This is a genomic window from Nesterenkonia sp. YGD6 (assembly GCF_022565895.1).
GTDB lineage: Bacteria > Actinomycetota > Actinomycetes > Actinomycetales > Micrococcaceae > Nesterenkonia.
Genome location: NZ_JAJOYY010000001.1, coordinates 1 through 210,888, shown reverse-complemented (window position 1 = coordinate 210,888; position 210,888 = coordinate 1). Strand labels below are relative to the sequence as shown.

Below are 210,888 nucleotides of genomic sequence, written 5' to 3'. Positions count from 1 at the left end.
GGTGCTCCCCCCGTAGTTGTATGCACACATCCCGGTGGAGCCGCGCGGCGTCGCCGGGGATGGCCAGATGGACATCCCCGACGACGCCGCCCAGGCGGCCTGGTACGAATACGGCAAGGCGCCGGCCGATGAGGTCGGGACCACCGTCATCTCGGCCCATGCCGGCTCGCAAGAGACCCCGGTCGGGCCGCTCTATGCATTGAAGGACTCCAGTCCGGGTGAGGAGGTGACCGTCCTTGACGAAGCCGGAGATGCACATCACTATGAAGTCACACAGGTGGAACAGCTCGGCAAGGACGGCCTGGACTTCGCTCCGTATTTCGAGCGGACCGGGGAGCACCGTCTCGTGCTGATCACCTGTGGGGGTCAGTGGATCGATGAGCGCAGCAGCTATGCGGACAACATCATCGTGGTCGCCGAACCCCTCGATTGAGCAGGCGACAGCTCCGGTTGCGCCTGGCCTGCCCGTGCCCCCCGACCGAGGAGTCGCTCTGGATCATCAGCACCTTGCGATGCGCTTCGCGGCCGGGGAGCCCGCAGCCATGCACGACCTCTACCGCCAGCACGGTAGCTTCGTGTTCTCCCTGTGTATGGCCGCGCTCCGGCATCGTCAGGACGCAGAGGATGCCACCCAGCAGGTTTTCACCCGGGCCTGGCGTTCACGGGACACCTACGACATCACCCATCCCACCGGCGCCTGGCTCACCGGGATCACCCGGCGGGTGATCGCCGATGTCTTCGCCCGGCGGGAGAAGGATCTGCAGGCCGCCGAGGCCGGGGCCGACGCGGCTGCGCGCGACGGTGCGCCGCAGCCGACCGACGCCGTGGTCGACCGAGTGGTGGTCCAGCAGAGCCTGAATCAGCTGGGACCGCCGCAGAATGAGATAATTCGTCTGGCCTACACCGAGGACCTTCCGCTCAAGATCATCGCGGAACGCCTGGAGATGCCGCTCGGCACCGTGAAATCCCATGTCCACCGAGGACTGGCACGCATGAGACAAAGTCTGGAGGTGCATAGTGACTGAACAGATTCCCGCGCGGAACGGTTTCGGCACCAACGGGCACCTGACGGACGAGTACCTGGCGGTCCTGGCCGATCCGCGGCTCGCCCACACCGAGTCGGCCGCCGACCAGACTGATGATCAGACCTTGGACCAGATCCACCCGCCACTCCCAGCTGCCCAGCGCGAGCACCTCGGACTCTGCGGGCCCTGCCACGCGGCCTTCGAGGCCACCGAGCGTGCCATGGAGGCGCTGCGGGATCCCGCCGCGCTGCACGAGCCCCCCGCCGGGCTCTGGGACCGGATCGCCGCCGAGATCGCAGCGACCCCGGAGCATGCCTCGGGCCGGGGCGCCTCGATGGCCTCGGTCACCGAGCTGCGCCCCCGGACCAGTGAGCGGAACAGCCGCCGGCAGAGCCAGCGGGAACCTTCCCGGCGCAGCCGCGCCTGGATCCCGCTCGCGGCGGCCGCCGCAGGCGCGTTGCTCGGCGGCGCGGCGGTGGCAGCTGTGCTCGGCCAGGGAGACGCCGCCGAGGTGGAGCTTCCCGTGGCCGTCCCCACCGTCGTCGGCGACGCCACCTTGGAACCGGTGGCCGCAGAGGACTTCACCGGCCGCGCCGAGATGGTCGAGACCGAGGCGGGGGCCCTGGAGCTCACCGTAGAGATCTCCGCGGCCCCGGACCCTGAGGCCGGATACTTCGAGGTGTGGCTGCGCGATGAGGACGGCACCCAGCTGATCTCCCTCGGCTCCGCCACCGCCGGCTCCACCACCTTCACGGTGCCCGCCGGCATCGATCTGAGCCAGTACCCCGTGGTCGACGTCTCCCACGAGCACTTCGACGGGGACCCCGGGCACAGCGGCATCACCCTGGGCGCGGGTCCCATGGAGGAAGCCGACATCTGACCCCGCGGCCGGGTCCCGGCCAGGATCCGGTCAGGTCTCGGCCCAGTCCCGGTCAGGTCCGCGCGGAGTTCCTGCCCGTCGCTGGCCCGTCGGCGGGGCCCACGCGGTAGGCTGTTGCTTATGGCAAGCGACAACGAGCCCACACACGAATTCGATCCGCACCTCATGGAGGGGCAGGTCCAGCACCCGGATCAGACCGACCCGTACTTCGGGCACCTGATCACGGCGATGGTGACGCCTTTCACCCCCGATGACAAGATCGATTTCGAGGCCTTCGAAGCGCTTGCCGTCAGGCTCGTCGAGGAGGGCAACGACTCCCTGGTGGTCTCGGGCACCACAGGTGAGACCTCCACGCTGGAGGACCACGAGAAGGAATCCCTGGTCCGCGCGGCCAAGTCCGCCGTCGGAGACCGGGCGAAGGTCATCGCCGGCACCGCGACCAACCACACCGACCACGACCTGCTCATGGCCAAGCGCGCCGAGCGCGCCGGGGCCGACGGCCAGCTGGTGGTCACCCCGTATTACAACAAGCCGAGCCAGGACGGAGTGTTCGCGCACTTCACCGCGGTGGCCAATGCCGCTGACCTGCCGCTGATGGTCTATGACATCCCCGGACGCACCGGCATCCCGATCGCCACCGAGACGATCCTCAAGCTCGCCGAGCACCCGCACATCATGTCGCTCAAGGACGCCAAGAACGACATCACCGCCACCACCGAGGTGCTCACCAAGACCGACCTCGAGGTCTACTCCGGCGATGACCAGAATGTGCTCGCCTGGATGGCGATGGGCGCCGCCGGAGTCGTCTCGGTCACAGCCCATGTGGCGTCCCCGACCTTCCGACGGATGATCGACGCGGTGCTCAACTACGAGCTGCGCGAGGCGCGCATCGCCCACGGCGAGCTCGGCCCCGTCATCCGCGCGATGATGACCCGCGTCCAGGGCGCAGTCTCGTGCAAGCAGGTGCTCAACTGGCTCGGCACCGGGATGCACCCCAGCGTCCGCCTGCCCCTGGTGCAGGCCAACGAACTCGAGAAACAACTGATCATCGCCGACCTGCGCGAGGCAGGCTGGCAGCTCTGAGGGACCCGTTCGAAGAACGGGCTGCCAGCGGAGCAGAGAACGCAACCACTACACAATTGAGGTCCCCACCGGGATCTCTCGAGGAGGAATCTCACCTTGGCAGCACAGCGCCTCATCACTCCACCGAAACTCCGCCGCGGCACCCTGCGCACCGTCGCCCTTGGCGGCCTGGGGGAGGTCGGGCGCAACATGACGGTCTTCGAGATCGACGGCAAGCTGCTGATCGTCGACTGCGGCGTCCTCTTCCCCGAAGAGGAACAGCCCGGCGTGGACCTGATCCTTCCTGACTTCAGCTACATCGAGAACCGGCTCGACGACGTCGTCGGCCTGGTCCTGACCCACGGCCACGAGGACCACATCGGGGCCGTCCCGTACCTGTTGCGCAAGAAGCCCGACATCCCCCTGATCGGCTCCACGCTGACCCTGGCCTTCATCGAGGCCAAGCTGACCGAGCACCGGATCAAGCCCTACACGCTCGAGGTCAAAGAGGGTGACATCGAGGACTTCGGCCCCTTCCAGTGCGAGTTCATCGCGGTCAACCACTCCATCCCGGACGCGCTGGCCCTGTTCATCCGCACCGAGGCCGGCACCGTGCTTCACACCGGTGACTTCAAGATGGACCAGCTGCCCCTGGACGGGCGGATCACCGACCTGCGCCACTTCGCCAAGCTCGGCGAAGAGGGCGTGGACCTGTTCCTCACCGACTCCACCAACGCCGACGTCCCTGGCTTCACCACCCCGGAGAAGGAGATCGGTCCGACCCTGGACCAGCTCTTCGGCACCTCCAACCGGCGGATCATCGTGGCGTCCTTCTCGTCCCACGTTCACCGCGTGCAGCAGGTGCTCAACGCCGCCCACGCGCACAACCGCAAAGTGGCCTTCGTCGGCCGCTCGATGGTGCGCAACATGGGCATCGCCTCGAAGCTCGGGTTCCTGGACGTGCCCGAGGGCATCCTGGTGGACATGAAGAAGGTGGACAACTACCCCGACTCCGAGGTGGTGCTGATGTCCACCGGCTCGCAGGGCGAGCCGATGGCCGCGCTCTCGCGCATGGCCAACGGCGACCACCCGATCCAGGTGGGTGACGGCGACACCGTCATCCTGGCCTCCTCGCTGATCCCCGGCAACGAGAACGCGGTCTTCCGCGTGATCAACGGGCTGCTCAAGCTCGGCACCGACGTGATCCACAAGGGCACCGCCAAGGTCCACGTCTCCGGACACGCCTCCGCCGGTGAGCTGCTCTACTGCTACAACATCGTCAAGCCCAAGAACGTCATGCCTGTCCACGGCGAGACCCGCCACCTGATCGCCAACGGTAAGCTCGCCGAGGACACCGGGGTCCCCAGCGACCGCGTCATCCTCGCCGATGACGGCTCCGTGGTGGACCTGCACAAGGGCGTCGCGCAGATCGTCGGCCAGGTCGAGTGCGGCTACGTCTACGTGGACGGCTCCTCGATCGGCGAGATCACCGACAACGACCTCAAGGACCGACGCGTCCTGGGCGAAGAGGGCTTCATCTCCGTGGTCGTGGTGGTCAACCGGCAGACCGGCAAGATCATCTCCGGACCAGACATCCACGCCCGCGGCGTCGCCGAGGAGGATCAGGTCTTCAAGGACATCAAGCCGAAGATCTCCCGCGCGCTGACCGAGGCGATCCAGGACAACAAGGAGCACACCACGCATCAGCTGCAGCAGATCGTGCGCCGCACCATGGGCTCCTGGGTGGCGCGCAAGCTGCGCCGCAAGCCGATGATCGTCCCGGTGGTCGTCGAGACCTGATCCATCGGGTCGCCCCGCCCGGGTCAGCTCGACCTGCACCGGTCAGATCTGCACCATCACGCCGCTGGGCCTCGCATCATGCGGGGCCCAGCGGCGCATCCGGCGCAAGGGTGTGACGGGGTCCAAAGGTGTGCCGATCGGTGACCGGACCCGGCATCGAGGGTAAGTTAGCCTCTATGGCGACACGTACTTCCCCCTCGCGAGCCGCCAGCACCAAAGGAAGCAAGACCTCCAAAAGTGCATCCGGCCGCGCGACGACGTCGAAGAATCCCTCCAACCCACCGGCAGAGTCCCCCCGCGGGAACCTGCTGGCCTCCGCCGCACGCGGCTTCTGGCTGGCCCTGGCCACGCCGGTGGCCTCTGCTGTGCGCGGGATCGGTCGGCAGGTGAAGGTTCACCCCGATGATCGCCGCGACGGCGCCGGACTGGTGTTCTTCCTGCTCGCGCTGCTCACCGCGGTGGTCGACTGGTGGGGAGCCCGCACCCTGGATCACTGGGCGGTCAACCTGGTGCACACCTCCACTGCGGGGACCTTCGGCTGGGCCTCGGTGATCCTTCCGTTGATCCTGTTCATCGCCGCCGTGCGCTACTTCCGCGCACCCCAGGAGCATGCCGGCAACGCCCGGATCGCCGCAGGCAGCGCCATCATCCTGGTCGCCTCGGCCGGGGTCGTGCACCTGGCCAACGGTCTGCCCACGATCAACGAGGCCTTCACCGTCGGCGACGACGGCACCTTCACCGCCCTGCTGAACTCCGGGGGAGTCATCGGCTACCTGGTCAGCGTCCCGCTGGCCTCCCTGGTGACCCCCTACCCGGTCTGGGCGCTGCTGCTGCTCGCGCTGCTCGCCGGACTCCTGGTCATCACCGACACCCCGCTGCGGCGGGTCCCCGACCGTGTCGCGGTCGCCAAGGGCTTCATCGTCGGGGAGCGCCGCGAGCCGCTCGAGGATCCGAGTCTTCCCTCCGGCGGCTCGGCCCAGCAGTCGGCACCCGCGCAGAAGTCGGGCTCGAAGTCAGCGCCCGCATCACAGTCAAAGTCTCACGACGACGACGCCCAGGCCCGCCCGCGTCGCGCCGCCCGCCACGCCGAGGACGGCGGCGGCGAGGGCCGCACCAAGAAGTCCCTGCTGTCGAAGATCATGGGCACCAAGCAGGATTCCGAGGACTCAGACACCGACTCCTTCGGCCACGAAGACCCCGAGGCCAGGCGCGCCACCGAGGGCGCCTACGAGGACCCGGTGTTCAACGAGTCCGAGCAGGACTCGTTCGGCTCTCCGGCAGTGCCTGCCGGGGTGCGCCGCCCCACCGCCCAGGAGCGCGCCATTCAGCGCGCCCGGGAGAAGGCCGCACCGGCAGCCGCAGCCCACGCGGCACCCGCCGCAGCGGCGGCGCCTGCCGTGCCGCCGTCGGGCGTTCCGTCCTCCGCGGGACTGAAGCGCAATCCCAACCCCGAGGCGCCCGCTCCGGCCGCCGCCATGCCGGTGCGCTCGGAGCAGCTCACCCTCGGTGGCGACGTCACCTACACGCTGCCCGAACAGGGGCTGCTGCCCTCGGGTCCGCCGGCCAAGGAGCACACCGCCGCCAACGATGAGATCGTCCACGCGCTGAACCAGACCTTCCAGCAGTTCAAGGTCGAAGCCCAGGTCACAGGGTTCTCCCGCGGCCCCACCGTCACCCGGTACGAGGTGGAGCTGGTTCCCGGCACCAAGGTGGAGAAGGTCACCGGGCTGGAGAAGAACATCTCCCTCGCCGTGGCCTCGAACGAGGTCCGGATCCTCTCGCCGATCCCGGGCAAGTCAGCCATCGGCATCGAGATCCCGAACAAGGACAAGGAAGTCGTCGCCCTGGGTGACGTGCTGCGCTCCAACGCGGCGCGGAAGACCGAGCACCCGATGGTCATGGGTGTGGGCAAGGACGTGGAGGGCGGCTTCGTCGTCGCCAACCTGGCCAAGATGCCGCACCTGCTCGTCGCCGGCGCCACCGGTGCGGGCAAGTCAGCGTTCGTGAACTCCATGGTCACCTCGATCCTGATGCGCGCCACCCCCGATGAGGTGCGCCTGGTCATGGTGGACCCCAAGCGGGTGGAGCTCACCGCCTACGAAGGTGTCCCGCACCTGGTCACCCCGATCATCACGGACGCCAAGAAGGCCGCCGAGGCGCTGCAGTGGGTGGTCAAGGAGATGGACAACCGCTACGACGACCTCGCCCACTTCGGCTATAAGCACGTGGACGACTTCAACAAGGCCGTGCGCAGCGGAGCGATCCAGCTGCCGCCGGACTCCAAGCGCGACCTGCGCCCCTACCCGTATCTGCTGGTGATCGTCGATGAGCTCGCCGACCTGATGATGGTCGCTCCGCGCGACGTCGAAGACTCGATCGTGCGCATCACCCAGCTCGCCCGCGCCGCCGGCATCCACCTGGTGCTGGCCACCCAGCGTCCCTCGGTCAACGTGGTCACCGGGCTGATCAAGGCGAACATCCCCTCCCGGATGGCCTTCGCCACCTCTTCCTCCACCGACTCCCGCGTGGTGCTTGACTCGGTGGGCGCCGAGAAGCTGCTCGGACAGGGCGATGCGCTGTTCCTGCCGGCAGGTCGGCCCAACCCGATGCGCGTGCAGGGGGCCTGGGTCAACGACTCCGAGGTCCACGCCGTGGTCGAGCATGTGAAGTCCCAGCTCAAGGCCCAGTACCGCGAAGACGTGGTGCCGGAGAAGGTCTCGAAGAAGATCGACGAGGACATCGGCGACGATCTCGACGTGCTCCTTCAGGCCACCGAGCTGGTGGTCACCACCCAGTTCGGCTCCACCTCGATGCTCCAGCGCAAGCTGCGCGTCGGCTTCGCCAAGGCCGGGCGACTGATGGACCTGATGGAATCCCGCGGTGTGGTCAGCGCCTCCGAGGGCTCCAAGGCCCGCGACGTGCTGGTCTCCCCGGAGGAGCTCCCCGGCCTGCTGGCCATGATGCGCGGCGAGGAGCCGCGGGCGGCGGCGCCCAGCGAGGCCGCACCGGAGGCGTACGACAACACCGGGATCGAATACGAGCCCGGCCAGTCGGTGCAGACCGCGCCCAGCGGCATCCTCGGGGTCGCAGAGCCTGCGCACAGTCCGACGTCAGCCGCAGGCGCCGGCTCCGCCTACTCGGCGGCCTCCGGTCACTCCGCCCACTCGGCCGCTTCCGGTCACTCCGCTCCGTCCGGTCATTCGGCGGTCTCCGCCGTCTCGGCGCCGGATCCGGCTGGCTATCCGACGACCCAGCCCACCCAGATCCAGCCGATCCAGCCGCGCGAGGGCAGCGACTATGCCGCTCGCGGCGAGGAGGAGCCCACGCAGACCGCACCCACCCAGGCTGTCGGGCAGCGCCAGGTCAGCCGCGCCTCGCTCTCCAGCGCCGACCTGATCGCCCGTGATCTCGCCGAACGCACGGCGGCCCTGCCGCAGGCGAGGGACTATCATGACGGGCACGACTCCACATCCGGCGAGGATATGTGGGAATTGACCGGACGTTGAGAGACTCATGACTGACACACCGCGCGAACTAGACGCACAGACCGGGCAGCCGGCCGAACCGCCGCTGCTCAACATCGCCAACATCCTCACCATGGTGCGCATAGCGCTGGTCCCGGTCTTCATCTGGCTCCTGGTGCTCGACGCCCAGGGCGAGGTGTTCGGCGGGTCCGGCGAGGCCACCAACGGCGGATGGCGCTGGGCCGCCGCCGGGGTCTTCGCACTGGCGGTGCTCACCGACAAGATCGATGGCGACCTCGCCCGGTCCCGCAACCTGGTCACCGACTTCGGCAAGATCGCTGACCCCATCGCGGACAAGCTGCTGATCGGGGCCGGCCTGGTCATGCTCTCGCTGCTCGGTGAGCTTCCCTGGTGGGTGACCATCGTGATCCTTGCCCGTGAGCTCGGCGTCACCGTGCTGCGCATGGTCGTGATCCGCTACGGCGTGATGCCGGCCTCCCGCGGCGGCAAGCTCAAGACGGTGCTGCAGTCCGCCGGCCTGCTGCTGATGCTGCTGCCCCTGGTGGTCATCGCGACCTGGCTGGCCGACGTCGCCTTCTGGATCATGATCCTCGCCCTGGCCGTCACCGTGGTCACCGGAGTGGACTACCTGATCTCCGCGATCCGGATGCGCCGCCGGGTGCGCCAGGAGCGTGCAGACTCTGCCGCGGCCGAGCACCCCAGGTCGCCCGACGATGACTGATCTCTCCAGCGAGCCCGACCGGATCTCCGGACAGGCCGGAGAGGTCGCCCGCGCCGCGGAGCGCCGGACCGAGCCGCGCACCATCATCCAGAGCCTGGGGCACCGGGGCCTCACCCTGGCCACCGCTGAATCGCTGACCGCCGGCGGTCTCTGCTCCCGCATCGCCGAGGTGCCCGGCACCTCGGTGGCGCTGCTTGGCGGCGTCGTCGCCTATTCCAGCGCCGTGAAACGTAATGTTCTCGACGTCGATGCGCAGCTGCTCGAGGATCGCGGCGCCGTGGATCCCGATGTCGCGGCGGCCATGGCGCGCGGCGTCGCGTTCTGCACGGGAGCCGATATCGGCATCGCGACGACCGGCGTGGCCGGGCCAGAACCTCACGAGGGCAAGGATGTGGGCACGGTCTATCTGGGGCTGGCCTGCAGAGAGTCCTCAGCCGAGCGGCTCGGACTGCGCCTTCCCGCCGGCTGCGAACCGGCCTCGGCGGGACTGGCCCCCGAGACCGCTGAGACGTGGATCTCTGGATCCCTGCTGCTGGATCTGCACGGTGACCGCGCAGAGATCCGCGCCGCCTCGGTGGAGGGCGCATTGAAGCTTGTCGAAGACTTCTTGCTCACCGAACCTCATGGCATCGGGGATCGGGACTAGAGTAGGCGTATAGGGACCTTCAGCCACCCCGGGAAGAAAACACCTGCCAAGACCGTTGACGACAGGTGGAACATACCGAAAGAGGAGTGAGTCCATGGTGAGACAACCAGTCACCGTCAACGGCGTGACCCGTTGGAAAGATATGGACGTCGAAGGCGTCGCCACGACCCAGCCCCGAGAGTCCAAGGGAGTGATCCTGCGCCAGGAGATCGGTGACGTCCTGCGCAGCATCCGGCAGGCCGAAGGCCGGACCCTGCGAGATGTCTCCCACGACGCGCGAGTGTCCCTGGGGTACCTCTCCGAGGTGGAACGCGGGCAGAAGGAAGCCTCTTCGGAGCTGCTCGCCTCGATCTGCTCCGCCCTCGAGGTGCCGCTCTCCACGATGCTCTCCCAGGTTGCGGAGCGCATCGCCACCGCCGAGGGACTCCAAGTCCCCGACACCGTCCCCACCGAGTTCCAGCGCGAGTTCGGCGGCGGAGTCGTCCCGGATCGCGTGCCCGACGCGCTGACCCGAGAAGAACTCGCCCGCAGCGGGTCCTGAGACCGATACCGGCCGCAAGGCATGGGCGTGTGCACCGACAGCCAGCCAGCCACTGGCCAGACCGGCAACATCGTCGGCGGATCAGCCGGATGAGATTCAGCACCGGAGCAGGCCAAAGATCAGTCTGGGAGGGCGCCCTATGGGGCGGCCCTCCCTTGCTGTCCTAGACTGTTGCCCATGGAAAGTTTTGATCGACGCGCCAAGGTCCACGAGCTGGAGCAGGAGTTCAACCGACTCTTCGTCCGGCGTCGATTCAACGCCCTGCAGCTGGCGCGCCAGATCGACTCCGAGATCGAGCCGGCCTCTTATTCCGTGCTCGCCACGCTCCAGCAGATGGGACCGCAGCGGATGACTGCGATCGCCCGTCACCTGGGGATCGGCAAGCCCACACTCTCGCGGCAGCTCAGCACGCTGGAGCACCGCGGCTTCGTGGAGAAGGCCACCGACCCTGCCGACGGCCGGGCCCAGATGGTCTCGCTGACCGAGGAGGGCCGCGCCCGGCTGGAATCCGCCCAGGGGGACCGAGCCGAGCGATACCTGCAGATGCTCACGCCCTGGCAGGAGCAGGAGATCGAGACGCTCTCGAAGCTGCTGGCCAAGCTCAACAAGGCCTACACCGAGTTCGACGCCGAGCACGATCCCTCGCTCGCGCAGGAGTCCGCCGTCCCGGGAGCCGTGAACATCGCCGACCCGGTGCAGCGCTCCGCAGGATCAGCGGTGCGACATTCGACAGACAACGGCACAGACAAGAGGGTTTCGTGAGAGAAAGCCGGTTCTGGTTCCTCATGGAGGGTGAGTTCGGGGCCAACTACGCCCACGTCCTCGCCGACTCGTTGGTGCTCAGCGAATACCAGCTGACGGTGAAGTCCTCGCTGGAGGCGGGCGTGAGTGCGCGCGATGTCTGGGACGCCGTGTGTGAGCAGCAGGATGTCCCCGCTGATCGACGCCTCGGACGAGACATCTCGCCGAAGAGCTGAGCTGGACCGGACACACCCGATCAGCACCATGCGTGGAGCGGCCCGCGGCCTCGGCGGCGGCGGGCGAATCAGCCGCGCGGACACGCCGGGCGACAGTCGAAGATATGTTCGACTGGATGCGTTAGAGTTTTCCTCAGAAGGCCCGTACTGCGGGGTCGACCCGGTTGGATGCACATCGTCTGCCCGTGCACGAGGGCATGTCAGAGGGTCCGCCTAATCTGGCACCACATACATACAACGAGTCATCGAGGTGAATCATGGCAGTCAGCAAAGATCGTGAGAAGGCGCTTGAAGCAGCGCTGGCACAGATCGACAAGCAGTTCGGCAAAGGTTCGGTCATGCGTCTGGGTGATGAAACCCGGGCGCCGATCGAGACCATCCCGACCTCATCGATCGCCATGGACGCCGCACTCGGCATCGGCGGCTTCCCCCGCGGCCGCGTCGTGGAGATCTACGGCCCGGAGTCCTCGGGCAAGACGACCGTGGCCCTCCATGCAGTGGCCAACGCGCAGAAGATGGGCGGCATCGCCGCCTTCATCGACGCCGAGCACGCCCTCGATCCGGTGTACGCCCAGAAGCTGGGCGTGGACACCGACGCGCTGCTGGTCTCCCAGCCGGACACCGGTGAGCAGGCGCTGGAGATCATGGACATGCTGGTCTCCTCGGGCTCCATCGACATCGTCGTGATCGACTCCGTCGCCGCGCTGGTGCCCCGCGCCGAGATCGAAGGCGAGATGGGCGACTCCCACGTCGGCCTCCAGGCCCGCCTGATGTCGCAGGCGCTGCGCAAGATCGCCGGTCGGCTCTCGCAGACCAAGACCACTGCGATCTTCATCAACCAGCTCCGCGAGAAGATCGGCGTCTTCTTCGGCTCCCCGGAGACCACCTCGGGCGGCAAGGCGCTGAAGTTCTACGCCTCGGTCCGTGTCGACGTGCGCCGCATCGAGACCCTCAAGGAGGGCACCAACGCGGTGGGCAACCGGACCCGCGCCAAGATCGTGAAGAACAAGATGGCCCCGCCGTTCAAGCAGGCCGAGTTCGACATCATCTATGGCGAGGGAATCTCCCGTGAAGGCGGCCTCATCGACGTCGGCGTCGAGAACGGCCTCGTGAAGAAGTCCGGCGCCTGGTTCACCTATGACGGGGACCAGCTGGGCCAGGGCAAGGAGAAGGCGCGCACCTTCCTCAAGGACAATCCCGACCTTGCCGATGAGATCGAGCGTCGCATCCGGGAGAAGCTCGGTCTGATCGCCCCGCTGGAAGAAGAAGGTGGACCCGCCCTCAAGGCGGTCGACGGCTGATAGGAGGCCTCTATGGGTGACCAGCAGCAGAAGATCGACGCCCTGCGGGCGGCCATGACGAGAATCCAGGAGCGGGACCCGGACGAGCCGGTTCCCGACTTCCTGGTGGTGGACACCTCCGTGCCCGCTCCGCCTGCCGACGCTCCGCCTGCCGACTCTCCGCCTGCCGACGCTGGGACTGCCGGGTCTGCCCCGGGCGAAACCGTCCCGGGCGACGCCCTGGGCGCGGAGGCCGACTCTGCCGGCCCTGAACTCGCTGACTCCGAACTCGCTGACTCCGAACTCGCTGGCCCCGAACTCGCTGACATCGAGTCGGGGGACCTCGAGTTCGAGGCATCAGCCGCGGCCCGTCCGCTGGTGGACCCTGGCGGGCTCCCGGGCCCCACGGCGCCGTTGGAGGCTGAGGATCGCCGCGAAGGTCGGGCCGAGGACGCCTCCGCGGTCGATGCCCCCGAAGTCAATGCCCCCGAAGTCGATGCCCCTGAAGCTGAAGCTGAAGCTGAGGCCGACGACGGGGAGGCCGAGACCTCCATGGGCGCCATCGCCGAGCTCAGTCCTGAGGAGCAGTACGAGAAGGCGCGTGCCGTGGTGCTGCGCCGACTCACCGGGTCCCCGAAGTCCCGGCACCAGCTCGCCGTGGCATTGAAGGAGAAGGAGTTCCACCCGGAGATCATCACCCGGGTGCTGGATCGGATGGAAGAGGTCCACCTGGTCAATGACACGGAGTTCGCCCGCACCTGGGTGAGGGGTCGTCATGAGCTCAAGAACCTCGGCAAGTCCGCGCTGCGCCGGGAGCTGCGTGAGAAGGGCATCAGCGAGCCGGTGGCAGCTGACGCGCTGGAGCAGATCAGCGCCGAGGACGAGGGTGAGGCCGCGCGCGAGCTCGTGCGGCGCAAGCTTCAGGGCAAGGCCGTGCCCACCGGGCCCAGTCCGGAGGAGCGCGCCGAACGGGACAAGGTCACCCGTCGACTGGTCTCGATGCTGGCCCGCAGAGGCCACGCCCCGGGAGCAGCCTTTCAGATCGTGCGTGAAGTGATCGAGGATCACTCAAACGCGTAGAATTCCCTGCAATGAGTGATGCACTGATGGACCGCGCCGAGACCACCGCACCGGACCCCGCCCTGGCGGAGGGTTCTGCCGTCGATGCGCACCCGGCAGCGGCGGGTCCGCGCACCTACGAGGTGCGCACCTTCGGCTGTCAGATGAACGTCCACGACTCCGAGCGGATGTCAGGACTCCTGGAGGACGCCGGCTACGGGCCCGTCGCAGCGGGCGCCACCCCGGACCTCGTCGTCTTCAACACCTGCGCGGTGCGTGAGAACGCCGACAACAAGCTCTACGGACATCTGGGGATGCTCCGCCAGACCAAGGCCGCGCATGACGGCATGCAGATCGCCGTCGGCGGCTGCCTGGCGCAGAAGGATCAGGAGACCGTCCAGAAGAAGGCACCCTGGGTGGACGTGGTCTTCGGGACCCACAACATCGGGTCGCTGCCGGCACTGCTGGAGCGCTCCCGCCACAACGCCGAGGCCGAGATCGAGATCCTCGAGGCTCTCGAGACCTTCCCGTCGACGCTGCCGACCAAACGCGAGTCCGTGCATTCCGGGTGGGTGTCCATCTCGGTGGGCTGCAACAACACCTGCACCTTCTGCATCGTGCCCTCGCTGCGCGGCAAAGAGCGCGACCGGCGTCCGGGCGAGATCCTCGCCGAGGTCCGCGCGCTCGTCGCCGACGGCGCAGTGGAAGTCACCCTGCTGGGCCAGAACGTGAACACCTACGGAGTCGAGTTCGGCGACCGCGGCGCCTTCGCCAAACTGCTGCGCGCCTGCGGAGAGATCGAAGGGCTCGAGCGCGTCCGGTTCACCAGCCCCCACCCGGCCTCCTTCACCGACGACGTCATCCATGCCATGGCCGAAACTCCCAATGTCATGCCCCAGCTGCACATGCCGCTGCAGTCCGGGTCCGACAAGGTGCTCAAAGACATGCGACGCTCCTACCGTTCCAAGAAGTTCCTCGGGATCCTGGAGAAGGTGCGTGAAGCCATGCCGCGTGCGGCGGTCACCACCGACATCATCGTGGGCTTCCCCGGGGAGACCGAGGCGGACTTCGAGGACACCATGCGGGTGGTCGAAGCCTCACGCTTCGCCTCGGCCTACACCTTCCAATACTCACCACGTCCAGGCACCCCCGCCGCCACCATGGAGGATCAGATCCCCAAGGCGATCGTGCAGGAGCGGTTCGAACGCCTGTGCGCCCTGCAGGACCGGATCGGCGCCGAAGAGAACGCGAAACTTGTGGGCACCTCCCAGGAGCTTCTCGTCACCGCCGACTCCGGTGCGAAAGCCACCGAGACCGGACGGCTCAGCGGGCGCGCGCGGGACAACCGGCTCGTGCACTTCGCCGTGCCGGCAGGAGCCTCCGCGCCGCGTCCCGGTGACTTCGTGACCGTGACCATCACCGAGGCCGCCGGATTCCACCTGCTGGCCGATCCGACGGGCCCCGCGGACTACGAGCTTCGTCGGTCCTCCGCCGGCGAAGCCTGGGACCGCTGGCAGGCTGACTCCTGCGGCGTGGGCACCACTCAGGTGACCGGATCCACTCCTGCGGCCGTCTCTCTCGGCATGCCGACTCTGCGCCCCGTCTCCTGATGACCGCTGATCATCTGACACAGCAGGCGTCCTCCGCAAGATCGGATGCTGCCCGGCAGACGGCTCCGCTGATCGTGCTGGTCGGCCCCACGGCCTCCGGCAAGTCAGCGCTGGGCATCGACCTCGCCGAGCGCCTTGACGGGGAGATCATCAACGCCGACTCGATGCAGCTCTACCGAGGCATGGACATCGGCACCGCCAAGGTCACCCAGGACGAGGCCGGCGCCGTGCCGCACCACCTCCTCGACGTCCTCGACGTGACCGAGGAGGCCTCGGTCGCGGACTTCCAGGACCAGGCACGCCGGATCATCGGGGAGATCAGAGCCCGCGGCAAGACCCCCATCATGGTCGGCGGCTCAGGGCTCTACGTGCGCGCCGTCATCGACGTGATCGAATTCCCGCCCACCGACGCAGAGCTGCGCAGCCGCCTGACCCTGCGACTCGACGACGAGGGTGCAGCCCCGCTGCGCCAGGAGCTGCGCGAGCTGGACCCCGAGTCTGCCGCCGTCATCAAAGACGACCGACGCCTGATCCGTGCCCTGGAGGTCGTGCTGCTCACCGGCCGGACCTTCTCCTCCTACATGCCGCAGCGGCGCCATGAACCAGGCCTGGAACCGGTGGTGCAGATCGGACTCGACGTGGACCGGCCCCTGCTCCACGAACGCATCGCACGCCGCGTCCAGCGCATGGCCGACCAAGACCTGCTCGAGGAGGTGCGCCAGCTCGACGACGCCGGACTGCGTCGAGGACGCACCGCCTCCCGGGCCATCGGCTACCAGCAGTTCCTCGAAGTCCTCGATGGCGAACTGACCCCGGGGGAGGCGATCGAGTCCACCACGGTGGCCACGCGCAGGTTCGCCCGGAGACAGGAGACCTGGTTCCGCGCTGATTCCCGCGTGACCTGGCTCCCGGCGCCGTCCCAAGACCTCACCGAGCAGGCACAGGAAGCGATCCACCGCGCGCTGCGTTGAACATCTCGACAGCGGCGCGCCCCCAAGCAGCAGCTCAGAAGATCAGGACCCGAAGCATCAATGAAGGAGAACCGCGTGGCTCACCACCTCACCGGCCTGGACGCCCTCACCGGCACCTCGATCACCAAGGCCCACGCCACCGGCAATGACTTCGTCATGATCGCCGACCCCACCGGGGAGCAGACTCTGGAAGCGCACCAGGTGGCAGCGCTCTGCGACCGTCACCTGGGCATCGGCGGCGACGGGGTCATCCGTGCAGTCCCCGCACACCTGGTCATCGGCGACGCCATGGTGTCACGGGTGCTGGCCGAGACGCCTGAGCTCAGCAGCACCGACGAAGCGCCCCTGTGGTTCATGGACTACCGGAACTCCGACGGTTCGGTGTCCGAGATGTGCGGCAACGGCGTGCGCGCCTTCGCCCACTTCCTGATCGCCGAAGACCTGGTGCAGCTGGCCGAGGGCCAGGAGCTTCCCGTCCTGACCCGGGCCGGGCTGCGCACCGTGCGCAAGGTCCCCGAGGGCTACGCCATCGGCATGGGCGTATGGTCCTTCCTGGACCCCGAGCAGGCCGCGTCCAACGCCTCGGACGCGCTGGTGATCGCCGCCGGACTCGATGAGCCCCGCCCAGCCCTGAGCATCTCGATGGGCAATCCGCATACCGTCGTCGCTCTCTCTGACGAGACCACGCTGCAGGACTTGAACCTTCACGAGGCACCCAAGGTGGACCCGGTCCCGCCCGCAGGGACCAACGTGGAGTTCGTGGTCCCGGCCGAGCCGCTGGTGACTCAGGGCGAAGACGGCCAGCCGGTGGGTCGGGTACGGATGCGCGTGCATGAACGCGGGGTCGGCGAGACCATGTCCTGCGGGACCGGCGCCTGCGCCGCCGCAGCCGCGGTCCGGGTCTGGGCCGCAGATGACAGCGTGAACCTCTGGAAGGTCGACGTCCCCGGCGGACAGGTCACTGTACGGTTCACCGCCCGCGCCGACGGGGCCGAGGACGTGGAGCTGGCGGGACCCGCGGAGCTGGTGCTCACCGGGACACTCGCCTGAGCCGCTGAGCCGCTGAGCCGTCGACGCCGCCTGCTCAGCCGCGGCTGATCCGAAGCAGTCGGAAGCCCTTCGCGGTCTCCGCGCGCCCGCTGTGGAACTCGCTTGCTGAGCCGGAGAGCATCGTGGTGATCCAGGCGAGCAGCGAGTCCGCGCCGAGGTTCTTCTGCACCACCAGCCAGGCCTCGCCGCCGGGGCCCAGCCGCGGCAGCCAATGCTCAAGCAGTCCGTGCAGCACCTCTTTGCCCACACGGATCGGGGGATTGGACCAGATCGTGTCGAATTCGATCTCAGCCGGCACCTCTTCAGGTGCCACGACCCGCACATTGGTCAGTCCCAGTGCAGCCGCGTTCTCCGCACACAGGATGCGGGAGCGTTCGTTGACATCCACCGCCCAGACCGTGGCCGCCGGTGAGCGCATCGCCAGGGTGAGCGCCAACGGGCCCCAGCCGCAGCCGATGTCGAGCAGGTGGCCCTGGCTCGCCGGATCGGGCGCGTGCTTGAGCAGCACCGCAGTGCCCTTGTCCACTCCGTCGGGGGAGAAGATGCCCCCGGCGGTGGAGACCGAGACCTCTCTGCGGTCCAGGGTGACGCTGACGGTTCGGCGGGTGAAGGGCCCCTCGGGGGACGCGGAGAAATAATGCTGGGAGTTCACACGGTGAATCGTAGTAGACTCCTCCCTATGTGGATTCACCTGACGTACTCCCGCCCGCGCGGTTGAGTCACCCCTTCACCACCTGGCCGGCCCGCTGAGCCGGCAGTGTCGTTCGCCCGGCACCAGCGCGGTCCTCGCGGACTGCGCCACCTCGGTTCCCGATGCGGATCCGGAAGCTGGCCGAACCAAAGTATCCACACCCCCGAACAAGCCCCGCTCGATCTCCACAGCGGACCCGCGCACTTAACCATGTCCAGGGTCGAACGTAGGATGGAGATCCACGGCGGGCAGGGCCAGGCCGAAAACTGGTCCTAAGGAGATCATGACCAAGCAGAATCACACGCCCGAACCTTCAGGCGAGACCCCCGAGGACTCCACGGCGCCAGCCGCAGAGCAGTCCTCCGTCGATGCGACCATCGAGCGGATCCTGGCCGCTGATCGAGCCCGCGAAGACGCACCGAAGCGGACCACCCGGTTTGAGGCGGATTCGAGCTTCAAACGCCGCGGCATCCTCGGTGAACAAGCACGTGAGCTCGCCGGTGATACCTCACACTCCGAGTCCGACGGCGAACAGTTCGAACTCATGGAACGCCGCTCCCTGCGCCGGGTCGACGGGCTCTCCACCGAGCTGGAAGACGTCTCCGAGGTGGAGTACCGCCAGCTGCGCCTGGAGCGCGTGGTCCTCGCCGGGCTCTGGGGCGAGGGCACCGTCGCAGAGGCGGAATACTCGCTGCGTGAGCTCTCCGCGCTCGCCGAGACCGCAGGCTCCACCGTGCTCGACGGCTTCCTGCAGCGCCGGGCCAAGCCGGACCCCGGCACCTTCTTCGGCTCCGGCAAGGCCGAAGAGATCCGCGTCGCAGTGGCCGAGCTCGGCGCCGACACCGTCGTGGTCGACTCCGAGCTCGCACCCTCCCAGCGCCGCGGCCTGGAGGACATCGTGAAGGTCAAGGTCATCGACCGGACCGGCCTGATCCTCGACATCTTCGCGCAGCACGCGAAGTCCCGGGAGGGCAAGGCCCAGGTGGAGCTGGCCCAGATGGAATACATGCTCCCGCGCCTGCGCGGCTGGGGCGAGTCGCTGTCCCGCCAGGCCGGCGGCCAGGTCGGTGGTGCGAGTGCCGGCATCGGGTCACGCGGTCCAGGTGAGACCAAGATCGAGCTGGACCGTCGGCGGATCAACGCGCGCATGGCCAAGCTCCGCAAGGACATCGCCGCGATGAAACCGGCTCGAGACGCGAAGCGGGCCAACCGCAAACGCAACGCCGTGCCCTCCGTCGCGATCGCCGGATACACCAACGCGGGCAAGTCCTCGTTGCTGAACCGGCTCACCGACGCCGGGGTCCTGGTGGAGAACGCCCTGTTCGCCACCCTGGACCCCACCACCCGCAAGGCGGTCACCCCGGACGGGATCGGCTACACGCTCTCGGACACGGTCGGCTTCGTCCGACAGCTGCCCACCCAGCTGATCGAGGCGTTCCGCTCCACGCTGGAGGAGGTGGCCGACGCCGACCTCATCCTGCACGTTGTCGACGCCTCCCATCCCGAGCCCGAGGGCCAGATCAGCGCGGTCCGCACGGTGCTGGCCGAGGTCGACGCCGACGAGGTGGACGAGGTCATCGTGCTGAACAAGGCCGACGTCGCAGACTGGGACGTGGTGGAACGGATCCGCCGTCGTGAGCCGCACACCATCGTGGTCTCGGCGCACACCGGGGAGGGGATCGAGGAGCTGCGCGAACTGATCAGCCGCTCCATCCCGCGTCCCAGCGTCCCGCTGCAGCTCATGGTGCCCTATGACCAGGGAGACATCGTCTCCAGGCTCCACGCGGAGGACGCCGAGATCCTCTCCACCGAGTACCTGGAGGAGGGCACGCTGCTGAAGGTGCTGGTCCGCCGGGAACTCGTCGGGGACCTCGCCGAGTTCCAGGTCCAGGCAGAGCCGACGCCTTGAGCGTGAGCACCAGCCGGTCCACGGGATACCAGGAGACCACGGACCTGCTCGAGCGCGCCGTCACCGCCATGGGCGGAGTCAAGCGCGAGGGGCAGGTGACCATGGCCGAACATGTGGCCATGGCGCTGCGCAAGCGCCGTCACCTCCTGGTCCAGGCCGGGACCGGCACGGGCAAGTCACTGGCCTATCTGGTGCCGGCGGTGGTCCACGCACTGGACGCGGAGAAGCCGGTGCTGATCTCCACCGCCACGCTGGCGCTTCAGGCCCAGATCATGGGCCGTGATCTTCCGCGCCTGCTGGAGAACATCGCCGAGCACGTGGACCGACCGGTCGACGTGGCCCTGGTCAAAGGCCGGGCGAACTACGCCTGCAAGCACAAGATGGACGGCGGCTTCCCCGAGGACGACGACGAACAGGCCCTCTTCGCCTTCGCCGACGAACCCACCGGCGGGGTCACCGCCTTCGAACCCGGCTCTCAGCTGGGCAAGGAGATCGTGGCGCTGCGCGAGTGGGCCGAGGTCACCGAGACCGGGGACCGGGATGACCTGCCCAACGGGGTGACCGACCGGGCCTGGCGGCAGATCTCGGTGAACGCCGTGGACTGCATCGGCCCGCGCAAATGCCCGATGGCGGCAGAGTGCTTCTCCGAGCGAGCCCGGGAGAAGGCCAAGGACGCCGACCTGGTGATCACGAATCACGCCATGCTGGCCATCGATGCCTTCGAGGGGCTCGACGTGCTGCCGGACCATGACGCCGTCATCGTCGATGAGGCCCATGAACTGGCCGACCGGGTGACCTCCGCGGTGACCGCGCAGCTCTCCGCACAGATGATCAAGGCCGCGGCCTCCTCCGCTCGGCGGCACACCGCCATCAACGTCGAAGCGCTGCAGAGCTCCGCGGTCGCCGTGGAGGCGGCCTTCCACCGGATCGACTCAGGCCTGCTAGCGCGCGGCCTGAACCCGCAGCAGCGCGAGGCGGTCGAGCTGGCCCGCAACGCCGCACGGACCGCACTTTCGGACTCGAAGCCGACCGGTGACGCCGAGGCCGATCCCGGGCGCAGCACCGCCAGGTCCCGGATGCAGGCCGTGCTCGACACCGCCAACCGGATCCTGGACTCCCCGGACACCCCCGACGTGGTCTGGCTCAACAGGCCCGGAGCGTTCGTGCCGGGTCGGGGCTACCAGGAGGCAGATCTGGATGAGTCCCCACTCATCTACGTCGCACCCACCTCGGTGGCCGGGCGGCTGCGTGAAGGCCTCTTCGGTGATCGCACCGTGGTGCTGACCTCCGCGACGCTGACCATCGGCGACAGCTTCGACCCCGTGGCCGGGTCACTGGGCCTGGCGGGGGAGAAGGCCCCGGCCTGGGACGCCGTGGATGTGGGTAGCCCCTTCGACTACCCCAAACAGGGGGTGCTCTATGTGGCCAAGCACCTGCCGCCGCCGTCGATGAAGACCGCCCAGGCCCAGCGTGATGAGCTGGCCGGTCTCATCGAGGCCTCCAAGGGTGCGACCCTCGCGCTGTTCTCCTCTCGCCGCGCCGCCGAGGAGGCGGCCGAGGATCTGCGGCAGCGCCTTGATATCCCTATCCTCTGCCAGGGCGACTCGACGATGTCCGCGCTGGTGCGCGCCTTCGCTGAGGATGAGGAGACCTGCCTTTTCGGCACCATGAGCCTCTGGCAGGGCGTGGATGTGCCCGGCCGGTCCTGCCGGCTGGTGGCCATCGACCGGATCCCGTTCCCACGACCGGATGATCCACTGGTCAGTGCGCGCAGCCAGGAGGTCACCAAGCATGGCGGCAACGGGTTCATGCAGGTCGCTGCCACCCACGCCGCCACCCGGCTGGCCCAGGGTGCTGGACGGCTGATCCGCACCTCGGAGGACAAGGGGGTGCTGGCCATATTGGACTCACGCCTGGCCAATGCGCGTTACGGCGGCTTCCTGAAGCAATCGATGCCAGATTTCTGGCCCACCGTCAACGGGGATCTGGCCCGCGGGGCGCTGGCCCGGCTGGCCGAGTCAGACGGCTAGCTCGACCTGTGAGGTGAGTCGGGTGCTGGGAGCTGGGCTCAGTGCGCTTCCCGGGTGAGGCTGCAGAAGAGAATCAATCCCACATGATGGGTGACCACGGGAGGCTCACAGACGATGTCGGATCCAAGACGCACCACAGGCTCAGGCCCCATGACCTGCTTCTGGGTGCTGGCGGCAGCGCTCACCCTGGCCGGCTGCGCCGAAGGCGTTGGGGATGACGACGCCGCGCCCGCTGTGCCGACCGATGCGCACAGCGATACTGACACCGCGCGGCCCGACATCGACGACGATGAAGCCGACCAGGCGGAGACTGACGAACCTCAGCCGGAGCAGTTCACCATCGCCGGCACGGGGGACATGCTTCTCCATGGCCCCATCATTGACGAGGCAGCTGCGCTCGCCGACGGCGCAGACTACTCGTTTGCGCCGCTGATGGGCGGGGTTGAAGATCTCATCAGTGGTGCTGATCTTGCCCTGTGCGGGCTGGAGGTGCCGATCGCCCCAGAGGGTGTGGAGCCGGCCGGTTATCCGGTGTTCGCGGCCCCGCCGGAACTCGCCGGGGATCTCGCCTCGGTGGGTTTCCACGGCTGCTCCACAGCAAACAACCATTCCTTCGACCAGGGAACGGCCGGGCAGGAGCGCACGCTCGACGTCTTCGACGACGCTGGCCTGGGACATGCGGGAACCGCGCGAACTGAAGCCGAAGCCGCCCAGCCCCAGCTCTACACGCTGGAACGCGGCGGACAAGAGGTGACGGTGGCGCATGTGGCCACCACCATGCTCCACAACCAGGCATATCCACCGCCGGAGGATGAACTGTGGCGCGTCGCCGATGTCACTCCCGAGGAGCTCACAGACCAGGCGGCCCAGGCGCGCGAGGACGGCGCCGACGTCGTCGTCGCCTCTGTGCACTGGGGTGAGGAGTATGTCCACCAGCCCGCTGAAGAGCAGCGGGACTATGGCGAGCAGCTGGCAGCCGGTGGTGAGATCGACGTGGTGTTCGGCAGCCATTCGCACACGCCCCAGCCGCTGGAACACCTCGAGGGCGGCCCGTCAGGTGAGGGCATGTGGGTGGTGTGGTCCATGGGCAATTTCCTCTCCAACCAGGACGAGGCCTGTTGCATCCCAGAAACTGCCAGCGGAACAGTGGTCTACGCAACGGTCGAGGTCAGCGACGAGGACGCCGAGGTCATCTCCATGGACTGGCTGCCCGTCACCGTGGATCGCGGCCCGACCGATGATGAGCCTCACCGAGGGATCTGGCCGCTGCGCGACCTCGCCGAGGGGAACATTCCGCCTGGGGTCGAACTCAGCGCGGAAACCGTTGAAGACCGGTGGTCGCGGGTCCTCGACGTCATGACGGAGCAGGAGCTCCGCGAGGATCCACCGTCACCCACGGGGGAGGAACCCACGGTGGTGCCGCGCCGGGACTAGGACGCCGGGTCTCGGAGGGCCGGGAAGAGCTGGGGGCACCGCGGCGTGTGTGGGGGACCTGCAGCTGCCTCAGAGGCTGCGCAGCACCGTGACGACCTTGCCCATGATGGTGGACTCGTCGCCGAGGATCGGCTCATACTGCCGGTTCTGCGGGAGCAGCCAGACGTGGCCGTCGCGGCGCTTGAGCGTCTTCACGGTCGCCTCGTCGTCGAGCAGGGCGGCGACGATGTCGCCGTTCTCTGCGGTGTTCTGCCGACGCACCACGACCCAGTCGCCTTCGAAGATGCCGGCCTCGATCATGGAGTCACCGCGGACCTGAAGCATGAACAGCTCGCCCTCGCCGGTGAGCTGCCGCGGCAGCGGCATGATGTCTTCGACCTGCTGATCGGCCAGGATCGGTCCACCGGCCGCGATCTGACCCACCATGGGAATCTCAGAGATCCGGCTGTCGGACTGGGTGCGGTAGCCCTGCAGCTCCACCACTGCGTCACGTGCCGCAGATTCGGCCTCCTGGGCCTGTTCGCTGAGCACGGGGGCGCCGGCAGAGTCACGCAGCACCTCCATGGCGCGCGGTCGCCCGGGCACCCGTCTGAGGTAGCCCAGCTCCTGGAGCCGCGCCAGCTGGTGAGTCACCGAGGAGAGTGAGGCCAGCCCGCAGGCGTCGCCGATCTCACGCATGGAGGGAGGGTAGCTGCGCTCGGCCAGCGACTCCTGGATGACATCGACGATCTGCCGCTGCCGATCCGTCAGTCGCGGCGCTGCCGATGAGTCCCTGGTGTTCCGCGCCATTGCTGCCTCCGTAGTTGTGCTGAGCGTTCTGCGTCCCGATGAAGCAGTGCCGGACCCGAGCGGACCGAGCTCCGAGCGGACCGAGATTCGACCCTGTACCGAAGCGGGGCTGACCCCGCCGGGACCCGTGTCAGCATCCATGTCAGACCCTGCTGGTGGACTGTTCACCGTGAGATTCGCTTCGAAGATCACTTCGAACTTGGCGCTCAGGTTACTCGAAATCGTAGAGAGATTCCATTGATTCTGCGGCGAGTCTGGTCAAGATTCGAAACTATGTGCTAGAAATAGTACACACGTTCGAATGAGAGGTTCTTCCCCATGAGTACAGCACCGCTTGCACTTGCACCTGTTGACTCCGCACCGGCTCCGGCAGTGCACCTCACTCGCCGCGGTCGCTTCCTCCTGTTGGGCCTGCCCGCGTTGGCAGTCCTGGCGGTCGCACTGTTGGGTGCGCTCATGCTGGCCACCTCGCTGCTGAACCAGGCGCAGGCCTCCTCGGGCGACGTCCCAGGCGTGGACGCACAGGTGGTCACGGTCGGCGCGGGGGACACGCTGTGGAGCGTCGCGGCCTCCGTGGACTCCGAGGAGCACGCCCAGGTCCTCATCGGGCAGATCGCTGAGCTCAACGGTCTCAACGGCTCCGAGCTCACCCCGGGCCAGGAACTGTTCGTCCCAAGAGACTGAGCAGACCGCGGGAAGCTGAAGTCGGTGCGCATCACCCGGCTAGAATGTCCCGGTGACTTCATCCCGTGCCAGGAACCTGTCCCGACTGCCGCTGCGCGAGGAGCTCCAGGGTCAAGAACCCTACGGAGCCCCGCAGCTGAGCGTGAAGGCGATGCTCAATGTCAACGAGACCACCTATGACGTTCCGGCCGATGTGGTCGATGCCATCGGCAAAGAGGTCCGCGCCGCGGCCGCCCAGCTCAATCGCTACCCGGACCGCGAGTTCTCGGTCCTGCGACAGAAGCTCGCCGAATACCTGAACCGAGACCTCGCCTCCGAGGGAGAGCCGGCCGAGCTGACGGCCGAGCACATCTGGGCCGCCAACGGCTCCAACGAGATCATGCAGCACATCCTGCAGGCCTTCGCCGGCCCGGGCCGCTCGGTGCTCTCCTTCCCGCCGACCTACTCGATGTACCCGCTCTACGCCCGCGGCACCTACAGCGAGTACATCGCCGGGACCCGCGCGGCTGACTTCACCCAGACCCCTGACGACGTCGCCGCGCAGATCCGTGAGCACCGTCCCCACGTGGTGATCCTGTGTTCGCCGAACAACCCCACCGGCACCGCACTCTCGCTGGAGACCGTGGAGGCCGCCTATGCCGCCGCCGAGGAATCTCAGACCATGGTCGTGGTGGACGAGGCCTACGGCGAGTTCCGCCAGTCCGGAACCGGCTCGGCGCTGGCGCTGCTGCCCGGGCGGGAACGGCTGATCGTCTCGCGCACCATGAGCAAGGCCTTCGCGCTGGCGGGTGGCCGACTGGGCTACCTGGCCGCGGCCCCCGAGGTCACCGACGCCATGCGACTGGTGCGGCTGCCGTACCACCTCTCCGCGGTGACGCAGGCGACCGCCGTCGCCGCCCTGGACCACTCGAGAACCCTGATGGCCAATGTGGAACGGATCAAGGAACAGCGCGACAGGATCGTCACCGCGCTGGAGCAGATGGGTCTGCACCCGGCGCCGTCGGACGCCAACTTCGTCTTCTTCGGCGGCCTCACCGACGAGAAGGCCGCCTGGCAGCACCTGCTCGAGGACGGGATCCTGATCCGAGACGTCGGCATCCCCGGGCATCTGCGCGTGACCGCCGGCACCGAGGAGGAGACCGGCGACTTCCTGGCCTCGCTGCAGCGATTCATCACCAGCACCACCGCGTAGACTGAAGCGTTGGCGTACCCCACCACCAAGCAGGAGTTATGGGAGCAGAATTGATCTCCGGGCGCATCGCCCAGATGGAACGTGTCACCAGCGAGTCCAGCGTCAAGGTCCGGATGGACCTCGACGGGACCGGCACCTCGAACATCAGCACCGGTGTGCCGTTCTATGACCACATGCTCACCGCACTGTCCCGGCACTCCCTCATCGACCTCGACGTCGAAGCCTCCGGCGACACCCACATCGACGTGCACCACACGGTCGAGGACACCGCCATCGTGCTCGGCGAGGTCTTGCGCGTCGCCCTGGGAGACAAGCGGGGCATCCGACGATTCGGCAATGCCACCATCCCGCTGGATGAGGCGCTCGCCCAGGCCGTGGTCGATGTCTCCGGCAGGCCCTACCTGGTCCACTCCGGGGAGCCCGAGGGTCAGCAGTACCACCTCATCGGTGGGCACTTCACCGGTTCCATGACCCGCCATGTCTTCGAGGCGATCACGTACCACTCCGGGATCTGCCTGCACATGACCCTGCTCGGCGGACGCGACCCGCACCACATCGCCGAGGCCCAGTTCAAGGCCTTCGCCCGCGCGCTGCGCGAAGCAGTGGAGTCCGACCCGCGCACCGACGAGATCCCCTCCACCAAGGGTGCCCTGTGACCGGCAAGCCCGACGTCGTCGTCCTGGACTACGGCTCCGGCAACACCCACTCCGCGGTCCGTGCGCTTGAGCGCGCCGGCGCGGACGTGATTCTGACCAAAGACACCGACGCGGTGCTCAACGCCTCCGGGCTGGTGGTGCCCGGTGTGGGCGCCTTCGCGGCGGTGATGGCTGCGCTGCGTGAGATCGACGGACCCCGCTGGATCGGCCGCCGGATCGCCGGGTCCCGCCCGGTGCTCGGCATCTGCGTCGGGCATCAGGTGATGTTCGACCGCGGAGTCGAACACGGCATTCCCGCCGAAGGCCTGGGGGAGTGGCCCGGTGAGGTCACAGCCCTGCCCGAAGATGCCGTGGTCCCGCATATGGGCTGGAACACCGTGCGTCCGCCCGAGGACAGCGTGCTCTTCGACGGGCTCAGGGATGAGCGGTTCTACTTCGTGCACTCCTACGCCGTGCAGTCCTGGGACTTCGATCAGTCCATCGAGACCATGAACCCACCGAAGGTCACCTGGAGCCACCACGGCGCCGACTTCATCGCCGCGGTGGAGAACGGTCCGCTCTCGGCCACCCAGTTCCACCCGGAGAAGTCCGGTGACGCGGGGATGCAGCTGCTGCGCAACTGGATCCTGAGCCTCTGACCGCTGTCCTTCGGCGTGACCTGAGGGTCCGCCGCCCGAGAACCTGACCCACCCAGCCAGACATTCCGACCAGCCGTACATCCAGCCGAAAGTAGATCCATGACTGAGCCCTCCGCGCCCACTGCCACCGTTCCCGCCCTGGAGCTGCTGCCCGCCGTCGACGTGGCCGACGGCCAGGCCGTGCGACTGGTCCAGGGAGAGGCCGGATCTGAGACCGGCTACGGGGATCCGCTGGAAGCTGCCCTGAACTGGCAGCAGCAGGGCGCCGAGTGGATCCACCTGGTGGACCTCGACGCCGCCTTCGGCCGCGGCGACAACCGCGACATCATGGCCCGCGTGGTCAAGGAGCTCGGTGTGAAGATCGAACTCTCCGGCGGCATCCGCGACGACGAATCCCTGGACCGGGCCCTGGAGCTCGGCGCCACCCGCGTCAACCTCGGCACCGCCGCACTGGAAGACCCGGAGTGGACCGCCCGCGCCATCGAACGCCACGGCGACGCCATCGCCGTGGGCCTGGATGTGCGCGGAGAGACCCTCGCCGCCCGCGGCTGGACCCGCGAGGGCGGCAACATCTGGGAGGTGCTGCAGCGCCTCGAAGACGCCGGCTGCCCCCGCTACGTGGTCACCGATGTCACCAAGGACGGCACCCTGCGCGGCCCCAACACCGAGCTGCTCGCCCAGGTCTGCGCCAAGACGAAGAAGCCTGTGGTCGCCTCCGGCGGCATCTCCTCCCTGGAGGACGTCGCGGCCCTGGCCAAGATGGTCTCCCTCGGGGTCGAGGGCGCCATCATGGGCAAGGCCCTCTACGCCGGGAAGTTCGAGTTCCCCGAGGCGCTGAAGGTGGCCGCAGCCTCCGCATGAACCAGGACTCCGCCCCCAGCAGGGACCTGCCCGGTCATATCGCTGCCCTGCTGCAGCGTGCACCCCGGGACGCCGAGGGCCGCCCCGCGGACTCCGCCGGGATCCCCTGGGCGGACCGCGACCTCTCCGGCGACGGCAACCCGCTGCACACCTTCGACGGCGACGACGGCCTCGCCGCCGCCGCGGTCCGGTCCGCCCGGGAGCAGCTGCTCGCCGGCGAGCTCGATGAGGCGGGATTCGTCAACGCCCTGGCCGGGCAGCGGCTCTTCGTCCCGGTGCTCGCCGAGCTGGCCGAGGAGGCCGCGCCCGCCCCGGGCAGCTCGACCGAACCGGGCCCTGGCGGCGCGCCGGTGGGAGACAAGCAGGCCGACATCACCTTGATCAGTGTCACCAGCCGCGATGGACGCCAGACGATGCCGGTGTTCACCTCCGTGCAGGCACTCACCGCCTGGCACGACAAGGCCCGGCCGGTGGCGGCCGAGACCGAACGGATCATGCTCGCGGCCCTGGCCGAGGGCGCCGAGCTCGCGGTGCTGGACCCCGGAGCGGAGCTGACCTTCGTGCTGCGCCGCCCCGCGGTGGAGGCGCTGGCGCAGGCCACCCGATGGGTGCCCTCGTATCAGGACCCCGAGCTGGCCGAGTCGCTGGCGGGGATCCTGGATCTGTGCCCCGGAGTCGCCCAGCTGCAGCTGCAGCCCGGCGACGGCGTGGCGACCCGCACCGAGGCAGGAGATGCGGTGGTGGGCGGCGGCAGCGGACCGGAGCTGAGCATCGGCGTCGTGCTGGCGCCCGGAGCCGATGAGGTGGATGCCCGGCTGGCGCTGGCCAGCGTGCAGGCGGCCCTGTCGGAGTTTGAGATGCTGCGCCATCGGGCGGACTCGGTGCAGCTGAAACTGGTCCGCTGAGCGGAGGTCGTCGCTCAGACTCTGGGCTCAGGCCCGGTCTGCCGCAGCGACGGTGTCCTTGATCTGCTCGCAGATCTGCCGCAGCGTGTCGGCCTCGGCGTCATCCAGCGCGGGGTGGAAGAGCTGCTTGATATGCGTGGCGTGCAGCCGGGAGGCCTGCTCGAAGACGCGATGCCCCTCTTCGGTGAGCTGGGCGGTCATGCCGCGCCGGTCCTCGGCGTCGGCGAAGCGATCGATCAGACCGCGCTTCTGCAGCGACTTGACCTGGTAGGAGAGTCGGGAGGGGGAGAAGACCATGCCCTCGGCGAGTTCTCCCATGCGCAGCTGGTTGTCCTCGGCCTCGGCCAGGAGCAGCATCAGGTTGTAATCGGTGAGCCGCAGCCCGGTGCTGGAGTGCAGCCGCTTCTCCATGCGATCGCTGATGATCGCGGAGGTCTCGAAGAAGGACCGCCAAGCCCGAGCCTTGGGAGAGAAGCCGGTGAGGTCGTGACGGCCGCGTTGATCATCGACCGTGCCTGCCTCGACGGCGTCCCGGGAGGCGTCGCCGACGGGCTCCTGCGCGGTCTGGTTCACGTTGTCACTGGTGGTGTCGCTGTGGCTGGCCGTCACGACCTCACCTCTTCCCTGCCCTAGTCGGCTGATTCTCAAGTCAGCCCATTCTATGTCAGCTGTCCACGTTGACGACCTCGCCGGTGGCCACATCCACATAGACCTCGGTGCCGTTGTCCAGGTCGATCTCCCAGACCACCGCGCCGTTGTCGTCGTCGAGATCGGCCTCGGCGGCAACGCCGTCGCCCTCCTGAGCGGCGGTGCGCAGCGCCTCAGCGAAGTCGATCTCCACCGACTCCGACTTGCGCTGGTCATCGGAGTCCACGTCGTCCTCCTCCGCATCGATGATCTCGAGGCTGTCACGGTCCACTTCGAGCTCCCACTCGACCTCGCCGTCGTAGATCGTGAACTCGTAGTAGAAGCCTTCGGTGTCGAAGTCCAGCACGATCGCATCCGGGTATTCGGCCATGACGGCGTCTACGGCGTCATAGGGCTCCTGCGGACCATCGCCGTCCGAGGTCTCGTCCGTCTGTTGCGTATCCGCATCCTCCGGATCAGCTGCAGCATCCTCATCCGCATCGGTCCCCGCCGCGTCCTCCTCGGCTGTGGAGCCCTCCGTCGTGTCCTCGGTCCCGGTGTCGGCGGTCTCAGCGGTCTCGGTCTGCGCAGTGTCTGCGTCCTCGGCGGGATCCTCTGCGCCGAGTTCATCACTGGCGCAGGCGCTCAGCGCCAGTGTCGAGATGGCGGCCATCGAGAGAAAAGCGTTGCGTGTGCTCATGCGGGTGTGGGACATCGGATCTCCTTCCACAAGCGGCTATGGGCTGACTCCCAGAGAGGCGGTGCGACTGGCCTCCAGCCTCCTGGGATGCTGCGTGCAGCAGGGCCTTGCTGCATCCTTGGAGAATAGTTGCCCGCGCTGATCTGCGTCTACCTTGGATCCAGGCCAGACGCTGAGCGGATGGGGCTCAATGTTCGTGCTGACTCCTTGAGGGACTCCCGGGACGACTCTTCGACCGATTTCCGGACTGCTGCCCCGGTTCGACGACGACGAACTGGCCGATCATGCCCAGATCCTCGTGACACAGCAGGTGAGAGTGGAGCATCTGGGCCAGATCCGGGTTGGTGTGGTCGGTGGGGTTGGTGAAGCGCAGCGCGCTCCGAGTGGTGGTGTTCGGCGCTGCGTCGACCGTGTCCTTCCAACCGGCGAGTTCTGGGCCTGGTGCGCGGCTGGCGATGTCGACCACATGGAACTCGACGTCGTGGCCGTGGAGGTTGCGCGGGAGGTTGCCTGAGTTCGAGACCTCCCAGACCTCCGGGACCTCCCAGACCTCCGTGGTGTCGACCTCCACGACCTCATCGATACGTTCCAGGTCCATCGCCAGACCATTGATGAGCCAGGTGGCTAAACTGGGAAGGTGCCTTTCACCTTCTGGCGCGGCATTCCTCTGGACCTCGCGGCTGCAGCACTGGTCACCGTGGTCATGATCATCGCCGCCTCGGAGTCAGCAGATCAGCCGGCTCGGCAGGTCGATGCGGCGGTGGTCGCGATCCTCCTGTTCACCGGGGCCTGGACCGCTATTGCGCGACGAGCCCCGCGGGCCGCCCTGATCGGCGCCAGCGTCAGCTTCTACGCCGCCGTCAGCGTCGGCATTCCCGACTTCTCGCCAGCCCTGGCCATCGGCGTGCCGGTCTTGATCGCCGCGTGGAAGGGGCACCTCTGGTGGGCGCTCGCGGTCCTCGCGCTGACCGGTCTCATCAGCGTGCCCTACCGGCTCAGCGGTCCCGAGGCGGAGCCGCTGGGTCAGGTGGCGCTGAGCACGCTCTTCGACATCTCGCTGCTGGGGGTGTTGCTGCTGTTGGGGGAGGCGCTGCGCAGCCGGCGCACGATCCGTGAGGAGGCCTCCCTGCGACTGCTGCTGGCGGATCAGCAGCATCAGCGCCAGCTCACCGAGGAGCGACTGCGTGCCGCTCGTGAACTCCACGATGTCCTGGCCCACACGGTGGCCGTGGTGGGCATCCAGGCAAGCGTGGCGGCGGAGACCATCGACAGCGACCCGGAGACCGCGAAACAGGCCGTGGCGAGGGTCCGTACCGCCAGTCAGGAAGCCACCGTGGATCTGCGCAGCACCATCGCGGTGCTGCGCGAAGACGGCACCGGGGCCGCGCAAGAGTCCGCACTCGCAGAACATCAGCTCGCTGAGCTCATCGACGCCGTCAGGACCTCGGGACTGGACGTCTCGTTGACCGTCCACGGGGACCTCTCCACGGTCCGTCCCTCTGTGGAGCTGGTCATCTACCGGATCGTGCAGGAATCACTGACCAATGTGCTGCGCCACTCGACGGCGGAGAGCGTGGATGTCGGTCTGGACCTGCAGGCCGATGTGGTCAACGTGATCATCCGTGACCATGGCAGCCCGCGGGAGCCCACCCCGGTCCGGCCTGACCGGCACGGATCGGAGCTGCAGGGGATGGCCGAGCGGATCGCTGTGGCCGGGGGTCGGTTGGACTACGGACCAGCCGACGACGGAGAGCCCGGTTACCGCGTCCGGGCCCGGCTCCCCACCCGGGGTCCCCAGTGACGCTGCGGGTACTGCTCGTCGATGACCAGGAACTCGTCCACACCGGGCTGCGCCCTGGAGCTCGGACGCTTCGGCGATGAGATCGCAGGTGCGCTGTTCCTCAGCACAGCGGCGGTGAGGCCGACGTCAACCGTCCTTGGACAAGTGTGATGTCGGGACCGGGCGCAGCTGGTGGTGGTCGCCTACGAGTCGGGGCGGGTCCGACCGGGTGAGGCTGACGCGCCGGAGGGGCCCTTGCCATCGATCCTCCCAGTGGCCAAGCCGCCAAGTCTTGGGAGCCGCCCTGTCTCTCGGCAACCAGCGTGTGTCTCAGCGGTCGGCACAGGGTGTCCGCGGGTGCCTCCACCATTGGATGACCCGGGGCCCCTCGGATGCCGTCCACACTGCACGTCCCGGAATGAGTCTCGGCAGGATGGGAATGGAGCTTCCGAGGGCGTCCCCCTGCGAGCGGCTCAGCGGACTGAGCACGAAGTTCGCTGAGCCTCCACGTGCCCGGTAGGACCAGGGAAACTGACCGACGACGTTCAGGTTTGGCCGTGCCGTCGCCAGCACCTTTCCCCCAGAGTCCAGCCACGCCTCAATACTCTGGTGCTGCGCGGGGGTGCACCGGTCGGCGTCGTCGACCAGGAGCAGCCGGTGGGCCGCAGCCTCGGTGACCCCGTGCTCGCAGGTCTTGGAAAGATCGCCGAGAGTCCAACACCCCCGCTGGGCGGCGACCACGCGCAGGGCGTTGGTCTTCCCGGTCTGCGCGGTTCCGAGGATGAGCCCGACCTGCCAGGAGTCGTCCTCGAGCAGGGCGGGTGCGTGCGTGAACTGGCGCAGGCCCAACAGCAGCGCCTCCGAGCGGGGTTTCAACACAGGGAGGTCTATCGCTTCTGGCAGCGGGTGCACCCGGAGCATGGGACCGTTCGTCGATTCTTCACCGCCGATCACCTGGCTCCGAGGTTGCTGCACGCGGACGCCGGTCACAAGCTGGACGGTCAGGCCTGGGGGCGGAACATCGGCCGTGACGAGGACTCCGCGCCCGAGCAGGCGATCTGTGACGCGCAGCTTCGGCCACAGCAGCCGCACGTCCTCGGAGACGCCGTAGGGGAGGTAGATCCTGGACGGGAGCCGCGAACCCAGCTTCCCCAGGGCGAGCTCGCGGCCTCCTGCGACCACCGCGCTGACACCGAAGCCGGCTCCCTCACCGATGAGGACGCCCAGGTCATGCTCCAAGCCTCCAAGGCCGAGCAGGTGACTCAACCCATGCCACTGCGGGTGCCCAGAGACGATGAGGACCACCGGGATGCGCTCCTGAGGCGGGGCGGTGCGCCGTCGGACCACCAGGCGGTGAAGCTCGCTGACCAGGTGTTGAGCCTCCTGAGGGTGTTCCGTGGTGACCCAGGACCCGACTCGTGGGTGACTCCGGAACTGTTCCAAGGAGTGGTCGCCGTCCAGGAGGTACACGTGGACCTCTGCGGGGAGCTCCAGGAGCTGGTGGACCAGTGACACCAAGGCTGCGGTGCCGCCAGACCCGGTCTCGCCCAGCAGGGCGGTGCCCAGACCCTCGTTCAGGTTGAGGCGAAGCGGACGCTGCGCCTGCCGGGCGGGATCGTCGATGAGGCCGAGGAGGACCTCGTGGGCCTGGGGTGGCGCTCGCAGGATCTCGGGCAGCGGAGGGCAAAGCGGAGTGTGGGGTCTGCTAATCCGCTGCCGGCGCATATGCGCCCCCAGCGTCTCGACCAGGTGCGGAGTGGTCTCTCGCCACCCGGCCGCCGGCGGCATCGGGGACCTTTCCGGACGTGCCCGGAGCTTCGCCGAACGGTCCAGCAGCTGCACCGCATGAAACGCCACCGCTGGTTCTCCTGGGCGTTGGATGATTGCTCGGCCCGGCAGGTGCCGAGGGATATGTGCGGGCGCTGTGGTTCCCACCAGTTCGCGTGCCTCGTCATCGCTGCGCAGACGCAGACAGATCGTGGTTCCGATGTTGGCCCGGATCTCTGCTGTGACCACTCCCTGTGGGCGCTGGGTCGCGAGGATCAGATGGAGTCCCAGCGATCGACCCAGGGTGGCAAGGCGCATCAGTTCACCCATCGCTGCCGGAAGCTCCTGCGTGAAGATCCGGAACTCATCGAAGACCACCAGGATCCGAGCCAGCGGCCGGTCGGGCTGTGCTCGTCGGAAATCTGCGTAGTCGGTGGCCCCGGACTCCAGGAAGAGCCGTTCCCGCCGGGTGAGCTCAGATCGGACGCCTTCCAGCGCGCGATCGGCCTGTGCCTGTGTGAGGTCCGTGACCAGACCCACCGTGTGCTCCAGTCGCGCCAGGTGTTGGAAGCTCGACCCGCCCTTGAAGTCGAAGAGCAGGAAGTTCAGCTCGCGGGGACTGTATCTGGCCGCCCAGCCGAGCAGCATCGACTTCAGAAGCTCGGATTTACCCGCTCCAGTCGTTCCTGCCAGCAGGATATGGGGACCGTCCTCCACCAGGTCCAGAAGCTCCGCGTCGGCGGCCCCACGGCCGAGCAGCGTCTCCAGCCGCAGGTGGGCGCTGCGCGTCATCAGGGGGTCGGGCAGGGCCGCGGTGAACTGCGCGGGGACCTCGGGAGTCGTCGCCGTCCTTGAGATCCGCGCGAGCCCCAGCCTGAGGTGTTCGTGGAGCGTCCGTCGCGACAGTCCGTCAGGAACCAGCTCTGTTGCGACCCGCAGCGCGGCTCCTGACTCGATCCGGTGGATCGCGCCCGATTCGAGGTTCACCTGCCAGCCATCGGCTGCCGGGGGAAGCCCCTGCTCCTCCGGTGGCTTCCCCGGCAGTGTTTGGAGGGCAGGGGACCCGGCCGGGGAGATGACGTGCCACCCGGCGTGCAGCGCTGCCCGAATGTGTGCGGGGTCCAGCGAAACAGGGGTGATCAGCACCGGTGCCGATGAGATAGGGGGCCTGGCCTGTCTGAGCTGCAGCGCGGCGGGGAGACTGCGCCGCTGCACGACGCTCACGTGGGGATAGTCGCGCAGCTCCGTGATGTCGAGAAGCTCACCTGACCGGGATCCGCCGCTCTCCTCGGGACCTGCTGCGAGCATGACTTCGGGAGTTGTTCGGCAATGGTGGGTCAGCTGCGCGAGAATCCAACGTAGGACGCTGAGCTGGTCTCGAGGTGGGCCCGAGAGTGCGGTGTGTTCAGACGCGCGAAGTGTCAGCGCCGCCGCTGTGCAGACCGAGAGTTCCGGCAGGTCAACCGGCGGTCCAGTATCACCCGGGCAGTCCAGATCAGCATCGATTCTCGCCTCACCCACTGTCACGACGACGCCCTCGGCGTCCGTGGGGGTGAGCGAGCTCCGCGGGTGAGCCCGCGCTCGCAGGGCTCTGATGGAGCGTCCTGGTGGGGTCAGCAGGTCTCTGCGCTGCCGGGCCCATGCGGTGGCGGCCGCGCGAACGGCACGGCGGAAGCGCTGGCGCTGCCGGTGCGCGACGACGAGTGTGACCACAGCAAGGAGTGCAGAGGCGGCGCTGAACATCAGGAAGATCCACATTCCGGTGACGAGCACCAGCACGATCCCGACGATCAGCGGGGCCAAGGACATGAGCAGCGTCGTGCGGTGGCGTCCGGACGGTGGCTGTTCCGCGACGCTTGCGCGTGGCAGGGGCCAGATCGCTGCGGGGGCAGCCGCCGGCGCGTTCTGGACCAGCTCCACGCGCGACCCGCCGACGGAGACCGGGACATCGATGGCGAGCAGCTGTGAAGCTGTCCCTGAGCGAGTCAGCTTCACCTGTGTCGCACTGACATGGATCGAAGCATGCACGGGCTCCAGACGAGGGTCATTGATCCGGATGTCTGCGGTGCCGCGATGCGCAGTGCCCCGCCCCAGCCGGTGGACACCTCGCGGGACCTTCACCATCCATCCGGAGTCCGGCCCGGCGCTGATGCACAGTCGCAGCGGTGACGGGTCCGACCTGGTTCGCTGCGCCGCATGGGCTCGGGGATGCAGCACCACGACCATTCCGTGATGGATCGAAGAGGAGTCCGCGGCGTGGTCCTTCAACGGCGTATGGTCCAGGACTGCGACCCAGGCGGGTCCGACTGGGCCGGCCAGGACCCCAGTGCGGGAAGAACAGTCGCTCCGGAAGCTCTGGACCCATGCGGACAGCGCTTCATCGATCTGCGCCCCCGAGGGGATGGCGGTGCCGTCGAGGACGATCCTCAGCTCGTGGACGTGCGCACCGCCCGCTGCGAGACGCATCAGGGTCCACAAGGACTCAGGAACGGACCCTGGCGCGTGGACGACTGTGAAGGCCAGGGTCATCGGTGCTGCCGTGGTCACGCGTGTCCCTCCTGATCCTCGGGTGCCGAGACGTCCGCGAGAGCGCTTCGCGGCGTCCGCTTTCCCTGAGGTTATGCCCCCACGATTCGGCGGCCGCGGGCAGATGGCGAGCTGTGGAGAACCTGTGATCATCGCCTATTTTCCACAGGGTTTGAACAATCGCTGGTCAGTCACTGCGTAGCTGGCTATCGTGATCTCACCACACTGGAATCAGGGACGAGGCCGAGCCTGTGGATGCTTTGACGATCGTTGAAGATGAGGTGCGGGAACAGATCCGACACCGCGGGCTCGACCCTGCAGAGAATCCGCGCGGCGTTCGAGAGCTGGTCGAGGCCGCCGTCGTCGAGTACGACCGGCGGTCGATGGTGACCGCGTTGCCGCTGATCGGCCCCGTGGAGCAGGCGGTCAAGCATGTCGTCGATGCCGTCGCCGGCTTCGGGGAGCTTCAGCCGCTTCTTGATGACGCCTCGGTGGAGGAGGTCTGGGTCAACGGACCCAGCGCCGTGTTCGTGGCTCGCGCGGGCCGTTCCGAACTCACCTCGATCACGTTGAGTGAATCCCGCATCCGGGACCTCGTGGAACGGATGCTCAAGAGTTCAGGACGTCGACTTGACCTGTCCTCACCGTTTGTCGACGCGACGCTGCCCGATGGGTCCCGTCTCCACGTCGTGATTCCGGACATCACCCGACGCCACTGGGCCGTCAATATCCGCAAGTTCATTGCGCGAGCCCATACGCTCGACGACCTGGTCCGCAACGGCTCCCTGACCGCAGCGGCCGCGGAGTTCCTGGCCGGGTGTGTGGACAGCGGAATGAACATCCTGGTGTCAGGCTCGACCCAGTCCGGAAAGACGACGCTGTTGAATTGCCTCTCGGCTGCGATCGGTCCGCGAGAGCGGGTCGTCACGGTGGAGGAGATCTTCGAGCTGCAGCTGCCGCTTCGCGATGTGGTCGGACTGCAGTGTCGCCAGTCCAACCTCGAGGGGGAGGGAGAGATCCCGCTCCGGCGGCTGGTGAAAGAGGCGCTGCGAATGCGCCCTGACCGGCTCATCGTCGGGGAGGTCCGGGAAGCCGAGAGCTTAGACATGCTCATCGCTCTGAACGCAGGGCTTCCTGGGATGGCGACCGTGCATGCCAACAGCGCCCAAGACGCTGTCACCAAGATCTGCACCCTTCCGCTGCTGGCCGGTGAGAACATCTCGCGCAGCTTCATCCTGCCCACCGTCGCCTCCTGCTTCGACCTGGTCGTCCATTGCGTGCGCGAGCGGGACGGCAGCCGCCACGTAGGGCAGATCCTGGCCGTGGGGAGCCGGGTCGAGGCCGACACCATCGAGACGACCATGCTCTTCGACGCGCCGGAGGGTGAGCTGGAGGTCACGGAGTCTGCAGTCTTCGATCTGCCGAAGCTCTCACCGCAGCACCAGATCCGACTGGCCAGGACGGGGATGCTGGGATGAGTCTGCTGCTGGGATTGGGGCTCGGATTCGGACTGCTGCTGATCTACGCGTCCTTCTGGCCGCGTCCCTCCACCGCGGGTCGTCCCAACCGACCGCGTCGGCGGAGGCTGCGCAAACTTCTCGATGAGGCCGGGCACCCCAGAATCCCGGTCACGGGGGTCCTCACCGCAGTCCTGGTCTGCGCCGTCGCAGCGTTTCTGGTCGTCCTGGTGCTCACCGCTGCGGTCCCGGTGGCGCTGTGTTTCGCGTTCTTCGCCGGGATGGTCCCGGTCCTGGCGCTGCGCTGGCAGGCCGGGAAGCGTCGCGCACTGCTGCGACACATCTGGCCTGATGCGGTGGATCATCTGCGCTCGGCGGTCAGGTCGGGGATGTCGCTGCCTGAGGGGCTGATTCAACTCGGCACCTCAGGTCCAGAGCCGCTGCGTGAACCGTTTGTGGAGTTCGCCAAGGACTACCGCGCGGGACAGACCCTCGGTGTCGCGCTGGAGAGGCTGAAGCTGCGTCTCGCCGATCCGGTGGGGGACCGGATCGTGGCGGCGCTCCTGATCACTCGCGAGGTGGGTGGTTCTGACCTGGGCCGGCTGTTGAGCACCTTGGCGGAGTTCCTGCGCGAGAACGCCAGGACGCGAAGCGAACTTGAAGCGCGGCAATCCTGGACGGTCAACGCCGCCAAGCTCGCGGTAGCCGCTCCTTGGATCGTGGTTCTGCTGCTCTCGTTGCAGCGGGATGCCGCCGAGGCATACCGAGGCGCCACCGGCATGCTTGTGCTTGGTGCCGGACTCCTCGTGTCCCTGGTGTGCTATCGACTCATGCTGCGCATCGGCGCTTTGCCGCGGGAAGTACGGGTGCTGGCGTGAATGAGGCGGTCATCGGATGGGCGATGATCTGTGGGCTGGTCCTGGGACTTGGCCTGGTCATCATCCTGCGAGCGCTGCCGGTGAACAATCAGCCCAGCTTCTCAGCACGGGTGGCTCCCTACCTGCGTTCCACGGACTCGCGGTTCGCCCTCTCCGATTCTGGTGCCGAGCACACCATGCCCCTGGGAGTACTGGCGAAGATCCTCACCCCGGTGCTGCACCAGGCGGCACGCCAATTCGATCGGTTCAGTCTCGACACCCAACAGCTTGGTCACCGGTTGGGACAGGCGAACTCACGACTCGGTCCTAATGACTACCGCCTTCAGCAGCTCGGCCTCGGAGTCCTCGGCGCCCTGCTGGGAACCGGGCTCAGTCTGCTCGGCGTCTGGGCAGGCAGCCTCAACGGGTTCTCCGCCGCGGTCATCGTGCTCGGGCTTGCAGGATTGGGCGTGGCCCTGCGTGACAACCTGCTCACCAGCCAGATTCGGCGCCGACAGGCGCGCATGCTCACAGAGTTTCCCACCATCGCAGAGATGATCGCGTTGGCGGTCAGCGCCGGTGAGGGGGCTCCCGGTGCGTTCTCCCGCGTGGGAAGGCTGGCGCGCGGAGATCTGGCCCTCGAGCTGACCCGGGTGCTGCACCAGACCCAAGCCGGCACCAGCTTCTCGACAGCGTTGAAACAGATGTCCACCCGGGTGGGGTCGGCGCCGATCTCCCGGTTCCTCGAGGGCATCATCGTGGCGATGGAGCGCGGCACGCCCCTGGCCGAGGTCATGCACGCCCAGGCCCAGGACGTCCGCGAACTCGCTCGTCGCGAACTGATCGAAACGGCGGGGAAGAAGGAGATCGGGATGCTGGTGCCGCTGGTGTTCGGCGTGCTGCCGCTGACGGTGCTCTTCGCGATCTACCCGGGTCTCTCGTTGCTGGAGATCGGCATCTGAACCACTGCTCACAACACAACCACACCACCGGAGAAGGGGAAGAACATGCCGCACACGGAAAGACTCGTCCACCAGGCGGCCTGCGCCGCGGTCTGTTTGAAAGAGGAGGAGCGCGGTGATGTGCCGGGCTGGGTGATGATCACCTTGATGAGCGCCGTGCTGGTGGCCGGGCTGCTCGCGATCGCTCAGCCAGCCCTGCAGGGACTGTTCAACGATGCCATCAATCAGGTCTCGCGCTGACCCGCACCGGGCCCATCGATTCGCGCGCATCCGGTCGCCGGGGAAGGACAGGGGTGCCGCCACCGCTGAATTCACCATGGTCTCCGCGCTCCTGGTCCTGCTGAGCTTCGCGATCCTCCAGCTGACCCTCATGGTGCACGTGCGCAACACCCTGATCGACGCGGCGTCCACGGGGGCTCGCTTCGGCGTGCTGGAGGACCGCACCGCCGGGGACGGGGTCCAGCGCACCCGGACTCTGATCGAGTCCTCGATCTCCTCCCGATACGCCCAGGACGTGGGCTATGAGTACCTGGCCCAACCGGAGGGCCAGACCCTTCAGATCACGGTCCAGGCTCAGGTCCCGGTATTGGGGCTGTTTCCGGGGGTCGGCAGCCTCGAGGTGACGGGCAGCGCGTATGACTTTGACTGAGCGGCTGACTGAGCGGCTGACCCAGCGGCTGCGGCAGGGCCAGGATGAGTCAGGTTCCACACTGGTCGAATTCATCATGCTCGCCGTGCTGGTGCTGATTCCGGTCATCTATCTCATCCTCGGCGTCGCGACCGTCCAGGCCGCGGCCTACGCGAGCCTTGGCGCTTCCGATCAGGCTGCCCGGATGTACGTCCTCGGAGGGGAGGACCTCGGCGCGGGGGAACGGGCAGCACGAAGCCAGGCTGCGGCGTCGGCGGCGCTCGCCGACTTCGGGATCAGCACCGAGCAGGCGGAGATCACCATGTCCTGCCCCAAGGGTGGCTGCGAGGATGACGGCGATGTGGTCGCCTTCACCGTGGAAGTCCGGGTACCGGTGCCGCTGATCCCGGACCTCGGTGGCTGGCGCTCCACCTTGGTCACCGTCTCCTCCACCTCAGCGCAGGTCCAGGCGGGTTGAGATGCACGCGACACGGACCCTGCTCCCGACTCGGCTCCCGCAGAGAGGCGCGACCAAGGCGGCGCTGCGGCGGCTGCAGACTGAGGACGCGGGACAGTCCAGCGTCCTGATCCTGGGGATGCTGCTGGTGGTGCTGCTGCTCGTCGCCGTGATGGCAGGCGCGACGGCGGTCAATCTGGAGGCGCGCAAGCTGCTCTCCGCCGCCGATGGTGCCGCCTCGGCCGCCGCCCAGGCCGCAGAACAGGGCGCCTCCGGGCCGACCCCGCGGGTCAGCAGCGACCAGGTGCGCGCCCAGGCGCAGAACTACCTCACCGTCTCCGGCGCCCACGGCCGGTTCGATGACCTGGTCGTGTCGCGGACCTGGGTCACCGATGCGGGGGAGACGGCGCACGTGGAACTGGCCGCCGTCGTCGACCTGCCGATGGTCTCGGTGATCCTGCCGGCTCAGGTCCCGATCAGCGTGGAGTCCCACGCTCGAGTGAGCCTCAACCGATGAGCGGCACACTCTTCCCGCCGGGGTCAGCAGGCGCGACGATAGTCCTCTCCGACGAATCAACTCCGGGCAGGGGCCCCTGACATGGACACCACATTGACCGAGCGGTATGTCACCGCCGCCACCAGACACCTGGCTCCGAAGGTGCGCGAGGAATCCCGGACCGACCTGGAGCAGTCCATCGCCGAGGCGATCGCCAGCCGGGTCAGCATGGGAGAGGAACCGGCTGCGGCCGAACGCGCCACGCTGATCGACCTGGGTGACCCAGCCGTCCTGGCCGCCGGCTACTCGCACCAGCCGCTGCACCTGATCGGACCGCCCTACTACCTGACCTGGTGGCGCCTGCTCAGGAAGCTGCTCGCGATCGTACCGATCTGTGCGGCCGGCGGCGTCGCGCTCGGACAGACCCTCGACGGCGCCGATATCGGCGAGATCCTCAGCGCCTCGATCACCGTGGGACTCTCACTGATCGTGCATCTCTGCTTCTGGGTCACCCTGGTCTTCTTCATCATCGAGCGATCCGGTGTCGAGATCGACGCCGGCTGGGACCCCGACGAACTCCCCGTGCCGGGGGCGGACAGCGCGAAATCCGAGCTCATCGCCACCCTCGTCTTCCTCGGGCTGGCCGCCGGTGCTGTGCTGTGGGACCGATTCGGCGGCTCCATGCGGGTCGACGGCGAGACCATGCCGATCCTCAACACCGCCCTCTGGCCGTGGCTGCTGGTGCTGATCGGGCTGCACGCGGTCTTCGCGGTGGTCCTTCAGCGGCGTGGCCGGTGGGATGCGGGTCTCGCGGTCGCCAACACCGTGCTCGCGGTGGTGTTCGTGAGTCTGATCCTGAACCTGCTGGTGCGCGGGGCCCTGGTGAGCCCGGAGTTCCTCGACTCCGGGGTGTTCGAAGCCGAGACGCTGCGCATCCTGGGGATCCTGCTCGGCTTCGGGGTCGTCGCGCTCTGGGGATGGTCCATCCTCGACGGCTGGCTCAAGCGCCGCCGAGATGCCCGCTGAGACCTGGCCCGACGCCGGGTCCCTCTGCCCGGCACCTTCGCGTCAGTCCCTTCCTCGATGGGGTGAAGATCAGCGCGAGCATGCCCCCGGGTGAGTCTCAACCGGTGAATCCCCAGACGACGGTACTGTAGTGCTGTTATGGCTGAGACAGATTTCCCCACCGCACTTCGTGACCTGCGCAATACGCTGCGCCGTATCACGGAGGTCACCGACGTTGAAAAGCTCAAGGCGCAGGTCGTCGAGCTCAGTGATATGGCCGTCGCGCCGGACCTCTGGGACGACCAGGCCAACGCGCAGAGGGTCACCTCTCAGCTGAGTCACCGACAGACCGAGCTGGAGCGCCTTGAGCGGCTCGAGACCCGGATCGACGACGTCGAGATGATGGTCGAGATGGCCAAGGAGGAGGGCGACGACGAGGTCCTCGACGACGCCGTCCGTGAGGTCGCCTCCATCCACAAGGCGCTGGAGTCCCTGGAGATCACGACCCTGCTGTCCGGGGAGTACGACGAGTACGACGCCGTGATGACCATCCGCTCCGGAGCCGGCGGCGTGGACGCCGCGGACTTCGCCGAGATGCTTCTGCGCATGTACACCCGCTGGGCCGAGCGCCGCGGCTGGAACGTCAAGGTGCTCGACACCTCCTACGCCGAGGAGGCCGGACTGAAGTCCGCGACCATCGAGATCAACGCGCCCTACGCGTTCGGCACCCTTTCGGTCGAGGCCGGCACCCACCGGCTGGTCCGGATCAGCCCCTTCGACAACCAGGGCCGCCGACAGACCTCCTTCGCCGCGGTCGAGATCATCCCGCTGCTCGAAGGCACCGAGAGCATCGACATCGACGAGAACGACCTCAAGATCGACGTCTTCCGCTCCTCCGGGCCCGGCGGACAGTCGGTGAACACCACCGACTCGGCCGTGCGCATCACCCACCTTCCCACCGGCACCGTGGTCTCGATGCAGAACGAGAAGTCCCAGATCCAGAACCGCGCCGCCGCGATGCGCGTGCTGCAGTCCCGGCTGCTGGTGCTGAAGAAGGCCGAGGAGTCCGCCGAGAAGAAGGCGCTCGCCGGAGACATCAAGGCCTCCTGGGGCGACCAGATCCGCTCCTACGTGCTGCACCCGTACCAAATGGTCAAGGACCTGCGCACCGAGCACGAGGTCGGCAACACCCAGGCCGTCCTCGACGGAGACATCGACGGCTTCATCGACACCGGCATCCGCTGGCGCAACGAGACTGCGGCCGAGGACGACTGATTCATGATCCGATTCGAACAGGTCACCCGTCGTTACGAGGCAGACGGGCGACCGGCGCTCGATGACGTCACCGTGGAGTTCTACCGCGAAGACTTCGCCTTCCTGATCGGCGCCTCCGGCTCCGGCAAGTCCACCCTGCTGCGGATGATCCTGCGCGAGGGCCTGCCCCAGCGCGGCAAGGTCACCGTGGCCGGGCAGAACCTCGGGCTGATGCTCGACCGCCGGGTCCCTGATTTCCGACGCAGCATCGGCATGGTCTTCCAGGACTTCCGCCTGCTGCCGGACAAGACCGTGTTCGACAACGTCGCCTTCGCCATGCGGGTGTTGGGCGCCAAACGCAGCGCGATCCGCAAACGCGTCACCAAGGTCCTGGAGAAGGTCGACCTCGCTCACCTCGCGAAGCGCTACCCGCATGAGATCTCCGGAGGTGAGCAGCAGCGCGCCGCCATCGCCCGCGCCATCGTCAACGACCCCGCGATCCTGCTCGCCGACGAGCCCACCGGCAACCTCGACCCGCGCGCCTCCGCCGAGGTCATGAAGGTCCTGCGCTGGATCAACGCTTCCGGCACCACCGTCATCATGGCCACCCACGACCGCGCCATCGTCGACCAGGCCAACAGCCGGGTGGTGCAGCTGCACCACGGCCGGGTGGTCCGCGACGAGTCCCACGGCTCCTACGACCCGCCCGAAGGCTCCGAGGCCTGGGATGTGCTCGCCCAGGAGGAGGGCGAATCAGGGCTGCGCGCCCACGATCCGGCCCCGCTCAAGACCGGGATGGTTCCCGCCGTGGTCGGCAGCGACACCGGCACCGCGGAAGACCACTTGGCGGACAGTGACTTCGGTGACGGCGGCACCCAGGAACACGGCACCCAGGAACACGACACCCAGGAACACCACACTTGGGAGCCCGACGCGCAAGACCACCATTTCGTGGAATCGCGTGATGACGCCATCGATCACGTCGGTGATCACCCCCAGGACCAGGTGATGGCTCCAGGCGAGGACCCCTCCGTGCTCGCCTACGACGAAGATCCGGTGCTCCAGGAGACCGCCCCGGTGGCATACACCGATGAGCTCACCGAACTGGACCTCGACGACGACGCCCCCGCGGCTCCCGCGGGCGATGACAGCGAACAGGGCCTCCACGACGCGCCGATCAACGATGAGCCCGTCGCCCACGATCCCTTCGAGCACGAGCACGAGCACGAGCACGACTTCGACGGCGAGGGTTCCGCGCACGAAGAAGAGGCAGGCTTCAGGGTCACCTGGCCCGAGCATCTCCGCCACGACGCTCACGGCCATGACGTCCAGGAGCCCCACGGGGACTTCAACGGCACCGAGATGCCCGACCTCGAACAGGACGGCTACACCGAGACCGAGGACGATCTCGAGGACGATCTCGAGGACGATTTCGTGACGGAACCAGCGGACGAACCAGCGGGTTACGGTGCACGCGAGGATCAGACCGAACTTCGGGCTGATCATCAGGACGCACACGCACTTCAGTCGGTCGAGCCGACCCTGGAGGAACCGATCACGGGCGAGATTCCTGCCGCGACCGGGCCTTCCGTCGAGCCGCCCCGCGAACCTGACCAGCCCCGACCGCCGTCGGCCCCGATGTTCGACGGCGAGCCGCTCGCACCGCTGGCTCCGGCGACTCCGCCGCCCGCGCGGCCCCGGTTGTCCTGGCTGGCGCGCGCCGACGACGACGCCCCGCAGCCGCCCTCCGCCCAGCCGCCGGAACAGCAGTCACCGTCCCGGCCCGCCTTCACGCCCGACCCGGAACCCGACCCGGAACCCGAGCCGGAGCCAGAGGTCGGGCCCCAGTCAGAGCCAGAGCTGGAACGTGAACCGGAGCTGCCGCCCGAGCCCGAGGAGCCCAGCCCGGTGCCGCAGCCTGAGTCCTCGGCAGCTCAGTCCACCTACCCCGATGCGAGCAGGACAGCAGAACATCTCGGCCTGTCCCGCTCGCGCCGATCGATCATGCGCCGCCTGAGGAGGGACCGATGAACCGCCTCCTCTATATGCTCAGCGAGACCTTCAGCTCGCTGCGCCGCAATGTCGCCATGGTCGCCTCCGTCATCCTGGTCACCTTCATCTCGCTGACCTTCGTGGGCTCCGCCGCGCTGATGCAGACCCAGGTCAACCAGATGACCGACGACTTCTATGATCGCCTTGAGCTCTCGGTGTTCCTGTGCACCGAGAGCTCCCCGCAGTCAGCGTGTCCCACCGGTGCGGTGAGCACCGATCAGCGCGATTCCCTGGAACACACCCTCTCCGATGGTGCGGCCAGCCAGTACGTGGCCAGCTACCGCCACGAGACGCAGCAGGAAGCCCTGGACGACTTCCTGGACACCCGTGGGGAGAACTCGCGCACCGCGGCGCTGACCGCCTCCGACATGCCGGAGTCCTACCGAGTGCTGCTCCACGAGCCGGAGGAGTTCCCGGTGGTCACCGAGCTCTTCGGGTCTGCCCCCGGGGTGGAGTCCGTGGCGGATCAGCAGGAGGTCCTCGATCAGATCTTCGGCATCCTCAACGGGCTGACCATGGTCGCGCTGATCATCGCCGGGGTGATGATCGTCTGCGCGCTGCTGCTGGTGGCGACCACCATCAGGCTCTCCGCGTTCAGCCGTCGCCGCGAGACCGGGATCATGCGTCTGGTCGGCGCCTCCAAATCGATGATCCGGATGCCCTTCGTCTTCGAAGGCGTGATCGCTGCACTGATCGGCGGTCTGCTCGCCTGTGCGGCCACCTGGGTGGTCGCGGAGTTCGTGCTGGGACAGTGGATGGCCCAGCAGGTGCCGAGCATCCACTTCATCGACTCCGCCGAAGCCTGGATCATCATGCCGGGCCTTCTGGCGATCGCCGTGGTCCTGGCGATCATCGCCTCCTGGGTCACGGTGCGCCGATACCTGCGTGTATGATCGAAGGTCGGCTCTTCTGGCCACTGCAGAAGAACGCCGAGATCAGCGATCCAGCGCGGAGGTGACACGGTGGCGAAGAAGAAGGGCGCGAAGAAAGAGCGCGATCCCAACAACAGCATCGTGGCGACGAACCGTCGCGCGCGGCATGACTACGAGATCCTCGACAAGTACGAGGCCGGACTGGTGCTCACCGGCACCGAGGTGAAGTCGCTGCGCGAAGGCACCGCCAACCTCACCGACGGCTTCGGCGGCTTCTCCAGCGGCGGCGAGCTCTGGCTCGAACAGGTCACCATCCCCGAGTACCTCAACGGCACCTGGACCAATCATTCAGCCCGCCGGAAACGCAAGCTTCTGCTCCACCAGAAAGAGCTGGTGAAGATCTCCCGCCAGATCGAGGACCCGGGCCTGACCATCGTCCCGCTCTCGCTCTACTTCAAGGGCGGCCGGGCCAAGGTCGAGATCGGCATCGCCCGCGGCAAGCGCGAGTTCGACAAGCGGCAGACCCTCCGAGAGAAGCAGGACAACCGCGAGGCCCAGCGCGCCATGCGCTACCGGAACCTGCGGTCGTCCTGAGTCTCCGCTGAGCCGATCTCAACTGAGTCGTGCTCAGCCCTCGGTCCTCCCTTGGCTCAGTCGAGCAGTCCCGCGATGTAACCCACGAAGATCAGCAGCACCACGACGATGATCGCGATGATCGCCACGGTCATGACCAGGTTGGACTTCGGGGGCTTCGTCGGCGAAGCCTGCTTGGGTGAGGCGGTCGCGGAGTTCGAATCGGGCGGAGTATCGCCAGGCTGCACGCCGCCGCCGTCTTCCAGCCCCGGAGTCTCGGTCGGTTCGGGATCCAGCCCCGGGTTGCGCGCAGCCTCGTCGCGGTGATGCTCGCCGTGGGTGTGCTGATTCCCGCCGTCACGCTGGTGCGGGGGAGTGTCCAGCGGCTGGCCGCCGTTCACATCGGCGGAGCTGTGGCCCGCGCTGGGCCTCTTTGCCTCTTCAGGTCTGTTCTGTTCGGTAGTCATCTGACACCTCAATCTGTTGTGGTCGTCTGTCTCCACCATAGTCAGACCACCATCGGGCCCTGTCCGTGCGAGCTGAACGTCAGCTGACTACTCGCCGATCTTCTCGGCGATCTCCCGCTTGGTGGTCGCCATGATCGACACATCCGCGGCGCTCATGCGTTCGCTGGCCATATCGGCCTGGTGCCAGAACGGGTAGGCCAGGGTCGGCCGGCCGACGTCGTCGATGGCCTGAGAGTCCGCCGCGTCCAGGGAGACCTCAAAGGTGCCCAGCAGATCGTTCCACTGCTCCAGGCTGCGCGCGCCCACGGCCAGGTTGGTCACCCCGGGGCGCTCCAGCAGCCAGGCGAGCAGGACCTGCGGGATGGTGGCGTCGTTGCGCTGAGCGACCTCATCGAGCACATCGACGACGCTGTGGAGCTTCTCCCAGTCCGCCACGCGCATCTCGGAGCCATCCCCGTCGACCATGCGAGCACCTGACTCCGGGCGCTGGTCCCGGCGGTACTTGCCGCTGAGCAGCCCCATGCCCAGCGGGCTCCACGCCTGGGTGCCGATGCCCTGATCGATCCCGGCGGGGATCATCTCGTATTCGGCCTCGCGGGAGAACGGTGAGTAGTGGATCTGCTGCACCACAGGCTTGATGAAGCCGTTGACCTCACAGACCTTCAGCGCCTTCATCAGCTGCCAGGCGGTGTAGTTCGAGACCCCGTAGTACCGGATCTTGCCCGCGCGGACCAGCCCGTCCATGGTCTGCAGCGTCTCCTCCAGCGGGGTCTCGCCGTCCCAGTGGTGGAGGTAGAACAGGTCGATGTGATCACGGCCCAGCCGGTGCAGAGACGTCTCGACCTCCTTGAGCAGGTGCCAGCGGGAGGCGCCGCCGTCGTTGGGGCCGTCACCGACGACCATCCGGGCCTTGGTGGTGACCAGGAACTCGTCATAGCGGCCGCTGCGCGCCAGGGTCTGCCCCAGCACCTCCTCGGCGACACCGAGCGAGTAGAGGTTCGCGGTGTCCAGCAGGTTGACCCCTGCTTCGAGGGAGCGATCCAGCAGCACGGCGGCATCGTCGGGGCCCAGGCTGCCCATATGACCCATGCCGTTGGCGCCGCCGAAGGGCAGCGTTCCCAGCGCGAGCGGGGAGACCCGCAGGCCGCAGGTGGGGGAGAGCGGGCGGTAGAAGGGGATGCTCATCAGGCTCCTTCACGTAGATTTCGCACAGTCAACGAGACCTTCCGGATACTACTCCGACTCCCGAGGGGCGGGCTGAGCAACGCGGCCTTCCCGGGCCCTTCGAGCTGGGGCTTCCCGGCTTCAGGGCACAAAAAAGCCCGAGCAGGCTGAGCCTGCTCGGGCAATCTGTGGAGACGGCGGGAATCGAACCCGCGTCCGATCTGGATTCACATGGGCTTCTCCGGGTGCAGTCTGCTGATAGATTTTCTCGGCCCCAGCCGTCACGCAGACAGGCGGCTGACGGGCCCAGTCGTGTGAATTGTCGACCCAACTCCCCACGACGAGGAGTTGGAACCAGTGGCTATCTAGCTGATGCCAGGAGCTGGGTCGATAGCAGACCCAGGCTGACAGACTCGCGTCGCTGCTTAGGCAGCGAGGGCGAAGTCAGTGCGCTTAGTTTCGGCACTTATTGTTTTGCAGAGAGGTATTTACGAGGTCACTCTGCATCCTCGACCCGCTTCACCATGATCAACTCAGATCGTCGAAACCGATCGTCCCCATATTGTGTTGTCAACGAGGCTTATCAGCCCCTGCCTCTCGCCACGTGCTCGCGAGCTGACTTTTCAGTATAGCCCCGACATCCGGGACAGCGCAATCCCCAGCGCGGCGGCTGCGAACCCGCACCCCACGTGCGCCGTCCAGATCCCGACCGCCCGCAGTCGTCGACCCGACACCCAGGTCTGCGCCACCCGCACCGAGACGGTTGCGAAGGTGCTCAGCGCACCGAGGACCCCGAAGATCAGCACCGTGGACACCGGGCCGGGCAGCACGCCTTCGGGCTCAGCTGCGCCGTTCCCGCTCAGCCAGGTGAGTTCGCCGAGGAGATACCCCAGCAGGAAGCACCCGAGCGTGTTCGCCAGCAGCAGGCCCACGCGCAGGTATCGGTCCAGGAGGAAGCGCGCCACCGCGCCCACCGAGCCGCCGAGCGCGACGCCCAGCGCAATGGCGATGCTGAATTCAGGATTCATGGCGGCCCTCGCTGCTCACGCCGAGATCTGCGGAGGCGGCGCCGAGCTGGCCGAACAGCGCACGGCTGATGGTCAGTCCGGCCGCGGCAGCAGCGGTGCAGCCCAGGATGCTGATGATGAGGTAGGTGAGCATCTCCATCGCCCCCGGGCTGACATAGGTCACGGCCGCGAGTCCTTCATAGGCGGATCCGGGCATCGAGGGCATCACGGCGAGGATCACCGCAGAGAAGGTCGTGTAGGAGGCCAGCAGTCCGGTGCCGAAGGTCGGCACCACCCAGTCCGGGGTGCTCGGGCGGGCGCGTGCGACGCCGATGAGCAGGCCCAGCAGCCCTGATCCGCTGAGATTGATCACCAGCGTGGTCCACGGGAACTTCATCCCCTGCTCCGGGATCAGCTCTCCGACCAGAAGTCGCAGCAGCGCGCCACCGGCGCCGGCCAGCGCCACCAGGAGGATCAGCACCGTCAGCGAGGTCGCCTGCCGCTTCGGGCGTGGGCGCCTGCTGGAGGCACGCGGTTCGGGAGAAGACACCAGTACAGGATACGTCGGGGCCGGGCGGCCTCAGCGGACCACGCTTACGCGCATGGCGTGGGCCACCTCATGGGCGAGCCGGATGCTCCCGGCCGCCGCCGACTGATCGTCCTGCGTCGGGGGAGCTCCCGGGCTGTCCTGCCCTCCGGGGGTGAGCGGGGTCAGGACGACGGCGCCGCGGTCGGTGGCCTGGACCGTGACCTGCGCACCGATGGGCACCCGGTGGGTGTCCAGGGCGGAGAGCGCATCCGGCACGGCGTCGTCGACCTGCTCCAGGCGCACCTTCATCGCGGCCGGCACCCGGCAGAGCAGCAGGGTCTCGGGGTAGTCCAGCTGCAGGTCGGGACCGGGGATCGGATCACCGTGAGGGTCCACGCGTGGGTGGCCCAGCCGCACATCGAGACGGTCCACGAAGGTCTCCGAGACGGCGTGTTCGAGCCGTTCGGCCTCCTCATGGACCTCCTCCCAGCCGTATCCGAGCTCGCGCACCAGCCAGGTCTCGATCAGACGGTGCCGGCGGACCATTGCCAGGGCGAGCTGGCGTCCGGCGGGGGTCAGCGCGATCGGCGCGTAGGGGCGGTGCTCCACCAGCCCCAGGTCGGCCATCTTGCGCATCATCAGCGAGACCGAGGGGTTGGAGACGCCCAGGGTCCTGGCCAGCGCGGACGCGGTCACCGAGGCGCCGTCCCATTCGGCGAGGCCATAGATGGTCTTGGCGTAGTCCTCCACGGAGGTGGTGGCAGCCTCGATCGCGGTGGAACGGCCCTGAGCTGAGGTGCGCGGAGTCATCTAGGCGGGATCCTTCACGTCGAGGAGCGTATCGATCGAGCGGGTCGGCCTCGCCTGCTCGGAGGGTGGGCGCTGACGTCGCTGGCGCAGCCGCGGGATCATCCCTTTCACCGGGGCGAAGAGGTAGGCCAGCGCGAACTGGCCCGACTGTGCCAGCACGATCGAGCCTCCGGTGGAGATGTCGAGCCAGTAGCTGGCATAGACGCCGATCACCGCGGAGGCTGCCGCGCTGGACGCGGCGACCGCGAGCATCGGCCCGAAGCGGCGGCACAGCAGCAGTGCGGTGGCGCCGGGCACCACCAGCATAGCGACCACCAGAAGGATCCCCAGGGTCTGCAGCGCGGTCACGGTGGTCAGCGCGAGCAGGGCCAGCAGCAAGATGGACAGTGCGCCGGTGGAGAGTCCGATCGTATGGGCGTGGACCTTGTCGAAGGCCAGCAGCACGAAGCTGCGCCGCAGCGTCAACAGCACCGCCACGGTGGCCAGCCCCAGACCGGCGGTCTGCAGCAGGTCCTGCTGCGAGATGCCCAGCACATTGCCGAAGAGGATGTGGGTCAGGTGCGTCTCGCTGGGGGTCCTGGAGACCAGGACCAGGCCCAGCGCGAAGAGCGAGGTGAACACCACGCCGATGGAGGTGTCATGCTTCAGCGTCGAGCCTCCGCTGATCCCGCCGATGAGCAGCACCGCGAGCATCCCGAAGACGAAGGCGCCCAGCGCCATGGGCAGACCGAAGATGTGCGCCAGCACGATCCCGGGCAGGATCGAGTGCGCCACGGCGTCACCCATCAGGGACCAGCCCATGAGCACCAGCCAGCAGGAGAGCAGGGCGCAGACCACCGAGGAGATGATCGCCGCCGTCAGGGCGTGCTGCATGAAGGCGAACTCCATCGGTTGGACCAGCAGCTCCCACATCAGCTTGCCTCCCTCATCAGTTCGTCTCGCGCAGCACGGCGCCGAAGCTGCGGCCGAGCTGTTCCTCGGTGAGCACCTCGCCCGGCAGTCCCGCGGCGAGCACCCGCTGGTGCAGCAGCACCACCTCATCGGCGAGGTCCTCCACGCCGGCGAGGTGGTGGGTGGAGATCAGCACGGTGGTGCCCGTGGTGTCGCGCAGCGTCTTGAGCACCGAGCTGATCAGCTCCTCCGAACCGCGGTCCACGCCGGCGAACGGCTCATCGAGCAGCATCAGAGGCGCCTGCTGGGCGATCGCACGGGCCAGGAAGGCGCGCTTGCGCTGGCCTCCGGAGAGCTCACCGATCCCGCGCCGGCGCAGCTGGCTCAGGCCCACCTGGTCCAGCGCCTGGTCGCAGGCCTGCCGGTCCGCAGGGCGGGTGCGGCGGGTGAAGCCCATGTGCCCGTAGCGACCCATCATGACCACCTGCTCCACGCTGATCGGAAAGCTGGTGTCCACCTGTTCGTGCTGCGGCACGTAGCTGACCTGGTTGCGCCGTCGGGCCTTCGTCGGTTCCATGCCGAAGAGCCGCACGGTCCCGGCGGTGGGTCGGTGCAGTCCCAGCAGCGCCTTGAACAGCGTGGACTTCCCGGAGCCGTTGGCTCCCAGCAGGGCGCAGATGCTGCCCGTGCCCACGGTGATGCTGACCTCGTCCAGAGCCTGGACGCCTGGATAGCCGGCGCTCAGCTGATCGACGACGACGGCGGCAGCACCGGGTGGGGCGTCCACGCCTGTGGCTGATCCCGTGTCTATGTCAGTGCTCATCGCTGGGCTCCTTCGATGATCAGGTCCAGGTCGTGTTCCAAGAGCTCGAGGTAGCTCGGTGCCGGTCCGTCAGGCTCGGTGATCGAGTCCACGTGCAGGGGCTCGCTCAGGGTGGCGCCGGTGGTCTCGGCCACCTGCCGCTGGGTGGAGTCATTGACAGTGGACTCGCAGAAGATCGTGGGCACCTGGTGCTCCTCGACGTAGCGGATCTGCGCCTCGACCTGCTTCGGGCTTCCCTCGTCCTCGGCGTTGAGCGGCCACAGGTAGTGCTCGCCGAGATCCAGGTCCTTCGCCAGGTAGCTGAAGGCGCCCTCGCATGTCACCAGGTGGATCTCACCGTCCTGCTGCAGCGGTGCCAGCCGCTCCTCGGCCTGGTCCCAGACCGCTTGGATCTGCTCCCGGTAGCGGCCGGCGTTCTCGGTGAACTGCTCGGCGTCGGCGGGGGAGAGCTCGCTCAGTGCGGCCTCGATGTTGTCCACATAGACCATGGCCTGTGCCGGAGACATCCAGGCGTGCGGGTTGACCGGCAGCTCGGCGGTCTCCTCCGCGCCGGCACTCTCGGAAGCCCCGGGGTCCTCGACGTCGTCGGACTCGCCGGAGCCCGGAGAAGCTTCGGGCAGCCGGGTGACCGGCAGGGTCTCCACCGACTCGGAGAGCATCACCACCTCCGCCGAAGAATGGCTCAGGAACTGCTCGTACCAGGCCTCCAGGCCCAGTCCGTTGAAGAAGATCACGTCCGCCGCTGCGGCATCGCGGAGATCGCCGGGGGTGGGGGAGTACTCGTGCACCTCGGCGCCGGGCGGGGTGATGGAGCGGGTGTCCACCAGGTCGCCGCCCACGGCCCGGGTCATGTCTGCCAGCACCGAGAAGCTGGTGAGCACCACGGGAGGCTGGTCCTCCGTGGAGGCGCCCTGCTCATCGGAGTTCGCCGCGGCACAGCTGCTCAAGGCCAGGGCGCAGATCAGTCCGGCGGTGACAGTGAAGAACCTGGTGTGGCGCATGCCCACAGTATGATTTAGGCACACCTAAAACTGCAAGTGGGGCCGGCAGGACGAAGCAGACCCGGCTCTGACAGCGCTGCTGGGCTCAGGAAGGTGCTGGACCCAGGCCTGTGCTGGACCCAGGCCGGGGCGGAACTCAGAACGGGGCGGGGCGATCTGCGGCGAGCGCGCCCAGGGCGGCCTCGTGGAGCAGACCGTTGGTGGCCAGGCCGTTGGCACCGGTGCATCCGGGCTCACCGTCCAGGGAGGTGAAGATGCCGCCGGCTTCGCGGATGATCGGCACCAGGGCCGCCATGTCGTGCAGGCTCAGCTCCGGTTCGGCGGCCATGTCCACCTGACCCTCGGCGACCATGCAGTAGGACCAGAAGTCGCCGAAGGCGCGGGTGCGCCAGACGGTCTCGGTGAGCTCCAGGAAGTTCTGGCTGCGGCCGATCTTCCGCCACCCGGCGAGCGAGGAGTAGGAGAAGAACGCGTCCTCGAGCTGGGGCACCTTCGAGACCTGGAGCCGCTTGGCCGAGGCGAGGGCCTTGCCGGTATAGGCGCCGCCGTCCTTGGCCGCCCACCAGCGCCGACCCAGCGCGGGTGCGCTGACCAGTCCGACCACCGGTTCGCCGTCATCGACCAGCGCGATCAGCGTGGCCCAGGCGGGCACCCCGCGGATGAAGTTCTTGGTCCCGTCGATCGGGTCGATGACCCACTGGCGCGGTCCGGATCCGGTGGAGCCGAACTCCTCGCCCAGGATGGCGTCGCGGCCGCGGGCCCGGCTGAGCTGGCCGCGGATGAGCTCCTCGGCCTGGCGATCAGCCTCGGTGACCGGGGTCAGATCGGGCTTGGTCTCGACCTCGAAGTCCATGGAGGAGAAGAAGGACATCGTCTTCGCATCCACGGAATCGGCGATCATATGCGCCAGGCGCAGGTCATCGGTGTAGGCGCTGGTGCTAAGGCTCATAGCGCCACGCTAGCAATCACCGAGCGGCAGGACCCGCATTCACGGCTTTACGCGCCGAGCCGCTTCTCTTCCGGACCGTCCTCGGTGCCCGCCATGGACCTGATCAGACCGCGCATCGAGGCCAGCCGGGCGGCGCCGTGGTCGCCGGCGTGGCCATCGGCCACCCAGGCGTCCAAGGCGCAGCCCCCCTCGGGGGAGACGTGGGCGCAGCCGGACTCGCAGGCCGCGGAGCCTTCGACCAGATCGGAGAAGGCGCCGAGCACATCGTCGGGGGCGACATGGGCCAGGCCGAAGGTGCGCACCCCGGGGGTGTCGATGATCCAGGAGTTCCGTGCTGCGGCGACGTCGAGGGAATCGGCAGGCTCCAGGTTCAGTGCGACGGCGGAGGAGGAGGTGTGCCGGCCGCGCCCGGTGACCGCGTTGACCCCGCTGGTGGCCCGATCCGCGCCGGTCAGGGCGTTGACCATGGTGGACTTGCCCACCCCGGAGTGTCCGATCATCGCGGTGACCCGTTCGGTCAGCGAGCTGCGCAGCGCGATGACCGCGGCGGAGTCCAAGGTGGGGGTGCCCGAGGCTGTGCCGGTGGCCTGCTGGGAGACCACGGTCTGCAGGTCCAGCTCCGCGTAGTGGCTGATCAGTCCGGCCGGATCCGCAGGGTCCTCGACCAGGTCGGCCTTGGTGACCAGCAGGATCGGGGTGATCCCGGCGTCGTAGGCTGCGACCAGGGCCCGGTCGATGAATCCGGTGCGTGGGGCAGGATCCGCCGCTGCGACCACGATCAGCAGCTGATCAGCGTTGGCGACGATCACCCGTTCGGCGTCGTCGGTGTCCTCGGCGCTGCGGCGCAGCAGCGTGGAGCGCTCCTGGATCCGGATCAGCCGGGCCAGTGAACCCGCATCGCCGGTGGTGTCCCCGACCAGGCCCACGATGTCGCCCGGGACCACCGGGGTGCGGCGCATCGCACGCGCGCGCACTGCGGAGATGATCCGCTCTCCGCCGTCGGGGTCATCCAGGCGCACCGTGTAGCGCCCGCGGTCCACCGTGACGACCCGGCCCAGCTCGGCGTCGGCGTAGTCGGGTGACTCCTTGGTCCGGGGTCGGGAGCCCTTCTTGTTCGGGCGCACTCGCACGTGGGACTCGTCCCAATCGGCCCAGCGGTTCATCCGCGCGCCCCCGATGCGGAGACAGACCCGGAGCCGGGCACGGAGTCAGCCGCGGAGCCAGGCCCGACGCCAGGCGCGGCGTCCGACGCCGGCGCCAGCAGCCCTGCCCAGAGCTGCGGGAAGTCAGGCATGGTCTTCGCGGTGCAGGCGATGTCTTCGACCTCGACGTCGTCGAGCACCAGACCGAGCACCGCGCCGAAGGTGGCCATCCGGTGATCGGCATAGCTGCGCACCAGACCGCCATGGGTCACCGGTGAGGTGACCTCGAACCCGTCCTCGGTCTCCTCCGCAGACCCGCCGAGTCGGCGGATCTCCGTGACCAGGGCCGCGATCCGATCCGTCTCGTGTCCGCGCAGGTGCCCGACCGAGGTGAACAGTGTGGGGCTCTGGCAAAGGGCGGCGAGGGCCGCCACCGTGGGGGTCAGCTCGGCGGTGCCGTCCACGGCGCCGGGGGTGCGCAGCTGCGTGCCGCGGACTCGCAGGGTCACCGTGGTGGGGGTCTCCGGGTCCGTCTCGATCTGGGCGCCGAAGGCCGGCAGCAGCTCGGTCCAGCGGCGTCCGATCTGGGCGGAGACGATCGGCCAGCCGCGCATGGTCACCTCTCCGCCGGTGACGGCGGCCGCGCAGAGGAAGGGTCCGGCATTGGAGAGGTCCGGCTCCACGCGGACGCTGAAGGCCCGGATCTCGCCGGGCTCCACCCGCCAGGTGTGCTTCGCGGGGGAGCTGACCTTCACCCCGACCTCGGTCAGCACCTGCAGCGTCATCTCCACATGCTCCAGCGAGGGCACCGATTCGCCGACATGACGCAGCGTGAGTCCGTGCGGCATCCGTGCCGCGGTGAGCAGCAGCCCGGAGACGAACTGGGAGGAGGCTGAGGCGTCTATGGTGATCTCTTCCCCGGTGATGCCCGCCGGGGCGTGCACGGTGAACGGCAGATGGCCCTCGCCGCCGGGTGCGGGAGCGCCCGGGCCGGTGATCTCGACGCCGAGATCGCGCAGCCCGTGCTGGACCGCGCCCATCGGGCGGACGCGGGCCTCGGGGTCGCCGTCGAAGTGGACCCGTGCGCCGGTCAGCGCGGCCACGGCTGGCATGAACCGCATCACGGTGCCGGCCAGGCCGCACTCGATGCTCACCGCCCCGGTGGTCGGGGCGGTGCCGGAGGAGTCAGCGGTGCCGGGAGAGTCAGCGGCGGAAGAGTCAGCGCCGGAAGAGTCAGGGATGGGGCCGGGGTGAGAGGCGCTGGTGAGGGCCGGAAGCGGGGAGATCCGCACGGCGGGGACCCCGGAGTTCTCCCAGTCCGGAATGTGCTCCACGACGCTGCCCAGGGCCGCCAGCGCATCGAGCATCAGCCGGGAGTCCCGGGACCGCAGCGGGTTGATGACCACGGACGGGCCGTCGGCGAGGGCGGCCAGGAGCAGGTAGCGGTTGGTCAGGGACTTCGACCCGGGAACGGTGACCTCTGCGCGCAGAGGTGCCCCCGCCCGTGGCGCAGGCCACGGCTGCGGGGGCACCGATGCAGCGTGTGTAGATGTAGTGCTCACGTCGCTAGGTTCTACGCTCCGACCTTCTTCTTGGCGCTCTTGACACCCTTGTTGGCACCCTTGGAGGCGTTGGTGATCGCCTTCAGGGCATCCTTCTCGGCGCGCTGGAAGTTCTTCTTGGCGTGCTTCTCGAAGTCGCGCACCTTCTTGGTGGCATCGCTGCCGAGATCATCAGCCCACTTGAAGGTCTTGTCGCCGAACTTGGCGCCCTTCTTGCGGGTGGTCTTGGCCAGGTGCTCGGCGCGCCAGCCCAGCGACGGCTTGCCGTCGAGGTCCACCATGGCCAGGCTCAGGCCGCCCAGGATGGAGGCGTTCTTCAGCAGCGTCTTGCGCTGAGCGGTGACGTCAGAGTCACTCTCGATCTCAGCGTTGCGGTATTCGGCATAGCTGTTGAACTTGTGGACTCCTGCCAGCATCAGGGCCGAGGCGCGGGGGAACCGGCCCAGCGCCAGTGCGGTTCCGGCAACGACCTCGACACCGCCCAGGACCTGGGTGGTGAGCTTGGCGTTGGAGACCAGGGGTTCGGCCTGGGGGAGAAGTGAGCCGATCTCCTCGAGGGTGGACCCGATTCGCGCCGAGGCATCATCGGTGTTGCGCAGGCGGTCGACACCGCTGGCGATGAAGCTCGCGCCCAGCAGTGGGCGGGCGAATTTACGAAGCAGAGACATAGTGTCCTCCTGTAGGAGTGTGGCGCTGAAGCATCGTTCAAGGTCCAATCTACCCAATCAGGGCTGTCACGGGAATCAGCAGGCCCTATGGGCGCTCATCCGACGCGGATGCGGCGCTCATCCGGTGCGGACGTCAGGTGACGAGCAGGAATGCACAGCGCGGCGTCGTCGTTGTGCCCTTTATGACCACGCCGACTCTCACCCCGAAGCGCGTCCGCGCCCCCACACCTGACGCCCGACGACCGGTGTGCGCTGTGCGAGTAGACTCAGAGGTGATGGAAAAGCCCGCAGCCACCGGCACCGACGCTGATTCAAGCAGCGTCGTCGTCGCCGAAGAGACCGAACAGCAGCGTCGCGTGCGTTTTGAGAGCGAGGCTCTCCAGTACGTGGACCAGCTCTACTCAGCTGCCATGCGGATGACGCGCAATCCGCAGGACGCTGAAGACCTCGTGCAGGAGGCCTATACCAAGGCGTACTCCGCATTCCACCAGTACAAGCCCGGCACGAATCTCAAAGCCTGGCTCTACCGGATCCTGACCAACACCTACATCAACATCTACCGGAAGAAGCAGCGCCAGCCCCTGCAGGCCAACACGGACACCGTGGAGGACTGGCAGATGGCCCAGGCCGCAGAGCACACCTCTTCGGGGCTGCGCTCGGCTGAGGCAGAAGCGCTGGATCATCTGCCTGACTCCGACGTCAAGGACGCGCTGCAGCAGATCCCCGAGGAGTTCCGCCTGGCGGTCTACTTCTCCGATGTCGAGGGATTCGCCTATAAAGAGGTCGCCGAGATCATGAACATCCCGATCGGCACGGTGATGTCGCGACTGCACCGCGGCCGGAAGCTGCTGCGCGAACTCCTGAAAGACTATGCCCGCGAACGTGGCTTCAAGAAGCAGGAGGCCAAACCATGAACGACCAAGATCGCAGCCAGGCCACCGAGGTCAGCCCCGGGAAATGGCTTGATGAGAACTGCAGAGACGGTGACTGCACCGAGAAGCAGACCCGCATGGAGCGCATCTACGAGTACGCCGACGGTGCGCTGAGCCGGGAGGACATCGATGAGGTCGAGGCCCACCTGCATGCCTGCCCGGAGTGCGCCGACGACTACGACCTGGAGTGCATCATCCGCACCGTGGTCCGCCGCTCCTGCGCCGAGCGCGCACCGGAGACGCTGAAGGTCACGATCCTGGAGCGGATCAGTCAGATCCGCGTCGAGGCAGGACACCAGCAGGACGACGACCAGTCCTGAGCCGGCACCAGCCCTGAACCTCGGGCTCGCCTCAAGCCCTGAGCATGACAGAACCCCCTGCAGAGATTCTCTGCAGGGGGTTCTGTGTTCTGCGCTGCCGCTTCGAAACGCGTCAGCCGCAGCAAGGGCCTTGGACCACTGAGATCAGGAGTTGGGGCGCTTGCCGTGGTTGGCGTTCTTCTTGCGACGTGCGCTGCGCTTGCGTCCACGCTTGCTCATGATGAACTCCTTTCGTCGGCTGGGGTAATTCTAGGCCACGGGCTCTTGGAGCCCTAACCACGGATACCACCCGCGGTGCAGCACCAGCCAGGCGATCAGACCATAGCCTGCCTGGCCGGGGAGTCCGCCGTTGGCCGCGAGGTCGCTGCGCCACTGTTCGTGGCTGACCAGGGGCGTGTAGGCGTCCACATAGACATGTGAGCGCCGTGAGGCCACGTCCCGGTAGGCCGCGTTGAGCTCGGAGATCCGCTGGTTGCGCTCCGCATCCAGGGTCGGGACCGGCCCGAGCACCAGGCACCGGATGCCCTCCTGGGAGGCCCGGTCCAGGATATTGGCCAGGTTCAGCCGGGATCGGGCGGAGGAGGTGGCGCTGTAGAGGTCCGTGTCGTTCAGCGCGATGACCAGATGACGCTCGGGTGTGCCGCCGTCCGTCGTGGCGCCGGAGAACCGGGCGACGGCCTCGTCCTGCCACCGCTCGGAGAGCGCCTCGGTGCCCTCACCGGGCATGGCCAGGGCGTAGCTCTCCAGGGTGAGTCCCTCGATCGGAGTCTTGGAGATCACCCGACCGAACCACCCCAGCGCCCGGGGGTCACCGACGCCGCTGAGCAGCTCGTCGCCCAGGGCGACGATGCGCACGTGGCGCCGGTGACCGGAGGCTGCGGCTCTGAGATCCTGAGTGGAGTGTTCCATCCGGTTCACAGGTCCAGGTGCGGGAAGGCCTTGCTGAGCAGGCCCTCCAGCTCCTTGGCGTGACGCTTGGCCTGCCCCACCGAGGTGGCGGCAGACTCAGCGCGCGAGACCAGCTTGAGCTCCTGCTTCAGCAGCGGACGCAGGTTCATGCCGAGGAACGGCCATGGACCCTGGTTGACCGGCTCGTCCTGGGCGTAGACGACCTCCTCTGCCGAGGAGTAGCGGTCCAGCTCGGCCTGCAGCTCCTCCACCGGCATCGGGTAGAGCTGCTCGAGCCGCACGATCGCGGTGGCCTCGTCCTTGTGCTTGTTCCGGGTGGCGACGAGGTCGTAGTAGAGCCGGCCTGAGACGATCAGGACGCGCTTGACCTTCGCGGCGTCCACTTCCCGGTCCGGGATCACCTCCTGGAAGGTGCCCGTGGTGAAGTCCTCCACCGAGTTCGCCGCAGCCTTCAGGCGGAGCAGCTGCTTCGGTGAGAAGACGATCAGCGGACGGCGCGGACGCGCCACCGCCTGACGGCGGAGCAGGTGGAAGTAGTTCGCACCCGAAGAGGGCAGCACCACGGTCATGTTGTCCTCGGCGCAGAGCTGCAGGAAACGCTCGGGACGGCCTGACGAATGGTCCGGTCCCTGGCCCTCATAGCCGTGCGGAAGCAGCATGACCACCGAGGAGTTCTGGCCCCACTTCTGCTGGGCGGTGGCGATGAACTCGTCGATGATGATCTGGGCGCCGTTGACGAAGTCGCCGAACTGAGCCTCCCAGAGCACCAGCGCATTCGGGTTCTCCACGGAGTAGCCGTATTCGAAGCCCAGTGCGCCGTATTCGGAGAGCAGCGAGTCATAGATGAAGAACCGGGCCTGATCCTCGGTCAGGTTCTTCAGCGGGTACCACTCGTCGCCGTTGACCCGGTCGTGGAAGACCGCGTGGCGCTGCACGAAGGTGCCGCGGCGCGAGTCCTGACCCGCCAGACGGACCTCGGTGCCCTCCATGAGCAGCGAGCCGAAGGCCGCGATCTCCGCGAAGCCCCAGTCGATGCCGCCTTCGCGGGCCATCTTGGCCCGCTTCTCCAGCAGCGACTTCAGCTTCGGGTGCGGGGTGAAGCTCTCCGGGATGTTGGTGTGGACCTCGCCGATGTGCGCGAGGGAGTCCTCACTGATCTTGGTGTCATCGCCTTCACGGTCCGGGGTGCTGGTCTCGTCCTCGGAGGCGGTCGGGGCCATGCCCCGGGTGCCGGAGGCGTCGGGATCAGCCGTGGAGATCGGCTGGGTCTGGGCGGCGTGGGTCTCGGTGAAGACCCGCTCCAGCCGCTGGCGGAAGTCCCGCAGCGCCTGGTCGGCCTCTTCCTGGGTGATGTCGCCACGTCCGACCAGCGCCTCGGTGTAGAGCCGACGCGTGGTGCGCTTGGCCTCCACCAGGTTGTACATCTTGGGCTGGGTCATCGAGGGATCGTCACCCTCGTTGTGACCGCGTCGGCGGTAGCAGACCAGATCGATCACGACGTCCTTGTTGAACCGCTGGCGGTAGCGGAAGGACAGCTGGGCCACGCGGGCCACCGACTCCGGGTCATCGGCGTTGACGTGGAAGATCGGCGCCTGGATGGCCTTGGCCATATCGGTGGAGTAGGTCATGGACCGAGCCGCCGAGGGGGCGGTGGTGAAGCCCACCTGGTTGTTCACGACCACGTGCACGGTGCCGCCGGTGCGGTAGCCGCGCAGCTGGGACATGTTCAGCGTCTCCGCGACCACGCCCTGGCCGGCGAATGCCGCATCGCCGTGGACCAGCAGCGGCATCACCGAGAAGGAGTCCAGTGCATCCGCGCCCTGGTTGATTCGGTCCTGCTTGGCGCGCACCACACCTTCGAGGACGGGGTTGACCGCCTCCAGGTGTGAGGGGTTCGCGGCCAGGTAGACGCTGGTGGAGTTGCCGCGGTCCGAGGTGAAGGAGCCCCGGGTGCCCAGGTGGTACTTCACGTCGCCCGAGCCGGTGCCGGCCTCGCGGCCCTCGAACTCGCGGAAGACCTGTGCGTGGGTCTTGCCGGCGATGTTGGTGAGCACGTTGATGCGTCCGCGGTGAGCCATGCCGATCGCGACCTCGTCGAGGCCCTCATCGGCCGCCTCGGAGAGGATCGTGTCCAGCAGCGGGATCAGCGATTCGCCGCCCTCGAGCGAGAAGCGCTTCTGCCCGACGAACTTGGTCTGCAGGAAGGTCTCGAACGCCTCGGCCGCATTGAGCCGGCCCAGGATCCGGAACTGCTCGTCCCGGGTGGGCTTCTCGTAGGGATGCTCGATCTCGTCCTGGAACCACTGGCGTTCCTCGGGGGACTGGATGTGCATGTATTCCACGCCGGTGCTGCGGCAATAGGTGTCGCGCAGCACGCCCAGGATGTTGCGCAGCGGCAGCATGGAATTGCCGCCGAAGCCGCCGGTGGGCCATTCGCGGTCGAGGTCCCACAGGGTCAGCCCGTGAGACTCGATGTCGAGGTCCGGGTGGCTGCGCATCTGGTACTCCAGCGGGTCCACCGAGGCCATCAGGTGACCGCGGACCCGGTAGGAGTGGATGAGCTGCTGGATCCTGGCGACCTTGTTGATCTGGTCCTCAGGGTTGACCTGGATGTCGGCGGACCATGCGATGGGCTCATACGGGATCCGCAGGGCTTCGAAGATCTCCTCGTAGAAGCCCTCCTTGCCGAGCAGGTACTGGTGGATGGTCTTGAGGAACTCACCGGACCCGGCGCCCTGGATGACGCGGTGGTCATAGGTGGAGGTCAGCGTGATGACCTTGGAGACGGCGAGGTTGTTCAGCGTCTTCTCCGAGGCGCCCTGGAACTCGGCGGGGTACTCCAGCGCGCCCACGCCCACGATCACGGCCTGGCCCTTGGAGAGCCGAGGCACAGAGTGCACGGTGCCGATGCCGCCGGGGTTGGTCAGCGAGACGGTGGTCCCGGCGTAGTCCCCGGGGGTGAGCTTGTTGTCCCGGGCGCGCTTGACGACGTCGTCGTAGGCGGCCCAGAACTCGGTGAAGCTCATCTCCTCGGCGGCCTTCATGTTCGGCACCACCAGCGCACGGGTGCCGTCGGGGCGGGGCATGTCGATGGCCAGCCCGAAGTTCACATGGGCCGGGTGAACAGCCACCGGCTTGTTGTCCTGCACGTCATAGGTGACGTTCATCGACGGGTGCTTGCGCAGCGCCTTGAGCAGGGCATAGCCGATCACATGGGTGAAGGAGACCTTGCCGCCGCGGGTGCGCCTGAGGTGATTGTTGATCACGGTGCGGTTGTCGATGAGCAGCTTCGCCGGCACCGCGCGCACCGTGGTGGCGGTGGGCACGGTCAGCGAGGCGTCCATGTTCGCCGCGATGGCCTTGGAGATGCCCTTCAGCGGCATCACCTTGTCCTCCTTCTCCTCCTTCGTCGCCGACTCGGCCTTGGCGGCAGAGGGCTCGGAAGGGATGGGAGTGCTGGAGGAGCCTTCGGACTTCTTCGTCGTCGGGGTCCGCGGGGCCACCGGCTTGCTGACCGAGGGGCCCTTCTCGCCGGCCGGCTTCTGCGACTTCTCGGGCTCGGCGGGCTTCGCGGTGGCCGGAGTGGTCTCAGCGGTGGACTCGCGCTGGTTGTCCGCGCTGGGCTTGGAGTCCGCGGCAGGCTTCGCCGGAGACTTGGCGGCCGACTTCTCACCTGAGGCGGTGCTGGCCTTCGCGGCACCGTTGCTGTCGGACCCGGCAGCCTTGCCGGAGCTGGAGCTGCTCTTCGGCTCGGCGGGGGTGGCCGCCGTCGGCGCAGGGGCGGAGGAGGTGCCGGACGGACGGGAATCACCGTCGCCCTCGAGCTGGCGGAAGATCTCAGCCCACTTCCGATCCACCGAATCCGGATCGTCCTTGAACTTGTCGTATATGTCGGCGACCAACCATTCGTTCCCCGGGAATTCCTCGGCAAGACGGCTGGACGTTAGCTCTGGCACTGTGGATACGCCTCTTCCATTGTGTTGTGTAGTTATCCGGCACAGCTTCGTGCACGTGGATCTTCACCTCGTCCAAGCATAGTGACTTTGTGCACCGTGCCGCCACCGGCCACGGTATCGTGTCAGGGGCCGCTGCCTCAGCGCCTGCGCCGCTGAGCTGAACCGGCGGCGAGCATCGTCACCAGCACTACGAAGGGCGCGGATCCCCGTGAGATTCCTGAACGAGCCGATCACCGATCTGACCTACTCCGACGTCTTCCTGGTCCCTTCGCGATCCCACACCCAGTCACGGATGAGCGTCGACCTCTCCGCCGAGGATCCCACGGGCTCCACCATTCCAGTGGTGGCCGCGAACATGACCGCCGTCACGGGGCGTCGCATGGTGGAGACCATGGCGCGCCGCGGCGGACTCGGGGTCCTGCCCCAGGATGTCCCGCTCGAGGTCATCCGGCAGGTGACCGACTGGGTCAAGTCCTGTCATCCGGTGCTGGAGACCGCTCTGAAGGTCCATCCCACAGACACCATGCTCGATGTGCTGCACCTGCTGGACAAGCGCAACCACGACGCCGTCTGCGTGGTCGACGAGGACCTGCGCCTGGCCGGCGTGGTCACCGCCAACGACGGGCTCGGAGTGGACCGCTTCTCCTCCGTGGCGTCGGTGATGCGGATTCCCCCGCTCCGCTTCACAGCCGAGGAGGTGCTCACCGACGCCGGCCTGGAACAGGCCTTCATCGCGATGGACGCCGCCGGCGCCGAGTACGCCCCGGTGACCACCTCCGACGGCACTCTCGCCGGGGCGCTGACCCCGCGCGGGGCGCTGCGCTCGACGCTCTACCGGCCCAACCTCGACGCGAAGTCCCGGCTGAAGGTCGCCGCGGCGGTGGGCATCAACGGCGACGTCGCCGGCAAGACCGAGGCGTTGCTCGGCGCCGGGGTCGATGTGCTGGTGGTCGACACCGCTCACGGGCACCAGCAGAAGATGTTCGAGGCGCTCACCGAGGTGCGCGCGACCGTGGAGGCCTCCGGACTGCAGGTCCCGATCGTGGCCGGCAACGTGGTCACCGCCGACGGCGTGCGCGAGCTCATCGAGGGCGGCGCGGACATCGCCAAGGTCGGAGTCGGACCGGGTGCGATGTGCACCACCCGGATGATGACCGCGGTGGGCCGCCCGCAGTTCTCCGCGGTGCTCGAATGCGCCGCGGCCGCCCGCGAGATGGGCAAGCATGTCTGGGCCGACGGGGGAGTGCGCTACCCGCGCGACATCGCCCTGGCCCTGGCCGCCGGGGCCTCCCAGGTGATGGTCGGATCCTGGTTCGCCGGGACCTATGAGTCGCCCGGCGACATGCTCACCGGGATCGACGGACGGCGCTATAAGGAGAGCTTCGGGATGGCCTCCTCGCGAGCCGTGCAGAACCGCACCGCCACGGAGAGCGCCTTCGCGCGGGCCCGGAAGTCGATCTTCGAAGAGGGCATCTCAACCTCGCAGATGTACCTGGACCCGGCGAAGCCCGGAGTCGAAGACCTGCTGGACTCCATCACGGCCGGGGTGAGGTCCGCGATGACCTATGCCGGAGCCACCTCGCTGCACGAGTTCCGCCAGCGCGCCGTCGCCGGAGTCCAGTCCGCCGCCGGATATGAGGAGGGCAAGCCGCTTTCCGGTTCCTGGTGATCCAGGCGGTAAGCTCTGAGATCTCATGGAGCATCGACAACCTGGCCGCGGCCCGCACCTGATCCACGCCCACCCCCTGATCCACACGCCCGAGGCGCAGCGCCTCGGCCGGGGGTGGCTGCGCTAAGTGGAACTGCTTCTGCTCGGCCTGGGGTTCCTGCTGATCCTGGGCACCGGGTTCTTCGTCGCCGTCGAATTCTCGCTGGTCGCTCTGGACCAGCCCACCGTCCAGCACGCGATCGATCGCGGAGACAGGTCTGCTCCGGCGGTGATGCGGTGCCTGAAGTCGCTCTCCACCCAGCTCTCCTCCTGTCAGCTGGGCATCACCCTGACCACCCTGCTCACCGGCTATGTGGCCGAACCGGCGCTGGGCGCGCTGCTGGCAGCCCCGCTCGAAGCCCTCGGCGTGCCCGAGCAGGCGCTCTCCGCGGTCTCGCTGACCGTGGCGCTGATCATCGCGACCATGGTCACCATGATCATCGGCGAGCTGGTCCCGAAGAACCTCGCGATCGCCGAGGCCTACGGGGTGGCCCGGGTGCTGGCGAAGCCGCAGCTGGTCTTCACCGCCGTCTTCCGCCCGCTGATCAAGGTGCTCAACGGCTTCTCCAACAAGGTCCTCCACCGCTTCGGCCTGGAGGTCAAGGAGGAGCTCTCAGGGGCTCGCACCCCGGAGGAGCTCTCCTCCATGGTGCGCCGCTCCGCGATGCTGGGCACCCTTGATGAGGGCACCGCCACCTTCCTGGACCGCACGCTGCGCTTCTCCGACCAGACCGCCGCCGACGTGATGACCCCGCGCCCGCGGATGGCCAGCGTCGACGCCGACGCCTCCCTGGAAGCCCTCATCGATCTGGCCCGGCAGACCGGGTTCTCCCGCTTCCCGGTCCTGGGAGACAGCGTCGACGACGTCCGCGGGGTGACCCACGTGAAGAAGGCCGTGGCCGTGCCCCGCGAGAAGCGCCACGGCCTGGTCGCCGCCACCGTGATGTCAGAGATCACCCGGGTGCCCGAGACCATCCACCTCGATGCGCTGCTGCCGGTGCTGCGTGAGGCCTCGCTGCAGGTGGCCATCGTGGAGGACGAATACGGCGGCACCTCCGGTGTGGTCACCCTGGAGGACCTGATCGAGGAGATCGTGGGCGAGGTCGCCGATGAACACGACCGGATCGCTCCCGGAGTGCTGCAGAGCGCCTCCGGCGACTGGTTCTTCCCCGGGCTGCTGCGCCCCGACGAGATCAACGCCCAGATCCTGGAGCTCGCCATCCCCGAGCATCCCGCCTATGAGACGGTGGCCGGCTTCATGCTGCTCACCCTGGGCCGGGTGGCCGGACTGGGAGACGCCGTCGAGGTCGACGGCGGCAGGCTGGCCGTCGTCGGGGTCGACGGTCGCCGGATCGACCGGCTCTGCTTCACCCCTGACCCACGGGCCCGCGACGCCGCGCTGCAGCACGCCGCCGCCCGGGCCGAGAAGCTGGCCGAGGACCGCGCGGACCATGTCCGTCATGCCCGCGAAAGGGGTGAACGACGATGAACCCCGACCTGATGGGCATCCTCTGGCTGGTGATCCTGCTCGGAGCCAACGCCTTCTTCGTCGGCGGCGAGTTCGCGGTGATGAGCGCCCGGCGGAGCCAGATCGAGCCGAAGGCCGAGGCCGGGTCCGCCCGCGCCAAGACCGCGCTCTACGCGATGGAACACGTCTCGCAGATGCTCGCCATCGCCCAGCTGGGCATCACGGTGTGTTCGCTGCTGATCCTGATGGTCTCCGAGCCTGCGATCCATCACCTGCTGACCGAGCCGCTGACCTCGTTCGGGCTGAGCTACACCGCCGCCAGCGTGATCGCCTTCATCATCGCCCTGGCGCTGGTCTCCTTCCTGCACGTGACCATCGGCGAGATGGTGCCCAAGAACGCCGCCGTCTCCGTGGCGGACCGCGCGGTGCTGCTGCTGGCCCCGCCGCTGGTCTTCCTCTACCGGATCCTGATGCCGCTGATCTGGGTGCTGAATCTCACCGCGAACCTGGTGCTGCGCGCCTTCGGGATCACCCCGCGCGACGAGGTGGTCTCCACCTTCACCCTGGAGGAGATGGAATCGATCGTGGCCGAGTCCAAGCGCGGCGGCACGGTGCGCGACGACGCCGGGATCATCGCCGGTGCCATGGAGTTCAGCGACTACACCGCCGCCGAGGTGATGATCCCGGTCGAAGAGGTGATCACGCTGCCGGCCGACGTCACCCCGCGCAAGGTGGAGAAGGCCGTGGGACGCACCGGGTTCTCCCGCTTCGTCAGCACAGATGATCAGGACGTCTACACCGGCTACGTGCACCTCAAGGACGTGATGAGCCTGCCCGCCTCCGCCTCCGGGGAGCCCATCCCGGTGACCGTGGTGCGCTCCCTGGGCAACATGGGCCTCACCGACGAGATCGAGGAGTGCCTGGCGCAGATGCAGCGCACCGGATCCCACCTGGCCCGCGTGATCGACGCCGAGGGCGTCACCCGCGGCATCCTGTTCCTCGAAGACGTGCTGGAGGTGCTCGTCGGCGAGATCCACGACGCCACCCAGTCCTGGGACTCCCGCCGACGGCACACGGTGAGCGCAGAGGAGAGCTGAGCGACAGAGGGAGACACGGCGCACCACGGTCTAGTTGAGATTTGTTCTCAACAAAGTCTGGCCGTACGCTGGTCTCAGCTGCTCACGCCCCGGCAGCGCCTCCCCACGACGAAAGTACGATCCATGCCCGCGCCACGTCTGCTTCCCTCCGCCGCCCTGCTGGGCGCCACGACCCTGTTGCTCAGCGCCTGCACCGGCTCGGCGGGCTCGCCCGACGAGGACGGCGGCGCCGCGGCAGACCAGGGCGAGACGCTGAGCGTGGTCACCTCCACCGACGTCTACGCCGACCTGGCCCAGCAGATCCTCGGCGACACCGCCGAGGTCACCGCGCTGGTGGACAACGCCGCGGCGGACCCGCACTCCTACGAGGCCACCCCGCAGGATCGGCTGACCGTGGACGGCGCCGACGTGATCCTCGCCAACGGCGGCGGGTATGACCCCTTCCTCACCCGTCTGGCCGCCACCTCAGGCAAGGAGGACGCGGTCTATCAGCTCATCGAGGGCGAGAATGCCCACGCCGAGGAGGACGAAGGGGAAGACGCCGAGGACGACCACGCTGACGACGAGCACGACGACGACCGTGCTGAGGACGATCACGCCGAGGACGACCGTGCTGAGGACGACCACGACGACGACCAGGCTGAGGACGACCACGCCGAGGACGACCAGGCTGAGGATGCGCACGAGGGACACGGCCACTCCGACGATTTCGTCAACGAGCACATCTGGTATGACCTGGCCGCGATGAGCGACTTCGCCCGGGACTTCCATGAGCACATGGCCGAGATCGCCCCGGAGAACGCCGAGCTCTACCAGGACAACGCCACCGCCCTCGCCGAGGAGATCGACGCCATGGATCAGCGGAACCGGGCCATCGACGCCGACGGGATGAGCTTCCTCGCCACCGAGGCCGTCTCGCAGTTCCTGCTCACCGACGCCGGCTTCGAAGACGCCACCGACCCGCAGTTCCTCGCCGCGATCGAACACGGTGACGACGTCTCGGCCCGGATCTACCAGCAGGCGCTGAGCGCCGCCGCCGATCAGGAGATCGATCTGCTCTCCTATAACCCGCAGACCGAGACCAACCAGTCCGCGCAGATCCGAGAGGCCGCCGAGGACGCCGGCGTCGCCGTCCTGGACTTCAACGAGACCATCGGCGACGAGCACGACTCCTACCTGGAGTGGATGGACGCCAACATCACCGCCGTCGAGACTCTGGTCGAGGAGTCGCGTGGCTGACCCGCTGGTGACGCTGCGCGACGCGAGCGTCGGGTTCAGCGGCCGCACCCTCTGGGAGGGTCTGGACCTTGATCTGGCTCCGGGTGAGTTCCTCGCCGTGCTGGGGCCCAACGGGGCCGGGAAGTCGACGTTCCTGAAGGTCCTGCTGGGACTGACCAGACTCACCTCTGGATCGGCAGAGATCGCCGGTGCCCCGGTTCGCCGCGGCAGCAGCCGGGTCGGCTACATCCCGCAGCAGCAGACCATGCCCGAAGAGACCCCGCTGCGCGCCCGTGACATGGTCGCGCTGGGTCTGGACGGGCACCGGTTCGGCATCCGACTGCACCCCCGCGCGCTGCGCCGCCGCGTCGATGAGCTGCTCGAGGCAGTGGGCGCCACCGCCTATGCGGACATGCCGGTGGGGCTGCTCTCCGGCGGGGAGCAGCAGCGACTGCGCGCCGCCCAGGCGCTGGCCTCGAACCCCGCCGTGCTGCTCTGCGACGAGCCGCTGCACTCGCTGGATCTGCACCATCAGCAGGCCGTCACCGAACTCATCCGACGCCAGGCCGTGGAGCGCGGCTCCGCGGTGGTCTTCGTGACCCACGAGATCAACCCGGTGATCGAACACGTCGACCGGGTGCTCTACTTCGCCCGCGGACAATACCGGATCGGCACCACCGCCGAGGTCATGCGCTCCGAGGTGCTCTCCGAGCTGTACGGCTCCTCGGTGGACGTCATCGAGCACAAGGGACGGCTTCTGGTCATGTCCGCCCATGACGAGGGCTGCCACCACCACCCCGAGGAGCTGGCGCTGCCATGATGGAGACGCTGACCGGCTCATTCACCACCGAAGGCTATTGGGAGCTGTTCTCCCTGGTCCGGAACTCGGTGATCACCGCCGGTGTGCTCGGCCTGATGGGCGGCCTGATCGGGGTCTTCATCATGCTCCGCCGGACCGCTCTGGTGGTCCACGGCATCGCCGAGATCTCCTTCGCCGGAGCGGCCCTGGCGCTGCTCATCGGAGTCGACGTCGTCGCCGGTTCAGCGCTGGGCGCCGTCGCAGCCTCGGTGCTGATCGGGGTGCTCAGCCTGAAGGACCGAGACACCTCCGCCGTGACCGGGGTGCTGATGCCCTTCGGACTCGGACTCGGCATCCTCTTCCTCTCGCTCTACCAGGGGCGCAGTGCGAACAAGTTCGGGCTGCTCACCGGGCAGATCGTCGGCGTGGACGACATCCAGACGCAGACCCTGGTGACCGGTGCCGTGGTGATCAGCATCGTGCTGCTGCTGATCTGGCGCCCGCTGATGTTCGCCTCGGTGGACCCGCAGCTGGCCCGGGCCCGCGGGGTCCGGGTCAACCTGCTCTCCATGGTGTTCATGGTGCTGCTCGGCGTCGCAGTGGCGATGTCGGTCCAGGTGGTCGGGGCGCTGCTGGTGCTCGCGCTGCTGGTGGTGCCTGCGGCGGCAGCGCTGAAGGTCACGGTGCGTCCGTATCTGGCAGTGCTGCTCTCGATGCTCTTCGCGCTGATCTCCTCGGTGGGCGGGATCATGCTCGCGATCACCGGCACGGTGCCGATCAGCCCCTACATCACCACGATCTCCTTCATGATCTACGTGGTCTGTGTGCTCGTCGGCCGCGGCGGTCGCAACCGCCGACGTCAAGCCGCAGCCGTGCTGACCGGCTGGCCGCTGACCGCCTGAGCCTCAGCTGCGGGCGATGGCGGCGCAGCTGGCGCAGAGCCCGAAGATCTCCAGCGTGTGCCGGACCTCGGTGAAGTCGTGCTCCTGCGCGAGCGTGGTCGCCCAGTCCTCGATGACGGGGGCCTCGAACTCAACGGTGAGGCCGCAGGAGCGGCACACCAGGTGATGGTGGTGCTCCTCGCGCTCACAGAGCCGGAAGATCGCCTCACCGTCGTCGGGGCGCAGCACGTCGACGAGTCCCTCTTCCTGATGTGACTGCAGCACCCGGTACACCGTGGCCAGGGAGACCTTCTCGCCGCGACCGTCGAGGATCTTGTGCAGATCCTGGGCGCTGACGAAGTCGTCGAGGGAGTGCAGGGCGGCCCAGACGGCACGTTTCTGTCGCGTGGATCGGCCGCGTGCCGGAGGGGTGGAGGTTCTCTCGTTCATGCTCGTTCCAGACTAGCAGTCAGGCTTAGAGTAGATGCATGAGCACAGTCTTCAGAAAGATCATTGCAGGTGAGATCCCGGGCCGCTTCGTCTGGCAGGACGAGACCTGCGTCGGGTTCCTGTCCATCGCCCCGATGGCCTACGGGCACACTCTGGTGGTGCCGCGGCAGGAGGTGGACAAGTGGACCGATGCAGAGGGCTCTCTGATGGCGCACCTGTTCCAGGTGGCGCACCGGATCGGCAAGGCCCAGGTCGAGGCCTTCGGCTCCCAGCGGGCCGGGCTGAGCATCGCCGGCTTCGAGGTGCCGCACCTGCATCTGCATGTCTGGCCGTCGAACTCGATGTCCGATCACAGCTTCGCCCATGCCGACGACGACCCGGACCAGTCCCGGATGGACGAGTCCGCCGAGAAGCTGCGGGTGGCGCTGCGCCTGATGGGCGACGCCGAGCACGTCCCCGCCGAGAAGGACTGACCCACCGGCCCAGCGGCCAAGAAGCCCAGCGGCTCAGCGGCTCAGAAGCTCAGGGGCGCGAAGTCTTGATCGCGCGGCGGATCCGCTTGACCGAGACCGTCTGCGCGGTGCCCAGCTGCTGGGCGAAGAGGTTCACCCGAAACTCCTCGAGCATCCATTTCACCTGCGCAAGCTCCGCGGGCACCGGCAGCTGCGCCGGGACTGCCTCCAGCGCGGCGTCGTACTCATCCTCCAGCTCCTGGACCGCCGCCATGTCTTGGGCGTCCCGGGTCAGCCCCTGTCCTGACTCCAGCCGATCCAGCCGGGTCTTCATCGCCTGCAGGTAGCGCGGCATATGCTGCAGCTGCGCCTGGCCGGTGGCGGTGACGAAGCCGGGGTGGACCAGCTGCTGGAGCTGGGCGGTCATATCGCTCCGCGCGGCCTTCAGCGCCGGGGAGCTGACCCGCTCCAGGCGTGAGCCGAGCTCTGTGGAGAGGCTCAGGACCTGCGCGAGCACATCGGTGAGCCGCAGCACCGTCTCGATCAGCTCGGCCCGGCAGTTCCGGGCGATCACCTCGAACTCCGCCTCGCGGTAGGGCAGCTGCACGGGCACCAGGTGAGCCAGCGCCGCCGTCGTCGCATCGGAGACCAGCGATTCCACGGTGCCGTGCGGCGACTGGCTGAACGCCAGCCGCTCCCGGTTGCTCAGATGATCCAGCACGTAGCGCTGCGGGGAGGGGAGCACCTCGCGCAGCAGCGCGACGACGCCGGCCCGGTGGACCCGGGCCTGCTCGGCGGCGGAGTCCTGGATCGTGTAGGAGACGCCCTGGGCGGTCTGCTTCGCAGAGCCGGCCCCGGCACCGGCACCGTCGCCGGCCCCGCCCCCGGCACCGTTGCCGACGCTGCCGGCCGGAGCCAGGGCGGGATAGCCGATGATCTGGCGCCCGGAGACCACCGTGGTGATCTCCTGGGGCAGATCCCCGAAGGTCCACGAGGTCTGCTGCTGCCTGCCCGCCGGGACAGAGGCTGCGGGCTTCTGCGGCTTCTTGCCGCGACCGTTACGCGTCTGCGCGGCGGCGCCGGACGGAGCCGAAGACCCGGACGGAGCCGAAGACCTGGACTGAGCCTGCGATGCAGCGCCGGGGCGACCCGGCTGCGGTGCTGGCTGCCGGCCGTCGGCGGTCTGCTCCTCCGAGAGGCTGCGCCCGATGGCCTCGCGGTTCTCCCCGGAGAACCGGATCTGGAGCTCACGCAGGTCGAAGCCGCTGTCCAGGACCCGGCCGCGCTCACTGATCACCGCGAAGGTGAACCGCAGGTGCTCGGGCAGCGCGCTGGTGTCGAAGACCTCCGGATCGACCACATGTCCCTTGAGCTGGCGCAGCACCGCGGCCAGCGAGCCGGTCAGCGAGTCCACGCCCGGGGTGAAGTCCTGCTCCAGCCCGGCGCGGGCCTTCGCGGCGACGTCGGGGGCGGGGACGAAGTTCTTCCGCACCGGTTTGGGCATGTTGCGGATCAGCGCGGTGATCAGCTCGGTGCGCAGCCCGGGGATCAGCCAGTCGAAGCGCTCGGGCTGGAGCTGGTTCAGGAACACCACCGGGACCCGCACCGTGACGCCGTCGGCCGCCGCGCTGGGGGAGGAGCCGGACTCGGCGGTGTATCGGGTGGGGTTGAACTCGTACTGCAGCTCGAGCGCCAGCCCGTCGTGATCGAAGTGCTCCGGGTAGGAGTCGATGTCCAGCTCGTCGGCCGCCTGCGCCATGAGCTCGACGTCGGTGAGGTCCAGCAGCTCAGGGGTTGTGACGCGCTGGTTCTTCCACCAGGAGTCGAAGTGCCGCTGCGAGACGATGTTCTCCGGGATCCGCGCGTCGAAGAAGTTGAACAGCTCCTCATCCGAGGCGCGCAGGTCCTTGCGGCGGGTGCGGTTCTCGAGCTCGTCGAGCTCGGCGAAGCGCTCCCGGTTGCGCCGGTCGAAGTGGTGCCGGGTGGACCAGTCCCCGTCGACCAGGGCGCGCTGGATGAACAGCTCGCGGCTGTATTCGGGGTCGACCTTGGAGTAGAGCACCTGCCGGTCAGCGATCACCGGGACCCCGAAGAGGGTGACCTTCTCGGTGGCCACCACGGCGCCCTGGCGGGCGGACCAGCGCGGCTCCGAATGGCTGGTCTTCACCAGGTGCGGGGCGAGCTCCTCCACCCACGCGGGGTCGATCTTCGCCACCGAGCGCGCCCAGAGCCGGGAGGTCTCCACCAGCTCGCTGGCCATCACCCAGTCGTGGTTCTTCTTGAACAGGTGCGAACCCGGGAACACCGCGAAGCGGGTCCCGCGGGCACCCTGATAGTCCCGGGTGCGGGGATTGTAGAGACCCACATGGCTGAGCAGCCCGGAGAGCAGCGACTGGTGGATCTGGTCATGCTTAGCCGCAGGATCCACCGCGGGCAGCTTCTTGCCCCGGCGCCCGGAGGAAGCATGACGCCGGCCGGAGCCCTTTCCGCTGAACTCCACCTGATCGGCGATCTCGGTGAGCTGGCTGACCAGCTCCTGCCATTCCCGCACGCGCAGGTAGTTCAGATGTTCGCGGTGACAGAGCTTCCTGAACTGGTTGCCCGAGAGCTCGGTCTGCTTGTCCTGCAGGTAGCGCCAGAGGTTCAGCAGCGCGGAGAAGTCGGAGTTCTCATCCTTGAACCGGGAGTGGAGCTCATCGGCCTGCGCCCGCTTCTCGGCCGGACGCTCCCGGGGATCCTGGATCGAGAGCGCCGCGGTGAGCACCGTGACCTCGGGCAGGCAGTCCCGGCGGGCCGCCTCGACCATCATCCGGGCCATCCGTGGGTCCACCGGCAGCTGGGAGAGCATCCGCCCCACAGGGGTCACCGCGCTGGTGCCGCGACCCTTCCTGCCACCCGCCTGGGATCCTGAGTCGGCTCTGAGGCTCAGCGCGCCGAGCTCGGTGAGCAGCCGGACGGCGTCGTTGACCGCCTTGGAGTCGGGCTTCTGCACGAAGGGGAAGTCCAGCAGATCTTCGGGGGTCCGCGTGATGCCCATGGAGGACATCTGCAGCAGCACCGAGGCCAGGGAGGTGCGAAGGATCTCGGGATCGGTGAAGGCCGGTCGGGAGTCGAAGTCCTCCTGTGAGTACAGCCGGATGGCGATGCCGTCGCTGGTCCGTCCGGACCGGCCGGAGCGCTGATTGGCGCTGGCCTGAGAGATCGCTTCGATGGGCAGCCGCTGCACCTTCGTCCGGGTGGAGTAGCGCGAGATCCTGGCGGTGCCGGTGTCGATCACATACTTGATCCCGGGCACCGTCAGGGAGGTCTCGGCCACATTGGTGGCCAGCACGATCCGGCGGCGGCCGCCGGGGGAGAAGACCCGCTTCTGCTCCGCCATGGAGAGCCGGCCGAAGAGCGGGAGGATCTCCGAGCCGCGCAGCCGTCGGTCCGCCGCGATGGTCTCGGTGAGCGCCTCCGCCGCGTCGCGGATCTCGCGCTCCCCGGGGAAGAAGATCAGCACGTCGCCGTCGGGTTCGGCGCTGAGTTCCAGCACCGCGTCGCTGACCGCGTCGAGGAGATCCCGCTCCTCATCGGCCGCGGCCGGGACCTTGGCACCCGGCTGCGAGCCGCGCTGGGGTGTGCGCTGGGGGATGCGCGAGTCGCCGTCCTCGGTCTCACCGAAATGCTCGGACTCGTCGAAGTCCTCGAGTTCCGCCTCTGGGTTCACCGGGCGGTATCGGATCTCCACCGGATAGGTGCGTCCGGAGACCTCGATGATGGGCACGTCGGAGGTCTCCCGGGTCCAGTTCTCCGGGTCCGGGCTGAAATGCCGGGCGAAGCGCTCCGGGTCGATCGTGGCCGAGGTGACGATCACCTTGAGGTCGGGCCGGGAGGGCAGCAGTCGACGCAGGTAGCCCAGGATCACGTCGATGTTGAGGCTTCGCTCGTGGGCCTCGTCGATGATGATGGCGGAGTAGCGCTGCAGGTTCGGGTCGCGCTGGATCTCCGCGAGCAGGATGCCATCGGTCATCAGCTTCACTGCGGTGGACCCGGAGACCTCGGCGTTGAACCTCACCTGGTAGCCGATGTCGCGCCCCACCGAGGTGCCCAGCTCCTCGGCCAGCCGCTCGGCCACGGTGCGGGCGGCCAGGCGGCGCGGTTGAGTGTGGCCGATCATCCCCTGGTTGTGCAGCCCGAGCTCCAGGACCATCTTCGGCAGCTGGGTGGTCTTGCCGGAGCCGGTCTCCCCGGCGACGACGATGACCTGGTGGTCGGTGAGGGCCTTCAGGATGCGTTCGCGCTCGCCGCTGACCGGAAGCGCAGGGGGATAGGCGAGGTCCTCGGGGGACCAGGACTCGCGGCGGGCTGTTCTGGGCTCAGACATAACCCTCCAATACTAGGGTTGATGCGGGGCGCAGCCAGGTGAGCCGCCCGGGGGTCCCTGCGGCAGCCCGGCGATTAGGCATCCGGTCCAGATTATGGGTAATATGTTTCTCGCTGCCGGGGAGCGATCGCCGGTTGTGAGACAGGCCCGAAAGAGCCTGAACAGCAGGTATGCGCGAGTGGCGGAATAGGTAGACGCGCTGGCTTCAGGTGCCAGTGCCTTCACGGGCGTGGGGGTTCAAGTCCCCCCTCGCGCACAGAGTATCGAACAACAGCGAAGGCCCCGTCTCCGATGATCACGATCATCGGAGACGGGGCCTTCGCTGTGTCCGGACCTCCTTTTCCTGCATCGGGGCGGGTCCTTGGGCATGGCGCATCCACGGCGCCCGCAAAGAATGTGTCTCTATGTGAACGCAAAGTTGTACATAGTTGAAGATAATGTCTCATAGTGGTGCTCAGCACACTTCGTCCCACTACGAGAGGCGCACCGATGAGCACCGATGAGACGACTGCCGGGCCAGCGGCCCCGGCGCCGAAGAAATCCCCGGGCAAGACCGTGATCGCCGTGGTCGCCGCGACGGCACTGGCCGGGACGGCTGGCTTCGTGGTGGCGAACTCCACGGGAGATGACCCGGCAAGCGGCTCGTCCACCGCATCCGGGGCCGCCGAGACCGGCGACGGCGAGACCGCCACCACGGTCGTGGCCGTGGACATTCCGGGGGAGAATCGCGGGTTCGACGACGTCCACACCGATGAGCCGCTGGTCAGCACCGACTGGCTGGCTGAACGCCTCGATGAGGGAGACCTCCACGAGCAGGACATCGTGCTGCTGGACGTCTCGGAGGACCTGCCCAGTTCCGAGCTCACCCCATACGCCGAGGCGCACATCCCGCAGGCACAGTATGTGGAATGGTCTCAGGAGTTCACCGCGCCGAACACTCGTGAGTTCATCTCCGCCGAAGCGTTCACCGAGCTGGCCCAGTCGCTGGGCATCAATGAGGACTCGACCGTGGTCCTCTACGGGGACAACAACAACTGGTTCGCCGCCTACGCCTCCTGGGTGTTCAACCTCTACGGCGTCGAAGACGTGGTGCTGCTCGACGGAGGTCTGCACAGATGGGAGCTCTATGACGAGCGCAAACTCGTCGAAGAGGTTCCCGCGGTTCCGGCGGGGAACTTCCAGGCCAGTCCGCAGAACCACGACATCCGCGCCTTCCAGCCTGAGGTGCTCGAGGTTGCGGAGCAGAACACCGAGGCCGACGGCGACGCCGTGGCCGCCGTCAACCTGGTCGACATCCGTTCGGCCGAGGAGCACGACGGCGAGGTCGGCGTGGACCCCGACATCTTCCAGGGCGAGGGCGCCGCGGTTTGGGGTCACATCCCCGGCTCCGTGAACGTCACCTGGACCCAGATCGTCGACGAGGAGACCGGAGAGTTCCTCTCCGCCGAGGAGATCCGCAGCATCTACGAAGCGGCCGGGGTGGACTTCCAGAACCCGATCATCGCCTACTGCCGGATCGGGGAGCGCGCCTCCCACACCTGGTACGCGCTGAGCCAGATCCTCGGCGAAGAGGTCAAGGTCTACGACGGCTCCTGGTCGGAATGGGGCAACAGCGTCGGGGTGCCGGTGGCGAACAACTCCGGGCAGCGCGCCGGACTCTGGGGCCAGTCCGGAGACTGACCTCTGCCACGTGACCTCTGAGCGTGGAACATCTGAGCGCGGAACATCTCAGGAACCGGGCCCGCCGCGGTGGGCCCGGTTCCCCCCGTGCAGGAAGGGAACCTCATGACCGTCGACGTCAGAGCAGACCGAGAGCTGGGCTGGACCCGTGCGGACACCGTCCGCACCACGATCGCGGTCGCAGTCGCAGCGGTGCTGCTGGGACTGGCCTGGTATCTCTCCGCCACGGAGGGGGAGGGGGTCGGTGGCTCCAACGCCGCCCTGATGCTGCTCGTCGGTGCAGGGCTGGGCATCCTGTTCGAGCGCGGCCGGTACTGCTTCTTCTGCGTATTCCGAGACCTCTTCGAGAAGCATGACAGCAGAGGGATGTACGCGATCCTGGTCTCGATCGCTGTCGGCACGATCGGCTACGCGGTGATCTTCTCCACCCGGATTCCCACGCCCACCGCGGACAACGTGCCGACGGACGCGCATATCGCCCCGGTCTCGCTGGCACTGGTCATCGCCGGACTCTCCTTCGGGCTGGGCATGGTGATCTCCGGGGGCTGCATCGCCGGGCACCTGTACCGTCTCCCGGAGGGTCACCTGCGGTCCATACCGGCCCTGCTCGGCGTCGTCCTGGGCTTCGGTCTCGGGTTCCTCAGCTGGGACACCATGTACTCCCGGTTCATCCTCGGCTCCCCGGCCACCTGGCTGGCGGCGGACAACGGGTACGCGCTCGCGGTGCTGCTGCAGCTCGGCGTGCTGGTGTGCCTGGGGGTCTGGCTGCTGCGCTGGAACCCGCCGGTCCAAGGTCGAGGCGACCGGACGGTGGACGCCACCGAAGTTCGACGGCTCGTGTTCTTCAAGCGCTGGCCGGCGCTGTTCACCGGCTCCAGTGTCGGAATCCTGGCGATTCTGGCCTACTACAAGGACCAGCCGCTGGGGGTCACCCAGCAGATCTCCTCGATGACCCGGACGTCCATGACCGAGGCCGGCTGGATGGAGCGCCTCATGCCGGGGCTCGACGAGCGCCTGGCCGGATGCGTGGCCATCGTGGTCCACACCATCACCACCAACGGCTGGCTGATCGTCGGGATCGTATTGGCTTCGCTGGCCGTGGCGCTGCCGGGTCGGCGCGTGCGGCTCGAGAAGACCACGGCGTTCAACTCGGTCACCGCCCTCGGCGGAGGGGTGCTGCTGGGCTGGGGTGCGATGATCGGGCTGGGCTGCACCATCGGGGTCCTGCTCTCCGGGACGCAGGCGCTCGCGCTCTCCGGATGGGTGTTCGGCGCGGCGATCGTCCTCGCGGCCGGCCTGGGGTTCCGCTTCGGCCTGCACCGGAAGGCTGCGCCGGGGGTGTTCTGAGCGCCCCGGGATGTGGCCGTGCCTCGCCTAGTCGGCGGACGGGTCCACGGTGCGGCGCCCGCTGTGGTGGCGCAGCGCCTTGCGCGCCGCCTTCGCGTCGGCCTTCTCCGCCTCCAGCTGACGCTTCACATCCGAGGCGTACACATCGACGTATTCCTGGCCAGAGAGCCGCATGATCCGGTACATGATCTCGTCGGCCACGGCGCGCTGGGCGAAGCGATCCTCGGCGTTGTCGTAGTACGACTCGAAGGTCATCGGTTCGCCCACGATCATCCCCACCCGGCCCAGCCGGGGGATGTTCTTCCCGATCGGCTGGACCTTGTCGGTGCCGATCAGGGCGATCGGGATCACCGGAGCGCGGGTGTTCAGCGCCAGCCGCGCGATGCCGAGCTTGCCGCGGTAGAGCCGCCCGTCCGGGCTGCGCGTGCCCTCGGGGTAGATGCCCAGCACCTCTCCGTCGCGCAGCGCCTGCTCCCCGGCGTTCAGCGAGTCCTGGCTGGCCTTGCCGCCTGAGCGGTCCATCGGGATCTGGCCCGAGAGGTCGAAGAACTTCCGCATCCCCCACCCGTAGGCGCCTTGTTTGCCCCAGTAGTCGTCCTTCGCCATGAAGTGCACCTGCCGAGGCACCTTCACCGGCATGAACACCGAATCGGAGAAGGACATGTGGTTCGACGCCAGGATCGCCGGACCTTCGCTGGGGATGTTGTGCAGGCCGCGGACCCAGGGGCGGAACACCGTGTTGACCACCGGGGCCACGACGAATTTCTTGGCGACGCTGTAGAACGACACGGTGTGAGGGGGTCCTTTCAGGCGGCTGAGCTTGGAGACCACTGTAGAGGCAATAGAGTGAAGGAATGGACATGTCCGGCTTCGGAGTTTCCGTCTTCCACGGATTCACCTCCACGCCCGCTTCGATGCGCCCGCTCGCCGACGCGCTGCAGGCGGCAGGCTTCACGGTGGATCTCCCGCTGCTGCCCGGTCACGGCACGAGCTGGGAGGAGCTGGCGAGCACCCCGCGCGCTGAGATCATGCGCGCGGCGCTGGCCAGCTACGACCGGCTCGCCGCCCGCTGCCCCCGGGTGGCGACCGTGGGCCTTTCGATGGGAGGGTCGCTGGCGCTGCATGTGGCAGCCCACCGTGGGGTGGAGGCCGTCTCGGTGATCAATCCCGGACTCCGGCTGGCGCCGCTCACCGGACCGAAGGCCTGGGCGCTGGGCCGGATCCGGCCATCGGTGGCGAGCATCGCCGGAGACATCGCCAAGCCCGACGTCGTGGAGGAGGCCTACGCGCAGACCCCGCTGCGCGCCGTCGTCGAGCTCGACCGACTCTTCGCGCAGGTCCGCCGCGAGCTTCCGGTGCTCGCCCGTCGGGGCACGCCGGTGCTGCTGTTCCGCTCAGGCGTGGACAACGTCCTGCCCCCTTCCTCAGCCGATACCCTGGGCAGGGCGCTCTCGGCGGAGCAGCTCGAGGTCGTGGCGCTCACCCGCAGCCAGCACGTGGCGACGCTTGACCATGAGGCCGAGATCATCCACGAGCAGCTGATTGATTTTCTTCACCGACGGCACCACGCCGCCGAGCCCCCTGAGAGGATGGCGCCATGAGCACCTATCGCGACGACGAACCCAGCAGAGTCTTCGGTCGAGGCGGCCGCTCACGGCCGCTGCCCGGCCAGGGAGGTCCGGGCCAGGGTCAGGGCGGCCCGGGTCAGGGTCCCCGGGATCACAGCGTGGATGACTCCGCGCTCGAAGAGATCGACGACTTCCAGCCGCCCAACCCGAAGAACCCGCTCGCCGGCGCCAAGCCTGCCGTGGTGCTCGGGGCGGTGCTCAGCATCGGCGCGATCCTGGCGCTGATCATCGTGCCGTTCCTGCCGCTGAATGCGCCCGGCTGGACCGTGCCTGCGCTGATCGGCGTGGTGCTGGCCGGACTGGTCATCCTCTTCCTGCAGATGCCGCGCAGCCGCACCGGGTCAGGCGACGGCGCACAGGTCTGAGCAAGTTTTCCGCGGGGACACGAATCATCCAGCTACCGTTCAGTAATGAGCTGTGAGACGATGATGTGAGATAGCACACACGATGGAGGAGTCCCCGTGAAGGAAATCGCAACACCGCCCGCAGTCGATGTTCCCGCCGAGCTGAACATCACTGACCTGCTCGAACGTCAGGTCACCGCGGACCCGCAGAACATCCTCTTCGGTCGCCAGCTCACCCCGGGCCAGTGGACCGACGTCAGCGCCGCCGAGTTCCGCGACCAGGTGGTGCAGCTCGCCAAGGGCATCATCGGTTCCGGCGTCGAGGTCGGTGACCGGGTCGCCATCATGGCCCCCACCCGCTACGAGTGGACGCTGCTCGACTTCGCGATCTTCTACGCCGGTGCCGTGACCGTGCCGGTCTACGAGACGTCTTCGCCCTCCCAGGTCGCGTGGATCATCGAAGACGCCGGCGTGAAGCTGCTCGTCGCCGAGACCCCGGCCCACCAGAAGATCGTCGAGCGCGCCGTCGCCCAGGAGAACCTCACGGGTCTGGGCAACGTCTACACCATCGAAGGCTCCGGCCTGGATCAGCTGCGCGCCAAGGGCGCTGAGGTCACCGAGGCGCAGGTCGCCACTCGACGCAGCGCCGCCGTCGGTGCTGACCTCGCGACGATCATCTACACCTCCGGGACCACCGGGCGGCCCAAGGGCTGCGAGCTGACCCACTCGAACTTCACCGAGCTCTCGCTCCAGGCGCTGGGCTCCTCGCTGGGCACGGTGGTCGACAAGAACGCCTCCACGGTGATGTTCATCCCGCTGGCCCACGTCTTCGCCCGCTTCATCTCCGTGCTCGCCGTCGCCGGCGGCTCCCGGGTCGGACACACCTCCGACATCAAGGAGCTGGTGGACGACCTGGGCACCTTCCACCCGACCTTCCTGCTGGCGGTGCCGCGGGTCTTCGAGAAGATCTACAACGCCGCGATGCTCAAGGCCGAGTCCGACGGCAAGGGAGCCATCTTCGAGAAGGCGGCGAACACCGCCATCGAATGGTCCCGCGCCAAGCAGAACGGCAAGGTCCCCTTCACCCTGGGGCTCAAGCACACGGTCTTCGACAAGCTCGTCTACTCCAAGCTGCGCGCCCGGATGGGCGGACAGGTCGCCCATGCGGTCTCCGGCGGCTCGCCGCTGGGGGAGCGGCTCGGCCACTTCTTCTACGGCGTGGGCGTGCAGATCCTCGAGGGCTACGGGCTGACCGAGACCACGGCGCCGCTGACCGTGAACACCCCTGCGCTGAGCAAGATCGGCACCGTCGGGGCGCCGCTTCCCGGATGCGCGGTGAAGATCGCTGAGGACGGCGAGATCCTCGGCCGCGGCATCTGCGTCTTCCGCGGCTACCACAACCGGCCCGAGCTGAACCAGGAGATCTTCACCGACACCGGCTGGTTCCGCACCGGCGACGTCGGCACCCTGGACTCCGACGGCTGCCTCACCATCACCGGCCGCAAGAAGGAGATCCTGGTCACCGCGACCGGGAAGAACGTCTCACCGGCCCAGCTGGAAGACCTGATGCGCTCCGACGCGATCGTCTCCCAGGCTGTGGTGGTCGGCGACAACCGGCCCTTCGTGGCGGCGCTGATCACCCTGGACGAGGAGACCCTGCCGCAGTGGCTCGAGCGCAAGGGACTGGACCCCAAGACTCCGGTCTCCGAGCTGGCGAAGCACGAGACGATCATCGCCCACGTGCAGTCGGTGGTCGACCGGGCGAACGAGTCGGTCTCCCGCGCCGAATCGATCCGCGACTTCCGGCTGCTGCACACCGACTTCACCATCGAATCCGGCCACCTCACCCCCTCCCTGAAGATCAAGCGACCTGTGGTGATGAAGGACTTCGCCGAAGAGGTCGAGGCGCTCTACACCGAGGCTGCCGCCAAGAAGGGCTGAGCAGCAAGAGACGCTGAAACCTTCAGACGTCGATCGATGCAGAACAGCTGAGGAGCCCGGGGGCGCACACCGCCCCCGGGCTCACTCCGTCCGCATGATGGAATGGCGCTCCGCCATTAGGTGCGCCCGTGCGCGGCGGACTACCCTGAACAGGTGACTACCACGCCAGAGCCCCGAACCGACGCCCCGCTGACCGCCCCCGGAGAGATCCTCCACGTCGGGGCAGCAGACTATCCGGGCCTGGACGAGTGGCGTTCATTGCCGCTGAGCCAGCAGCCGGACTGGCGCAGCCACGAAGACTTCGACTCCGCCTATGCGGAGCTCTCCGCGCACCCTCCGCTGGTCTTCGCCGGGGAGGTCGACAAGCTCAAGCGACGCCTGGCCAAGGTTGCCAACGGTGAGGCGTTCCTGCTCCAGGGCGGCGACTGCGCCGAGACCTTCGACGGCGTCACCGCCGACCGGATCAGTGCCAAGATCAAGACCATCCTGCAGATGGCCGTCGTGCTCACCTACGGCGCCTCGCTGCCGGTGGTGAAGATGGGGCGCATGGCCGGGCAGTACGCCAAGCCGCGCTCCTCCGATGTGGAGACCCGCGACGGCGTGACGCTGCCGACCTTCCGCGGCGAGATCGTCAACGGCTTCGAGTTCACCGAGGAATCCCGCGTGCCCGACCCCAAGCGGATGGTCGCGGCCTACCACAAGTCCGCCGCCACGCTGAACCTGGTCCGGGCCTTCACCGAGGGCGGCTTCGCCGACCTTCGCGCGGTGCAGCAGTGGAACAAGGGATTCATGGAGAACCCCGCCCACGCCCGCTATGAGCAGCTCGCCGGGGAGATCGACCGCGCGGTGCGCTTTATGGAGGCCTGCGGTGCTGACTTTGAAGGACTCAAGCGCACCGAGTTCTACGCCGCCCACGAGGCGCTGCTGCTGGACTACGAGCGCGCACTGACCCGGATCGACTCCCGCACCGGAAAGCCCTACGTGACTTCCGGCCACTTCGTCTGGATCGGCGAGCGGACCCGCGAGCTCGACGGCGCACACATGGACTACCTCTCCCGGGTGCAGAACCCGGTCGGGGTCAAGCTGGGCCCCAGCACCACCCCGGAGACCGTCATGGCGATCATCGACAAGCTTGATCCCGAGCGGGAGCCCGGACGGCTGACCTTCATCGTGCGGATGGGCGCCTCCAACGTCCGGGAGAAGCTCCCGCCGCTGGTGACCGCGGTGCGCGACTCCGGCGCCAAGGTGGTCTGGGTGACCGACCCGATGCACGGCAACACCATCACAGCCGACAACGGCTACAAGACCCGCCGCTTCGACGACATCCTCGACGAGGTGCGCGGCTTCTTCGAGGTCCACCGCTCGCTGGGCACCTACCCGGGTGGGCTGCACGTGGAGATGACCGGCGACGACGTCGCCGAGTGCCTCGGCGGCTCCGACGTGGTCGACGAATCAGCCTTCGATCAGCGCTATGAGTCCCTGGTGGACCCGCGGCTGAACCACAAGCAGTCCCTGGAGCTGGCGTTCCTGGTGGCAGAGTCCCTCACCCAGGTGAGATAGGCCCCAGCGGCAGGTTCTCGGGACGGGCCGCTGACGCGGGCCACAGGCGAACCGGTCCCAGGCCGCGCGCAGGTCCTCAGCCCCCGAGGCTGGGGATCAGCGCGCTGCTCACGCCGATCCAGCCGGCCAGCAGCACCAGCAGGGCGCTGCCGATCATGATCGCGGCGATCATCAGCCAGACCCGGGTGGCATCGGGGCCGGCAAGCTCGACCGTGGGGCGCTGACGCTCGCGCTTCTCCGTGCGGACCCGTTCCACCGGCCGTCGGGCGCCGACGGAGGGCTGCATGCCGGTCGCCGGCTCTGCGACGCTGAGCCGGGGCGGGCGCAGCTGCAGCCCGCTGGTGGGCACCTCGGTGACCAGCTGGCGATCCTCCTCGGCCAGGCTCGAGGGGCGCCCGTGGGCGGCGTCGCGATGCTCGGCCTCCAGGTGGGTGGTCCGCGCGTTGCCCAGGGCCGCGTCGATGTCCTCGTCCCAGGGCTGCAGGTCGTCGGGCTGCGGCTCGGCCCCGGGAGTCTCGAACTGGGAAGCCGATGCCTGCTGCGCTCCGGTCTCCAGGAAGGCCTCGTCGGAGTCCCCGGGCAGCATCGTGGTGGGCCGCTGGCCGGTGCGCTCGGACGCTCGTGCGGAGACGCCCATGGCGGGGATCGGTCGCGTCGCGGGGCTGCTGAGCGCGCCGTCGAAGTCGAGCTCGGCGTCGCTGAGCAGGCCGCGGGTCTCACGCAGCATCTTCAGCAGCTCATCGGCGTTCTTCGGCCGCAGCGCCACCTCGGGCCGGGTGGCGATGCTGACCAGGTCATCGAGCTCGCCGGCGAGTCCCTGGACCTGAGCCGAGGGGACCGGCACGGTGGAGTTTACGTGCTGGTAGGCGACCCGCACGGGGGAGTCTCCGGTGAAGGGCTGCACGCCGGTGAGCATCTCGTAGAGCAGGATGCCGATGGCGTAGATGTCGGAGCGCTCATCGGCTCCCTCTCCGGAGAGCAGCTCCGGAGAGATATAGGCCACGGTGCCCATCAGCGTCGAGGTCCCGGAGTGGTGGGTCGCGGCGCGGGCCAGCCCCAGATCGGCAAGCTTGATCCGCCCGTCATGGGAGACCAGCACGTTCTCCGGCTTGATGTCTCGGTGGACCAGGCCGGCGCGGTGTGCCGCAGCCAGGCCCTGCAGAATCGAGTCCATGTAGGTCAGCGCCAGCCGAGGCGTCATCGCCCCGTGCTTGAGCAGCGTGCGCAGGGTGGCGCCGGGGACGTACTCCATCACCAGGTAGGCGGTCTCCTGGGCCTGTCCCTGATCGAGCACCTGGACCACATTGGGGTGGGCGATCAGCGCGGAGTTCCGGGCCTCCTGCTCGAATCGCTCCACGACCTTGCGATCCTCCGCCATGTGCGGGAACAGCACCTTCAGGGCGACCTCTCGGCCGAGCCGCTGGTCCTGGGCGCGGTAGACCGTGGACATGCCGCCACGTGCGATGCGCTCATCGATCACATAGCGGTCATCGATCCTGGAACCTATCCACGGGTCAATCTGTTCAGAGCTCACAGCCCCAGGGTATCGAACCTGCCCAACTCCGAGTTGCCGCGGCGCGAGTCGATCCCGGGCCCCGCGCGGGTCTCGACGCTAGACCGTGCGCAGCACCAGGTGTCCGCGCAGCTGGTCGAACTCCTCGAGCACCTCCGCGGAGACGCCGAGATCCACGAGGTGCTGCGTCCGGGCGACGCTCTCGCCGGTGAGCTTCTCGATGCTGCGCTCGACCTCGTCGACGGCTCCAGACTCGGTGAGGATGGCGCGGGCCCGCTCCACCTGCTCCTCGCTCAGCGCCGGGTCTCCCAGCATCTGGCTGAGCTCCTGGGCTCCCGCCGCGGAGGAGCGGAACAGCCCGTAGGCGATGAGCTCGGTGCGCTTGCCCTCACGCAGATCATCACCGACCGGCTTGCCGGTGGTCTCCGGGTCTCCGAAGACCCCGAGCAGATCGTCGCGCAGCTGAAACGCCTCTCCTACCGGCAGCGCCGCCGCGGCGAAGGCGCGGCACAGCTGGTCCGAGCCGCCGGCCAGGGCCGCGCCGAGGACCACCGGGTACTCGGTGGAGTACTTGGCAGCCTTGTAGCGCAGCACCCCGCGGGCCCGACTGACCGCCTCGGTCTCGGTGTCGGCCGGGGTGCGCACCTCCTCCAGCACGTCGAGGTACTGCCCGGTGATGACCTCGGTGTGCATCTGATGGAAGGTCCGCGCGGCGAGCGGACTGCTCGCCAGCCCGTCCTGGGCGGCGGTGGACTGGGCATGGAAGAAGGCCTCCGAGGCCCAGGCGAGGGCGAGGTCGCCGGAGAGGATCGCACCGGTGGTCCCGAAATGACCGCGGTCTCCGCTGAAGCCGGATTCGCGGTGGAGCTGCTCGAAGCGGATGTGCGCGCTGGGCAGACCCCGGCGGGTCGCGGAGCGGTCGATCACGTCGTCGTGGACCAGCGCAGCCGCCTGGAACAGCTCCAGCGCCACCCCCAGCTCGACGACGCCCGCGCCGCGCCCGGAGGCCGCCTGCCAGCCCAGTCGTGCCAGGGCGGGACGCATCTTCTTCCCACCCCGGGTCAGTGACATCAGCGCCGTGACCAAGGGGACCGCGTGTTGGGAGACTGCATGGACCTCTGCGTGCCGCGCCTCGAGAAAGCCGGCGCACCTCGCGTTGACCTCGCTGATGAATTCTTCGCGCTTCATGGCGGATAGCCTATCGGTATGGCACCGTCCCCACCGGCTGATTCACGCGTCCTCGCGCATGTGGATATGGATGCCTACTACGTGGAGGTCGAGCTGCTCACCCGCCCCGAGCTGCGCGGGCGCAAGATCATCGTCGCGCAGGACTCGGGTCGCTCCGTGGTGCTCTCGGCCTCCTATGAGGCCCGCGCGGACGGGGTGCGCTCGGCGATGCCGCTGGCCCGGGCGCGCCGGGCCAGTCCCGATGCCGTCGTGATCTCGCCCCACATGGACGTCTACCGAGAGCTCTCGCGGCGGATCATGAGCTATTTCGACACCGTCACCGACGCCGTGGAGCAGCTCAGCGTGGACGAGGCCTTCCTCGATCTCACCGGGGCTCGACGGCGGTTGGGCGGACCCGAGCAGATCGGGCAGAAGATCCGCCGTGAGATCCGTGAGGAGTTCAACCTCCCCGCCACCGTGGGGATCGCCGACCGCAAGTTCATCGCCAAGATCGCCTCCACCCGGGCAAAGCCGGACGGGCTGATGCTGGTCCCGCCGCACCGCCGCCTGGAGTTCCTGCATTCCCTGCCGGTGACCGCGATGTGGGGCGTCGGGGGAAAGACCGCAGAGTCCCTGAAGGCCTTCGGGATCACCACGGTGCTCCAGCTCGCAGAGACCCCGGAACCGGCGCTGCGCCGCCGCTTCGGGGTCACCGGCACGGCATTGCACCGGCTGGCCTGGGGAGAGGACGCCCGCGAGGTCCAGCCGCACCGGATCGAGAAGTCCATCGGGGCCGAAGAGACCTTTGCGGTCGATGTCGAGGATGAAGCGGCGCTGCGCGCAGAGCTGCTGCGACTCAGTCACCGGGTCGCCGCGCGGCTGCGCGAGTCGGGGGTCTCCGCCGAGGGGATCAGCCTGAAGCTGCGCTACAGCGACTTCGAGACGCTGACCCGTTCGTCCACCCTCTCCCATCCCACCCATTCCGCACTGGCCATCTACGCCCGCGTGCTGGGGATGCTGGAACGGCTGGGGGAGCGGCCGCAGCCGGTGCGCCTGGTCGGAGTCCGGGCGGAACGGCTGGTGGATGAGGGAGGCTCGCTGCAGCTGAGCTTCGATCGCACGGAGACGAACTGGCTCGACGCCGAGAGTGCGCTCGACGCGATCGCGAAGAAATTCCCACAGGTCCAGACTGCTCCTGCCTCGCTGCTGCGCGCTCGCCGCGAGGATCCATGACTGGAGGGTTCCTGGGCACCAGCCCAGAGATCGCCGCAGGGCGGACTGCGGGCTAGGTCTGCGGTGACGAAACCGCTAGACTATACACCTAGGCGTATCCAGATCGTCCACCACGCCATACGACGACCGCGAGGAGCTTCACGATGCCACTGTCGGAGCGTGAACAGCGCATGCTCAAGCAGCTCGAAGAACAGCTGCAGTCGGAGGATCCGAGCTTCGCAAGCTCCATGCAGGACTCCCCGACGGGAAAGCTCAACGTGCGCAACATTGTGCTCGGCGCTCTGGTCGCAGTCCTCGGCATCGTCGTCCTGCTGGTCAGCATCTACAACCAGTGGATCCCTGTCGGTGTGATCGGCTTCCTGATCATGGGTGCAGGCGTCTACTACGCCACCACCGGAGGAACCTCCGGAAACTCCCGCGGCAACGGCGGCGGCAACGGCGGTGGAGGCGGCGGCGGCGGACCCCGCAGCTCGGCCCCGAGTCCGTCCGGAAACTTCATGACCGGACTCGAACAGCGCTGGGAAGAACGACGCCGGCAGGACTGACTCCTCCAGGCATCACCTGACTTCGAAAGGCCCCTCTCCGGAGGGGCCTTTTTCGTGCCTGATCGCAGCGCCTCCACTTCCCACCATCGGGTACCTCCACTTCCCACCACACAACACCCCCACTTCCCACCCCACAGCACCCCACATCCCGCCACAACGGTCCTCAGTTCCCGCAGCTGCGCCCGTCTCGCCTGGTCAGAGGCGGATCATCCAGGCTCTCGCGACGCTGCTCCGGGTCGCTCCGCACGGCGCGACACCTCACCCGGCGCACCCGGAGCGGGCCTGTCCGGGAGAAGCCCTCCACCGCCCTCCACCTGCACCTGAGTGGTATCACTCCAGGTCAGAGGCTTGAAATCGCCGACGTGGGGGAAGTGTCGGCCGTGCGACGGCAGATTTTGGTTGCAAGTGGGGGGAAGTGGGGTAAAGTGGAGCTCGGTAGAGGGAGAAGGAATGATTCTCCTCAACAAGTGAGGTGGTGAGTGTCCTTTGTTCCTGGGCACATACACGCCTCGCATGGATGAGAAGGCTCGCCTGATCCTTCCCGCGAAGTATCGCGAAGAACTGGCCAACGGCCTGGTCCTCACCCGCGGGCAGGAACGCTGCATCTATGTGTTCAGCACGGAAGAGTTCAAGAACGTCCATCAGCAGATGCGGCAGGCTCCTCTGACCTCACGCCAAGCACGCGACTACATCCGCGTATTCCTCTCCGGAGCCTCTGACGAGATTCCGGACAAGCAGGGCAGGATCACGGTTCCCGCCGCGCTGAGGGAGTACGCCGGACTGGACCGCGATGTCACGGTCATCGGAGCGGGAGACCGCGCCGAGATCTGGGACACCGCAGCCTGGAACGAGTACCTGGAGGCGAAGGAGTCGGAGTTCTCATCCACCGATGGGGACGCCATTCCCGGTCTCTTCTGAGCACCGAAGGCGCTCGACGTGACACGCCGACCGAACAAAGTACGACAAGTGAAGACGGTTCGAACACTTCAAGGGGATCCTTGGGTGAGTTCTTCCGCCGCCCGGCCGCACTCCTGACTTATCTTCCCCGATGTCAGGCAGCAGGCCGGAGCGGAGGAGGAGCTGGTCCAAGGATCCTTTCCCATGACGGAGGCAGTATGGCGCAACGAGAGACAGCAGACCGGCACGTGCCGGTGATGCGAGATCGCTGCATCAGACTGTTGGCCCTCGGAGTGGAGAACATCCGGGCCGCCGGCCACCGTCCCGTGGTCATCGACGCCACCCTGGGCATGGGCGGCCACGCCGAAGCCATGCTTGCGGCCGACTCCGAGGTGCTCGTGCTCGGCCTGGACCGGGATCCCCAGGCGCATGCCCTCGCGGCGCAGCGCCTCTCCGCCTACGGCGACCGCTTTCGCGGCATCCACACGGTCTACGACCGCGTGGACGAGGTCGCCGCAGAGGAGCTGGACTCCGATCAGCGAGTCGCCGGGGTGCTTCTCGACCTCGGGGTCTCCTCGCTGCAGCTGGACGAGGCCTCCCGCGGCTTCGCCTACTCCTACGATGCCCCGCTGGACATGCGCATGGATGCCTCGGAGGATTCCCCCGACGAGTCGGTCGCCGAGCTGCTGGCGCGGATCGAGGTGCCCGAGCTGAGGCGGATCCTGCGCGAATACGGCGAAGAGCGCTTCGCCGGACGCATCGCCTCGGCCATCGTCTCCCGGCGAGAGAGCCGCCCCTTCACCACGACCGCGGACCTCGCCGCCGTGGTGGACCGCGCGGTCCCCGCGGCTTCCAAGCGCACCGGGGGACACCCCGCCAAACGCACCTTCCAGGCCCTGCGCATCGCGGTCAACGAGGAGCTCGAGGTCCTGCAGCGCACCATCCCGAACGCCCTGGACGCCGTGGCGCCGGGCGGTCGGATCGTGGCGATGAGCTATCACTCGTTGGAGGACCGCATCGTGAAGCAGGCCTTCGCTCGACGCACCAAGTCCTCGGCGCCGACGGGGCTGCCCGTGGAGCTCGAAGAGCACAAGCCGACATTCAGATCCCTCACCCGCGGGGCAGAGCTGCCCGACGAGGCCGAGATCGCCGAGAACCCCCGCGCAGCGTCAGCGAAGCTGCGTGCAGTGGAGAAGCTGACCGACTCCAGGAGAACCGCCGCATGAGCGCAGAAGCACATTCCCTCGCCCCGGCCAGCCGCGGGTCACTGGCGCGCAGCCTCTCCTTCCCCGGACGCACCGACGACGCAGGCTCCCCAGCACGCCCCAGTCCGATGCTCCGCGCCCTGCCCAAGCTCCGGGGGCGGCAGAAGGGACTCATCGGCGGGATCATCGCACTGCTCGGGCTCGCGCTGACGATCGTGCTCGCGGTGAACATCCACGTGGCCAACGCGCAGTACACCGTCGTGGACCTGCAGAACCAGCACCTCTCGCTGGTCCAGGCGAACCAGGCGCTGACCGAAGAGGTCCAGCACCTGGAATCGCCGCAGGCGCTCTCCAGCGCCGCCGTCGGACTGGGCATGGTCATGCCTGCCGAGGCCGCGGCCCTGGACCTCGGCAACGGTGAGGTCACCGGCACCGCGGCGCCCGCGGACAGCGGCGACCGTCCCTCCAGCTTCGTGGCCTCGCCCGCAGTTCCCGGAGGCGACTCCGCCGCTGCGCTGAACGTCTCGGATGCCGTGACCGGCGCGCCGTCAGGGATTCTCGGCGGGGGCGCGTTGAACACGCTCATCGAGGCTCCCAGCGGGCAGAATGGCCAGGAGGCATCTGCAGGGACGCAAGACCAGTTCAGCCCTGCTGAACTCAACGGCGGGACCATACCGGCGCCCTCATTCGACTGATCGACTTGTTGGGAGAACGCTGACGCCATGGCAGCCGCTCAGAAGAAACGCGCAGAACGGGTCCTTTCGTTCCGGATGCGCATCGGACTCACCCTGATCCTGGTGATGCTGCTCCTGCTCGGAGGACGCCTCTTCCACGTGCAGGGCCTGGACCCTGCAGGAAACGCCCAGGCGGCGGTCTCCGAACGGCTGCGCAGCGTCCCGCTGCCCGCACACCGCGGGGACATCCTCGACACCGAAGGTCGAGTGCTCGCCGCCTCGGTGAACCGCTATGACCTGGTCGTCGACCAGGCGGTGGTGGAAGACTTCGAGCGCAGCGACGAGGCCACCGGGCTGCGCGAGGAGATCTCGGTGCAGGCCGGGATCGCCGAGCTCGGCGAGGTGCTGGATCGCAGCACCGAGGAGCTCACAGACCTCATCGTGGGCGAGAGCCGCTATTCGGTGGTGGCTCGATCACTGACGCCTGAGCAGAGCGAGCAGGCCGTGGACATCGGGCTCCCCGGCCTCTACGCCGAGCCGGTGTCCCAGCGCAGCTACCCGTCCGGCGCCGTGGCAGGTTCGATCATCGGATTCATGGGCGCTGACGGCCCCCTCGAAGGAATCGAAGCCGCCCAGGACGAGGCGCTCAGCGGCGTCGACGGGGAACGGATCTATGAGGTCGGCGGCGACGGCGTGCGGATTCCGGTGGCCACCTATGAGGAGCTCCCGGCCGAGGACGGCCAGGACGTCCGTCTGACCATCGATCAGGACCTGCAGTGGTTCGCCCAGGAGGCGATCGCGAAGAAGTCGAACCAGTACAACGCAGCCTGGGGCAATGCCACCGTCGTGGACCTCACCACTGGAGAGATCCTGGCCATGGCCGACTCCGAGACGGTCGATCCGGCCGAACCGGGAGAGACCGACGAGCTCTTCCGCCGACCGCTCGCGCTGACCCAGGACTTCGAACCAGGCTCCACCGGCAAGGCCATCACCTTCGCCATGGCGCTCGAGGAGGGGACGCTGAACCCCACCGACGGATTCACCGTGGACAACCGCTACGAGGTGGACGGCCAGACCATCAGCGACGCCACCCGCCACCCGACCCTGGACATGACGGCCGCAGGCATCTTCGCCCGCTCCTACAACACCGGCACCGTGATGATCGGCGGAGAGATCCCCGAAGAGACCCGGTACGACTACATGCGCCGGGTCGGCCTCGGCGAACCGCTCGACATCGGGCTCGGGACCGAAGCGAACTCGGTGCTGCGGCCCCCCGAGGAATGGGACGCCCGCCAGCACCTGACCACCCAGTTCGGGCAGGGCTACACGACCTCGGTGCTGCACAATGTGCAGGCTTTCCAGACCATGACCAACGGCGGAGTCGACGTCCCGCTGCGCCTGATCGACGCCTACGTCGACGCCGACGGCACCGAGCACCCGGTTCAGACCCAGCCGGGTGAGCGGATCTTCTCCGAGGAGACCTCCGCGGAGATGCTCCGGATGTTCGAAGGCGTGGTGGACTACGGAACCGGCGGCCAGGCCGCCGTCTCCGGATACCGCGTGGGCGGCAAGTCCGGGATCGCGGAGGCAGCCGGTGCTGGCGGAGGATTCGACGGCCACACCCAGTCCTTCATCGGAATGGCGCCGCTGGATGACCCGCAGTATCTGGTCTCCGTCACCGTGCACCGCCCGCAGGGCTACTGGCGTGACTGGGAGGTCACCGACACGTTCCGTGAGATCATGGCCTACGTGCTTAGCAGTTATGACGAGGCGCCCAGCGGGGCGGAGAGCGAGGCCTACGACGGCTTCGAAGGCGAGAATCAGGATCAGCCCTGGTGAGCGCGGTAGAGGCAGGGCTGAGTGTCGCGCAGCAGGACCGAGTCTTCCGTCCAGACGGCGTGCTCGGCACCAGTGTGGAAGAGCTCTTCGCCGAGCTCGCCAGCACCGGCTATGACCCGCTGGTCACCCCCGTGGGTCGTGCCGCAGGCGAGATCCGGCTCACCGGTGCCGCCATGGACCCCAAGGCCGTAGGCCCCGGGGACCTCTTCGTCGCGGTCTCCGGCTCCCGCGCTCATGGTGCTGACTTCGTGATGACCGCTCTGGACGGCGGGGCGGCAGCGATCCTCACCGACGTCGCCGGCGCCGAGAAGGTCCGCGAACGCGTGGGCTACCGCATCCCGGTCATCGAGGTGCGCCGCGTGCGCGAGGCGGCGGGCCCGTCGGCCGCGCTGATCTACGGCAACACCGCCACCTCCGGGCCGGCGCTCTTCGGGGTCACCGGCACCAATGGCAAGACCACCACCACCTACTTCCTGCGCTCCCTGCTGGACACGCTGCTGCGCCCGCACGAGCGCGCCACCGGCCTGATCGGCACCATCGAGATCGCCTCCGGTGCGGCGACCATCCCCTCGAAGATGACGACGCCGGAGGCCGTGCAGCTGCACAGCCTGATGGCGCTCTTCCGCGAGGCCGACGTCGCCGCCGCCGCGATGGAGGTCTCCTCCCACGCCATCTCCTATCAGCGCACCTCCGGGCTCTTCTACGCCGTGGCGGGCTTCACCAACCTCACCCAGGACCACCTGGACCTGCACGGGTCGATGGAGGAGTACTTCGCGGCCAAGTCGGCCCTGTTCGCCCGTCGCCGGACCCGCAGCAGCGTGGTCATCGTGGATGATCCCTGGGGCTGGCGGATGGCTGAGACCGCAACCGGCCACGTCGTGACGCTTGCCACCGCAGAGGTGCCGGACCCGACCGCGGACTGGAGCGTCACCGAGGTGACCCCGCATCTGCTCGGCAGCGCCTTCACGCTGCGCAACCGCCACACCGGGGAGAGCATCCGCTCCCGCACCGGGCTGCCCGGCCGGTTCAACGTCGCCAATGCGGCGCTGGCCGCCGTGATGGTGCTCACCGCCGATGAGTCCACCGCGCTCGGAGTCAGTCGCGACGAGATCGTCACCGCGCTCGAGCAGGCCGACCCCTTCACGATCAGCGTCCCAGGCAGGATGCAGGTGATCGGCACCGAGCCCGCCGCGATCGTCGACTTCGCGCACAACCCCGATGCCATGATCCGTACCCTCGAGGCCGCCGCGAGCACCTCGCGCGGGAAGACCATCCTGGTCGTCGGCGCCGCGGGGGAGCGTGACAGCGCCAAGCGCCCGCTGATGGGCGCCATCGCGGTGCGCATGGCCGATCACGTGATCATCAGCGACGACGATCCGCACGGCGAGGACCCCGCGCAGATCCGCGCCGGGCTCCTGGAGGGCGCCCGTGAGGCCCTGGCCGAAGAGGATCTGGACACCACGTTGGAGGAGATCTCGCCGCGACTCGACGCGATCACCCGCGCCGTGGCGGTGGCCGAGCCCGAGGACACCATCATCCTCGCGGGACGCGGACATGAGGTCCACCAGGACTTCGCCGGGACGAAGCACCCGATCGACGACCGGGTGGAGCTGGCCCGGGCGCTGCGCCTGCGCGGATTCCCCACCGCCGACGATGCTCCGCAGACCGAGTCCGCTCCGAACACCGACAAGACCCACAGCCTTTCCACAGCAGAAGGAGGCGACAAGGCATGATCGAACTCTCAGCCGAAGAGATCGCCGAGATCACCGCAGGGACCCTGCGCGGCGTCCCTGACCCCGCCGCGGTCCGCGTGCGCCACGCGGACACCGACTCGCGCAGCATGGTCGCGGACTCGCTGTTCATCGCCAAGCCCGGGGAGACCACCGACGGTCACCGCTTCATCGACGTCGCCCTCGCCGCCGGCGCCACCCTCGTGCTGGCCGAGCGCGAGACCCAGACCCCACACGGAGCCCCGCATCCCAGCGTGATCGTGACCGACGTGGTCACCGCCATGGGACAGATCGCCGCGGCGATCCTCGACCGGGTGCGCGCCCATTCGGCCACCACCGTCATCGGCATCACCGGGTCCGCCGGCAAGACCACCACCAAGGACCTGCTGAAGTCGATCCTCGAGCCCGAGGGCCCCACCGTGGCGCCCCAGGGCTCCTACAACGGCGAGGTCGGAGTCCCGCTGACCATCTTCACCGCTGAGCTGGACACCCGGTACGTGGTCGTGGAGATGGGCGCAGACGCCCCCGGCAACATCCGCGAGCTCGCGGAGATGGTCCGCCCCGACATCGGGGCGGTGCTCATGGTCGGATCCGCCCATGCCGGCAAGTTCGGCGGCGCGGACAAGATCGCCGCCGTCAAGGCGGAGCTCGTCGAGGAGATCAGCGCCACCGGCGCCGTCGTGCTCAACCGCGACGACGCCCAGGTCGCCCCCATGGCGAAGGCCGCGAAGGCTCCGATCACCTGGTTCAGCGAAGACACCGGCCAGGAGACGGGTCCGGACGCCGGTCAGGCCGCCGGCGGTGACCACGCCGCCGGGACCCCGGACCAGGTGCGCGCTGTGGACCTCAGCCTCGACGAGGCCGGGCACCCGAGGTTCCAGCTGCGCTTCACCGAGTCCGGCGAAGAGTTCCCGCTGGTCTCCGGCCTCACCGGCGCCCACCACGTCTCCAACCTCCTTGCCGCGGCGGCCTGCGCGCTGCGCGCAGGCGTCGCCCCTCACGCCATCGCCGAGCGGCTGAACGGGCTCGGCCCGGCGAGCCGCTGGCGGATGGAACGCACCGAGCGCGCCGACGGGGTCACCCTGATCAACGACGCCTACAACGCCAACCCCGAATCCATGCGGGAGGCGCTGCGCACCCTGGCGATGCTCACCAGACCCGGTCAGGGCCGCCCGGCACGCCGCTCGGTGGCCGTGCTCGGCGCGATGCTCGAGCTCGGCGACGTCTCCATCCCCAAGCACACCCAGCTGGGGGAGACCGTGGTGCGGCTGAACATCGACAAGACCCTGGTGGTGGGCGATCTGGCCTACCCGCTCTACCGCGGCGCCATCGCGGAGGGAAGCTGGGGCTCTGAGGTGCACTGGGTCGCCACGGTCGAGGAGGCCGAGGCCTACCTGGACCAGGAGCTCGCTCCCGGTGACATCGTGCTGTTCAAATCCTCCAACAGCGCAGGGCTTAGACTCCTGGGTGACAAGATCGCCGCAAAGGAAGGGGCCCTGTGATCGCTGTAGTCATCGGTGCCGTCTTCGGCCTGGGACTCACCCTCGTCGGGACGCCGTTGTTCATCCGCTTCCTGGTGAAGCGAGGATACGGCCAGTTCATCCGTGACGACGGCCCCACCACCCACCATGTGAAGCGCGGCACGCCCACGATGGGCGGAGCGGTCATCATGATGGCCGTGGTCGCCGCGTACCTGCTGACCCACCTGCTGCTGAGCATCACCGGCGACACCGCCGGACCGACAGCCTCCGGGCTGCTGCTGCTGATGCTGATGGTCGGCATGGGCCTCGTCGGCTTCGCCGATGACTTCGCGAAGATCAGCAGGAAGCAGTCGCTGGGACTGACGCCCTGGCGCAAGATCGCCGGGCTGGTCGCCGTCGGTGTGCTCTTCGCCGTGCTGGCGCTGAACTTCCCCGACGCCGACGGGCTGACCCCTGCCTCGACGAACATCTCCTTCGTCCGCGAGACGGTGCTCGACCTGGCCTTCGCCGGCCCGATCATCGGCATGATCCTCTTCGTGATCTGGGCGAACCTGATCGTCACCGCGACCACCAATGGCGTGAACCTCACCGACGGCCTCGACGGGCTCGCCACGGCGGCCACGGCAATGGTGACGGCCGCCTACACGATCATCTCGATCTGGCAGTTCAACCAGGCCTGCGGCAGCCGCAGCGCCGTGGAGAGCGTCTGCTACCAGGTGCGCGACCCGATGGACATGGCCATGATCGCCGCGATCATCACCGGCGCGCTGATCGGCTTCCTCTGGTGGAACACCTCACCGGCGAAGATCTTCATGGGCGACACCGGCTCCCTCGCCCTCGGCGGCGCTCTGGCCGGCTTCGCGATCCTGACCCATACCCAGCTGCTCTTCGTGATCCTGGGCGGGCTCTTCGTGCTGATCACCCTCTCGGTGATCATCCAGGTCGGCTACTTCAAGTTCTCCGGCGGCAAGCGGGTGTTCCTGATGGCCCCGCTGCAGCACCATTTCGAGCTCAAAGGCTGGGCAGAGGTCACCGTGGTGGTCAGGTTCTGGATCATCGGCGCCCTCGCCGTGGGCATCGGTCTGGCCGTCTTCTACGGCGAATGGGTGATCCGTCAGTGAGCGTGTCCGACTCTCAGGACCCACAGCACGCGCAGCACCAGAATTCCCGGCAGCCGCAGATCCGCCCCGAGCTTCGCGGCTGGGACGGCCCCTGGAAGGGACTGCGCGCGATGGTCACCGGGCTCGGCGTCTCGGGATTCGCCGCCGCCGACACCTTGGCCGAGCTGGGCGCGCGCGTCGTCGTCGTCGATGGAACCGATGCACCCAAGACGCGCCGCGACGCCGAGACGCTGCGGCTGGTCGGCGTGAGTCAGATCCTGCTCGGCAAGGAGCACCTCTCCGAGCTGCCGCTGCTCGACGGTGAGCCCGTCGAGCTCGTGGTCACCTCTCCGGGCTGGCGGCCCGACTCTGCGCTGATCAGTGCGGCGCGCACCGCCGGGATCCCGGTCCTCTCCGAGGTGGAGCTGGCCTGGCGGCTCGGACCCCGCCCGGGCGCCACGAAGCCCAGCTGGCTCGTGGTCACCGGCACCAACGGCAAGACCACCACCGTCACGCTGCTGGAGTCGATGCTGATCCACGACGGTCAGCGCGCCATCGCCTGCGGCAACATCGGGGTGCCGGTGCTCGACGCGATCCGCGATCCGGAAGGCTATGACGCCCTGGCCGTGGAGCTCTCCAGCTTCCAGCTCGAATACACCGAGCTGCTCTCCCCGCTGGCCTCAGCGGTGCTCAACATCGCCGAGGACCATGTCGACTGGCACGGCAGCTTCGAGGACTACCGCGCGGCGAAGGCCAAGATCTACGAGAACACCGAGCTGGCCTGCGTCTACAACGCAGACCAGCGGGTCACCGAGGACATGGTCGCCGAGGCCGACGTCCAGGAGGGATGCCGAGCCATCGGCTTCACCACCGGAGCCCCCGGACCCTCGATGCTCGGCGTGGTCGATGACCTGCTGGTGGACCGAGCGTTCCTGGCCGATCGCGCGCACCAGGCGCTGGAACTGGCGGAACTTGCCGACTTCGGCCCGCTCGCCCCGCAGCACCTCATCGCCAATGCCCTTGCCGCCGCCGCCCTGGCGCGCGCCGCCGGCGCCGCACCGGACGCGATCCGAGCGGCCGTGCAGGCCTACGAGGCCGGTGATCACCGCATCCAGCCGGTGGCGAAGGCCGACGACGTGCTCTGGATCAACGACTCCAAGGCCACCAACCCACATGCCGCCGCGGCCTCGCTGCGCAGCTTCACCGATGTCATCTGGATCGCTGGGGGACTGCCCAAAGGGGTGGTCTACGACGAACTCGTCCGGGAGATCGCCCCACGGCTGCGGCAGGTGATCCTGATCGGCACCGACTCCTCCCAGCTGAGGTCCAGCCTCGAGCGACACGCGCCGGGAGTCCCGGTGATCGGTGGACGCCTGCGGGAGGATGAGAGGCGCAGCGAGTTGGACGCGTCGCTGGCGGGTGAGGACGGGGTGCGCGCGATGCGGACCGCCGTCGCCGAAGCCGCCAAGGCGCTTGCGCCGCACCACACGGTGCTGATGGCCCCGGCGGCTGCCTCGATGGACCAGTTCGCCTCCTACGCAGCCCGCGGGGAAGCATTCATCGAAGCAGTGGCAGAGCTCATGACCGATTGATCGCAGACGTGGAGCCCCGCAGGGGACTTCACCAGGAGGAGGACTGGATGGACAAGCGGAGACCTCGAGTCCCAGCCTCCCCCGAACAGCGCAGGTCCCAGCTTCGCGCCGTGGACGACCAGACCGACCCGGGCGAAGGGCCTGTCGAACCGACGGCTGAGCGGCGCGTGCATCGATCGACTGCGGCCAAGACCTCCACTGCCAAGGGCCCCGCCGCCAAGACCTCCGCCGCCAAGACCTCCACCGCGAAGACCTCCACTGCCAAGGGCCCCGCCGCGGACACCCGGGACGCCGACACCTCCGACGGCGCCGCAGGTCGGCGCTGGAAGGCGGAGCGGGCGGACTCCCGGCAGAACCGGGTCCAGCGCTTCTGGAGCTTCCTGGAGATCGGGAACCCCTACACCACGTTCTGGCTGATCCTCGGCTCCACCCTCGCCCTCTCGATCATCGGGCTGACCTTCGTGCTGTCCTCGACCTCGGTGGATCCGACCGGGGGAGCCTTCACCACAGCGACCCGCCAGGCCACCTGGGCGGCCATCGGGCTCGTCGGCATGCTGGTCATGATGGTCCTGCCCACCCGCTGGCTGCGCGCCATCGGCTGGTTCCTGATGCTGCTCTCCGCCGTCCTGCTCGCCCTGGTCGCGTTCACCCCGCTGGGCCATACCGGCGGCGGCTCGACGAACTGGCTCCGGATCGGACCGGTCCAGGGACAGCCCTCCGAGGTCGCCAAGCTGGGCCTGGTGATGTGGGGCGCCGCGGTGCTGGCCAAGAAGGGCCGGCTGCTCTCCCAGTTCGCGCACTGGGTCACTCCCTTCGTGGCTCCCGGTGCCCTCTCGGTCCTGGTCCTGGTGCTCGCCGGCGGCGACCTGGGCACCAGCCTGATCATCATCCTGATCGTCGGGACGCTGCTCTTCGCCGCCGGGGTCGCCATGCGGTACTTCGTGATCGCGGCCAGCCTCGCCGCGGTGATGGTGGCGCTGCTGATGCTGGTGACGCCCTACCGCATGATGCGGGTCTGGGCGTGGCTCGGGGTCAACTGCGACCACCCCACCGATCCCTGTCACCAGATGCAGCAGGGCTACTACGCGCTGGCCTCGGGCGGCTTCTGGGGCGTCGGCCTGGGCCAGTCGCGGCAGAAATGGGACTACATCCCCGAGGTCCACAACGACTTCATCTTCACCATCATCGGAGAGGAGCTGGGACTGCTCGGCACCCTCACGGTGCTGGGCCTCTTCGCGGTGCTCGCCGTGGGGATGTTCCGCGTGGCCTACAACACGAACGACCAGTTCACCCGACTGGTCTGCCTCGGGGTCATCGCCTGGATCAACGGTCAGGCCTTCATCAACATCGGCATGGTCACCGGGCTGCTCCCGGTGGTGGGCGTGCCGCTGCCGTTCATCTCCTACGGCGGCTCGGCGCTGACCGTGACCCTGATCGCCGTCGGGGTGGTGCTGAACTTCGCCCGCAGGCAGCGCCTGGACGGCCGACCCCGGCCTCGCCGGAGCAGCTCCCCGTCGAAGGCCACCAAAACCTCCCACCGAAACCCCATGTCCGTCTGATGGCTGCCGAAGGAAAATCCATGAATGAGCTCTCCATAGTTCTCGCAGGCGGGGGAACCGCCGGGCACGTCAGCCCGATGCTGGCAGTCGCCCGGGCCCTCGATCGCCTCGCCCCCGAGGTCCGCCAGACCGTCATCGGCACCGCCGCCGGACTCGAGACCCGGCTGGTCCCCGAGGCCGGCTACCGACTGGAGACCATCGACAAGGTCGCCATGCCCCGGCGGCCCTCCCGTGACATGCTGCGCTTCCCCTCCCGCTTCGGGCAGGCCGTGCGCGACGCCGCCGGGATCCTCCGCGCCGAGCAGGCCGACGTGGTCATGGGCGTCGGCGGGTACGTGTGCACCCCGGTGTTCGTCGCGGCCCGCCGGCTGGGCATCCCCGTGGTCATCCACGAGGCCAACGCTCGCCCCGGTCTGGCGAACAAGCTGGGCCACCGGTTCGCCGCCTTCACCGGCGTCGCCTTCGAAGGCACCCCGCTGAAGGGCTCCGAATGGGTGGGCATGCCGATGGCCCGAGAGATCTCCCAGCTCGACCGCGCCCAGCAGCGGGAACAGGCCCGCAAGGCCCTGGGCCTGGACCCGGAGAAGGTCACCCTGGTGATCACCGGCGGCTCCTCCGGGGCGCTGTCGCTGAACAACTCGATCAAGGCGGCGCTGACCGATCTGCTCGCCACCGGGGCCCAGGTGCTGCACCTGACCGGCCGGGACAAGGCGCTCACCGGTGAGCACGGTGCGCTGATCCAAGCCCCCGGCTACCACCAGCGGGAATACCTCGACGGCATGGAGCTCGCCTACGCCGCCGCGGACCTCATCATCGCCCGCGCCGGCGCCGCCACGGTGAGCGAGGTCGCCGCCGTGGGGCTTCCCGCGATCTTCGTGCCGCTGCCGGTGGGCAACGGCGAGCAGGAGCTCAACGCCCGCGAACTTGTCGCCGCAGGCGGCGCCCTGCTGGTCAAGGACGAACATTTCAACAAGTCCTGGATCCGGCGCAACATCGTTCCGCTGCTCGAGGACCCGCAGCTGCTGGCCACCATGGAGCAGCAGTCGGCCTCGCGCGGGATCACCGATGCCGACGACCGGATGGCCCGCGCCACCCTCGCCGCCGCCGGCCACCCGATGAGCAAGTCCGAGACCGCGAAGTGACCCTGCCTCCCATGAATCCTGCTCACGCCGCGGAGCCCACCGCCCGGCCCAGCTCCGCTGAACCTCCCGCCGCCGGACTCGGGCACGTCCACTTCCTGGGGCTCGGCGGAGTGGGCGTCTCCGCCGTCGCACGCCTGATGGCCGCCGACGGCGTGCCGATCTCCGGCACCGACGCCAAGGAGCTCCCCGTGCTCGAGGAGTTCCGTCGCGGCGGCGCCGCCGTGCAGGTGGGCTACCGCGCCGAGAACCTGGCCGCCGCCGAGGAACAGCTGGGCCACCCCATCACCGCGGTGATCGCCTCCTCGATCGCCGCTGCCGGCAATCCCGAATACGACGAGGCCGTGCGCCGCGGCCTGCCGGTGCTGCACCGCTCGCAGGGTCTGGCGGCGCTGATGCGGACCCGCCGCGCCGTCGCCGTCGCGGGCACCCACGGCAAGACCACCACCTCCTCGATGGCCACCGTGCTGCTGGAGCAGGCCGGACTCTCCCCGACCTTCGCCGTCGGCGCCAACGTCGCCGGACTCGGCGTCAACGCCGCGGCGGGCACCGGGGAGTGGTTCATCGCCGAAGCCGACGAGTCCGACGGCTCGCTGCTGAACTACGCCCCAGAGGTCGGTGTGGTCACCAATGTCGAAGCCGACCACCTCGATCACTACGGCACCGCGGAGGCGGTGGAGCAGGTCTTCGTGGACTTCACCGAGCGGATCACCGACGGCGGGGCGCTGATCATCTGCGCCGACGACTCCGGTGCCCGCGAACTGCTGGCGAAGGTGGAGCAGCCGCTGGCCGCCCGCGGCGTGAGCATCACCAGCTACGGCACCCGCGAGGACGCCGACCTTCGGCTGAGCAGCGTCACCCGCGACGGCGGGGTGGTGCGTGAGGGCGCCGAGGAGGCGCTGCTGCGCCTGGCGGTGCCCGGAGTGCACAATCAGCTCAATGCCCTGGCCGCCATCGCGGTGGGGCGCCGAGCCGGACTCTCGCTGGGAACCAGCGTCGCGGCCGTCTCGCACTTCCAAGGCACCTCGCGCCGCTTCGAGCTGCGCGGAGAGGTCTCCGGGGTGCGCGTCTACGACGACTACGCCCATCACCCCACCGAGGTCGCCGCCGTGCTCCAGGCCGCGCGCGCCTCGCTGACCGCTGCTGACGGGCAGGTCCATGTGATCTTCCAGCCGCACCTGTTCAGCCGCACCGCCGCCTTCGCCGCTGACTTCGGGACTGCGCTGACCGCGGCGGACACCGTGGCGGTGCTGGAGATCTACCCGGCCCGGGAGGAGCCCATCGAGGGCGTCACCGCCGCCCTGCTGGGGCACCCGGTGCGCAGCGTCGCCGAAGCCGTCGACGCCGTGGCCTCGGCCGCCCGTCCAGGAGACCTGATCATGACCCTCGGCGCCGGTGACGTCACCGCATTGGGCGCAGACGTCCTCCGCGCGCTCACGGAGCGCCGATGAGGCTGCGGTTCCCTCGCCGCGCCCCGGACCACGACAAGCCCTCCGACGCGGACCACGATGAGTTCTCCGACACGGACGACGATGAGTTCGGTGACGCGTCCCCGCTGGACTTCCCCGAGCCTGCCGCCGTCATCGGCAGGCGGCGCCGCCGCCGACGGATCCTCGCCCTGCTGATCAGCCTCGCGGTGCTGCTCGGCGTGGTGGCCACCCTCTACTTCTCCCCGCTGCTGGTGGTGCGCGCGATCGCGGTTCAGGACAACGACCTGCTCACCGATCAGCGCGCCCAGGAGCTGCTGGCGCCGCTGCACGGCAGGCCGCTGGCTCAGGTCAGTCAGCGCGACGTCGAGCGGCTGCTGCAGGACGAGCGCGCGGTCGACGAGGTGATCGTCGCCGCCCGGCTCCCCGAGGGCCTGGACATCGTGGTGATCGAACATCCCCCGGTGGCAGAGGTCCACGTGGGGGAGGAGATCCTCTTCTACAGCCAGGAGGGAGAGCTGATCAGGACCTTCGACGAGTCCCAGGCCGAGGATGCGCAGGGCTACGCCACCCCGGTGATCTCCGCGGAGGCCGCCCTGGAGAACGAGGCGGTCTTCCAGACCATCGTCTCGGTGCTGGGCCAGCTGCCCGAGGGCGCCCGCGAGTCGCTGGAGTCCGCCACCGCGGAGTCTCGGGATTCGGTGCAGCTTGAGCTGCAGGACGGGCGGACCGTCGTCTGGGGCGACGACCAGCGCGGGGACGAGAAGGCCACGGTGCTTGAAGCGATCCTGGGCTCCTCGGCGGGCGAGTTCGAGGGCGTCGAGGTGCTCGACATCTCAACTCCGAGCGCGCCGGTGACGCGCTAGGCGCGTGTGGCGCGTAGGCTTATGACCGAAAAGGACATCAGACAGGGACTGCCTACCTGGGATCCCCTAAGGTTCAAGTAAAGCTTGAACCTTGCTGTTGGTTCGCAGGCAACAGAACAATGTCTCAGGTACGGAGGCTCCCGTCCGCTGAAGAGCCGCTGCGACGTCACGGGTTGCCGCCCATGATTGAACCGATGTACCCGCGAATGACATCGGCACGATCAGGTGGCCCGAGACGGGTGAAGACAGTGAGGAGTCGCGCTGCGGCTCACTCAGCGACGGGGGTCTCCGTACATTTGAGACCAGAGACGAGCAAGGGACACACAACGTGGCATCACCGAACAACTACCTGGCCGTGATCAAGGTCGTCGGCATCGGTGGCGGCGGCGTCAACGCCGTCAACCGCATGATCGACGTCGGTCTCCGTGGCGTGGAATTCATCGCCATCAACACTGACGCGCAGGCGCTGCTGATGAGCGACGCCGACGTGAAGCTCGACGTCGGCCGAGAGCTGACCCGTGGACTGGGAGCCGGTGCCAACCCTGAGGTCGGCCGCCAGGCCGCCGAGGACCACTCCGAGGAGATCGAAGAGGTCATCCGCGGCGCCGACATGGTGTTCGTCACCGCAGGCGAAGGCGGCGGCACCGGAACCGGCGGCGCCCCCGTGGTCGCCCGGATCGCCCGCTCGCTCGGCGCGCTGACCATCGGCGTGGTCACCCGCCCGTTCACCTTTGAGGGCCGCCGGCGCGCCGGCTCGGCCGAAGAGGGCATCGAACAGCTCCGCGACGAGGTCGACACGCTCATCGTGATCCCCAACGACCGGCTGCTCTCGATCTCGGACAAGAACGTCTCGGTCCTGGACGCCTTCCGCTCCGCGGACCAGGTGCTGCTCTCCGGCGTGCAGGGCATCACCGACCTGATCACCACACCGGGCCTGATCAACCTCGACTTCGCCGACGTGAAGTCGGTCATGCAGGGTGCCGGCTCCGCCCTGATGGGCATCGGCTCGGCCAACGGTGAGGACCGTGCGGTGAAGGCCGCGGAGCTCGCCATCGCCTCGCCGCTTCTGGAAGCCTCCATCGACGGCGCACACGGTGTCCTGCTCTCCATCCAGGGCGGCTCGGATCTCGGACTCTTCGAGATCAACGAGGCCGCCAGGCTGGTCCAGGAGGTCGCCCACCCGGAGGCCAACATCATCTTCGGCGCCGTCATCGACGACGCCCTCGGTGACGAGGCTAGGGTGACGGTCATCGCCGCCGGCTTCGACCAGGTCGACGCCACCTCCCGTCCCGCGCAGCCGCTGCAGAACCAGGCGCCTGCTCGCAGCGTCGGCTCCGCAGCCCCGCCCGCGCGCACCGCCCCGCCCGTCCCCGGAACCGTGCCCGGCACGATCCCGATGGGCGGCTCAGGTGCTGCACGCTACGCCGGCTCCCAGGACACCGCACCTCAGCAGCGGTTCGACCCCTCGCGTCGTCGTCATGAGAACGAGGAGCAGCAGGACATCCCGGACATCGTCGAGTCGGACTACACCGGAGGTCGCAACGACGACCTCGATGTGCCTGACTTCCTGAAGTGACCTCGGCCCCCACGAACAAGGGGGCCAGGTCCGCTGTGTCCCCGTCGCCGTTCTGGTGGCGGGGCCACGCCGGTGACTCCGTGCAGCTGGGCTTCACCTCGGTGGATGCCGGGAATCTGGCGCGTCACGCAGGTTCCCAGCAGCGGGTCTCCGAGGATCGCCGCCGTCTCGAGGCGGCGATGGGCGTGCCAGCGGGGTCCCTGCGCTTCCTGAACCAGGTCCACTCCGCAGACGTGCTCGACGCCGAGGCCGCGGCCTCCACGCAGGACGGCGTCAGCTCCGCCCCGGTGCCCACCGGGGATGCCTGGGTCTGCGCCGACGGCTCGGTGCCGCTGGCGATCATGGTCGCCGACTGCCTGCCGGTGCTGCTCTACGGGCAGCGCGCCGGCAGCGATCCCGAGCATCAGGTTCCGGTGACAGCTGCGGCCCACGCCGGGCGTCCAGGCCTGCTGGCCGGGGTCCTGGAGAACACCGTGGCCGCCATGCGGGAGCGCGGCGCCGTCGCGATCACCGCGTGGATCGGCCCGGGAGCCTGCGGCGCCTGCTACGAGATTCCAGAACCGATGGTCGCCGAGGTCTCCCGTGACCGTCCCGCCATCGCCTCCACCACCAGCTGGGGCACCAGTGCGCTGAACCTGCGCGCCGAGGCCCAGGCCGTCCTCGCCCAGCAGGGAGTCACCGTCGAGGACCTCGCCGGCTGCACCCTCGAGGACGACTCGCTCTTCTCCCATCGCCGAGAGCCTGACCGCGGACGGTTCGCCGGTGTGATCTGGATGCCAGCATCCTCATCCCGGTCAGGATCCCCGGCAGAGCTCCCGGCTCGATAGGCTCTCCTCGTGCAGACCAGACCAGATCCCGCCGGCCCAGATCCCGCCGGCCCAGACCCCGCTTCCACGGATTCGGCCACCGACCCCGCAGCCCGCGACCCCGCAGCCCAGGACCCGCGGAGCGAGGAGCTCGCAGCGAACCTCGCGGCGGTCCACGCCCGGATCGACCGGGCGATGGCCGCCGTCGGACGCCAGGATCGGCCGAAGCTCATCGTGGTCACCAAGTTCTTCCCCGCCGCGGATGTGCTCAGGCTGTACCGGCTGGGCGTTCGCGACGTCGGCGAGAACCGCGATCAGGAGGCCGCCGCCAAGGCCGCGGAGGTCACACAGCTGCTCGGCGGTGACACGGACGCCCTGCACTGGCATTTCATCGGCCAGCTGCAGTCCAACAAGGCCCGCTCGGTCCTCGGCTACGCCGATCACCTGCACTCGGTGGACCGGTCGTCCCTGCTGAAGGCGCTGGTCAAGGTCGCACCTGCAGCGGATGCGCCGCCGCTGACCTGCCTGATCCAGGTGGACCTGCGTGACCCCGTGCCGGCCGACGGCAGGGGAGGGGCGGACCCCGCGTCGATCCCCGCGCTGGCCGCCGGGATCGCTGAGGCACCGGGGCTTGAGCTCGGCGGACTCATGGCTGTCGCGCCCCTGGATGAGCCGGCCGCACCGGCCTTCGGCCGACTTGCGCAGCTCTCCGCCGAACTGCAGGACGCCCACCCTCAGGCGCACATGATCTCCGCCGGAATGAGCGGTGACCTGGAGGAAGCGGTGGCCCACGGTGCGACACACCTGCGGGTCGGTCGAGATGTCCTGGGTGAGCGTCCGCTTCAGCGATAGTCTCGAGACCGCGCAGTGACAAATCAACCTTTCCTCAGGAGAACCCTCATGGCCGGTGCCTTCAAGAAGACCATGATCTACCTCGGCCTCGCCGACGGAGACGACTACAGCGAGGACAGCTTCTCCAAGGAGCCCTCCTCCACGACCCGCAGCCCCCAGGGCTCGGCCTCCGAGCCCAGCTCGGTGAGCCGCAGCTCCTCCATGGCGGCCTCGGTCCGCGAGACCCCGGCGCCGACGAGCGCCACCTCCTCCGCGCGCGGAAACGAGGTCGTCTCCCTCGGCATCGACCACGCCGACGACAGCTCACACACAGGCCAGTACAACAGCTCCAACTTGGCAGTGGACCCGGACTACCGTGCTCCGGTCACCCCGATCAAGCGAGCCCCCTCATCCCGGGATGAAAGTTCACCGATGCGAAAAATCACCACCGTTCACCCGCGCTCCTACAACGACGCGAAGGTCATCGGCGAGTCCTTCCGGGACAACATCCCGGTGATCATGAACGTCACCGACATGGGAGAGGCCGAGGCCAAGCGACTGGTGGACTTCTCCGCCGGGCTGGTCTTCGGCATGGGCGGATCCATCGAGCGTGTCACCAACAAGGTGTTCCTGCTGACCCCGAAGAACATCGAGGTGCTGGCTGAAGAGCGCGCCGCCGCAGAGACCCCGTCCTCGGCCCAGTTCTTCAACCAGAGCTGAACCAAGTACGCTTCTGAGCTGTGGATCTCTTAACCGCGCCCCTGTACCTGCTGCTGACCATCTACCAGTTCGCTCTGGTGGTCCGCATCGTCTTCGACCTCACCCAGCAGTATGCCCGCAGCTGGCGACCCAAGGGCTTCGCGCTCATGATCGCCGTCGGGGTCTACACCATCACCGACCCGCCGATCCGCTGGATCCAGCGCAAGGTGCCGCCGCTGAACCTGGGCGGAGTGTCCCTGGACATGGGATTCCTGCTGGTGTTCCTGGTCGTGGTGATCGCGAAGATGGTGCTGCGCGGATTCGCCTGACCCGAAGGTACCTCGCGGGCGAGCGTCCAGCACTGCGCCGTTGGACGGACCTCGACGCGTGAAAGCCGCACTTGAAGGTTGTAGTCGAAGGCAACGAATCGCAATGGGTATCCTGATGGATGACCCAAAGTCCAGCTTCACAGCTTCCCCAGCCACTCGATGAGGTGACACCGCATGGCCCTGACCCCCGATGACCTCCTGAACAAGGAATTCCCCGAGACCAAGTTCCGTCCCGGTTACGACAAGGACGAGGTCGATGACTTCCTTGACGAGGTGGTCGTCGAATGGCGGCGCCTGGCCCAGGAGAACGAGGAGCTCACCGCCAAGGTCGCGGCTCTTGAGGAACAGCTCGAGGAGAACCCGGCGAACCTGGAGCCCGATGAGCTCAAGGATGCGGGCCTCTCGGGCTACGCCGGCACCACCTCGACGATGACCGGCTCCGCGGACCCCAGCACCGAAGAGCACGAGCTCAGCGCCGACTCATCGGTCACCGCGCACCCCGAGTACGCGCTCGGAACCCGCCCCGCACAGGAGCGTCCCGTGGCCGCGGAGCCCGCTGCGAGCGACCAGGCCACCTCCGCCACCGGCGTGCTCGCCATGGCGCAGCAGCTGCATGACCAGTACGTCTCCGAGGGGGAGCAGACCCGCGCGGCCTACATCGCCGAGGGCGAGGCCAGGCGCACCGAATACATCACCGAAGGTGAGCAGACCCGCAGCGCCTACATCGCCGAGGGCGAAACCACCCGGGATGCCTACATCGCCGAGGGTGAGACCCGCCGCGACGAGCTGGTCAGCACCGCAGAGGCCACTCACGCCCAGCTGCTGGCCGAGGCCGAGCGCCGCCGCAACGAGATCGTCACCGAGGCCGAGACCCGCGCCGAGAACGTGATCGAAGAGGCGGAGCTGACCTCGACCCGCACGCTGAACGCGCTGGAGCGCAAGAAGGCCGACCTGGAGTCCAAGGTCGGCGAGCTGACCAGCTTCGAGCGGGACTACCGAGCCCGGCTCAGGGACTACATCGAAGGTCAGCTGGCAGATCTGAACAGTCGCGGCTCCATCGAGAAGGAAGCCACCGTCAACTGATCCAGCTCCTCGACGCCGAGCGCTCAGGGTGACACCTGACCTGTAGAATCCAACGGTGTCGAAACAGCTCTCAGATGACCATCAGCGGTCCATGCGAACCCCGTCCCGCCGAACTGCGCTCATCGTGGCAGCGGCCCTGGCGGTGTTCGCCTGGGCCGCTGATCAGTTAACGAAGGTGTGGGTCGAAACCACGATGACCCTGGGGGAGCGGACCGAGGTGCTGCCCCCGGTGCTCTACTGGCGCTACCACCTGAACCCGGGTGCCGCCTTCTCCATGGGCACCGACTACACCTGGGTGTTCACGCTGATCATGATCGCGGTGCTCGGCTATGTGGTCTTCAAGAGCCGCGACCTCGGCGGCTCCTGGCTCTGGACGCTGGGCCTGGGCGGGCTCGCCGGCGGAGTCGCCGGCAACCTCACCGACAGGATCTTCCGCGACCCCTCCCTGAACGGGGAAGGGATCAGCACCTTCGGTCAGGGCCACGTGGTGGACTTCATCGCCGTGCCGAACTTCGCGATCTTCAACATCGCCGACTCCTTCATCGTGTGCTCGATCATCGCGATCTGCACGATGATGGTCTTCGGGCTGAACCTCGACGGCACCCGGGAACAGAGCGGGAAGATGTCTGACACCGCGAACACCGGCACGGCGAACACCGACACCCGGAAATCTGACCACCGGAAGTCTGACACCGCGAACATCGACGCTGCGGAGACCGACGCATGAGCACCCAGGACATCGCAGTGCCCGCAGAGCTCGACGGCGGCCGCGCCGACGCCGTGCTGGCCACCCTCTTCGAGGTCTCCCGCACGGACACCACCCAGTGGCTCAAGGACGGGCGGGTCACCTGGGCGCAGGACCGCACCCAGGGGCGCTCCGCCGGGCGGACGGTGAAGAAGTCTGACCGGCTTGCCGCCGGCACCGAGCTCGCCGTCGTCGTGCCCGAGAAGCATGACCCCTTGGAGGTGAGGATCGAAGCTGTGGAAGACATGACCCTGTTGCACCAGGACACCGAGATCGTGGTGGTGGACAAGCCCGTCGGCGTGGCCGCGCATCCCTCACCCGGCTGGACCGGGCCCACCGTGATCGGGGGCCTGCTCGCCGCCGGGGTGGAGATCTCCACCTCCGGGGCCCAGGAGCGCCGCGGGATCGTGCACCGCCTCGACGTGGGCACCTCCGGGGTGATGGTGGTGGCCAAGACCGAGCACGCCTACACCCTGCTCAAGGACGCCTTCCGCCAGCGCACCACCCATAAGAGCTACCACGCGCTGGTCCAGGGGCTGCCCGATCCGGTGGACGGGACCATCGACGCCCCCATCGGCAGGCACCCCGGACACGACTGGCGGTTCGCGGTGCTCGACGGCGGCCGTGAGTCCCGCACCCACTACCGGCTGCAGCAGGCCTATGGCCGGGCCAGCCTGATGGACGTCACGCTGGAGACCGGCCGGACCCACCAGATCCGGGTCCACTTCTCCGCGCTGGGCCACCCCTGCGCGGGAGACCTCACCTACGGCGCCGACCCGCAGCTGGCCGCCGATCTCGGACTGACCCGGCAGTGGCTGCACGCGGTGGAGCTCGGGTTCCACCACCCCGGCAACGGCGACTGGGTGAGCTACCGCACCGACTACCCCGCGGACCTGGCCCAGGCCCTCGAGATCCTGGAGAACGGCTGAGCATGGCAACCACCGGCGATTTCGTCCACCTGCACAACCACACCGAGTACTCGATGCTCGACGGCGCCGCGAAGATCGGGGAGCTCTTCGAACAGACCCAGAATCTCGGCATGCCCGCAGTGGCCACCACTGACCATGGGTTCCTCTTCGGCGCCTACGAGTTCTGGAAGACTGCCCAGAACTACGACGTGAAGCCGATCATCGGACTCGAGGCCTACCTGTCTCCGGGCACGCATCGCTCCGACCGCACCCGGGTGAAATGGGGCGACGGGGTCATCGGGGAGAAGGACGTCTCCGGCGGCGGCGCCTACACGCACATGACCATGTGGGCGGAGAACACCACCGGGATGCACAACCTCTTCCGGATGGGCTCGCTGGCCTCCCTGGAAGGCTACTTCTACAAGCCGCGGATGGACCGGGAGCTGCTGGAGACCTACGGCAAGGGGATCATCGCCACCACCGGCTGCCCCTCCGGAGAGATCCAGACCCGGCTGCACCTGGGCCAGTACGAGGAGGCGAAGAAGGCCGCCGGGGAGTACCAGGACCTCTTCGGGCGGGAGAACTTCTACTGCGAGCTGATGGACCACGGCCTGGACATCGAGCGCAAGGTCAAACAGGACCTGATCAAGCTCGCCCGCGAGCTGAACATGCCGATGGTCGCCACCAACGACCTGCACTACACCCACCAGCATGACCACAAGGCCCACGGGGCGCTGCTGTGCGTGCAGTCGAACTCCACCCTGGATGACCCGAACCGGTTCAAGTTCGGCTCCGAGGAGTTCTACCTCAAGTCCGCCGCCGAGATGCGCGACCTCTTCCGCGACTTCCCCGACGCCTGCGACAACACCCTGGCCATCGCCGAGCGCTGCCAGGTCGAGTTCAACGAGTCCGCCTCCTACATGCCCCGGTTCCCGGTGCCCGATGGAGAGTCCGAGGAGTCCTGGTTCATCCAGGAGGTCGAGAAGGGTCTGCACTACCGGTTCCCGAACGGCATCCCGGACGAGGTGCGCAAGCAGGCCGAGTACGAGATCGGCGTCATCACCCAGATGGGCTTCCCGGGCTACTTCCTGGTCGTGGCCGACTTCATCACCTGGGCCAAGGAGCAGGGCATCCGAGTGGGTCCGGGCCGCGGTTCCGGGCCCGGCTCGATGGTCGCCTTCGCGATGCGCATCACCGACCTCAACCCGCTGCAGCACGGGCTGATCTTCGAGCGCTTCCTCAACCCCGACCGCGTCTCCATGCCCGACTTCGACGTCGACTTCGATGACCGTCGGCGCTCCGAGGTCATCCAGTACGTGGTCAACAAATACGGCGACGAGCGCGTGGCCATGATCGTCACCTACGGCACGATCAAGTCCAAGCAGGCGCTGAAGGACTCCGCCCGGGTCATGGGGGAACCCTTCTCCACAGGCGACCAGCTGACCAAGAAGATGCCGCCCGACGCCATGGGCAAGCCGATGCCGCTGGGTGACATCTACGAGTCCAAGTCGGCCCGGTACTCCGAGGCCGCCGAGATGCGGGAGTTCGTCGACTCGGACCCACGGATGAAGGAGATCTTCAACCTCGCCTCCGGGCTGGAGGGGCTGAAGCGCCAGTGGGGCGTGCACGCGGCAGGGGTGATCATGTCCAGCGACCCGCTGATCGACATCATCCCGATCATGAAGCGCGAGCAGGATGGCGCGATCATCACGCAGTTCGACTATCCGATCTGCGAAAACCTGGGTCTGATCAAGATGGACTTCCTGGGTCTGCGCAACCTCACGATCATCTCCGACTGCCTGGAGAACATTCAGCTCAACAAGGGCATCGAGCTCGACCTGGAGAACCTCGAGCTCACCGACCGGGCCGCCTATGATCTGCTGGCCCGCGGAGACACCCTGGGAGTCTTCCAGCTCGACGGCGGCGGCATGCGCTCGCTGCTGCGACTGATGCGCCCGGACAACTTCGAAGACATCTCGGCCGCCCTGGCGCTCTACCGCCCGGGGCCGATGGGTGCGAACTCGCACACCAACTATGCGCTGCGCAAGAACGGGCATCAGGACGTCAGCCCGATCCACCCGGAGCTGGAGGAGCCGCTGCTCGAGATCCTGGGCACCACCCACGGGCTGATCGTCTACCAGGAGCAGGTCATGGCCATCGCGCAGAAGGTCGCCGGCTACTCGCTGGGCCAGGCCGACATCCTGCGCCGCGCCATGGGCAAGAAGAAGAAATCCGAGCTGGACAAGCAGTACGTGAACTTCTCTTCCGGCATGGAGTCCCACGGCTACTCCGCCCCGGCGATCAAGGCGCTGTGGGACGTGCTGCTTCCGTTCTCCGACTACGCCTTCAACAAGGCCCACACCGCCGCCTACGGGCTGATCGCGTATTGGACCGCCTATCTCAAGGCCAACTACCGTGCCGAGTACCTGGCCGCCCTGCTCACCTCGGTGGGTGAGAACCGCGACAAGCTCGCGCTCTACCTCTCCGAGTGCCGCCGCATGGGTGTCACGGTGACCTCCCCGAGCATCAACGAGTCCGCGCTGACCTTCACCCCGGTCGGTGACGACACCATCCGCTTCGGCATGGGCGCGGTGCGCAACGTCGGGTCCAACGTGGTCGCCGGGATGGTCTCCGCGCGGGAGGAGAAGGGCCGCTACGAGACCTTCGCCGACTTCCTGAAGAAGGTGCCGATGCAGGTGTGCAACAAGCGCACCGTCGAATCGCTGATCAAGGCCGGCGGATTCGACGAGCTCGGGCACACCCGGCGGGCGCTGGTGACCATCCACGAGCAGGCCATCGACCAGGCGATCTCGGAGAAGAAGGGCTCCCAGGCCTATGAGACCGACCTCTTCGGCAGCGCCGACATGGAGCTCGGAGACTCGCTCTCGGTCAGCGTCCCCGACCTGCCGGAGTGGGAGAAGATGGACAAGCTCTCCTTCGAGCGCGAGATGCTCGGCCTCTATGTCTCTGACCATCCGCTCCAGGGCCTGGAACGGGTCCTGGCCCACCATGCGGATCGCTCCATCTCCTCGGTGATGGGGGAGGACGGCCCGGCCGACGGCGCCGGGATCACGATCGCCGGGATGATCACCTCGCTGCAGCGCCGGGTGGCGAAGTCCTCGGGAAACCCCTACGCACGCGCCGAGATCGAGGACATGGCCGGCACCATCGAGGTGATGTTCTTCGGCAAGACCTATCAGGCGGTCTCGATGATCCTGGCCGAGGACCTGGTGGTCTCGGTGAAGGGTCAGATCGACCGGCGTGAGGACGGCAGCGTCACGCTCAAGGCCATGGACGTGACCGTGCCGGAGATCAATGAGGACGGCAACGCCGGGCCCGTCGTCGTCTCCGTCTCGTCCCAGCGGGCCTCGGAACACCTGGTCATGGAGCTGGGACGGACCCTGCGCGCGCATCGCGGCAACAGCGACGTGCACGTGCGGCTGCTCTCTGGGGACAAGATCGAGCTCATGCGGCTGGGCCACGAGTACCAGGTCAGTCCCTCGCCGGCGCTCTTCGGGGATCTCAAGGTGCTGCTCGGCCCAGGCTGCCTGGAGCTCTGAGCGGACTGAGCCACCCGGTCGGCGCCAGCAGACGCAGGCCGACAGCGTCACAACATCTTGTGGTCGAAGATTTGAAGCACACTATATGTGGTGGGTAGACTCGGGGCATGTACTGCCCCTATTGCCGCCATGACTCCTCCCGAGTCGTCGACTCCCGCATGCTCGATGATGGCTCCGGCATCCGGCGACGTCGGCAGTGCCCGCAGTGCTCCAAGCGGTTCACCACCATGGAGACCACCAGCCTGAACGTGATCAAGCGCTCCGGAGCGGCCGAGCCCTTCGATCGGTCCAAGGTGATCAACGGCGTCCGCAAGGCGTGCCAGGGCAGGCCGGTCTCCAACGATGACCTCGCCGTGCTGGCCCAGGAGGTGGAGGAGAACATCCGCGCCGCGGGCAACGCCGAGGTGGATGCCAACGACGTCGGGCTCGCGATCCTCGGCCCGCTGCGCCGCCTGGACGTGGTCGCCTATATGCGTTTCGCCTCGGTGTACCGCGGGTTCGATTCGCTGCAGGACTTCGAGAACGCGATCGCGGAGCTGCGCCGCGAGGAGCTGCACGGACCTTCAACCTCAGGTGCAACCGTGGTGCAGCCCAGATTCGGATTCCGTTAGACTCAAGTCTGTACCGGTGGCGGTCTCTTCTGGGGAAGGTTGAGAGCGCCACCGGTCTTTTCATCCCCGGTGATGGTCCCGCCCTGCCGTGCGGTGCAGGACTCACCGCAGGCCCGCGCAGAACCTCCTGCGGGAGACCCCGGACGCACGGATGGTCCGGAGAGAACCCCCTGAACTTTCTCTCCGGACCACCTGCGCCTCCGAGGAGGCCCTTCCATTACACGCCGCGTGCGCAGGCGCCTCGCGCAGATGGAGCAAAACCACGTAGTTCGACCGGTGAAACCCAGTAGAAGATACGGGCCGGTATAGTTGACGGGCATCTGATCCATCAATAGAGGAGCCCACGGTGCACCGCAGTGACCCTTTTGTGGGCAGGCGCGAAGAGATCGAGCTGATCCGCAGGGCTGCTGAGCGCGCGCGGACGGGCACGGCACAGTTCGTGGTCATCGAGGGTTTCACCGGCTCAGGGAAGACCCGTCTGCTGCATCAGGCGATGGAGTCGTATCCGGAATGGGACGAACGCACGATCCTGCTCGACGAGTCCTTCGGCGCCCGCGCCGGATCCGCGATCCGACATCTTCTCGGCGCCGGCTCCACCGGCCCCGACGAGCTGGAGGATCTCCTGGCCGCCAGCTTCGATGCCGGGCAGAGCCTGCAGGTGCCCTACCTGGTGAGCGTCAAGAACCTGCACCTGATCGACGAGGTCTCCGCCGATGCGCTCTGGCGCGGGCTGAGTCTCTTCCAGAACGGCCCGGTGCTCGTGGTGCTGAGCACCCAGGGCTCAGTGCGGCCCGAGGTTCAGCGGCTCATCCGGCTCGCTCAGGCCAGCCCGCGCGGCACCTACATCGGCCTGCAGCCGCTGCCGCTGCGGCAGGTGGGTGAGCTGCTGGAGGCGCACTCCGAGCTGCCGATCGCGACCTCGGTGGCGGCTCGGGTGCTGCGCGAGACCGATGGATACCCAGGCCTGGTGGAACAGGTGGGGCGCTGGCTGCGCCGGGTCCCCTCCGGGGCCCGCAGCATCGACCAGGCGTTGGCGGCCACCGTGCGTTCCGCGGACTACAGCGGAATGCACCGAGACGTGATGACCCAGATGAGCGGTCTGGAAGAGCCCGACCGCCGCGCCGTTGCGCTGCTGGCCGCCGCTGACACCTCGCTGAGTCGCAGCCAGCTCGAAGCCGCGGTGGGAGCCGCCGTGGACCCCGCCGCACTGCTGAGCACCGCGCTGCTGAGCTGGGAGGAGCTGACCGGCCGCTATGCGGTGCCGCGTCGCTCGCTGAGCCGCGCGGTGCTCAGCGGCACCGCGGAGCTGGAGCAGGCCCAGCTGCTGCTGGCGCTTGCGGGCGTGCTGGAGGGGGAGGAATCGGTGCGCCACCTGGCCGAAGCTATCCGGCGGGACCCTTCCCTGGGTGAGCAGGAGGAGGTCGTCGCGGCGCTGCACGGCTACGCGCGGCAGGCCGCGAGGCGTCACGAGTTCTGCGAAGCCTTCGACCACGTCATGCTCGCCGTCTCGATGGCCCTCGACGACGAGGAGTCGCTCCACCTGCTCGCCGGACTCGCCGTGCGGACCAATCGGATCTCCGCCCTGCTGGCCCTGGAGCCCGTCATGCGCGCGATGCCGGAGTCGACGTCTCGCTCCGGGATCCTGGCGCTGATCATGCTGGAGCAGTCGGACCTCGAGGGTGCGCTCCAGGAGCTGGAGTCCGTGACCCCGCAGCCCGACCGAGGGCTGCCCATCTATGCCGAGTCCGTCATCGAGGTCAGCGCCCGACTGTACGCCGCGGCGCGCCGCCGCCGCGGCGCCGCGCTGGCGAAACAGGTCTCCTCCGCGCTCGCCGAGGTGCTGGGCCGGGGGGACGGCCTCGACCTGCTCGGTGACATCTGGGATCTCGGCCAGCTGCAGGGCATGGCGTCGCTGAACAGCTTCTGGATCGAGTTCTCCGCGGAGGATCCCGGTGATGCCGCCGCAATGATCGACCACGTCTCGACCGCGCTGAGGAAGCTGCATGGCCGGGCCGGCGTCGAGCGGTTCGAAGGGGCGCTCTACGCGGTGCGCGGGGGACTGCACCGGCAGATCGGACACATGGGCTGCGCCTATCAGGATCTCAGCGTCGCCGCCGCCCAGGACGGCACCAGCAGCTACGTGATGTATGCCCGTTCCCAGCTGGCGCTGCTGCTGTTCAGCTCTGCCTACTGGGACGAGGCCGAACAGATGGCCGATCGCGCCGCGGGAGAGGGTCTGGCACGCGGGGAGAATGCCGCCTCCCATGTCGCCTACGCCGTGTCGGCGGTGCTCCCCGCCGCCCGCGGGGAGATCGAGACGGTCCGCACCCGGCTGGAGGTGCTGCGCGAGAGCCAGTTCGCTTACCTTCCGCTGGCCACCGGGACCATCGACTGGGTGGAGGCCTCCCTGGCGGCCTCGCAGAACGATTTCCGCGGAGTGGCCCGGAACCTGCTGAGCATGCGCAACGACGGCACCGTGTGGTGGGCGATGGAGCCCCAGGCGATGAGCATGCTCGCCCGGGCGCTGCATGTCAGCGGCTGGGCGGCGATGCTGCCGGCCCTGCTGCGCAGCGCCGAGGGCGAGTCCGGCGTGGTGGACTTCCAGCGCCACCTCACCACCCCCTACCTGCGCGGCTTCGAACGCTGGGGAGCGGGTGCTCCGCTTGAGTCGATGGAGAGCTTCCTCCAGGTGCTGCGCGGCTACGACGCGGCCGAATCGATCCGGCCCACCCAGCCGCCGGGGGAGGGCGGCGGGTTCAGGATCTTCCGAGCGATGCTCAGCATCGACATCGCCACTCTGGTCACGGCCTACCCGCAGGAGCTGTCCCGGCACCGGGCCACCGCGCTGGAGCTGGCCGTGTGGGCAGCCTCGGTGCTCCAGTCCTGCCGCGCCGAGGCGCAGCTGGACCGGGCCAATCAGCTGATGGAGGCGCTGCGCCCGCGGATCTTCGCCGGGGAAGCGGACGGCTTCGGGGTACCGGGACCGGGCGTTCGGGGACACGACGTTTCAGGGCGCGAGGTTTCCGGATCAGGCGTCGCCGGGCCCGAGGCGTCACCGACCAGGACTCCGGCAACCAGGGCGCCGGCAACCAGGACACCAGCGGTGAGGTCAGCCGCGGCAATGTCGAGCGCTGCCAGGACGACCACCACAGGGACCGCGGCGGCGGCCGGGGGAGCGGGCGGCCCGGCGTCCTCGGCGAACCCTCGACGCTCGGCGGGTCAGCTCACCAGCCGGGAACCTGGAGGCCCTCCGGGGAAGTCCGAGCCGGTGCTGAGCCTCCGCGCGGAAGAGGCGCTGCGTGGTCTCTCCCGACGCGAGCGGCAGGTCGCGATGCTGGTCTCGGAGGGACTGACGAACCGCGAGGTCGCCGAGCGGCTGGTGCTCTCGGTGCGCACGGTGGAGTATCACGTGGCCAACGCGATGGCGAAGCTGAAGATCCGTTCTCGCCGCGAGCTCCGCGGGCTTGTCGGCGGCTGAGTCCGGCGGCAGCCACCGCTGGCGTCAGCTGGCGAGTCTGCGCAGCTCGGCGATGGCGGAGGCGGCGTCCTCGGCGGAGTAGACCGCCGAACCGGCGACGAAGGTGTCTGCACCCGCCTCGGCGGCCCGCTGGATCGTCTCGGTGCTGATGCCGCCGTCGACCTGCAGCGCCACGTTCCCGCCCAGGTCATCCACGGCCTGCCGGGCGCGGCGGATCTTCGGCAGGATCAGGTCCAGGAAGCTCTGACCGCCGAAGCCTGGCTCCACGGTCATCAGCAGGAGCATGTCCAGCTCTCCGAGCATGTCCAGATACGGCTCGATCCCGGTGGCCGGCTTCAGCGCCATCGCCGATCGAGCGCCCTGGGAGTGCAGCTCGCGGGCGAGCCGGATCGGTGCCTGCGCAGCCTCGGCGTGGAAGGTCACCGATTCGCAGCCGAGTTCGGCGTACTGCGGCGCCCAGGTGTCCGGATCCTCGATCATCAGGTGGATGTCCATGGGCAGCTCGGTGGCCGCGCGCAGGGACTTCACCACCGGCAGTCCGATGGTCAGGTTCGGCACGAAATGGTTGTCCATCACGTCGACGTGTACGGCGTCGGCGGAGCTGATCCGCCTCAGCTCGCTCGCGAGGTTGGCGAAGTCGGCGTTGAGGATGCTGGGGTGGATGCGGGGGCTGATCACAAGGCGATCCTATCGGCCCGGTCATCCGCAGCAGCGTCCGCTTCGGCGGCAGGCGCCTCGTTCTTCGCGTCCACCGGGCGCTGAAGCAGGGCGAAGAACATGGCATCGGTCCCGTGCACATGCGGCCAGAGCTGGACACAGCGTGCGGCGGTCTCGGTGCTGGCGCTGCCCTGTTCATCGCGCAGCAGCGCCGCGCCGGCGTCTTCGGCCGCGGCACGCATCGGCTCGTGGGCGTCGCGCAGCACCAGCTCCGGGTGGCGACGCAGCAGGTCATCGACCTGGATCACGGTCTCGGCCATATGTGGGGAGCAGGTCACATAGGCGAGCAGCCCCCCGGGAGCGAGGACCCCGACGGCGGCGTCGAGGAGCTCCTGCTGGAGTGCAGTGAGCCCGGAGAGGTCCCCGGGGGTGCGCCGCCAGCGGGCCTCCGGGCGGCGTCGCAGAGCACCGAGGCCGGTGCACGGCGCGTCGACCAGGATGCGCTGGAAGCCGGAACCGACCGATGCCTCCGCGATGGTGCGGCCATCGCCGGTGCGCACCGTCCAGGCCTGCGGGTCCACCGCGGCCAGTGCATTGGTCACGAGCTTCGCGCGGTGGGCGGCGGGCTCATTGGCGAGCACCGAGGCTCCGCGCTGGGCTGCCAGTGCGGCCAGCAGCGCGGCCTTTCCGCCAGGACCTGCGCAGAGGTCGAGCCAGCGCTCGGCGGTGTCGGACTCCTGGGGAAGCTCCGCGTCAGCCAGGGCGCGGGTGACCCACTGGGAGCCGATGTCCTGGACGCGCAGCTGGCCCTCGCGGGTCCCGGGCAGTCGGGCGACGTCGCCGCCGCGGAAGATCGCGGCCCCGGTCAGTGCGGTGGATGCCACGGCGCCGGCCTGCTGTGCACTGCGCAGCCGGTCACCCTCGGCCGGGCTGGTCCCCGGAAGCTCGACCAGATGGACCTCGGGGGCGGCATTGTCGGCGCGCAGCAGCGCCTCGAGCTCGGTGCCGCGGCCGTGCAGGCGCAGTGACTGGCGGAGCGCACGCACCACCCAGGCGGGGTGGGCGTGGGTCAGCGCGAGCGCGTCGTCGCCGCTGAGCTTGCGATCGGCGGAGAGCTTCTCGGTCCATTCGCTCAGGGTCTTGGCGCTGACCTTGCGCAGCACGGCGTTGACCAGCCCGCTGGGGCCGGCGCCGATCTCGGCGCGCACCAGCGCCACGGTCTCATCCACCGCGGCGTGGGTCTCGACCCGCATGTTCAGCAGCTGATGCGCCCCGAGTCGCAGAGCGTCCAGGACTGGGGAGTCGAGCTCGCCCAGCGGACGGTCCACGCAGGCGCTCAGGATCGCGTCGTAGGTGCCGGTGCCGCGCAGCGTGCCGTAGGTCAGTTCGGTGGCGAAGCCGGCATCACGCTTGTCCAGGCGCTTAGCCCTGATCTCGGCGGGAAGCGTCAGGTTGGCGTAGGCGTCGTCGCGGCTGACCGCGCGCAGCACGGTGAAGGCGGTGAGTCGCGCAGGATCAGCGCGACGCTTGCGCTGTGCGGGTGCCGCGGCGCTGAAGCCGCGTGCCGCCGCACCCTTGCCCTGATCCGCCTTGCCCTGACCGGCGGCGCCCTTTCCGCCGCGGTTGCGTTCGCGGCCCTTCTCGTTCCTGCGACTGGGCGGCTGTCCTGCGTCTCGGCCGCTGTGGCTCATCGGGTGCGCTCTTCCGTGGGGGTCGTGGAGGTCGTCGGGGAGGTGGGTGTGGTGGGGGTGTTCGCGGCGTGGTCTGGGAGCACCTGGTCGGGTCGCTCCTGCTCCGGCCCACCCAGCAGCACCTGGCCGTGCAGGCCGCGGTACCAGTCGGCGGCGTTGAGGATCTGCTTGCCGGCGGGCTGGACGCTGGTGAGCACCACGTCGGCACCGTCGCCGGCGCGGAACCCGATCAGCGCTTGGGCGCCGGGCTGCTCGGGGTCGAGCTGGCGCACCTCGCCGATCGGGGGAGCGGCCTGGACGGGCTCCGGCTCGGCCGGCTGCCCGGGCTGTCCGGACGCATGGGCGGCGTCGGCCTGCCCGGCGTCGGTGATGCCCGGCTCGGGGCGGTAGAGCCTCGCGACGCCGAGCTTGATGCGCTGATCAGCGCTCAGCGTCCAGGCGCCGGGCTCGGGAATGGTCGCATTGATCCGGTGCACCAGCTCCGCGGCCGGGCGGCGCGGGTCGATGAAGGCATCATCGGCAGTGAGCTTCGGCGCGTAGCTGGGCTCACCGACCTGCTCCTCAGGCGTGGAGCTGCCAGAAAGAAGGTCAGGCAGCAGCACCATCAGCAGCGAGGCGCCGAGGACCGTCAGCTCCTCCAGGACCGTGCCGGCGGAGGTGGCGTCATCGATCGAAAAGCTGCAGGTGCCGTGGATCGGTCCGGTGTCCATGCCGCGCTCGAGCTGGAACACCGTGGCGGCGGTCTCGGTCTGGCCGGCGAGCATCGTGTGCGGCACCGGCGCTGCGCCGCGGTGCAGCGGCAGTCGGGAATAGTGCAGGTTCACCCAGCCGCGGGCGGGGGCCTGAAGCGCGGCAGTCGGCAGCAGGGCGCCATAGGCGACGACGACGCCGAGCGTGGCCTGAACCGCAGTGAGCTCGGCGGTGACCTCGGCGTCGACGGTGTCGGCCTTGATCACCAGGATGCCGGCCTCTTCGGCCACCTGCGCCACCGGGGAGGGGGTCAGCTTCCGGCGTCGTCCCACCGGGGCGTCAGGTCGGGTGAGCACTGCCGCGACCTCGGCGCCCGAGCGCAGCAGCGTCCGCAGCGCCGTGGCGGCGATCTCCGGGGTGCCGGCGAAGATGATCCGGCCGGGTCCGGGGATGGTGCCGCGCGTCTTGGCGCGGGCCGCGGCCAGGGTTTCTTCGGTGAACTGCTGCATGGTCTGTATCGGCCTTTCAGGAGGCGAAGAAGCTGCTGTGGCTGGACTTGCGGGAGCCGAGAGTCTGATCGATGGCCTGGCCGTACTCCCGTGAGCGCAGCGCCCGGACTGCGGCGACCTTGTCTGCGCCGGTGAGTCGATCCACGAAGAGTCGGCCGTCGAGATGATCCACCTCGTGCTGGAAGCACGCGGCCAGCAGTCCGGTGGCTTCGAGTCGGACCGCGGAGCCGTCGGCGTCGGTGCCGGTGAGCAGCACCTCCTGGGCGCGCGTCACCGGGGCGTAGATGTCGGCCACCGAGAGGCATCCCTCGCGGAGCAGGTTCTCGCCCTCGGCAGTGCCGTGCTCAGGCTCCCGCGCGGTGAAGCTTCGCTCCCCGAGCAGCGTCAGCTCGGGGTTGATCACAACTCCACGCTCTCCGACCACGTCGAAGGTGAAGATCCTGCGGCTCACCCCGACCTGCGGAGCCGCCAGACCGATGCCGGCGACGGCGTCCATGGTCTCGAACATGTCAGCGATGAGCTCCGCCGTGCTGTTGTCCACAGTCTTCACGGGGGCCGCGGGGGTGCGCAGCACCGGATCGCCGATCATGCGGATGCTCAGGACAGTCATGGGGGACATTCTGTCATTGTTCAGCGTCGGAGCCGGCTGGGGCGGGCAGCGGCGGTGGCGCGATCGGACGCAGCGCGGTGCCCGCCGACTCGGCGGATCTGCTGTGCTCCCAGACCTGGCGCAGCGCCCAGAACTTGTGCCAGTGCGATTTCAGCACCGCCGGATTGGCCTGGTTCGGCACCACTTCGGCCTCGGAGACCGCGACCGCCAGCAGGATCGGGTCCTCGCCGTAGGGCCAGGGCTTCCATTCGCCGGCCCTGGCGTCGACCAGCATCTCCTCGGCCTGCATGCCAGCGACCAGCTGCATCACCACGGAGTCGCTCAGCGGCTTGGCGCGACCAGCACGGGTCAGTCCCTTGGTCTTGAAGTCGATGATGCAGGTGCGCCCGCCGATGTCGGCGACCAGATCCAATGTGCCGGCATAGCCCAGGGCGTGGTTCCAGACGGTCACCTCGGCGGCCAGCGGGGTCACGTCGTAGAGCTGCCACCATTCGTCGAAGCGGTCGGCGAAGCTGGTCTCGCGGTGCTCGGCGAGCGCCTCGCGGGCCTCATCGGCGCCGTGAGCCAGCCCCAGGGAGTCGAGCGCCACCTGTTCGGCGTAGTGGTGGACTCGATCCCCGCGGGCGGCGGCGGCGTCACGGAAGCGCTCGGCGGCCGAGGAGGCCTGCCGCGCGAGTCGCTTGAGCTCGGCGGGGGAGCCGACGGCGCTGGCCAGCCGCTCGTCTCCGGCGAGCTCTGCGCTGGCCATGTGCCCTGCCCAGCCGGTCAGGTCCTTGTGCTCCTGCGAGATCACCGTGGTGATCGAGGGCACCTCAGGGGTCCCGCTGAGAGAGCGTGAATACATGCGGCCGTGATCTGTGGCGTGCGCGAGGCTTGGCTGTGTCATCGCCTCCAGTCTGCCACCTGGGTCGGACACGGCCCGGAGTGAGTCGGACCGGGGCGCTGCGGGGCTCAGTCGGAGGCCAGGCCGGTGTCCTGCCGGGGCGCGGGGGCCGGTGCCGCGTCCCGATTGGACGTGCGGGCGAGACCTGCGCTATCGTTTCAAGTCGTTGAAACGCCGCGAAAAACTGCGGTCGGGACAGCACTGCGGATGTAGCTCAGCTGGCTAGAGCATCACCTTGCCATGGTGAGGGTCGCGAGTTCGAATCTCGTCATCCGCTCGTAAGATCAAGCACGTGAGGTATGAGAGGATTCATTATGAGTTCCTCTCAAGGTGTGAGGGCCTGATCAGGCCTTACCACTGAATGTCAGCTCAAGACTCGTCAAGTCGGCGGTTGACTGCGGTGGGGTGGCCGAGTGGCGAGGCAGCGGCCTGCAAAGCCGTTAACGCGGGTTCGATTCCCGTCCCCACCTCGCAGGTGCATCCGGTTCGCCGGACGCGGCGGCGACGAGATGCAGTGACACAGCAGAATGATGGATGCAGCACAGAACGACACGCCACGGTGGTGGAGACACCACGCATAGGCGCGATTAGCGCAGCGGTAGCGCGCTTCCCTGACACGGAAGAGGTCACTGGTTCGATCCCAGTATCGCGCACTGAGTGCAGGAAATGCGGCCATCCTCCGGGACGGCAGGGCATCCTGAACTCATGCGGATGTAGCTCAGCTGGCTAGAGCACCACCTTGCCATGGTGGGGGTCGCGAGTTCGAATCTCGTCATCCGCTCAGATGGGCCGCCCGGCAGGCGGCAGATGAAGAGGGCCCGAGACCACCAGGTCTCGGGCCCTCTTCTCGTCTCGTCCGCGCCGCCGTGATCCTCCACCCGCGTGATGCTCCAGCCGCGGCGACACCTCACCGGCCGCGACGGCTCAGCCGAACCGATATTTCACCCTCAGCGGCATCGATCCCGTGCGAGACGCGCATGTGGCACACTTGGTGCTACACATTTCGTGCTCCGGGATCGGTGAAAGTCCGAACCGGCGGTCATAGTCCGCGACCCGAATCATGCGCAGTCCGCTGCGCATGGCTTGGTTGAACCGGTGGAATTCCGGTACCGACAGTCACAGTCTGGATGGGAGAAGCACGAGAGTCCGTGTGGCTGTTTCCGCGACCCCGCGAGCCCGCCATTCGTTCTCGACCGACGCCACCGCGGCGTCGGCCTCCCCGGAGTGCGTCGACACGCTGGGAAGGACGATGCGGTGCCAGACGAAGCTGTGATGCACCAGGCCCTCGAGGCGGCCCTCCTCGGCGTTCGCGGAGCCAACCCGCTGGTGGGTGCGATCCTGGTCTCCGCCGAGTCTGAGGTCCTGAGCATCGGTCACCACCGCGGGGCCGGCACCTTCCACGCCGAGCGTGACGCACTGGTCTCCTTCTTCCGTGAGCACCCCGGCGGGGCGGACCTCAGCTCCGCCACCCTGTACTCCACGCTCGAGCCCTGCCGACATCAGGGCCGCCAGCCCGCCTGCACCCAGCTGATCATCGACGCCGGCGTGGGACGTGTGGTCCACGGCGCGGCGGACCCCTCGAGCAACGGCGGGGGAGCCGGTGTGCTGCGGCGCGCCGGCATCGACGTCGTCTCCGGGGTGCTGGCGCAGCAGTGCGAGGCGTTGAACCACCGCTGGGTCGCAGCCGCCCGGCAGGCCCGTCCCTTTGTCACCGCCCATCTGGCGCAGACCCTTGACGGGCGCATCGCCGCCGCAGACGGCACCAGCCAGTGGATCACCTCCAAAGCGGCACGAGACCACACCCACATGGTGCGCAGCCGGACCGACGCGATCCTGGTCGGGACCAACACCGTCGCGGTGGATGACCCCCGGCTCACCGCGCGCACCCCCTCCGGGGAGCTCGCCCTGCGTCAGCCGCTGCGGGTGGTGATGGGGATCACTCCGGTGCGTCCGGGGATGAAGCTGACCCAGGGTCTTCCCGAGGGCGACGGCTGGCTGCAGCTGCGCACCCGAGACCCGCTGGCGGCCCTGCAGGAGCTCGCGCAGACCACTCACGGCGGCTATCCGATCAAGCATGTCCTGGTCGAAGGCGGTCAGAGCGTGCTCTCGGCCTTCTTCGCCGCCGATCTCGTCGATGAGGTATTCGCCTACCATGCGCCGCTGCTGCTCGGAACAGGCCGTGACAGCATCGGTGACATCGGTGTGAGAACGCTGAGCGAGGCGCCCCGCTTCGCTCTTGACCCCGCGGAGAGCGGGCCGGTGCAGATCATGGACTCCGATGTCTGTGTGCACCTGCAGCCGAAAGGAGATACATGTTCACCGGAATCGTGACTGGTCTGGGAGAGGTCCTTACACGTCGGTTCGATCCGGCCAAGGGCGTGGAGCGGCTGAGCTTCGCGGCCCCGGGACACACCGAGGGGCTCGGGCTCGGCGGCTCGATCGCCGTCAACGGCGTCTGTGTCTCTGCGGTCGCCATCGAGGCCGAGCAGGTCAGCGTGGAGCTGATCCGCGAGACCCTCTCGCGCACCACGCTGGGACAGCTGAAGGTGGGGGACCCGCTGAACCTTGAACGCTGCCTGCCTTCCGGCGCCCGGCTGGACGGGCACGTGGTGCAGGGACACGTCGACGGACTCGCGCAGCTCATCGAGGCAGATCCCCGGGACGGCCGCCACCGCTTCCTGATCAGCCCCGAGCTGGCGCCGTACATCGCGGAGAAGGGCTCGATCGCGATCAACGGGGTCTCGCTGACCGTCACCGCGGTCTCCGCCCCGGGGGCGACCGACCCCTGGTTCGAGGTCGGCCTGATCCCCACCACGCTGGCCGAGACCACCCTGGGCAGCACCGGGATCGGTGAACAGGTCAACATCGAGGTCGACGTGCTGGCGAAGTACGCCCGCCGGATGCTCCAGTTCGACCAGCACCTCGCCGCTGACCGGACAGCCGCCGTCGCCCCTGCCGCCGCCGAGCCGCGTGCGGCCGATGAGCCGCCCACGACCGACCAGAAGCCGGGGTCGGTGCCCGCAATTCCCCAGCCGGAGACCCCTGCTCCGGTGCTGGACCGGATCGACGTCGCGCTCAACGAGCTCGCCGCGGGGCGCCCGGTGATCGTCGTCGACGACGCCGATCGGGAGAACGAGGGCGACATCATCTTCCCGGCCGCGATGGCCACGAGCGAGCTGATGGCGCTGACCATCCGCTACACCTCCGGCGTGATCTGCACCCCGATGACCGCCGAACGCGCCGAGCACCTGGGACTGCCCCCGATGGTGGTGGACAACGAGGACCCCAAGGGCACCGCGTACACGATCAGCGCCGACGCGACCACCGGGGTCAGCACCGGGATCAGCGCGGCCGACCGGGCGCTCACCGTGAAGGTGCTGGCAGACTCGGCGAGCACCGCGGCGGACCTCAGCCGCCCGGGGCACATCTTCCCGCTGATCGCCGATCCGCAGGGAGTCCTCGGGCGCGACGGCCACACCGAGGCCGCAGTCGACCTCTGCCGGCTCGCCGGGCTCCCCGAGGTCGGCGTCATCGCCGAGCTGACCCACGACGACGGCCGGATGATGCGCCTGCCCGCGCTGCGCAAGTTCGCCGATGAGCACGAGTATGCGCTGATCTCGATCGCCGATCTGATCGTCTACCGCGGCGGCACCCCCAAGCCGGGCACCGCGATGGACTCGGTCGCCGCCAGCTGGGAGGCGCCCGGCGACGAGCTGTCCAAGCTGGTGACCCCCGGACCGGTGGTCACCCTGCCCACCGATCACGGAGTCTTCGCCGCCCAGGTCTGGACCGAGCACGCCACCGGACACGAGCACATGCTCATCTCCGCCCGCTCCGAGGCTCCCGGTGAGGGCAATGAGGCCACCACGCGGCCGCTGATCCGGATGCACTCGGAGTGCGTCACCGGAGACGTGCTGGGCTCCCGGCGCTGCGACTGCGGCACTCAGCTGGCCTCCGCGCTGGAGTCCATCCAGCACGACGGCGGGCACCTGCTGTATCTGCGCGGCCACGAGGGCCGCGGGATCGGTCTGGCCAACAAGATGCGCGCCTATAAGCTCCAGGAGCAGGGCGCGGACACCGTGGAGGCCAACGAGATGCTGGGGCTGGCCGCGGAGCTGCGCGACTTCTCCGGCGCCGCTGCGATCCTCTACGCCGCCGGCATCCGCCGGCTGCGGCTGATGACGAACAACCCGCTCAAGGTGCAGACCCTGCGCAGCGCCGGGCTCGACGTCGAGCTGGCGCCCTCCACCGGAGTGGTGCACGCGACCAACCGCCGGTACCTGGAGACCAAGCGGGACCGGATGAACCACACGCTGGACCACCTCCAGCTGCACGAGCAGTGAGACGTCACGAACCCTGAGACGTCACGAACAGCGAGATGTCACGAACAGCGAGATGTCACGAACAGCGAGATGTCACGAACAGTGACACCTGACCGGCAGTGATCCCCATGACACCGACCACCACAGCAGAGGAGCCCGCATGAGCGGCACCGGAACACCCCAGATCGAGACCTCCGAGCTGGCGGCGCTGCGCACCGCTGCCGCCGAGCAGGACCTGCGCGTCGCCGTCGTCGCCTCGCGCTGGCATGAGGTGGTCATGGACGGGCTGATCGCCGGCTCGCGCCGCTTCTGCGCGGAGATCGGTCTTGAGCACGTCACCGTGATCCGGGCTCCCGGCTCCTTCGAGCTGCCGGTGATCGCCTCCCATGCCGCGAGGAGCTTCGACGTCGTCGTCGCCTTGGGCGTGGTGATCCGCGGCGGGACCCCGCATTTCGACTATGTCTGCACCGCCGCCACCGACGGTCTGAGCCAGGTCGCGCTGAGCACCGGCACCCCGGTCGGCTTCGGACTGCTCACCTGCGACGACGAGGCGCAGGCGCTGGACCGCGCCGGTCTGGAGGGCTCCAAGGAGGACAAGGGCTTCGAGGCGGCCCACGCCGCCGTCGCCGCAGCCGTGGAGATCGCCGCGCTGAACCGGTGAGATACCCTGGAGCGGTGAAAACCTTCGATCAGCTCTACGCCGAACTTGCCCAGAAGGCCGAGACCCGTCCGGAGGGTTCAGGCACCGTCGCAGCCCTCGATGCAGGCGTCCATCAGATCGGCAAGAAGGTCGTCGAAGAGGCCGCCGAGGTCTGGATGGCGGCCGAGTATCAGAGTGATGCGGAGACCGCCGAGGAGATCTCCCAGCTGCTCTACCATCTGCAGGTCATGATGATCGCCAAGGGCATCGCTCCCGAGGACGTCTACAAGTACCTCTGAACCTCCCGGGCGAGTTCGCCGACACCGCCGTCACCTGCACACGAAAAGACGAGATCCCTATGCTGCGCATTGCTGTTCCGAACAAGGGCGCCCTCTCCGAGGCCGCCATGGAGATGCTCTCCGAGGCTGGCTACGTCCAGCGCCGCGACCGGCGCGAACTGGTCATGCTCGATGAGGAGAACGGGGTGGAGTTCTTCTACCTGCGGCCCCGCGACATCGCCGTCTACGTCGGCGCCGGCACCCTCGACGTCGGCCTGACCGGCCGCGACCTCTTCCAGGACGCCCGGGTGGACCACGGCGCCGAAGAGGTCCTCGGGCTGGGCTTCGGCAAGTCCACCTTCCGCCTGGCCGGACCCGCCGGACGATTCACCAGCGCCGCAGACCTCGCCGGCACCCGGGTGGCCACCAGCTACGACGGCCTGCTGGCCCAGTGGTTCCAGGACCAGGGCGTGCCCGACGTCGAGGTCGTCCACCTCGACGGCGCGGTCGAGACCTCCGTGCGGCTCGGCGTGGCCGACGCCATCGCCGACGTGGTCGAGACCGGCAACACGCTCAAGGCCGCCGGGATGGAGACCTTCGGCGAGCCGATCATGCGCTCCGAGGCGATCCTGATCTCCGGCCGCGACCAGCACCCCGAGGGCCTGGACCGGCTCATCCGCCGTCTGCAGGGCGTGATGGTCGCCGCCCAGTACGTGATGATGGACTACGACGTGCACCGGGACCTGCTGCCGGCGGCCGCCGCGATCACCCCGGGCCTGGAATCGCCGACCATCTCTCCGCTGGCGGACGAGAACTGGGTGGCCGTGCGCTCGATGGTCCCCGCCAAGAAGACCAACCAGCTGATGGACGAGCTCTACGAGCTCGGCGCCCGCGCGATCCTGGTCTCCTCCATCCACGCCTGCCGCATCTGATCGCGGGACAGCAGATGACACTTTCAATCCGAGTCATCCCCTGTCTCGACGTCGACGCCGGTCGCGTGGTCAAGGGGGTCAACTTCGAGAACCTCCGCGACGCCGGTGACCCGGTGGAGCTGGCCCACCGCTACAACCGGGCCGGCGCCGACGAGCTGACCTTCCTCGACGTCACCGCCTCCTCGGCCGACCGGGAGACCACCTACGACGTGGTCACCCGCACCGCCGAAGAGGTCTTCATCCCGCTCACCGTCGGCGGAGGCATCCGCTCGCCCCAAGATGTGGACCGGCTGCTGCGCACCGGGGCCGACAAGGTCTCGATCAACACCGCCGCGGTGTCCCGCCCCGAGGTGATCAACGAGATCGTCGGCCGCTTCGGCAACCAGGTCCTGGTGCTCTCCCTCGACGCCCGGCGCAGCGACGCCACCGAATCCGGCTTCGAGGTCACCACCCACGGCGGCCGCACCGGCACCGGGATCGACGCGCTGGCGTGGTGCCGCGACGCGGCCGAGCGCGGGGTGGGGGAGATCCTGCTGAACTCCATCGACGCCGACGGCACCCGCGACGGCTTCGACACCGAGATGATCTCCGCGGTGCGCGCGGTGACCCGGGTCCCGCTGATCGCCTCCGGCGGCGCCGGAGTCCCGGCCCACTTCCCGCCCGCCATCGCGGCCGGCGCCGACGCGGTGCTGGCCGCCTCGATGTTCCACTTCGGGCCCGATGACATGATCGCCCAGGTCAAAGACGCCATTCGATCCGCCGGATACCCGGTGAGATGAGGTCCGCATGAGCAGCAGCGAAGAAGCCGAGATGCCACTCCTCCCACGGGCGGTGCGCGAGGCCGTGCGCTTCAACGCCGACGGACTCGTGCCGGTGATCACCCAGGACGCCGAGACCTCCGAGGTGCTGATGCTGGCCTGGATGAACGAGGAGGCGCTGGGGATCACCCTGGCCACCCGACAGGGCGTCTACTTCTCCCGGTCCCGCCAGGAGCTCTGGCGCAAGGGTGCGACCTCCGGCAACGTGCAGCAGGTGGTCTCGCTCGCGCTGGACTGCGACGGCGACACCGTGCTGATGCGGGTCCAGCAGTCCGGACCGGCCTGCCACACCGGCACCACCGCCTGCTTCACCGGACGGGAGATCACCGATGCATGACCTCGGCACCGTGGTCCCCGGAGCGAAGGAGTTCCTCGAGCTGGCCCACGATCACCGGGTGATCCCGGTGTCCATGACGCTGCTCGCCGACTCCCACACCCCGCTGAGCATCTACCGGGCGCTGGCCACCGACGACGCCGGAGCCGCCCGCCCGGGCACCTTCCTGATGGAGTCCGCCGCCCCCGGCGCCGCCTGGTCCCGGCACTCCTTCATCGGCGTGAGCTCCTCCGCCACGCTCAGCGAGAAGGACGGCGCCGCACACTGGATCGGGGAGCCCCCGGTCGGAACTCCGCGTGAGGGCACCACCGCCGCGGTGCTGCGCGACACCCTGGACTTCCTCTCCGGCACCGCCACGCACGGCCCGGACGCCGCCACGCACAGCCCGGACGGCACCGCCGCTGGAGCCGCCGAGGCCGCCGCACGCGCGACCCCGGGTCGGCCCTTCATCGAGGAGCTGCCGCACCTGACTTCGGGCCTGGTCGGCTACGCCGGCTGGGACGTCATCCGACACTGGGAGAAGCTGCCCCACCCGCCCACCGACGACCTCCACGTCCCGGAGATGGCGATGAACCTGGTCTCGGACCTCGCGGTGCATGACAACCGCGACGGCACCGTCACCCTGGTGGCCAACGCGATCAACTTCGACGGCCAGGACACCGGCGCCGAGGGAGCCTACGCCGACGCCGTCGCCCGGCTGCACCGGATGAGCGCGACGCTCGCCGAACCGGTCGCACCGGTGATCTCCACCGCCCAGCCGCACTGGGGTGCGGCCGTGAAGCAGGACCTCACCGACCGGGTCGTCCACGCCTGGGACCAGAACGAATACCTAGCCACCCTGGGCAAGGCCAAGCAGGCCATCATCGACGGCGAGGTCTTCCAGATCGTGGTCTCCCGACGTTTCGAGGTCGAGACCGACGTCGACGCCCTCGCCGTCTATCGGATGCTGCGGCTGCTGAACCCCAGCCCGTACATGTACCTGATGCACTTCGAGACCCCCGACGGCGAGCCCTACCAGCTCGTCGGGGCCTCCCCGGAGGCGCTGGTCACCGTGGAGGACACCACCGTGATCACCCACCCGATCGCCGGCACCCGCCCCCGCGGGGAGACCCCGAGGCAGGATGCTGAGCTCGCCGAGGACCTGCTGGCGGACCAGAAGGAGCGCGCCGAGCACATCATGCTGGTGGACCTGGCGCGCAACGACCTGGCCAAGGTCTGCGTCCCCGGCTCGGTCCAGGTCACCCGGTTCATGGCGGTGGAGCGCTTCAGCCACGTGATGCACCTGACCAGCCACGTGCAGGGCGAACTCGCACCCGAGCACAGCGCCTATGACGTGCTCTCCGCGACCTTCCCCGCCGGCACGCTCTCCGGGGCGCCGAAGCCGCGCGCGCTGCAGCTGCTCGACGCCTGGGAGCCCACCCGGCGCGGGATCTACGGGGGAGTGGTCGGCTACTTCGACCTCTCCGGACGGATGGACGCCGCCATCGCGATCCGCTCCGCGCTGCTGAAGGGCGGTCGGGCCTACGTGCAGGCCGGCGGAGGCATCGTGGCCGATTCCGACGACGACGCCGAACGTGAGGAAACCGTGAACAAGGCCGCCGCACCGCTGCGCGCGGTGCTGGCCGCCGATCGTCTGGAGCACACATGAGCAAGACCACCCCGTCCCCGGAGAACCCCGGCCCCGAAGGCCGCGGCTCCTCGATCGCCTCGCGACTCCGCAGGATCATGACACGTCGCGGCGTGGTGCTGATGTCCCTGCTCGGCGGCGCGCTGCTGCTGATCTCATCCACCATGACCTGGGTGCACGCCTACGGCCTGGGCTCCACCTCCACGGTCCAGGAAGTGGCCATCACCGGCGCCGAGCTGGTCGAGACCGTCACCGCCATGGGCCTGGTCGGGCTCGCCGCAGGCGTCGCGGTCACGATCGCGAAGCGGCTGGGCCGCGTCGTCATCGGCTCGGTGCTCTTCGGCGCCGCCGTCATCGCGCTGCTGGCCATCCGCTCGGTGCTCGCGGACCCGGCCAATGCGGCCTCCGCGGCGCTGGGCGACATCACCGGCACCACCGCCGACGCCGCGCGCTACGAGCTGAGCATGGCCGTCTGGTTGGGCTTCATCGGCGCGCTGCTGCTGCTCATCGCCTCGCTCGCGCTGCTGGTCGTCTCCCATCGCTGGCCGGACCGCAAGTCCCGCAGATACCAGGTCAGCACCGCCGAGGACGGCGCTCAGGGCCAGCTCGACGGTGATGCCCCCGACGGCGGGTCGGTCGAGGCCGGCCAGGAGGGCACCTCACAGACTCCGGCCGCGAAGCGCGGTGACGGCGGTCCCGAGTCCGGACCCGACGAGTTCGACCTCTGGGACGGGCTCTCCGACGGCCAGGACCCCACAGACCCCCGCCGCTGAAACCCCGGCGGCCCTGGTCGCTGAAGGTTTCGCGTCGCGACGTCACCGACGACGAGGCGCATCCATACGTGGCAGAATGGGTCGCAGAATTGAATGAGCACTGCCGCACGTTCTAGAGAGGACCAGAATGGCCAACACCAATGCTCTGCGCGACACCGAGCCAGCTCCCGGCGAGAAGATCGATGATGAGTTCATCCATCACGATCACATCGGCCACGGCTCCACCCCTGCAGCCTGGGCGCTGAGCCTGACCCTCATCGTCGGTTCGATCATCGCCGGGCTCGGCATGGTGCTCGAGGTCTGGGTGTTGGTCTGGATCTCGATCCTCTTCCTCCCGCTGGCGATCATCCTGGGCCTCGTGCTCAAGGCCAAGGGCTACGGCGTGGAGATGGATTCCACAGCGGTGCTCAAGAACGGCGAGAGCGCCCGTGCCCACCAGGGTCCGGCCAGCCCGGACAACACCCGCGGCGGCAAGGACAAGCGGCGGCCAGAAACCGCCGCACGCTGAATGGTGAGCGTCCTCGACTCGATCATCGCAGGGGTCCGCGAAGACCTCCAGGCGCGCCGCGCCTCGGTTCCGCATGAGCAGATCGTCGCAGCGGCGGCCGCTGCGCCTCCCGCGCTCGACGCCCATGCCGCGCTCCTGGCGGGACGCGAGGACCCGCACGGCGTGCGGATCATCGCCGAGGTGAAGCGCTCCTCACCCTCGAAGGGTGCGCTGGCCGAGATCCCCGATCCGGCCAAGCTCGCCCGGTCCTACCAGGACGGCGGGGCCGCAGTGATCAGCGTGCTCACCGAAGGACGGCGCTTCAACGGCAGCCTGGCCGACCTCGACGCGGTGCGCGCCGCCGTGGAGATCCCGGTGCTGCGCAAAGACTTCATGGTCGAGGAGTACCAGTTCTACGAGGCCCGCGCCCACGGCGCGGACCTGGTGCTGCTCATCGTCGCGGCCCTCGACGACGACACGCTGCGTGACTTCCTCGCCCTGACCCACGACCTGGGCATGGAAGCCCTGGTCGAGGCGCACACCGAGGAAGAGATCGCGCGCGCCGTCGCGCTGGGCGCCAAGATCGTCGGAGTCAACGTGCGCAACCTCAAGACCCTGGAGGTCGACGTCGCGCACTACGCCACGATGGCCCAGCACCTGCCCGAGGATGTGGTGCGGATCGCAGAATCCGGCGTGACCTCCGCGCAGGTGGTCGCCGACTACTCCGCCCAGGGCGCCGACGCCGTCCTGGTCGGAGAGGCCCTGGTCAAGGACGGCGAGCCGGAGACGGCGCTGCGCAGCTTCCGCACCGCAAGCCTCGTCTGAGCTTCGTCCACGCAGAGCTTCAGCAGGTCTGAGCATCCGCCCTTCTCGGGCGACGCAGAATTCCACCGGCGCCGTGCTGGATGACCAGAGCGGCGGAGAACATCGAGGAGAGACCATGAGCGCTCCCGCTGAGGAGACACAGAAGTACCGCGACCACGAAGGGCCCTATTTCGGGAACTTCGGCGGACGCTGGATGCCGGAATCGCTCGTCGCCGCCCTTGATGAGGTGGAACAGACCTTCCGTGAGGCGAAGCAGGATCCGGAGTTCCTCGCCGAGGTCCACCGCCTCGGCCGGGACTACACCGGGCGCCCCTCGCTGCTGACCGAGGTCTCACGCTTCGCCGCCGAGGCCGGCCCCGCCCGGATCTTCCTCAAGCGCGAGGACCTCAACCACACCGGCTCGCACAAGATCAACAACGTGCTGGGTCAGGCGCTGCTCGCCAAGCGCATGGGCAAGACCCGGCTGATCGCCGAGACCGGCGCAGGCCAGCACGGCGTCGCCACCGCCACCGCCGCCGCGCTGATGGGCATGGACTGTGTGGTCTACATGGGCTCCGAGGACACCCGCCGGCAGGCGCTGAACGTGGCCCGGATGCGGCTGCTCGGCGCCGAGGTGATCCCGGTGGACCACGGCGCGAAGACGTTGAAGGACGCGATCAACGAGGCGCTGCGCGACTGGGTGGCCTCGGTGGAGCACACCCACTACCTGCTGGGCACCGTGGCCGGCCCGCACCCGTTCCCCGAGATGGTCCGCTGGTTCCACCAGGTGATCGGCGACGAGGCCCGTGAACAGATCCTCGCCATGGAAGGACGCCTGCCCGACGCCGTGGCGGCCTGCGTGGGCGGCGGCTCGAATGCGATGGGCCTCTTCCACGGGTTCCTCGACGACCCCGAGGTGGCGCTCTACGGCTTCGAGGCCGGCGGCGACGGGATCGAGACCGGCCGGCACGCCTCGGCCATCACGCTGGGCCGCTCCGGCGTGCTGCACGGTGCGCGTTCCTTCCTGATGCAGGACGAGGACGGCCAGACCGTGGACTCACATTCGATCTCCGCCGGCCTGGACTACCCCTCGGTCGGTCCTGAGCACGCGTACCTCGCCGAGACCGGACGCGCCATCTACGAGCCGGTGACCGACGCCGAGTGCATGGCCTCCTTCGAGCTGCTCTGCCGCACCGAAGGCATCATCCCTGCCATCGAATCGGCGCACGCGCTGGCCGGCGCGGCCCGGCTCTCCCGCAAATGGGGCGCGGACGGCGAAGGCAAGATCATCATCATCAACCTCTCCGGGCGCGGCGACAAGGACGTGGAGACCGCCGCCGAATGGTTCCGGCTGCTCCCGGGCCAGGCCAACGACCCGATCGCCGAAGCCGAGGCGCAGCAGCGCACCGGCGACAGCGCCTCCGAAGCACCCGAGACGGGAGTCCAGTCATGAGCACCGAAGCCACCCCCGCCCAGTCGAGCGCACCGGTGTCCCAGGCCACCTCCCCGACCGCCCCCTCCGCCACCGCCTCCTCCAAGACCGCGGACGCGATCGAGGCCGCCCGCGCGCAGGGCCGGGCCGCCTTCATCGGCTACCTGCCGGCCGGCTACCCGGACAAGGAGACCTCCATCGCGGCCGCCATCGAGCTGGCTCGCAACGGCGCCGACGTGATCGAGATCGGGGTTCCCTACTCCGATCCGGTCATGGACGGCCCGGTCATCCAGCAGGCCACCACCGAGGTGCTGGCCCGTGGATTCCGGCTGCCCGAGGTCTTCGAGATCGTGGCGGCCGTGGTCGAGGCGACCGACGCCGCGGTGCTGGTGATGACGTACTACAACCTGATCGACCGGATGGGCGCCGACGAGTTCGCCCGGCGTCTGGCCGAGGCCGGCGGCGCCGGCGCGATCACCCCGGACCTGATCCCCGATGAGGGCGGCGACTGGATCGCCGCCACCGAGAAGCATGGACTGGACCGGGTGTTCCTCACCGCTCCGACCTCCTCGGCGGAACGGGTGGCGCAGATCGTCTCGGCCTCCCGCGGCTTCGTCTACGGCGTCTCCGTGATGGGCGTGACCGGAGCCCGCGACCAGGTCTCCGACGCCGCGGAACGCGTGGTCAGCGCGGCCCGCGAGGCGGGCGCCGAGCGGGTCTGCGTCGGACTCGGGGTCTCCACCCGGGCCCATGTCGAGGAGATCGGCCGCTACGCCGACGGCGTCATCGTGGGCACCGCACTGGTCGCCGCGCTGCGCGACGGCGGCCCCGCCGCCGTGGCCGCCCTGACCGCCGAGCTCACCGGGGCCGAGACGCCTCGATGACCCCACGTACGCCGGCACGGACTCGGATCCGGGAGAGCTTCAACTCCCGGACCGTCTTCATCCTGGCGGCCGTGGGCTCCGCCGTGGGTCTGGGGAACATCTGGCGCTTCCCCTACGTCACCTACGAGAACGGCGGCGGGGCGTTCCTGATCCCCTACCTGATCGCGCTGCTCACCGCCGGGCTGCCGATCCTGCTCTTCGACTACGCCCTGGGCCACCGGTTCCGCGGATCCCCGCCGCTGGCCTTCAAGCGGCTGCACCGGCACGCCGAGCCGATCGGCTGGATCCAGGTCGGGATCTGCTTCCTGATCTCCATCTACTACGCGGCCATCATCGCCTGGGCGGCCATGTACACCTGGTATTCCTTCACCCAGGCCTGGGGCGATGATGCCGAGAGCTTCTTCTTCACCGAATACCTCCAGTACGACGGGGCGGGCACCGAAGGCTCCGGGCTCTCACTGGACTTCGTGGCGCAGGTGGGATGGCCGCTGATCGCCGTCTGGATGGTGCTGCTCGTCGCGCTTGGGCTCGGCGTGCGGCGCGGCATCGCCCGGGTCTCCATGTATGGGATACCGGTGCTGTTCGTGATGTTCCTGATCCTGGTCGGCTACTCGCTCACCCTCGACGGAGCGCTCACCGGGCTCAACGCCCTGTTCACCCCCGACTGGTCCGCGCTGACCAGCGGCACCGTCTGGATCCAGGCCTACGGACAGATCTTCTTCAGCCTCTCGGTGGGCTTCGGCATCATGATCACCTACGCCTCCTATCTGCGGCGCAGGTCCAACGCCACCGGCTCGGGACTGGTCGTCGGGTTCGCGAACTCCTCCTTCGAGCTGCTCGCCGCCATCGGGGTCTTCTCCGCACTGGGCTTCATCGCCGTCGCCGCGAACACCGCCGTGGACGAGGTCGCCTCCTCCGGGCTCGGGCTGGCCTTCGTCGCCTTCCCGACCATCATCACCGAGGCCCCGGCCTCCGCCCTGCTCGGCGTGCTCTTCTTCGGCTCGCTGACCCTGGCCGGCATCACCTCGCAGATCTCGGTGCTGGAGGTGGCGATCTCCTCGGTCAAGGACAAGACGGGTTGGTCCCGACCGGTGACGGTCGGCCTCGTCGGAGGATCCAGCGCGCTGATCTCCGTGGTGCTGCTCGGCGGGGTCTCCGGGCTCACGGTGCTCGACGTGATCGACGCGTTCTCCAACAACGTAGGCATCGTCGCCGCAGCCTTCATCGCGGTCGTCGCCGTCACCTGGGGCTTCCGACGCCTCGATGTGCTGGCCGCCGGGATGAACGCCTACGGCTCGATCCGGCTGGGACTGATCTGGAAGTCGCTGATCGGCGTGGTCATCCCGGTGGTCCTGGGCGTGCTCCTGGTGATGGACATCCGCTCCAAGGTCACCGAGGGCTACGGCGGATTCGACACCTGGGTCGTGATGACCTTCGGCTGGGGAGCCCTGGCCTTCGTGGCGGTGGCCGCCGTCGTGATGACCGCTCTGCCCTGGCGAGAAGGCTCCGCGCTGCATGCCGAGGCGCTCGAGGAAGAGCCTGAGACCGAGAACCTCGTCGACCGAGAGGGAGGCATGAGCTGATGGAGACCGACGCACTGATCATGATGATCGTGGCCCTGGCCACGGTCTGGGGCGGCCTCGCAGCCGCCATCGCCCACCTCAGGCGGTACCCGGACCGCTCCTAGGGCCGTTCCTGGGTGCGGCCCGCCCGCTGGTCGCACTGAGCAGGCTCAGGCCATAGACTGCACCGGATCACGAATTCAGCTCGTCCCCAGCTCAGCCGGGGGAGGGTGACCCACCACCGCGAAAGGACACCGTGTCTCTCACTTCAAGTCCGGTCAGCGCCCTGCAGACCGCCGCTGAGGCCACCGCCTCGGCGACGGCGCAGATCAGCGCAGCCTTCCCCTCCCCGCCCACAGACGGGATCGACATCGTCGGCCCGCTGCGGATCGGGTTCTACGGTCTGGCGATCGGTCTGGGCATCCTGGTGGCGTACTTCGTCTCCAGCCGGCTCTGGAAGTCACGCGGCGGCAGTCCCGAGAACGTCTTCGACGCGCTCATCTGGGCCGTGCTGCTGGGCATCGTGGGCGGTCGGCTCTATCACGTGATCACCTCCCCAGACGCGTACTTCGGGGAGAACGGCGACCTCTCGCTGATCCCGCAGGTCTGGCTGGGCGGTCTGGGCATCGTCGGCGCCGTCGCGCTGGGCGCCGTCGGGGTCTGGTTTGCCTGCCGTCGCTACGGGATGAAGTTCGGCGCGTTCGCCGATGTGATCGTGCCCGGCGTGATCCTGGCCCAGGCCATCGGACGCTGGGGCAACTACTTCAACCAGGAGCTCTACGGTGCTCCCACCAACCTTCCCTGGGGTCTGGCGATCGACACCACCCAGCGCCACCAGGCGCCGCCGCTGGGCGCGAGCGAGTCCACCCTGTATCACCCCACCTTCCTCTACGAGAGCATCTGGAACCTGATCGGGTTCTTCCTGCTGATCGCGCTCTACCGCCGCTTCGCCGTGAAGCAGGGCCTGCTCACCTGGACCTACGTGGCCTACTACTCGCTGGGTCGCTTCTGGATCGAGTCGCTGCGCGTGGATGAGATGAACAAGTCCACCCAGTGGATCAACATCTTCGGCATCGAATGGCGCTTGAACATGTGGATGTCGGTGTTCCTGTTCCTGCTGGCGCTGAGCATGCTGATCTGGCTCTGGAGCCGACGCCCGCGCACCGAGGCGGCGCTGGCCGAGGAGATGGAGATCTACCGTCCCGGGCAGGGTCCGCGCGGATCCGAGGACCACGCCGCGCTGGCGGCTGACTCCAGGACCGGAGAGGCAGCCGGCGAGGCCCCGCTGGAGACCGCTGACGTCTCCGCGCAGCCCGGCGATGCCGCCGCACAGCCCGGTGCTGGCACCGCCGCGACCGCCGCGACCGGCGTGACCACCGGTGCGACCACCGCTGACACGCCCGGTGTGACCACCACCGACACGCCCGCTGACAGCACCGCTCCCGGCGCGGTCGACAGCGGCGAACCGGGTGCTGATCCTGCCGGTTCGACTGAGACGGACAGTCCCAGATCCTGAGATCGGACTTGCCACCGGCAGGTCCGGGTTGGAAGATTGGTCTCATTCCCTGGCGTCAGCGCCAGGGCCACGACGGCGGCGCGCCGACCAATCCGCGCCGTTGCCGTCAAGCGCCGGGACACACCCCCGTATAGCGCGAACGTCACAGTGTGGCTGGGTCACAGGGTGACTGCGTCATGCAGGACCGAAGACCGACGGAGCCTGAGGAGTTCTTCGCAGACCGGGACGCCACAGTCCCGAAGAACTGGGAGAATGAGCTCAGACACCGTGCACCATAGAAGGGGCCGACGATGTCCCCTCCCCATGAAACGTCCGCATGCGGAGGAAGGAAGACCTTCATGTCTACTCTCGGATCACCGGGAACAGGCGCGGCTGCCACGGCAGACCCGCTCCAGATCATGAGTCCCTATCAGCGCTTTGCCGCTTTCCCTGAGAAGTCTGGGCTCTACGACCCCGCCAACGAGCACGAGAACTGCGGCATGGCCGCCGTGGCCACGCTGCGCGGCGAGCCGGGCCACGACATCGTGGACCACGCCCTCGTGGCGCTGCGCAACCTAGAACACCGCGGCGCCGTGGGCGGCGACGTGGGCACCGGCGACGGTGCCGGGCTGCTCACCCAGATCCCGGACGAGTTCTTCCGCGCGGTCACCGAGTTCGAGCTCCCGCCGATGGGGGAGTACCTCGCCGGCACCGCGTTCCTGCCGCAGTCACCCGCCGAGCGCGAGGCGATGTGCGTCAGCTTCGGCGACCTCGCCGAGGAACAGGGCCTGATCGTGCTGGGCTGGCGAGATGTCCCGGTCGACGCCTCGATGATCGGCACCCTGGCCAAGGAGTCGATGCCGTACTTCCGGCAGGTCTTCCTCGGCTTCGCGGCCGAGGACTCCATCGCCTACCAGGAGTCCGGCTCGGGCACGCTGGACCAGCGTGGATGGCGGCTGCGCAAGCGCGGACAGAACCGGCTCGGGGTCTACTTCCCCTCGCTGTCCTCGAAGACCATCACCTATAAGGGGATGCTCACCACCGCGCAGCTGGAGCCCTTCTTCCCGGACCTCTCGGATGAGCGGTACAAGACCACCCTGGGCATCGTCCACTCCCGCTTCTCCACCAACACCTTCCCCTCCTGGCCGCTGGCCCAGCCGCTGCGCAACATCGCGCACAACGGCGAGATCAACACCGTCAAGGGCAACCGCAACTGGATGCGCGCCCGGCAGTCCATGATGGCCTCGGAGCTGCTCGGCGAGGACCCGGAGTCGCTGTTCCCGATCTGCACCCCCGGCGCCTCGGACTCCACCAGCTTCGACGAGGCCGCCGAGCTGCTGATGCTCTCCGGCCGGCCGCTGGCCCAGGCGATGCGGATGATGATCCCCGAGGCCTGGGAGAACCACGAGACCATGGACCCCGATCTGCGGGCGTTCTACCAGTACCACGCACAGCTCATGGAGGCCTGGGACGGCCCCGCCGCGATCGCCTTCACCGACGGTCAGCAGGTCGGCGCGATGCTCGACCGCAACGGACTGCGCCCGGCCCGCTACTGGGTCACCGACGACGGCCTGGTCGTGATGTCCTCCGAGGTCGGTGTCCTGGACCTGGAGCCCTCTTCCATCGTGCGCAAGGGCCGTGTCGCCCCGGGCATGATGCTGCTGCTCGACACCGTTGAGGGCCGGATCATCGAAGATGCGGAGATCAAGGCCGATCTCGCCTCCTCGGCACCCTGGGCCGACTGGGTCCAGGAGAACCTGGTCAAGCTCGCCGACCTCCCGGAGCGGCTGCACGTCCGCCACCCCTCCGAGTCGGTCCGGCTGCGCCAGCAGACCTTCGGCTACACCCACGAAGAGCTCCGCGTGCTGATCGGGCCGATGGCCACCGCCGGCGCGGAGCCGCTGGGCGCCATGGGCACCGACACCCCCATCGCGGTGCTCGCCGACCGGCCCCGGCTGCTCTTCGACTACTTCATGCAGACCTTCGCCCAGGTGACCAACCCGCCGCTGGACGCCATCCGGGAGGAGCTGGTCACCTCCCTGGCGCTGCACATCGGTCCCAACGGCAACCTGCTCTCCAACGAGCAGGTCCGCTCCCGGCAGGTCGCCCTGGACTTCCCGGTGATCAACAACGACGAGCTCGCCAAGATCGCTAACATCCGCAACGAGGACGGCGCGAAGATCGCACTGAAGGTCCGCGCGCTCTACCGCGCCGGGTCCAGGGAGGAAGAGCTGCGCCAGCGGATCCGCGAGATCTGCGAGAAGGTCTCCGCCGCGGTCAACCGCGGGGTCAGCTACATCGTGATCTCCGACCGCGACTCCAACGCCCAGTGGGCGCCGATCCCGTCGCTGCTGGTGCTCTCCGCGATCCACCACCACCTGCTGAAGTCCGCCAACCGCACCAAGGTCTCGCTGATCGTGGAGGCCGGAGACGTGCGTGAGGTCCACCACGTGGCCTGCCTGATCGGCTACGGCGCCGCAGCGGTGAACCCCTACCTGGCCATGGAGACCGCCGAGGACATGGTCCGCCGCGGCGACCTGACCGCGGTCGACGAGGAGCAGGCGGTGCACAACCTGCTCACCGCGCTGGGCAAGGGCGTGCTGAAGATCATGTCCAAGATGGGCATCTCCACCGTCGCCTCCTACTGCGGCGCGCAGACCTTCGAAGCCGTGGGCCTGGCCCAGAACGTGGTGGACCAGTACTTCTCCGGCACCCACTCGCCCATGGGCGGGGTTGGGCTCGACGTGCTCTCCACCGAGACCCTCGAGCGGCACGCGCGCGCCTACCCGGCCGACGGCAACGACCTCGGCCGGGGCAACGAGCTCGAGATCGGCGGCGAGTACCAGTGGCGCCGCGAAGGCCCGCCGCACCTGTTCAACCCGCAGACCGTCTTCAAGCTGCAGCACTCCACAAAGACCCGCCGCTACGACATCTTCAAGCAGTACTCCAAGGCCATCGATGACCAGTCCGAGGCGCTGCTGACCCTGCGCGGACTCTTCAAGCTCAGCTCCGAGCGCCCGCCGGTGCCCATCGAAGAGGTCGAATCGGTCGCGGAGATCGTCAAACGGTTCAACACCGGGGCGATGAGCTACGGCTCCATCTCCCAGGAGGCCCACGAGACCCTCGCGATCGCGATGAACCGGCTCGGCGCACGCTCGAACACCGGTGAGGGAGGCGAGCACCCGGCCCGGCTGGAGGACCCCGAGCGGCGCTCGGCGGTCAAGCAGATCGCCTCCGGACGCTTCGGCGTCACCAGCCAGTACCTCACCCACGCCGATGACCTGCAGATCAAGATGGCCCAAGGTGCCAAGCCCGGCGAGGGCGGCCAGCTCATGGGCAAGAAGGTCTATCCCTGGGTGGCCGAGACCCGGCACTCCACCCCCGGCGTCGCGCTGGTCTCCCCACCGCCGCACCACGACATCTACTCCATCGAGGACCTGGCCCAGCTGATCTTCGACCTCAAGCGCGCCAACACCGGCGCCCGGGTCCACGTGAAGCTGGTCTCCCTGCACGGAGTGGGCACCGTGGCGGCCGGCGTGACCAAGGCCAAGGCCGACGTCGTGCTGATCTCCGGGCACGACGGCGGCACCGGCGCCTCGCCGCTGAACTCGCTCAAGCACGCGGGCACCCCCTGGGAGCTCGGGCTGGCCGAGGCGCAGCAGACGCTGATGCTCAACGGGCTGCGCGAACGCGTCACCGTGCAGGTGGACGGTCAGCTCAAGACCGGGCGTGACGTGATCATCGCGGCGCTGCTCGGTGCCGAGGAATACGGCTTCGCCACCGCCCCGCTGGTGGTCTCGGGCTGCATCATGATGCGGGTCTGCCACCTGGACACCTGCCCGGTGGGCGTGGCCACGCAGAACCCGGTGCTGCGCGACCGCTATACCGGTCAGGCCGACCACGTGGTGAACTTCTTCGAGTTCGTCGCCCAGGAGGTGCGCGAATACCTGGCCGAACTGGGCTTCCGCACCCTGGACGAGGCGATCGGCCACGTCGACGCCATCGACATGGACGACGCCAAGCGGCACTGGAAGACCACCGGGCTCGACCTCGGCGCCGTGCTGGACAGCTACGACCCCAACGACCCGGTGACCGCCTCGATGCTGCGCCGCACCCGCGGGCAGGACCACGAGCTGGAGAAGCACTTCGACATGGGTCTCATCGAACTCGCCGGTTCGGCCATCTCCCACGGCGAGAAGGTCCACATCGAGAAGAAGGTCATCAACACCGACCGCTCGGTGGGCACCATGCTCGGCCACGAGGTGACCAAGGCGCAGGGGCTGAAGATGCTGGAGAACAACACCATCGTCGTCGAGCTCACCGGTGAGGCGGGCCAGTCCCTCGGGGCCTTCCTTCCCCACGGGATCACCCTGCACCTGGCCGGGGACGCCAACGACTACGTGGGCAAGGGACTCTCCGGCGGGCGGATCATCGCCCACCCGGACCCCTCGGCCCCGCTGGTGGCCGAGAAGAACGTCATCGCCGGCAACGTGATCGGCTACGGCGCCACCGCCGGCGAGATGTTCCTGCGCGGCCAGGTCGGCGAACGCTTCCTGGTGCGCAACTCCGGCGCCACCGCCGTGGTCGAAGGAATCGGCGACCACGGCTGTGAGTACATGACCGGCGGTCAGGCGCTCATCCTGGGACCCACCGGACGCAACTTCGGGGCAGGCATGTCCGGAGGCACCGCGTTCCTGGTGGACTTCGACGAGGAGAAGATCAACTCGCAGGCCCGCATCAACGGGGACCTGCTGCTGCTCGAGCCCGATGAGGAGGATCGCGCCATCATCGGCGACCTGCTGCGCCGCCATCACGAGGAGACCGGCAGCACCGTGGCCGAAGCCCTCCTCGACGACCTTGAGACGACCTATTCGCGCATCACCAAGGTGCTCCCGCGCAACTACGACGCCGTGCTCCGCGCCCGCTCCAGCGCCCTCGACGAGGGCCTGGATCCCGATGGCGACGCAGCATGGCAGAAGATTCTGGAGGCGACCCGTGGCTGATCCGCGTGGATTCCTGAAGCACCGAGAGCGCCAGGACCGGCCCTCTCGCCCCATCCCGGTCCGAATCATGGACTTCAACGAGGTCTACGACCGCAACGAGCGCGGCATCGTACAGACCCAGGCCAGCCGCTGCATGGACTGCGGCATCGCCTTCTGCCACACCGGCTGCCCGCTCGGGAACCTGATCCCGGAGTGGAACGACCTGATCTGGCGCGACCAGTGGGAGGAGGCCTCCTCCCGGCTGCACATGACCAACAACTTCCCGGAGTTCACCGGGCGGATCTGCCCGGCACCCTGTGAGACCTCCTGCGTGCTGGGGATCAACCAGCCCGCAGTGACGATCAAGCAGTCCGAGGTCTCCATCGCCGATGAGGCGATCGCTCGCGGCTACGTCGAACCGGTGCTGCCCCAGCGGCTCACCGGCAAGACCGTCGCCGTGGTCGGCTCCGGCCCGGCAGGCCTCGCCGCCGCCCAGCAGCTCACCCGCGCCGGGCACACCGTGGCCGTCTACGAGCGCGACGACCGGCTCGGCGGGCTGCTGCGCTATGGCATCCCGGACTTCAAGATGGAGAAGCACCACGTGGAGTTCCGCATCGACCAGATGCGCGCCGAGGGCACCCGCTTCTACACCTCCACCGAGATCGGCGCCGACATCACCTGGGACGCCCTGGAGGCCAGCTACGACGCCGTGATCCTGGCCACCGGCGCCATGGTCCCGCGCGACCTGGGCATCACCGGGCGCGAGCTCGACGGGGTCCACTTCGCCATGGAGTACCTGGTCCAGTCCAACAAGGCCACCTCCGGAGACGAGGTCGCCGACCAGATCCGCGCCGACGGCAAGCACGTCGTGGTCCTCGGCGGCGGTGACACCGGCGCCGACTGCATCGGCACCGCCCACCGCCACGGAGCGGCCTCGGTGACCACCCTGGCCATCGGCAAGGAGCTCCCCTCGGAGCGACCCGAGAATGAGCCCTGGCCGATGGACCCGCGGGTCTTCGAACTCACCAGCGCCGACGAGGAGGGCGGGGAGCGCAGCTACCTGGCCTCGACCGTGGAGTTCGTCGCCGATGAGCTCGGCCACGTGCGCGCCCTGAAGGTCGCCGAGACCCAGTACAACCCCGACGGCTCCCGCTCGCCCAAGCCCGACAGCGAGCACGAGATCCCCGCTGACCTGGTGCTGCTGGCCCTGGGATTCACCGGGGCGGAATCTGACACGCTCACCGAGCAGCTCTCCCTCGACTTCGACCGCCGCGGGAACATCACCCGGGCGGAGGACTACCAGACCTCCGTGGAGGGCGTCTTCGCCGTCGGCGACGCCGGACGTGGAGCCTCCCTGGTGGTCTGGGCCATCGCCGAGGGCCGCGCAGCAGCCGCGAAGGTGGATGAATATCTCGAAGGCGCGACCAGGCTTCCGGCCCCGGTCAAGCCCTCGGATCGTGCCATTTCACTCACAGGCTGACTGTTATAGGCTCGAGCACGAACCATCCTGGTCCAGTGTCGTGCCAGTCCATCAACTCGCTTATCAGCACAATAGATAGGACAAGGTGAGACATGAGACACGCCAAGATCGTCGCCACATTCGGCCCCGCCACCGCAGGCTATGAGATGACCCGCAAGCTCGTGGAGGCCGGTGTCGACGTCGCCCGGGTGAACATGAGCCACGGCGACTACAGCGTCCACGAGGACACCTACAACACCGTCCGCGAGGTCTCCAAGGACCTGCGCCAGGCCGTCGGGATCTTCGCCGACCTGCAGGGGCCGAAGATCCGGCTGGGTCGCTTCGCCGAGGGTGAGCACTCCCTCGCCGTCGGAGACCGCTTCACCATCACCATCGATGACATCCAGGGCACCAAGGAGCGCTGCTCCACCACGTTCAAGGGCCTGCCCGGAGACGTCAACGTCGGTGACACGCTGCTCATCGACGACGGCAAGGTCTCGCTGCGCGCGCTGGAGGTCACCGACACCGACGTCGTCACCGAGGTCACCGTGCCCGGCAAGGTCTCCAACAACAAGGGCATCAACCTGCCCGGCGTCGCGGTCTCCGTGCCGGCGATGTCGGAGAAGGACGAGGAGGATCTGCGCTGGGCGCTGCGCACCGGCTTCGACATGGTCGCGCTCTCCTTCGTCCGTGACGCCGCAGACATCGAAGCCGTGCACCGGATCATGGATGAAGAGGGACGCCGCGTCCCGGTCATCGCCAAGGTCGAGAAGCCCCAGGCGGTGGAGGCGCTGCAGGACATCGTCGACGCCTTCGACGCCGTCATGGTCGCCCGCGGCGATCTCGGCGTGGAGCTGCCGCTGGAGGAGGTTCCGCTGGTGCAGAAGCGCGCCGTGGAGCTCGCCCGACGCTGGGCCAAGCCGGTCATCGTCGCCACCCAGGTGCTGGAATCCATGATCGACAGCCCCCGGCCCACCCGCGCCGAGGCCTCCGACTGCGCCAACGCGGTGCTCGACGGCGCGGACGCGGTCATGCTCTCCGGAGAGACCTCCGTGGGTCAGTTCCCGGTGGAGACCGTGGAGACCATGTCCAGGATCATCGAGACCACCGAGACCAAGGGTCTGAGCCGGATCCCCGAGCTGGGCACCAGGCCGAAGACCCGTGGTGGTGCGATCACCCGCGCCGCCAAGGAGATCGCGGACCAGCTCGACATCGAGCACCTGACCACCTTCACCCGCTCGGGAGACTCCGCCCGTCGGCTCTCCCGGCTGCGGCCGAAGCAGAACATCTTCGCCTTCACCCACGTGGAGCACACGCACAACATCCTGACCCTCTCCTGGGGCGTGCAGCCGCGCTGGGTGGAGTTCGCCACCCACACCGACACCATGACCGCCCAGGTGGACAAGCTGCTGCTGGAAGAAGATGCCGCCGAGCTCGGCCAGCTCGTCGTGATCGCCGCCGGGTCCCCTCCAGGACAGGCCGGGACCACCAACATGGTCAAGGTCCACCGGATCGGTGACCTGCACGACGCCAGCGACATCGAGACCCTGCGCCGCGGCGACACCGCCCCGGCGAACAAGGAACCGGTCGGACCCTGGCCCGCGGCCAGCGCCTCAAGCCCGGTCTAGTCGGGCCGGCACGGCCGAGATTCAACGCCCGGGCGCAGGCCCGGGTAAGCTGGTGCCGTCCTCGCCGGGAAGTCTGAGAAGACTGCCCGCGGGGACTGCATGAGCGCCGGGGAGGCCCTGACCTCCTTGGTCCAGCCCGAATGGCGGAATAGGTAGACGCGCCGCACTCAAAATGCGGTACCACTGGTGTGTGGGTTCGAGTCCCACTTCGGGCACCAAGACGACGACGACCAGCCCAGCACGGGGATCATCCCCTCCGGGGGATGCCCCCGGCACGGTGGTCAGGGACCAGAAGGAGAACGGTGAGCGAACAGACTCCGGGCACCGGTGCCCATGAGAGCGGATCCGCAGCGGGCGGCGACGCCGCCACCTCCGACGCGGCGGCCCAGCACGGCAGCGCGGTGCGCCGCGTGCTGGTCGCCGAGGATGAGACGCTCATCCGGCTCGACATCGTCGAGATCCTCACCGGCGCCGGCTACGACGTGGTCGGTGAGGCCGACAACGGTGAACGCGCCGTGGAGCTGGCCCGCGAGACCGAGCCGGACCTGGTCGTGATGGACGTGAAGATGCCCATCATGGACGGCATCACCGCGGCGCAGCTCATCGCGGAGGAGCGGATCGCCCCGGTGGTCATGCTGACCGCGTTCTCCCAGCGTGACCTGGTCGAATCGGCCCGTGAGGCCGGCGCCATGGCGTACGTGGTCAAGCCGTTCACCGAGAACGATCTGATCCCGGCCATCGAGGTCGCCATGGCGCGCTTCGACGAGATCCGCGCCCTGGAGGACGAGGTCACGTCGCTGGCCGACAAGTTCGAGACCCGCAAGCTCGTGGAGCGGGCCAAGTCCCTGCTCACCACCAAGATGGGCCTCACGGAGCCGGAGGCCTTCCGCTGGATCCAGAAGACCTCGATGGACCGCCGGCTGTCGATGCGCGAAGTCGCCGAGACCGTCGTCGACCAGATGACGGATTCTCCGCCGTACCTCAAGTGAATCTCCCGTTGAGGGGCGGATTCTCCGAGCATCTGTGGCTGTTTTCGGCCCCAACTGGTCGGAGAATCCGCCCCTCAACGCGTGGGGGAGGGGCCTGAACGGGCAGTTCAGCCGCGGACGGTGAGGATCAGGGCGTCACCCTGGCCTCCGCCGCCGCACAGACCCGCGGCTCCGGTGCCGCCGCCACGGCGGGACAGCTCCAAGGCAAGGTGCAGCACCAGGCGCGCCCCGGACATGCCCACCGGGTGGCCCAGCGCGATGGCGCCGCCGTTGACGTTGAGCTTCTCCTCCGAGAGGCCCAGCTTCCGAGCCGACGCCACCCCCACGGCGGCGAACGCCTCATTGATCTCCACCAGGTCCAGTGACTCTGGGTCGATGCCCTGCTTGCGGCACGCCTCAGCGATCGCATGCGCGGGCTGCAGCTGCAGGGAGGAATCCGGTCCAGCCACCATGCCATAGGCGCCGATCTCCGCCAGGGGAGTGAGACCGAGCTCCTGCGCCTTCTCCGGGGTGGTCACGATGACGGCGCAGGCACCGTCAGAGATCTGCGAGGCAGAGGCAGCCGTGATCGTGCCCTCCTTGTCGAAGGCAGGGCGCAGCTTGCCCAGCGATTCCGCCGTCGTGCCCGCTCGGATGCCCTCGTCGCGGCTGACCCGAACCGGGTCACCCTTGCGCTGGGGCACCTCGACGGGCGTGACCTCGTCGTCGAAGACGCCGTTGTCCCACGCCTGCGCGGCGCGTTCATGGGAGAGCGCAGCAAGCTGATCCTGCTCCTGCCGGGAGACCTCCGTCTCCGCCGTGTTGCAGGACTCTGTCAGGGCGCCCATGGTCTGTTGCGTGGCCTGATCGAACAGCGCGTCATAGGCCATCGAGTCCACCAGGGTCGTGTCTCCGTAGGTGAAGCCCTTGCGCGAGCCCGGCAGCAGGTGCGGGGCATTGGACATCGACTCCATGCCGCCGGCGACCACCAGCTCACACTCACCGGCGCGGATCAGCTGATCCGCGTAGGCGATGGCGCTGAGCCCCGACAGGCATACCTTGTTCACCGTCATCGCGGGCACGCGGGCAGGTATGCCTGCTCCCAGGGCGGCGGTGCGGGCCGGGTTCTGTCCCGCTCCGGCCTGGATCACCTGCCCCATGATCACGTAGTCGACCTGGTCGGTGCGGACCCCGGTCTTCTCCAGGGCGCTGCTGATGGCAGCGGACCCCAACTGGGCGGCGGTGAGCGAGGAGAGCCCGCCCATCAGCTTGCCGATCGGGGTGCGGCTTCCTCCGAGGATCACGGAACCGGGTGTCATAGCTGCTCCTTCATGTTGCGGACGACTCGTGGGTGTTCAGGACCATGCCTAGCATGTGCGGCGGCTCAGTGCAGCTCGACGCCGGTGGCTTCGCGCACCTGCTCCTCACTCACCCCCGGTGCGGTCTCCACCAGCACCAGGCGCGGGGCGGTCTCGGTGCCCACCACGTCGATGACGGCCAGGTCGGTGATGATCCGGTTCACCACGGACTTGCCGGTCAGCGGCAGGGTGCAGGCAGGCAGGATCTTCGGGGCCCCGTCCTTCGCCACATGGTCCATCAGGCAGATGACCCGCTCCGCGCCATGGACCAGGTCCATGGCACCGCCCATGCCCTTGACCATCTTGCCGGGCACCATCCAGTTGGCGAGGTCGCCGTTCTCGGCCACCTGCATGCCGCCGAGCACGGCGACGTCGATCTTGCCGCCGCGGATCATGCCGAAGCTGGTGGAGGAGTCGAAGAACGCCGCCCCGGGAAGCACGGTGACCGTCTCCTTGCCGGCGTTGATCAGGTCCGGGTCCACCGCGTCCTCGGTGGGGTAGGGGCCCACGCCGAGGATGCCGTTCTCGGACTGGAGCACTACGGTGCGTTCGGCCGGGATGTGGTTCGGGATCAGGGTCGGCATCCCGATGCCTAAGTTCACGTAGGCGCCGTCGGGGAGCTCCTCGGCGGCGCGGGCGGCCATCTGGTCGCGGGTCCAGCCCGCGTTGATCTCGGTGGTCATGACGTGGTCACTCCTTCTCGTCGCTGCGGACGGTGCGCTTCTCGATGGGCTTGTCGATCTCGGCGCCGACCTCCACGATCCGGTGCACGAAGACCCCGGGCAGGTGGACGGCGTCGGGGTCGATCTCCCCGGGCTCCACGAGCTCCTCCACCTGGGCGATGCAGACCCGGCCCGCCATCGCGGCGTCGGGGCTGAACTGCCGAGCGGCCTTGTTGAACACCAGGTTGCCGTGTCTGTCGCCGCGCTGGGCATGGACCAGGGAGAAGTCGGCGACGATCGACTCCTCCAGGACGAAGTCGAGCGCCCGGCCGTCGTGGACGGTGAAGGGCCTGACCTCCTTGGGCGCAGACTCCTTCGCCACGCCGCCGGAGCCGTCGTAGGTCATCGGGATGCCGCCCTCGGCGACCTGCGTGCCCACTCCGGAGCGGGTGTAGAACGCCGGGATGCCCGCGCCGCCGGCGCGCATCTTCTCCGCGAGAGTGCCCTGCGGGACCAGCTCCAGCTCGAGCTCGCCCTCCAGGTACTGGCGAGCGAACTCCTTGTTCTCGCCCACATAGGACGAGGTCATCTTCACGATCCGGCGCGCCGCCAACAGGATGCCCAGGCCCCAGCCGTCCACGCCGCAGTTGTTGGACGCGACGGAGAGCCCGGAGGCGCCCTGCTCCAGCAGCGCCTCGATGAGCTGGATCGGATTGCCGGAGAGGCCGAAGCCTCCCACGGCGAGCGAGGCTCCGTCAGGGATGTCGGCGACGGCCTCGGCGGCGGTCGCTACGGTCTTGTCGATGGTCATGGGCCCTCCTCAGGGACTTGGGGCGGTTGGGCTTGGGACTGTGCGAGTGCGGGTCTGCTGGATGCTCCGCGTGATCGTCTGCTCAGCTCGCGGTCCATCCTCCGTCGATGGCGTAGGACGTGCCGGTCACCATGCCGGCGGCGTCGGAGACCAGCCACGTGGCCAGGGAGGCCACCTCCTCGGGCTCCACCAGCCGCTTCACGGCAGACTCGGTGAGCATGATCTGCTCGACCACCTGGTCCTCACCGATGCCGTGGATGCGGGCCTGGTCTGCGATCTGCTTCTCCACCAGCGGGGTGCGCACATAGGCGGGGTTGAGGCAGTTGGAGGTCACCCCGTGCTCGGCGCCCTCCAGGGCGGTGACCTTGGAGAGCCCCTCCAGCGCATGCTTGGCAGTCACGTAGGCGGACTTATAAGGGCTGGCCCGCAGGCCATGGACCGATGAGATGTTGAGGATCCGGCCGAAGCCGCGCTCGTACATGCCGGGGAGGGCGGCGCGGATCAGCAGGAACGGAGACTCCACCATCAGCCGGTGCATGAATCGCCAGGCCTCGGGGTCGAACTCGTGCAGGGGCGCGACCCGCTGGATGCCGGCGTTGTTGACCAGGATGTCGGCGTCGTGGAGTCCCGTCTCGGCCGTGAGCTCCTCCAGGGCCGCGGTCTCGGCGAGATCCACCGTCCATGAGGTGCCGCCGATCTCTGCTGCCAGGGCCTCGGCGGCTTCGCCGTCGCGGTCGCAGACCGTTACCTGGGCCCCGGCGGCGGCGAAGGCCCGCACACAGGCCGCACCGATGCCGGAGGCCCCGCCGGTGACGACGGCGCGCCGGCCGCTCAGCGCATCGGCCGGGATCGGTGAGCTGCGAGTCGGGTGGGGGTTCATGAGGCTCCTTCAGAAGGGTCGGTATGGAACGGGGCGGACGGGATGGCGGGGGGGGCGGGATGGCGTGGGACGGGATGGCGGGGGCCGCGGCGGACGAGGCGCGCCCGTTCCCGTGGATCAGAACCCGCCGACGGCCGAGACCAGCGCGATCAGCGCGGCGACGACCAGCACCGGGATGACAAGCGTCACCATACCGATGTCCTTATAGGACTGACGATGGGTGAGGCCACAGACGATCAGCAGCGTGACGACGGCGCCCGAGTGGGGAAGCGTGTCCAGGCCGCCTGCGGCCATGGCGGTCAATCGGTGCATCATCTCCAGGCTCATGCCTTCGGCCTCGGCCATTCCGCGCAGGTCATCGCCCAGGGCGTTCAGGGCGATGGTCATGCCGCCGGAGGAGGAGCCGGTCAGCCCGGCGGTGATCGAGGTCGTGACCACGGATGTCACCAGCGCGTTGGCGCCCATGCCGAAGACCGAATCACGGATCACGATGAAGGCGGCCACCGAGGCGACGACGGCGCCGTAGCCGACCTCGGAGGCGGTGGAGAAGATCGGCAGCATGGAGCGCTTGACGCCGTCGTTGAATCCGATCTTCAGGATGCTCCACTGTCCGAAGTTCATCGCGACGATCAGTCCGATGGCGACCACGATGCCCACCACCACGGCCCACAGGCCCGCGCGGGAGTCGTAGGTGATGGCCCCGAAGGTGTCCTCCTGCAGATAGGACCAGTCCATGGCCGGGAAGATCAGCAGGGTGCAGGCGAAGTTCACCGCGAAGACGGTCAGCAGCGGCAGGAACGGAACCAGGCGGTTGGGTGGGGCGATCGTGGTGGTCACCGAGGAGCCGTCGTCGGCCGACCCTCCGATGACCTTCTTGGACTCCAGGGACTCGAAGTGCTCGCCCTTGGCGATCAGGCTGCGACGGCGGTGCTCCAGCCACACCATGCCCAGGCCGAAGATCAGGATCCCGCCGAGGACGCCCACCCCCGGGCCGGCGTAGGCATCGGTGCCGAAGAACTGCCCGGGGATGATGTTCTGCACCTGCGGGGAACCGGGCAGGGCGGTCATGGTGAAGGTGAAGATGCCCAGCGCGATGGTTCCGGGGATCAGCCGACGCGGGATGTCGGCCACCCGGAACAGCTCGCGAGCCAGCGGATACATCACGAACGCGACCACGAAGAGGCTGATCCCGCCGTAGGTCATCAGTGCCGAGGTGATCACCGTGGCGGCGATCGCTCGGCGGCTTCCGATCCAGCCGGTCACGGTGCGCGCGATCGACTCTGCGTATCCGGTCACGGTCATCAGGATCCCGAAGATGGCCCCGACCAGGAAGACCGGGAACCAGCTGCCCACGAAGCCGGCCATCGCCGGCATGAACACCTCGGTGTAGGACGCCAGGATGGGGGCCCCGGAGAACAGCACGCAGACGACTGCGGAGAGCGGAGCGGCCAGGATCACCGGCACGCCGCGGTAGGCGAGGGTGATGAGCAGCAGCAGGGACACGATGATGCCGACGATGCCCAGAATCATGGGGGTCTCCTTGTGGAGGGTGGTGAGCGAGTGACGACCGTCACGGCGTCGTAGATCAGCTTGCACGCTGGAATGTGACGTGGGCTACATCCATCCGTTCAACAGTGGAGCGCCCGTTTCGTAGCTGGCTACGAATGCGTCCCGTGGGGGAGTGTGCCCCGATGTGCTGCGAGCGCCCAGGAGAGCTCGACGAGCGTGTCGAGGTCTCCCAGATCAGCCCCGACCATCTCCTGGAACCTCTGCAGCCGGTAGCGCAGCGTGTTGGCGTGCACCGGGATGCTGCGGGCGGCCAGTGGAATGCTCAGCCGGTGGCGCAGGTAGGCGTCCACGGCCTCGAGCACATGCTCGCCGAATGTGCCGGCCTCGGCCAGGGGCTGCAGGTGGCGCTCCTGCAGCAGGGCGGTGACCTCCGGGCTGGCGTGGACCCCGGCTCGCCAGGAGAGGCGTTCCAGGTCCACCACTCCGGTCTGCCCCACGGCCGCGGCTGCTCGCAGCGCCGTGGAGGCGGACTCGAAGGATCGAGGCAGCCCCTCCAGGGTCACCGCCGGGCCGAGCCCGAGGGTCAGCCGGTCCGGCTCCGCGCTCAGCGGCGGCTCGCCGATGAGGATGCCCACCAGCGTGCTGGCGCGCACGGCCGTGAGCACGCGGATTCCCGCCCGGTCGGCCCAGTCCTGGAGCCGCCGCTGGTGTTCGAGGTCCTCTTCCGGCTGTGAGTGCGCGGCCAGCGCGCGCAGCGGTGCGGCGGTGGGGATGTCGTAGAGGGCGGCGCCGCGGGCCAGCTCGGTCGGCTCCATCCAGGTGGCGACGGCGTCACCGATCCAGGCCGCGCGCCGGGTGGAGTCAGCCAGGGCTCGCGAGACGTCCTTGTCCCGGTAGACGAGCACCGCGCGGGTGGAGAACGCGTCTCCCAGCTCCCACAGCAGGGTGGAGGAGGCCAGGACCTGATCTGCGGGGATGCCGTGGTCCGGGGCGTGGTCCAGCAGCCGGTGCAGGATCACCGACATGCAGGTCCGGAAGCCGGCGAGCACGCTCTCCACGGGCACTCCCTGGGCGTGTCGCTCCGAGGCCAGGGCGTCAGCTTCGGCGACGTCGTCGGAGGAGGGTTCGAAGCCGGCGCGGACCGTGCGGATGCTCAGCGCGATGTTGCGCCGCACCGATGCCTGCAGGGCGGAGGTGGGGACGTCGTGGTAGCCGGGCACCGTGGCGCGAATGTTGCCGATGGTCTCCTCGAGGATGCTGCCGTCCGCCTCGAGAGCGGCCAGCAGCTGGTCCCAGGCGGCCTCGGCGCGACCCTCATCCGCTGTCATGGGGCTCACGATACCGCCGCCCTGCGCCGAGCAGGAGCATGGCGCGGTTCCCGCGCTGGAGCCTCCCGGCGTTCCGGAGCAGGTCTTCTGCAGACGATTTGCCTAGCGTCGTGATCTGAGTCACATTGGGTGTGACGGGGCCGGATCGCCCCACCTTCTGCGCATCTGAACTCAAGGAGCTCACCCTGATGGTTGCCCGATATCCCTCTGCCCCTGAGGCGCTGGATCGTCTGTTCTTCGACGGCATGACCCTCCTCGTCGGAGGGTTCGGTCTCAGCGGCATCCCCGCTGAGCGTGCCGTATGACCACTTCGCGGCAGTCTGCCGCAGGCAACAGCGCCGTACTCGGCAGGGTGATGCGACCGCTGAACTCCCTGGTGGAGAAGCTGATCCCCTCGGCCCTGGTCTTTGCCATCGTCCTGACCTTCATCGTGGGCATCCTGGCGCTGGTCTTCACCGACGCCGGCCCTGTGCAGGTCGTCGAAGAATGGGGCATCGGCCTGGCTGGGCTGCTGGAGTTCATCACCCAGATGGCCCTCATCCTGTTCCTCGGCTATATCCTGGCCAACACGCGACCCGCCCGAAAGCTGCTCCGCCGCCTGGCCACAGTCCCCAGAACAGCAATCCATGCCTACCTGTTCGTGTTCTTCTTCGCCGCCCTGGCAAGCCTCATCACCTGGGGACTGGGACTGGTGGTCGGCGGTCTGCTGGCACGCGAAGTTGCCCACGTCTTCCGGGAACGCCAGATTCCCGTGCACTTTCCCATGCTGGTGGCCTCGGGGTTCTCCGGATTCGTGGTCTGGCATATGGGCTACTCCGCCTCCGGGCCGCTGACCGCAGCCACCCCAGATTCCTTCGTGGCAGACCAGCTGGGCGCTCCGCTGCCCGTGGGGGAGACGATCTTCTCCACCTGGAACATCATCGCCTGCATCGTCACCATCGCAGTGGTCGCCCTGGCCCTGTATCTGGTGGCGCCCCGGGACAGCAAGTCGGTGGTCCCGCTGGCGGTGGACGCACGCGAGGCCGATGTCGAGATCGACGACGCCGTCGAAACCCCCGCTGACCGCGTGGACGCCTCTCGCATTCCCACGCTGCTGATCGGCCTGATGTTGGTGGCCTATCTGATCATCCACTTCAGCGGCGGCGGCACCCTGACGCTGGATGTAGTCAACTGGAGCTTCCTGGGGCTGATCATGCTGCTGGTCCGCAATCCCTTCGAACTGATCGCCCTGACCAAGCAGGCCGCCTCGAATGTGGGCGAGATCCTGCTGCAGTTCCCGCTGTACGCGGGCATCCTGGGCATCATGGCCGGCACCGGGCTGATGACCGTCATCTCAGAGGCCTTCGTGGCGATCTCCACTGCGCAGACGTTCGCGCTCTTCGCGTTCCTCTCCGCCGGTCTGGTGAACTTCTTCGTGCCCTCCGGGGGCGGACAGATCGCTGTGCAGGCCCCGATCCTGCTCGAGGCCGCAGAGGCGCTCAGCGTGGATCCCGCTATCGCCATCATGGCTGTGGCCTATGGAGACCAGTGGACGAACATGATTCAGCCGTTCTGGGCGCTGCCGCTGCTGGCGATCGCGGGGCTGAAGATGCGCGACATCCTCAGCTACACCACGATCGTGCTCATCGCCTCCGGCATCGTCTTCGGCGCAACCCTGCTCATCGTCTCGATGTGACGGCCCCACGCTAGACGGGGTCAGAGCTCGAAGTAGAACTCGTGATGCGTCGCGCACCCGGGGTTGAACCCTGCTCCACAGTCCGCGCAGGCCTCCGCGACCAGGTACTCCGCGATGCTGAATCGGTGGCGGCAGACCCCGCAGAGCAGGGCGCGCTCGGCCCGGCGCCCCAGCGGCCAGCGGCTGATCGGGTGCGCCTCGGCCTCCTGGTGACACTTCAGGCAGGGATACCAGCGGTCGCAGCAGAAGAACCGGAGCGCGACGACGTCCAGCGGCCCCGCGTAGTGCCGGCAGCGGGTCTGCTCATCCACCGCGGCGCCGCGGATCACAGGCTCATCCATGCGCCCGAGGCTATCGGAATCTGCGTCATCCGCCCCTCAACGAACAGGTGGTGCGCCCCTCAATGCGCAGGCAGCGCAGCATCCCTCCACCCCAGCGGAATTCTGCATCGTGAGACGGGCGGCGGTGCGAGTGTGCCGGGACACGTTCGCAGGCATAGAATCCAGAGCATGGCTGAGCGCACCGCAGAGACCCCAGAGAACACCCCTGACATCGTCGCGGGCAAGGCACCCTTCACCCCGCCCACCGCGGTCACCGGACCCTCGAGTCCGGAGAAGCCGCGCAGCTGGGAGGTCACCGACGGCTACACCCGCGCCCCGGCGCGCGGGATGCTGCGTGCGGTAGGCATGGGCGACGACGACTTCTCCAAGGCGCAGATCGGCATCGCCAGCTCTTGGAACGAGATCACCCCCTGCAACCTGTCCCTGGACCGCCTGGCCAAGGCCTCCAAGGAAGGTGTGCACGCCGGCGGCGGCTACCCGATGGAATTCGGCACCATCTCGGTCTCCGACGGCATCTCCATGGGCCACGAGGGCATGCACTACTCGCTGGTCTCCCGCGAGGTCATCGCCGACTCCGTGGAGACCGTCATCCAGGCCGAGCGGCTCGACGGCTCGGTGCTGCTCGCCGGCTGCGACAAGTCCCTGCCCGGCATGCTCATGGCCGCGGCTCGGCTCAACCTCTCCAGCGTGTTCCTCTACGCCGGCTCGATCATGCCCGGCGTGGCCCGCTTCGCCGACGGCACCGAGAAGCAGGTCACCCTCATCGACGCCTTCGAAGGTGTGGGCGCCTGCGCCCGCGGCACCATCAGCGAGGCCGACCTCGACGTCATCGAACGCGCCATCTGCCCCGGCGAAGGCGCCTGCGGAGGCATGTACACCGCCAACACCATGGCCTGCATCGGCGAGGCCCTGGGCATGTCGCTTCCCGGCTCCGCCGCTCCGCCCTCGGCCGACCGCCGCCGCGACCACTACGCGCACAAGTCCGGCGAGGCCGTGGTGGAGCTGCTCCGCCAGGGCATCACCACTTCAGACATCCTCACCAAGAAGGCCTTCGAGAACGCCATCGCGGTGACCATGGCCTTCGGCGGCTCCACCAATGCGGTGCTGCACCTGCTGGCCATCGCCCGCGAGGCCGGGGTGGAGCTCGAGCTCGAAGACTTCAACCGCATCGGCGACAAGGTCCCTCACCTCGGTGACCTCAAGCCCTTCGGCCAGTACGTGATGGCCGACGTCGACCGGGTCGGGGGAGTGCCCGTGGTCATGCGCGCACTGCTCGACGCCGGCCTGATCCACGGCGACGCGCTCACCGTGACCGGCAAGACCGTGGCCGAGAACCTCGAATCGATCAACCCGCCGGACATCGACGGCAAGATCATCCGCGCGCTGAACAACCCGATGCACCCCAACGGGGGCATCGCCGTGCTGCACGGTTCACTGGCACCCGAGGGCGCGGTGGTGAAGTCCGCCGGCTTCGACGCCGAGGTCTTCGAAGGCACCGCCCGAGTCTTCGAACGCGAGCAGCAGGCGCTCAAGGCGCTCGAGGAGGGCCGGATCCAGGCGGGCGACGTCGTCGTCATCCGCTATGAGGGCCCCAAGGGCGGTCCGGGCATGCGCGAGATGCTGGCCATCACCGGAGCCATCAAGGGCGCCGGGCTGGGCAAGGACGTTCTGCTGATCACCGACGGGCGCTTCTCCGGGGGCACCACCGGTCTGTGCATCGGGCACATCGCTCCCGAAGCGGTCGACGGCGGCCCCATCGCCTTCGTCGCCGACGGTGACCTCATCCGGATCGACATCGCTGGGCGCAGCATCGAGCTCGTCGTGGACGCGGCCGAGCTCGCCACCCGGCAGCAGGACTGGACCCCGCTGCCGCCGTTCATCACCACCGGTGTGCTCGGCAAATACGCCAAGCTGGTCCGCTCCGCCGCAGAGGGCGCCTACTGCGGCTGAGGCCGCGCGCGCAGTCTCAGCAACCCGGATTCCCACGATGTGAGACGGGCATCCGGGATGTTGACACTGATCACGGGCCAGGGAAGCATGGACGCCATGCGTCAACTACTAGCGGTAGTACCCGTACCCGCCGCCGGGGGACATGTGAAGTGATTCACACGCCTCAGGTCGGCCGCTCGTCTGCCTCACCGAGGCAGCCGAACGGTTGAACTGGAGCTGACGCATCCGCTCACCCCGGCAGAAGGCCCCATAGGCTTCTCAGCCGGGGTTTTCTCTTGACCGGAGCGGATCCGCCACGGATCAGAGATTTCTTGGATCAGCAATTCGGGAACCAGAGACTGAGGAAAAGATGAGCAATCTGACAGCCACGAGCCCAGCCATGCTGGCCTCCAAAGCATCCAGCAGCGCCGCTGGGACTTCCCCGGACCCGCGCATCTACGGTCCCGGCCGCACGGTGGAGCCGGTAGCGGCCACCGGCGCCGAATCGATCATTCGCAGCCTCGAGTCACTCGGCGTGACAGACGTCTTCGGCATCCCCGGCGGCACCATCCTGCCCACCTATGACCCGCTGATGGACTCCGAGCAGATCAACCACATCCTGGTGCGCCACGAGCAGGGCGGCGGCCACGCCGCCCAGGGCTACGCGATGGTCACCGGTCAGGTGGGCGTCTGCTTCGCCACCTCCGGCCCCGGCGCGACGAACCTGGTCACCCCGATGGCCGACGCCCACATGGACTCCGTGCCGATGGTCGCGATCACCGGCCAGGTCAACGCCGCGGTCATCGGCACCGATGCGTTCCAGGAGGCCGACATCGTCGGCATCGCCACCCCGATCACCAAGCACTCCTTCCTGGTCACCGACGCCGACCAGATCCCGAAGGTCATGGCAGAGGCCTTCCACCTGGCCTCCACCGGCCGGCCCGGCCCGGTGCTGGTGGACATCACCAAGTCCGCCCAGGTCGCGCAGACCACCTTCGCCTGGCCGCCGAAGATCGAGCTCAACGGCTACCGTCCGGTCACCCGCGGGCATTCCAAGCAGATCCGCGAGGCCGCGAAGCTGATCCAGGCCGCCTCCCGCCCGGTGTTCTACATCGGCGGCGGCATGATCAAGGCCGAGGCCTCCGAGGAGTTCTACGCGCTGGCCGAGACCGTCGGCGCACCGGTGGTCAACACGCTCATGGCCCGCGGCGCCTTCCCGGATTCGCACCAGCAGAACCTGGGAATGCCCGGGATGCACGGCACGGTCTCCGCCGTCGCCGCGCTGCAGCGCTCGGACCTGCTGATCACCCTCGGCGCGCGCTTCGATGACCGGGTCACCGGGCAGCTGGAGAGCTTCGCCCCGGACGCGAAGGTCATCCACGCCGACATCGACCCCGCCGAGATCTCGAAGAACCGCGCGGCCGACGTGCCGATCGTCGGCTCGCTCAAGGAGATCGTGCCCGAGCTGACCTTCGCCTTCGACGCGCTGGTGACCAAGCACGGACGCACCGACATCAGCGGCTGGTGGAAGCAGCTCAACCGCTTCCGCGAGACCTACCCGCTGGGCTACACCACCCCGGAGGACGGGAAGATCGCCCCGCAGCAGGTCATCGAGAAGATCAACCAGGCCGCCGGTCCCGAGGCCGTCTACGTGGCCGGCGTCGGGCAGCACCAGATGTGGTCCTCGCAGTTCGTCAAGTACGAGCGGCCGCGGCAGTGGCTGAACTCCGGCGGGCTCGGCACCATGGGCTACGCGGTGCCTGCCGCCATGGGCGCCCAGGTGGGCAACCCGGACCGGGTGGTCTGGGCCATCGACGGCGACGGCTGCTTCCAGATGACCAACCAGGAGCTCGCCACCTGCGCGATCAACAAGATCCCGATCAAGGTCGCGGTGATCAACAACTCCTCGCTGGGCATGGTGCGGCAGTGGCAGACCCTCTTCTACGAGTCCCGCTACTCCAACACCCACCTCAACACCTCGGTGTCCGACTCCGGCGGGGAGATCGTTCGGATCCCCGACTTCCTCAAGCTCGCCGAGGCCTACGGCTGCGTGGGGCTGCGCTGTGAGCGTCCCGAGGACATCGACGCCGTGATCGCCGAGGCCATGGCGATCAACGACCGCCCGGTGGTCGTGGACTTCGTGGTCTCGCGGGACTCGATGGTCTGGCCGATGGTCCCTGCAGGGGTCTCCAACAGCGACATCCAGTTCGCGCACAACCTGACCCCGCAGTGGGACGAGGAGGACTAAAGCATGGGCACACATGACATCGTCTCGCCGGAGCAGCGACGCACCCTCTCGGTCCTGGTCGAGGACGTCCCCGGCGTGCTGACCAAGGTCTCCGGACTCTTCGCCCGCCGCGCGTTCAACATCCACTCGCTGGCGGTGGGTCCCTCCGAGCTGCCGGGGCTGAGCCGGATCACCGTGGTGGTCGACGCCGACTCCAAGCTGCTCGAGCAGATCACCAAACAGCTGAACAAGCTGATCAACGTCATCAAGATCATCGAGCTGGCACCGGAGAACTCGGTCCAGCGCGAACACCTGCTGATCAAGGTGAAGGCCGACTCGCCCACCCGTCTGCAGGTCACCCAGGCCGTCGAGCTCTTCCGCGCCAAGATCGTGGACGTCTCCGTGGACTCACTGACCGTCGAGGCCACCGGCGCGCCTGACAAGCTCAATGCTCTGCTGGAGGTCCTGGAACCCTTCGGAGTCCGCGAGATCGTGCGGTCCGGCGGGCTCGCGATCTCCCGCGGCGCGAAGTCCATGACCGACAGAGCGCTGCGCTGAACACCACCTCAGAACCACTGACCTGTAACCCCACCCCCACCATGAGGAGCCCTCACTGTGACTGATCTCTATTACGACGACGACGCCGACCTGTCCGTGCTCAGCGGCAAGAAGGTCGCTGTCATCGGCTACGGATCGCAGGGCCATGCCCACGCGCTGTCCCTGCGCGACTCAGGCGTCGACGTCGTCGTCGGTCTGAAGGCCGACTCCAGCTCCAAGGCCAAGGCCGAGGAGCAGGGCCTGACCGTGAAGACCGTGGCCGAGGCATCCGCCGAGGCCGACGTCATCATGATCCTGGTCCCGGACCAGCACCAGGCCGCGGTCTACTCCGCCGAGATCGCCCCGCACCTGGTGCCCGGCAACGTGCTGCTGTTCTCCCACGGCTTCAACATCCGCTTCGGCTACATCGAGGCGCCCACCGAGGTCGGCGTCGCGATGGTCGCTCCGAAGGGACCGGGCCACGTGGTCCGCCGCGAGTACGAGGCCGGCCGCGGCGTGCCCGCCCTGATCGCCGTGGAGCAGGACCCCTCCGGCCAGGCCAAGTCGATCGCGCTGGCCTACGCCAAGGGCATCGGCGGCACCCGCGCCGGCGTCATCGAGACCACCTTCACCGAAGAGACCGAGACCGACCTCTTCGGCGAGCAGGCAGTCCTCTGCGGCGGCGCCTCCCAGCTGGTGCAGTACGGCTTCGAGACCCTCACCGAGGCCGGCTACAAGCCCGAGATCGCCTACTTCGAGGTGCTCCACGAGCTCAAGCTGATCGTGGACCTGATGGTCGAGGGCGGGCTGACCAAGCAGCGCTGGTCCATCTCCGACACCGCAGAGTTCGGCGACTACGTCTCCGGCCCCCGCGTGATCTCCCCGGAGGTCAAGGAGAACATGAAGGCAGTCCTCGCCGACATCCAGTCCGGAGCCTTCGCGAAGCGCTTCATGGATGACCAGCGCGACGGCGGCAAGGAGTTCAACGAGCTCCGCAAGAAGAACGAGTCGCACCCGATCGAGTCCACCGGACGCGAGCTGCGCAAGCTCTTCTCCTGGATCCCGCAGGATGATGACTACACCGAGGGCACGACCGCTCGATGAGCTGACACGGTGAGCGGGGCGGGTCATGGCGGCCCGCCCCGCTCACCGTCTTCGCGTGCACCACCCATCACGAAGCCATCCCTAGAAGCGCCCCGAGCAGAAGAAGGACATTGTGAGCACTCACCGCCCCGTCGTCGTACTTGCCGAAGAACTCTCACCCGCCACCGTCGATGCGCTGGGACCGGACTTTGAGATCCGCCAGTCTGACGGCACCGACCGGGAGCGGCTCTTCGCCGATCTCGCGGACGCCGACGCCATCATGGTGCGCTCGGCCACCCAGGTCGACGCCGAGGTGCTCTCCCACGCCAAGCAGCTGAAGGTCGTCGCCCGGGCAGGCGTGGGTCTGGACAATGTCGACATCAAGGCCGCCACCGCGGCCGGTGTGATGGTCGTGAACGCCCCGACCTCGAACATCACCTCCGCCGCGGAGCTCACCTGCGCCCACATCCTGGGCCTGGCCCGACACATCTCCCCGGCGCACCAGTCGCTGCGCGACGGCGGGTGGAAGCGCTCGAAGTACTCCGGCATGGAGCTCGCGGAGAAGACCCTCGGCGTGATCGGCCTGGGCCGCATCGGCGGACTCGTGGCCGAGCGGATGAAGGCCTTCGACATGGAGGTCATCGCCTACGACCCCTACGTGACCTCCGCCCGGGCCCACCAGCTCGGCGCCCAGCTGGTCACCCTGGATGAGCTCTACGCGAAGTCCGACGTGATCACCATCCACATGCCGAAGACCCCCGAGACCCTGAACATGCTCAACACCGAGGCCTTCGCGAAGATGAAGGACACCGCGTTCGTGGTCAACGTCGCCCGCGGCGGTCTGATCGACGAGGCCGACCTGGAGCAGGCCCTGGCCGAGGGTGCCATCGGCGGCGCCGCCGTCGACGTTTTCGCCACCGAGCCCTCCACCGACCTGCCCTTCTTCACCCGCGACAACGTGGTGGTCACCCCACACCTGGGCGCCTCCACCGCCGAGGCCCAGGAGAAGGCCGGCGTCTCCGTGGCGAAGTCCGTGCGCCTGGCCCTGGCCGGCGAGCTGGTCCCCGACGCGGTCAACGTCGCCGGCGGCGCCATCGACGAGCTGGTCCGTCCCGGGATCCCGCTGATCGAGAAGCTCGGCCGGATCCTCAACGCCCTGGCCACCGAGGCCTTCACCGATATCGAGACCGAGGCCGCCGGCGAGATCGCCGAGCTCAACGTCTCGGCGCTGCAGCTCGCCGCCCTGAAGGGCCTGTTCACCGACGTCGTCTCGGAGCAGGTCTCCTACGTCAACGCCCCGGTGCTCGCCGAGCAGCGCGGGATCTCCACCCGGCTGACCACCACCACCGAGGTCGAGGACTACCGCAACGCGCTCACCGTGCGCGGCGCCACCAGCTCCGGGACCAACCTGGAGGTCCGCGGCACCCTCACCGGACCCAAGCAGATCCAGAAGATCGTCGGGATCAACGGCTACGACCTGGAGATCGCGCTCACCGAGCACCTGGTGGTGCTCGAATACGCCGACCGCCCCGGCGTCGTCGGCGCCCTGGGCCGGATCCTGGGGGAGCACCAGGTCAACATCGCCGGGATGCAGGTCTCGCAGAACACCAAGGAGGGCCGCGCGCTGGCAGTGCTGGCCATCGACGCCGCGCTGCCCGCCGGGGTGCTGGACGCGATCAACTCCGAGGTCCAGGCCAATCTGGCCGCCGAGGTCGACCTCGAGGACTGAGCCCAGCGCTGATCCGGTGCAGGTCTCGGTGCAGGTCTCGAGGACCGAGTCCTGCACCGGGATCTTCACCGGGCAACCGCGTGGGGTAAATTCCTAGGGTGACTTCTTCCAAGCCCCCGTTCTACATCACCACTGCGATCTCCTATCCCAATGGGACGCCGCATATCGGCCACGCCTATGAGTACATCGCCTCCGACGCGATGGCGCGCTTCAAGCGCCTCGACGGACACGAGACCTACTTCCTCACCGGCACCGATGAGCACGGGCAGAAGATGCAGCAGTCCGCGGAGAAGGAGGGCATCTCTCCGCGCGAGCTGGCCACCAGGAACTCGGCGGAGTTCAAGCGCGTCGACGACGACGTCCTGGGCGTCTCCTACGACCGCTTCATCCGCACCACTGACGAGGATCACTACGCCGCGTCGACCGCCATCTGGCGACGCATGGTCGAGGCCGGGGACATCTACCTGGACAAGTACGCCGGCTGGTACTCGGTGCGCGACGAGCGGTTCTTCACCGCCGACGAGACCGAGGTCCGCGCCGACGGCGAGCGCTACGCCACCGAGACCGGCACCCCGGTGACCTGGACCGAGGAGGAGTCGTACTTCTTCAGGCTTTCGAAGTACCAGCAGCCGCTGCTCGACTTCTACCGGGACAACCCCGACTTCGGCGGACCGCGCACCCGCTTCAACGAGGTCATCCGGTTCGTGGAGTCGGGTCTGGACGACCTCTCGATCTCCCGGACCACCTTCGACTGGGGCGTCCCGGTGCCGAAGGACCTCACCGCGCCCGAGACCGGCCTGGACCACGTGATGTATGTCTGGGTGGACGCGCTGACCAACTACCTCACCGGCGTCGGCTTCCCCGACACCGAGTCCGAGAGCTTCGCCAAGTTCTGGCCCGCCGACGTCCACGTCATCGGCAAGGACATCTCCCGCTTCCACTGCATCTTCTGGCCGGCGTTCCTGATGAGCGCGCAGCTCGAGCTGCCGAAGCGGGTGATGATCCACGGCTTCCTGCACAACGCCGGGGAGAAGATGTCCAAGTCCGTGGGCAACGTGGTGGCCCCCGCCGACTGGGTCGCCGAATACGGGCTCGACGCCGTGCGGTTCTTCCTGCTGCGCGAGTTCCCCTTCGGCCAGGACGGCTCGTACACCCATGAGGCCGTGCTGGGCCGGAAGAACTCCGATCTGGCGAACAATCTGGGCAACCTCGCCCAGCGCTCGCTGTCGATGATCGCCAAGAACTGTGACGAGATGATCCCGCAGCCGGGTGAGCGCACCGCCGCTGACCGCCGGATCCTGGCCCAGGCCGATGAGCTGCTGGAGATCAGCCGCGAGGCCTATGACATGCAGGACTTCCACCGCGCCCTGGAGCGGACCTGGTTCGTCCTCGGGGAGGCCAACGCCTACTTCGCCGAGCAGGAGCCCTGGAAGCTCAAGAAGACCGACCTCTCCCGGATGAACACGGTGCTCTTCGTGACCGCCGAGGTGGTGCGCAAGGTCGCGCTGCTCGCGCAGCCGGTCATGCCGGAGTCCGCCAGCAGGCTCCTGGACGCGCTGAACGTCGCGGCCGCCGGCGACGCCGGACGGACCAACGCCTCCGGTGCGGGCCCGCGCAGCTTCGAAGCCTTCCACACCGAGCTTCTCCCCGGCACCGTGCTGGCCAAGCCCACGCCGATCTTCCCTCGCCACGAGGAGAAGACCGACTGAGCAGGGGAGATCACCGCCCTGCGGGCAGCAGCTCCACGGTGCGGGCCTGATCTCAGATGCTGAGAGGCTGCGCCGACCCTGTCGTCCTGCCGGGACCCAGCACATAGAGTGACGCTATGGCTCAGAACACATTTGACATCGCAGTAATCGGCGGCGACGGCATCGGACCCGAGGTGGTCGCGGAGGCCCGGAAGGTGCTCGACGCCGCGCTGGCCCCGGAGGGCGCCGAGTTCACCTACACCGAGTACTCCCTGGGCGCCGAGCACTGGCTCACCACCGGAGAGACCCTCACCCAAGAGACGCTGCAGGCCCTGCGCGGGCACGACGCGATCCTCTTCGGTGCGGTGGGCGCCGACCCGCTGGACACCCGGGTGCCCTCCGGGATCATCGAGCGTGAGCTGCTGCTGGGACTGCGCTTCAACCTCGACCACTGCGTGAACCTGCGCCCCACCCGCTCCTACCCCGGGGTCGTGTCCCCGCTGCGCGGCGTGGACGAGGAGAACCCGATCGACTTCGTCGTCGTCCGCGAGGGCACCGAGGGTCCCTACGCCGGCAACGGCGGGCTGCTGCGCCGCGGCACCGACGCGGAGATCGCCACCGAGGTCTCGGTCAACACCGCCTACGGCGTGCGCCGCGTGGTCCAGGACGCCTTCGTCCGCGCCCAGGCCCGGGACAAGCACCTGACCCTGGTGCACAAGAACAACGTGCTGACCTACTCCGGCGACCTCTGGACCCGGACGACGGCGGCCGTCGCCGAGTCCTTCCCGGACGTGCGCTGGGACTACATGCACGTCGACGCCGCCACCATCCACATGGTCAACAACCCGCAGCGCTTCGACGTGATCGTCACCGACAACCTCTTCGGCGACATCCTCACCGACCTGGCCCCGGCCGTCACCGGCGGCATCGGCCTGGCCGCCTCGGCCTCGATCAACACCGCCGGCACCGCGCCGTCGATGTTCGAACCGGTGCACGGCTCCGCCCCGGACATCGCCGGCAAGGCGATCGCCGACCCCACCGCGGCGGTGCTCTCCGCGGCGCTGATGCTCGATCACCTGGGTCTGAGCGAAGCCGCGGCCCGGGTGGAGACCGCGGTCCACGCGCAGCTGAGCCAGTGGGCGCAGGACGGGATCTCCGGGCTGAACACCAGCCAGCGCGGCGACGCCTTCGTGGCGCGCCTGTCCGGCCGCACCGCGCCCGTCAGCTGAACCGGGCCCGACCCGCTGAGCCCGGCTGTCCAGTCGAACCGTGCTGGGCGGCCGGGGGAGCGAGTCTCGTAGAGTAGGGCACGAGACTCACTCGCAGCGCGCACCCGCTCGTGCACATCTGAAAGGTCACCATGACGTTCCATCACACCCCCCACCCGACGCCCACCTCGCCCGAGCGGCTGCAGCAGATCCTGGCGAACCCGGGCTTCGGGACGAACTTCACCGACCACACCTCGGTGATCGACTGGACGTCGGAGGGTGGCTGGGGCAACGCCCGGGTGGAGCCCTATGGCCCCATCTCGCTGGACCCGGCGGCGGCGGTGCTGCACTACGCCCAGGAGGTCTTCGAAGGGATGAAGGCCTACCGGCACGCCGACGGGGGGATCTACACCTTCCGCCCGTGGGAGAACGCCCGACGGCTCAACCGCTCGGCCGTGCGGATGGCGCTGCCCGAGCTCCCCGAGGAGCTCTTCATCGAATCTCTGGAGGAGCTGGTCCAGACCGACAAGGACTGGGTCCCCGACGGCGACGGCGAGGCGCTCTACCTGCGGCCCTTCATGTTCGCCTCCGAGGCGTTCCTCGGCGTCCGGCCTGCCAACGCGGTCTCCTACCGGGTCATCGCGTCTCCGGCCGGAAACTACTTCGGCGGCGAGCTCAAGCCGGTGCGCATCTGGGTCTCCCGCGACTACATCCGCGCCGCCCCCGGCGGAACCGGCGCGGCCAAGACCGGCGGCAACTACGCCGGCTCTCTGGCCGCCCAGCAGCAGGCCACCGCCAAGGGCTGCGATCAGGTGCTCTTCCTGGACCCGCTGCGCGAGAACGCCATCGAGGAGCTCGGCGGCATGAACGTCTTCCTGGTGACCGCCGACAACAAGCTCATCACCCCCGCGCTGACCGGCACGATCCTGGAGGGCATCACCCGCGCCTCGGTGATCCAGCTGGCCAAGGACTGCGGCATGGAGGTCCAGGAGCGGCAGGTCACCCTGGAGGAGTGGGACGCCGGCATCACCGACGGCAGCATCACCGAAGCCTTCGCCTGCGGCACCGCCGCGGTCATCACCCCCATCGGGGAGCTGCTGGACGGGGAGCGCAGCATCGCCTCCGCCGGCACCGGAGCGGTCACCCTCTCGATCCGCGAGGAGCTGCTGGGCATCCAGACCGGCACGGTCCAGGATCGCCACGACTGGATGCACCGCCTCGCCTGAGCCGCTGGAGAACGGACCACTGCGGAACGTGCAATGCGCGTGGGCGATAGAGTTGGCCCATGCGCATTGCTCGTTTTGTCACGGACGCCGAACCCTCCTACGGTCTTGTCACCGGGGAAGAGGGCGAAGAAACCATCATCGGGCTCAACGGAGACCCGTTCTATCAAGGGATCCAGCAGACCGAGACCACCCACCGCCTCGAAGACGTGCGGCTGGTCGCCCCGATCATCCCGCGCTCGAAGGTGATCGGAGTGGGTCGCAACTACGCCGACCACGTCAAGGAGATGGGCGGAGAGATCCCGGTCTCGCCGCTGCTGTTCCTGATCCCCAACACCGCCGTGGTGGGCCCCAACGAGCCGGTCACGCTGCCCTCCTTCTCTGAGGAGATCAGCTACGAGACCGAGCTCGCCGTCGTCATCGGGCGCATCTGCAAGGACGTGCCGGTGGATCGGGTCCAGGAAGTCATCTTCGGCTACACGGTCGCCAACGATCTCACCGCCCGCGATGCACAGCGCACCGACGGCCAGTGGGCCCGCGCCAAGGGCTTCGACGGCTCCACCCCGCTGGGCCCCTGGATCGAGACCGACCTCGAGCCCGAGGGCCTGCGGATCTCCGGACGGCTCAACGGCGAGACCGTCCAGGACGGCTCCACCTCCGAGATGATCTTCGGCGTGGCCGAGCTCATCGCCTACATCTCCCAGGCCTTCACCCTGCTCCCCGGTGACGTCATCCTCACCGGCACCCCGGCCGGCGTCGGGCTGCTCGGCGCCGGAGACCGCTTCGAGGCGGACATCGAAGGCATCGGCACTCTCGTCAACCACTTCAGGAACTGATTCCACACATGACTGTCACTTCTGCTGCACCGTCCACCGAGATCCCCGCCGTCGACCCGAGCACGCAGGTCCGGGTCCGCTTCTGCCCCTCGCCCACCGGCACCCCGCACGTCGGGCTGATCCGCACCGCCCTGTTCAACTGGGCCTACGCCCGGCACACCGGCGGCAAGATGATCTTCCGGATCGAGGACACCGATACCGCCCGGGACTCCGAGGAGTCCTACCAGCAGCTGCTCGAGGCGCTGCGCTGGCTCGGGATCGACTGGGACGAGGGCGCCGAGACCGGCGGCCCGCACGCCCCCTACCGGCAGTCCCAGCGCGGTGACTTCTACGCCGAGGTGCTCAGCCAGCTGCTGCAGGCGGGATTCATCTACGAGGCCTTCTCCACCCCGGAGGAGGTCGAGGCACGCCACCAGGCCGCCGGACGGGACCCGAAGCTGGGCTACGACGGCTTCGACCGGACGCTGAGCCAGGAGCAGATCGACGCCTTCCGTGCCGAGGGCCGCGAACCGGTGCTGCGCTTCCGGATGCCCGAGGAGGACATCACCTTCACCGACGTCGTGCGCGGCGAGATCACCTTCGGCGCCGGGTCCACGCCTGACTTCGTGGTGGCCCGCGCCAACGGCCAGCCGCTCTACACCCTGGTCAACCCGGTGGACGACGCCGCCATGGAGATCACCCACGTGCTGCGCGGCGAAGACCTGCTCTCCTCCACCCCGCGCCAGGTGGCGCTCTACCGGGCGCTGCACGCGATCGGCGTGGCCAAGCACATGCCGGTCTTCGGTCACCTGCCCTACGTGATGGGGGAGGGCAGCAAGAAGCTCTCCAAGCGGGACCCGGAGTCGAACCTCTTCCACCACCGCGACCGCGGCTTCATCCCTGAGGGTCTGCTGAACTACCTGGCGCTGCTGGGCTGGTCGCTCTCGGCCGATGAGGACATCTTCACCGTGGAGCAGCTCATCGAGCACTTCGACATCGCCGACGTGCTGGCCAACCCCGCACGCTTCGACGTGAAGAAGGCCGAGGCCATCAACGGCACCCACATCCGTCGCCTCCAGGCCGCAGACTTCCGCGACCGCCTGGTGCCCTACCTGCAGGCCAGGGGCCTGCTGGGGGAGCAGCTGGCGCCGGGACAGGCCGCTCTGCTGGACGGCGCGGCGCCCCTGGTGCAGGAGCGCATCGCGCTGCTGGACGAGGGTGCGGACATGATGGCGTTCCTCTTCACCGACGACGCCGACCTCGCCATCGAGGACAAGGCCTTCAGCGGGCTCGGAGATCAGGTCTTCGAGACCCTGGACGCCTCCATCGCGGCGCTCAGCGACATCGAGGACGCCCGGTGGAGCACCGAGGTGATCGAGGCTGCGCTGCGCGAGGCGCTGCTGGAGGGGCTCGAGCTCAAACCGCGCAAGGCCTTCGGCTCGGTGCGCTCGGCGATCTCCGGACGTCGGGTCTCCCCGCCATTGTTCGAATCCATGGAGCTGCTGGGACGCGAGTCCTCGCTGAGCCGGCTGCGCCGGTTCCGGGAGCTCGTCGCCGCACGCGGCTGATCTGTTCCACTCACCGGTGGCGCCGGGCTCATTTTGTGCTTGGGCGCCACCAGTGTGTATAGTTGATTCCCGTTGCTCGGCGCGGAAATATGGCCGCTGCGACGGCGTTGACAAGCGAATATTGGGCTATGGTGTAATTGGCAACACAGCGGTTTCTGGTACCGTCGTTCTAGGTTCGAGTCCTAGTAGCCCAGCGGAGACGCTTATATGGTCTCTATCACAGCAGGATCGGCCCTCGGCGACGGGGGCCACAGCTATGGAATACGGCCCCATCGTATAGCGGCCTAGTACGCTGCCCTCTCACGGCGGTAACGCGGGTTCGAATCCCGCTGGGGTCACGGCCGTATGTCCCCCACGCTCCTCGGAGCGCGGGGGACCTACATTCCACAATGCAGGACCCTCCCGCCGCGCGGGAGGCACAAATTGATAAGGCCCCATCGTATAGCGGCCTAGTACGCTGCCCTCTCACGGCGGTAACGCGGGTTCGAATCCCGCTGGGGTCACCACGGCTCCGCAGCGCAGACCCGGTGTCTGAGCAGCGGAGGCTGAGGAATTTCTCATCGCAATGCCCGTCCCTTGAGGGGGCGGGCATTATGCGTCTCTCCGGTTGTCGTCCGGCGAGCTGATGGTGGCCGAATTCCCTGCGGGTCTCCTCCGCGGGTCTCCTCCGCCGGTCTCGGCCGCCGGCGGCTACGCCAGTGCGGTCCCGGTCAGGGCGAGCGCGACCCACATGCCGTTGAACACCATGTGAACCAGCACGGCGCCCCAGATCCGACCGGTGAAGAGCACGAGCATGCCGCAGGTCAGACCGACGAGCGCGAGATAGACCGGTTCGTCCCAGCGGTTCATCCCGTTGACGGCATGAAGCGCCACGAAGGCAGCGGTGGAGGCGAGGATGGCGAGCAGGCCGGCCTCCACGCCGCGTCGGGCCATGCGGTACACGGACACCAGCACCACGCCGCGGAAGAGGAACTCCTCCACCAGCGGCAAGATCAGCACGGGGGCGAACAGGCCGAGGAGCAGCCACGTCGCGTTGATGCTGAGGTCGCCGTTGAGGGTCGGGTAGGAGGGCAGCCCACCAGGACTGCCGGCGGCCACCTCGAGCCACCCCTGCACGATGCGCAGCAGGACGCCGAGGCCGAGACCCCACAGGATGTCGGTCCACCGGAAGCGAAAGAGGCCGCGGGGACGGGAGCGGGCAATGGCGATGACCACGGGCACGGCCATGCCGATCCACAGCAACAGGGACGACAGCACCGGCCCGAGCGGAGCTTCCAGCTGGGTCCGGGCAGCCACCGAGAGCACCAGGGCCGCGCCGACGGCGACCGCGGTGTAGGCGAGAACCGTGCCGTTCCAGGCGCGTGCCGTCCGGCTGCCCTCGAGCCAGGTCCGTGTCCCGCGGGCCCGCCGCTCAGCGGAAGAAGCGTGCTTCACCGCGACGGGCGTGACGTGCTCTGGGGTGGGCGGTTCGATGCGGCTGGTGGTGCGATCCGTCTCGACGGCGCTGTTTGGGGACTTCACCCGGCTAAACCTACCTGAGAGACGCGGGCGTGGCCGCGGGTCCGCCCGCGTGCCACGACTGATCATTCGGCCGACAGGGCGAGCCTGTGGATTGCCATAGGATGGCCCCCATGGTCAGGAAGCGACAGCATCGGCGCAGAGGCGCAACAACACGGGTCTCCGCCGGACGGATCGTGCTCGCGCTGGTCACCACGCTCGCGCTCGGGTTCGTGGTCGTGCTCGCCTGGGCCGGAGTCGGTGCCGTCCGCGCGCTGCCGCACATCGAGCGCGCCCAGCAGGTGGCTGCAGGACTTGACATGCAGTCCGTGCTCGCCGGCGACACGTCGCAGGTCGACGAGCTGCAGAACGAGCTGGCCGCCGCACGCAGCAACACGTCCGGGCCTGCGTGGAGGCTCGCCGAGGGCGTGCCGTGGGTGGGCCCGCAGTTCACCGCCACACGCACGCTCACCGAGACGCTCGACGATCTCGCCAGCGACGGGCTTGCCACCGCGGCCGAGGCCGGTGACGGGGTGGACGCGCTGCTGCCGCGCGAGGGCCAGGTTGATGTCGCCGGACTGAGCGCGCTCAACGCGCAGGTCGAGTCGGCGCTGCTCTCCGTGACCGACGCTCGCGCCCGCCTCGCGACGATCGAACCAGCCGGCGTCGTCGGTCCGCTGCGGGACGGCACTGCGCAGATCGATGAGCTGCTCGCTGAGATCGAGCCGACGCTCGAAGGCACCTCCCGTGCGACCTCGCTGCTGCCCGGGCTCCTCGGCGCCGAGGGACAGCGCGAGCACCTGCTGCTCCTGCAGAACAGCGCCGAATGGCGATCCCAGGGCGGCATCATCGGATCGGTCATCAAGCTCACCGCGACCGATGGGGAGATCGAGTTCAGCGATCAGCTGCCCGGACGCAGTTTCAGCAGCGAGGAGGCTGTCACGCCCCTCGAGTTCGACACCAAGCTGATCTTCGGCGACCGGCCCGCCCGCTATATGCAGAACCCCACCATGATTCCCGACTTCGCCGAGGCCGCGCACGTGGCCCGCGAATTCTGGAAGGCCGATCAAGGGGGCGACCCGACGGGAGTGATCGCGATCGACCCGGTCACGCTCTCCTACCTGTTGGAGGCCACGGGCCCGTTGGAACTGCCCACCGGTGACGTGATCTCCAGCGAGAACGCGCTGCAGCTGCTGCTCAACGAGGCCTACCTGCGATACGAGGACCCCGCCGAGCAGGACGTATTCTTCGGTGTCGCCGCCGACGCCGTGTTCGAAGCCCTGCTCAGCGACGACGTGGACCCGGTCACCGCGGTGCAGGCCATCACCCGGGCCGTCGACGAGCGCCGCCTGCTGGTGTGGAGCGCCGACGAAGACGAGCGCGCGCTGCTCGAAGACACCTCCGTGTCAGGCGCAATGCCGGTCAGCGACGACGAGAACACCGCGTTCGGCGTGTATCTCAACGACGGCGTCGGGGCGAAGCTCGACTACTACATGGCAGCCGGCTCGAGCGTCGCCTGGTGCAGCGACGCCACGGCATCCCTGCGCGTGACCCTGCGCAACGACGCCCCAGAAGACATCAGCGACTACCCCGACTACCTGCTCGGCACGTCAGGCGAGGAGACCCAGAGCGGCGTCCCACGCGGCATCAATCGCACGCTTGCCTACGTCTACCTGCCCGAGGGGGCCGAACTGACCGGCGATGCCGGTGAGGCGCAGCTCGCGGGTCAGCACGACGGCCGCAACGTCTACGAGTGGACCACCGACCTCGCGCCGGGGGAGTCTGCCACGCTCGACGTGCAGGCGCAGACGAATACCGGGGACCAGTTGGATGTCGTTTCGACCCCCGTGTTGACCGACGTCGACGTCGAGCCGGAATGCTGAACTGACCGTTTCTCTTCGGCAGTCAGCGCCTGAGGCGTACGGCAGATGACGAGCGTGTTATCTTTTCCTTTGGATAGAGCAGATATCGGGTGTGTATCCCTGAGAAATTTGCATTTCACCGGTGACGAACCGTAGATTGAATGGTGTCACTCAGCCCCAGCAAGACCGGGAGCGGGAGATGCCGGGCGACTCTTCACGGAGATTGCTTTAAACCAATATTCCTGCAGCTTTGAGGTAGACCCCATGAAGAAGACCTTCGCAAAGACCCTTTCAGTCGCCGGCATCGTCGGGTTTGTGGCTCTCGCCCCGGCCCCCGCCATGGCCTACGCACCGACCCCGACGCCTGACAGCATCACGGTTTCGATCAACACGCCCATCACCGTGGTCTTCAGCCCGATCTTCATCGCGGGTGAGGACGTCAACATCGTGCTGACCGGCATCAACGGCAACACCCAGAGCCTCGCCTCTGTCGGTGCAGTCTCCAGCACTGATGTCACCAAGACCGCCGGCCCGAACGGCGACGTCTCCGCTGAGCTCACCTTCAACAGCGACGCCTCGGGCTCCTACGAGCTCACCGCCACCGGCGCCGAGAGCGGCCTGACCGACACGGTCACCATCACCATTGCAGGCACCGACGATTCCGGCACTGATACTGCCGGCACCGGTACCGATGCAGCCAACACCGGCGTCAACGGCGCCGGCACAGACGGCGCCGACGCAGCAGGCACCGACGCCTCCGGCGCAGACGCAGCCGGCGCCGGCGACGAGCTCGCCGCCACCGGCCCGGGCTCGATCGGCATCCTGGTCGGCGGCGCAGCACTGCTGCTCGTCGGCGGTGCCATCCTCGTCGCTCGCTCACTTCGCAACCAGAAGTCACACGCCTGACGAGTAAGCTTCACGCTCTGCGCTCTGCGCCCGCTTCCTGACGGAACGGGCGCAGAGCGCTTTTGTATGCGTGGTCCTGGACCACGCATTGAGGGGCGGATTCTCCGTGCATCTCATGGGCCTATTCGGCCCAGAGTGCTCGGAGAATCCGCCCCTCGACGTGGGAGGAGTGGGTCAGTCGTCTTCGGCCTCGCCGGTGAACTTCAGCACCGAGGAGGAGTCGTCGAGCTCGGCGTCGCCGATGACCACCAGGCCGCCGTTCTGCTCCAGGATCACCGCCGAGACCTCCTTCAGGGAGCCGCGGGAGGAGGAGCGCACCGCGGTGTGGATGTCGTCCTCGACCAGCTGGTGCTTGCGCAGCGCCTTGCGCTGGAACTTGCCCTGGTAGTAGATCAGCACCGGGGGCGCGTCCAGGATCCGGCGCATCTTCGGGGAGCGGCCGCGCATCCAGGCCATGAGCCACTGCAGCAGCACCAGCAGCAGCACCGTGAGTATCGCCTGGCTCAGCGGCACATCGACCGCGGTGAGGGTACGACCGAACGCCGAGCCGATGGTGACCGCCACGATGAAGTCCAGCGGCGTCATCGACGCCATCGTCCGCGGGCCGGAGAGTCGGAGAATGATGAGCAGGGCTATGTAGCCTGCGGTGAGTGTGATGACGGTGTGGATGATGGGATCCCACCCGTCCCAGAATTGGGTCATGTCCATCGGCTGACCCTTTCACCTCGCTGTGTCGGTGTCCACCGGAAGCGTCCACCGGCACAGCGAACACGATGGGGTTGTCCCATATGCTCCCCGCCTCGATTCGAGAGTGATGAATGTCTCACTGAGAATCGGTGCTCGTCGCGACCTCTTCGGGAACTCGGTATACCTAATTTCGACTCGGCACTAAGTAGTAGGAAGCAGGTCGCCTTGGCATTGACGGTAATTGAACCTATCTTTTGTCTGAGGGTTTTCGACACAGAGGACGCTGTGTATTGTAGAGCCGGACTCTTCGACCGTGGATTGACTGGTCGAAGGCCCGGATGAGGAATGAGAGACGTCTGTCGAGCTGGATAAACTGGCGGGGCGAATTGCATGAGGGGCGGGCGTCCTGCGCCGCGCGATGATGAAGACATGAAGGTGGGGCATGAGTGAACATCACGACGACGCCGACCCCCGGCTGAATCCAGCGGGGCGTCTCCAGGCGGGCTCGATTGCCGAGCCCGAATCTGATCCGGCGTCCAAGCAGAGCCCCGCGAGGCGTTCCGGTCCAACATCCCAGCGGGGGGCCGAGCTGCTGGGCGCCGCCCTCGCAGATGAGCTCAGCGCGGCCGAGCAGCAGGAGCTGGACGCGATGTGCGCACAGGACCCGCAGCTTGCTGAGGAGCTGAGCGCGCTGCGCGAGTTCCGCACCGCGCTGCGCCGCGGCCTGGGTTCCCGGCATGAGGAGGCCCCGCCGGTCCCTCCCGGCTCTCTGGAGCCGCTGCGGTTCGGCGACCGAGGCATTGAGGTTGACGGGGTGCTGATCGCCCGTGACCGGGGCACCGAGGCGGTCGTGGAGATCGATGGGCTCACCGGCGAGGGCTCCTTCACCGTGGCACTGGTGGCCGCGGATGGGCAGGAGATCGAGTCAGCGTCATTCCTCGGTACCGAGGTGCCCCTCGAGTGTCGGATGGGCTGGGCGGTGCTGCGTGAGGACGTGGAGCGCCTGGAGATCCGCGACGATGCGGGTGTTGCGGTCCTGGCGGCTGAGCTCCCGGATGTCCCGTGACCCTGATGCAGAATGATTCCCATGCAGAATGAGTCCGCGCGCCAGCGATCCTGATGTTGAGTGCCCCTGATGTTGAATGACCCTGACGCGCTGAGCGTGGGGGAGTCCGGTGAGGACGCGGTCCTCGCCGTCATCCTTCAGGAGCTCGGCGACCTCCACAGCCGCGAGACCGACCTGGCCGCGCTTGCCCTGGCCTCCGGTGACGACGCGGCGGTGCTGGAGCTCCCCGACGACGGGGCACCCGCCCGCATCGCGCTCACCACTGACACCCTGAGTCAGGACCAGGACTTCCGCGCGAGCTGGTGGACCGCGCCGGATCAGGGCGCCCCGATGGGCCGAGCCGTCGGGCTCAAGGCCGCCGCACAGAACCTCTCCGACCTCAACGCCATGGCGGCGACCCCCATCGCCCTCCTGGTCAGCCTGACGCTGCCCGAAGCCACACCGCTGGACTGGGTGCGCGGGTTCTACCGCGGACTCGCCGAGGCGACGCGCCGCGAAGGCGCGCGACACTGCCACATCGCCGGCGGCGACCTCGGCACGGGCCCCGGCATCTCGGTGACCCTGACCGCCGTCGGGCGGCTGCCTGCCGGCCGGGCGCCGCTGCGCCGCACCGGCGCCCGACCGGGAGACCAGCTCGCCGTCTCGGGCCCCCTGGGCGCGGCCGCGGCAGGATTGGCGCTGCTCGAAGCCGGCCACCCCTGTGCCGAGCCGCGGCTCTCCCGGCTGCGCGACGCCCAGATCGCTCCCGCACCGCGCCTGACCACCGGCGCCCAGGCCCTGGTCGCCGGGGCCACCGCCGGCATGGACCTCTCCGACGGACTGCTGCGCGACGCCGGACGGATCGCCCGAGCCTCCGCCGTGCGGGTGCTCCTGGACGAGACCGCCCTGGCTGAGCAGGCTGCTGCTCTGCTCCCGGCTGCAGAGGCTCTGGGACTCTCGGCGACGCAGGCGCACGCGCAGGTGCTGCGCTGGGCCGCCGCCGGGGGAGAGGACTACGAGCTGCTCGCCAGCTTCCCCGCAGACGTGACGCTTCCGGCAGGCTTCCTGAGGATCGGCGAGATCCTGGACGTCGCAGAGACCCCCGAGGCGGGCGAAGAAGCCGGATCAGACGCCGATGGCGCCCGCGAGGTGGTCCTCACGGGCGCCATCGGTGATCGTGGCTGGGATTCGTTCAGGCGTCGTTGAAGATCCGACCCAGCTGGGCGAAGCGCCAGCCGGCGCCTTCCCATTCTTCGGCGCTGAGCACATTGCGCGCGTCGATGAACTGCTTCTGCGCCACCAGGGGCTCGAGGTCGCTGGGGGTGAGCGCCTTGAACTCGTTCCACTCGGTGGTCAGGACCACCAGGTCCGCGCCGGTGACAGCCTCGATGAGCGAGTCCACGTAGCCCAGGCGCGGGAAGCGCTTGGCCGCATTGCGGTTGCTCTCCGGGTCATAGACGGCGACGTCGGCGCCGGAGCTGAACAGCCGGACGGCCACATCCAGACCGGGGGAGTCGCGGACGTCGTCGGAGAGCGGCTTGAACGCCACACCCAGCACCGCGATGCGCTTGCCGGTGAGGTCAGCGTCGAGGATCTGCTCGGCGAGGGTGACCACCTTGTCGCGGCGGCGCAGGTTGATCTGGTCCATCTCATCCAGGAAGCGCATGGTGTGGTCCAGGCCGAGCTCGCCCACGCGGGTCTGCAGGGCGCGGATGTCCTTGGGCAGGCAGCCGCCGCCGAAGCCGACGCCGGCGTTGAGGAACTTGCGCCCGATGCGGGTGTCGTGGCCGATCGCGTCGGCCAGGGTGGTGATGTTGCCGCCCACGGTCTCGGTGACCTCGGCGAAGGCGTTGATGAAGGAGATCTTGGTGGCCAGGAACGCGTTCGCGGCGACCTTGACCAGCTCGGCGGTCTCGAAGTCGGTGGTGATCCAGGGGGTCTCCCGGCTCAGCGCCTCGGAGTAGACCTCGCGCAGCACGGCCTCGTCGGCCTCATCGGCGGTGCCCACGACCAGCCGGTCGGGACGCAGCGTGTCTTCGACGGCGAAGCCTTCACGCAGGAACTCGGGGTTCCAGGCGAGGGTCACGCGCACACCCTCGGCGGACTCTTCCTCGACCAGGGCGGCCAGCCGCCGGGCGGTGCCCACCGGGACGGTGGACTTGCCCACGATCAGCGCGTCCTTCTTGATCGCCCTTGCCAGCGAGCTGGTGGCGGCGTTGACGAAGGTCATGTCCGCGCCGGTGCCGCCGGCCTGCTGCGGGGTGCCCACGGCGATGAAGTGCACGTCGCCCCAGGCGCCGACCTCTTCGAGATCGGTGGTGAAGCGCAGTCGACCCGAATCCACGTGCTTGCGGATGAGCTCCGGCAGGCCGGGTTCATGGAAGGGAAGTTCGCCGCGGGAGAGCGAATCGATCTTCTCCGGGTCGATGTCCACACCGAGGACGTTATAGCCCAGCTCTGCCATGCATGCCGCATGGGTGGCGCCGAGGTAGCCAGTTCCGATGACGCTTATATTCTCAATCACGCCCTCATCATAAAGGCGGGACCGAGATTCCTGGGAAATGCCTCCAGGTGGGCGTGCCTCGGTCGTTGTGCCTGGGCTACTGCTCTCCCAGCCCGTGTTCGGCGGCGTCGGGGTTCTTGCGCACCAGCTCGGTGAGCTGATGCGCCGCCTGCACGACGACGCCGGCGTACTGCCGTCCGGGCTGGCGGGTCAGTCGCTCGATCGGTCCCGAGATCGACACCGCAGCGAGCACCCGTCCCGAGGGTCCGCGCACCGGGGCTGAGACCGAGGCGACCCCGGCCTCGCGCTCCCCGAGGGACTCGCCCCAGCCGCGTCGTCGCACTCCGGCGAGCACCGTGGGGGTGAAGCGGGCGCCCTGCAGGCCCTCGACCAGGCGCTCGTGGTCCTCCCAGGCCAGCAGCACCTGGGCGGCGGAGCCGGCCTTCATCGAGAGCTGGGTGCCCACCGGGATCGAGTCGCGCAGCCCGATCGGCCGCTCCGCGGAGGCCACACAGACCCGGGCGTCGCCCTGCCGGCGATAGAGCTGGGAGCTCTCGCCGGTGGCGTCGCGCAGCCGCAGCAGGATCGGGCCCGCCGCGGTGACCAGCCGGTCATCGCCGGCGGCCGAGGCCAGCTCGGCGAGCCGGGACCCGATCACATAGCGTCCACGCACGTCGCGGCTGAGGAAGCGGTGATGGACCAGCGCGCTGGCCAGCCGGTGCACGGTGGGCCGGGCAAGTCCGGTGCATTCCACCAGCTGGGCCAGCGAGGCCGGACCGGCTTCCAGGGCGTCCATGATCATCACCGACTTGTCCACCACCCCGATCCCGGAGGGGGAGTGCAGCGGCCGCGGCGGATCCGCAGGCAGCGTGGGCGGAGTCGTGCCGGCAGCGTCTGCCGGGGGCAGCTTCTGCGCCACCATCCGGCGCGGACCGGTGCCGCCGGCCGCGGAGGCGGCGGCACGGGAGGTCTGGGGCGAGTACTGCTCACCGGGCCGGGGGGAATAGGGCAAAGCTGGCATGTGCTCATGATACTGGTAATCGCCCACGCGATCTCAGATAATGAGACCTGTGCGTGGGGGTATAGAAGCCGCCGTCCAATGGTGGTTCTGTAGAGAGTGAGCCAATCAGGAGGATCCCATGGCGAACAAGCCACTCACGTTGCCTGAAAAGGTCTGGCGCGACCACGTCGTCGTCCCCGGCAAGGAGTCAGACGGTCAGCGGTCCCCGGACCTTCTCTACATCGACCTGCACCTGGTCCACGAGGTGACCAGCCCGCAGGCCTTCGAGGGTCTGCGCCTGGCCGGCCGTCCGGTCCGTCGCCCGGATCTGACCATCGCCACCGAGGACCACAACACCCCCACGCTGGAGATCGACAAGCCGATCGCGGACCCGATCTCGCGGAAACAGGTGGACACGCTGCGCGCGAACGCCGAGGAGTTCGGCGTCCGGATCCACTCCCTGGGCGACGCCGACCAGGGGATCGTCCACGTGGTGGGCCCCCAGCTCGGACTCACCCAGCCCGGCATGACCGTGGTCTGCGGTGACTCCCACACCTCCACCCACGGGGCCTTCGGCGCCCTGGCGATGGGCATCGGCACCTCCGAGGTCGAACATGTCCTGGCCACCCAGACCCTGCCGCTGAAGCCGTTCAAGACCATGGCGATCACCGTCAACGGCTCGCTGCGCCCCGGAGTCAGCTCCAAGGACATCATCCTGGCGGTCATCGCCGAGATCGGCACCGGCGGCGGACAGGGCTACGTGCTCGAATACCGCGGCAGCGCCATCGAGGAGCTCTCCATGGACGCGCGGATGACCATCTGCAACATGTCCATCGAGGCCGGCGCCCGGGCCGGGATGATCGCCCCGGATCAGACCACCTTCGAGTTCATCAAGGATCGCCCGCACGCCCCGCAGGGCGAGGACTGGGACTCGGCCGTCGAATACTGGGAGTCGCTGCCCACCGATGACGGCGCCGTCTTCGACGCCGAGGTGATCCTCGACGCCGACACCCTGGACCCCTTCGTCACCTGGGGCACCAACCCGGGCCAGGGCGTGAGCCTCAACGGCGCGGTCCCGGCCCCCACCGACTTCACCGACGACGTCGCCCGCGAGTCCGCCGAACGCGCGCTGACCTACATGGACCTGGAACCGGGCACCCGGATGAAGGACATCCGGGTGGACACCGTCTTCCTGGGCTCCTGCACCAACTCCCGGATGGAGGATCTTCGTGCCGCCGCGGAGGTCCTGGCCGGCCGCGAGAAGGACCCCGAGATTCGGATGATCGTGGTCCCGGGCTCCGCGAAGGTCCGGCTGCAGGCCGAAGCCGAGGGCCTGGACAAGGTGTTCAAGGAGTTCGGCGCCGAATGGCGCTTCGCCGGCTGCTCGATGTGTCTGGGCATGAACCCGGACCAGCTGGCCCCCGGAGAGCGCTGCGCCTCCACCTCGAACCGCAACTTCGAGGGTCGGCAGGGCAAGGGCGGCCGGACCCACCTGGTCTCCCCGGTGGTGGCCGCCGCCACCGCGATCCGCGGCACCCTCTCCGCGCCCGCCGACCTCCTCGTCCCCGCCTGAACCTCGCTCACCGACACCTCTGAGCCTCGCTCACCGACATCTCTGAGCCTCGCTCTGAACTGCTGAGAAAGTGACCATGGAACCCATCACCACGCACACCGGCATCGGCGTCCCGCTGAAGCAGTCGAATGTGGACACCGACCAGATCATCCCCGCGGTCTACCTGAAGCGGATCACCAAGACCGGCTTCGAAGATGCGCTCTTCTCCTCCTGGCGGAAGAGCCCGGACTTCGTGCTCAACCAGCCCGTCTACAAGCACGGTTCGGTGCTGGTGGCCGGATCAGACTTCGGCACCGGCTCCTCCCGCGAGCACGCCGTCTGGGCGCTGAAGGACTACGGCTTCCGCGCCGTGATCTCCTCGCGCTTCGCCGACATCTTCTACGGCAACTCGGCCAAGCAGGGCCTGCTCGCCGCGAAGGTGGCCCAGCCCGACGTGGAGCTCATCTGGAAGGAGCTGGAGAACAACCCCGGCACCGAGATCACCGTGGACCTGGTGAACCGCACCGTGCGCTGCGGCTCGGTGGACACCACCTTCGAGATCGACAACTACACCCGCTGGCGGCTGCTCGAGGGACTCGACGATATCTCGCTCACATTGCGCGAAGAGTCGCACGTGTTGGCCTTCGAGGAGACACGGCCCGGATTCAAGCCGAAAACCCTGCCAGTAAAGGTCTGACCTCGCCTGATTCCACCCTGCGGGGGCTCGGGCTTGACCGAATTGTTGCCTCCGCCACCGGCGGAACTGGGAAGGGACCCCAGCGGATGTGGTTACAGTGGCAAAGCTACATTCCACGTTTGTCGAAGAAGGGACATCCAGTCCAATGGCCAAGCTGCTCACCGTCCAAGGTGGAAAGCCACTCGAGGGTTCCGTCCACGTCCGTGGCGCAAAGAACCTCGTGCCGAAGGCCATGGTGGCCGCGCTGCTGGGCAGCGAGCCCTCGCAGCTGCGCAACGTCCCGGCGATCAAAGACGTCGAGATCGTCACCAATCTGCTCCAGATCCACGGCGTCAAGGTCGACGCCGACCCGGTCACCAATGACCTCACGCTCGACCCGCGCGACTCCTACAGCGCCGCGCACTCCGAGATCGACGCCTATGCCGGGGACTCCCGCATCCCGATCCTCTTCTGCGGTCCGCTCATGCACCAGCACGGCGAGGCGTTCATCCCCGACCTCGGCGGCTGCCGGATCGGTGACCGCCCGATCGACTACCACCTCGAGGTGCTGCGCAACTTCGGCGCCGTCGTCGACAAATCTCCCACCGGCATCCACATCTCCGCGCCGCGCGGGCTCAAGGGCGCGAAGCTGACCCTGCCCTACCCCTCCGTGGGAGCCACCGAGCAGGTGCTGCTCACCGCGGTGCTCGCCGAGGGCATCACCGAGCTCGAGAACGCCGCAGTGGAGCCGGAGATCCACGACCTGATCGCGATCCTGCAGCAGATGGGCGCGATCATCACGGTCTACACCGACCGCACCATCCGTATCGAAGGCGTGGACCGGCTCTCCGGCTACCGCCACCGCGCGATCACCGACCGCAACGAGACCGCCTCCTGGGCCTCGGCCGCACTGGTCACCCAGGGCGACATCTACGTCAAGGGCGCCGCCCAGCGTGACCTGATGGCCTTCCTGAACACCTACCGCAAGATCGGCGGCGAGTTCGCCGTGGACGACGACGGCATCCGCTTCTGGCACGCAGGCCACGCCCTGAAGCCGCTGGTGCTCGAGACCGACGTGCACCCGGGATTCATGACCGACTGGCAGCAGCCGCTGGTGGTCGCGCTGACCCAGGCCCACGGCGTCTCGATCGTGCACGAGACCGTCTATGAGAACCGGTTCGGCTTCACCGAGGCGCTGCAGCGGATGGGCGCCTCCATCCAGCTGCACCGGGAGTGCCTGGGCTCAAGCCCCTGCCGCTTCGGGCAGCGCAACTTCCTGCACTCCGCCGTGATCTCCGGACCGGTGGAGCTCACCGGTGCCGAGATCGACGTCCCGGACCTGCGCGGCGGCTTCTCCCACCTGATCGCGGCGCTGGCCGCGAAGGGCACCTCCACCGTCACCGGCATCGAAGTCATCAACCGCGGCTACGAGCACTTCATGGACAAGCTCAACGACCTGGGTGCGGATGTCGTGATGTCCGAACGCTGAGTCGGGCCGGTAGGGTCTATCTCTGTGACCGATCAGAGCAGCGACCCAGCACCCGTCGAGGGCCGAGGCCGCTCGAGCCGCCGCAAATCCGGCTCGAGCCGCCGGAAGTCCAAGCGCGCCGAGCCGGCTGAGACCACGCTGACCCGCGGGGGCTCAGCCCATGGCACCATGGACTACACCGTGGGTCGCGGCACCCGGCTCGGGTTCTCCGCCGCCGCCGTCGTGTGCGTCCCAGTGCTGAACCTGGCCATGGGACGCCGCTGGCACGGCCTGGAGACGCTGCCGCACGGCGGGTTCATCGTGGTGGCGAACCATGTCAGCGAGGTCGATCCGCTCGCCGTCGCCCACGCCGTCTACCGCAGCGGCCACACCTTCCACTTCATGACCAAGGACTCGCTGTTCCGCATCCCGGTGCTGGGCAAGGTGTTCAGCGGCCTGAAGCAGATCCCGGTCTCCCGGGACAGCCGCACCGACGCCCGCCGCTCGCTGGAGGCGGCGAAGGACGTGCTCGCCGCCGACGGTGCGATCATGATCTACCCCGAAGGCACCCTCACCCGGGACCCCGAGGGCTGGCCGATGCGAGCGAAGACCGGCGCCGCGCGGCTCGCGCTGAGCACCGGGGCCCCGCTGATCCCGATCACCCACTGGGGCGTGCAGGAGCTCTTCGGCACCTACGCCAAGATGCCCAAGTTCTTCCCACGCAAGCGCTACCAGCTCACCGTGGGAGAGCCGATCGACCTCTCCGACCTGCGCGGCGGCCCGATGACCCGGGCCGTGCTCACCGAGGCCACCGAACGCATCGAGGCCGCGCTCACCGAAGGGGTGGCCGCGCTGCGCGGGGAGGAGCCCCCGGAGATGATCTGGGACCGCAGCCTGCGCCAGCGGGTCCCGCGGTCCCAGCCGCGCCGCGCCCCACGGGAAGCTCAGCACCCCGCAGCCGACCAGTCCGACGACGCGCAGGAGGGTCAGCCATGACCAAGATCGCCGTCCTGGGAGCCGGCAGCTGGGGCACCACCTTCGCCAAGGTGATGGCCGACGCCGCCGTGCTCGGAGGCCACGCACCCACGATCGCGCTCTGGGCCCGCCGCCCCGAGGTGGCCGCCGAGATCACCGAGTCCCATACCAACACCACCTATCTCGGCGAGACCCGCCTCCCGGAGATGATCACCGCCACCAGCGACCTGGCCGAGGCCGTCCGCGACGCGGAGATCGTCGTGCTCGCCGTGCCGGCCCAGTCGCTGCGCTCGCAGCTGCAGGTGGTCCGCGAGAACCTGCACGAGTCCGCCGTCCTGGTCTCGCTGATCAAGGGTCTCGAGCGTGGCACCGACCTGCGCATGTCCGAGGTCATCGGCGCCGAGCTGGCCGTCGCCCCCGAGCGCATCGCGGTGGTCTCCGGACCCAACCTGGCCATGGAGATCGCCCAGGAGCAGCCCACCGCCTCGGTGGTCGCCAGCACCAGTGAGGAGACCGCCGAACGCGTGGCGGCGCTGTGCAACAACGCGTACTTCCGGCCCTACACCAACACCGATGTCATCGGGGTCGAGATCGCCGGAATCGTGAAGAACGTCATCGCCCTGGCGGTGGGCATCTGCGACGGGCAGAAGCTCGGCGACAACTCCAAAGCCTCGGTGATCACCCGCGGGCTGGCCGAGACCACCCGCCTGGCCACCGAGCTGGGCGGACGCCTGGAGACCTTCTCCGGCCTCGCCGGCCTCGGTGACCTCGTCGCGACCTGCGCCTCCCCGCTCTCGCGCAACCGCAGCGCCGGTCGACTCCTCGGCGAGGGGCTCACCGCCGACGAGGCCACCGCCCAGCTCTCGCAGACCGCCGAGGGCATGAAGTCCGGCTCCGCCGTGGTGGAGCTGGCCCGCCAGCACGACGTCGAGATGCCGATCTGCGAAGCCGTGGTGGCCGTCCTGGACGGCAAGCTGCCGGTGGACCGCCTGTCCTCGCTGCTGCTGGCACGAGACCTCAAAGCCGAAGGAAGATGACCCATGGCAGAGATTGACCCTGCAAGCAAGCCCCGCGTCCTCGTCCTCTACGGCGGGCAGTCCTCCGAACATGCGGTGAGCTGCGTGACCGCGGCCGGCGTGCTCAACGCCATCGACACCGACGCCTTCGACGTCGTCGCCGTCGGCATCACCGCCACCGGCCAGTGGACCCGCCCGGTCACCGACCCGCGCAGCCACGGCTTCGGCGGCGAGGAGCTGCCCCGGGTGCTGCCCACCGAGTCCACGGTGCAGCTGCACTCGGGCGCCGCCGGCTCCTCCGAGCGCCGCGCCGAGCTCCTCGAGGTCCACGCCGACGGCAGCTCCACCGCGATGGGCCACGTCGACGTGGTCTTCCCGCTGCTGCACGGACCCTTCGGCGAGGACGGCACCATCCAGGGACTGCTCGAGCTCGCCGGACTGACCTACGTCGGCGCCGGGGTGCTCAGCTCTGCGCTGGCCATGGACAAGCACTACATGAAGATCGCCTTCGCCGCCGCCGGGCTGCACGTCGGGCCCTGGGTGACCATCACCGACCGACAGTGGACCCAGGACCCCGCCGCGGCGCTGGAGCGGATCCGCGAGCTGACGCTGCCGGTGTTCGTGAAGCCCTCCCGAGCAGGCTCCTCCATGGGCATCACCCGGGTCGATGACCACGCCCAGCTCGAAGACGCCATCGCCGAGGCGCGCAGACACGACCCCAAGGTGATCGTGGAGCAGGGGATCGACGGTCGGGAGATCGAGTGCGGAGTGCTCGGATCCCAGAACGGCGCACCCGCCCGCGCCTCGCTGCTGGGCGAGATCGTGGTCCACGACGGCTCCCAGGCGCACCAGTTCTATGACTTCACCGCCAAATACACCGACGCCGCGGCCGCGGACCTCTCCTGCCCGGCCGAGCTGCCGGCGGAGGTCAGCGAGGAGATCCGCCGCCAGGCCGTCATCGCGTTCGAATCCCTCGGCGCCGAGGGCATCTCGCGGGCAGACTTCTTCTACACCACCGCCGGGGACGTGGTCATCAACGAGGTCAACACCATGCCCGGCTTCACCCCGATCAGCATGTACCCGCAGATGTGGAAGGCCACCGGGATCGGCTACACCGCGCTGATCACCGAGCTGATCAGCCTGGCGCTGCAGCGCCCCTCCGGCCTGCGCTGAACCTGCCCGGGCGGGCGGGCTGCACCAGTCCTGCCGCTGCGACCGGCTGAGCCGACGCCCGGCCCAGGGGCCGGGCTCCTCAGTCCTGCGGCTCCGTAGCCGCGCCCTCCTGGACCTCCTGCGCGTCCTCGGTCTCCTCGATCTCCTGATCCAGGGTGGTGCAGGCCCTGGTCTGCTCCACCTGCTGCACCGCGGGGGCCAGGCCGAGCATCGCGGTGGAGGAGCCGACCTCGTCGAGGTTCAGCAGCACCTCCACGGCTGGATCCCGACCGTAGGTGACCAGCCGCCAGGTCTGCTCGTCCTCTTCCAGCGCGAGCCAGTCCACGCCGTCGGCCCCCACGCAGTGCTCAGCGCTCGGACCCGGAGGCACGACCCCGCAGCGCATGACCACCTGGCTGGGATCGCCCCATACCGCGGTGCCCTGGGATGTGGTGGGGCGCAGCTCATGGTCCCCGAGGACCTCAGGCACCATGAGCATCACGTCGGCGCAGTCAGGATTCGCCGCGTCCGGGGCGGCTTCGACCGTCGCCGTGGAGGCGCAGCCGCTGATCAGACCCAGTCCCAACAGTGTGGTCAGGACGGCACGAACGCGAGCACGGGGGTAGCCGGGAGATATAGACACATGACATATTCTGTATCAAGTTCTCAACAGTTGCCCATTCCAGGAGCACGAGATGACAAATCAGGTCGACTACGCCAGGCCCAGGCCGAAGAGGCGCGGGCGTCGTGCCGTACTGATCATCGTGAGTGTGGTGGCCGTCGTCGTGGTCGGTGCCCTGGTGGCGTCGATGTGGTACCTGAACTCCTTGGGCAGCGCCTATGAGGACAATGCCCAGACCTTCGAGGAGAGCTTCCCGGAGGAGGAGGTCCGCCCGGTCCGGGCCGAGGAGGACGAGTCGATCAACATCCTGCTGCTGGGCTCCGATGACAACGGCGGATCGGGTGCGACCGAGGAACTTGCGCGGGTGCCCCAGGGCGGGCGTTCCGACACCATGATGCTGGTCCATGTCCCCAGTGACCGGCAGAGCGTGCAGATCATGTCGATCCCGCGCGACCTCTGGGTGGAGGTGCCGGGACACGGCTCGCACAAGATCAATGCCGCACTGAGCCTGGGGGGCATACCGCTGACCGTCAGCACCATCGAGTCCCTCTTCGATGCGCGCATCGATCACGTGGCGGCGGTGGACATGCTCGGCTTCACCGGCCTGGTCGATGCGCTCGGCGGGGTCACCGTGTACTCCGGCTACGACCAGGCGTTCACCACCGCAGAGGGCTTCACCTTCCATCCCGGGGAGCAGGAGATGAACTCCGAAGAGGCGCTGTCCTTCGTCCGGCACCGGATGAGCTTCCCCGACGGGGACCTCCAGCGGGTGCGCAACCAGCAGGCCTTCATCCGCGCAGTCCTCGACGAGACGCTGGATCCCGGCAACCTGAGCAGCCCCGGCCGGATCCAGGAGATGGTGGAGACCTTCTCCCCGCACCTGATCGTCGATGACACCCTCGACGCCGGCACCGCGGCCGCGCTGCGCTGGAACGTGCGCGGCGCCGCCGGCAACGTCGACATGTTCACCGTCCCCACCGGCGGCAGCGGCTACTCCCAGGACGGCCAATGGATCTTCTACCAGGACGAACAGGCCATGGCGGACATCGCGGATGCCATCGCGGACAGTACGCTGGACGAATATGCCGCGTACAGATGAGCCGCCGACGCCATATCGGATGAGGCCACACACAGACCACTCTCGAGGGGAGCACTAGGTGAGGGGCAAGGTCAAGGGCGCCGCCGCAGTGCACCGCTGGTTCATCCTGGCCGAAGCCGCCCTGGAACAGAACGTCGAGAACCTCAACCGGCTCAACGTGTTCCCGATCCCTGACTCCGACACCGGCGAGAACATGCTCGCCACGATCAAGGCCTGCCGCGCGAGCGTGGAGACCTCCTCCACCCAGGATCTGGGCGAGCTCTTCGCCGCCGCCGGCTCCCGCGCGATGTCGGAGGCCTACGGGAACTCCGGCACCCTGCTCGCGGTGCTGATCTCCGGGCTGGCCGAACCGCTGCACGGGCAGGAGCGGCTCACCATCTCCGGGTTCGCCCGGGCGCTGGAGCGTGCAAAGGTCCGGTCCTGGTCCGCGCTGACCGACCCGGTCGCCGGGACCATGCTCTCGGTGCTCGACGCGGTCCATTCCGAGGTGCGCCATCGTGCCGCCGCGGCCCAGGAGCCCGAGAGCCGGGCCGCCCTGGAGGCGGCCATGCCCTACGTGGTCTCCCGCGCCTTCGTCGCCGTGCAGGCCACCCGGGAACAGCTGCCGGTGCTGCAGCGCGCGAACGTGGTGGACTCCGGGGGAGCCGGACTGCTGGTGGTGCTCATCGCGCTGCATTCGACCATCACCGGGATCGCCATGGACTTCGCCCCGCTGCACACTCTGCCCGGCTGGCAGCAGCGCCCCGCCGATGAGGACCTCGAGGGCCAGAACTCCGCGCCGGCGTCCACTGCGGAGGCATCCGCCGACGGGGCAGACGGCGCCGAGGTCATGTGCACCGTGCGGCTGGACCCGCTCGGAGCCGCCTCGCTGCGCCATGCCCTCGATGACCTCGGCGACTCGGTGATCGTGACCCCGATCGACGTGAACGCCGACGACGACGGCACCTACCGCTGGCGGATCCACGTGCACACGTGTGAGGAGCCGCGCACCTCCGAGACCGTGCACGCCGCGGGACCGGTGGAGTCCTACGCCGCCACCGCGCTGCACATCACTCATCAAGACCAGCCGCCCCGAAGCCAGGAGTGACCCCCGCGTGGATGTGCTTCCCTCCACCGAGCTGAGCCGGCTCATCGGCGCGGAGTCGGCGAAGACGCTCAAGCAGGGGCTGGGCATCACCACCGCCGCGCAGCTGCTGCAGCACTATCCGCGCCGCTGGATCGAGTTCGGTCAGCTCTCCTCGTTCCGCGATCTCCCCGAGGCCGGGGAGCACGTCAGCCTGATCGCCGAGGTCACCGGGGTCTCGGTGCGCAAGATGCAGAACCGGCGCGGCTCCCTCGCCGAGGTCTGGGTCGCCGATGACGAGGGCAACTCGCTGAAGATGGCGTTCTTCAACGGCTGGAGCGTGGGCCGCCAGCTGACCCAGGGCGTCCGCGCGATCTTCCACGGCAAGGTCGGCAGCTACCGCGACCGCCCCACCCTGAACAACCCCGACTTCACCGTGCTGGTCGACGCCGATCCGGAGACCATCACCGACCATGTCGACCCGGCCAAGGACCCGCTGGGTGCGGCCGCCCTGCCCCGGGCGCTGAGCCGGGGCAGGACCCCGGTGCCGCTGTATCCGGCGACCTCCGGGATCAGCAGCTTCCGGATCCTGGACTGCATCGAGATCCTGCTGGACCTCACCGACTTCTCCGCCTGGCCCGAGCCGCTGCCCTCCAGCGTCCGCACGGAAGAGGAGCTGCCCGACCTGGGCGAGGCCTACCGGCTGATCCATCGGCCCGAGACCATGGAAGACCCAGACCGCGGACTGCGAAGGATGCGCTATCACGAGGCGTTCCTGCTCCAGGGGCTGCTGCATCTGCGCCGCGCCCAGGAGCAGCACCGCCGGGCCGAGCCGCGACCCGCACAGGAGAACGGACTGCTGGCCCGGTTCGACGCGGCGCTGCCCTTCACCCTCACCGAGGGTCAGGTCCGCTGCGGCGGGCTCATCGCCGCCGAGCTCGACAGCGAGCACCCGATGAATCGGCTGCTCCAGGGCGAGGTGGGCTCCGGCAAGACCCTCGTCGCGCTGCGCGCGATCCTGCAGGTGCTTCAGAGCGGCGGACAGGCCGCCCTGATCGCGCCCACCGAGGTGCTCGCCGCCCAGCATGAGCGCTCGCTGCGCCGGATGCTCGGTGACCTCGCCGGGGAGGTCGGGCTCACCCTGCTCACCGGATCGCTGAACACCGCCGATCGGCGCCGCGCCCTGCTGGACATCGCCTCCGGCACCGCCGGACTGGTGGTGGGCACCCACGCGGTGCTCGGTGACCAGGTGCACTTCGTCGATCTGGGCCTGGCCGTGGTCGATGAGCAGCACCGCTTCGGGGTGGAGCAGCGGGATGCGCTGCGCACCCGCTACGAGCTCACCCCGCACATGCTGGTCATGTCCGCCACCCCGATCCCACGGTCGGTGGCGATGACGGTCTTCGGCGATCTGGAGCTGACCACCCTGGAGGGCCTGCCGATGGGCCGACAGCCGATCGTCACCCACGTGGTGCGCACCGTGCAGGGCCCGCGCCTCATCGGCCGGGTCTGGGAGCGGATCGCCGAGGAGGTCGCCGCCGGTCACCAGGTCTACGTGGTGTGCCCCAAGATCAGCGAGGCCGATGCGCGCGAGGACCCCGAGACCGGGGTGCAGACCGACCAGGACGCCTCGGTGGAGCTGATCTCCCAGCGCCTGGCCGATCACCCGCTGCTGGGCAGGACCCGGCGCGCCGAGGTCCACGGCCGGATGGACGCCGCCTCCAAGGAGGAGGTGATGACCGCCTTCGAGCGCGGGGAGGTCGACGTGCTGGTCTGCACCACCGTGATCGAGGTGGGCGTGGACGTGCACAACGCCACGGTGATGGCGGTGCTCGACGCCGACGCCTTCGGGGTCTCCACCCTGCACCAGCTGCGCGGACGGATCGGCCGCGGCGGCGCCCACGGGTTGGCGCTGCTGGTGACCCGGCTGCCCGACGGGGACCCGTCCTTGGAGCGGCTGGAACAGGTCGCCGAACACTCCGACGGGATGACCCTGGCGAGGCTGGATCTGGAGCGCCGGCGTGAAGGCGACGTGCTCGGCGCCGCGCAGGCCGGCCGGGCGTCGACGCTGAAGCTGCTGCGCACGATCAGAGATGAGAAGATCATCGTCCGCGCCTCCGAGCTGCTGAGCCAGCTCAGCGCCAAGGATCCCAGCTGGGAGGACTACCCTGGACTCCGCACCGCAGTAGGGGAGTACCGCGACCTCCACGAGGGTGCGGACGAATTCATCCAGCGCGGCTGACCTCCCGCGGATCAGGACATCAGGGCCCCAGGACAGGAGTGTGAGATGGCACGGATCATCGCCGGCACGCATAAGGGACGCCGCCTCGTCGCCGTCCCGACCGACGCCACCCGACCCACCAGCGACCGGGTCAAGGAGTCGCTGTTCTCCCGGCTCGAAGGCTATGACGCGCTCATCGACGCCGTCGTCGTCGACCTCTACGCCGGTTCCGGGGCGCTGGGCTTCGAGTCGCTCAGCCGTGGCGCCCGCAGCCTGGAGGCCATCGACAAGGCCGAGTCCGCGGTGCGCACGCTGCGCCGCAACGCCGAGTTCTTCGGCCCGGACGCGGAGAAGTCGCTGCGCAAGCAGGTCTCGGTGCACAAGGCCGATGCGCTGAAATACCTCGGGTCTCGCACCGGCCCGCCCATCGAGCTGCTCTTCCTGGATCCGCCCTACAGCCTCGGCGATGCCGAGCTGCTCAAGGTGCTGCGCGCCGCACGGGAGCACCTGCACGAGGCGGCCACCGTGGTGATCGAGCGCGACGCCGGCAGCGGGGCGCCCTCACTGCCGGACGGCCTGGAGATCTTCAGCGAGAAGTCCTACGGAAGCACCCAGATCTTCATGGTCGAGCCCACACCAGCAGCTCTTCCGCACTGAGCACATCCCCGGGGTGCGGGCCCGCGGCCCAGAGCGCGTTGAGCTCGGTCTGCTCCAGCTCAGGCCCGCGGCGCGCGGCGAAGGTCAGGTTCCCCTCCGCACGGGCCTGGAGCACGTCGCTGGGCGCGCTCAGCAGCGCGGAGCTCGCCGCATCAGCAGGAGTTGTCACGCCGCCTCTGGCTGCGGTCGCGGCCGCCGCGTCGAGCAGCGAGGCCACCTGCGCCCGGACGAAGTCCATCGGCGGCTCATCGCCGAGGTTCACCAGCAGCAGCCCGCCCGGGACCACACCCGCAAAGACCGCCCGGTGAAACTCCGGGCTGCGCAGGTGCTCCGGCGCGGCCGCACTGTTGAACAGGTCCACCACGACGACGTCGAAGCTCACCTCCTCCAGGGCCCCGCCGGGGCCGAGGACCGCGGCGGCGTCGGCCACCAGATTGCGCGGGCTTCTGCGCATCGGCAGGTGCTCCAGCACGAACTCCACCAGCTCGGGCTCGATGTCCACCACGGTCTGTTCCACCGCGGGCCAGTGGTGCTCGATCCACCGCGGCAGGGTCAGCGCCCCGGCGCCCAGGTGCAGCACCCGGGGGGAGCCGGAGGTCGACCGCTCGGAGGATGGAGTCTCAGGGCTCGCCGAGCTGCCAGCGGCAGCAGGACCCAGGCGCTCGCGGGCGCAGGTCTGCAGCACCGCGCCCATCCGGAACAGGTAGTCGTGGAGCAGATAATCGGGATCGCCGACCTCCACATGGGACTGCTCGGCCCCGCCGATGCTCAGCACCACCCCGTCCTCGGTGAGGTCGTCCTTCGTGAGCTCGGCCAGCTGCCCGGAGAACGAGAGCCGCTGGCTGCGGGGGAGCCCCAGGGTGTCCCGGTGCGGCATCACAGGCTTCCAGGTCCGGCGACAGACACGGTCGCGCGGGCAGCCGGGCCGGCGTCGGCCACCGAGCTCGTGCCGAAGGCAGCCTCCACCGGCGGGCAGGCAGCCAGCGCGGCCGGCAGGTGCTCACGCATCCGGCGCAGCCCCTCTTCGATGGTCGCGTGATCCTTGCAGAAGGCGAAGCGGACCAGGTGCTCCAGCTCATCGGTCGGTGTTGCCAGGTGCTGGATGGTCAGCGCCGAGACCGGGATCGCCGCGACACCGACCTCCTCGGCGAGGATCCGGCAGAAGTCGGCGGCCGAGAGGGAGGTGATGCCGGAGACGTTGCCGAGCACGAAGTATCCCGCCTCGGCGCGGTTGGGCGCCAGGCCCAGCTCGCGCAGGCCGTCACGCAGCAGGTCCCGGCCGGCCTCCAGCTCGGCCGTGTTCTTCGCGAAGAATCCTCGGTCGTCCTCGAGTCCGTGGGCGATCGCCCACTGAAAGGCCGGACCGGAGGAGAAGCTGAGGAACTGCTTGACCCCGCGGATCTGGCTGACCAGTTCAGTCCCACCGGTGATCCAGCCGACCTTCCACCCGGTGACCGAGAAGGACTTCCCGGCGGAGCCCACCGCGACGGCCACCTCCTCGGCGCCGGGGATGGTGAGGATGCTGCGGTGCGGAAGCCGCGCATCCGAGAGCACCAGGTGTTCGTAGACCTCGTCGCACATGATCTTGAGATCATGCTTGACCGCCAGCTCCACGATCCGGGTCAGCTCCTCGGTGCTGAAGACCGTGCCGGTGGGGTTGTGCGGGGTGTTGAGCAGGATCATCGAGGTGCGCTCGGTGATGGCGGCCTCGAAGGCGTCCAGATCGGGACGGAACTCCGGGCCGCGCAGCGGAATGCCCACCAGCCGGGCCCCGGCCAGGGCGACGCAGGCCCCGTAGGAGTCATAGTGCGGCTCGAAGGTGAGCACCTCGCTGCCGGGACGGGCGAACGCCAGGATCGTCGCCGAGATCCCTTCGGTGGCTCCGGTGGTGACCATGACCTGCGTGGCAGGATCCAACGTGACGCCCTGGCGCCGCGCCTGGGCGGCACTGATCGCCTCGCGCAGCTCGATCAATCCCATCCCCGGTGCGTACTGATTGCGCGGACCGGTCTCGGGCTCGGTGATCGCTCGCGCGGCCAGCTCCAGCAGCCAGTCCGGGCCCTCGGTGTCGGGGAATCCCTGACCCAGATTGATCGCGCCGTGGGCGATCGCCGCCGCCGTCGTGCGCTCGTAGATGGTGGGCATGACCTGGGGTGAGCTCTGCGCAGAGTCGATGCCCAAGGTGTTGGCTCCGGCCGCGGTCCGGGCCCAGGGCTGGTCGAGGGTGAGCGGATCGGGGCTGGGGGTGGGATGAGAGGACATGTACTCCATCGTAGACAGCCAGCCGATCGGGAATGTGACCTGCGCGCCTTGAGGCAGGAGGTTGCTCACCTGAAGTAGTGTCAGATCATGCAGCTAGCAGTGTGCCCCGGATCATTCGACCCCCTGCACAACGGCCATGTGGAGATCATCGCCCGTGCCTCGAACCTCTTCGACGAGGTGATCGTCGCCGTGTCGCCCAATATCCACAAGAACCCGATGTTCTCCGTCGAAGAGCGCATAGCGATGGCGCAGGAGACCTTCTCCTATGTGCGCGGGGTGAGCGTCAAGCCGCTGGGCACCGGGCTGCTGACCGATTTCTGCAAAGAGGTAGGCGCCAACGCCCTGGTCAAGGGCCTGCGCGACCCCAGGGATCTCGGCTACGAGTCCCCGATGGCCACGATGAACCGCCATCTCTCCGGGCTGGAGACCGTGTTCCTCGCCGCGGACGGCCGCTACACGCATCTGTCCTCCACGCTGGTCAAGGAGATCCACACGCTCGGCGGAGACGTCGCTGAGTTCATTCCGCGTGCCGTGCAGCGCCGACTCCAGGATCGCCGCCGCTGAGGCCCTTGGGGCGCACGCCGAGAGAGTCGCGGACGAAAAACTTCATAGATTCATCTGATTACGCATCCAGGAAACGATAAGGTGGGCATATGAGTTCAACAACGTCTATTCGCAAAGCCGTGATCCCCGCCGCAGGCCTGGGAACACGATTCCTCCCGGCCACCAAGGCCATGCCTAAAGAGATGCTCCCCGTCGTGGACGAGCCGGCGATCCAGTACGTCGTCGCCGAAGCCGCGAAGGCCGGCCTCGATGACATCCTGATGATCACCGGCCGCAACAAGCGCTCCCTGGAGAACCACTTCGACCGGGTCCCCGACCTGGAGGCCACCCTGGAAGCCAAGGGTGACACCAAGAAGCTGGAGGCTGTCCGTCAGGCCACCGAGCTCGGCGATCTGCACTACATCCGCCAGGGCGAGGCCAAGGGCCTGGGCCACGCGGTGCTCTGCGCCAAGCGCCACGTCGGCGACGAGCCCTTCGCCGTGCTGCTCGGCGACGACCTGATCGATGAGCGCGACGAGCTGCTCTCGACCATGCTGGAGACCCAGGAGAAGCTCGGCGGATCGGTCATCGCCGTGATGGAGGTTCCTGAGGACAAGATCAGCGCCTACGGCGTCATCGACGCCAACGGCCATGACAAGCTCCACGGCGAGAACGGCCAGCCCGCCGACGTCGTGCCCGTCCACGCTCTGGTGGAGAAGCCCCCCGTGGAGGAGGCACCTTCGAACCTCGCCATCATCGGCCGCTACGTGCTGCACCCGGCGATCTTCGCCGAGCTGGAGCAGACCCAGCCCGGTCGTGGCAACGAGATCCAGCTGACCGACGCGCTGCAGGCCATGGCGTCCAAGCCCGCCGAAGAAGGCGGCGGAGTCCACGCCGTGATCTTCCGCGGACGCCGCTATGACACCGGGGACAAGCTCAGCTATATCAAGGCCGTGGTGACCCTGGCAGTGGACCGCGAAGACCTCGGACCGGACCTGCGCGAGTGGCTGAAAGAGTTCGTCGGCCAGATCTGATCGGGGGTTCGCCCCGCAGCCGCCCTGACTGGTAGAGTGGCACGTCGGTCTAGATCATTGAGGAGTGGTTCAGCAATGACTGCTCTACGCGTAGATGTGCAGGAGCTCCGGGGCAAGCCCGGAACTCAGCACGAGATTCACAGAACTGTCCCGGCCCCGGAGGGCTTCGCAACGGTCCTCATCGGGATCCCGCAGGGCAGCGAGCTGCAGGTGGATCTGCGTCTGGAATCGGTGCATGAAGGTGTGCTGATGACAGGCACCGCCGTCGGCGAGGTCACCGGACAGTGCGGACGGTGTCTCGATGAGTTGAAGTTCCCGCTCACCGTTGACATCATGCAGTTGTTCAGCTGGCCCCAGAAGGCGCGGACCGATCCGGCAGAGCAAGAGGATGAGGACACCCGCCCGATGGGCAATGACCTCACCATCAACCTGGAACCGGTGCTGCGCGACCTGATGGTCTCGGCGCTGCCGTTCCAGCCGGTCTGCCGCGAGGACTGCCCGGGACTGTGCTCCGTCTGCGGATTCCGCATGGAGGACGACCTCGAGCATTACCACGAGCAGCTCGACCCCCGCTGGGCCGCGTTGAAAGACGTGGCCGCGGGACTGCCGGAGTCGGACCCCGAGTCCAACTCCAGCACCTAGAACTTGAACACCTAGAACTTCATTGACCAAGACCCTGTCCATCATCTAGAGAGAAAAGAGACACCGTGGCTGTTCCAAAGCGGAAGATGTCCCGATCCAACACCCGTCACCGCCGCTCGCAGTGGAAGGCTTCTGTGCCGAAGCTGGTGAAGACCGTGGAGAACGGTCGCGTCGTCTACAGCCAGCCTCACCAGGCCAAGCTGGTCACCGACTCCGCCGGCTCACCACTGTTCTATGAGTACAAGGGTCGCAAGGTCGCTGACGCCTGAGTCGTCGAAACATGACGACATCACACGTGAGTGATCACGAAGAGCTTGTGAAGAGTCTCGGGGTGCATATTGCCCCCGGGACTCTTCGTCTTGCCCTGACACATCGCTCCTACGCCTACGAGAACTCCAACCTGCCCACGAATGAGCGGCTGGAGTTCCTCGGGGACTCGATCCTCGGCCTGGCGGTGACCGACTACCTGTTCCGGACCTTCCCGGACCTGGCCGAGGGCGACCTCGCCAAGCTCCGTGCGGCGCTGGTGAGCACCCGTGCCCTGGCGCGGGTCGCCCGCAGCCTCGGCGTCGGCCCCCACATCAGCCTCGGCGCCGGCGAACGGCTCACCGGCGGGCAGGACAAGGACTCGATCCTCGCCGACACCATGGAGGCGCTCATCGGTGCCGCCTACCTCTCCACCGACACCGAGACGGCCCGCCGTCTGGTGCTGCGGCTCGTGGTCCCGCTGCTCAGCGACAAGGACGCGATGACCGCCGGGAAGGATTGGAAGACCACCATCCAGGAGATCGCGGCCGCCAAAGACATGGGTGAGATCCGGTACCTGATCACCGACTTCGGTCCGGACCACCACAAGTCCTTCAATGCCACCCTGGTCATCGGCGGAACCCCGTACGGCGCCGGCTCCGGGCCCTCCAAGAAGGAGGCCGAGCGCGAAGCCGCCCGGGTCACCGTGGAGACCCTCACCGCCGGCCGCGGTGAACAGGGCGACATCCTCACCCTGGTCCTCGACCGCTTCGGGGACGACGCACCCGCCTGATGCCTGAGCTGCCCGAGGTCGAAGTGGTCCGCCGCGGCATCAGCCGCTGGGCCACCGGACGCACCGTGGAGACGGTCACCATCCACGATCCGCGCAGCCTGCGCCGCCACGCTCGTGGCACCACGCTCGCCGAACCGGCCCGACTGGACTCCTTCGCCGCCGCACTGACCCAGCAGACGCTGCTGGCGCCCCAGCGGCGCGGAAAATTCCTCTGGATCCCGCTGCAGGGGCCCGCGGCACCTGCCGAACCCGCCTCCGGGAGTGAACCGGTCCAGCAGTCGCTGCTGATCCACCTGGGCATGAGCGGACAGGTGCTCATCGATGATCCCTCCGCGCCCGCGCAGAAGCATCTGAAGATCACGCTTCAGCTCGGCGGGGAATGCACTGATCTGTCAGGTTCCAGCGACGAAGGCTCCGGCGACGAAGGTTCCAGAGGGGGAGACCCGAGCTCAGAAGCCCGCGGCGAAGACTCGCGCCCGAAGCAGCTGCGCTTCATCGACCAGCGGATCTTCGGCGGCATGCAGATCTCCGAGCTGGTCGCCTCCACCCACCCCAGCGGCAGCGTGCCGGTCGCAGCGGTGCACATCGCCCCGGACCCGCTGGAGCCCGGATTCGACGAGGAGACCTTCTTCCGCACCCTGCGCCGACGCAGGACCGGGCTGAAACGGGCACTGCTGGATCAGGGCATGGTCTCCGGGATCGGCAACATCTACGCCGATGAGGCGCTCTGGCTCGCCCGGCTGCACTACCTGCGCCCCACCGAGACCATCACCCGTGCCGAGGCCGCGCGGCTCCTCGACGGGGTCAAGACCGTGATGCTCGCCGCGCTCGAGGCCGGCGGCACCAGCTTCGACGCGCTCTACGTCAACGTCAACGGCGCCTCCGGCTACTTCGACCGCTCGCTGCAGAGCTACGGGCGCACCGGGCAGCCCTGCCGCCGCTGCGCAGACACGCCGCGCGCCGCCACCATCCGCCGGGATCCGTTCATGGGCCGCTCCTCCTTCTGGTGCCCGACCTGCCAGCCCCGCCCCCGCCGGGCCCGCGCCTGACCGGAGTCCCTGAACAGTCGGCCTGAACAGCGCCGATGCGTAACTGCCCAGATCGGTGGGCTAGCATGAATCGGATCGACGAACGTGTAGAGGAGGGTCTGTGGCCGAAAAGAATTCGCCCGAGCCACAGCCTCACCGACCCCGCAGAGCCGCCAAGCGCCCCGCGGACCCGGTGGCAGCCTCGACGTCGAACCGCGCCACAGACTCTGCCGAGGACACCCCCAAAGACCACTCACGACGACGCCGCCTGATCCGCAACGGTCTCATCGCCGTGGCGGTGCTGCTCATCGTCGCGGTGGGCGCCGGGCTGATCTACGTCAACCAGCTGCGCACCACCTTTGACGAACAGCGAAACGTCCTGGACCTGGGACTCGGAAGCGATGACACCGCCGGGCGCACCGAGGACGGCACGGTGAACATGTTGCTGCTCGGCTCCGACAGCCGCGGCGAAGACGATCTGGAGTACCGGGGCGAGATCGGCGACGAGGCCGCCGAACGCTCAGACACCATGATGTTCGTCCACATCCCCGCGGACCGGTCCGGGGTCTACGTGATGTCCATCGTGCGTGACCTCTGGGTCGATGTCCCCGGCGAGGGCCAGGGCCGGGTGAACTCAGCGTTGGGCGTGGGCGGCTACCCGCTGGTGATCGACACGGTCGAGGAGCTGCTGAACACCCACATCGACCACGTGGCCATCATCGACTTCGAAGGGTTCTCCGATCTCACCCGCGCGCTGGGCGGGGTCTACGTGGAGAACCCGCGGCCCTTCTCCGCCGGGCAGCACAACCCGGCGTTCTACCCCGAAGGCACCATCCGGCTGGAAGGGGACAACGCGCTCCGATTCGTCCGTGAGCGCAAGGCCTTCCCAGACGGCGACTTCACCCGGGTGCAGAACCAGCAGCTGGTGATCAACGGCATCGTCGATCAGCTGCTCTCCGCCGACACCCTCACCAACCCGCAGCGGGTGATGGACGTGGTCAACGGCATCGTCCCCTACCTGAGCGTGGATGACGGACTCGACGCCAACACCATCGCCGGCTACGCCCTGGAGATGCGCGACATCCGTTCCGGGGACATCGAGATGTTCACCATCCCCACCGGGGAGATGGCCACCACCGCCAGCGGCGCCCAGGTGATCCTCAAGGACGAAGAGATGCTGGAGCTGCTGCAGCGGTCTCTGAAGAACGACAACATGGAGGGCTTCATCGACTACATCGAGCTGCGCGAATCCCAGGATGAGCAGCAGTGACCCCTAGGGTCCAGCTGCTGACGCATAGCTATTGGCCCGAGCGCACGGCCCCCCAGCGCCGCTGGGAGCGCCTCGTGGGCTCGCTGCGCCAGGACGGCTGGGCGGTCGACGTCGTCACGCCTGCCGTGAACTCCCACCACACCCCGGAAGAGGTCCGCGCGCTGGGGCGCTTCCGGCTGCGCCCCAGCCCGGGGCCCACCGGAGAGCGGCTGCACCGCACCCCGTACATCCTGCTGCAGAACTCCCGCGCAGGACGCTTCGCCTCCGATCTGGCCTCTGCGGTGCTGATGGTGCCTCGCGCGCTCGGCGCCCCCAAGCCCGATCTGGTGATCGCGACCGTGCCCGCGCTGCCCACCATCTGCGCGGGATGGCTGGTCAGCCGCTGCCGCCGGGTCCCGCTGGTGGTCGACATGCGCGACGCCTGGCCTGAACTCGCCCGCGAGGCCGGGGTCAAGGCAGGCGTGCTGGGCAAGGTCATGGAATCCGCGGTGGTCAGCGTCCAGCGCCGCGCGGAACTCGTCGTCACCGTCACCGAGGGCTTCGGTCAGCGGCTGCGCGAGCGCGGTGTCGCCCGGGTGGAGACGATCAGCAACGGCGTGGCCCTGGACCAGGTGCCGCAGCTGGAACACCGCTCCCGCGAGGCCGGGGAGCTGCGCATCGCCTATCTGGGCAACCATGGGGAGAGCCAGGCGCTGGAGCGGCTCATCACGGCCGTGGCCATGATCCCGCGCACCGAGGGGCTCGACGTCACGCTCCGGCTGGTCGGCTCCGGCACCCAGAAGGAGCAGCTGCGCCAGATCGCCGCCGCCGCCGGGGCCCTGGAGAGCGGGGCGGTGGAGTTCTGCGACCCGGTGCACGGCGAGGAGATCTGGGAGCACTACCGCTGGGCCGACACCGCGCTGGTGAGCCTGCGCACCGACTGGGCCTCCTTCGCCTGGACCGTGCCCTCGAAGACCTTCGAGCTGCTGGGCCTGGGCAAACACATCACCGCCGCGGTCACCGGGGAGGCCGCCTGGGTGCTGGGCCACGCGCCCAACGTCAGCTTCCTCGACGGAGACTCCGCAGAGATCGCGGCCACGCTCACCGAGCTCGCCGCCGACCCGGACTCCACCCCGGTGGATTCGCGCGGACGCGACTGGGTCGCCGAATACGCCGACCTGCCGGGCCTGGGAAGCCGCTACGCCGCCCTGCTGCGCCAGCTGCTGCAGGAGCACTCCCGGTGATCACCGCCGCCAACGCCTATATCTGTGTCTGCACCTACCGTCGACCCGGCCCGCTGGCGGAGCTGCTGGCCTCGCTGCGCGCCCAGGATCTGGGAGCTTCCGGGCGCCCGGGCGACTCAGGGCAGTCAACTGGCGCAGCGCAGCGGCCGCAGCTGATCGTGGTGGACAACAGCCCCGAGGGCGACGCCGCGGCCCAGGTCCGCGGCCGGTATCCGTCCGCGCATTACATCCATGAGCCACGCCCGGGGATCGCCGCCGCGCGCAACGCCGCAGTGCAGGCCGTGCCCGCGGATGCGGAAGCAGTGCTCTTCCTCGACGACGACGAACGCGCGGCGCCGGACTGGCTGCGAACGATGATCGACTGCGCGAACGAGTCCGGGGCCGACACCGTCTCGGGTCCGGTGATCACCCATTTCGGGGAGGACCCGCCGGCCTGGCTGCAGTCCAGCGGCTTCATCCGGCGCATCGATTTTCCCACCGGACCCTGGGGCCTCCGGGCGGCGACCAACAACGTGTTGGTCCGCGCGCACTGGTTCACCCGGCTGGGCTTTCGCTTCGATGAGGCGTTCAGCTTCATCGGCGGCGAGGACTCCGACCTCTTCGGCCGGATGCAGGCCGCCGGGGCGCGGTCTTGGTGGTGCGCCGAGGCGCAGGTGGAAGAGGACCTGCCCGCCGAACGGCTCAGCCCCGCCTGGATGCGTCAGCGCGGGATCCGTGCCGGTCACGTGCGCGCCACCAAACTCATCCGCCGTGCTCAGCTCGAGCACCCCACTCCGGCGCTTCGGCTGCGGATCGCCGCCGAAGGAGTCGTTCGGCTCGGTTATGGGGCCACTCGCACCGCGGCGCGTCGGCTCAAGCGTGCACCGGTGCGGTATGTGGACAGCGTCTACCACCGTGAAGGCTGGGGCATGCTCCAGGCCGCCGCCGGCCGTCGCTACGAGGAATACGGCCGCTGACTCAGCCGGCGTCGTTGGCCTTGCTGCGGTCCTGCACTGCCAGCGCGTAGGCCGCTTCCGCGGCGGTGACGCCCCACTGGTCGGCTTCGCGTCGGCGGATGCGGTCGATCTCGGCGGAGACCTCGCGCAGCGCGGTGACCTGGTCATCGGACTTGGGCTTGAGCGTGCGCCGGTAGACGGCCCCGGCGCCACGTCCCAGGCGGGTGCGCTTGAACTGACCCAGTCGCTGGCCCGCAGCATTGCGGGCCCGGCGCTTGACCCGGCCCGCGAGCGGGCGCAGCTTCTTGGCCGACGGCAGCCGACGCTGCCCGAAGAAGCGCAGCGCCTCCGGGGTCTGCCAGGGATGATTCTTCGGGTCCTCCACGTAGAACGCGGCGATCCCGGCGAGCACCGCTGCCGCCTCCGCCCTGTCTGCGGCGGGGACCCGGGAGAACTTCCACAGGTACCAGGTGACGAAGAAGTGCTCGAAGCGGGTGTCCAGGTAGTCCTGGAGCAGCCCGACCTCGCGCAGCCAGGAGGCCCGGGCAGCTTCCAGGATCAGGTACTTGCGGAAGTACCCGGGGCTGACCACGTTCACGATGGAGGTGTCCACAGCCCCGTAGTAGGTGTAGACCGGGCGGTCCACCGGCACATATGCACGGGCGTGGAAGAGGATCTGCTGGAAGAAGAAGGTGTCCTGCCCGGTGGCACCCACCGGCTGGGTCAGTCCCAGCCCCTGCAGCCACTCGGTGCGTGCCACGAGTCCCTCGATCGAGGCCGGGCGGAACCGGATCTCACGCAGCGAGTCGCGGGTCGGCCAGCACAGGCCATCACGCTGCTCGATGCCGGTGTACCAGTCGTGGACCCGCAGGATCTGGTGCCGGTTGGTCCAGGTGACCTGCGTGCCCAGGGCGAAGTCGGCGTCGGGCATCTGCGACAGGCGCTGCTGAAGCAGGTGATAGCCGGCCTCCAGCTCCTCGTCATCAGGATCCAGATAGGTGACGTATTCGGTCGCCGCGAGCTCCAGGCCGGTGTTGCGTGGACGTGAGGCCGAGCCGGAGCCTCCGGTGCCGTGCCGGAAGGCGGAGACGTTCGGGTAGGTCCGGGCCAGCTCTTCGACGGTGGCCACGGTGACCGGGTCGGAGGAGCCGTCGTCGATCAGCAGCACCTGGGTGCGCGGGAAATGCGGGGAGCGGCGCAGCGAGGCGAACGCCTTGTGTCGCAGATGGTCCCCGTTGTTGTAGATCGGCACGATCACCGAGAGCTCCAGCTGCTCGGCCTCCGCGGTGCGACGAACCTCCGCCTTGACGGCGGCCAGGTCATCCCCGGGGTGGGGGAGCGCTGCAGGGAGCAGCCCTGAAACCGCGATGGACGACGCCGCGGCGTGCCCCAGATGATCGATGGCGTAGACCCGGGCGTCCTGCCCGGAGGCTGCCAGCACGGCGGGGGTGACCAGCGCCGCCGCCTCGGGCCGCCACCAGGCCGTCAGGTCCAGATCGGCGAAGCCGCGCTGGTGCTGGTGAGCGTGCGCGTCGGTCTCTGCGGCGGTGCCGGTGAGCTTGGTGCTGATCGTCGCCGACTGGTAGCGGAAGGCCGCCACATGATCGGCGGCGTAGTGCGGCCCATACCGGCGCTGGTCGCTCAGCGGCAGCAGCACGTCGATGGGCGTCGCCAGCGGGTCCGCGGCGCGGGCGCTGAGCTGCTCCCAGCTGAGCAGCTCCACCGGGCTGAATCCAGGGGCTGACGAGCCAAGTCCGGCCAGGCTCTGCGCCGCCATGTCCTGGGCGAGCTCGGCGGTGACGTTCTCGGCCACGGCGACCACCAGCTCCTGCTGACGCTCCATCGCCTTGCCGGCGGTCCGGGCCACCCGGGTGAGCAGGTCGGAGACGTGATGGCGCAGGTAGACCTCCCGGACGCCGTCGCCCTGGGCCCGGCGCAGCTCCTCGAGGTCGAGCCCGCGCAGGCTCTCCTCCACGTCGGCCGCGGAGTTCGCGATGCGGACCTGCGGGTGGTAAGAATTCAGGCCCTGGTTGTAGCTGGAGAGCACCAGAGTGCCGGCGGCCTGCAGCTCCAGCGCCCGGTTGGCGAACATGGTCTGCGAGTCGATGACCGAGTTCAGGTTCACCGCGACGTCCACCACGCGCTGGAGGTCCATGAGCTCGTGGTGGTCCATGGCCGGCACCCGGTAGGGCCAGTACTTGACCGGGATCAGCTGGTTGGGGCTGAGCAGCGGGTGTGCGGAGTCCAGCTGGGCGGAGATCTCCTCCCACCAGCGGTCCACGATCGCCAGCGGCCTGCCCGCGTCGAGCACCCCGTCGAAGATCCATTCGGCATAGCGGGCCCGCTTCGGGTACTTGCCTGCCATCCAGGAGCCGGCGAAGAAGATCAGCTCGCGGGCCTGCGCGGGTGCGCTGCGGGACCCGATGGGGGAGTGCAGCAGCGGGTTGACCCCGAAGGGCAGCACCTCGATGCTGTGGGCGGCGGGGCAGTCGCGCCGGTAGTCCTCGAGGACCTCGGCGGCGGTGGTGAAGATGTGGTCGCAGGCCCGGGCCACGTCGAGGAACTGTCGGTAGTCCGGAGGGTCCTCCTTGCCGTAGTAGACCGGCGGAGCCCCTGCCTCACGGTAGGCCGGGATGATGGTGCTGATCAGGAGCCGACGGCGCTCCGGAGCCTCCGCAGCCGTGTTGTCCCAGGCGAGACCGTCGTGGCCGCGCCAGGTGGCGGCCACCAGCAGCAGGTCCACGTCATCGAGGTGGTCCTGCCAGTTGTCTGGGGTGATCGGGATCAGCGTGGCCGCCCCGGAGTAGGTGTCGAAGAGGAACCGGTCGCAGATGATCCCGATCCGCAGGTCCAGCGGGGGCCGGGAGGTGCCAGGCTCGGTGGCCGGAAGCTGCGCGGCCGCGGCGCGGGCGGCGGCCAGCGCGTCCTGGGTGGACTGGGCCGCCAATGGTGCTGCCAGAGGTGCCGCAAGTGGGGCGGTCAGCGCGGCGTCATCGGGTGCGGCGGTTGCCTGTGCGGCCCGGCTGCGCAGATCCGCCGCGCGCTCGCGGTGGGCCCGCTCCAACGGCGCCCATAGCTGCTCATGATGCGCTGAGCTGGAGAGTTCCTGCGCGGCCTGTTCGTGGGCTTCGGCTGCCGATGCCGCCGCCGTCGTGATCTCAGAGACTGCTGTGCCAGAGGCCGGGGTGCTGGCGGGAGTGCTCGCGGGCTGGGCGGAGGAGTTGTCTGGGAGATTCACTCCTCGACACTATCCCGAGGCGTGTTGGGTTTGGAGGAGGCAGTCCGGCTTGCTAGAGTGAAGACTCGTTGCGGCGGTGAATCAGCCTGAAAAGGGCCAGATTCCGGGCGTACACGGGGATGTAGCTTAGTGGTAAAGCTTTGGTCTTCCAAACCAACGATGCGGGTTCGATTCCCGTCATCCCCTCCAGTCACTTCCAAGCCTCTCCCGGTGATCGGGTCCCCTCGGTCACAGCAGGAGAGGCTTTTTGTGCATCTGCCGCAAAGTCGGCTCGAAAGTGAGAGGAACCCATGGCGCCTCCCCGGGTGTATTTCGTGGTCCAGCCCACCGTGGCGCACTACCGCGAGCCTCTGCTGCGCCGGCTGCTGGAGTCCACGCGGTACGACTTCGACCTGGTGGGACGGTTCAAGAACTCCGAAGCCTCCTCCGCCGACACGATCCATTCCGCCGCTGACGAGGTCCTGGCGAAGGTCAGGCCGCTCAAGTTTTCCGCGTTGGGCAAGTTCTGGTGGGAACACGGCCAGGTCCGGGAGATCTGGCGGGGTCACCACGACGCCTACGTGATCGCCGGTCGCATCCCCACCGTCTCCGCCTGGGCCGCCTCAGCGGTCGCCGCGCTGCGCGGACGCACCCTGATCATGTGGGGCCACGGCTGGAAGCGACCCGAGAACGGGCTCAAGCGCCGGGTCCGGCTCGCCTTCTACCGACTGACCGACGGGCTGCTCGTCTACGGGAACCGAGCGAAGGAGCTCGGCAGCTCCTACGGGGTCCCGGCCGAGAAGATCCAGGTCATCTACAACAGCATCTACCCGCAGGCTCTGACCGGCATGGCCAGGGAGGCCGCTGACGCTCACGTGGGTCAAGCCACTGACGACGACGCCGGCTCAGCCGCCACGATCATCTACAGCTCCCGGCTCACCAGCCGGCACCGGCTGGACCTGCTCGCCGAAGCACTCGGCGGCATGCCGGCGGCTGAGCGGCCGAAGGCGCTCATCGTGGGCGAGGGTGCCGAGCGGCCCCGGCTCGAGCAGGTGTTCACCGAACACGGCGTGGATGCAGCGTTTCTCGGCGCCGTCTACGACTATGACCAGCTGCGCGGGCTCTACGCCCAGGCCGACCTCGCGGTCTCCGTCGGCGGGGCCGGGCTGAACGTCACCCAGGCGATGAGCTTCGGCGTGCCGGTGCTGGCCGAGGACGGCAACCCCGATTCAAGCCCCGAGATCGAGGCCGTGGTGGAGGGAATCACCGGCCGGTACTACCAGGCCGGCGACGCCGGCTCGCTGCGCAAGGTCCTCGCCGAGCTCCTGGCCGACCCAGCGCAGCTGACCCAGCTGGGGGAGGCGAGCCTCGCCGTCGTGCGGGATCGTTATACGGCGGAGAAGCACGCGGAGTGGATCGAGAATGCCCTGGACGTGCTGCTTGCCCGCGCGAAGAGGGCGTGAGTCTGCGGCGAGACCTCCCTGGGCAGGCCGCGCCGCTCGCGGGGGAGCCCACGCGGGGAACCCTGTAGGCCTGAGCGGGGGAGGCCCCCGTGCTCAGGAGGCGAGGTGGTCCTTGAGCTTCTTCACCAGGACCTCGGGCTGTTCCTCCGGGATGAAGTGTCCGCAGTCGGTGATCGGTTCGCCGTGCGCGTGCGGGGCGAAGGGTCTCCAGGCTTGGACCACGTCGCGCCCGGCGACCAATCCATGATCTCCCCAGAGCACCTGGATCGGCAGATCCACTGTGTCACCGGCGTCGAGGTTTTCGGCGTCGTGGACCAGGTCGATGTCGGTGGCGCGATAGTCGTCGAATCCGGCGCGCAACGCTCCTGGTCGGGAGAACGCCTCCACGTAGTCAGGGATCACCGCGTCGAGTGTGTGGCGCTGCAGGGTCCATCGTTCGAAGAAGAACCTGAGGTATTCCTCGATGTGGGGCCCGACCAGCAGCTCTGGCAGATCGTCCTTCATGTGGAACAGCCAGTGCCAGTAGCCCTGAGCCATCTCCATGGTGCCGTTTCGGAACATGTGAAGCGTCGGAGCGATGTCCAGCAGCGTCAGGTGTGTGATCAGCTCCCGGTGGTCCAGGGCCAGACGGTGGGCGACCCGAGCGCCACGATCGTGTCCTACAACCCGTACAGAGTCGTATCCGAGGTGCGCGATGAGCTCTCGGATGTCTTCAGCCATCGTCTTCTTGTCATATCCGCCGCGCGGCTTGTCGGTGTGCCCGTAGCCGCGAAGATCAGGAGCGACGACGCGGTAGTCCTCGGCCAGTGCGGGGATGACCGCGTCCCAGCACTGGGAGGTCTGGGGCCACCCATGAAGCAGGACCAGCGGGGGCTTCTCACCACCAGTGTCGGTGTAGCTCATGCTGATGTGCTCAAGTCGAGTGATCTGCTTCATAGGAGGCATCTAACCAGATAAGGGAGTGGGTAGATATGGGGTGTGCGCGTGGATGGCTGGTTTCTCCTCGGAGGTTGACCTGTCCTGACCCGCTGAACTGTGCCCCGGCGCGATCAATGCTCGAGGTGAGCCTCTCGATGTCCCAACCAGGGGTGGCCCCACTTCAAACTCGGAAGTTCGAAGTGGGGCCACCGCTGTAGGCGCATCGCTGTGACGCGATGCATGAGCCCTCAGGCTCGATTCGACCGGTCAGAGTCCGGTCGACTCGAGATCAGGACTCGACGGTGCGCTGGCGCATGAAGAAGGCACCGGCACCGATGGCGCCGAGGGCGAGTGCGCCGCCGCCGGCGGCCATGGCCACACTGGCGCCCTGTGAGCCGCCGGAGACGCCGGTGTCGGCGCCGCCTTCAGGCATCTCGTCCATCTGTGAGGCGGTCAGGGTGCCGCAGGCAGCGGGAAGAGTCGCAGCGTTGGGCAGGGACTCATCGAGCTCGCTCTGCTTGTTCGCGGCTTCCTCGGTCAGCACGGCTGGGTCCACGCCGTGGACCACGACGACGCCGGTGCCATCAACGATGGAGGCCAGCACGTCATCGGGGATCTCCAGGCTGCGCTCGTAGGTGTAGCTGCTGCCCCCGGGGAACCGCTCGACCGCGAGGCCGGAGTCCGGTGAGGTGTCGCCTTCGGTGGT

The 210,888-nt window shown here is 68.3% G+C and carries 181 protein-coding genes, 10 tRNA genes, 1 other RNA gene, 1 pseudogene and 1 riboswitch; of the genes and pseudogenes, 144 read left to right on the top strand and 49 right to left on the bottom strand.

The window, feature by feature from the left end; all coding sequences use genetic code 11:
- Window positions 1-16: 16 nt before the first annotated feature.
- The 16 genes from LTI14_RS00960 to dapF all read left to right on the top strand — a co-directional run bounded on the left by LTI14_RS00960 (window position 17) and on the right by dapF (window position 17,107).
- Complete coding sequence (locus tag LTI14_RS00960) at window positions 17-433, top strand: class F sortase (protein ID WP_241475333.1); 417 nt, start codon at window positions 17-19, stop codon at window positions 431-433.
- 34 nt (window positions 434-467) lie between these two features.
- On the top strand, window positions 468-1,025 hold the full coding sequence (locus tag LTI14_RS00955) for an RNA polymerase sigma factor (RefSeq protein ID WP_241470009.1): 558 nt from the start codon (window positions 468-470) through the stop codon (window positions 1,023-1,025).
- Window positions 1,018-1,905, top strand: a complete 888-nt coding sequence (locus LTI14_RS00950; protein WP_241475331.1) for an anti-sigma factor — start codon at window positions 1,018-1,020, stop codon at window positions 1,903-1,905. The genes LTI14_RS00955 and LTI14_RS00950 overlap by 8 nt, the downstream gene beginning before the upstream one ends.
- 165 nt (window positions 1,906-2,070) lie before the next feature.
- Window positions 2,071-2,988, top strand: a complete 918-nt coding sequence (gene dapA / locus LTI14_RS00945; protein ID WP_241464442.1) for a 4-hydroxy-tetrahydrodipicolinate synthase — start codon at window positions 2,071-2,073, stop codon at window positions 2,986-2,988.
- Window positions 2,989-3,084: 96 nt separating this feature from the next.
- The gene (locus tag LTI14_RS00940; RefSeq protein ID WP_241464236.1) at window positions 3,085-4,767 is read left to right on the top strand and encodes a ribonuclease J; all 1,683 of its coding nucleotides are present in this window, start codon (window positions 3,085-3,087) and stop codon (window positions 4,765-4,767) included.
- A 176-nt stretch (window positions 4,768-4,943) separates the two neighbouring features.
- Entirely contained in the window at window positions 4,944-8,273 is a 3,330-nt protein-coding gene (locus LTI14_RS00935; protein WP_241475329.1) for an FtsK/SpoIIIE family DNA translocase, read from the top strand.
- Between the two features lie 7 nt (window positions 8,274-8,280).
- Window positions 8,281-8,973, top strand: coding sequence for a CDP-diacylglycerol--glycerol-3-phosphate 3-phosphatidyltransferase (pgsA, locus tag LTI14_RS00930; RefSeq protein ID WP_241475327.1), 693 nt, complete (start codon window positions 8,281-8,283; stop codon window positions 8,971-8,973).
- Complete coding sequence (locus LTI14_RS00925; protein WP_241475319.1) at window positions 8,966-9,619, top strand: CinA family protein; 654 nt, start codon at window positions 8,966-8,968, stop codon at window positions 9,617-9,619. Before pgsA ends, LTI14_RS00925 begins: the two co-directional genes overlap by 8 nt.
- 94 nt (window positions 9,620-9,713) lie before the next feature.
- A complete protein-coding gene (locus LTI14_RS00920) occupies window positions 9,714-10,160 on the top strand; it encodes a helix-turn-helix domain-containing protein (protein ID WP_274615740.1) in 447 nt (148 codons plus the stop codon).
- Window positions 10,161-10,337: 177 nt separating this feature from the next.
- Window positions 10,338-10,922 carry a MarR family winged helix-turn-helix transcriptional regulator gene (locus tag LTI14_RS00915; RefSeq protein ID WP_241475317.1) on the top strand — a complete coding sequence of 195 codons (585 nt, stop codon included), beginning with the start codon at window positions 10,338-10,340 and terminating at the stop codon, window positions 10,920-10,922.
- Complete coding sequence (locus tag LTI14_RS00910; RefSeq protein WP_241464240.1) at window positions 10,919-11,137, top strand: DUF3046 domain-containing protein; 219 nt, start codon at window positions 10,919-10,921, stop codon at window positions 11,135-11,137. The genes LTI14_RS00915 and LTI14_RS00910 overlap by 4 nt, the downstream gene beginning before the upstream one ends.
- A gap of 257 nt (window positions 11,138-11,394) precedes the next feature.
- A complete protein-coding gene (gene recA / locus LTI14_RS00905; protein ID WP_241475315.1) occupies window positions 11,395-12,438 on the top strand; it encodes a recombinase RecA in 1,044 nt (347 codons plus the stop codon).
- A gap of 12 nt (window positions 12,439-12,450) precedes the next feature.
- The gene (locus LTI14_RS13185) at window positions 12,451-13,497 is read left to right on the top strand and encodes a regulatory protein RecX (RefSeq protein ID WP_342357706.1); all 1,047 of its coding nucleotides are present in this window, start codon (window positions 12,451-12,453) and stop codon (window positions 13,495-13,497) included.
- Window positions 13,498-13,508: 11 nt separating this feature from the next.
- Window positions 13,509-15,086, top strand: coding sequence for a tRNA (N6-isopentenyl adenosine(37)-C2)-methylthiotransferase MiaB (gene miaB / locus LTI14_RS00895; RefSeq protein ID WP_255727123.1), 1,578 nt, complete (start codon window positions 13,509-13,511; stop codon window positions 15,084-15,086).
- Window positions 15,086-16,057 (top strand): tRNA (adenosine(37)-N6)-dimethylallyltransferase MiaA, encoded by a 972-nt coding sequence (gene miaA, locus LTI14_RS00890; RefSeq protein ID WP_241475300.1) that lies wholly within the window; start codon window positions 15,086-15,088, stop codon window positions 16,055-16,057. Before miaB ends, miaA begins: the two co-directional genes overlap by 1 nt.
- A 60-nt stretch (window positions 16,058-16,117) precedes the next feature.
- A complete protein-coding gene (gene dapF / locus LTI14_RS00885) occupies window positions 16,118-17,107 on the top strand; it encodes a diaminopimelate epimerase (RefSeq protein WP_255727122.1) in 990 nt (329 codons plus the stop codon).
- Between the two features lie 34 nt (window positions 17,108-17,141).
- Here dapF and LTI14_RS00880 read toward each other — a convergent pair whose 3' ends face one another.
- On the bottom strand, window positions 17,142-17,759 hold the full coding sequence (locus LTI14_RS00880) for a class I SAM-dependent methyltransferase (protein WP_241464243.1): 618 nt from the start codon (window positions 17,757-17,759) through the stop codon (window positions 17,142-17,144).
- A 322-nt stretch (window positions 17,760-18,081) separates the two neighbouring features.
- On the opposite strand from LTI14_RS00880, the gene hflX reads away from it, so the two are divergent.
- From hflX to LTI14_RS00865, 3 genes are all read left to right on the top strand, one after another.
- The gene (hflX, locus tag LTI14_RS00875; protein ID WP_241464244.1) at window positions 18,082-19,707 is read left to right on the top strand and encodes a GTPase HflX; all 1,626 of its coding nucleotides are present in this window, start codon (window positions 18,082-18,084) and stop codon (window positions 19,705-19,707) included.
- A gap of 2 nt (window positions 19,708-19,709) precedes the next feature.
- The gene (locus tag LTI14_RS00870; protein WP_342357705.1) at window positions 19,710-21,737 is read left to right on the top strand and encodes an ATP-dependent DNA helicase; all 2,028 of its coding nucleotides are present in this window, start codon (window positions 19,710-19,712) and stop codon (window positions 21,735-21,737) included.
- Window positions 21,738-21,887: 150 nt separating this feature from the next.
- Window positions 21,888-23,171 (top strand): CapA family protein, encoded by a 1,284-nt coding sequence (locus tag LTI14_RS00865; RefSeq protein WP_241464245.1) that lies wholly within the window; start codon window positions 21,888-21,890, stop codon window positions 23,169-23,171.
- A 69-nt stretch (window positions 23,172-23,240) separates the two neighbouring features.
- Here the strand turns inward: LTI14_RS00865 and lexA are convergent, their stop codons facing one another.
- Window positions 23,241-23,960 (bottom strand): transcriptional repressor LexA, encoded by a 720-nt coding sequence (gene lexA / locus LTI14_RS00860; protein WP_241464246.1) that lies wholly within the window; start codon window positions 23,958-23,960, stop codon window positions 23,241-23,243.
- Window positions 23,961-24,278: 318 nt separating this feature from the next.
- On the opposite strand from lexA, the gene LTI14_RS00855 reads away from it, so the two are divergent.
- The 6 genes from LTI14_RS00855 to LTI14_RS00830 all read left to right on the top strand — a co-directional run bounded on the left by LTI14_RS00855 (window position 24,279) and on the right by LTI14_RS00830 (window position 28,896).
- Window positions 24,279-24,644 (top strand): LysM peptidoglycan-binding domain-containing protein, encoded by a 366-nt coding sequence (locus tag LTI14_RS00855; RefSeq protein WP_241464247.1) that lies wholly within the window; start codon window positions 24,279-24,281, stop codon window positions 24,642-24,644.
- Between the two features lie 52 nt (window positions 24,645-24,696).
- A complete protein-coding gene (locus LTI14_RS00850; RefSeq protein WP_241464248.1) occupies window positions 24,697-25,836 on the top strand; it encodes a histidinol-phosphate transaminase in 1,140 nt (379 codons plus the stop codon).
- Between the two features lie 38 nt (window positions 25,837-25,874).
- Complete coding sequence (gene hisB, locus LTI14_RS00845; RefSeq protein WP_106123307.1) at window positions 25,875-26,492, top strand: imidazoleglycerol-phosphate dehydratase HisB; 618 nt, start codon at window positions 25,875-25,877, stop codon at window positions 26,490-26,492.
- Window positions 26,489-27,130 (top strand): imidazole glycerol phosphate synthase subunit HisH, encoded by a 642-nt coding sequence (hisH, locus tag LTI14_RS00840; RefSeq protein ID WP_241469999.1) that lies wholly within the window; start codon window positions 26,489-26,491, stop codon window positions 27,128-27,130. The genes hisB and hisH overlap by 4 nt, the downstream gene beginning before the upstream one ends.
- Window positions 27,131-27,229: 99 nt before the next feature.
- Window positions 27,230-27,991: a bifunctional 1-(5-phosphoribosyl)-5-((5-phosphoribosylamino)methylideneamino)imidazole-4-carboxamide isomerase/phosphoribosylanthranilate isomerase PriA gene (priA, locus tag LTI14_RS00835; protein WP_241469998.1), complete on the top strand. Its 762-nt coding sequence runs from the start codon at window positions 27,230-27,232 to the stop codon at window positions 27,989-27,991.
- Window positions 27,988-28,896: an SseB family protein gene (locus LTI14_RS00830; RefSeq protein WP_241475298.1), complete on the top strand. Its 909-nt coding sequence runs from the start codon at window positions 27,988-27,990 to the stop codon at window positions 28,894-28,896. The genes priA and LTI14_RS00830 overlap by 4 nt, the downstream gene beginning before the upstream one ends.
- 27 nt (window positions 28,897-28,923) lie before the next feature.
- On the opposite strand, the gene LTI14_RS00825 is transcribed toward LTI14_RS00830, so the two are convergent.
- The 3 genes from LTI14_RS00825 to LTI14_RS00815 all read right to left on the bottom strand — a co-directional run bounded on the left by LTI14_RS00825 (window position 28,924) and on the right by LTI14_RS00815 (window position 30,821).
- Complete coding sequence (locus LTI14_RS00825) at window positions 28,924-29,505, bottom strand: MarR family winged helix-turn-helix transcriptional regulator (RefSeq protein ID WP_241475296.1); 582 nt, start codon at window positions 29,503-29,505, stop codon at window positions 28,924-28,926.
- A 55-nt stretch (window positions 29,506-29,560) separates the two neighbouring features.
- Entirely contained in the window at window positions 29,561-30,238 is a 678-nt protein-coding gene (locus LTI14_RS00820) for a PepSY domain-containing protein (RefSeq protein ID WP_241475294.1), read from the bottom strand.
- A 172-nt stretch (window positions 30,239-30,410) separates the two neighbouring features.
- Window positions 30,411-30,821, bottom strand: a complete 411-nt coding sequence (locus LTI14_RS00815; protein ID WP_241475292.1) for a multicopper oxidase domain-containing protein — start codon at window positions 30,819-30,821, stop codon at window positions 30,411-30,413.
- A gap of 39 nt (window positions 30,822-30,860) precedes the next feature.
- On the opposite strand from LTI14_RS00815, the gene LTI14_RS00810 reads away from it, so the two are divergent.
- Window positions 30,861-32,024 carry a sensor histidine kinase gene (locus LTI14_RS00810; RefSeq protein WP_241464256.1) on the top strand — a complete coding sequence of 388 codons (1,164 nt, stop codon included), beginning with the start codon at window positions 30,861-30,863 and terminating at the stop codon, window positions 32,022-32,024.
- Window positions 32,025-32,333: 309 nt separating this feature from the next.
- Here LTI14_RS00810 and LTI14_RS13180 read toward each other — a convergent pair whose 3' ends face one another.
- Window positions 32,334-36,317, bottom strand: coding sequence for an FtsK/SpoIIIE domain-containing protein (locus LTI14_RS13180; protein WP_241475284.1), 3,984 nt, complete (start codon window positions 36,315-36,317; stop codon window positions 32,334-32,336).
- A gap of 230 nt (window positions 36,318-36,547) precedes the next feature.
- On the opposite strand from LTI14_RS13180, the gene LTI14_RS00800 reads away from it, so the two are divergent.
- From LTI14_RS00800 to smpB, 12 genes are all read left to right on the top strand, one after another.
- Entirely contained in the window at window positions 36,548-37,774 is a 1,227-nt protein-coding gene (locus LTI14_RS00800) for a CpaF family protein (protein WP_241475276.1), read from the top strand.
- Window positions 37,771-38,631 (top strand): type II secretion system F family protein, encoded by an 861-nt coding sequence (locus LTI14_RS00795; protein WP_241464259.1) that lies wholly within the window; start codon window positions 37,771-37,773, stop codon window positions 38,629-38,631. Before LTI14_RS00800 ends, LTI14_RS00795 begins: the two co-directional genes overlap by 4 nt.
- A complete protein-coding gene (locus LTI14_RS00790; RefSeq protein ID WP_241475274.1) occupies window positions 38,628-39,572 on the top strand; it encodes a type II secretion system F family protein in 945 nt (314 codons plus the stop codon). The genes LTI14_RS00795 and LTI14_RS00790 overlap by 4 nt, the downstream gene beginning before the upstream one ends.
- 45 nt (window positions 39,573-39,617) lie before the next feature.
- Complete coding sequence (locus tag LTI14_RS00785) at window positions 39,618-39,812, top strand: hypothetical protein (RefSeq protein WP_241464262.1); 195 nt, start codon at window positions 39,618-39,620, stop codon at window positions 39,810-39,812.
- Entirely contained in the window at window positions 39,796-40,221 is a 426-nt protein-coding gene (locus LTI14_RS00780) for a TadE/TadG family type IV pilus assembly protein (protein ID WP_342357714.1), read from the top strand. Before LTI14_RS00785 ends, LTI14_RS00780 begins: the two co-directional genes overlap by 17 nt.
- Window positions 40,208-40,678 carry a hypothetical protein gene (locus LTI14_RS00775; RefSeq protein ID WP_241464264.1) on the top strand — a complete coding sequence of 157 codons (471 nt, stop codon included), beginning with the start codon at window positions 40,208-40,210 and terminating at the stop codon, window positions 40,676-40,678. Before LTI14_RS00780 ends, LTI14_RS00775 begins: the two co-directional genes overlap by 14 nt.
- A gap of 1 nt (window position 40,679) precedes the next feature.
- Window positions 40,680-41,174 carry a pilus assembly protein TadG-related protein gene (locus LTI14_RS00770; RefSeq protein ID WP_241475271.1) on the top strand — a complete coding sequence of 165 codons (495 nt, stop codon included), beginning with the start codon at window positions 40,680-40,682 and terminating at the stop codon, window positions 41,172-41,174.
- An 81-nt stretch (window positions 41,175-41,255) separates the two neighbouring features.
- Window positions 41,256-42,179, top strand: coding sequence for a hypothetical protein (locus tag LTI14_RS00765; RefSeq protein WP_241475269.1), 924 nt, complete (start codon window positions 41,256-41,258; stop codon window positions 42,177-42,179).
- 138 nt (window positions 42,180-42,317) lie between these two features.
- Window positions 42,318-43,433 (top strand): peptide chain release factor 2, encoded by a 1,116-nt coding sequence (prfB, locus tag LTI14_RS00760; protein WP_241464267.1) that lies wholly within the window; start codon window positions 42,318-42,320, stop codon window positions 43,431-43,433.
- A gap of 3 nt (window positions 43,434-43,436) precedes the next feature.
- Window positions 43,437-45,443 (top strand): cell division ATP-binding protein FtsE, encoded by a 2,007-nt coding sequence (gene ftsE, locus LTI14_RS00755; protein ID WP_241475267.1) that lies wholly within the window; start codon window positions 43,437-43,439, stop codon window positions 45,441-45,443.
- The gene (gene ftsX, locus LTI14_RS00750; RefSeq protein WP_241464269.1) at window positions 45,440-46,357 is read left to right on the top strand and encodes a permease-like cell division protein FtsX; all 918 of its coding nucleotides are present in this window, start codon (window positions 45,440-45,442) and stop codon (window positions 46,355-46,357) included. Before ftsE ends, ftsX begins: the two co-directional genes overlap by 4 nt.
- A 69-nt stretch (window positions 46,358-46,426) precedes the next feature.
- Complete coding sequence (gene smpB, locus LTI14_RS00745; protein WP_241464270.1) at window positions 46,427-46,930, top strand: SsrA-binding protein SmpB; 504 nt, start codon at window positions 46,427-46,429, stop codon at window positions 46,928-46,930.
- A 56-nt stretch (window positions 46,931-46,986) separates the two neighbouring features.
- Here the strand turns inward: smpB and LTI14_RS00740 are convergent, their stop codons facing one another.
- The 13 genes from LTI14_RS00740 to LTI14_RS00680 form a co-directional block, all read right to left on the bottom strand.
- A complete protein-coding gene (locus LTI14_RS00740) occupies window positions 46,987-47,376 on the bottom strand; it encodes a DUF6480 family protein (RefSeq protein WP_241475265.1) in 390 nt (129 codons plus the stop codon).
- 87 nt (window positions 47,377-47,463) lie between these two features.
- Complete coding sequence (locus tag LTI14_RS00735) at window positions 47,464-48,561, bottom strand: aldo/keto reductase (RefSeq protein ID WP_241475263.1); 1,098 nt, start codon at window positions 48,559-48,561, stop codon at window positions 47,464-47,466.
- Between the two features lie 165 nt (window positions 48,562-48,726).
- Window positions 48,727-49,099, bottom strand: a transfer-messenger RNA (tmRNA) gene (gene ssrA, locus LTI14_RS00730).
- Between the two features lie 64 nt (window positions 49,100-49,163).
- The gene (locus LTI14_RS00725; protein WP_241464282.1) at window positions 49,164-49,568 is read right to left on the bottom strand and encodes a fluoride efflux transporter FluC; all 405 of its coding nucleotides are present in this window, start codon (window positions 49,566-49,568) and stop codon (window positions 49,164-49,166) included.
- Window positions 49,558-50,097: a CrcB family protein gene (locus LTI14_RS00720; protein ID WP_241464283.1), complete on the bottom strand. Its 540-nt coding sequence runs from the start codon at window positions 50,095-50,097 to the stop codon at window positions 49,558-49,560. Before LTI14_RS00720 ends, LTI14_RS00725 begins: the two co-directional genes overlap by 11 nt.
- Before the next feature lie 30 nt (window positions 50,098-50,127).
- Complete coding sequence (locus LTI14_RS00715) at window positions 50,128-50,886, bottom strand: metal-dependent transcriptional regulator (RefSeq protein ID WP_241464284.1); 759 nt, start codon at window positions 50,884-50,886, stop codon at window positions 50,128-50,130.
- The gene (locus LTI14_RS00710; RefSeq protein WP_241464285.1) at window positions 50,887-51,798 is read right to left on the bottom strand and encodes a metal ABC transporter permease; all 912 of its coding nucleotides are present in this window, start codon (window positions 51,796-51,798) and stop codon (window positions 50,887-50,889) included. It lies immediately after the preceding gene.
- 16 nt (window positions 51,799-51,814) lie between these two features.
- On the bottom strand, window positions 51,815-52,600 hold the full coding sequence (locus LTI14_RS00705) for a metal ABC transporter ATP-binding protein (RefSeq protein WP_241464286.1): 786 nt from the start codon (window positions 52,598-52,600) through the stop codon (window positions 51,815-51,817).
- Window positions 52,597-53,601 carry a metal ABC transporter solute-binding protein, Zn/Mn family gene (locus tag LTI14_RS00700; protein ID WP_241469983.1) on the bottom strand — a complete coding sequence of 335 codons (1,005 nt, stop codon included), beginning with the start codon at window positions 53,599-53,601 and terminating at the stop codon, window positions 52,597-52,599. The genes LTI14_RS00705 and LTI14_RS00700 overlap by 4 nt, the downstream gene beginning before the upstream one ends.
- Window positions 53,602-53,737: 136 nt before the next feature.
- Window positions 53,738-54,550: a histidinol-phosphatase gene (gene hisN, locus LTI14_RS00695; protein ID WP_241464288.1), complete on the bottom strand. Its 813-nt coding sequence runs from the start codon at window positions 54,548-54,550 to the stop codon at window positions 53,738-53,740.
- A 47-nt stretch (window positions 54,551-54,597) separates the two neighbouring features.
- The gene (gene rsgA / locus LTI14_RS00690; protein WP_241464289.1) at window positions 54,598-55,713 is read right to left on the bottom strand and encodes a ribosome small subunit-dependent GTPase A; all 1,116 of its coding nucleotides are present in this window, start codon (window positions 55,711-55,713) and stop codon (window positions 54,598-54,600) included.
- Window positions 55,710-57,254: a 3-phosphoshikimate 1-carboxyvinyltransferase gene (locus LTI14_RS00685; protein ID WP_241475261.1), complete on the bottom strand. Its 1,545-nt coding sequence runs from the start codon at window positions 57,252-57,254 to the stop codon at window positions 55,710-55,712. The genes rsgA and LTI14_RS00685 overlap by 4 nt, the downstream gene beginning before the upstream one ends.
- Window positions 57,255-57,265: 11 nt before the next feature.
- Window positions 57,266-57,922 carry a DoxX family protein gene (locus LTI14_RS00680; protein WP_241464291.1) on the bottom strand — a complete coding sequence of 219 codons (657 nt, stop codon included), beginning with the start codon at window positions 57,920-57,922 and terminating at the stop codon, window positions 57,266-57,268.
- A 275-nt stretch (window positions 57,923-58,197) separates the two neighbouring features.
- Between LTI14_RS00680 and LTI14_RS00675 the strand changes: the two genes are divergently transcribed.
- Complete coding sequence (locus LTI14_RS00675) at window positions 58,198-58,836, top strand: sigma-70 family RNA polymerase sigma factor (protein ID WP_241464292.1); 639 nt, start codon at window positions 58,198-58,200, stop codon at window positions 58,834-58,836.
- Window positions 58,833-59,174: a mycothiol system anti-sigma-R factor gene (gene rsrA / locus LTI14_RS00670; protein ID WP_241464293.1), complete on the top strand. Its 342-nt coding sequence runs from the start codon at window positions 58,833-58,835 to the stop codon at window positions 59,172-59,174. The genes LTI14_RS00675 and rsrA overlap by 4 nt, the downstream gene beginning before the upstream one ends.
- A 144-nt stretch (window positions 59,175-59,318) precedes the next feature.
- On the opposite strand, the gene LTI14_RS13305 is transcribed toward rsrA, so the two are convergent.
- Genes LTI14_RS13305 through LTI14_RS00660 form a run of 3 tightly spaced genes read right to left on the bottom strand, consistent with a single transcriptional unit; the run spans window position 59,319 to window position 64,039 of the window.
- On the bottom strand, window positions 59,319-59,393 hold the full coding sequence (locus LTI14_RS13305; protein ID WP_369699669.1) for a 50S ribosomal protein bL37: 75 nt from the start codon (window positions 59,391-59,393) through the stop codon (window positions 59,319-59,321).
- Between the two features lie 30 nt (window positions 59,394-59,423).
- Window positions 59,424-60,083 (bottom strand): GDSL-type esterase/lipase family protein, encoded by a 660-nt coding sequence (locus LTI14_RS00665; RefSeq protein WP_241464294.1) that lies wholly within the window; start codon window positions 60,081-60,083, stop codon window positions 59,424-59,426.
- A gap of 5 nt (window positions 60,084-60,088) precedes the next feature.
- Entirely contained in the window at window positions 60,089-64,039 is a 3,951-nt protein-coding gene (locus LTI14_RS00660) for a multifunctional oxoglutarate decarboxylase/oxoglutarate dehydrogenase thiamine pyrophosphate-binding subunit/dihydrolipoyllysine-residue succinyltransferase subunit (protein WP_342357704.1), read from the bottom strand.
- 208 nt (window positions 64,040-64,247) lie between these two features.
- Between LTI14_RS00660 and guaB1 the strand changes: the two genes are divergently transcribed.
- From guaB1 to LTI14_RS00630, 6 genes are all read left to right on the top strand, one after another.
- Window positions 64,248-65,708, top strand: a complete 1,461-nt coding sequence (guaB1, locus tag LTI14_RS00655; protein WP_241464296.1) for a GMP reductase — start codon at window positions 64,248-64,250, stop codon at window positions 65,706-65,708.
- A gap of 127 nt (window positions 65,709-65,835) precedes the next feature.
- Window positions 65,836-67,236, top strand: a complete 1,401-nt coding sequence (locus LTI14_RS00650; protein WP_241475251.1) for a hemolysin family protein — start codon at window positions 65,836-65,838, stop codon at window positions 67,234-67,236.
- Window positions 67,233-68,312, top strand: coding sequence for a hemolysin family protein (locus LTI14_RS00645; protein WP_241464298.1), 1,080 nt, complete (start codon window positions 67,233-67,235; stop codon window positions 68,310-68,312). The genes LTI14_RS00650 and LTI14_RS00645 overlap by 4 nt, the downstream gene beginning before the upstream one ends.
- A 123-nt stretch (window positions 68,313-68,435) precedes the next feature.
- On the top strand, window positions 68,436-69,551 hold the full coding sequence (locus LTI14_RS00640; RefSeq protein ID WP_241475249.1) for a metal ABC transporter substrate-binding protein: 1,116 nt from the start codon (window positions 68,436-68,438) through the stop codon (window positions 69,549-69,551).
- The gene (locus LTI14_RS00635; RefSeq protein WP_241464300.1) at window positions 69,544-70,350 is read left to right on the top strand and encodes a metal ABC transporter ATP-binding protein; all 807 of its coding nucleotides are present in this window, start codon (window positions 69,544-69,546) and stop codon (window positions 70,348-70,350) included. Before LTI14_RS00640 ends, LTI14_RS00635 begins: the two co-directional genes overlap by 8 nt.
- Window positions 70,350-71,231 (top strand): metal ABC transporter permease, encoded by an 882-nt coding sequence (locus LTI14_RS00630; RefSeq protein ID WP_370644380.1) that lies wholly within the window; start codon window positions 70,350-70,352, stop codon window positions 71,229-71,231. Before LTI14_RS00635 ends, LTI14_RS00630 begins: the two co-directional genes overlap by 1 nt.
- 3 nt (window positions 71,232-71,234) lie before the next feature.
- Here LTI14_RS00630 and LTI14_RS00625 read toward each other — a convergent pair whose 3' ends face one another.
- On the bottom strand, window positions 71,235-71,660 hold the full coding sequence (locus LTI14_RS00625) for a Fur family transcriptional regulator (protein WP_241469976.1): 426 nt from the start codon (window positions 71,658-71,660) through the stop codon (window positions 71,235-71,237).
- 38 nt (window positions 71,661-71,698) lie between these two features.
- On the opposite strand from LTI14_RS00625, the gene LTI14_RS00620 reads away from it, so the two are divergent.
- Window positions 71,699-72,133: an HIT family protein gene (locus LTI14_RS00620; protein ID WP_241475247.1), complete on the top strand. Its 435-nt coding sequence runs from the start codon at window positions 71,699-71,701 to the stop codon at window positions 72,131-72,133.
- A 49-nt stretch (window positions 72,134-72,182) separates the two neighbouring features.
- Here LTI14_RS00620 and hrpA read toward each other — a convergent pair whose 3' ends face one another.
- Complete coding sequence (hrpA, locus tag LTI14_RS00615) at window positions 72,183-76,478, bottom strand: ATP-dependent RNA helicase HrpA (protein ID WP_241475245.1); 4,296 nt, start codon at window positions 76,476-76,478, stop codon at window positions 72,183-72,185.
- Window positions 76,479-76,650: 172 nt separating this feature from the next.
- On the opposite strand from hrpA, the gene LTI14_RS00610 reads away from it, so the two are divergent.
- The 3 genes from LTI14_RS00610 (at window position 76,651) to LTI14_RS00600 (ending at window position 79,505) form a co-directional block, all read left to right on the top strand.
- A tRNA-Leu gene (locus LTI14_RS00610) sits at window positions 76,651-76,734 on the top strand.
- 233 nt (window positions 76,735-76,967) lie between these two features.
- On the top strand, window positions 76,968-78,158 hold the full coding sequence (locus LTI14_RS00605) for a sulfurtransferase (RefSeq protein WP_241475243.1): 1,191 nt from the start codon (window positions 76,968-76,970) through the stop codon (window positions 78,156-78,158).
- A gap of 105 nt (window positions 78,159-78,263) precedes the next feature.
- Complete coding sequence (locus LTI14_RS00600) at window positions 78,264-79,505, top strand: YeeE/YedE family protein (RefSeq protein WP_241475241.1); 1,242 nt, start codon at window positions 78,264-78,266, stop codon at window positions 79,503-79,505.
- 27 nt (window positions 79,506-79,532) lie between these two features.
- Here the strand turns inward: LTI14_RS00600 and LTI14_RS00595 are convergent, their stop codons facing one another.
- Complete coding sequence (locus tag LTI14_RS00595) at window positions 79,533-80,294, bottom strand: lysophospholipid acyltransferase family protein (protein ID WP_241469972.1); 762 nt, start codon at window positions 80,292-80,294, stop codon at window positions 79,533-79,535.
- Window positions 80,295-80,359: 65 nt separating this feature from the next.
- Between LTI14_RS00595 and LTI14_RS00590 the strand changes: the two genes are divergently transcribed.
- From LTI14_RS00590 to LTI14_RS00575, 4 genes are all read left to right on the top strand, one after another.
- Window positions 80,360-81,106 carry an alpha/beta hydrolase gene (locus LTI14_RS00590; protein WP_241464312.1) on the top strand — a complete coding sequence of 249 codons (747 nt, stop codon included), beginning with the start codon at window positions 80,360-80,362 and terminating at the stop codon, window positions 81,104-81,106.
- Window positions 81,103-81,498: a hypothetical protein gene (locus LTI14_RS00585; protein WP_241469971.1), complete on the top strand. Its 396-nt coding sequence runs from the start codon at window positions 81,103-81,105 to the stop codon at window positions 81,496-81,498. The genes LTI14_RS00590 and LTI14_RS00585 overlap by 4 nt, the downstream gene beginning before the upstream one ends.
- Before the next feature lie 96 nt (window positions 81,499-81,594).
- Entirely contained in the window at window positions 81,595-83,418 is a 1,824-nt protein-coding gene (locus tag LTI14_RS00580; protein ID WP_241475239.1) for an AMP-dependent synthetase/ligase, read from the top strand.
- 189 nt (window positions 83,419-83,607) lie between these two features.
- Complete coding sequence (locus LTI14_RS00575) at window positions 83,608-84,978, top strand: class II 3-deoxy-7-phosphoheptulonate synthase (protein ID WP_241475819.1); 1,371 nt, start codon at window positions 83,608-83,610, stop codon at window positions 84,976-84,978.
- Window positions 84,979-85,054: 76 nt separating this feature from the next.
- On the opposite strand, the gene LTI14_RS00570 is transcribed toward LTI14_RS00575, so the two are convergent.
- Complete coding sequence (locus tag LTI14_RS00570; RefSeq protein ID WP_241475237.1) at window positions 85,055-86,512, bottom strand: protein kinase domain-containing protein; 1,458 nt, start codon at window positions 86,510-86,512, stop codon at window positions 85,055-85,057.
- A 78-nt stretch (window positions 86,513-86,590) separates the two neighbouring features.
- A complete protein-coding gene (locus LTI14_RS00565; protein ID WP_241475235.1) occupies window positions 86,591-87,679 on the bottom strand; it encodes a polyprenyl synthetase family protein in 1,089 nt (362 codons plus the stop codon).
- A gap of 18 nt (window positions 87,680-87,697) precedes the next feature.
- Here LTI14_RS00565 and dinB point away from each other — a divergent pair, with 18 nt between their 5' ends.
- From dinB to LTI14_RS13175, 25 genes are all read left to right on the top strand, one after another.
- Window positions 87,698-88,891, top strand: a complete 1,194-nt coding sequence (gene dinB, locus LTI14_RS00560; protein WP_241464317.1) for a DNA polymerase IV — start codon at window positions 87,698-87,700, stop codon at window positions 88,889-88,891.
- Between the two features lie 143 nt (window positions 88,892-89,034).
- Window positions 89,035-89,436, top strand: a complete 402-nt coding sequence (locus tag LTI14_RS00555) for a DUF3040 domain-containing protein (RefSeq protein ID WP_241475227.1) — start codon at window positions 89,035-89,037, stop codon at window positions 89,434-89,436.
- Between the two features lie 486 nt (window positions 89,437-89,922).
- Window positions 89,923-90,354 (top strand): division/cell wall cluster transcriptional repressor MraZ, encoded by a 432-nt coding sequence (mraZ, locus tag LTI14_RS00550; RefSeq protein WP_241464319.1) that lies wholly within the window; start codon window positions 89,923-89,925, stop codon window positions 90,352-90,354.
- A gap of 197 nt (window positions 90,355-90,551) precedes the next feature.
- On the top strand, window positions 90,552-91,559 hold the full coding sequence (gene rsmH / locus LTI14_RS00545) for a 16S rRNA (cytosine(1402)-N(4))-methyltransferase RsmH (protein ID WP_241464320.1): 1,008 nt from the start codon (window positions 90,552-90,554) through the stop codon (window positions 91,557-91,559).
- Window positions 91,556-92,233 carry a hypothetical protein gene (locus LTI14_RS00540; protein ID WP_241464321.1) on the top strand — a complete coding sequence of 226 codons (678 nt, stop codon included), beginning with the start codon at window positions 91,556-91,558 and terminating at the stop codon, window positions 92,231-92,233. The genes rsmH and LTI14_RS00540 overlap by 4 nt, the downstream gene beginning before the upstream one ends.
- 27 nt (window positions 92,234-92,260) lie before the next feature.
- Window positions 92,261-94,051 (top strand): peptidoglycan D,D-transpeptidase FtsI family protein, encoded by a 1,791-nt coding sequence (locus tag LTI14_RS00535; protein ID WP_241464322.1) that lies wholly within the window; start codon window positions 92,261-92,263, stop codon window positions 94,049-94,051.
- The gene (locus LTI14_RS00530) at window positions 94,048-95,784 is read left to right on the top strand and encodes a Mur ligase family protein (RefSeq protein WP_241475225.1); all 1,737 of its coding nucleotides are present in this window, start codon (window positions 94,048-94,050) and stop codon (window positions 95,782-95,784) included. Before LTI14_RS00535 ends, LTI14_RS00530 begins: the two co-directional genes overlap by 4 nt.
- The gene (locus LTI14_RS00525) at window positions 95,781-97,283 is read left to right on the top strand and encodes a UDP-N-acetylmuramoyl-tripeptide--D-alanyl-D-alanine ligase (protein ID WP_241464324.1); all 1,503 of its coding nucleotides are present in this window, start codon (window positions 95,781-95,783) and stop codon (window positions 97,281-97,283) included. The genes LTI14_RS00530 and LTI14_RS00525 overlap by 4 nt, the downstream gene beginning before the upstream one ends.
- Window positions 97,280-98,383, top strand: a complete 1,104-nt coding sequence (gene mraY, locus LTI14_RS00520) for a phospho-N-acetylmuramoyl-pentapeptide-transferase (protein ID WP_241469964.1) — start codon at window positions 97,280-97,282, stop codon at window positions 98,381-98,383. Before LTI14_RS00525 ends, mraY begins: the two co-directional genes overlap by 4 nt.
- Window positions 98,365-99,954: a UDP-N-acetylmuramoyl-L-alanine--D-glutamate ligase gene (gene murD / locus LTI14_RS00515; protein WP_446740362.1), complete on the top strand. Its 1,590-nt coding sequence runs from the start codon at window positions 98,365-98,367 to the stop codon at window positions 99,952-99,954. Before mraY ends, murD begins: the two co-directional genes overlap by 19 nt.
- A 47-nt stretch (window positions 99,955-100,001) precedes the next feature.
- Entirely contained in the window at window positions 100,002-101,513 is a 1,512-nt protein-coding gene (gene ftsW, locus LTI14_RS00510; RefSeq protein ID WP_241475223.1) for a putative lipid II flippase FtsW, read from the top strand.
- A gap of 20 nt (window positions 101,514-101,533) precedes the next feature.
- The gene (gene murG / locus LTI14_RS00505; RefSeq protein WP_241475214.1) at window positions 101,534-102,655 is read left to right on the top strand and encodes an undecaprenyldiphospho-muramoylpentapeptide beta-N-acetylglucosaminyltransferase; all 1,122 of its coding nucleotides are present in this window, start codon (window positions 101,534-101,536) and stop codon (window positions 102,653-102,655) included.
- A gap of 11 nt (window positions 102,656-102,666) precedes the next feature.
- Window positions 102,667-104,103, top strand: a complete 1,437-nt coding sequence (murC, locus tag LTI14_RS00500; RefSeq protein ID WP_241469961.1) for a UDP-N-acetylmuramate--L-alanine ligase — start codon at window positions 102,667-102,669, stop codon at window positions 104,101-104,103.
- The gene (locus LTI14_RS00495) at window positions 104,100-104,945 is read left to right on the top strand and encodes a cell division protein FtsQ/DivIB (protein ID WP_241464329.1); all 846 of its coding nucleotides are present in this window, start codon (window positions 104,100-104,102) and stop codon (window positions 104,943-104,945) included. The genes murC and LTI14_RS00495 overlap by 4 nt, the downstream gene beginning before the upstream one ends.
- Before the next feature lie 328 nt (window positions 104,946-105,273).
- The gene (gene ftsZ, locus LTI14_RS00490; RefSeq protein WP_241464330.1) at window positions 105,274-106,521 is read left to right on the top strand and encodes a cell division protein FtsZ; all 1,248 of its coding nucleotides are present in this window, start codon (window positions 105,274-105,276) and stop codon (window positions 106,519-106,521) included.
- Window positions 106,518-107,348: a polyphenol oxidase family protein gene (locus tag LTI14_RS00485; RefSeq protein WP_241475206.1), complete on the top strand. Its 831-nt coding sequence runs from the start codon at window positions 106,518-106,520 to the stop codon at window positions 107,346-107,348. The genes ftsZ and LTI14_RS00485 overlap by 4 nt, the downstream gene beginning before the upstream one ends.
- 9 nt (window positions 107,349-107,357) lie before the next feature.
- Window positions 107,358-108,179 carry a YggS family pyridoxal phosphate-dependent enzyme gene (locus LTI14_RS00480; RefSeq protein WP_241475205.1) on the top strand — a complete coding sequence of 274 codons (822 nt, stop codon included), beginning with the start codon at window positions 107,358-107,360 and terminating at the stop codon, window positions 108,177-108,179.
- A 48-nt stretch (window positions 108,180-108,227) separates the two neighbouring features.
- On the top strand, window positions 108,228-108,878 hold the full coding sequence (locus LTI14_RS00475) for a cell division protein SepF (protein ID WP_241464333.1): 651 nt from the start codon (window positions 108,228-108,230) through the stop codon (window positions 108,876-108,878).
- A 20-nt stretch (window positions 108,879-108,898) separates the two neighbouring features.
- Window positions 108,899-109,186: a YggT family protein gene (locus LTI14_RS00470; protein ID WP_241464334.1), complete on the top strand. Its 288-nt coding sequence runs from the start codon at window positions 108,899-108,901 to the stop codon at window positions 109,184-109,186.
- Window positions 109,187-109,360: 174 nt separating this feature from the next.
- Window positions 109,361-110,269, top strand: coding sequence for a DivIVA domain-containing protein (locus LTI14_RS00465; protein ID WP_241464335.1), 909 nt, complete (start codon window positions 109,361-109,363; stop codon window positions 110,267-110,269).
- A 55-nt stretch (window positions 110,270-110,324) separates the two neighbouring features.
- Entirely contained in the window at window positions 110,325-110,996 is a 672-nt protein-coding gene (locus LTI14_RS00460) for a signal peptidase II (RefSeq protein WP_241475203.1), read from the top strand.
- Window positions 110,993-111,943 carry an RluA family pseudouridine synthase gene (locus LTI14_RS00455; RefSeq protein WP_241469956.1) on the top strand — a complete coding sequence of 317 codons (951 nt, stop codon included), beginning with the start codon at window positions 110,993-110,995 and terminating at the stop codon, window positions 111,941-111,943. Before LTI14_RS00460 ends, LTI14_RS00455 begins: the two co-directional genes overlap by 4 nt.
- Before the next feature lie 2 nt (window positions 111,944-111,945).
- Window positions 111,946-115,482 (top strand): DNA polymerase III subunit alpha, encoded by a 3,537-nt coding sequence (dnaE, locus tag LTI14_RS00450; protein ID WP_241464338.1) that lies wholly within the window; start codon window positions 111,946-111,948, stop codon window positions 115,480-115,482.
- 107 nt (window positions 115,483-115,589) lie between these two features.
- Window positions 115,590-116,093, top strand: a complete 504-nt coding sequence (gene nrdR / locus LTI14_RS00445; protein ID WP_241464339.1) for a transcriptional regulator NrdR — start codon at window positions 115,590-115,592, stop codon at window positions 116,091-116,093.
- A gap of 346 nt (window positions 116,094-116,439) precedes the next feature.
- A complete protein-coding gene (locus LTI14_RS13175) occupies window positions 116,440-119,571 on the top strand; it encodes a LuxR C-terminal-related transcriptional regulator (RefSeq protein WP_241475201.1) in 3,132 nt (1,043 codons plus the stop codon).
- A 24-nt stretch (window positions 119,572-119,595) separates the two neighbouring features.
- Here LTI14_RS13175 and rpe read toward each other — a convergent pair whose 3' ends face one another.
- The 5 genes from rpe to LTI14_RS00415 are packed head-to-tail and all read right to left on the bottom strand — an operon-like array spanning window position 119,596 to window position 124,614.
- Window positions 119,596-120,249 carry a ribulose-phosphate 3-epimerase gene (gene rpe / locus LTI14_RS00435; protein ID WP_241475199.1) on the bottom strand — a complete coding sequence of 218 codons (654 nt, stop codon included), beginning with the start codon at window positions 120,247-120,249 and terminating at the stop codon, window positions 119,596-119,598.
- Window positions 120,246-121,919, bottom strand: a complete 1,674-nt coding sequence (locus LTI14_RS00430) for an RsmB/NOP family class I SAM-dependent RNA methyltransferase (protein ID WP_241475198.1) — start codon at window positions 121,917-121,919, stop codon at window positions 120,246-120,248. Before LTI14_RS00430 ends, rpe begins: the two co-directional genes overlap by 4 nt.
- Entirely contained in the window at window positions 121,916-123,118 is a 1,203-nt protein-coding gene (locus LTI14_RS00425; RefSeq protein WP_241475196.1) for a methionyl-tRNA formyltransferase, read from the bottom strand. Before LTI14_RS00425 ends, LTI14_RS00430 begins: the two co-directional genes overlap by 4 nt.
- Window positions 123,119-123,134: 16 nt before the next feature.
- Window positions 123,135-123,728, bottom strand: coding sequence for a peptide deformylase (def, locus tag LTI14_RS00420; RefSeq protein ID WP_241475195.1), 594 nt, complete (start codon window positions 123,726-123,728; stop codon window positions 123,135-123,137).
- Window positions 123,729-123,741: 13 nt separating this feature from the next.
- Window positions 123,742-124,614 (bottom strand): PD-(D/E)XK nuclease family protein, encoded by an 873-nt coding sequence (locus tag LTI14_RS00415; RefSeq protein WP_241475193.1) that lies wholly within the window; start codon window positions 124,612-124,614, stop codon window positions 123,742-123,744.
- 200 nt (window positions 124,615-124,814) lie between these two features.
- On the opposite strand from LTI14_RS00415, the gene LTI14_RS00410 reads away from it, so the two are divergent.
- The 25 genes from LTI14_RS00410 to LTI14_RS00285 all read left to right on the top strand — a co-directional run bounded on the left by LTI14_RS00410 (window position 124,815) and on the right by LTI14_RS00285 (window position 150,057).
- Window positions 124,815-124,888: transfer RNA gene (locus LTI14_RS00410), tRNA-Gly, on the top strand.
- Window positions 124,889-125,010: 122 nt separating this feature from the next.
- Window positions 125,011-125,081 (top strand) — tRNA-Cys (locus LTI14_RS00405).
- Window positions 125,082-125,192: 111 nt separating this feature from the next.
- Window positions 125,193-125,264 (top strand) — tRNA-Val (locus LTI14_RS00400).
- Window positions 125,265-125,318: 54 nt separating this feature from the next.
- Window positions 125,319-125,392 (top strand) — tRNA-Gly (locus LTI14_RS00395).
- A 220-nt stretch (window positions 125,393-125,612) separates the two neighbouring features.
- A riboswitch (FMN riboswitch) is annotated at window positions 125,613-125,755 on the top strand.
- 110 nt (window positions 125,756-125,865) lie between these two features.
- Window positions 125,866-126,942, top strand: a complete 1,077-nt coding sequence (gene ribD / locus LTI14_RS00390; protein ID WP_241469951.1) for a bifunctional diaminohydroxyphosphoribosylaminopyrimidine deaminase/5-amino-6-(5-phosphoribosylamino)uracil reductase RibD — start codon at window positions 125,866-125,868, stop codon at window positions 126,940-126,942.
- Window positions 126,924-128,954: a 3,4-dihydroxy-2-butanone-4-phosphate synthase gene (gene ribB, locus LTI14_RS13170; protein WP_342357703.1), complete on the top strand. Its 2,031-nt coding sequence runs from the start codon at window positions 126,924-126,926 to the stop codon at window positions 128,952-128,954. The genes ribD and ribB overlap by 19 nt, the downstream gene beginning before the upstream one ends.
- A gap of 139 nt (window positions 128,955-129,093) precedes the next feature.
- On the top strand, window positions 129,094-129,594 hold the full coding sequence (gene ribH / locus LTI14_RS00375) for a 6,7-dimethyl-8-ribityllumazine synthase (protein ID WP_241464348.1): 501 nt from the start codon (window positions 129,094-129,096) through the stop codon (window positions 129,592-129,594).
- 14 nt (window positions 129,595-129,608) lie between these two features.
- A complete protein-coding gene (locus tag LTI14_RS00370) occupies window positions 129,609-129,872 on the top strand; it encodes a phosphoribosyl-ATP diphosphatase (RefSeq protein WP_241464349.1) in 264 nt (87 codons plus the stop codon).
- Between the two features lie 59 nt (window positions 129,873-129,931).
- Window positions 129,932-130,783 carry an ATP phosphoribosyltransferase gene (hisG, locus tag LTI14_RS00365; RefSeq protein ID WP_241464350.1) on the top strand — a complete coding sequence of 284 codons (852 nt, stop codon included), beginning with the start codon at window positions 129,932-129,934 and terminating at the stop codon, window positions 130,781-130,783.
- A 14-nt stretch (window positions 130,784-130,797) separates the two neighbouring features.
- On the top strand, window positions 130,798-131,562 hold the full coding sequence (gene hisF / locus LTI14_RS00360; protein ID WP_241464351.1) for an imidazole glycerol phosphate synthase subunit HisF: 765 nt from the start codon (window positions 130,798-130,800) through the stop codon (window positions 131,560-131,562).
- A gap of 7 nt (window positions 131,563-131,569) precedes the next feature.
- The gene (gene hisI, locus LTI14_RS00355) at window positions 131,570-131,938 is read left to right on the top strand and encodes a phosphoribosyl-AMP cyclohydrolase (protein ID WP_241469950.1); all 369 of its coding nucleotides are present in this window, start codon (window positions 131,570-131,572) and stop codon (window positions 131,936-131,938) included.
- Window positions 131,931-133,583: a chorismate-binding protein gene (locus tag LTI14_RS00350; protein WP_241475191.1), complete on the top strand. Its 1,653-nt coding sequence runs from the start codon at window positions 131,931-131,933 to the stop codon at window positions 133,581-133,583. Before hisI ends, LTI14_RS00350 begins: the two co-directional genes overlap by 8 nt.
- Window positions 133,580-134,335 (top strand): Trp biosynthesis-associated membrane protein, encoded by a 756-nt coding sequence (locus LTI14_RS00345; RefSeq protein WP_241475189.1) that lies wholly within the window; start codon window positions 133,580-133,582, stop codon window positions 134,333-134,335. The genes LTI14_RS00350 and LTI14_RS00345 overlap by 4 nt, the downstream gene beginning before the upstream one ends.
- Window positions 134,336-134,462: 127 nt before the next feature.
- The gene (locus tag LTI14_RS00340; protein ID WP_241464355.1) at window positions 134,463-134,843 is read left to right on the top strand and encodes an HGxxPAAW family protein; all 381 of its coding nucleotides are present in this window, start codon (window positions 134,463-134,465) and stop codon (window positions 134,841-134,843) included.
- Window positions 134,844-135,647: an indole-3-glycerol phosphate synthase TrpC gene (gene trpC / locus LTI14_RS00335; protein WP_241469947.1), complete on the top strand. Its 804-nt coding sequence runs from the start codon at window positions 134,844-134,846 to the stop codon at window positions 135,645-135,647.
- A gap of 115 nt (window positions 135,648-135,762) precedes the next feature.
- Window positions 135,763-137,079 carry a tryptophan synthase subunit beta gene (gene trpB, locus LTI14_RS00330; protein WP_241469946.1) on the top strand — a complete coding sequence of 439 codons (1,317 nt, stop codon included), beginning with the start codon at window positions 135,763-135,765 and terminating at the stop codon, window positions 137,077-137,079.
- A complete protein-coding gene (gene trpA / locus LTI14_RS00325) occupies window positions 137,076-137,942 on the top strand; it encodes a tryptophan synthase subunit alpha (protein ID WP_241464358.1) in 867 nt (288 codons plus the stop codon). Before trpB ends, trpA begins: the two co-directional genes overlap by 4 nt.
- The gene (locus LTI14_RS00320; protein WP_241464359.1) at window positions 137,939-139,525 is read left to right on the top strand and encodes a sodium-dependent transporter; all 1,587 of its coding nucleotides are present in this window, start codon (window positions 137,939-137,941) and stop codon (window positions 139,523-139,525) included. The genes trpA and LTI14_RS00320 overlap by 4 nt, the downstream gene beginning before the upstream one ends.
- A complete protein-coding gene (locus LTI14_RS00315; RefSeq protein ID WP_241464360.1) occupies window positions 139,525-139,629 on the top strand; it encodes a methionine/alanine import family NSS transporter small subunit in 105 nt (34 codons plus the stop codon). Before LTI14_RS00320 ends, LTI14_RS00315 begins: the two co-directional genes overlap by 1 nt.
- A gap of 131 nt (window positions 139,630-139,760) precedes the next feature.
- Complete coding sequence (lgt, locus tag LTI14_RS00310; protein ID WP_241475187.1) at window positions 139,761-141,020, top strand: prolipoprotein diacylglyceryl transferase; 1,260 nt, start codon at window positions 139,761-139,763, stop codon at window positions 141,018-141,020.
- A gap of 338 nt (window positions 141,021-141,358) precedes the next feature.
- The gene (gltB, locus tag LTI14_RS00305; protein ID WP_241475185.1) at window positions 141,359-146,002 is read left to right on the top strand and encodes a glutamate synthase large subunit; all 4,644 of its coding nucleotides are present in this window, start codon (window positions 141,359-141,361) and stop codon (window positions 146,000-146,002) included.
- A complete protein-coding gene (locus LTI14_RS00300; protein ID WP_241469942.1) occupies window positions 145,995-147,461 on the top strand; it encodes a glutamate synthase subunit beta in 1,467 nt (488 codons plus the stop codon). The genes gltB and LTI14_RS00300 overlap by 8 nt, the downstream gene beginning before the upstream one ends.
- A gap of 92 nt (window positions 147,462-147,553) precedes the next feature.
- Window positions 147,554-149,068: a pyruvate kinase gene (gene pyk / locus LTI14_RS00295; RefSeq protein ID WP_241464364.1), complete on the top strand. Its 1,515-nt coding sequence runs from the start codon at window positions 147,554-147,556 to the stop codon at window positions 149,066-149,068.
- A 134-nt stretch (window positions 149,069-149,202) separates the two neighbouring features.
- A tRNA-Leu gene (locus LTI14_RS00290) sits at window positions 149,203-149,286 on the top strand.
- Between the two features lie 84 nt (window positions 149,287-149,370).
- Entirely contained in the window at window positions 149,371-150,057 is a 687-nt protein-coding gene (locus LTI14_RS00285) for an ANTAR domain-containing response regulator (protein WP_446740361.1), read from the top strand.
- A gap of 107 nt (window positions 150,058-150,164) precedes the next feature.
- Here LTI14_RS00285 and LTI14_RS00280 read toward each other — a convergent pair whose 3' ends face one another.
- The 6 genes from LTI14_RS00280 to LTI14_RS00255 form a co-directional block, all read right to left on the bottom strand.
- Complete coding sequence (locus LTI14_RS00280) at window positions 150,165-151,355, bottom strand: acetyl-CoA C-acetyltransferase (protein ID WP_241475183.1); 1,191 nt, start codon at window positions 151,353-151,355, stop codon at window positions 150,165-150,167.
- A gap of 65 nt (window positions 151,356-151,420) precedes the next feature.
- On the bottom strand, window positions 151,421-152,077 hold the full coding sequence (locus LTI14_RS00275) for a CoA transferase subunit B (RefSeq protein WP_241475181.1): 657 nt from the start codon (window positions 152,075-152,077) through the stop codon (window positions 151,421-151,423).
- A 7-nt stretch (window positions 152,078-152,084) separates the two neighbouring features.
- Window positions 152,085-152,867 carry a CoA transferase subunit A gene (locus tag LTI14_RS00270; protein ID WP_241464367.1) on the bottom strand — a complete coding sequence of 261 codons (783 nt, stop codon included), beginning with the start codon at window positions 152,865-152,867 and terminating at the stop codon, window positions 152,085-152,087.
- 82 nt (window positions 152,868-152,949) lie between these two features.
- Complete coding sequence (locus LTI14_RS00265; protein ID WP_241475179.1) at window positions 152,950-153,747, bottom strand: 3-hydroxybutyrate dehydrogenase; 798 nt, start codon at window positions 153,745-153,747, stop codon at window positions 152,950-152,952.
- Window positions 153,748-153,864: 117 nt separating this feature from the next.
- Window positions 153,865-155,277: a GntP family permease gene (locus tag LTI14_RS00260; RefSeq protein WP_241464369.1), complete on the bottom strand. Its 1,413-nt coding sequence runs from the start codon at window positions 155,275-155,277 to the stop codon at window positions 153,865-153,867.
- 128 nt (window positions 155,278-155,405) lie between these two features.
- Window positions 155,406-156,584: a PucR family transcriptional regulator gene (locus LTI14_RS00255; RefSeq protein WP_241469939.1), complete on the bottom strand. Its 1,179-nt coding sequence runs from the start codon at window positions 156,582-156,584 to the stop codon at window positions 155,406-155,408.
- 188 nt (window positions 156,585-156,772) lie between these two features.
- On the opposite strand from LTI14_RS00255, the gene LTI14_RS13165 reads away from it, so the two are divergent.
- Together LTI14_RS13165 and LTI14_RS00250 are read left to right on the top strand one after the other, a co-directional pair.
- Window positions 156,773-156,889 carry a CoA-transferase gene (locus LTI14_RS13165; RefSeq protein ID WP_342357702.1) on the top strand — a complete coding sequence of 39 codons (117 nt, stop codon included), beginning with the start codon at window positions 156,773-156,775 and terminating at the stop codon, window positions 156,887-156,889.
- A complete protein-coding gene (locus LTI14_RS00250; RefSeq protein ID WP_241475171.1) occupies window positions 156,886-158,259 on the top strand; it encodes a short-chain fatty acid transporter in 1,374 nt (457 codons plus the stop codon). Before LTI14_RS13165 ends, LTI14_RS00250 begins: the two co-directional genes overlap by 4 nt.
- Window positions 158,260-158,279: 20 nt before the next feature.
- Here the strand turns inward: LTI14_RS00250 and LTI14_RS00245 are convergent, their stop codons facing one another.
- The gene (locus tag LTI14_RS00245; RefSeq protein ID WP_241469938.1) at window positions 158,280-158,600 is read right to left on the bottom strand and encodes a CHY zinc finger protein; all 321 of its coding nucleotides are present in this window, start codon (window positions 158,598-158,600) and stop codon (window positions 158,280-158,282) included.
- A gap of 168 nt (window positions 158,601-158,768) precedes the next feature.
- Between LTI14_RS00245 and ilvD the strand changes: the two genes are divergently transcribed.
- The 13 genes from ilvD to LTI14_RS00180 all read left to right on the top strand — a co-directional run bounded on the left by ilvD (window position 158,769) and on the right by LTI14_RS00180 (window position 173,113).
- Window positions 158,769-160,550 carry a dihydroxy-acid dehydratase gene (gene ilvD, locus LTI14_RS00240; protein WP_241464373.1) on the top strand — a complete coding sequence of 594 codons (1,782 nt, stop codon included), beginning with the start codon at window positions 158,769-158,771 and terminating at the stop codon, window positions 160,548-160,550.
- Between the two features lie 349 nt (window positions 160,551-160,899).
- Window positions 160,900-162,777 carry an acetolactate synthase large subunit gene (locus tag LTI14_RS00235; RefSeq protein WP_241464374.1) on the top strand — a complete coding sequence of 626 codons (1,878 nt, stop codon included), beginning with the start codon at window positions 160,900-160,902 and terminating at the stop codon, window positions 162,775-162,777.
- A gap of 3 nt (window positions 162,778-162,780) precedes the next feature.
- A complete protein-coding gene (gene ilvN, locus LTI14_RS00230; protein ID WP_241464375.1) occupies window positions 162,781-163,314 on the top strand; it encodes an acetolactate synthase small subunit in 534 nt (177 codons plus the stop codon).
- A gap of 57 nt (window positions 163,315-163,371) precedes the next feature.
- Window positions 163,372-164,397 carry a ketol-acid reductoisomerase gene (gene ilvC / locus LTI14_RS00225; RefSeq protein ID WP_241464376.1) on the top strand — a complete coding sequence of 342 codons (1,026 nt, stop codon included), beginning with the start codon at window positions 163,372-163,374 and terminating at the stop codon, window positions 164,395-164,397.
- A 112-nt stretch (window positions 164,398-164,509) separates the two neighbouring features.
- Entirely contained in the window at window positions 164,510-166,105 is a 1,596-nt protein-coding gene (serA, locus tag LTI14_RS00220; RefSeq protein ID WP_241475169.1) for a phosphoglycerate dehydrogenase, read from the top strand.
- Window positions 166,106-166,203: 98 nt separating this feature from the next.
- Window positions 166,204-167,814 (top strand): methionine--tRNA ligase, encoded by a 1,611-nt coding sequence (gene metG / locus LTI14_RS00215; protein WP_241475167.1) that lies wholly within the window; start codon window positions 166,204-166,206, stop codon window positions 167,812-167,814.
- Between the two features lie 116 nt (window positions 167,815-167,930).
- Window positions 167,931-169,022, top strand: a complete 1,092-nt coding sequence (locus LTI14_RS00210; RefSeq protein ID WP_241475160.1) for a 3-isopropylmalate dehydrogenase — start codon at window positions 167,931-167,933, stop codon at window positions 169,020-169,022.
- Between the two features lie 131 nt (window positions 169,023-169,153).
- A complete protein-coding gene (locus tag LTI14_RS00205) occupies window positions 169,154-170,227 on the top strand; it encodes a branched-chain amino acid aminotransferase (RefSeq protein ID WP_241475158.1) in 1,074 nt (357 codons plus the stop codon).
- A 59-nt stretch (window positions 170,228-170,286) separates the two neighbouring features.
- Window positions 170,287-171,060 (top strand): fumarylacetoacetate hydrolase family protein, encoded by a 774-nt coding sequence (locus LTI14_RS00200; RefSeq protein ID WP_241464381.1) that lies wholly within the window; start codon window positions 170,287-170,289, stop codon window positions 171,058-171,060.
- Window positions 171,061-171,068: 8 nt separating this feature from the next.
- The gene (gene gltX, locus LTI14_RS00195) at window positions 171,069-172,607 is read left to right on the top strand and encodes a glutamate--tRNA ligase (RefSeq protein ID WP_241464382.1); all 1,539 of its coding nucleotides are present in this window, start codon (window positions 171,069-171,071) and stop codon (window positions 172,605-172,607) included.
- 122 nt (window positions 172,608-172,729) lie between these two features.
- Window positions 172,730-172,801 (top strand) — tRNA-Gln (locus tag LTI14_RS00190).
- Between the two features lie 71 nt (window positions 172,802-172,872).
- A tRNA-Glu gene (locus tag LTI14_RS00185) sits at window positions 172,873-172,945 on the top strand.
- A 92-nt stretch (window positions 172,946-173,037) separates the two neighbouring features.
- Window positions 173,038-173,113, top strand: a tRNA-Glu gene (locus LTI14_RS00180).
- 184 nt (window positions 173,114-173,297) lie between these two features.
- Here the strand turns inward: LTI14_RS00180 and LTI14_RS13160 are convergent.
- Window positions 173,298-174,128 carry a CPBP family intramembrane glutamic endopeptidase gene (locus LTI14_RS13160; protein WP_241464383.1) on the bottom strand — a complete coding sequence of 277 codons (831 nt, stop codon included), beginning with the start codon at window positions 174,126-174,128 and terminating at the stop codon, window positions 173,298-173,300.
- Window positions 174,129-174,238: 110 nt separating this feature from the next.
- Here LTI14_RS13160 and LTI14_RS00170 point away from each other — a divergent pair, with 110 nt between their 5' ends.
- Together LTI14_RS00170 and LTI14_RS00165 are read left to right on the top strand one after the other, a co-directional pair.
- Entirely contained in the window at window positions 174,239-175,987 is a 1,749-nt protein-coding gene (locus tag LTI14_RS00170; protein ID WP_241475156.1) for a DUF4012 domain-containing protein, read from the top strand.
- Between the two features lie 243 nt (window positions 175,988-176,230).
- Window positions 176,231-176,872 (top strand): hypothetical protein, encoded by a 642-nt coding sequence (locus LTI14_RS00165; protein WP_241475147.1) that lies wholly within the window; start codon window positions 176,231-176,233, stop codon window positions 176,870-176,872.
- Window positions 176,873-177,046: 174 nt separating this feature from the next.
- Here LTI14_RS00165 and LTI14_RS00160 read toward each other — a convergent pair whose 3' ends face one another.
- On the bottom strand, window positions 177,047-177,580 hold the full coding sequence (locus tag LTI14_RS00160; protein WP_241464386.1) for a DUF421 domain-containing protein: 534 nt from the start codon (window positions 177,578-177,580) through the stop codon (window positions 177,047-177,049).
- Between the two features lie 421 nt (window positions 177,581-178,001).
- On the opposite strand from LTI14_RS00160, the gene LTI14_RS00155 reads away from it, so the two are divergent.
- Both LTI14_RS00155 and thiL read left to right on the top strand, forming a co-directional pair.
- Window positions 178,002-178,625: a hypothetical protein gene (locus LTI14_RS00155; RefSeq protein WP_241475145.1), complete on the top strand. Its 624-nt coding sequence runs from the start codon at window positions 178,002-178,004 to the stop codon at window positions 178,623-178,625.
- A 69-nt stretch (window positions 178,626-178,694) separates the two neighbouring features.
- Window positions 178,695-179,810, top strand: a complete 1,116-nt coding sequence (thiL, locus tag LTI14_RS00150) for a thiamine-phosphate kinase (protein ID WP_241475143.1) — start codon at window positions 178,695-178,697, stop codon at window positions 179,808-179,810.
- On the opposite strand, the gene LTI14_RS00145 is transcribed toward thiL, so the two are convergent.
- Window positions 179,797-181,128 carry a UDP-glucose dehydrogenase family protein gene (locus LTI14_RS00145; RefSeq protein ID WP_342357701.1) on the bottom strand — a complete coding sequence of 444 codons (1,332 nt, stop codon included), beginning with the start codon at window positions 181,126-181,128 and terminating at the stop codon, window positions 179,797-179,799. The genes thiL and LTI14_RS00145 overlap by 14 nt on opposite strands.
- A gap of 76 nt (window positions 181,129-181,204) precedes the next feature.
- The gene (locus LTI14_RS00140) at window positions 181,205-182,128 is read right to left on the bottom strand and encodes an IclR family transcriptional regulator (protein WP_370644373.1); all 924 of its coding nucleotides are present in this window, start codon (window positions 182,126-182,128) and stop codon (window positions 181,205-181,207) included.
- Between the two features lie 118 nt (window positions 182,129-182,246).
- On the opposite strand from LTI14_RS00140, the gene leuC reads away from it, so the two are divergent.
- The 6 genes from leuC to LTI14_RS00110 all read left to right on the top strand — a co-directional run bounded on the left by leuC (window position 182,247) and on the right by LTI14_RS00110 (window position 188,967).
- Complete coding sequence (leuC, locus tag LTI14_RS00135) at window positions 182,247-183,680, top strand: 3-isopropylmalate dehydratase large subunit (RefSeq protein WP_241475141.1); 1,434 nt, start codon at window positions 182,247-182,249, stop codon at window positions 183,678-183,680.
- A 76-nt stretch (window positions 183,681-183,756) separates the two neighbouring features.
- A complete protein-coding gene (gene leuD, locus LTI14_RS00130; RefSeq protein WP_241464390.1) occupies window positions 183,757-184,356 on the top strand; it encodes a 3-isopropylmalate dehydratase small subunit in 600 nt (199 codons plus the stop codon).
- Window positions 184,357-184,501: 145 nt separating this feature from the next.
- Window positions 184,502-185,824, top strand: a complete 1,323-nt coding sequence (murA, locus tag LTI14_RS00125) for a UDP-N-acetylglucosamine 1-carboxyvinyltransferase (protein WP_241464391.1) — start codon at window positions 184,502-184,504, stop codon at window positions 185,822-185,824.
- A 24-nt stretch (window positions 185,825-185,848) separates the two neighbouring features.
- Entirely contained in the window at window positions 185,849-186,799 is a 951-nt protein-coding gene (locus LTI14_RS00120; RefSeq protein ID WP_241475139.1) for a lysophospholipid acyltransferase family protein, read from the top strand.
- On the top strand, window positions 186,796-187,815 hold the full coding sequence (locus LTI14_RS00115; protein ID WP_241464393.1) for an NAD(P)H-dependent glycerol-3-phosphate dehydrogenase: 1,020 nt from the start codon (window positions 186,796-186,798) through the stop codon (window positions 187,813-187,815). Before LTI14_RS00120 ends, LTI14_RS00115 begins: the two co-directional genes overlap by 4 nt.
- A gap of 3 nt (window positions 187,816-187,818) precedes the next feature.
- Entirely contained in the window at window positions 187,819-188,967 is a 1,149-nt protein-coding gene (locus LTI14_RS00110; protein ID WP_241475137.1) for a D-alanine--D-alanine ligase family protein, read from the top strand.
- A gap of 79 nt (window positions 188,968-189,046) precedes the next feature.
- Here LTI14_RS00110 and LTI14_RS00105 read toward each other — a convergent pair whose 3' ends face one another.
- Window positions 189,047-189,589: a DUF3515 family protein gene (locus LTI14_RS00105; RefSeq protein ID WP_241475135.1), complete on the bottom strand. Its 543-nt coding sequence runs from the start codon at window positions 189,587-189,589 to the stop codon at window positions 189,047-189,049.
- A gap of 52 nt (window positions 189,590-189,641) precedes the next feature.
- Between LTI14_RS00105 and LTI14_RS00100 the strand changes: the two genes are divergently transcribed.
- The 4 genes from LTI14_RS00100 to rsmD are packed head-to-tail and all read left to right on the top strand — an operon-like array spanning window position 189,642 to window position 194,608.
- Window positions 189,642-190,667, top strand: a complete 1,026-nt coding sequence (locus LTI14_RS00100) for an LCP family protein (protein WP_241475133.1) — start codon at window positions 189,642-189,644, stop codon at window positions 190,665-190,667.
- Window positions 190,668-190,725: 58 nt separating this feature from the next.
- Window positions 190,726-191,754 (top strand): DAK2 domain-containing protein, encoded by a 1,029-nt coding sequence (locus tag LTI14_RS00095; RefSeq protein WP_241469915.1) that lies wholly within the window; start codon window positions 190,726-190,728, stop codon window positions 191,752-191,754.
- A gap of 7 nt (window positions 191,755-191,761) precedes the next feature.
- Complete coding sequence (locus LTI14_RS00090) at window positions 191,762-193,972, top strand: ATP-dependent DNA helicase RecG (protein WP_241475131.1); 2,211 nt, start codon at window positions 191,762-191,764, stop codon at window positions 193,970-193,972.
- A gap of 45 nt (window positions 193,973-194,017) precedes the next feature.
- Window positions 194,018-194,608, top strand: a complete 591-nt coding sequence (gene rsmD / locus LTI14_RS00085; RefSeq protein WP_241475129.1) for a 16S rRNA (guanine(966)-N(2))-methyltransferase RsmD — start codon at window positions 194,018-194,020, stop codon at window positions 194,606-194,608.
- Here the strand turns inward: rsmD and LTI14_RS00080 are convergent.
- On the bottom strand, window positions 194,571-195,485 hold the full coding sequence (locus tag LTI14_RS00080) for a spermidine synthase (RefSeq protein WP_241475120.1): 915 nt from the start codon (window positions 195,483-195,485) through the stop codon (window positions 194,571-194,573). The genes rsmD and LTI14_RS00080 overlap by 38 nt on opposite strands.
- Entirely contained in the window at window positions 195,485-196,870 is a 1,386-nt protein-coding gene (locus LTI14_RS00075; RefSeq protein ID WP_241475118.1) for an aminotransferase class I/II-fold pyridoxal phosphate-dependent enzyme, read from the bottom strand. The genes LTI14_RS00080 and LTI14_RS00075 overlap by 1 nt, the downstream gene beginning before the upstream one ends.
- 87 nt (window positions 196,871-196,957) lie before the next feature.
- Here LTI14_RS00075 and coaD point away from each other — a divergent pair, with 87 nt between their 5' ends.
- From coaD to LTI14_RS00030, 9 genes are all read left to right on the top strand, one after another.
- The gene (gene coaD / locus LTI14_RS00070) at window positions 196,958-197,434 is read left to right on the top strand and encodes a pantetheine-phosphate adenylyltransferase (RefSeq protein WP_241464402.1); all 477 of its coding nucleotides are present in this window, start codon (window positions 196,958-196,960) and stop codon (window positions 197,432-197,434) included.
- 89 nt (window positions 197,435-197,523) lie between these two features.
- Window positions 197,524-198,447, top strand: coding sequence for a UTP--glucose-1-phosphate uridylyltransferase GalU (galU, locus tag LTI14_RS00065; protein WP_241475109.1), 924 nt, complete (start codon window positions 197,524-197,526; stop codon window positions 198,445-198,447).
- A gap of 75 nt (window positions 198,448-198,522) precedes the next feature.
- Complete coding sequence (locus LTI14_RS00060; protein WP_241475107.1) at window positions 198,523-199,089, top strand: YceD family protein; 567 nt, start codon at window positions 198,523-198,525, stop codon at window positions 199,087-199,089.
- 65 nt (window positions 199,090-199,154) lie between these two features.
- The gene (rpmF, locus tag LTI14_RS00055) at window positions 199,155-199,358 is read left to right on the top strand and encodes a 50S ribosomal protein L32 (protein WP_058888791.1); all 204 of its coding nucleotides are present in this window, start codon (window positions 199,155-199,157) and stop codon (window positions 199,356-199,358) included.
- 26 nt (window positions 199,359-199,384) lie between these two features.
- Window positions 199,385-200,128: a ribonuclease III gene (rnc, locus tag LTI14_RS00050; RefSeq protein ID WP_241464405.1), complete on the top strand. Its 744-nt coding sequence runs from the start codon at window positions 199,385-199,387 to the stop codon at window positions 200,126-200,128.
- Window positions 200,128-201,177: an Fpg/Nei family DNA glycosylase gene (locus tag LTI14_RS00045; protein ID WP_241475105.1), complete on the top strand. Its 1,050-nt coding sequence runs from the start codon at window positions 200,128-200,130 to the stop codon at window positions 201,175-201,177. Before rnc ends, LTI14_RS00045 begins: the two co-directional genes overlap by 1 nt.
- A 100-nt stretch (window positions 201,178-201,277) precedes the next feature.
- On the top strand, window positions 201,278-202,426 hold the full coding sequence (locus tag LTI14_RS13155) for an LCP family protein (RefSeq protein ID WP_241475103.1): 1,149 nt from the start codon (window positions 201,278-201,280) through the stop codon (window positions 202,424-202,426).
- Window positions 202,423-203,649, top strand: coding sequence for a glycosyltransferase family 4 protein (locus LTI14_RS00035; protein WP_241475101.1), 1,227 nt, complete (start codon window positions 202,423-202,425; stop codon window positions 203,647-203,649). Before LTI14_RS13155 ends, LTI14_RS00035 begins: the two co-directional genes overlap by 4 nt.
- Window positions 203,646-204,605: a glycosyltransferase family 2 protein gene (locus LTI14_RS00030; protein ID WP_241475099.1), complete on the top strand. Its 960-nt coding sequence runs from the start codon at window positions 203,646-203,648 to the stop codon at window positions 204,603-204,605. The genes LTI14_RS00035 and LTI14_RS00030 overlap by 4 nt, the downstream gene beginning before the upstream one ends.
- Before the next feature lies 1 nt (window position 204,606).
- Here the strand turns inward: LTI14_RS00030 and LTI14_RS13150 are convergent, their stop codons facing one another.
- Window positions 204,607-207,822 (bottom strand): glycosyltransferase, encoded by a 3,216-nt coding sequence (locus LTI14_RS13150; RefSeq protein WP_241475081.1) that lies wholly within the window; start codon window positions 207,820-207,822, stop codon window positions 204,607-204,609.
- Window positions 207,823-207,937: 115 nt separating this feature from the next.
- Between LTI14_RS13150 and LTI14_RS00020 the strand changes: the two genes are divergently transcribed.
- Together LTI14_RS00020 and LTI14_RS00015 are read left to right on the top strand one after the other, a co-directional pair.
- Window positions 207,938-208,011, top strand: a tRNA-Gly gene (locus tag LTI14_RS00020).
- Window positions 208,012-208,112: 101 nt separating this feature from the next.
- Window positions 208,113-209,264 carry a glycosyltransferase family 4 protein gene (locus LTI14_RS00015; protein WP_241475079.1) on the top strand — a complete coding sequence of 384 codons (1,152 nt, stop codon included), beginning with the start codon at window positions 208,113-208,115 and terminating at the stop codon, window positions 209,262-209,264.
- Between the two features lie 93 nt (window positions 209,265-209,357).
- On the opposite strand, the gene LTI14_RS00010 is transcribed toward LTI14_RS00015, so the two are convergent.
- Window positions 209,358-210,167 (bottom strand): alpha/beta fold hydrolase, encoded by an 810-nt coding sequence (locus LTI14_RS00010; protein ID WP_241464412.1) that lies wholly within the window; start codon window positions 210,165-210,167, stop codon window positions 209,358-209,360.
- A 304-nt stretch (window positions 210,168-210,471) separates the two neighbouring features.
- Window positions 210,472-210,888 (bottom strand): annotated as a pseudogene (locus LTI14_RS00005) (hypothetical protein); the annotation flags it as partial.

Excerpts from the sequence above, each read along its gene's own strand:
- LTI14_RS00680 (WP_241464291.1), bottom strand. The coding sequence starts at position 57,922 with ATGTCTCTGCTTCGTAAATTCGCCCGCCCACTGCTGGGCGCGAGCTTC.
- rsrA (WP_241464293.1), top strand. The coding sequence starts at position 58,833 with ATGAACGACCAAGATCGCAGCCAGGCCACCGAGGTCAGCCCCGGGAAA.
- LTI14_RS00350 (WP_241475191.1), top strand. The coding sequence starts at position 131,931 with ATGCATGACCTCGGCACCGTGGTCCCCGGAGCGAAGGAGTTCCTCGAG.
- ribH (WP_241464348.1), top strand. The coding sequence starts at position 129,094 with ATGAGCGGCACCGGAACACCCCAGATCGAGACCTCCGAGCTGGCGGCG.
- LTI14_RS00625 (WP_241469976.1), bottom strand. The coding sequence starts at position 71,660 with ATGAACGAGAGAACCTCCACCCCTCCGGCACGCGGCCGATCCACGCGA.
- LTI14_RS00255 (WP_241469939.1), bottom strand. The coding sequence starts at position 156,584 with ATGACAGCGGATGAGGGTCGCGCCGAGGCCGCCTGGGACCAGCTGCTG.
- LTI14_RS00235 (WP_241464374.1), top strand. The coding sequence starts at position 160,900 with ATGAGCAATCTGACAGCCACGAGCCCAGCCATGCTGGCCTCCAAAGCA.
- LTI14_RS00640 (WP_241475249.1), top strand. The coding sequence starts at position 68,436 with ATGCCCGCGCCACGTCTGCTTCCCTCCGCCGCCCTGCTGGGCGCCACG.
- LTI14_RS00710 (WP_241464285.1), bottom strand. The coding sequence starts at position 51,798 with ATGTGGGAGCTGCTGGTCCAACCGATGGAGTTCGCCTTCATGCAGCAC.
- LTI14_RS00165 (WP_241475147.1), top strand. The coding sequence starts at position 176,231 with ATGAAGAAGACCTTCGCAAAGACCCTTTCAGTCGCCGGCATCGTCGGG.
- gltB (WP_241475185.1), top strand. The coding sequence starts at position 141,359 with ATGTCTACTCTCGGATCACCGGGAACAGGCGCGGCTGCCACGGCAGAC.
- LTI14_RS00630 (WP_370644380.1), top strand. The coding sequence starts at position 70,350 with ATGGAGACGCTGACCGGCTCATTCACCACCGAAGGCTATTGGGAGCTG.
- LTI14_RS00415 (WP_241475193.1), bottom strand. The coding sequence starts at position 124,614 with ATGACACAGCCAAGCCTCGCGCACGCCACAGATCACGGCCGCATGTAT.
- LTI14_RS00465 (WP_241464335.1), top strand. The coding sequence starts at position 109,361 with ATGGCCCTGACCCCCGATGACCTCCTGAACAAGGAATTCCCCGAGACC.
- rsmD (WP_241475129.1), top strand. The coding sequence starts at position 194,018 with ATGGCACGGATCATCGCCGGCACGCATAAGGGACGCCGCCTCGTCGCC.
- LTI14_RS00110 (WP_241475137.1), top strand. The coding sequence starts at position 187,819 with ATGGCAGAGATTGACCCTGCAAGCAAGCCCCGCGTCCTCGTCCTCTAC.
- LTI14_RS00260 (WP_241464369.1), bottom strand. The coding sequence starts at position 155,277 with ATGATTCTGGGCATCGTCGGCATCATCGTGTCCCTGCTGCTGCTCATC.
- ftsE (WP_241475267.1), top strand. The coding sequence starts at position 43,437 with ATGATCCGATTCGAACAGGTCACCCGTCGTTACGAGGCAGACGGGCGA.
- LTI14_RS00200 (WP_241464381.1), top strand. The coding sequence starts at position 170,287 with ATGCGCATTGCTCGTTTTGTCACGGACGCCGAACCCTCCTACGGTCTT.
- rsgA (WP_241464289.1), bottom strand. The coding sequence starts at position 55,713 with ATGAACCGCTGGGCCGATTGGGACGAGTCCCACGTGCGAGTGCGCCCG.
- LTI14_RS00535 (WP_241464322.1), top strand. The coding sequence starts at position 92,261 with ATGGCAGCCGCTCAGAAGAAACGCGCAGAACGGGTCCTTTCGTTCCGG.
- trpA (WP_241464358.1), top strand. The coding sequence starts at position 137,076 with ATGAGCACCGAAGCCACCCCCGCCCAGTCGAGCGCACCGGTGTCCCAG.
- miaA (WP_241475300.1), top strand. The coding sequence starts at position 15,086 with ATGACCGCTGATCATCTGACACAGCAGGCGTCCTCCGCAAGATCGGAT.
- LTI14_RS00320 (WP_241464359.1), top strand. The coding sequence starts at position 137,939 with ATGACCCCACGTACGCCGGCACGGACTCGGATCCGGGAGAGCTTCAAC.
- LTI14_RS00735 (WP_241475263.1), bottom strand. The coding sequence starts at position 48,561 with ATGAGCATCCCCTTCTACCGCCCGCTCTCCCCCACCTGCGGCCTGCGG.
- LTI14_RS00740 (WP_241475265.1), bottom strand. The coding sequence starts at position 47,376 with ATGACTACCGAACAGAACAGACCTGAAGAGGCAAAGAGGCCCAGCGCG.
- gltX (WP_241464382.1), top strand. The coding sequence starts at position 171,069 with ATGACTGTCACTTCTGCTGCACCGTCCACCGAGATCCCCGCCGTCGAC.
- LTI14_RS00010 (WP_241464412.1), bottom strand. The coding sequence starts at position 210,167 with ATGAGCTACACCGACACTGGTGGTGAGAAGCCCCCGCTGGTCCTGCTT.
- LTI14_RS00430 (WP_241475198.1), bottom strand. The coding sequence starts at position 121,919 with ATGAGCCACAGCGGCCGAGACGCAGGACAGCCGCCCAGTCGCAGGAAC.
- LTI14_RS00205 (WP_241475158.1), top strand. The coding sequence starts at position 169,154 with ATGACGTTCCATCACACCCCCCACCCGACGCCCACCTCGCCCGAGCGG.
- recA (WP_241475315.1), top strand. The coding sequence starts at position 11,395 with ATGGCAGTCAGCAAAGATCGTGAGAAGGCGCTTGAAGCAGCGCTGGCA.
- murC (WP_241469961.1), top strand. The coding sequence starts at position 102,667 with ATGAATCCTGCTCACGCCGCGGAGCCCACCGCCCGGCCCAGCTCCGCT.
- LTI14_RS00565 (WP_241475235.1), bottom strand. The coding sequence starts at position 87,679 with ATGAAGCGCGAAGAATTCATCAGCGAGGTCAACGCGAGGTGCGCCGGC.
- hisB (WP_106123307.1), top strand. The coding sequence starts at position 25,875 with ATGGGAGCAGAATTGATCTCCGGGCGCATCGCCCAGATGGAACGTGTC.
- thiL (WP_241475143.1), top strand. The coding sequence starts at position 178,695 with ATGTTGAATGACCCTGACGCGCTGAGCGTGGGGGAGTCCGGTGAGGAC.
- prfB (WP_241464267.1), top strand. The coding sequence starts at position 42,318 with ATGGCTGAGACAGATTTCCCCACCGCACTTCGTGACCTGCGCAATACG.
- def (WP_241475195.1), bottom strand. The coding sequence starts at position 123,728 with ATGACTGTCCTGAGCATCCGCATGATCGGCGATCCGGTGCTGCGCACC.
- LTI14_RS00765 (WP_241475269.1), top strand. The coding sequence starts at position 41,256 with ATGGACACCACATTGACCGAGCGGTATGTCACCGCCGCCACCAGACAC.
- ftsW (WP_241475223.1), top strand. The coding sequence starts at position 100,002 with ATGGACAAGCGGAGACCTCGAGTCCCAGCCTCCCCCGAACAGCGCAGG.
- ilvD (WP_241464373.1), top strand. The coding sequence starts at position 158,769 with ATGGCTGAGCGCACCGCAGAGACCCCAGAGAACACCCCTGACATCGTC.
- LTI14_RS00830 (WP_241475298.1), top strand. The coding sequence starts at position 27,988 with ATGAACCAGGACTCCGCCCCCAGCAGGGACCTGCCCGGTCATATCGCT.
- LTI14_RS00915 (WP_241475317.1), top strand. The coding sequence starts at position 10,338 with ATGGAAAGTTTTGATCGACGCGCCAAGGTCCACGAGCTGGAGCAGGAG.
- pgsA (WP_241475327.1), top strand. The coding sequence starts at position 8,281 with ATGACTGACACACCGCGCGAACTAGACGCACAGACCGGGCAGCCGGCC.
- LTI14_RS00525 (WP_241464324.1), top strand. The coding sequence starts at position 95,781 with ATGATCGAACTCTCAGCCGAAGAGATCGCCGAGATCACCGCAGGGACC.
- LTI14_RS00920 (WP_274615740.1), top strand. The coding sequence starts at position 9,714 with ATGGTGAGACAACCAGTCACCGTCAACGGCGTGACCCGTTGGAAAGAT.
- LTI14_RS00265 (WP_241475179.1), bottom strand. The coding sequence starts at position 153,747 with ATGAACCCCCACCCGACTCGCAGCTCACCGATCCCGGCCGATGCGCTG.
- dapA (WP_241464442.1), top strand. The coding sequence starts at position 2,071 with ATGGAGGGGCAGGTCCAGCACCCGGATCAGACCGACCCGTACTTCGGG.
- LTI14_RS00935 (WP_241475329.1), top strand. The coding sequence starts at position 4,944 with ATGGCGACACGTACTTCCCCCTCGCGAGCCGCCAGCACCAAAGGAAGC.
- LTI14_RS00140 (WP_370644373.1), bottom strand. The coding sequence starts at position 182,128 with ATGCCAGCTTTGCCCTATTCCCCCCGGCCCGGTGAGCAGTACTCGCCC.
- pyk (WP_241464364.1), top strand. The coding sequence starts at position 147,554 with ATGAGACACGCCAAGATCGTCGCCACATTCGGCCCCGCCACCGCAGGC.
- nrdR (WP_241464339.1), top strand. The coding sequence starts at position 115,590 with ATGTACTGCCCCTATTGCCGCCATGACTCCTCCCGAGTCGTCGACTCC.
- LTI14_RS00155 (WP_241475145.1), top strand. The coding sequence starts at position 178,002 with ATGAGTGAACATCACGACGACGCCGACCCCCGGCTGAATCCAGCGGGG.
- LTI14_RS00590 (WP_241464312.1), top strand. The coding sequence starts at position 80,360 with ATGGACATGTCCGGCTTCGGAGTTTCCGTCTTCCACGGATTCACCTCC.
- LTI14_RS00425 (WP_241475196.1), bottom strand. The coding sequence starts at position 123,118 with ATGCAGCAGTTCACCGAAGAAACCCTGGCCGCGGCCCGCGCCAAGACG.
- dinB (WP_241464317.1), top strand. The coding sequence starts at position 87,698 with ATGGCACCGTCCCCACCGGCTGATTCACGCGTCCTCGCGCATGTGGAT.
- LTI14_RS00540 (WP_241464321.1), top strand. The coding sequence starts at position 91,556 with ATGAGCGCAGAAGCACATTCCCTCGCCCCGGCCAGCCGCGGGTCACTG.
- hflX (WP_241464244.1), top strand. The coding sequence starts at position 18,082 with ATGACCAAGCAGAATCACACGCCCGAACCTTCAGGCGAGACCCCCGAG.
- LTI14_RS00340 (WP_241464355.1), top strand. The coding sequence starts at position 134,463 with ATGGCCAACACCAATGCTCTGCGCGACACCGAGCCAGCTCCCGGCGAG.
- ilvN (WP_241464375.1), top strand. The coding sequence starts at position 162,781 with ATGGGCACACATGACATCGTCTCGCCGGAGCAGCGACGCACCCTCTCG.
- LTI14_RS00795 (WP_241464259.1), top strand. The coding sequence starts at position 37,771 with ATGAGTCTGCTGCTGGGATTGGGGCTCGGATTCGGACTGCTGCTGATC.
- LTI14_RS00785 (WP_241464262.1), top strand. The coding sequence starts at position 39,618 with ATGCCGCACACGGAAAGACTCGTCCACCAGGCGGCCTGCGCCGCGGTC.
- LTI14_RS00345 (WP_241475189.1), top strand. The coding sequence starts at position 133,580 with ATGAGCAAGACCACCCCGTCCCCGGAGAACCCCGGCCCCGAAGGCCGC.
- LTI14_RS00815 (WP_241475292.1), bottom strand. The coding sequence starts at position 30,821 with ATGGACCTGGAACGTATCGATGAGGTCGTGGAGGTCGACACCACGGAG.
- LTI14_RS00045 (WP_241475105.1), top strand. The coding sequence starts at position 200,128 with ATGCCTGAGCTGCCCGAGGTCGAAGTGGTCCGCCGCGGCATCAGCCGC.
- LTI14_RS13165 (WP_342357702.1), top strand. The coding sequence starts at position 156,773 with ATGGTTGCCCGATATCCCTCTGCCCCTGAGGCGCTGGATCGTCTGTTC.
- LTI14_RS00705 (WP_241464286.1), bottom strand. The coding sequence starts at position 52,600 with ATGAGCACTGACATAGACACGGGATCAGCCACAGGCGTGGACGCCCCA.
- miaB (WP_255727123.1), top strand. The coding sequence starts at position 13,509 with ATGAGTGATGCACTGATGGACCGCGCCGAGACCACCGCACCGGACCCC.
- LTI14_RS00475 (WP_241464333.1), top strand. The coding sequence starts at position 108,228 with ATGGCCGGTGCCTTCAAGAAGACCATGATCTACCTCGGCCTCGCCGAC.
- LTI14_RS00715 (WP_241464284.1), bottom strand. The coding sequence starts at position 50,886 with ATGACTCCGCGCACCTCAGCTCAGGGCCGTTCCACCGCGATCGAGGCT.
- LTI14_RS00160 (WP_241464386.1), bottom strand. The coding sequence starts at position 177,580 with ATGGACATGACCCAATTCTGGGACGGGTGGGATCCCATCATCCACACC.
- ribB (WP_342357703.1), top strand. The coding sequence starts at position 126,924 with ATGTTCACCGGAATCGTGACTGGTCTGGGAGAGGTCCTTACACGTCGG.
- LTI14_RS00855 (WP_241464247.1), top strand. The coding sequence starts at position 24,279 with ATGAGTACAGCACCGCTTGCACTTGCACCTGTTGACTCCGCACCGGCT.
- LTI14_RS00555 (WP_241475227.1), top strand. The coding sequence starts at position 89,035 with ATGCCACTGTCGGAGCGTGAACAGCGCATGCTCAAGCAGCTCGAAGAA.
- coaD (WP_241464402.1), top strand. The coding sequence starts at position 196,958 with ATGCAGCTAGCAGTGTGCCCCGGATCATTCGACCCCCTGCACAACGGC.
- LTI14_RS00280 (WP_241475183.1), bottom strand. The coding sequence starts at position 151,355 with ATGACACCCGGTTCCGTGATCCTCGGAGGAAGCCGCACCCCGATCGGC.
- trpB (WP_241469946.1), top strand. The coding sequence starts at position 135,763 with ATGAGCGCTCCCGCTGAGGAGACACAGAAGTACCGCGACCACGAAGGG.
- LTI14_RS00600 (WP_241475241.1), top strand. The coding sequence starts at position 78,264 with ATGACCGTCGACGTCAGAGCAGACCGAGAGCTGGGCTGGACCCGTGCG.
- LTI14_RS00675 (WP_241464292.1), top strand. The coding sequence starts at position 58,198 with ATGGAAAAGCCCGCAGCCACCGGCACCGACGCTGATTCAAGCAGCGTC.
- LTI14_RS00115 (WP_241464393.1), top strand. The coding sequence starts at position 186,796 with ATGACCAAGATCGCCGTCCTGGGAGCCGGCAGCTGGGGCACCACCTTC.
- LTI14_RS00455 (WP_241469956.1), top strand. The coding sequence starts at position 110,993 with ATGAGCACCCAGGACATCGCAGTGCCCGCAGAGCTCGACGGCGGCCGC.
- ftsX (WP_241464269.1), top strand. The coding sequence starts at position 45,440 with ATGAACCGCCTCCTCTATATGCTCAGCGAGACCTTCAGCTCGCTGCGC.
- LTI14_RS00210 (WP_241475160.1), top strand. The coding sequence starts at position 167,931 with ATGGCTCAGAACACATTTGACATCGCAGTAATCGGCGGCGACGGCATC.
- LTI14_RS00865 (WP_241464245.1), top strand. The coding sequence starts at position 21,888 with ATGACCTGCTTCTGGGTGCTGGCGGCAGCGCTCACCCTGGCCGGCTGC.
- hisN (WP_241464288.1), bottom strand. The coding sequence starts at position 54,550 with ATGAGCCTTAGCACCAGCGCCTACACCGATGACCTGCGCCTGGCGCAT.
- LTI14_RS00100 (WP_241475133.1), top strand. The coding sequence starts at position 189,642 with ATGACAAATCAGGTCGACTACGCCAGGCCCAGGCCGAAGAGGCGCGGG.
- murD (WP_446740362.1), top strand. The coding sequence starts at position 98,365 with ATGGGTGATCCGTCAGTGAGCGTGTCCGACTCTCAGGACCCACAGCAC.
- LTI14_RS00080 (WP_241475120.1), bottom strand. The coding sequence starts at position 195,485 with ATGCCGCACCGGGACACCCTGGGGCTCCCCCGCAGCCAGCGGCTCTCG.
- LTI14_RS00075 (WP_241475118.1), bottom strand. The coding sequence starts at position 196,870 with ATGTCCTCTCATCCCACCCCCAGCCCCGATCCGCTCACCCTCGACCAG.
- LTI14_RS00060 (WP_241475107.1), top strand. The coding sequence starts at position 198,523 with ATGACTGCTCTACGCGTAGATGTGCAGGAGCTCCGGGGCAAGCCCGGA.
- LTI14_RS00270 (WP_241464367.1), bottom strand. The coding sequence starts at position 152,867 with ATGACCATCGACAAGACCGTAGCGACCGCCGCCGAGGCCGTCGCCGAC.
- murG (WP_241475214.1), top strand. The coding sequence starts at position 101,534 with ATGAATGAGCTCTCCATAGTTCTCGCAGGCGGGGGAACCGCCGGGCAC.
- leuC (WP_241475141.1), top strand. The coding sequence starts at position 182,247 with ATGGCGAACAAGCCACTCACGTTGCCTGAAAAGGTCTGGCGCGACCAC.
- priA (WP_241469998.1), top strand. The coding sequence starts at position 27,230 with ATGACTGAGCCCTCCGCGCCCACTGCCACCGTTCCCGCCCTGGAGCTG.
- LTI14_RS00250 (WP_241475171.1), top strand. The coding sequence starts at position 156,886 with ATGACCACTTCGCGGCAGTCTGCCGCAGGCAACAGCGCCGTACTCGGC.
- LTI14_RS00770 (WP_241475271.1), top strand. The coding sequence starts at position 40,680 with ATGCACGCGACACGGACCCTGCTCCCGACTCGGCTCCCGCAGAGAGGC.
- hisF (WP_241464351.1), top strand. The coding sequence starts at position 130,798 with ATGACACTTTCAATCCGAGTCATCCCCTGTCTCGACGTCGACGCCGGT.
- hrpA (WP_241475245.1), bottom strand. The coding sequence starts at position 76,478 with ATGTCTGAGCCCAGAACAGCCCGCCGCGAGTCCTGGTCCCCCGAGGAC.
- LTI14_RS00775 (WP_241464264.1), top strand. The coding sequence starts at position 40,208 with ATGACTTTGACTGAGCGGCTGACTGAGCGGCTGACCCAGCGGCTGCGG.
- LTI14_RS00495 (WP_241464329.1), top strand. The coding sequence starts at position 104,100 with ATGAGGCTGCGGTTCCCTCGCCGCGCCCCGGACCACGACAAGCCCTCC.
- LTI14_RS00245 (WP_241469938.1), bottom strand. The coding sequence starts at position 158,600 with ATGGATGAGCCTGTGATCCGCGGCGCCGCGGTGGATGAGCAGACCCGC.
- LTI14_RS00665 (WP_241464294.1), bottom strand. The coding sequence starts at position 60,083 with ATGGAACACTCCACTCAGGATCTCAGAGCCGCAGCCTCCGGTCACCGG.
- LTI14_RS00585 (WP_241469971.1), top strand. The coding sequence starts at position 81,103 with ATGAGCACCTATCGCGACGACGAACCCAGCAGAGTCTTCGGTCGAGGC.
- galU (WP_241475109.1), top strand. The coding sequence starts at position 197,524 with ATGAGTTCAACAACGTCTATTCGCAAAGCCGTGATCCCCGCCGCAGGC.
- LTI14_RS00725 (WP_241464282.1), bottom strand. The coding sequence starts at position 49,568 with ATGAATCCTGAATTCAGCATCGCCATTGCGCTGGGCGTCGCGCTCGGC.
- LTI14_RS00645 (WP_241464298.1), top strand. The coding sequence starts at position 67,233 with ATGAACCCCGACCTGATGGGCATCCTCTGGCTGGTGATCCTGCTCGGA.
- LTI14_RS00700 (WP_241469983.1), bottom strand. The coding sequence starts at position 53,601 with ATGCGCCACACCAGGTTCTTCACTGTCACCGCCGGACTGATCTGCGCC.
- LTI14_RS00605 (WP_241475243.1), top strand. The coding sequence starts at position 76,968 with ATGAGCACCGATGAGACGACTGCCGGGCCAGCGGCCCCGGCGCCGAAG.
- LTI14_RS00170 (WP_241475156.1), top strand. The coding sequence starts at position 174,239 with ATGGTCAGGAAGCGACAGCATCGGCGCAGAGGCGCAACAACACGGGTC.
- LTI14_RS00315 (WP_241464360.1), top strand. The coding sequence starts at position 139,525 with ATGGAGACCGACGCACTGATCATGATGATCGTGGCCCTGGCCACGGTC.
- murA (WP_241464391.1), top strand. The coding sequence starts at position 184,502 with ATGGCCAAGCTGCTCACCGTCCAAGGTGGAAAGCCACTCGAGGGTTCC.
- LTI14_RS00820 (WP_241475294.1), bottom strand. The coding sequence starts at position 30,238 with ATGTCCCACACCCGCATGAGCACACGCAACGCTTTTCTCTCGATGGCC.
- dapF (WP_255727122.1), top strand. The coding sequence starts at position 16,118 with ATGAAGGAGAACCGCGTGGCTCACCACCTCACCGGCCTGGACGCCCTC.
- trpC (WP_241469947.1), top strand. The coding sequence starts at position 134,844 with ATGGTGAGCGTCCTCGACTCGATCATCGCAGGGGTCCGCGAAGACCTC.
- LTI14_RS00620 (WP_241475247.1), top strand. The coding sequence starts at position 71,699 with ATGAGCACAGTCTTCAGAAAGATCATTGCAGGTGAGATCCCGGGCCGC.
- LTI14_RS00015 (WP_241475079.1), top strand. The coding sequence starts at position 208,113 with ATGGCGCCTCCCCGGGTGTATTTCGTGGTCCAGCCCACCGTGGCGCAC.
- lexA (WP_241464246.1), bottom strand. The coding sequence starts at position 23,960 with ATGGCGCGGAACACCAGGGACTCATCGGCAGCGCCGCGACTGACGGAT.
- LTI14_RS13185 (WP_342357706.1), top strand. The coding sequence starts at position 12,451 with ATGGGTGACCAGCAGCAGAAGATCGACGCCCTGCGGGCGGCCATGACG.
- LTI14_RS00925 (WP_241475319.1), top strand. The coding sequence starts at position 8,966 with ATGACTGATCTCTCCAGCGAGCCCGACCGGATCTCCGGACAGGCCGGA.
- hisI (WP_241469950.1), top strand. The coding sequence starts at position 131,570 with ATGAGCAGCAGCGAAGAAGCCGAGATGCCACTCCTCCCACGGGCGGTG.
- dnaE (WP_241464338.1), top strand. The coding sequence starts at position 111,946 with ATGGCAACCACCGGCGATTTCGTCCACCTGCACAACCACACCGAGTAC.
- LTI14_RS00275 (WP_241475181.1), bottom strand. The coding sequence starts at position 152,077 with ATGACCACCGAGATCAACGCGGGCTGGACCCGCGACCAGATGGCCGCC.
- hisG (WP_241464350.1), top strand. The coding sequence starts at position 129,932 with ATGCTGCGCATTGCTGTTCCGAACAAGGGCGCCCTCTCCGAGGCCGCC.
- leuD (WP_241464390.1), top strand. The coding sequence starts at position 183,757 with ATGGAACCCATCACCACGCACACCGGCATCGGCGTCCCGCTGAAGCAG.
- rsmH (WP_241464320.1), top strand. The coding sequence starts at position 90,552 with ATGGCGCAACGAGAGACAGCAGACCGGCACGTGCCGGTGATGCGAGAT.